The 223227-nt window shown below is 69.4% G+C and carries 194 protein-coding genes, 5 tRNA genes, 1 pseudogene and 4 riboswitches; of the genes and pseudogenes, 123 read left to right on the forward strand and 77 right to left on the reverse strand.

Annotated elements, in window-relative coordinates:
* Positions 1 to 199 precede the first annotated feature (199 nt).
* Together Pth03_RS41975 and Pth03_RS04115 are read left to right on the forward strand one after the other, a co-directional pair.
* Positions 200 to 1726: an RNA polymerase sigma factor gene (locus tag Pth03_RS41975; protein ID WP_203942755.1), complete on the forward strand. Its 1527-nt coding sequence runs from the start codon at positions 200 to 202 to the stop codon at positions 1724 to 1726.
* A gap of 177 nt (positions 1727 to 1903) precedes the next feature.
* Positions 1904 to 3058: a C40 family peptidase gene (locus Pth03_RS04115; protein ID WP_203942756.1), complete on the forward strand. Its 1155-nt coding sequence runs from the start codon at positions 1904 to 1906 to the stop codon at positions 3056 to 3058.
* A gap of 15 nt (positions 3059 to 3073) precedes the next feature.
* On the opposite strand, the gene Pth03_RS04120 is transcribed toward Pth03_RS04115, so the two are convergent.
* On the reverse strand, positions 3074 to 3592 hold the full coding sequence (locus Pth03_RS04120; RefSeq protein WP_203942757.1) for an inorganic diphosphatase: 519 nt from the start codon (positions 3590 to 3592) through the stop codon (positions 3074 to 3076).
* 86 nt (positions 3593 to 3678) lie between these two features.
* On the opposite strand from Pth03_RS04120, the gene dacB reads away from it, so the two are divergent.
* The 11 genes from dacB (at position 3679) to Pth03_RS04175 (ending at position 13645) form a co-directional block, all read left to right on the forward strand.
* Positions 3679 to 5058 carry a D-alanyl-D-alanine carboxypeptidase/D-alanyl-D-alanine endopeptidase gene (gene dacB, locus Pth03_RS04125; RefSeq protein ID WP_239118741.1) on the forward strand — a complete coding sequence of 460 codons (1380 nt, stop codon included), beginning with the start codon at positions 3679 to 3681 and terminating at the stop codon, positions 5056 to 5058.
* Between the two features lie 76 nt (positions 5059 to 5134).
* Entirely contained in the window at positions 5135 to 6202 is a 1068-nt protein-coding gene (locus Pth03_RS04130) for an Rv3626c family coenzyme F420 biosynthesis-associated protein (RefSeq protein WP_203942758.1), read from the forward strand.
* A gap of 245 nt (positions 6203 to 6447) precedes the next feature.
* Positions 6448 to 7428: a tRNA lysidine(34) synthetase TilS gene (gene tilS / locus Pth03_RS04135; RefSeq protein ID WP_203942759.1), complete on the forward strand. Its 981-nt coding sequence runs from the start codon at positions 6448 to 6450 to the stop codon at positions 7426 to 7428.
* 12 nt (positions 7429 to 7440) lie between these two features.
* Positions 7441 to 7998: a hypoxanthine phosphoribosyltransferase gene (gene hpt, locus Pth03_RS04140; protein WP_239118742.1), complete on the forward strand. Its 558-nt coding sequence runs from the start codon at positions 7441 to 7443 to the stop codon at positions 7996 to 7998.
* A 268-nt stretch (positions 7999 to 8266) separates the two neighbouring features.
* Positions 8267 to 10270 carry an ATP-dependent zinc metalloprotease FtsH gene (ftsH, locus tag Pth03_RS04145; RefSeq protein ID WP_203942760.1) on the forward strand — a complete coding sequence of 668 codons (2004 nt, stop codon included), beginning with the start codon at positions 8267 to 8269 and terminating at the stop codon, positions 10268 to 10270.
* Positions 10271 to 10272: 2 nt separating this feature from the next.
* Positions 10273 to 10857: a GTP cyclohydrolase I FolE gene (gene folE, locus Pth03_RS04150; protein WP_373318488.1), complete on the forward strand. Its 585-nt coding sequence runs from the start codon at positions 10273 to 10275 to the stop codon at positions 10855 to 10857.
* Positions 10858 to 11011: 154 nt separating this feature from the next.
* A complete protein-coding gene (gene folP / locus Pth03_RS04155) occupies positions 11012 to 11905 on the forward strand; it encodes a dihydropteroate synthase (RefSeq protein ID WP_239118743.1) in 894 nt (297 codons plus the stop codon).
* Positions 11902 to 12324: a nuclear transport factor 2 family protein gene (locus Pth03_RS04160; protein WP_203942761.1), complete on the forward strand. Its 423-nt coding sequence runs from the start codon at positions 11902 to 11904 to the stop codon at positions 12322 to 12324. The genes folP and Pth03_RS04160 overlap by 4 nt, the downstream gene beginning before the upstream one ends.
* On the forward strand, positions 12321 to 12683 hold the full coding sequence (gene folB, locus Pth03_RS04165; RefSeq protein WP_203942762.1) for a dihydroneopterin aldolase: 363 nt from the start codon (positions 12321 to 12323) through the stop codon (positions 12681 to 12683). The genes Pth03_RS04160 and folB overlap by 4 nt, the downstream gene beginning before the upstream one ends.
* Entirely contained in the window at positions 12680 to 13180 is a 501-nt protein-coding gene (folK, locus tag Pth03_RS04170) for a 2-amino-4-hydroxy-6-hydroxymethyldihydropteridine diphosphokinase (protein ID WP_203942763.1), read from the forward strand. Before folB ends, folK begins: the two co-directional genes overlap by 4 nt.
* A 12-nt stretch (positions 13181 to 13192) precedes the next feature.
* On the forward strand, positions 13193 to 13645 hold the full coding sequence (locus tag Pth03_RS04175; protein ID WP_203942764.1) for a DUF3180 domain-containing protein: 453 nt from the start codon (positions 13193 to 13195) through the stop codon (positions 13643 to 13645).
* Here the strand turns inward: Pth03_RS04175 and Pth03_RS04180 are convergent, their stop codons facing one another.
* Both Pth03_RS04180 and Pth03_RS04185 read right to left on the reverse strand, forming a co-directional pair.
* Positions 13646 to 14830: an NADH-quinone oxidoreductase subunit D gene (locus tag Pth03_RS04180; RefSeq protein WP_203942765.1), complete on the reverse strand. Its 1185-nt coding sequence runs from the start codon at positions 14828 to 14830 to the stop codon at positions 13646 to 13648. It lies immediately after the preceding gene.
* A gap of 58 nt (positions 14831 to 14888) precedes the next feature.
* Positions 14889 to 16157 carry an aminotransferase class V-fold PLP-dependent enzyme gene (locus Pth03_RS04185; RefSeq protein WP_239118764.1) on the reverse strand — a complete coding sequence of 423 codons (1269 nt, stop codon included), beginning with the start codon at positions 16155 to 16157 and terminating at the stop codon, positions 14889 to 14891.
* Between the two features lie 60 nt (positions 16158 to 16217).
* A riboswitch (SAM riboswitch) is annotated at positions 16218 to 16333 on the reverse strand.
* A 96-nt stretch (positions 16334 to 16429) separates the two neighbouring features.
* Here Pth03_RS04185 and Pth03_RS04190 point away from each other — a divergent pair.
* A complete protein-coding gene (locus Pth03_RS04190; protein ID WP_203942767.1) occupies positions 16430 to 17629 on the forward strand; it encodes a cytochrome P450 in 1200 nt (399 codons plus the stop codon).
* On the opposite strand, the gene Pth03_RS04195 is transcribed toward Pth03_RS04190, so the two are convergent.
* A complete protein-coding gene (locus tag Pth03_RS04195) occupies positions 17619 to 18620 on the reverse strand; it encodes an SAM-dependent methyltransferase (RefSeq protein WP_203942768.1) in 1002 nt (333 codons plus the stop codon). The genes Pth03_RS04190 and Pth03_RS04195 overlap by 11 nt on opposite strands.
* A 182-nt stretch (positions 18621 to 18802) precedes the next feature.
* Here Pth03_RS04195 and Pth03_RS04200 point away from each other — a divergent pair, with 182 nt between their 5' ends.
* The 6 genes from Pth03_RS04200 (at position 18803) to Pth03_RS04225 (ending at position 26710) form a co-directional block, all read left to right on the forward strand.
* The gene (locus Pth03_RS04200) at positions 18803 to 19693 is read left to right on the forward strand and encodes a Rossmann-like and DUF2520 domain-containing protein (protein WP_203942769.1); all 891 of its coding nucleotides are present in this window, start codon (positions 18803 to 18805) and stop codon (positions 19691 to 19693) included.
* The gene (gene panC / locus Pth03_RS04205) at positions 19684 to 20535 is read left to right on the forward strand and encodes a pantoate--beta-alanine ligase (RefSeq protein ID WP_203942770.1); all 852 of its coding nucleotides are present in this window, start codon (positions 19684 to 19686) and stop codon (positions 20533 to 20535) included. Before Pth03_RS04200 ends, panC begins: the two co-directional genes overlap by 10 nt.
* A gap of 612 nt (positions 20536 to 21147) precedes the next feature.
* Entirely contained in the window at positions 21148 to 23652 is a 2505-nt protein-coding gene (locus Pth03_RS04210; RefSeq protein ID WP_203942771.1) for an L-aspartate oxidase, read from the forward strand.
* 7 nt (positions 23653 to 23659) lie between these two features.
* Positions 23660 to 24442, forward strand: coding sequence for a type III pantothenate kinase (locus Pth03_RS04215; RefSeq protein ID WP_203942772.1), 783 nt, complete (start codon positions 23660 to 23662; stop codon positions 24440 to 24442).
* A 75-nt stretch (positions 24443 to 24517) separates the two neighbouring features.
* Complete coding sequence (gene lysS, locus Pth03_RS04220; protein WP_239118744.1) at positions 24518 to 26194, forward strand: lysine--tRNA ligase; 1677 nt, start codon at positions 24518 to 24520, stop codon at positions 26192 to 26194.
* A 267-nt stretch (positions 26195 to 26461) separates the two neighbouring features.
* Positions 26462 to 26710: a helix-turn-helix domain-containing protein gene (locus tag Pth03_RS04225; RefSeq protein WP_203942773.1), complete on the forward strand. Its 249-nt coding sequence runs from the start codon at positions 26462 to 26464 to the stop codon at positions 26708 to 26710.
* 125 nt (positions 26711 to 26835) lie between these two features.
* On the opposite strand, the gene Pth03_RS04230 is transcribed toward Pth03_RS04225, so the two are convergent.
* Complete coding sequence (locus tag Pth03_RS04230) at positions 26836 to 27831, reverse strand: C40 family peptidase (protein ID WP_239118745.1); 996 nt, start codon at positions 27829 to 27831, stop codon at positions 26836 to 26838.
* 130 nt (positions 27832 to 27961) lie between these two features.
* Positions 27962 to 28125, reverse strand: a riboswitch (cyclic di-AMP (ydaO/yuaA leader).
* A gap of 389 nt (positions 28126 to 28514) precedes the next feature.
* On the opposite strand from Pth03_RS04230, the gene Pth03_RS04235 reads away from it, so the two are divergent.
* The 6 genes from Pth03_RS04235 (at position 28515) to Pth03_RS04260 (ending at position 36154) form a co-directional block, all read left to right on the forward strand.
* Complete coding sequence (locus Pth03_RS04235) at positions 28515 to 29063, forward strand: amino-acid N-acetyltransferase (RefSeq protein ID WP_203942774.1); 549 nt, start codon at positions 28515 to 28517, stop codon at positions 29061 to 29063.
* Positions 29064 to 29184: 121 nt separating this feature from the next.
* On the forward strand, positions 29185 to 30333 hold the full coding sequence (locus Pth03_RS04240; RefSeq protein WP_203942775.1) for an RDD family protein: 1149 nt from the start codon (positions 29185 to 29187) through the stop codon (positions 30331 to 30333).
* A 164-nt stretch (positions 30334 to 30497) separates the two neighbouring features.
* The gene (locus Pth03_RS04245) at positions 30498 to 31157 is read left to right on the forward strand and encodes an RDD family protein (protein WP_203942776.1); all 660 of its coding nucleotides are present in this window, start codon (positions 30498 to 30500) and stop codon (positions 31155 to 31157) included.
* 543 nt (positions 31158 to 31700) lie between these two features.
* On the forward strand, positions 31701 to 32045 hold the full coding sequence (locus Pth03_RS04250; protein ID WP_203942777.1) for a histone-like nucleoid-structuring protein Lsr2: 345 nt from the start codon (positions 31701 to 31703) through the stop codon (positions 32043 to 32045).
* 268 nt (positions 32046 to 32313) lie between these two features.
* Positions 32314 to 34815, forward strand: coding sequence for an ATP-dependent Clp protease ATP-binding subunit (locus Pth03_RS04255; protein ID WP_203942778.1), 2502 nt, complete (start codon positions 32314 to 32316; stop codon positions 34813 to 34815).
* Between the two features lie 403 nt (positions 34816 to 35218).
* Positions 35219 to 36154 (forward strand): TIM barrel protein, encoded by a 936-nt coding sequence (locus tag Pth03_RS04260; protein WP_203942779.1) that lies wholly within the window; start codon positions 35219 to 35221, stop codon positions 36152 to 36154.
* Positions 36155 to 36301: 147 nt separating this feature from the next.
* On the opposite strand, the gene Pth03_RS04265 is transcribed toward Pth03_RS04260, so the two are convergent.
* Positions 36302 to 37171 carry an iron-sulfur binding domain-containing protein gene (locus Pth03_RS04265; RefSeq protein WP_275413023.1) on the reverse strand — a complete coding sequence of 290 codons (870 nt, stop codon included), beginning with the start codon at positions 37169 to 37171 and terminating at the stop codon, positions 36302 to 36304.
* A 126-nt stretch (positions 37172 to 37297) separates the two neighbouring features.
* On the opposite strand from Pth03_RS04265, the gene Pth03_RS04270 reads away from it, so the two are divergent.
* The gene (locus Pth03_RS04270; protein WP_203942780.1) at positions 37298 to 38005 is read left to right on the forward strand and encodes a hypothetical protein; all 708 of its coding nucleotides are present in this window, start codon (positions 37298 to 37300) and stop codon (positions 38003 to 38005) included.
* Positions 38006 to 38015: 10 nt separating this feature from the next.
* Here Pth03_RS04270 and disA read toward each other — a convergent pair whose 3' ends face one another.
* The 5 genes from disA to Pth03_RS04295 all read right to left on the reverse strand — a co-directional run bounded on the left by disA (position 38016) and on the right by Pth03_RS04295 (position 42117).
* Positions 38016 to 39101, reverse strand: a complete 1086-nt coding sequence (disA, locus tag Pth03_RS04275) for a DNA integrity scanning diadenylate cyclase DisA (RefSeq protein ID WP_203942781.1) — start codon at positions 39099 to 39101, stop codon at positions 38016 to 38018.
* An 87-nt stretch (positions 39102 to 39188) separates the two neighbouring features.
* Positions 39189 to 40616 (reverse strand): DNA repair protein RadA, encoded by a 1428-nt coding sequence (gene radA, locus Pth03_RS04280; protein ID WP_203942782.1) that lies wholly within the window; start codon positions 40614 to 40616, stop codon positions 39189 to 39191.
* Between the two features lie 39 nt (positions 40617 to 40655).
* Positions 40656 to 40982, reverse strand: coding sequence for a thioredoxin (gene trxA / locus Pth03_RS04285; RefSeq protein WP_203942783.1), 327 nt, complete (start codon positions 40980 to 40982; stop codon positions 40656 to 40658).
* On the reverse strand, positions 40979 to 41356 hold the full coding sequence (locus tag Pth03_RS04290) for a MerR family transcriptional regulator (RefSeq protein WP_203942784.1): 378 nt from the start codon (positions 41354 to 41356) through the stop codon (positions 40979 to 40981). The genes trxA and Pth03_RS04290 overlap by 4 nt, the downstream gene beginning before the upstream one ends.
* A gap of 62 nt (positions 41357 to 41418) precedes the next feature.
* Entirely contained in the window at positions 41419 to 42117 is a 699-nt protein-coding gene (locus tag Pth03_RS04295) for a class I SAM-dependent methyltransferase (protein ID WP_203942785.1), read from the reverse strand.
* A gap of 165 nt (positions 42118 to 42282) precedes the next feature.
* Between Pth03_RS04295 and Pth03_RS04300 the strand changes: the two genes are divergently transcribed.
* The 4 genes from Pth03_RS04300 to Pth03_RS04315 all read left to right on the forward strand — a co-directional run bounded on the left by Pth03_RS04300 (position 42283) and on the right by Pth03_RS04315 (position 46771).
* Positions 42283 to 43098, forward strand: coding sequence for a sugar phosphate isomerase/epimerase family protein (locus Pth03_RS04300; protein WP_203942786.1), 816 nt, complete (start codon positions 42283 to 42285; stop codon positions 43096 to 43098).
* Positions 43095 to 43880: a class I SAM-dependent methyltransferase gene (locus Pth03_RS04305; protein WP_203942787.1), complete on the forward strand. Its 786-nt coding sequence runs from the start codon at positions 43095 to 43097 to the stop codon at positions 43878 to 43880. The genes Pth03_RS04300 and Pth03_RS04305 overlap by 4 nt, the downstream gene beginning before the upstream one ends.
* Positions 43873 to 44499: a TetR/AcrR family transcriptional regulator gene (locus tag Pth03_RS04310; RefSeq protein ID WP_203942788.1), complete on the forward strand. Its 627-nt coding sequence runs from the start codon at positions 43873 to 43875 to the stop codon at positions 44497 to 44499. The genes Pth03_RS04305 and Pth03_RS04310 overlap by 8 nt, the downstream gene beginning before the upstream one ends.
* Positions 44500 to 44668: 169 nt before the next feature.
* Entirely contained in the window at positions 44669 to 46771 is a 2103-nt protein-coding gene (locus Pth03_RS04315; protein ID WP_239118746.1) for a (Fe-S)-binding protein, read from the forward strand.
* A gap of 63 nt (positions 46772 to 46834) precedes the next feature.
* Here Pth03_RS04315 and Pth03_RS04320 read toward each other — a convergent pair whose 3' ends face one another.
* From Pth03_RS04320 to Pth03_RS04330, 3 genes are all read right to left on the reverse strand, one after another.
* Complete coding sequence (locus Pth03_RS04320) at positions 46835 to 47251, reverse strand: hypothetical protein (protein WP_203942789.1); 417 nt, start codon at positions 47249 to 47251, stop codon at positions 46835 to 46837.
* 27 nt (positions 47252 to 47278) lie between these two features.
* Entirely contained in the window at positions 47279 to 48277 is a 999-nt protein-coding gene (locus Pth03_RS04325) for an MBL fold metallo-hydrolase (protein WP_239118747.1), read from the reverse strand.
* A gap of 210 nt (positions 48278 to 48487) precedes the next feature.
* On the reverse strand, positions 48488 to 49369 hold the full coding sequence (locus Pth03_RS04330) for a serine hydrolase (RefSeq protein ID WP_239118748.1): 882 nt from the start codon (positions 49367 to 49369) through the stop codon (positions 48488 to 48490).
* Between the two features lie 61 nt (positions 49370 to 49430).
* Between Pth03_RS04330 and Pth03_RS04335 the strand changes: the two genes are divergently transcribed.
* The 4 genes from Pth03_RS04335 to Pth03_RS04350 all read left to right on the forward strand — a co-directional run bounded on the left by Pth03_RS04335 (position 49431) and on the right by Pth03_RS04350 (position 52809).
* Positions 49431 to 50390 (forward strand): LysR family transcriptional regulator, encoded by a 960-nt coding sequence (locus Pth03_RS04335; protein ID WP_239118749.1) that lies wholly within the window; start codon positions 49431 to 49433, stop codon positions 50388 to 50390.
* Between the two features lie 204 nt (positions 50391 to 50594).
* Positions 50595 to 51401 carry a hypothetical protein gene (locus Pth03_RS04340; protein ID WP_203942791.1) on the forward strand — a complete coding sequence of 269 codons (807 nt, stop codon included), beginning with the start codon at positions 50595 to 50597 and terminating at the stop codon, positions 51399 to 51401.
* Complete coding sequence (locus tag Pth03_RS04345) at positions 51398 to 52474, forward strand: glycosyltransferase (RefSeq protein WP_203942792.1); 1077 nt, start codon at positions 51398 to 51400, stop codon at positions 52472 to 52474. Before Pth03_RS04340 ends, Pth03_RS04345 begins: the two co-directional genes overlap by 4 nt.
* Before the next feature lie 53 nt (positions 52475 to 52527).
* Entirely contained in the window at positions 52528 to 52809 is a 282-nt protein-coding gene (locus tag Pth03_RS04350) for a metal-sensitive transcriptional regulator (protein ID WP_203942793.1), read from the forward strand.
* A 93-nt stretch (positions 52810 to 52902) separates the two neighbouring features.
* On the opposite strand, the gene Pth03_RS04355 is transcribed toward Pth03_RS04350, so the two are convergent.
* Together Pth03_RS04355 and Pth03_RS04360 are read right to left on the reverse strand one after the other, a co-directional pair.
* Positions 52903 to 53064 (reverse strand): hypothetical protein, encoded by a 162-nt coding sequence (locus Pth03_RS04355; protein WP_203942794.1) that lies wholly within the window; start codon positions 53062 to 53064, stop codon positions 52903 to 52905.
* A 276-nt stretch (positions 53065 to 53340) separates the two neighbouring features.
* Positions 53341 to 54666: a hypothetical protein gene (locus Pth03_RS04360; protein WP_239118750.1), complete on the reverse strand. Its 1326-nt coding sequence runs from the start codon at positions 54664 to 54666 to the stop codon at positions 53341 to 53343.
* Positions 54667 to 54871: 205 nt separating this feature from the next.
* Between Pth03_RS04360 and Pth03_RS04365 the strand changes: the two genes are divergently transcribed.
* Both Pth03_RS04365 and Pth03_RS04370 read left to right on the forward strand, forming a co-directional pair.
* Positions 54872 to 56086: a mannosyltransferase family protein gene (locus Pth03_RS04365; protein WP_203942795.1), complete on the forward strand. Its 1215-nt coding sequence runs from the start codon at positions 54872 to 54874 to the stop codon at positions 56084 to 56086.
* A gap of 98 nt (positions 56087 to 56184) precedes the next feature.
* Positions 56185 to 57114 carry an endonuclease/exonuclease/phosphatase family protein gene (locus Pth03_RS04370; RefSeq protein WP_203942796.1) on the forward strand — a complete coding sequence of 310 codons (930 nt, stop codon included), beginning with the start codon at positions 56185 to 56187 and terminating at the stop codon, positions 57112 to 57114.
* Here Pth03_RS04370 and Pth03_RS04375 read toward each other — a convergent pair.
* The gene (locus tag Pth03_RS04375; RefSeq protein ID WP_239118751.1) at positions 57095 to 57625 is read right to left on the reverse strand and encodes a gamma carbonic anhydrase family protein; all 531 of its coding nucleotides are present in this window, start codon (positions 57623 to 57625) and stop codon (positions 57095 to 57097) included. The genes Pth03_RS04370 and Pth03_RS04375 overlap by 20 nt on opposite strands.
* Before the next feature lie 160 nt (positions 57626 to 57785).
* Here Pth03_RS04375 and Pth03_RS04380 point away from each other — a divergent pair, with 160 nt between their 5' ends.
* Complete coding sequence (locus tag Pth03_RS04380; protein ID WP_203942797.1) at positions 57786 to 59165, forward strand: hypothetical protein; 1380 nt, start codon at positions 57786 to 57788, stop codon at positions 59163 to 59165.
* A gap of 114 nt (positions 59166 to 59279) precedes the next feature.
* On the opposite strand, the gene Pth03_RS04385 is transcribed toward Pth03_RS04380, so the two are convergent.
* On the reverse strand, positions 59280 to 59498 hold the full coding sequence (locus Pth03_RS04385) for a hypothetical protein (protein WP_203942798.1): 219 nt from the start codon (positions 59496 to 59498) through the stop codon (positions 59280 to 59282).
* Between the two features lie 123 nt (positions 59499 to 59621).
* Positions 59622 to 60374 (reverse strand): GntR family transcriptional regulator, encoded by a 753-nt coding sequence (locus tag Pth03_RS04390; RefSeq protein ID WP_203942799.1) that lies wholly within the window; start codon positions 60372 to 60374, stop codon positions 59622 to 59624.
* Positions 60375 to 60759: 385 nt separating this feature from the next.
* Between Pth03_RS04390 and kynU the strand changes: the two genes are divergently transcribed.
* The gene (kynU, locus tag Pth03_RS04395) at positions 60760 to 61995 is read left to right on the forward strand and encodes a kynureninase (RefSeq protein WP_203942800.1); all 1236 of its coding nucleotides are present in this window, start codon (positions 60760 to 60762) and stop codon (positions 61993 to 61995) included.
* Positions 61996 to 62033: 38 nt separating this feature from the next.
* Here the strand turns inward: kynU and Pth03_RS04400 are convergent, their stop codons facing one another.
* Positions 62034 to 62438, reverse strand: coding sequence for a ClpX C4-type zinc finger protein (locus Pth03_RS04400; protein ID WP_203942801.1), 405 nt, complete (start codon positions 62436 to 62438; stop codon positions 62034 to 62036).
* 96 nt (positions 62439 to 62534) lie between these two features.
* Between Pth03_RS04400 and Pth03_RS04405 the strand changes: the two genes are divergently transcribed.
* A complete protein-coding gene (locus Pth03_RS04405) occupies positions 62535 to 62993 on the forward strand; it encodes a TIGR03668 family PPOX class F420-dependent oxidoreductase (RefSeq protein ID WP_203942934.1) in 459 nt (152 codons plus the stop codon).
* A 12-nt stretch (positions 62994 to 63005) separates the two neighbouring features.
* Entirely contained in the window at positions 63006 to 64349 is a 1344-nt protein-coding gene (locus Pth03_RS04410) for a sensor histidine kinase (RefSeq protein ID WP_239118752.1), read from the forward strand.
* Here Pth03_RS04410 and Pth03_RS04415 read toward each other — a convergent pair whose 3' ends face one another.
* Together Pth03_RS04415 and Pth03_RS04420 are read right to left on the reverse strand one after the other, a co-directional pair.
* Positions 64350 to 65033 carry a response regulator transcription factor gene (locus Pth03_RS04415; protein WP_203942802.1) on the reverse strand — a complete coding sequence of 228 codons (684 nt, stop codon included), beginning with the start codon at positions 65031 to 65033 and terminating at the stop codon, positions 64350 to 64352. It abuts the gene before it with no gap.
* Between the two features lie 26 nt (positions 65034 to 65059).
* Positions 65060 to 65827: an isocitrate lyase/PEP mutase family protein gene (locus Pth03_RS04420; protein ID WP_203942803.1), complete on the reverse strand. Its 768-nt coding sequence runs from the start codon at positions 65825 to 65827 to the stop codon at positions 65060 to 65062.
* A gap of 273 nt (positions 65828 to 66100) precedes the next feature.
* Here Pth03_RS04420 and Pth03_RS04425 point away from each other — a divergent pair, with 273 nt between their 5' ends.
* From Pth03_RS04425 to Pth03_RS04445, 5 genes are all read left to right on the forward strand, one after another.
* Positions 66101 to 66742, forward strand: coding sequence for a mycothiol-dependent nitroreductase Rv2466c family protein (locus tag Pth03_RS04425; RefSeq protein WP_203942804.1), 642 nt, complete (start codon positions 66101 to 66103; stop codon positions 66740 to 66742).
* Positions 66743 to 66868: 126 nt separating this feature from the next.
* Positions 66869 to 67924: an NAD(P)H-dependent flavin oxidoreductase gene (locus tag Pth03_RS04430; RefSeq protein WP_203942805.1), complete on the forward strand. Its 1056-nt coding sequence runs from the start codon at positions 66869 to 66871 to the stop codon at positions 67922 to 67924.
* A gap of 225 nt (positions 67925 to 68149) precedes the next feature.
* Positions 68150 to 70093: an HNH endonuclease signature motif containing protein gene (locus Pth03_RS04435; RefSeq protein WP_203942806.1), complete on the forward strand. Its 1944-nt coding sequence runs from the start codon at positions 68150 to 68152 to the stop codon at positions 70091 to 70093.
* A 273-nt stretch (positions 70094 to 70366) separates the two neighbouring features.
* Positions 70367 to 73546: a formate dehydrogenase gene (gene fdh / locus Pth03_RS04440; protein WP_203942807.1), complete on the forward strand. Its 3180-nt coding sequence runs from the start codon at positions 70367 to 70369 to the stop codon at positions 73544 to 73546.
* A 223-nt stretch (positions 73547 to 73769) separates the two neighbouring features.
* A complete protein-coding gene (locus tag Pth03_RS04445; RefSeq protein ID WP_203942808.1) occupies positions 73770 to 75461 on the forward strand; it encodes a protein kinase domain-containing protein in 1692 nt (563 codons plus the stop codon).
* On the opposite strand, the gene Pth03_RS42430 is transcribed toward Pth03_RS04445, so the two are convergent.
* The gene (locus tag Pth03_RS42430; RefSeq protein ID WP_373318490.1) at positions 75445 to 75714 is read right to left on the reverse strand and encodes a helix-turn-helix domain-containing protein; all 270 of its coding nucleotides are present in this window, start codon (positions 75712 to 75714) and stop codon (positions 75445 to 75447) included. The genes Pth03_RS04445 and Pth03_RS42430 overlap by 17 nt on opposite strands.
* Before the next feature lie 60 nt (positions 75715 to 75774).
* On the opposite strand from Pth03_RS42430, the gene Pth03_RS04450 reads away from it, so the two are divergent.
* Positions 75775 to 76533, forward strand: coding sequence for a 4Fe-4S dicluster domain-containing protein (locus Pth03_RS04450; protein ID WP_239118753.1), 759 nt, complete (start codon positions 75775 to 75777; stop codon positions 76531 to 76533).
* 3 nt (positions 76534 to 76536) lie between these two features.
* On the forward strand, positions 76537 to 77457 hold the full coding sequence (nrfD, locus tag Pth03_RS04455; protein ID WP_203942809.1) for an NrfD/PsrC family molybdoenzyme membrane anchor subunit: 921 nt from the start codon (positions 76537 to 76539) through the stop codon (positions 77455 to 77457).
* Here nrfD and selD read toward each other — a convergent pair.
* Positions 77443 to 78447: a selenide, water dikinase SelD gene (gene selD, locus Pth03_RS04460; RefSeq protein WP_203942810.1), complete on the reverse strand. Its 1005-nt coding sequence runs from the start codon at positions 78445 to 78447 to the stop codon at positions 77443 to 77445. The two genes, nrfD and selD, sit on opposite strands and share 15 nt — an antisense overlap.
* Positions 78448 to 78540: 93 nt before the next feature.
* Between selD and Pth03_RS04465 the strand changes: the two genes are divergently transcribed.
* From Pth03_RS04465 to fdhA, 8 genes are all read left to right on the forward strand, one after another.
* Positions 78541 to 78634, forward strand: a tRNA-Sec gene (locus Pth03_RS04465).
* A gap of 243 nt (positions 78635 to 78877) precedes the next feature.
* Entirely contained in the window at positions 78878 to 79924 is a 1047-nt protein-coding gene (locus Pth03_RS04470; RefSeq protein WP_203942811.1) for a suppressor of fused domain protein, read from the forward strand.
* Between the two features lie 254 nt (positions 79925 to 80178).
* The gene (locus Pth03_RS04475; RefSeq protein WP_203942812.1) at positions 80179 to 80976 is read left to right on the forward strand and encodes a hypothetical protein; all 798 of its coding nucleotides are present in this window, start codon (positions 80179 to 80181) and stop codon (positions 80974 to 80976) included.
* A gap of 662 nt (positions 80977 to 81638) precedes the next feature.
* Positions 81639 to 81705: riboswitch (guanidine-III (ykkC-III) riboswitch) on the forward strand.
* 10 nt (positions 81706 to 81715) lie between these two features.
* Positions 81716 to 82030, forward strand: coding sequence for a DMT family transporter (locus tag Pth03_RS04480; protein ID WP_203942813.1), 315 nt, complete (start codon positions 81716 to 81718; stop codon positions 82028 to 82030).
* A 994-nt stretch (positions 82031 to 83024) separates the two neighbouring features.
* Complete coding sequence (locus Pth03_RS04485; protein WP_203942814.1) at positions 83025 to 83651, forward strand: Uma2 family endonuclease; 627 nt, start codon at positions 83025 to 83027, stop codon at positions 83649 to 83651.
* Between the two features lie 56 nt (positions 83652 to 83707).
* Entirely contained in the window at positions 83708 to 85000 is a 1293-nt protein-coding gene (gene selA / locus Pth03_RS04490; RefSeq protein WP_203942815.1) for an L-seryl-tRNA(Sec) selenium transferase, read from the forward strand.
* Positions 85000 to 86838 (forward strand): SelB domain-containing protein, encoded by a 1839-nt coding sequence (locus tag Pth03_RS04495; RefSeq protein ID WP_203942816.1) that lies wholly within the window; start codon positions 85000 to 85002, stop codon positions 86836 to 86838. Before selA ends, Pth03_RS04495 begins: the two co-directional genes overlap by 1 nt.
* A 132-nt stretch (positions 86839 to 86970) precedes the next feature.
* The gene (gene fdhA / locus Pth03_RS04500; protein ID WP_203942817.1) at positions 86971 to 88200 is read left to right on the forward strand and encodes a formaldehyde dehydrogenase, glutathione-independent; all 1230 of its coding nucleotides are present in this window, start codon (positions 86971 to 86973) and stop codon (positions 88198 to 88200) included.
* Positions 88201 to 88202: 2 nt separating this feature from the next.
* Here the strand turns inward: fdhA and Pth03_RS04505 are convergent, their stop codons facing one another.
* The 4 genes from Pth03_RS04505 to Pth03_RS04520 are packed head-to-tail and all read right to left on the reverse strand — an operon-like array spanning position 88203 to position 93548.
* Positions 88203 to 89471, reverse strand: a complete 1269-nt coding sequence (locus tag Pth03_RS04505) for a cryptochrome/photolyase family protein (RefSeq protein ID WP_203942818.1) — start codon at positions 89469 to 89471, stop codon at positions 88203 to 88205.
* A 53-nt stretch (positions 89472 to 89524) separates the two neighbouring features.
* Positions 89525 to 91024: a cobyric acid synthase gene (locus Pth03_RS04510; protein WP_203942937.1), complete on the reverse strand. Its 1500-nt coding sequence runs from the start codon at positions 91022 to 91024 to the stop codon at positions 89525 to 89527.
* A gap of 27 nt (positions 91025 to 91051) precedes the next feature.
* Complete coding sequence (locus Pth03_RS04515; RefSeq protein WP_239118754.1) at positions 91052 to 92851, reverse strand: sensor histidine kinase; 1800 nt, start codon at positions 92849 to 92851, stop codon at positions 91052 to 91054.
* The gene (locus tag Pth03_RS04520) at positions 92841 to 93548 is read right to left on the reverse strand and encodes a response regulator transcription factor (RefSeq protein WP_203942819.1); all 708 of its coding nucleotides are present in this window, start codon (positions 93546 to 93548) and stop codon (positions 92841 to 92843) included. The genes Pth03_RS04515 and Pth03_RS04520 overlap by 11 nt, the downstream gene beginning before the upstream one ends.
* Before the next feature lie 138 nt (positions 93549 to 93686).
* Here Pth03_RS04520 and Pth03_RS04525 point away from each other — a divergent pair, with 138 nt between their 5' ends.
* From Pth03_RS04525 to Pth03_RS04565, 9 genes are all read left to right on the forward strand, one after another.
* Positions 93687 to 94793, forward strand: coding sequence for a peptidoglycan-binding protein (locus tag Pth03_RS04525; RefSeq protein ID WP_203942820.1), 1107 nt, complete (start codon positions 93687 to 93689; stop codon positions 94791 to 94793).
* On the forward strand, positions 94790 to 95494 hold the full coding sequence (locus Pth03_RS04530; RefSeq protein ID WP_239118755.1) for an ABC transporter ATP-binding protein: 705 nt from the start codon (positions 94790 to 94792) through the stop codon (positions 95492 to 95494). The genes Pth03_RS04525 and Pth03_RS04530 overlap by 4 nt, the downstream gene beginning before the upstream one ends.
* A complete protein-coding gene (locus Pth03_RS04535) occupies positions 95491 to 96693 on the forward strand; it encodes an ABC transporter permease (protein ID WP_203942821.1) in 1203 nt (400 codons plus the stop codon). Before Pth03_RS04530 ends, Pth03_RS04535 begins: the two co-directional genes overlap by 4 nt.
* Before the next feature lie 38 nt (positions 96694 to 96731).
* The gene (locus Pth03_RS04540) at positions 96732 to 97376 is read left to right on the forward strand and encodes a hypothetical protein (RefSeq protein WP_203942822.1); all 645 of its coding nucleotides are present in this window, start codon (positions 96732 to 96734) and stop codon (positions 97374 to 97376) included.
* Positions 97377 to 97828: 452 nt separating this feature from the next.
* Positions 97829 to 99070: a DUF2786 domain-containing protein gene (locus tag Pth03_RS04545; RefSeq protein WP_203942823.1), complete on the forward strand. Its 1242-nt coding sequence runs from the start codon at positions 97829 to 97831 to the stop codon at positions 99068 to 99070.
* Between the two features lie 162 nt (positions 99071 to 99232).
* A complete protein-coding gene (locus Pth03_RS04550; RefSeq protein WP_239118756.1) occupies positions 99233 to 101158 on the forward strand; it encodes an APC family permease in 1926 nt (641 codons plus the stop codon).
* A gap of 95 nt (positions 101159 to 101253) precedes the next feature.
* Positions 101254 to 101754, forward strand: a complete 501-nt coding sequence (locus Pth03_RS04555; RefSeq protein WP_203942824.1) for a hypothetical protein — start codon at positions 101254 to 101256, stop codon at positions 101752 to 101754.
* Between the two features lie 48 nt (positions 101755 to 101802).
* On the forward strand, positions 101803 to 102555 hold the full coding sequence (locus Pth03_RS04560) for a MerR family transcriptional regulator (RefSeq protein ID WP_203942825.1): 753 nt from the start codon (positions 101803 to 101805) through the stop codon (positions 102553 to 102555).
* Positions 102552 to 103184, forward strand: coding sequence for a hypothetical protein (locus Pth03_RS04565; RefSeq protein ID WP_203942826.1), 633 nt, complete (start codon positions 102552 to 102554; stop codon positions 103182 to 103184). The genes Pth03_RS04560 and Pth03_RS04565 overlap by 4 nt, the downstream gene beginning before the upstream one ends.
* Here Pth03_RS04565 and lysA read toward each other — a convergent pair.
* Both lysA and Pth03_RS04575 read right to left on the reverse strand, forming a co-directional pair.
* Positions 103159 to 104472, reverse strand: a complete 1314-nt coding sequence (gene lysA / locus Pth03_RS04570; protein WP_203942827.1) for a diaminopimelate decarboxylase — start codon at positions 104470 to 104472, stop codon at positions 103159 to 103161. The two genes, Pth03_RS04565 and lysA, sit on opposite strands and share 26 nt — an antisense overlap.
* Entirely contained in the window at positions 104469 to 104969 is a 501-nt protein-coding gene (locus Pth03_RS04575) for an Lrp/AsnC family transcriptional regulator (protein WP_203942828.1), read from the reverse strand. The genes lysA and Pth03_RS04575 overlap by 4 nt, the downstream gene beginning before the upstream one ends.
* A 369-nt stretch (positions 104970 to 105338) precedes the next feature.
* Between Pth03_RS04575 and Pth03_RS04580 the strand changes: the two genes are divergently transcribed.
* Entirely contained in the window at positions 105339 to 106061 is a 723-nt protein-coding gene (locus Pth03_RS04580; RefSeq protein WP_203942829.1) for a histidine phosphatase family protein, read from the forward strand.
* A 123-nt stretch (positions 106062 to 106184) separates the two neighbouring features.
* Here Pth03_RS04580 and Pth03_RS04585 read toward each other — a convergent pair whose 3' ends face one another.
* Positions 106185 to 107702 carry an aldehyde dehydrogenase gene (locus Pth03_RS04585; RefSeq protein ID WP_203942830.1) on the reverse strand — a complete coding sequence of 506 codons (1518 nt, stop codon included), beginning with the start codon at positions 107700 to 107702 and terminating at the stop codon, positions 106185 to 106187.
* A 124-nt stretch (positions 107703 to 107826) separates the two neighbouring features.
* Here Pth03_RS04585 and Pth03_RS04590 point away from each other — a divergent pair, with 124 nt between their 5' ends.
* The 6 genes from Pth03_RS04590 (at position 107827) to Pth03_RS04615 (ending at position 114869) form a co-directional block, all read left to right on the forward strand.
* Positions 107827 to 108480: a GntR family transcriptional regulator gene (locus tag Pth03_RS04590; RefSeq protein WP_203942831.1), complete on the forward strand. Its 654-nt coding sequence runs from the start codon at positions 107827 to 107829 to the stop codon at positions 108478 to 108480.
* Positions 108481 to 108700: 220 nt separating this feature from the next.
* Positions 108701 to 110077 (forward strand): galactose-binding domain-containing protein, encoded by a 1377-nt coding sequence (locus tag Pth03_RS04595; RefSeq protein ID WP_203942832.1) that lies wholly within the window; start codon positions 108701 to 108703, stop codon positions 110075 to 110077.
* 609 nt (positions 110078 to 110686) lie between these two features.
* On the forward strand, positions 110687 to 112465 hold the full coding sequence (locus tag Pth03_RS04600; RefSeq protein WP_203942833.1) for a pectate lyase-like domain-containing protein: 1779 nt from the start codon (positions 110687 to 110689) through the stop codon (positions 112463 to 112465).
* A 222-nt stretch (positions 112466 to 112687) separates the two neighbouring features.
* A complete protein-coding gene (locus tag Pth03_RS04605; protein ID WP_203942834.1) occupies positions 112688 to 113680 on the forward strand; it encodes an NADPH:quinone oxidoreductase family protein in 993 nt (330 codons plus the stop codon).
* A gap of 109 nt (positions 113681 to 113789) precedes the next feature.
* Entirely contained in the window at positions 113790 to 114458 is a 669-nt protein-coding gene (locus Pth03_RS04610; protein WP_203942835.1) for an alpha/beta hydrolase, read from the forward strand.
* Between the two features lie 174 nt (positions 114459 to 114632).
* Positions 114633 to 114869, forward strand: a complete 237-nt coding sequence (locus tag Pth03_RS04615; RefSeq protein ID WP_203942836.1) for a hypothetical protein — start codon at positions 114633 to 114635, stop codon at positions 114867 to 114869.
* Positions 114870 to 114952: 83 nt separating this feature from the next.
* Here the strand turns inward: Pth03_RS04615 and Pth03_RS04620 are convergent, their stop codons facing one another.
* From Pth03_RS04620 to Pth03_RS04630, 3 genes are all read right to left on the reverse strand, one after another.
* Positions 114953 to 115840 (reverse strand): ADP-ribosylglycohydrolase family protein, encoded by an 888-nt coding sequence (locus tag Pth03_RS04620; RefSeq protein WP_203942837.1) that lies wholly within the window; start codon positions 115838 to 115840, stop codon positions 114953 to 114955.
* Positions 115841 to 115897: 57 nt separating this feature from the next.
* Positions 115898 to 119323 carry a hypothetical protein gene (locus tag Pth03_RS04625; RefSeq protein ID WP_203942838.1) on the reverse strand — a complete coding sequence of 1142 codons (3426 nt, stop codon included), beginning with the start codon at positions 119321 to 119323 and terminating at the stop codon, positions 115898 to 115900.
* A 278-nt stretch (positions 119324 to 119601) separates the two neighbouring features.
* Positions 119602 to 121047: an MDR family MFS transporter gene (locus Pth03_RS04630; RefSeq protein ID WP_203942839.1), complete on the reverse strand. Its 1446-nt coding sequence runs from the start codon at positions 121045 to 121047 to the stop codon at positions 119602 to 119604.
* Positions 121048 to 121168: 121 nt separating this feature from the next.
* Between Pth03_RS04630 and Pth03_RS04635 the strand changes: the two genes are divergently transcribed.
* Both Pth03_RS04635 and Pth03_RS04640 read left to right on the forward strand, forming a co-directional pair.
* The gene (locus tag Pth03_RS04635) at positions 121169 to 121777 is read left to right on the forward strand and encodes a TetR/AcrR family transcriptional regulator (RefSeq protein WP_203942840.1); all 609 of its coding nucleotides are present in this window, start codon (positions 121169 to 121171) and stop codon (positions 121775 to 121777) included.
* 44 nt (positions 121778 to 121821) lie between these two features.
* Positions 121822 to 122235 carry a cupin domain-containing protein gene (locus Pth03_RS04640; RefSeq protein WP_239118757.1) on the forward strand — a complete coding sequence of 138 codons (414 nt, stop codon included), beginning with the start codon at positions 121822 to 121824 and terminating at the stop codon, positions 122233 to 122235.
* A 71-nt stretch (positions 122236 to 122306) separates the two neighbouring features.
* Here Pth03_RS04640 and Pth03_RS04645 read toward each other — a convergent pair whose 3' ends face one another.
* The 4 genes from Pth03_RS04645 to Pth03_RS04660 all read right to left on the reverse strand — a co-directional run bounded on the left by Pth03_RS04645 (position 122307) and on the right by Pth03_RS04660 (position 125407).
* On the reverse strand, positions 122307 to 122759 hold the full coding sequence (locus Pth03_RS04645; RefSeq protein WP_203942841.1) for a spore-associated protein A: 453 nt from the start codon (positions 122757 to 122759) through the stop codon (positions 122307 to 122309).
* Positions 122753 to 123208: a hypothetical protein gene (locus tag Pth03_RS04650; RefSeq protein WP_203942842.1), complete on the reverse strand. Its 456-nt coding sequence runs from the start codon at positions 123206 to 123208 to the stop codon at positions 122753 to 122755. Before Pth03_RS04650 ends, Pth03_RS04645 begins: the two co-directional genes overlap by 7 nt.
* 117 nt (positions 123209 to 123325) lie before the next feature.
* Positions 123326 to 124741, reverse strand: coding sequence for a BTAD domain-containing putative transcriptional regulator (locus tag Pth03_RS04655; protein ID WP_203942843.1), 1416 nt, complete (start codon positions 124739 to 124741; stop codon positions 123326 to 123328).
* Positions 124742 to 124813: 72 nt separating this feature from the next.
* Positions 124814 to 125407, reverse strand: coding sequence for a DUF4291 domain-containing protein (locus Pth03_RS04660; RefSeq protein ID WP_203942844.1), 594 nt, complete (start codon positions 125405 to 125407; stop codon positions 124814 to 124816).
* Between the two features lie 98 nt (positions 125408 to 125505).
* Here Pth03_RS04660 and Pth03_RS04665 point away from each other — a divergent pair, with 98 nt between their 5' ends.
* The 6 genes from Pth03_RS04665 to Pth03_RS04690 all read left to right on the forward strand — a co-directional run bounded on the left by Pth03_RS04665 (position 125506) and on the right by Pth03_RS04690 (position 130579).
* Positions 125506 to 126156, forward strand: a complete 651-nt coding sequence (locus Pth03_RS04665; protein ID WP_203942845.1) for a hypothetical protein — start codon at positions 125506 to 125508, stop codon at positions 126154 to 126156.
* Positions 126157 to 126273: 117 nt separating this feature from the next.
* Positions 126274 to 126654, forward strand: coding sequence for a PepSY domain-containing protein (locus Pth03_RS04670; protein WP_203942846.1), 381 nt, complete (start codon positions 126274 to 126276; stop codon positions 126652 to 126654).
* A 93-nt stretch (positions 126655 to 126747) separates the two neighbouring features.
* A complete protein-coding gene (locus tag Pth03_RS04675) occupies positions 126748 to 127236 on the forward strand; it encodes a MarR family winged helix-turn-helix transcriptional regulator (RefSeq protein WP_203942847.1) in 489 nt (162 codons plus the stop codon).
* Between the two features lie 75 nt (positions 127237 to 127311).
* Complete coding sequence (locus Pth03_RS04680; protein ID WP_203942848.1) at positions 127312 to 128751, forward strand: DHA2 family efflux MFS transporter permease subunit; 1440 nt, start codon at positions 127312 to 127314, stop codon at positions 128749 to 128751.
* 89 nt (positions 128752 to 128840) lie between these two features.
* Positions 128841 to 129383, forward strand: coding sequence for a carboxymuconolactone decarboxylase family protein (locus Pth03_RS04685; RefSeq protein ID WP_203942849.1), 543 nt, complete (start codon positions 128841 to 128843; stop codon positions 129381 to 129383).
* Positions 129384 to 129442: 59 nt separating this feature from the next.
* Positions 129443 to 130579, forward strand: coding sequence for an acyltransferase family protein (locus tag Pth03_RS04690; RefSeq protein ID WP_203942850.1), 1137 nt, complete (start codon positions 129443 to 129445; stop codon positions 130577 to 130579).
* Here the strand turns inward: Pth03_RS04690 and Pth03_RS04695 are convergent.
* Complete coding sequence (locus Pth03_RS04695) at positions 130564 to 131409, reverse strand: alpha/beta fold hydrolase (RefSeq protein WP_203942851.1); 846 nt, start codon at positions 131407 to 131409, stop codon at positions 130564 to 130566. The two genes, Pth03_RS04690 and Pth03_RS04695, sit on opposite strands and share 16 nt — an antisense overlap.
* A gap of 517 nt (positions 131410 to 131926) precedes the next feature.
* On the opposite strand from Pth03_RS04695, the gene Pth03_RS04700 reads away from it, so the two are divergent.
* A complete protein-coding gene (locus Pth03_RS04700) occupies positions 131927 to 132589 on the forward strand; it encodes a helix-turn-helix transcriptional regulator (RefSeq protein ID WP_203942852.1) in 663 nt (220 codons plus the stop codon).
* Between the two features lie 21 nt (positions 132590 to 132610).
* Positions 132611 to 133075, forward strand: a complete 465-nt coding sequence (locus Pth03_RS04705; protein WP_239118758.1) for a DUF3291 domain-containing protein — start codon at positions 132611 to 132613, stop codon at positions 133073 to 133075.
* 15 nt (positions 133076 to 133090) lie between these two features.
* Here Pth03_RS04705 and dxr read toward each other — a convergent pair whose 3' ends face one another.
* Positions 133091 to 134293 (reverse strand): 1-deoxy-D-xylulose-5-phosphate reductoisomerase, encoded by a 1203-nt coding sequence (gene dxr / locus Pth03_RS04710; RefSeq protein WP_203942854.1) that lies wholly within the window; start codon positions 134291 to 134293, stop codon positions 133091 to 133093.
* Positions 134294 to 134325: 32 nt separating this feature from the next.
* On the reverse strand, positions 134326 to 134712 hold the full coding sequence (locus Pth03_RS04715) for a nuclear transport factor 2 family protein (RefSeq protein WP_203942855.1): 387 nt from the start codon (positions 134710 to 134712) through the stop codon (positions 134326 to 134328).
* Positions 134713 to 134822: 110 nt separating this feature from the next.
* Between Pth03_RS04715 and Pth03_RS04720 the strand changes: the two genes are divergently transcribed.
* From Pth03_RS04720 to Pth03_RS04730, 3 genes are all read left to right on the forward strand, one after another.
* Positions 134823 to 135425 (forward strand): TetR family transcriptional regulator, encoded by a 603-nt coding sequence (locus tag Pth03_RS04720; RefSeq protein ID WP_203942856.1) that lies wholly within the window; start codon positions 134823 to 134825, stop codon positions 135423 to 135425.
* A 106-nt stretch (positions 135426 to 135531) separates the two neighbouring features.
* A complete protein-coding gene (locus Pth03_RS04725; protein WP_203942857.1) occupies positions 135532 to 135924 on the forward strand; it encodes a PPOX class F420-dependent oxidoreductase in 393 nt (130 codons plus the stop codon).
* A 31-nt stretch (positions 135925 to 135955) separates the two neighbouring features.
* A complete protein-coding gene (locus Pth03_RS04730; RefSeq protein WP_203942858.1) occupies positions 135956 to 136414 on the forward strand; it encodes a GNAT family N-acetyltransferase in 459 nt (152 codons plus the stop codon).
* 127 nt (positions 136415 to 136541) lie between these two features.
* On the opposite strand, the gene dnaE is transcribed toward Pth03_RS04730, so the two are convergent.
* The 4 genes from dnaE to Pth03_RS04750 form a co-directional block, all read right to left on the reverse strand.
* Entirely contained in the window at positions 136542 to 140126 is a 3585-nt protein-coding gene (gene dnaE / locus Pth03_RS04735; protein ID WP_203942859.1) for a DNA polymerase III subunit alpha, read from the reverse strand.
* 119 nt (positions 140127 to 140245) lie between these two features.
* Positions 140246 to 140578, reverse strand: coding sequence for a hypothetical protein (locus Pth03_RS04740; protein ID WP_203942860.1), 333 nt, complete (start codon positions 140576 to 140578; stop codon positions 140246 to 140248).
* 107 nt (positions 140579 to 140685) lie between these two features.
* Positions 140686 to 141225, reverse strand: a complete 540-nt coding sequence (locus tag Pth03_RS04745) for a P-loop nucleotide/nucleoside kinase family protein (RefSeq protein ID WP_203942861.1) — start codon at positions 141223 to 141225, stop codon at positions 140686 to 140688.
* The gene (locus Pth03_RS04750) at positions 141218 to 141562 is read right to left on the reverse strand and encodes a hypothetical protein (protein WP_203942862.1); all 345 of its coding nucleotides are present in this window, start codon (positions 141560 to 141562) and stop codon (positions 141218 to 141220) included. The genes Pth03_RS04745 and Pth03_RS04750 overlap by 8 nt, the downstream gene beginning before the upstream one ends.
* A 69-nt stretch (positions 141563 to 141631) precedes the next feature.
* Between Pth03_RS04750 and Pth03_RS04755 the strand changes: the two genes are divergently transcribed.
* Entirely contained in the window at positions 141632 to 142276 is a 645-nt protein-coding gene (locus Pth03_RS04755) for a ribonuclease FAU-1 family protein (protein ID WP_203942863.1), read from the forward strand.
* Positions 142277 to 142283: 7 nt separating this feature from the next.
* On the opposite strand, the gene Pth03_RS04760 is transcribed toward Pth03_RS04755, so the two are convergent.
* On the reverse strand, positions 142284 to 143042 hold the full coding sequence (locus Pth03_RS04760) for a phosphotransferase (protein WP_203942864.1): 759 nt from the start codon (positions 143040 to 143042) through the stop codon (positions 142284 to 142286).
* 445 nt (positions 143043 to 143487) lie between these two features.
* On the opposite strand from Pth03_RS04760, the gene Pth03_RS04765 reads away from it, so the two are divergent.
* From Pth03_RS04765 to Pth03_RS04780, 4 genes are all read left to right on the forward strand, one after another.
* Positions 143488 to 143823 carry a YciI family protein gene (locus Pth03_RS04765; protein ID WP_203942865.1) on the forward strand — a complete coding sequence of 112 codons (336 nt, stop codon included), beginning with the start codon at positions 143488 to 143490 and terminating at the stop codon, positions 143821 to 143823.
* A gap of 4 nt (positions 143824 to 143827) precedes the next feature.
* A complete protein-coding gene (locus tag Pth03_RS04770) occupies positions 143828 to 145063 on the forward strand; it encodes an RNA polymerase sigma factor (RefSeq protein WP_203942866.1) in 1236 nt (411 codons plus the stop codon).
* A gap of 156 nt (positions 145064 to 145219) precedes the next feature.
* Positions 145220 to 146602: a sensor histidine kinase gene (locus Pth03_RS04775; RefSeq protein WP_203942867.1), complete on the forward strand. Its 1383-nt coding sequence runs from the start codon at positions 145220 to 145222 to the stop codon at positions 146600 to 146602.
* A gap of 199 nt (positions 146603 to 146801) precedes the next feature.
* Positions 146802 to 149957, forward strand: coding sequence for an FG-GAP repeat domain-containing protein (locus tag Pth03_RS04780; protein ID WP_203942868.1), 3156 nt, complete (start codon positions 146802 to 146804; stop codon positions 149955 to 149957).
* A 67-nt stretch (positions 149958 to 150024) separates the two neighbouring features.
* On the opposite strand, the gene Pth03_RS04785 is transcribed toward Pth03_RS04780, so the two are convergent.
* From Pth03_RS04785 to Pth03_RS04795, 3 genes are all read right to left on the reverse strand, one after another.
* On the reverse strand, positions 150025 to 153156 hold the full coding sequence (locus Pth03_RS04785) for a S8 family serine peptidase (protein ID WP_203942869.1): 3132 nt from the start codon (positions 153154 to 153156) through the stop codon (positions 150025 to 150027).
* Between the two features lie 327 nt (positions 153157 to 153483).
* Positions 153484 to 155874 carry an ATP-binding cassette domain-containing protein gene (locus tag Pth03_RS04790; protein WP_239118759.1) on the reverse strand — a complete coding sequence of 797 codons (2391 nt, stop codon included), beginning with the start codon at positions 155872 to 155874 and terminating at the stop codon, positions 153484 to 153486.
* 281 nt (positions 155875 to 156155) lie between these two features.
* Positions 156156 to 156512 (reverse strand): VOC family protein, encoded by a 357-nt coding sequence (locus Pth03_RS04795; RefSeq protein ID WP_203942870.1) that lies wholly within the window; start codon positions 156510 to 156512, stop codon positions 156156 to 156158.
* Positions 156513 to 156690: 178 nt separating this feature from the next.
* Here Pth03_RS04795 and Pth03_RS04800 point away from each other — a divergent pair, with 178 nt between their 5' ends.
* Both Pth03_RS04800 and Pth03_RS04805 read left to right on the forward strand, forming a co-directional pair.
* Positions 156691 to 157107, forward strand: coding sequence for a helix-turn-helix transcriptional regulator (locus Pth03_RS04800; protein WP_239118760.1), 417 nt, complete (start codon positions 156691 to 156693; stop codon positions 157105 to 157107).
* 57 nt (positions 157108 to 157164) lie between these two features.
* Positions 157165 to 157569, forward strand: coding sequence for a VOC family protein (locus Pth03_RS04805; protein WP_203942871.1), 405 nt, complete (start codon positions 157165 to 157167; stop codon positions 157567 to 157569).
* Positions 157570 to 157583: 14 nt separating this feature from the next.
* Here the strand turns inward: Pth03_RS04805 and Pth03_RS04810 are convergent, their stop codons facing one another.
* From Pth03_RS04810 to Pth03_RS04830, 5 genes are all read right to left on the reverse strand, one after another.
* Complete coding sequence (locus Pth03_RS04810; RefSeq protein ID WP_203942872.1) at positions 157584 to 159128, reverse strand: dipeptide ABC transporter ATP-binding protein; 1545 nt, start codon at positions 159126 to 159128, stop codon at positions 157584 to 157586.
* Entirely contained in the window at positions 159125 to 160114 is a 990-nt protein-coding gene (locus Pth03_RS04815; RefSeq protein WP_203942873.1) for an ABC transporter permease, read from the reverse strand. The genes Pth03_RS04810 and Pth03_RS04815 overlap by 4 nt, the downstream gene beginning before the upstream one ends.
* A complete protein-coding gene (locus tag Pth03_RS04820) occupies positions 160111 to 160974 on the reverse strand; it encodes an ABC transporter permease (protein ID WP_203942874.1) in 864 nt (287 codons plus the stop codon). Before Pth03_RS04820 ends, Pth03_RS04815 begins: the two co-directional genes overlap by 4 nt.
* Complete coding sequence (locus tag Pth03_RS04825; protein ID WP_203942875.1) at positions 160971 to 162677, reverse strand: ABC transporter substrate-binding protein; 1707 nt, start codon at positions 162675 to 162677, stop codon at positions 160971 to 160973. The genes Pth03_RS04820 and Pth03_RS04825 overlap by 4 nt, the downstream gene beginning before the upstream one ends.
* 50 nt (positions 162678 to 162727) lie before the next feature.
* Positions 162728 to 162838, reverse strand: a riboswitch (SAM riboswitch).
* Between the two features lie 121 nt (positions 162839 to 162959).
* A complete protein-coding gene (locus Pth03_RS04830; protein ID WP_203942876.1) occupies positions 162960 to 163439 on the reverse strand; it encodes an Rrf2 family transcriptional regulator in 480 nt (159 codons plus the stop codon).
* A gap of 82 nt (positions 163440 to 163521) precedes the next feature.
* Between Pth03_RS04830 and Pth03_RS04835 the strand changes: the two genes are divergently transcribed.
* A complete protein-coding gene (locus tag Pth03_RS04835) occupies positions 163522 to 164391 on the forward strand; it encodes an SDR family oxidoreductase (RefSeq protein ID WP_203942877.1) in 870 nt (289 codons plus the stop codon).
* Between the two features lie 72 nt (positions 164392 to 164463).
* Here Pth03_RS04835 and Pth03_RS04840 read toward each other — a convergent pair whose 3' ends face one another.
* Positions 164464 to 165690, reverse strand: a complete 1227-nt coding sequence (locus tag Pth03_RS04840; protein WP_203942878.1) for an MFS transporter — start codon at positions 165688 to 165690, stop codon at positions 164464 to 164466.
* 285 nt (positions 165691 to 165975) lie between these two features.
* Here Pth03_RS04840 and Pth03_RS04845 point away from each other — a divergent pair, with 285 nt between their 5' ends.
* Both Pth03_RS04845 and Pth03_RS04850 read left to right on the forward strand, forming a co-directional pair.
* Entirely contained in the window at positions 165976 to 166779 is an 804-nt protein-coding gene (locus Pth03_RS04845; protein ID WP_203942879.1) for an SDR family NAD(P)-dependent oxidoreductase, read from the forward strand.
* Positions 166780 to 167375: 596 nt separating this feature from the next.
* Positions 167376 to 168227, forward strand: coding sequence for a cysteine/serine endopeptidase inhibitor (locus Pth03_RS04850; RefSeq protein ID WP_203942880.1), 852 nt, complete (start codon positions 167376 to 167378; stop codon positions 168225 to 168227).
* 59 nt (positions 168228 to 168286) lie between these two features.
* Here the strand turns inward: Pth03_RS04850 and Pth03_RS04855 are convergent, their stop codons facing one another.
* Together Pth03_RS04855 and Pth03_RS04860 are read right to left on the reverse strand one after the other, a co-directional pair.
* Complete coding sequence (locus Pth03_RS04855; RefSeq protein WP_239118761.1) at positions 168287 to 169090, reverse strand: SAM-dependent methyltransferase; 804 nt, start codon at positions 169088 to 169090, stop codon at positions 168287 to 168289.
* Positions 169091 to 169185: 95 nt separating this feature from the next.
* On the reverse strand, positions 169186 to 170157 hold the full coding sequence (locus Pth03_RS04860; protein ID WP_203942881.1) for a ricin-type beta-trefoil lectin domain protein: 972 nt from the start codon (positions 170155 to 170157) through the stop codon (positions 169186 to 169188).
* Between the two features lie 268 nt (positions 170158 to 170425).
* Here Pth03_RS04860 and Pth03_RS04865 point away from each other — a divergent pair, with 268 nt between their 5' ends.
* The 3 genes from Pth03_RS04865 to Pth03_RS04875 all read left to right on the forward strand — a co-directional run bounded on the left by Pth03_RS04865 (position 170426) and on the right by Pth03_RS04875 (position 176868).
* Positions 170426 to 170977 (forward strand): sigma-70 family RNA polymerase sigma factor, encoded by a 552-nt coding sequence (locus Pth03_RS04865; RefSeq protein ID WP_203942882.1) that lies wholly within the window; start codon positions 170426 to 170428, stop codon positions 170975 to 170977.
* A complete protein-coding gene (locus Pth03_RS04870; protein ID WP_203942883.1) occupies positions 170974 to 172116 on the forward strand; it encodes a hypothetical protein in 1143 nt (380 codons plus the stop codon). The genes Pth03_RS04865 and Pth03_RS04870 overlap by 4 nt, the downstream gene beginning before the upstream one ends.
* A gap of 90 nt (positions 172117 to 172206) precedes the next feature.
* Complete coding sequence (locus tag Pth03_RS04875; protein ID WP_203942884.1) at positions 172207 to 176868, forward strand: FtsK/SpoIIIE domain-containing protein; 4662 nt, start codon at positions 172207 to 172209, stop codon at positions 176866 to 176868.
* Positions 176869 to 176941: 73 nt separating this feature from the next.
* Here Pth03_RS04875 and Pth03_RS04880 read toward each other — a convergent pair whose 3' ends face one another.
* Together Pth03_RS04880 and Pth03_RS04885 are read right to left on the reverse strand one after the other, a co-directional pair.
* Positions 176942 to 177247 carry a hypothetical protein gene (locus Pth03_RS04880; RefSeq protein ID WP_203942885.1) on the reverse strand — a complete coding sequence of 102 codons (306 nt, stop codon included), beginning with the start codon at positions 177245 to 177247 and terminating at the stop codon, positions 176942 to 176944.
* 49 nt (positions 177248 to 177296) lie between these two features.
* Complete coding sequence (locus Pth03_RS04885; RefSeq protein WP_203942886.1) at positions 177297 to 178142, reverse strand: hypothetical protein; 846 nt, start codon at positions 178140 to 178142, stop codon at positions 177297 to 177299.
* 236 nt (positions 178143 to 178378) lie between these two features.
* On the opposite strand from Pth03_RS04885, the gene Pth03_RS04890 reads away from it, so the two are divergent.
* The 5 genes from Pth03_RS04890 to Pth03_RS04910 all read left to right on the forward strand — a co-directional run bounded on the left by Pth03_RS04890 (position 178379) and on the right by Pth03_RS04910 (position 190623).
* Positions 178379 to 185362 (forward strand): RHS repeat domain-containing protein, encoded by a 6984-nt coding sequence (locus tag Pth03_RS04890; RefSeq protein ID WP_203942887.1) that lies wholly within the window; start codon positions 178379 to 178381, stop codon positions 185360 to 185362.
* Positions 185363 to 185379: 17 nt separating this feature from the next.
* Positions 185380 to 187953 (forward strand): right-handed parallel beta-helix repeat-containing protein, encoded by a 2574-nt coding sequence (locus Pth03_RS04895; protein ID WP_203942888.1) that lies wholly within the window; start codon positions 185380 to 185382, stop codon positions 187951 to 187953.
* Positions 187954 to 188121: 168 nt separating this feature from the next.
* Positions 188122 to 188961 (forward strand): SMP-30/gluconolactonase/LRE family protein, encoded by an 840-nt coding sequence (locus Pth03_RS04900; RefSeq protein WP_203942889.1) that lies wholly within the window; start codon positions 188122 to 188124, stop codon positions 188959 to 188961.
* Positions 188962 to 188992: 31 nt separating this feature from the next.
* Positions 188993 to 189805, forward strand: a complete 813-nt coding sequence (locus Pth03_RS04905; protein WP_203942890.1) for an alpha/beta fold hydrolase — start codon at positions 188993 to 188995, stop codon at positions 189803 to 189805.
* Positions 189806 to 189837: 32 nt separating this feature from the next.
* The gene (locus tag Pth03_RS04910; protein ID WP_203942891.1) at positions 189838 to 190623 is read left to right on the forward strand and encodes an inositol monophosphatase family protein; all 786 of its coding nucleotides are present in this window, start codon (positions 189838 to 189840) and stop codon (positions 190621 to 190623) included.
* Positions 190624 to 190630: 7 nt separating this feature from the next.
* On the opposite strand, the gene Pth03_RS04915 is transcribed toward Pth03_RS04910, so the two are convergent.
* From Pth03_RS04915 to Pth03_RS04925, 3 genes are all read right to left on the reverse strand, one after another.
* Positions 190631 to 190828, reverse strand: a complete 198-nt coding sequence (locus Pth03_RS04915; protein ID WP_373318492.1) for a hypothetical protein — start codon at positions 190826 to 190828, stop codon at positions 190631 to 190633.
* 42 nt (positions 190829 to 190870) lie between these two features.
* Complete coding sequence (locus tag Pth03_RS04920; RefSeq protein WP_203942892.1) at positions 190871 to 191767, reverse strand: SPFH domain-containing protein; 897 nt, start codon at positions 191765 to 191767, stop codon at positions 190871 to 190873.
* A gap of 143 nt (positions 191768 to 191910) precedes the next feature.
* Positions 191911 to 192339, reverse strand: coding sequence for an archease (locus tag Pth03_RS04925; protein WP_203942893.1), 429 nt, complete (start codon positions 192337 to 192339; stop codon positions 191911 to 191913).
* Between the two features lie 388 nt (positions 192340 to 192727).
* On the opposite strand from Pth03_RS04925, the gene Pth03_RS04930 reads away from it, so the two are divergent.
* On the forward strand, positions 192728 to 195145 hold the full coding sequence (locus tag Pth03_RS04930; protein ID WP_203942894.1) for an RCC1 domain-containing protein: 2418 nt from the start codon (positions 192728 to 192730) through the stop codon (positions 195143 to 195145).
* Positions 195146 to 195204: 59 nt separating this feature from the next.
* On the opposite strand, the gene Pth03_RS04935 is transcribed toward Pth03_RS04930, so the two are convergent.
* The 4 genes from Pth03_RS04935 to Pth03_RS04950 form a co-directional block, all read right to left on the reverse strand.
* Positions 195205 to 196230 carry a sigma-70 family RNA polymerase sigma factor gene (locus Pth03_RS04935; protein WP_239118762.1) on the reverse strand — a complete coding sequence of 342 codons (1026 nt, stop codon included), beginning with the start codon at positions 196228 to 196230 and terminating at the stop codon, positions 195205 to 195207.
* On the reverse strand, positions 196227 to 196628 hold the full coding sequence (locus tag Pth03_RS04940) for a VOC family protein (protein WP_203942895.1): 402 nt from the start codon (positions 196626 to 196628) through the stop codon (positions 196227 to 196229). The genes Pth03_RS04935 and Pth03_RS04940 overlap by 4 nt, the downstream gene beginning before the upstream one ends.
* 169 nt (positions 196629 to 196797) lie before the next feature.
* Complete coding sequence (locus tag Pth03_RS04945; protein WP_203942896.1) at positions 196798 to 197589, reverse strand: SDR family NAD(P)-dependent oxidoreductase; 792 nt, start codon at positions 197587 to 197589, stop codon at positions 196798 to 196800.
* A 98-nt stretch (positions 197590 to 197687) separates the two neighbouring features.
* Complete coding sequence (locus Pth03_RS04950; protein ID WP_203942897.1) at positions 197688 to 198683, reverse strand: sigma-70 family RNA polymerase sigma factor; 996 nt, start codon at positions 198681 to 198683, stop codon at positions 197688 to 197690.
* 135 nt (positions 198684 to 198818) lie between these two features.
* Between Pth03_RS04950 and Pth03_RS04955 the strand changes: the two genes are divergently transcribed.
* Entirely contained in the window at positions 198819 to 199541 is a 723-nt protein-coding gene (locus tag Pth03_RS04955; RefSeq protein ID WP_203942898.1) for an SDR family NAD(P)-dependent oxidoreductase, read from the forward strand.
* Positions 199542 to 199619: 78 nt separating this feature from the next.
* On the opposite strand, the gene Pth03_RS04960 is transcribed toward Pth03_RS04955, so the two are convergent.
* Both Pth03_RS04960 and Pth03_RS04965 read right to left on the reverse strand, forming a co-directional pair.
* The gene (locus tag Pth03_RS04960; RefSeq protein WP_203942899.1) at positions 199620 to 200066 is read right to left on the reverse strand and encodes a VOC family protein; all 447 of its coding nucleotides are present in this window, start codon (positions 200064 to 200066) and stop codon (positions 199620 to 199622) included.
* A 105-nt stretch (positions 200067 to 200171) separates the two neighbouring features.
* The gene (locus Pth03_RS04965; RefSeq protein WP_239118763.1) at positions 200172 to 202895 is read right to left on the reverse strand and encodes a helix-turn-helix transcriptional regulator; all 2724 of its coding nucleotides are present in this window, start codon (positions 202893 to 202895) and stop codon (positions 200172 to 200174) included.
* A 298-nt stretch (positions 202896 to 203193) separates the two neighbouring features.
* Between Pth03_RS04965 and Pth03_RS04970 the strand changes: the two genes are divergently transcribed.
* The 3 genes from Pth03_RS04970 to Pth03_RS04980 all read left to right on the forward strand — a co-directional run bounded on the left by Pth03_RS04970 (position 203194) and on the right by Pth03_RS04980 (position 206533).
* Positions 203194 to 204798 (forward strand): tannase/feruloyl esterase family alpha/beta hydrolase, encoded by a 1605-nt coding sequence (locus tag Pth03_RS04970; RefSeq protein WP_203942901.1) that lies wholly within the window; start codon positions 203194 to 203196, stop codon positions 204796 to 204798.
* 249 nt (positions 204799 to 205047) lie between these two features.
* Positions 205048 to 205590, forward strand: a complete 543-nt coding sequence (locus Pth03_RS04975) for a DUF308 domain-containing protein (protein ID WP_203942902.1) — start codon at positions 205048 to 205050, stop codon at positions 205588 to 205590.
* An 88-nt stretch (positions 205591 to 205678) separates the two neighbouring features.
* Entirely contained in the window at positions 205679 to 206533 is an 855-nt protein-coding gene (locus tag Pth03_RS04980; RefSeq protein WP_203942903.1) for a helix-turn-helix domain-containing protein, read from the forward strand.
* 97 nt (positions 206534 to 206630) lie between these two features.
* Here Pth03_RS04980 and Pth03_RS04985 read toward each other — a convergent pair whose 3' ends face one another.
* The 3 genes from Pth03_RS04985 to Pth03_RS04995 all read right to left on the reverse strand — a co-directional run bounded on the left by Pth03_RS04985 (position 206631) and on the right by Pth03_RS04995 (position 209538).
* Positions 206631 to 207455, reverse strand: a complete 825-nt coding sequence (locus Pth03_RS04985; protein ID WP_203942904.1) for a helix-turn-helix transcriptional regulator — start codon at positions 207453 to 207455, stop codon at positions 206631 to 206633.
* Between the two features lie 129 nt (positions 207456 to 207584).
* Positions 207585 to 208085 carry a pyridoxamine 5'-phosphate oxidase family protein gene (locus Pth03_RS04990; protein WP_203942905.1) on the reverse strand — a complete coding sequence of 167 codons (501 nt, stop codon included), beginning with the start codon at positions 208083 to 208085 and terminating at the stop codon, positions 207585 to 207587.
* A 19-nt stretch (positions 208086 to 208104) separates the two neighbouring features.
* Positions 208105 to 209538 (reverse strand): MFS transporter, encoded by a 1434-nt coding sequence (locus Pth03_RS04995; RefSeq protein ID WP_203942906.1) that lies wholly within the window; start codon positions 209536 to 209538, stop codon positions 208105 to 208107.
* Between the two features lie 105 nt (positions 209539 to 209643).
* On the opposite strand from Pth03_RS04995, the gene Pth03_RS05000 reads away from it, so the two are divergent.
* From Pth03_RS05000 to Pth03_RS42435, 6 genes and pseudogenes are all read left to right on the forward strand, one after another.
* Positions 209644 to 210186 (forward strand): winged helix-turn-helix transcriptional regulator, encoded by a 543-nt coding sequence (locus Pth03_RS05000; protein WP_308442332.1) that lies wholly within the window; start codon positions 209644 to 209646, stop codon positions 210184 to 210186.
* A 216-nt stretch (positions 210187 to 210402) separates the two neighbouring features.
* On the forward strand, positions 210403 to 210696 hold the full coding sequence (locus tag Pth03_RS05005) for a tyrosine-type recombinase/integrase (protein ID WP_275413025.1): 294 nt from the start codon (positions 210403 to 210405) through the stop codon (positions 210694 to 210696).
* Between the two features lie 467 nt (positions 210697 to 211163).
* Positions 211164 to 211520 carry a DUF2750 domain-containing protein gene (locus Pth03_RS05010; protein WP_203942908.1) on the forward strand — a complete coding sequence of 119 codons (357 nt, stop codon included), beginning with the start codon at positions 211164 to 211166 and terminating at the stop codon, positions 211518 to 211520.
* A 189-nt stretch (positions 211521 to 211709) separates the two neighbouring features.
* The gene (locus tag Pth03_RS05015; RefSeq protein WP_203942909.1) at positions 211710 to 212195 is read left to right on the forward strand and encodes a nuclear transport factor 2 family protein; all 486 of its coding nucleotides are present in this window, start codon (positions 211710 to 211712) and stop codon (positions 212193 to 212195) included.
* A gap of 144 nt (positions 212196 to 212339) precedes the next feature.
* A pseudogene (locus tag Pth03_RS41265) lies at positions 212340 to 212435 on the forward strand (transposase); the annotation flags it as partial.
* Positions 212390 to 212803, forward strand: a complete 414-nt coding sequence (locus Pth03_RS42435) for a tyrosine-type recombinase/integrase (protein WP_373318493.1) — start codon at positions 212390 to 212392, stop codon at positions 212801 to 212803. The pseudogene Pth03_RS41265 and the gene Pth03_RS42435, both read left to right, overlap by 46 nt.
* A gap of 110 nt (positions 212804 to 212913) precedes the next feature.
* On the opposite strand, the gene Pth03_RS05025 is transcribed toward Pth03_RS42435, so the two are convergent.
* A tRNA-Lys gene (locus Pth03_RS05025) sits at positions 212914 to 212985 on the reverse strand.
* 100 nt (positions 212986 to 213085) lie between these two features.
* Positions 213086 to 214243, reverse strand: a complete 1158-nt coding sequence (locus Pth03_RS05030; RefSeq protein WP_203942911.1) for an acyl-CoA dehydrogenase family protein — start codon at positions 214241 to 214243, stop codon at positions 213086 to 213088.
* Between the two features lie 85 nt (positions 214244 to 214328).
* On the opposite strand from Pth03_RS05030, the gene Pth03_RS05035 reads away from it, so the two are divergent.
* A complete protein-coding gene (locus tag Pth03_RS05035) occupies positions 214329 to 214793 on the forward strand; it encodes a PspC domain-containing protein (RefSeq protein WP_203942912.1) in 465 nt (154 codons plus the stop codon).
* A 2-nt stretch (positions 214794 to 214795) separates the two neighbouring features.
* On the opposite strand, the gene Pth03_RS05040 is transcribed toward Pth03_RS05035, so the two are convergent.
* Both Pth03_RS05040 and Pth03_RS05045 read right to left on the reverse strand, forming a co-directional pair.
* Entirely contained in the window at positions 214796 to 216079 is a 1284-nt protein-coding gene (locus Pth03_RS05040) for an MFS transporter (protein WP_203942913.1), read from the reverse strand.
* Between the two features lie 161 nt (positions 216080 to 216240).
* Positions 216241 to 216582 carry a metallopeptidase family protein gene (locus Pth03_RS05045; RefSeq protein WP_203942914.1) on the reverse strand — a complete coding sequence of 114 codons (342 nt, stop codon included), beginning with the start codon at positions 216580 to 216582 and terminating at the stop codon, positions 216241 to 216243.
* 55 nt (positions 216583 to 216637) lie between these two features.
* On the opposite strand from Pth03_RS05045, the gene Pth03_RS05050 reads away from it, so the two are divergent.
* From Pth03_RS05050 to Pth03_RS05075, 6 genes are all read left to right on the forward strand, one after another.
* Entirely contained in the window at positions 216638 to 216850 is a 213-nt protein-coding gene (locus Pth03_RS05050) for a hypothetical protein (RefSeq protein WP_203942915.1), read from the forward strand.
* Positions 216851 to 216861: 11 nt separating this feature from the next.
* Positions 216862 to 218493 (forward strand): metallophosphoesterase family protein, encoded by a 1632-nt coding sequence (locus tag Pth03_RS05055; RefSeq protein ID WP_203942916.1) that lies wholly within the window; start codon positions 216862 to 216864, stop codon positions 218491 to 218493.
* Positions 218494 to 218566: transfer RNA gene (locus Pth03_RS05060), tRNA-Glu, on the forward strand. It abuts the gene before it with no gap.
* Positions 218567 to 218672: 106 nt separating this feature from the next.
* A tRNA-Asp gene (locus Pth03_RS05065) sits at positions 218673 to 218746 on the forward strand.
* A 20-nt stretch (positions 218747 to 218766) separates the two neighbouring features.
* Positions 218767 to 218840 (forward strand) — tRNA-Phe (locus Pth03_RS05070).
* Between the two features lie 385 nt (positions 218841 to 219225).
* A complete protein-coding gene (locus Pth03_RS05075; protein ID WP_203942917.1) occupies positions 219226 to 219483 on the forward strand; it encodes a hypothetical protein in 258 nt (85 codons plus the stop codon).
* A 59-nt stretch (positions 219484 to 219542) separates the two neighbouring features.
* On the opposite strand, the gene Pth03_RS05080 is transcribed toward Pth03_RS05075, so the two are convergent.
* On the reverse strand, positions 219543 to 220079 hold the full coding sequence (locus Pth03_RS05080; RefSeq protein WP_203942918.1) for a tyrosine-type recombinase/integrase: 537 nt from the start codon (positions 220077 to 220079) through the stop codon (positions 219543 to 219545).
* Positions 220080 to 220616: 537 nt separating this feature from the next.
* Between Pth03_RS05080 and Pth03_RS05085 the strand changes: the two genes are divergently transcribed.
* Together Pth03_RS05085 and Pth03_RS05090 are read left to right on the forward strand one after the other, a co-directional pair.
* Positions 220617 to 221189 (forward strand): RNA polymerase sigma factor, encoded by a 573-nt coding sequence (locus Pth03_RS05085; protein WP_203942919.1) that lies wholly within the window; start codon positions 220617 to 220619, stop codon positions 221187 to 221189.
* Positions 221182 to 222048 carry a CU044_5270 family protein gene (locus Pth03_RS05090; protein ID WP_203942920.1) on the forward strand — a complete coding sequence of 289 codons (867 nt, stop codon included), beginning with the start codon at positions 221182 to 221184 and terminating at the stop codon, positions 222046 to 222048. Before Pth03_RS05085 ends, Pth03_RS05090 begins: the two co-directional genes overlap by 8 nt.
* A 620-nt stretch (positions 222049 to 222668) precedes the next feature.
* Here the strand turns inward: Pth03_RS05090 and Pth03_RS05095 are convergent.
* Positions 222669 to 223127, reverse strand: coding sequence for a DUF6069 family protein (locus tag Pth03_RS05095; protein ID WP_203942921.1), 459 nt, complete (start codon positions 223125 to 223127; stop codon positions 222669 to 222671).
* Between the last annotated feature and the right edge of the window lie 100 nt (positions 223128 to 223227).

Genomic DNA, 223227 nt, shown 5'->3' on the forward strand with positions numbered 1-223227 from the left:
TGAGCCGTGAGCTGCCGGAATCGCGAGGGACACTCAGGGCTCGGGAGCCGTGAACATGAAATTTCCCAACTCCCCATGATTATCACGAAAAAACGCCCGAATACGGACGCGAATGTTCCGACAAATGCCGTCCGTGTAGTTATTTAATTTCGGGCGAATGGGTAGAGCTTTAAGTTACTGAGCCTTTACGCTCGGTGATATGAATGATGGCATCCTGGTCGAGGCGTTGCGGGCACGGGACCCCGGGGCGCTCGCCGCCCTCTATGACACGTATGCCGAACGCATCTATCAATACTGCCGTGCCATGCTGGGCAGCCCCGACGGCGCACAAGTGGCGTTGCGCGACACCTTCGTCTCGGCGGAGGCGTTGATCGGCTCGCTGGACGACCCCGAGAACTTCCGGCCCTGGCTGTATGCCCTGGCCCGTGGGGAGTGCCGGCGCCGCCTCGTGCCCGGCGACCTCTCCGCCGCCGTGGACACCGGCCCCGTCTCGACCGTCACGATGCCGCTGACCGATCCGGCCGACGCCGATCTGCGCGTCGTGGCGTGGAGCGCCGTCGCCGGGCTCGACCTGGCCGATCGCGAGGTGCTCGAGCTCACGACGCGCCACGGCCTCACCGGGGCGGAGCTGGCGTCGGTGCTCGGCACGGGCCAGCGGTACGCCGAGGCGTTGCGCGAGGCGGCCACCGAGCGGCTGCGGGACGCGGTCACCGCCGAGATCCTCGTCAGGGGCGAGCCGCGCGCGTGCGATCGCCTGGTCAAGGTTCTCGCCGGGTTCGACGGTGTGTTGTCGCCCGAGTTGCGTGACCGGGTGATCCGGCACCGGGCTCACTGCGAGATCTGCTCGCGGCGCGGGGTCAAGCAGGTCTCCGCGGCCAAGGTGTTCGGCATGCTTCCCCAGATCGCCATCCCGGGCTCGTTGCGGGTGCGCGTGCTGAGCTGCTTCATCGATCCCGAGCTCGTGCCGTACCGGCGGTTCGTCGCCCGCCGGGTCGGGCCGCTCGACATCTCCGGCTTTCCCCGGGAGGGAATCCGGGGTGAGGGCCGGGTGGCGCAGGCGATCGCCGGATCCATCGCCACCGTGGCGGCGGTGGCGGCGGTGGCGCTGATGTTCGCCCAGCTGTTGGGGGGACCGGAGGACCGGAGGGTCAACGTGATCACCCGGAGGGTGCCCACTCCCAGCGAGGCGGTCATGGCGAGCGGCACACCGACGGCGACGCCGCCGGGCGGGAAGCCGGTCCTCATCATGCCGGTGGCCGAGGACACGCCCATCGAGTCGCCACGGCCCCGCGAGATCGTGGCCGCGGTTCCCGGCCTGTCCGCCCCGCCGCAACCGGCTCCCGCGCCGCTTCCCGCGCCTTCCTGGTCGAAGCCGCCGATGTGGCCCCAGCCGCCGAGCAGGCCCACTCCCCGGCCGACTCCCCCGCCTGGGAGCCCCACGGTCCCGCCGCCGTACACGCCGCCGCCGTCTCCCACGCCGTCTCCCACGCCCCCGCCCACGGAGCCGACCCCGTCTCCCACGCCTCCGCAGCAGACGCCGACTCCCCATCCCTCGTTCCATCCCCATCCGCCGCGCCATCACGAGCGCGGCCACGGTCCCCGGCCGCGGCGTGAGCGGGAGCCCGACTGCGAGGAGACGCCCCCTCCCGGCGGTCAGAAGCCCTGGCCGCGTCCGCGCGACGACCGGAATCCACCGCCCTCGGCCGAGCCTCACGCCGCTTCGTAAGGTCATCCCCGGGGCGACGAACGGTCACGACCGTGCCCGCTTCCCCGGGGCGCGGCCCGTCCTTCCCTGTACATGCCGGGCGATCTACCCCATAACCAAATTACTTTCCGTGATTTAAATGTGTACGGAGAGTAATCGGTGGGAACTGAGGGAGGTGGAATTCAGGGAAGGGGTAGCATGCCACTCCTCAGAGCGTCGGGCCTGGTAGCAGGCTTGGGTTCAGGACTCGTCCTGACCCTCGGCTGCCCGGCCGCGGCGGATCCGAGACCCTCGGCGAATGACATCGCCAAGGCCAGGCAACAAGCTCATGACCGGGCTCAGCGGCTCGGTGACGCGGAGGCTGACCTAGCCGACGCCCAGGCCCAGCAGGACGACCTCGCCGCCGGCGCCGAGCAACTCGTCGAGGCCTACAACGGTGAGCTCGTCAAGCTGGAGAAGTCCCGGGTCGCCTACGAGCAGTCGGTCACCCGCGTCCAGCAGGCGGAGGCCAGATACGAACAGGCCCGGGAAGCCGCGGCGCGGGGGGCGGCGGAGGCCTACAACGATCTCGCCGCATTCCAACCGGCCGCCGCGCTGTTCTCCGTCTCCGGCGACTTCGGCGCCTATCTGCAGCGCGCCAGCATTCTCAGCCACCTGGACAGCGAGCAGGCCGTCACGTTGCAGCAACTGCGCGACGCCCAGGAGGTCTTCGGCATCCTGCGCAGCCAGGCCGCCCGCGACTACGAGCGGCAGCGCGCCACCTCCGAGCAGGTACGGGCCGCCAGGGACGCCGCCAGACAGTCGGTGGAACGTCAGGTCGCCGAGACCGAGAAGATCAGGCAGGAGAAGCTGCAGATCGCTCGCCGGCTCGACTCCGCCCGGTCGCGGGTCGCGCGGTTGCGCCAAGCCCGCGAGGTTGCCCGCTCCCACACCATCAGCAGCCGGGCAGGTCTGGCCGTACCGTCATGGGCCGGAGGCCTCGCGTCCGGAAGAGGCGGCAGGGCCGCGCAGTGGGCGCTCAAACAACTCGGCAAGCCGTACGTATGGGCGGCCGACGGGCCGTCGAGCTTCGACTGCTCCGGCCTGACCATGCGGGCCTGGCAGCGTGCGGGGATTTCACTGGACCACTGGACCGGCACGCAGTGGAGCTCGGGGCCCCACGTGCCGATCAGGAACCTTCGCAGTGGCGACCTGGTCTTCTACGGGCAGGTGACCCGCTATCCGGGCACGATCCACCACGTCGGGATCTACATCGGCCGGGGGCTGATGGTCCACGCCCCCCAGACGGGGGACGTGGTCCGCATCTCGAGCATCTGGCGCCGTGACCTGGTGGGGGCCACCCGGCCCCGGTAGTGCGGCGGCCGAGGTTCAGTGGCCGCCGTCGTGCTCCGAATCGCCGTGCTCCTCGGCGACCTCGGCCCGCTTGATCGAGGCCACGATCTCGGCCTCGGCCTCGGTCCGGCCGACCCAGTTCGCGCCCTCGACCGACTTGCCGGGCTCCAGGTCCTTGTAGACCTCGAAGAAGTGCTGGATCTCCAGCCGGTCGAACTCCGCGACATGGTGGATGTCACGGATGTGCTCCATGCGAGGGTCGGTGGCGGGGACGCAGAGGACCTTGTCGTCTCCGCCCTTCTCGTCCGTCATCCGGAACATGCCGACCGCGCGGCACTTGATGAGGCAACCGGGGAAGGTCGGCTCCTGGAGCAGGACGAGCGCGTCGAGGGGGTCGCCGTCCTCACCCAGCGTGTTCTCGATGAACCCGTAGTCGGCGGGGTACTGAGTCGACGTGAAGAGCATGCGGTCAAGGCGGATGCGGCCGGTCTTGTGGTCGACCTCGTACTTGTTCCGTTGCCCCTTGGGAATCTCCACGACAACGTCGAACTCCACTGCGGTTCCTCCGCTCAAGCCCCCGGTCTGCCCGGCTGGCGTTAATGTCTCGTATGCGTTTTATGGCTGGCGCGAATTGAGGTCTCGTGGTGCGACGTGAGCGATGGGTGGCCGTGGCCACGCTCGCCCTGCTGCAGATCTTCGTCGTCGTCGCGGGTATCTACCTGATAACCCACGACGTTCTGAAGAATCCGATCTCGGTTGCCACCCCGAAACCGGCCCCGACCCCGCTCGTCACCGCGGGTCCGGTTCTGGCCGCGGCGGGGGACGGGGCGCTCCCCGCCAAGGGTACTTTGACCAACCGGCTGGCCGTAGCGCTGGGTGACCCCTCACTGGGTAACCGCACCGGGGGTGTGGTTCTGGACGTGGCCACCGGGGCAACGCTCTTCGACGGGAACGCGGCCAAGCCCCTCACTCCGGCGTCGACGACCAAGGTCGTCACCGCCACGGCCGTGCTCGGCTCGCTCGGGCCCGACGCACGCCTGGCCACCACCGTCGTCAAGGGCGCGGGCAAGAACTCGATCATCCTGGTCGGAGGGGGAGACCCGACCCTGGCGGGCCCCCTGTCGGCGAAGGACAAGAACGCGTACCCGCGGCCCGCGTCCCTCACCACCCTCGCGATGAACACGGCCAAGGCGCTCAAAGCCGCGAAGATCACATCAGTGGACCTGTCGTACGACGCGTCGCTCTTCGCCGGGCCGACGACGGCGCCCGGCTGGAAGTCCAACTACGTGCCGGAGGGCAGCGTCGCACCGGTGACGGCGCTGACCATGGACGAGGGCCGCTCGTCCGCCGGCGGGCGATTCTCCGACCCGCCGCGGTCCACTGCCGAGGAGTTCGCGGCCAGGCTCAGGAAATACGGCATCAAGGTCGAAGCCGGTCTCTCCGAGGCCAAGGCGCCGGCGGGCGCGCGGGAACTGGCCCGCGTCGAGTCGCCGCCCGTGTACGCGCTGGTGGAGCACATGCTGACGGTCAGCGACAACGACCTCGCCGAGGCGCTGGCCCGCCAGGTCGCGATCAAGGAGGGTATGCCGCACACCTTCGTCGGCGAGGCCCAGGCCGTCGACAAGGTGCTGACCCGGCTCAAGCTGAACCAGGGAGTCGAGGTCCACGACGGCAGCGGCCTGTCGACGAAGAACCGCATCACCCCGGCCGGGCTGGCCCGACTCGTCGCCGCCGCCACGTCTCCCGCCAATCCCGAGCTGCACTCCCTCATCAGCGGACTGCCCGTCGCGGGCTTCACCGGCACCCTGGACGAAAGGTACGGAAGACGCGACTCGAAGGCCGGTGCCGGATTGGTCCGCGCCAAGACGGGCACGCTCACCGGCGTGAACACGCTGGCGGGCGTCACCTACACGGCCAACGGACGGCTGGTGGCCTTCGCGTTCATGGCGAACGGCGTATCCAACCCGGGTATGACGGTCGCCGCACTGGACGAGATGGCGACGATCGTCGCGCGGAGCTGATGGTGTCTGCTCATGTCAGCCGTGACCCGAGGCGCACCTCGCGCGGGCGGCGCGAGGAGAACGTACGGTGGTGGGTATGCAGGTGATCGACTGGGATCTGGCCGTCGCGACCGGCGTGCGTCTCGTGCGCCCCGGGCCGCAGGTGAGCCGAGAGGAGGCCCGCCAGGCGGTCACCGACCTCAGGAAGCTCTCGCGTGAGGCCGAGGGGCACGTGCGCGAGTTCACCGGCATCGACTCCGCCCCTCCGGAGGCGGCCACCGTCGTGGACCGGCCGGGCTGGATCCGGGCCAACGTCGACGGCTTCCGGGTGGTGCTTGAGCCGCTGACCGACAAGATGTCGAGCATGCCGCCGATCGTCAGTGCGGTGGGCTCGCGCATCACCGGCGTCGAGGTGGGCGCCGTGCTGGCGTTCCTGGCCTCCCGCGTGCTCGGGCAGTACGAGCTGTTCCTGCCGCCGGACCCCTCGGGGAACGCGCCGACGGGCCGCCTGACCCTGGTCGCACCCAACATCGTGCACGCGGAGCGGGAGCTCGGGGTGTCTCCGCGCGACTTCCGTCTGTGGGTCTGCCTGCACGAGGAGACCCACCGGGTGCAGTTCACCGGGGTCCCCTGGCTGAGGGAGTACGTCAGGAGCCAGATGACCGACTTCCTCCTCGCCTCCGACATGGACCTGACGACCCTGCTGGAACGGCTGCGCGCCGCCTCCGACGCGGTAGCCGACGCGTTCAAGGGCGGGGAGGGGAACCTCATCGAGGCGATCCAGACCCCCGAGCAGAAGGCCGTGCTCGACCGGGTCACGGCCGTGATGACGCTCGTCGAGGGGCACGGCGACTACGTCATGGACGCCGTCGGGCCCTCCGTGGTGCCCTCGGTCGCCGACATCCGGGCCAAGTTCCAGCGCAGGCGTGAAGGCGGGTCGAGGATCGACCAGCTCATCAGGCGTTTCCTCGGCATCGAGCTCAAGATGAAGCAGTACGCGGAAGGCTCGCGTTTCGTCAGGACCGTGGTCGACGAGGCCGGCATGGAGGGCTTCAACCGGGTGTGGACCTCGCCGGACACCCTTCCCGACCGGGACGAGATCGCCGATCCCCACGCCTGGATGGCCCGCGTGCTCGGCACGAAAGCCATAGAACCCGGCCTCTGACCCCCCCTTTTCCCCGTGATCATGCAGAAGTTCGCCGGCATGCCCTCTGACCTGCGACTCCTCTTGTCGTGATCATGCAGAAGTTCGGTGAAACGCCGCCCGACCTGGGCCTACTCCATTCGTGATCATGCAGAAAGGCCGGCCGCACCCCCGGGGCCGGCGCCGACGCTGTCGGTGATCATGCAGAAAGGCCCCAGACGCCCGGGGCGTTCCGTCATCACGCGCGGCATGGACAGAATGGCCTCATGGGCCCGCATCCCGCCGTCGCCGACGTGCGCCGTGCCGTACGGCAGTCGCTGGGGGATCTTCCGCCTGGCGCGCTGGTCCTCGTCGCGTGCAGCGGGGGGGCCGACTCACTCGCCCTCGCGGCCGCGCTCGGTTTCGCCGCACCCCGGATGGGGCTGCGGGCCGGGCTTCTGACCGTCGACCACCGCCTCCAGGACGGCTCGGCGGCTCGCGCGGCCGACCTCGTACGGCTCTCGCCCACGCTCGGCCTCGATCCCGCCGAGGCCCTGGAGATCACTGTGGGACGGGCCGGGGGTCCCGAGGCGGCCGCCCGTGATGCCCGTTATGCGGCCCTCTCGGCGGCGGCTCAGCGGCTGGGAGCCGCGACCGTACTCCTGGGGCACACGATGAACGATCAGGCCGAGACCGTGCTCCTGCGGCTGGCTCGGGGCAGCGGCAGCCGCTCCCTTGCCGGCATGCCGGAAATTTCCGGCATCTATCGTCGTCCGCTGCTCCAACTCAGCCGTAAGAGGACGAGGGAGGCGTGCGCGGCGCTCGGGCTCCGGCCGTGGGACGACCCGCACAACACCGACCCCGCCTACACCAGGGTCAGGGTCAGGCACGACGTGCTTCCTGTGCTCGAAACCGCCCTGGGGCCGGGGGTGGCCGAGGCGCTCGCCCGTACGGCTCGGCTGTGCCGGGACGACGCCGACGCCTTGGACACGTGGGCCGACTCCGTGTACACGGCCTCGTGCGGCCCGGACGGTGGGCTGGCGGTCGCCGCGTTGGAGGGAGTGCCGGCGGCGGTGCGGCGGCGGGTGATCCGCCGGGCCGCGGTCTCCGCGGGCGCGTCTGCCTCGGCCCTGGCGGCGGTGCACATCGACGAGGTGGAACGCCTGGTCACCGAGTGGCGGGGCCAGAAGGCCGTACACCTACCCGGGGGGGTGGGCGCCGTGAGGCGCTATGGCACCCTGATATTCGCCGTCGACAACCTCTCTTAAGGAAAATCCCAGGTGGATGCAGCCGACATGGGCAAGGACCTCTCGAGTGTCCTCATTCCGGAAGAAGATCTTCAGGCCAAGATCAAGGAGCTTGCCGGGCAGATCGACGCCGACTACGCGGGCAAGGAGCTGCTGATAGTCGGTGTGTTGAAGGGCGCCGTCATGGTCATGGCGGATCTGGCCCGCGCGTTGCACGTCCCCGTGCGGATGGACTGGATGGCCGTCTCCTCCTATGGGGCGGGGACCAAGTCGTCCGGCGTCGTCCGGGTGCTGAAGGACCTCGACACCGACATCGCCGGCCGGCACGTGCTGGTGGTCGAGGACATCATCGACTCGGGGCTCACCTTGTCCTGGCTTATGAACAACCTGAAGTCGCGTAATCCGGCGTCGGTGGAGATCTGCACCTTGCTCCGCAAGCCGGAGGCGGTAAAAGTGCCGATTGACGTGCGCTATGTCGGTTTCGACATCCCGAACGAGTTCGTCATCGGCTACGGCCTCGATTACGCCGAGCGATACCGTAATCTGCCCTTCATCGGGACGCTCTCTCCTCATGTCTACGGCGGGGAGTAAGCCCTTAGCGAAGCGCCGGGCCAGGTGGGTGTTATTCGCTCCCAGGTAGGGGAACACGGGAACGGCTGACGTACGTTGGAAGGGCAAGCCGGATTCGCACGGGCAGTTACCGCCTGGGGCGGCCCGGTGTACCTTCGGAGATCCGTAGGGTGCCTTCTGGTTACCCGCGGGTAGTCAGAAGGAGCGGCAAGGATGCCGCGACCCCGGGGTCATCCCGGGGGCCAGGCCTTGGTCAGGAAGGGACGGGCCCGCCGGGGTTCCGCAACGGATGGATCTCAAGCGATTTACACGTGGGCCACTGCTGTGGATCCTGGGCATCGTCGTGCTGCTCCTGCTCGTCACCACGATGTTCAACGGTGGCAACAACTACACCACCGCTGACACGTCGACCGTGGTGCAGCAGATCCAGCAGGGCAATGTCAAGAACGCGACCGTGGTCGACAAGGACCAGCGGGTCGAGTTGACGCTGAACAAGCCGATCCAGGTGGCCGGCAAGTCGACCGACCGCATCCAGGCTTCCTGGGTCGAGGGCCAGGGCGTCAAGCTGACGGACGCCCTGACCGCGGCCAATCCTCCCAAGGGCTGGACGGCTGAGGTTCCCAAGGAGAACTTCCTCGTCAGCCTGCTGTTCAGCTTCCTGCCGATCATCATCATCGTCCTGATCTTCCTGTTCATCATGAACCAGATGCAGGGCGGCGGCTCCCGGGTGATGAACTTCGGGAAGTCGCGCGCGAAGCTGATCACCAAGGACACCCCCAAGACGACGTTCGCCGACGTCGCCGGTGCGGACGAGGCCATCGAGGAGCTCCAGGAGATCAAGGAGTTCCTGCAGGCCCCGGCCAAGTTCCAGGCGATCGGCGCCAAGATCCCCAAGGGCGTCCTGCTGTACGGCCCGCCCGGAACCGGTAAGACGCTGCTCGCCCGGGCCGTCGCCGGCGAGGCGGGCGTGCCCTTCTACTCGATCTCCGGTTCCGACTTCGTCGAGATGTTCGTCGGTGTCGGCGCCTCCCGTGTCCGCGACCTGTTCGAGCAGGCCAAGGCGAACGCCCCGGCGATCATCTTCATCGACGAGATCGACGCCGTCGGACGGCACCGCGGCGCCGGCCTCGGCGGTGGCCACGACGAGCGCGAGCAGACGCTGAACCAGCTGCTCGTCGAAATGGACGGCTTCGACGTGAAGGGCGGCGTGATCCTCATCGCCGCCACGAACCGGCCCGACATCCTCGACCCCGCTCTGCTGCGTCCCGGCCGTTTCGACCGCCAGGTCGTGATCGACCGGCCCGACCTCGAGGGCCGCAAGGGCATCCTGCGGGTGCACGGGCGCGGCAAGCCGTTCGCCCAGGACGTCGACCTCGACGTGATCGCCCGCCGTACGCCGGGCTTCACGGGCGCCGACCTGGCCAACGTGATCAACGAGGCCGCCCTGCTGACCGCGCGTCAGGACCAGAAGCTCATCACGATGAACACCCTCGAGGAGTCCATCGACCGCGTGATGGCCGGTCCCGAGCGCAAGTCGCGGGTCATGTCGGACGAAGAGAAGAAGATCATCGCCTACCACGAGGGCGGGCACGCCCTGGTGGCCCACGCGCTTCCCAACTCCGACCCGGTTCATAAGATCACGATCCTGTCCCGCGGCCGCGCCCTCGGTTACACGATGACGTTGCCGATGGAGGACAAGTTCCTCGCGACCAGGTCGGAGATGAACGACCAGCTCGCCATGCTGCTCGGCGGCCGCACGGCGGAGGAGCTCGTCTTCCACGAGCCCACCACCGGCGCGTCCAACGACATCGAGAAGGCGACCTCGATCGCCCGCCGCATGATCACTGAGTACGGCATGAGCGAGAAGCTCGGGGCACGCAAGTTCGGCAGCGGCAACGGCGAGGTCTTCCTCGGCCGTGAGATGGGCCACGAGCGCGACTACTCCGAGCAGATCGCCTCGACGATTGACGAAGAGGTCAGGCGGCTCATCGAGTCGGCGCACGACCAGGCGTGGGAGATCCTCGTCCAGTACCGGGACGTGCTAGACAACCTTGTGCTCGAGCTCATGGAGAAGGAGACCCTCTCCAGGGAGCAGGTGCTGCAGATCTTCGCCCCGGTCGTGGTGAAGGAGAAGCGCCCGTCCTACGCCGGATACGGCAAGCGTCTGCCGTCCGACCGCCCTCCGGTCATCACGCCGAAGGAGCGGGCCAACGGCAACGGCGCCGCGCTTCCCGCCGGCAGCCCCGCCTTCGGCGCGGCCAACGAGCAGCAGAACCAGCGGGACGAGGCCTGACAGTGGCTCGCCCCACCCCGCAGTTCGATCACGGCAGGATTGAGAAGGCCGTTCGCGAAATCTTGTTCGCGATCGGTGAGGATCCGGACAGGGACGGTCTGCGGGACACTCCCGCTCGCGTCGCCCGAGCCTACGCGGAGCAGTTCGCGGGGCTCGGGCAGACGCCCGAAGACGCCCTGACCACGATGTTCGACGCCGACCACGACGAGATGGTGCTGGTGAAGGACATCGAGGTCATGTCCACCTGCGAGCACCACCTGCTGCCCTTCCACGGCGTCGCCCACATCGGCTACACGCCCAACGAGAAGGGCCAGATCACCGGGTTGTCCAAGCTGGCCAGGCTGGTGGACGTCTACGCCCGCCGCCCCCAGGTTCAGGAGCGGATGACCTCCCAGATCGCCGACGCCCTGATGCGGGTGCTCGAGCCGCGCGGAGTGATCGTCGTCATCGAGGCCGAGCACATGTGCATGACCATGCGCGGCGTGCGCAAGCCCGGCGCCAAGACGCTCACGTCGGCCGTCAGGGGTGACTTCCGTACGAGTGAGGCGACCCGCGCCGAGGCGATGTCCCTGATCCTGCGCGGCTGACCGCGGGCACGGCTCGATTCGTTATGGCGCAGGCCCCACCCATGCGACTGATCGCGACCTGCCAACACCTAGGCTTGGTGGCGAGCGAAGCGCGTGAGCCGATGGACCCCGGGGCCACGGTCATTCGCCGACGAGCCGTAGGCGAGGAGGGGGAATGACCACACGACACGTGCGGGGCATGCCCGAGTCCGGTCGCTGCCTGGTCATGGGTGTGGTCAACGTGACCCCTGACTCGTTCTCGGACGGCGGCCAATGGTTCGACGTGGACACCGCGATCAGGCACGGCCTCAGCCTTGTCGCGGAGGGCGCCGACATCGTGGACGTGGGAGGGGAGTCGACCCGGCCCGGGGCGGCCCGGGTGTCGCTCGACGAGGAGTTGCGCCGGGTGGAACCGGTGATCCGCGCTCTGGCCCAGGAGGGTGTGGCGGTCAGCGTCGACACCATGCGGGCCGAGGTGGCCGAGGCGGCCGTCGAGGCGGGGGCCAAGCTGGTCAACGATGTGAGCGGCGGCCTGGCCGACCCCGCGATGCCGCGGGTGGTGGCCGCGACCGGCGTGCCGTACGTGGTCATGCACTGGCGGGGGCACAGCCGTGACATGGACAGCCGCGCGATGTACACGGACGTCGTGACCGAGGTCGCCGAGGAACTGCGTAAACGCGTCGACTCGGTGCTCGCCGAGGGCGTCTCCGAGGACCAGATCGTGCTCGACCCCGGCCTGGGCTTCTCCAAGCAGGCCGAACACAACTGGGCTCTGCTCGCGCACATCGGCACGCTGAACGAACTGGGTTACCCTCTGATCATCGGCGCGTCCAGAAAGCGCTTTCTTGGCCGCCTGCTGGCGGACGCCGACGGCACGCCCCGGCCGTTCAGCGGCAGCGACGACGCGACGCTCGCGGTCACCGCGCTGGCCGCCCAGGCGGGTGCCTGGTGCGTCCGGGTACACCACGTCGCGGCCAACGCCGACGCCGTGCGGGTGGCCGCCGCGTGGACGGCTGCCACCGAAGGGCATGCCGGATATTCCGGACACGTCGACAAAGGACGCGGATGAAGGACATCGAGGAGCTCAACGAGGCGTTCTACAACGCGATCGAGAGTGCCGACCTCGACAAGATGTCGGAGATCTGGGTCGAGGACGTCGCCGACCGGGTCGCGATGTGCGTGCATCCCGGCTGGCCGATGCTCAGCGGCCGCTCCGAAGTGCTCAGGTCATGGGCCCTGATCATGGCGAACACGCCGTACATCCAGTTCGTGCTGACCGACGTGCAGACCACGGTCGTGGGGGACGTCGCGGTCGTCACGTGCGCGGAGAACATCCTGACGGCGGCCGACACCGACGAGCCAGGGTTCGCGGCCGGGCGCGTCGTGGCCACCAACACCTTCCTGCGGACGTCGGCGGGCTGGCGGTTGTGGCTTCACCACGGCTCTCCTGTACTTCAGGGTGACGACGACGAGGAAGAGGAGCCGTGAGCGACACCGTACGGCTGGCGGGGCTGCGGGCACGGGGACGGCACGGGTGCCTTCCCGCTGAGCGGGAGCTGGGCCAGGAGTTCGTCGTCGACGTGACGTTGTCCCTGGACACCGCTCCCGCGGCGGCCGGCGACGACCTGACCAAGACGGTCGACTACGGCGCGCTGGCGCTGGAGCTCGCGCGGGTGGTCGAGGGCGAGCCGGTGAACCTGATCGAGACGCTCGCCGAGCGGCTTGCGGCGGTCTGCCTGGTCCACGACCTGGTCGAGGAGGCGGAGGTCAGCGTGCACAAACCCGCGGCGCCCATCCCGCTGCCCTTCGACGACGTGGTGGTGACGATCAGGAGGGGCCGCGCATGAGGGTGGTCATCGCGCTCGGCAGCAATCTCGGCCGGCGGCTCGACTACCTCCAGGGCGCCCTGGACGCGCTTTTCGAGGCTCCCGGGCTCACGTTCGTCGCGGTCTCCCCGGTGTACGAGACCGACCCCGTGGGCGGTCCGGAGCAGGACGCCTATCTGAACGCCGTCGTGGTCGCCGAGAGCGTGCAGAGCCCGCGCGCGCTGCTCGAACGGGCGCACAACATCGAGCACGTCTTCGGCCGTGAGCGGCTCGAACGCTGGGGGCCGAGAACCCTCGACGTCGATCTGATCATGATGGGAGGCGTGGTCTCCGATGACCCGGAGCTCACCCTGCCCCATCCGCGTGCGCACGAGCGGGCCTTCGTGCTCGTCCCCTGGGCGCAGGCCGACCCCGCCGCAGTCCTTCCGGGGCACGGGCCCGTCGCCGACCTGCTCGCGGGCCTCGACCGCTCCGGCGTACGGCCACGCCCCGACCTCTCCCTGGAACCCCCCGCCTGACGAGGAGCCCCTGTGAAGCCCAGCAACCCTGGTGTGCTCGTGGGCCTGGTGATCGTGTTCGCCCTGGCCACATGGGGAATCCTGCAGGAGTTCTACTCCGCGATCCCGACCATCCCGTGGACCGCGATTCCGACTTTCCTGCTTCTCGCGCTCGGCGAGGCGTACACGGGCTGGCTGACCCGGGCCAGAATCCTGCGCAGGCCGGACACCAAGCCCGTCGAGCCGCTGGCGGTGGCCCGCCTGGCCGCGCTGGCGAAGGCGACGGCGCACGCCGGCGCCGTCTTCGGCGGGATCTTCGCGGGCTTCGTGTTCCACGTGCTGAACCTGCTCGACCTGCCCGAGCCCCGCCAGGACGCGATCGTGGCGGGCGGCTCCTTCGTCGCGTGCGTGGCGCTGATCTGCGCCGCGCTGTTCCTCGAGCACTGCTGCCGCGTCCCCGGCGAGCCGAAGGACGACGAGAAGTAGCTATTTGTCGATGTCGCCGACGACGAAGAACATCGAGCCGAGGATCGCCACCATGTCGGACACCAGGTTGCCCGGCAGCAGTTCGCGCAGCACCTGCACGTTGTTGAACGACGCACTGCGGAGCTTGAGACGCCAGGGGGTCTTCTCGCCCCGGGAGACCAGGTAGTAGCCGTTGAGGCCGAGAGGGCTCTCGGTCCAGGCGTAGGTGTGGCCCTCGGGCGCTTTGAGGATCTTGGGCAGCCGTTGGTTGATCGGCCCCGGGGGCAGCCCGTGCAGACGCTCCACGCAGGCGTCGGCGAGGTCGAGCGAGACCTTGACCTGCTCCAGCAGCACCTGGAACCGCGCGTTGCAGTCGCCGGCGGTGCGGGTCACCACCCGGACGGGCAGCTCGCCGTAGGCCAGGTAGGGCTCGTCGCGCCGCAGGTCGAGGTCGACCCCCGAGGCCCGCGCGATCGGGCCGCTCACGCCGTACTGCATGATCGTCTCGCGGTCGAGCACGCCGACGCCCTTGGTGCGCGCCAGGAAGATCTCGTTGCCCGAGATTAACTGCTCGATGTCGGGCAGGCGTCGCCGTACCTCGGCGACGGCGGCGGACGCGCGGTCGAGCCAGCCGAGCGGGAGGTCCTCCTTCAGGCCGCCCACACGGTTGAACATGTAGTGCATGCGCCCGCCGGAGATCTCCTCCATGACGTGCTGCAGCGTCTCCCGCTCACGGAAGGCGTAGAACACCGGGGTGATCGCCCCGAGCTCCAGGGGATAGGAGCCGAGGAACATCAGGTGGTTGAGCACGCGGTTGAGCTCGGAGAGCAGCGTGCGCGCCCACACGGCCCGCTGGGGCACCTCCATCCCCAGCATGCGCTCGACGGCGATCACGACCCCCAGCTCGTTGGCGAACGCCGACAGCCAGTCGTGCCGGTTGGCCAGCACGATGATCTGCCGGTAGTCGCGCACCTCGAAGAGCTTCTCGGCGCCCCGGTGCATGTAGCCGATGATCGGCTCGGCCGCCATGATCCGCTCGCCGTCCATGGTGAGCCGCAGCCGCAGCACACCGTGGGTCGACGGGTGCTGCGGGCCGATGTTGAGGACCATGTCCTCGGTGGCCAGCTCTTTCGCCTGGACGGCTCCCGCCCCCGCGCCGACGCCGACGACGCGTTCCCTGAGCGGGTGTGCAGGATCTTCCGTCATAGGGCCCATGCTCCCACGCCGGTACGGCCCGGCGAAGAGCCGTGTGGCGGGGGAGTGATCAGAGAGCCCTCAGCGCCTCGATGAGGCGGTCCACGTGCTCCTCGGTCGAGCCGAGGCCGATCGAGGCGCGCACCGCGCTCGCCGTGTCGTCGTCGCACCCGCCGTCGGCCGTGCCGAGCAGGTGACGCACGAACGGGTGGGCGCAGAACTTGCCGTCCCTGACCCCGATGCCGTGCTGCGACGACAGGATTTCGGCGACCTCGCGCGCGGAGCGGCCCTCCACGACGAACGAGACGATGCCGACCCGCGGGTGCTCGTGGTCCCACAACGAGAGCTCCGTGACCCCCTCGATCGTCGCGAGCCCGGCGCGCAGCCGGGCCACGAGCCGCTCCTCCTCGCGTACGAGCGCCGTCCATCCGGTGGCGCTCAGGGCGTCGCAGGCCGCGGCGAGCGCGATCGCGCCCAGCACGTTGGGGGTGCCCGCCTCGTGCCTGGCCTCCGTGTCGTCGCTCCACTCGGTCTGGTCGTCGCCGACGGCCTTGACCGCGCCGCCCCCGCGAAGGTACGGCAAAGCCGCGGCGAGCCAGTCGGCCCGGCCGATCAGGGCGCCCGCACCGAAGGGCGCGTAGAGCTTGTGTCCGGAGAAGGCGACGTAGTCGAGGTCGAGGGCGCTCAGGTTGAGCCGCCGGTGGGGGACCAGTTGCGCGGCGTCCACGGCGATCCGCGCACCGTGCCGGTGGGCGATGTGCGCGAGCCCTGCGATCGGCCACAACTCGCCGGTGACGTTCGAGGCCGCCGTCACCACGAGCAGCGCGGGGCCGTCCAGCTCAGACAGGGCCTCGTCGGCCGCCCTGATCGCCTCGCCGGGGAAGGCGGGCGCGGCCAGCCTTACGACCCGGGACCAGGGCAGCAGCGAGGCGTGGTGCTCGGTCTCGAAGACCACGACGGTGGTGCCCTCGGGCAGGGTCCGGGCGAGCAGGTTCATCGCGTCGGTGGTGTTGCGGGTGAAGATCAGCGCGTCGTCGGGGCGGGCTCCCGCGAACGCCTTGACCGTGTGCCTGGCCTGCTCGTACCGCGCGGTGGTGAGCTGGGACGCGTAGCCCGCGCCCCGGTGGACGCTGGAGTAGGCGGGGAGCGCGGCGGCGACCGCGGCGTTCACCGCCTCCAGACAGGGCGCGCTCGCGGCATAGTCGAGGTTCGCGTACGGCACCAGCCTGTCGCCCTTGACCGGCACTTCGAGGTCGGTTCCGAGCACGGCGGGAATCCGCACGTCAGGAGTGATCTGGGGAATCTCGGCGGGAACGGCGGAACGGTTCAGGACAGAGATGGGGGACAACGCCAGGCCTCCTCGGGACAGGGGACCCCGGCCACTGGCGTCGTACGGCGGAGCCCGCGCTTGCCCGGCACACTTCGTGCCGGACCTGGTCTTCACCCGGGGCACCCCGCCGCGGACGCGAGGGTTGCCGGCCAGCGAGCCGGGGCTTGGCGCTGGCACTCATGACCTAACGGGGACTATAACCGAGCAAGCCCCTCAAAATGCAAATCCGCAGGTCGGGCGACTCTCGCCCCCGAGGCGGCGGGCCGCCGTATGGTTGCTTTGTGAAGTTTGATCCTTGGAATCCGGAGTTCGTCGCCTACCCGTACGACGCCTACCGTGACCTGCGGGAAAAGGAGCCGGTGCGCTTCTTCGAGCCGACCGGGCAGTGGCTCGTCTCCCGTCACGCCGACGTGAACGCGCTGCTGCGCGACCGCCGGCTCGGCCGGTCCTACCTCCATGTCGCCTCGCACGAGGCGTTCGGCCGGGAGCCCGAGCCGGCGTTCCAGGAACCGTTCTGGCGGATCACCCGCGCCGGCATGCTCGACGTGGAACCGCCGGTCCACACCCGGCTGCGCCGCCTGGTGTCCAAGGCGTTCACGCCCCGCATGGTCGACGCCCTGCGCCCCCGCGTGCGCCGGATCGCGGCCGACCTGGTCGACGCGTTCGTCGAGCGCGGTGGCGGCGACCTCATCGCGGAGGTGGCCGAGCCCCTGCCGGTGACCGTGATCGCCGAGATGCTGGGGGTGCCGGAGTCCGACCGCCATCTGCTGCGCCCGTGGTCGGCCGACATCTGCAAGATGTACGAGCTCAATCCCCCGCTGGAGTCGCAGCAGGCCGCCGTGCGGGCGTCGCTGGAGTTCGGCGACTACCTGCGTGAGCTGGCGAGGGCGCGCAGGAGCGACCCCGGCGACGACCTGATCTCCGCGCTCGCCCAGGTCGTGGACGAGGGAGACCGCCTCACGGAGGACGAGCTGATCGGCACGTGCGTGCTGCTGCTCAACGCCGGCCACGAGGCCACGGTCAACGTCACCGGCAACGGCTGGTGGTCGTTGTTCCGCAACCCGGCCGAGCTCGAGCGGCTGCGGGCCGACCCGGGCCTGCTGCCGACAGCGGTGGAAGAGCTCATGCGCTATGACACGCCGTTGCAGATGTTCGAGCGGTGGGTGCTGGAGGACATCGAGGTCGGCGGCGTGGCGATCCCCCGGGGCGTCGAGGTCGCGCTGCTGTTCGGGTCGGCCAACCACGATCCGGAGGTGTTCGCCGACCCGGATCGGCTCGACGTGGGGCGGCCGGAGAACCCGCACATCTCGTTCGGCGCCGGCATCCACTACTGCCTGGGCGCGCCCCTTGCCAGGGTCGAGCTGATCGAGTCCTTCGGCGCCCTCCTGAAGGCCGCGCCGGGGCTCGAACTGGCCGAGGAGCCCGTCTGGAAGCCGGGCTACGTCATCCGCGGCCTGGAGGCGCTGAAGGTCACCGTCTAGGCCGGGGCTCGGGACGGCCGGCTGAGACCGACTGGCTCAGCCAGCCGAACCCGCCCAGGCCGGACGGGTCGATCAGCTCCGCCTCCTCCGAGGCCCTGCTCAGCGCCCTGAGATACCCCCGCGGGTCGTCGTGGGCGAGGGCCAGCGCCGGCCGTACGCCGCGCATGCCCAAGGCGCGCAGGGCCTCCCGCTGGGTCGTGAGCCGTGTGGTGACCGTACCGGTGCCCCCGGCGGCTCTTTCGCCGGCGTCCGCCACGGCGTCCAGGGCGACGTGCGCGGTGATGTCACAGGAGCCGTCGGGTACGGCAGGCACGATCGACCCCGCCCGATAACCGGTCAGCGTCCCCTGGGGCGGCCGGTTGTCCACATGGTGTGAATAGTCCACGGCGATCGCCGTGCCGCGCGTGAGCCGTACCATCACCGAGGCCCAGGCCTCGTCGCGCGGCCTGCCGATCTCCGCGCGGTGGCCGGCCCTGCCGGAGGCGCCTGCCGAGCACATGGGCCACCAGCGCTCCAGCCAGGCGAGATCGGCGGGATCGGGGACGGGCCCGAGCCGCTCGTCACCCGTGGCGGGGTCGACCAGCACGAGCCGCGGGCCCGAGGGAGTCTGCTCGGCGACGTCGAGAGGCACGTTGTCGAGCCATTCGTTGGCGACGACCAGGCCCGCGATCTCGGCGGGGGGCGTGGACGTCCAGGCGATCCTGTCGTCAAGGCCGGGCGGCCGGGAGGACAGGTCGACGGCGGTCACCCGCAGCCGGGCCGCGAGGTCGGGCGGCACGGCGCCGAGGACGCCAATCGCCAGCAGTCCGTCGCCGCTGCCGATGTCCACGAGGTCCATGACGGGCGGGTGGCCGAGCGCGTCGTCGACCTGGCAGGCCACCAAGGCCAGGGCGTGTGCGAACGCGGGGGAGGCATGCACCGAAGTCCGGAAATGTCGGTTGGGTCGTTCGCGCTGATAGAAGCCGCCGTCGCCGTACAAGGCATTCTGCATGGCGTCGCGCCACGTGACCCACACAGCGCTCCACGTTATCGAGCCTCGGGCTATGACGAAAAGTAGGCACTTTCGTACTCGCGGCCCAACATAGGCGTCTGGCAAAAGGGACAAAATCTGACCGTTGGGTCCAGGCCATGCTGGCGTGCCGGTCGCCGCTACCCTGGGCGAGGGGAGGCGTCATGGAGACTAGTGACCGCCCGGGGCGGCTCGCCGTAGGGGTGCTCGGCGCGGGCCGAGTCGGCTCCGTCCTCGGAGCCGCGCTCGCGATCGCCGGCCACCGGGTCGTGGCCGCCAGCGGCGTATCCGACGCCTCGCACAGGCGAGCGGCCGAGCGGCTGGGCGTCGAGCTGACCAGGCCGGACGACGTCATCGCCAGATCCGACCTCGTGTTGCTGACCGTGCCCGACGACGTGCTTCCCGGGCTCGTCGCCGGTCTCGCGGCCACCGGGGCCGACCTGCGCGGCAAGCTCCTCGTCCATGCGAGCGGCGCGTACGGCCTTGCCGTACTGCAGCCGGCGTCCGACCTGGGCGCGCTGCCGCTGGCGCTGCACCCGGTGATGACGTTCACCGGCAGGGACGACGACCTGGTGAAACTCAACGGGTGCTCCTTCGGCGTGACAGCGCCCGCCATGCTCCGGCCGGTGGCCGAGGCCCTGGTGATCGAGATGGGCGGCGAACCGGTGTGGATCGCCGACCAGGACCGGGCGCTCTACCACGCCGCCATCGCCGGGGCCGCGAACCACATGGTCACGCTGATCGCCGAGTCGCAGGAACTGCTTGCGCGAATCGGCGTCGAACACCCGGGCCGCCTGCTGGGCCCGCTGCTCGGAGCGGCCCTCGACAACGTGTTGCGCCTGGGCATCGCCGGGCTGACCGGACCGGTCGTGCGCGGAGACGCGGGCACCGTGCGCAAGCATGTGGACGCGCTGATCCTCGCCGCCCCCGAGGCGGCGGACGCGTACGTGGCCCTCGCCCGGCTCACCGCCGACCGGGCGCTGGCCGCCGGACTGCTGAAACCCGAGGCGGCGGAGCGCCTGCTGGACGCGCTGGGAGGAAACATATGGACGTGATCGTCGCCGGCGATCGTGCGGGGCTCGTCAAGGCCAAGGACGCGCTCGGGCCGGGCAGGCTCGCTCTGGTGCCCACCATGGGGGCGCTTCACGAGGGCCATCGGTCGTTGATGCGGCTCGCCCGGGAGCATGCGGATCATGTCGCGGTCAGCATCTTCGTCAATCCATTACAGTTCGGCCCAAACGAGGATTTTTCGCGATATCCGCGGACTTTTGACGTCGATCTGGATGTGTGTGCGGACGAGGGGGTCGGCCTCGTCTTCGCACCCTCGGCCGAGGAGATGTATCCCCCGGGCAGCCAGGTCGCGGTGTCGTCGGGCGAGATGGGCAAGAACGTCGAAGGCGCCTTTCGGCCCGGGCATTTCGACGGCGTGCTGACCGTGGTCTTGAAGCTTTTCAACCTGGTCCAGCCCGACGTGGCGGTCTTCGGGCAGAAGGACGCCCAGCAGCTCGCGCTTATCCGCCGCATGGTGGCCGACCTGAACGTGCCGGTGTCGATCGTGGGCGCCCCTACCTTGCGGGAGGCGGACGGGCTGGCGCTGTCGAGCCGCAACAGGTACCTGTCGCCGGCCGACCGGATGACGGCTCTGTCCATCTCCAAGGCCCTCAGGGCGGGAGCCGCGCAGACGACGCCGTCCAAGATCCTGGCGGCGGCGAAAGCCGTACTGGATGCGGGGGCCAATCTGGATCCGCCGCTGGCCGTGGACTATGTGGAGCTGGTCGATCCCCGGACGTTCACTGCCGTGGACGACACGCATCGAGGGGAGGGCCTCCTCGTCGTCGCCGCCAAGGTGGGCACCACCCGCCTGATCGACAACACCCCCATCCCCCCAACCCCTTGATGGTCCCCCCGCCCTTTGGTGGTGACCCCGCTTTGGTGGTGACCCCGCTTTGGTGGTGACCCCGCCCTCTGGTGGTGACCCCGCCCTCTGGTGGTGGCCCCGCCCTTTGGTGGTGATCATGTAGAAGTTCGCGCGGAAGCTGCCTGACGTGCCCCTTCTCTTGGCGTGATCATGCAGAACTTCGGGAGTTTGCCGTCTGACCTGCGCGAACATCGGGCGTGATCATGCAGAACTTCGGCCACGGTCCTTGCGACCTGCGTCGACGCCATTCGTGATCATGCAGAACCTCGGAGTCGTACGGCCTGGCCTCGACATTCTCCCTGTGTGATCATGCAGTGCGGCTCATGCGGCATTGCGTCCACTTTGCATGATCACGATGCGCGTCGGCCCAGGTCGGCGGCCAGGCGCCCGAACTTCTGCATGATCACGCATGACATCCATGCAGGTCGGGCCGCGAATCCCCGAACTTCTGCATGATCACCACCTGGGTTTGCGCAGGTCGGGCAGCAAAGTCTCGAACTTCTGCATGATCACCGCGCGGGTGGGCGGGGGTGGGAGAGCGGCTAAACGATGGGGGCGTTATCGTCATATTGACGAAAGGGGAACCCCCTCATGGCAGCGTTACCGAGGAAGCTGACGGCTCCGGCTCCCGGCTGGAGCGTGGACGCCGATGTCATCGTGGTCGGATCCGGCATCGCCGGGCTGACCGTGGCGCTCACCTACACCGAACTGGTCCCTCACGGCAGGGTTCTCGTCGTCACCAAAGACGTGCTGTCCGCCGGTTCGACCCGATGGGCGCAGGGCGGGATCGCCGCGGTCCTCGACCCCGAGGACACCCCGGACGAGCACCTCAACGACACGCTGATCGCGGGGGTCGGCCTCTGCGACGAGGAGGCGGTGCGCATCCTCGTCACCGAGGGCCCCGACGCGCTGAAGCGCCTCATCGCCCACGGCGCCCGTTTCGACCGGGACACCGACGGGGAGCTCCAGCTCACCCGTGAGGGCGGTCACCGCCGCAACCGCATCGTCCACGCCGGCGGCGACGCCACGGGGGCGGAGGTGCAGCGGGCCCTCACGGAGGCCGTCCTCGCCGAGCCGCGCATCGAGATCATCGAACATGCCCTCGTGCTCGACCTCATCCAGGACGGCACGGGCCGGACGCGCGGGGTGACTCTGCACGTCATGGGCGAGGGGGCCCGTGACGGCGTGGGCGCCGCGTACGCCGGCGCGGTCGTCCTGGCCAGCGGCGGCATGGGCCAGGTGTACTCGGCCACGACCAATCCCGGCGTCTCCACCGGCGACGGCGTCGCGCTCGCCCTGAGGGCGGGGGCGGTCGTGCGGGACATCGAGTTCGTGCAGTTCCACCCCACCGTGCTCTGGCTCGGCCAGGACTCGACGGGCCAGCAGCCGCTGATCTCCGAGGCGGTCCGCGGCGAGGGGGCGATCCTCATCGACGCGGACGGCGAGCCCTTCATGCGCGACGTGCACGAACTGGCCGACCTGGCGCCGCGTGACGTCGTGGCCAAGGCCATCACCCGCAAGATGCACGAGACGGGCGCCGACCACGTCCACCTGGACGCCCGCGGCTTCGGCGAGGAGAAGTGGAGGGAGAGGTTCCCCACGATCCTCGCGGTCTGCAGGGAGCACGGCATCGACCCCGTCACGCAGCCCATCCCGGTGGCGCCCGCCGCCCATTACGCCAGCGGCGGCGTGCGGACCGACCTGTACGGCAGGACCACCGTGCCCGGCCTGTACGCCTGCGGGGAGGTGGCCTGCACGGGCGTCCACGGCGCGAACAGGCTCGCCTCCAACTCCCTGCTGGAGGGCCTCGTCTTCGCCGAGCGCATCGCGTCCGACCTGGTGGCCCGCGACGGCGGCACGGACAAGACAGCCATCGAGCCAGACCCGAGGCCCGACGGCCTGGTCGATCCGCGCACCCGGCTGCGGGTGCAGAGCCACATGAGCCGCGGAGCCGGGGTGCTGCGCAGCGACGAGAGCCTGACCGAGGTCGCCCGAGCACTGGAGAACGCCCGCTGGACCCCGGTCGCGGTGGAGCCGTGCACCGAGTCGTGGGAGGCGACGAACCTGCTCACGGTGGCCTCAGCCCTCGTGGCCGCGGCCGCCGAGCGGCAGGAGACGCGTGGCGCGCACTGGCGTGAGGACCATCCCGAACGCGACGACGACCGCTGGCGGCTGCACATCGACATCTCTCTCGGAGCGGAAGGACTCGTCATGCGACACCAGGCCCACGACATCGAGGCCGAACTGACCGGCCTCGGCATCGACCCCGCCCGGTTGGCGGAGCTCGTCTCCGCAGCGCTCGACGAGGACCTCGCCGGAGGGCAGGACGTCACATCCGTCGCCACCATCCCCGACGATCAGACGGCGACGGCCGACCTGGTCGCGCGCAAGGAGGGCGTGGTCGCCGGGCTCGCGGTCGCCGAGGCCGTCTTCCGCCGCGCGCCCGAGGCGCTCGTCGTGGAGCGGCACGTCAAGGATGGCGACCGGGTCGGGCCCGGGGACGTCCTCATGACCGTCCGCGGCCGTACCCGTGATCTGCTCACGCTGGAGCGGACCGCGCTGAACCTCCTCACCCACCTGTCGGGCGTGGCCACCGCGACCCGCCGGTGGGTGGACGCGGTCGCCGGCACCGGGGCCCGCGTCCGGGACACCCGGAAGACCCTTCCGGGCCTGCGGGCTCTGGAGAAGTACGCCGTGCACTGCGGCGGCGGGGTCAACCACCGGATGGGTCTCCACGACGCCGCGCTGATCAAGGACAACCACGTCGTGGCGGCGGGTGGGGTGACCGAGGCGTTCCGCGCCGTACGGCAGGCCTTCCCCGGCATCCCGATCGAGGTCGAGGTGGACCGGATCGATCAGATCGAGCCGGTCCTGGCAGAAGGGGCCGAGGAGATCCTCCTCGACAACTTCACCGTCGAGCAGCTCGCCGAGGCCGTACGGCTGGTCGGCGGGCGGGCCCGCCTGGAGTCGAGCGGCGGCCTGACCCTGGACGACGCGCGGGCCGTGGCGGCCACCGGAGTCGACTATCTGGCGGTCGGAGCGCTCACTCACTCGGTGTCCGCGCTGGACATCGGCCTGGATCTTCGTGGTGCATAATCGGGGCATGCTGCTCACCATCGACGTCAGCAACACCCATACGGTGCTTGGCCTGTTCGAAGGTGAAGAGGTCCTGGAGCACTGGCGGATCGCCACCGATCCCCGCCGCACCGCGGACGAGATAGCCGTCGTGCTGCAGGGGTTGCTCGGTCAGTCGCCGATCCTCAAGGACGCCGACATCAGCGGCATCGCCATCTGCTCCACTGTGCCGTCGGTGCTGAACGAGATGCGGGAGATGTCCCGGCGTTACTACGGCGACGTGACGGCCGTCGTGGTCGAGCCCGGCGTGCGCACCGGGGTGCCGGTCCGCATGGACAACCCCAAGGAGGTCGGCAGCGACCGCATCGTCAACGCGCTCGCGGCCGCGACCCTGTACGGCGGGCCGTGCCTGATCGTCGACTTCGGCACCGCGACCTCGTTCGACGCCGTGTCGGCCCGCGGGGAGTACGTGGGCGCGGTCACGGCCCCCGGCCTGGAGATCTCGGTGGACGCTCTTGCCACGGCCGGGGCGCAGCTCCACAAGGTCGAGCTGGTCCGCCCCCGTTCGGTGATCGCGAAGAACACCGTGGAGGCCCTGCAGTCGGGGATCATCTACGGCTTCGCGGGGCTGGTCGACGGGATCGTCGAGCGGATGACGGCCGAGCTGGCCGACGATCCGGACGACGTGACCGTGGTGGCGACCGGCCCCGGCGCCCCTCTCGTGGTGAGCGAGGCCCGCACCATCGACCTCCACGAGCCCTGGCTCACCCTCATCGGCCTGCGCCTGATCTACGCGAGAAACACCGCCTGAGGGGACAATGCCTGAAGCACTCCCCGGCGTACGGGACCATAGAAGGCAGGACCCCGTTCAGAGAGGACTGCCGTGATGGACGCCGACTGGGTGGCGCGTTTCGCCGATGAGGTCATCGCCGAGGCCGAACGGCGTGCGCCGGGCAAACCCGTCGTCTGCGCCTCCGGGCTGAGCCCCTCGGGCCCTATCCACCTCGGCAACCTGCGTGAGGTCATGACCCCGCATCTGGTCGCCGACGAGATCAGGCGCCGCGGTGTCGAGTGCGTCCACATCCTGTCGTGGGACGACTTCGACCGCTTCCGCAAGGTTCCCGCAGGGATCGATCCGTCGTGGAACGAGCACATCGGCAAGCCGCTGACCTCGGTGCCGGCCCCGCCCGGCAGCCCGTATCCCAACTGGGCCGAGCACTTCAAGGCGCCGATGGCGGCGGCCCTCGCCGAGATGGGCGTGGAGTTCCGCGGCATCAGCCAGACCGAGATGTACACCTCGGGGGCGTACCGGGACCAGGTGCTGCTCGCCATGCGCGAGCGGCGCACGATCGACGCCATCCTCGGCCAGTACCGCACCAAGGCGAAGGTCAAGGCCAAGGACGCCGACGAGGCGGCGGCGCTCGAAGGCTCCGGGGCGGCGGCCGAGGACGACGGCTCAGGATTGGGCGGGTACTACCCGTACAAGCCCTACTGCTCGGTCTGCAACCGCGACCTGACGACCGTGACGTCCTACGACGACGAGACCACGGAGCTGTCGTACACCTGTGCCTGCGGCCACGGCGAGACGGTGATCCTCGCCGAGCACACGTGGGGCAAGCTGGTGTGGAAGGTCGACTGGCCGATGCGCTGGGCCTATGAGGGCGTGGTGTTCGAGCCGTCAGGGGTGGACCACAGCTCGCCCGGGTCGTCCTTCATCGTCGGTGGCCAGATCATCCGGGAGGTGTTCGGCGCCGATCAGCCGATCGGCCCGATGTACGCCTTCGTCGGCATCAGCGGCATGGCCAAGATGAGCAGCTCGAAGGGCGGCGTGCCCACCCCGGCGGACGCCCTGTCGATCATGGAGCCTTCGCTGCTGCGCTGGCTGTACGCGCGGCGGCGTCCCAACCAGTCGTTCAAGATCTCCTTCGACCAGGAGATCCAGCGCATGTATGACGAATGGGACACCCTGACCAGGAAGGTCGCGGACGGCAGCGCCCTCCCGGCCGACCAGGCCGCCCACCGCCGGGCGTCGGGCACCGCGTCGGTGACACTGCCCGTGACGCCGCGGCCGTTGCCGTACCGCACGCTGGCCTCGGTGGCGGACATCACCACGGGGGACGAGAAGCAGACGCTGCGGATCCTGCGCGAGTTCGACCCCGAGATCTCCGACCTCGACGAGCTGCGGCCCCGGCTCGACCGCGCTCAGCACTGGGTGAGCACCTATGTGCCCGCGGAGGAGCGCACACAGGTGCGCGAGGAGCCCGACACCGCGCTGCTGGGCACCCTCAGCGAGACCGAGCTCGCCTCGCTGAAGCTGCTGTCCGACGGCCTCGACGACCACTGGTCGCTCGACGGCTTGACGACCCTGGTGTACGGCGTGCCGAAGGTGCAGGCCGGGCTGGATCTGGCCGCGAAGGCGGCGACTCCGGAGCTGAAGGCCGCCCAGCGCACCTTCTTCGCCCTCCTCTACCGGCTGCTGGTGGGCCGCGAAACCGGCCCGCGGCTGCCCACGCTGCTGCTCGCCGTCGGGCGCGACCAGGTGCGCAAGCTGCTGGGCACCTGACCCCGCCCGGGCCGTCCATGGCGGCGCGCGGAGGCCGTCGGCTTCTCCGCACGCCGCGTGGCCGTCTCACATACCGGGACATGAAGTCGGTGTGAAATGCCGGGAAATTCGCCAGATCGCCGGACGGCTGGGGACGATGTGACCCCCGGGACCAGTGATCACCAGGGTGGTTTTCACGACAAGGTCCAACCTTGACGACCTTGGTCGGAGGCGTTTACCTTCCCGAAGGTGGACCGACCCGTTCATCGTCGTGGGGGAGGGTAGACGATGGGGCTTCCTGACGTCGTCACAATGGGCGAGGATCTTGTCGCAGATCATGAGCGTGCCGGTCTCACCGGTGAGGACCTGTTGCTTCTCGCGGAGCTCGCCAAGGGTGTCACCGCCGAGCGGGTGGGCCGCAGTCTCGATGTGAGCGGGCGCACCGTCAGAAGGCGGCTGCGTCACATTTGCGACCAGATCGGCGTCGCGACCGCGATCGAGGCGGTCGCCTGGGCGGCCCGCCGCCGCCTCATCTGACCGTCTCTCCACCGCGAGAGGTCATCCGTACGGCCGGCCCGGCCTCCCGCGCCTTCGCGGGCCCGGTGGCGTCACATGCCATCACGGACCCGCGGAGGGTACGGCCCGGCCGGCGGGCCCGCGACTCAGTCGGCGACGCGGACGACTCCCGCGATCGGCCGTCCGGCGAGGGGTGCGACACGGACCACGTCTCCCGTGTGGGGCGCGTGGACCATGTAGCCGCCGCCGATGTACATGCCGACGTGGTGCAGGTCGCTGTAGAAGAAGACCAGGTCACCGGGGCGCATGTCCTTCGTGGATACGTGCGTGCCCGAGGTCCACTGGCTGCCGGTGTAGTGCGGCAGGCTGATGCCGACCGTGTGGTAGGCCGCCATGATCAGCCCGGAGCAGTCGAAGGAGCTGGGCCCCGCGGCGCCCCAGACGTACGGCGAGCCCTGCTGCGCCAGCGCCCATCGCGCCGCCTGTGCGGCCTTGCCGCTGCCGATGACGGGGAAGTCCACGCGGCGTGCGACGCCGCCGCTGACCTCGAGACCGACCTTGCTGTAGAGGTTGCTCTCCGCCTTCTTGACCATCTTGGTGATCTTGGTCCGCTGCGCGGTGAGGCTGTCGAGCAGGTCCTTCACCTCCGCCTCGCGGGCGGTCGCGCTGGCCTTGGCGGCGGCGGCGGCCTTCATCGCGTTGGCGACCTCGGCGACCTCTTGGCCTTGCTGCTGTTCCAGGGCGTACTGCATGGACGCCTGGTCGAGGTAGCTCTCGGGGTTGGCGCTGCCGACCAGGGCGAGAGCGGTGGTTCCGAGGCCACCGGTCATGTACGCGTTCTGGGCGAGGTAGCCCGCCTTCTGGCGGAGTGTGGCCAGTTGATCCTGGCTCTTGGCGAGGGTCTTCTTGGCGAGATCGGCCGACCGCTTCGCCGCGGTGAGACGGACCTTCTGGCCGTTGTACTGCTCGGTGAGGGTCTCGATGTCGTTGTAGAGCTTCTCGACCTGGGCCGCGAGCTCCTTGGTGGTGGGTTTCGGCTCGGCGGTCGCGGAGATCATGGGGGCGCCGACCGTGATCATTGTGATCCCCACGCCGATTAAGACCAGCTTGCGGATGGAGCCGGACAGGACTCCACCCGCCACGGACTTCCGGCTTCGGGTGTGTCTGCCGGCAGCCCGCTCGCGACGTTCGTGCAACAAGACTCCTCTCCAATGTCGTGTCGCACGGACCGGTCCGCTATTTGCGAGGGGGAACGGACCAGACGGGGTTCCGCACGGCACTCTTGGCCGCCTACCGGGTTAGCTGACGGGTTCGGGCGGGAGTGGCCCTACCTTTCGGATTCACCCCTTGTTGATCTAGATCAACCAGATCTGCACAGTTGGGTCCCCGGTTCTCCCCCACACGTGCGTGCGGGGCAGATTCGGCGGTCCGGCTTCCGCGGGGGGCGCGGCGACCGTATTGCCGCTGGACGATACGGCATTTGGGGTTCTAGCTCAACCAGAACCCAGGATCGCGTCGAGGTTGTGCAACCGAACGATCACGAGGTTGTTACGGGTGAGGTTGGCGCGCACCCTGTTCTACCTGCGATTTAACCTTTTTGGATCGTTTTGACACTGGTCGCTCGGGGGTCAACCCTGAGTAAAATCTGAAAATCTGTGAATCGGGCGCCCACGGGGTACGGTCGCCCCGCATGATCATGCCGCACCTGCCGGGGATCCGGGCCTGCATTTTGGGTCGGGCCGATATTGGTGCGGACGACTCGTCAGCGCAGGCCGGGCGTGACCACAGGGCCTTACTGCGGCGGCGCCGACTACGCTGACGATCCATGGAGCAGGTCGCCGAGCAGACACCCGCGGAGTCAGGGCCTCCGACGGTGGTCGTGCGCAGAGCCACGACGGCGGACGTGCGGGTGATCCGCCGCCTCGTCGACGCGTACTCCGGGGTGGGTCCCCGCCTGCTGGAGAAGAGCACCGTCACGCTCTATGAGGACGTGCAGGAGTTCTGGGTCGCCGAGGCCGACGGTGTGGTCGTCGGCTGCGGAGCGCTGCACGTGCTCTGGGAGGACCTGGCAGAGATCCGCACCGTCGCGGTCGACCCCGCCGCCCGCGGCCGCGGCGTGGGGCACCGCATCGTGGCCGCGCTGATCGAGACTGCTCGTGATCTGGGAGTGCGCCGCGTTTTCTGCCTGACATTCGAGGTCGACTTCTTCGGGCGTCATGGTTTTGTTCCCATTCAGGGCACTCCGGTGTCACCTGAGGTTTACGCCGAGCTTCTCGCGTCCTACGACGAAGGCGTGGCCGAGTTCCTCGACCTGGAGCACGTGAAGCCCAACACGCTGGGAAACACCAGAATGTTGCTCCACCTCGATCGGTGATCTTGACTGGCTCGGTTACTTGCCGAAAAAGTGACTGTTGATATACCTCTCGCTACGTTAGGCGTTATCAGCATGCGAGCCTGACGATGTGCCGCACGCGCACTCGAAACGAGGTGACACGGTGAGCACCGGACAGCCGCCGTATCCGCAGGATGATTCAGACGGAGCCCATCCTCCCGCGAACCGCCAGGACCCGGACGTCACGATCATCGGCTACGGCAACACGGCGCAGCAGCCGGGTCCGCAGCAGGGACAGGGATACGGCCAGCCGGGCTACGGAGCACCGGCCTATGGTCAGACGGCCCAATATGGGGGTGACGCCCAGCCTGGATACGGCGGGCAGCAACCCCCGCATCCGTACGGCCAGCAGCCCCAGCAGCCGTACGGGCAGCCCGGCTACAACCAGCCGGGCTACGGCCAGCCCCAGCAGGGCTACGGTCAGGGGCAGCCCGACTTCGCGCAGCCCCAGCAGCCCTACGGCCAGGGGTACGGTCAGGGCTACGGCGAACAACCCCAGCAGCCGTACGGCCAGCCCGACTACGGTCAGCAGCAGCCCTACGGGCAGCCCGGCTACGGTCAGCCTCAACAGCCGTATGGGCAGCCCGGCTACAACCAGCCGGGGTACGGCCAGCCCCAGCAGGGCTACGGACAGCCCCAGCAGCCCTATGGCCAGCCGTACGGGCAGCCGGGATACGGCGGCCAGCCCGGGTACGGACAGGTCGGCTACGGCGGGCCGTACGGGCAGCCTGTGCCGCCCGGCGCGCCGGCGCCGCTCGCCGAGTGGTGGCAGCGCCTGGTCGCGCGGATCATCGACGGCGTCGTCCTCGGGATCCCGTTCGCCATCGTCTCCGGGATCATCGGCTCCATCCTGATCACGCAGGCCGGGTTCGACCCGACCACGGGCACCGTGACGCTGGAGAGCGGGGTGTTCGCCGCCGCGGTGATTACCGCACTGCTCGGCGGCGCGGGAATGATCGCGTACGAGTTCCTCATGCTCCGCGCCAAGGGGCAGACCCTTGGAAAGATGGCCATGGGGATCAAGGTCGTTCCCGTCGGCGGGGTGCTGGCGCCGGGCGGACTCGGGCAGGACACGGCGGCGAAGCGGGCGGGCGTCGCCTTCGGCCCGCAGTTGCTCCGGTGGATTCCGTTCGTGGGCTGGATCGCGAGCCTGTTCGCCTTGGTGAATGTGCTCTGGCTGCTCTGGGACAAGCCCCTACGGCAGGCGTTGCACGACAAGATCGCCGAAACGATCGTGGTAAAGATCAAGTAGCGGTGCAAAACGGGGCCGATGGAACGGACCATCGGCCCCGTTTTTGTATCTTCGGCACAACAAGTGCGGCGCGTGCAGAGGGGGGATAATCCTCGTAACGGTGAGGCTTTCGTGCGCGATGCTTGACCGAAGCCGGTCTCTACTCCGTCACGAGAGGTGACCAAATGACCGCAGAACCACCCCCCGGACAGAATCCTTATCAGCCGGGGCCGCCGCCTCCGGGTGGATATCAGCCTCCGCCGCCTCCGCCGCCCGGTGGATATCCGCCGCCCGGCTACGGCCCTTATGGAGCCGGCCCTCAGGGAGCGCCCGTTCCCCCCGGCGCCCCCGCGCCTCTCGCCCTATGGTGGGAGCGCTGGGTCGCGCGAATCATCGACTTCATCATCTTCTTCGTCGTGTACTACATTCTCCTGTCCATCCTCAACTCGATCTTCAAGCCGTCCTTCGCGGATCTGCTGCAGAACCCCACGGGCACCCTGTTTATGCCCTATTTCCTCGCCGGTGTGATCGCCTATGGCGCATATACGGCCTACGACTACGTGCTGCACTCCAAGGACGGCCAGACCCTCGGCAAGAAGGTCATGAAGATCAAGGTCGTCGGCGTCGGAGGGGCCGCACTGGATTCGTCCGCCCTTATGAAGCGCTCGGCTCTCTACCCCGGGGTCATGGTTCTCATGGCCTTGGTGGGGGCGTCCTCCCTCTTCAACTTCCTCGCCGGAATCCTGATGCTCGTCATCGCTGTGATGGTGGTGGCCGACCAGCCCCTTCACCAGGGGCTTCACGACAAGGTCGCCGGCACGATCGTGGTGAAGGCGCCGCAGTGACCTGGTGCCGATATCGCATCGACCCGGTGTGATCTACTTCCCGTAGTGGGGGTTAAAGGTGGGGCGGCCGCTTCGGCGGACCGCCCCACTTGGTATTCATGGGTATGATTTCGGCGCCATCCGGTAAGGCGGCTGGAGAGACGGGGATTGCCTTCCTCGCCAGGAGGCCACCCGGAACGAGGACCCAGGTCGGCGCGGCGCTATCGTCGTGTCGTGGCCCTACGGCTGGGAACGCCGCGCACGGCCAGCTGTCATCCGAAATTTACACGGGTGCCGCGAAAGACACCCCCGGCGCGAGCGAGTCAGAATGTCAGATGTATTGTCCGCGTTGATACCTTCCGTCGTCGCCGCGGGAGCCGTCGTGTACGGGATCGTAAAGTTGGTACGTTCCGATGCGGCGGGGCTCAGGCCAACGCGGCAGTCGCGGGAGAACTCAGGAAGCTCTCAGGTTCCTGAGAATCCACAATCTTGAATTGTCAGCCAAGGGAACCGGGTATATGTTTGGCTGACGAAACAAACTATGCTCCGCGAAAGGATTGCCGGATGGCCAAGCATACACAGGTGATTCTCATAGATGATCTCGACGGTGGCGAGGCCAATGAGACCGTCGCGTTCGCCATTGACGGGACCTCTTATGAGATTGACCTGAGCGACGGCAACGCCAAGCGGCTTCGCGATGCTCTGTCGCCTTTCGTCGGCGGTGCACGACGGGCCGAATCCGGCCCTGCCCGTGGTCGCCGTCGTGGTGTCGGTGGAAGCGCCCAGCGGGCGATGAGCCGCGAGAAGAGTGCCGAGATCCGCGCATGGGCGAAGTCGCACGGTCACCCCGTGAGCGAGCGTGGCCGTATTGCCGCGTCGATCGTCGAAGCGTACGAAGCGGCGCACTAACTGCGCTCTTGATCGCGCGGTTATCGCGATCGTCGGATGTCCTGACGATCGCGATAACCGCGCGATTGTGTTTGCCGTCTCCTAAAACCTCGTTCGCTTGCGGCGTATCCGGAACATCTCGCCGCGGTCAGGGGGTTGGATAGAGGGTGAACGCCTCGCTCTCGGGGAACCCCTCTGCTAAGGGAGCGGTCGCTGGGTCGGGGCTACCATGCGGAACGACGGGCCGGATCTCCCGGGCTCGCCTGACCGCTCTGTGAGGAGCGACGAGATGTTCGAAAGGTTCACCGACCGTGCGCGGCGGGTTGTCGTCCTGGCTCAGGAAGAAGCCCGGATGCTCAACCACAACTACATCGGTACTGAGCACATTCTTCTTGGTTTGATCCATGAGGGTGAGGGTGTCGCCGCCAAGGCTCTGGAGAGCCTCGGCATCAGCCTTGAGGGTGTGCGCCAGCAGGTCGAGGAGATCATCGGCCAGGGCCAGTCGGCGCCTTCGGGGCACATTCCCTTTACCCCGCGTGCCAAGAAGGTCCTTGAGCTGTCGCTCCGCGAGGCCTTGCAACTCGGTCACAACTACATTGGCACGGAGCACATCCTGCTCGGCCTCATCCGCGAGGGTGAGGGCGTGGCGGCTCAGGTGCTGGTGAAGCTGGGGGCCGACCTCAACAGAGTGCGGCAGCAGGTCATCCAGTTGCTCCATGGCTACCAGAAGGAGCCGGCGGCGGCGGGTGGACCGCAGGAGGCCGCGCCTTCGACCTCCCTTGTGCTCGACCAGTTCGGCCGGAACCTGACCCAGGCCGCCCGTGAGGGCAAGCTCGACCCGGTCATCGGCCGCGAGAAGGAGATCGAGCGGGTCATGCAGGTCCTCTCCCGGAGGACCAAGAACAACCCTGTGCTCGTGGGAGAGCCCGGCGTCGGCAAGACCGCCGTCGTCGAGGGCCTGTCGCAGAAGATCGTCAAGGGCGAGGTGCCCGAGACGCTCAAGGACAAGCAGCTCTACACGCTCGACCTGGGCGCCCTGGTCGCCGGTTCCCGCTACCGCGGCGACTTCGAAGAGCGCCTGAAGAAGGTGCTGAAGGAGATCCGCACCCGCGGCGACATCATCCTGTTCATCGACGAGCTGCACACGCTCGTCGGAGCGGGCGCGGCCGAGGGCGCGATCGACGCGGCGAGCATCCTCAAGCCGATGCTGGCCCGTGGCGAGCTCCAGACGATCGGCGCCACCACGCTCGACGAGTACCGCAAGCACCTGGAGAAGGACGCCGCGCTCGAGCGGCGGTTCCAGCCGATCCAGGTCGCCGAGCCGAGCCTCAGCCACACGATCGAGATCCTCAAGGGTCTGCGCGACCGTTACGAGGCGCACCACCGGGTCTCCATCACCGACGGCGCCCTCGTGGCCGCCGCCCAGCTGGCCGACCGGTACATCAGCGACCGGTTCCTGCCGGACAAGGCGATCGACCTCATCGACGAGGCCGGGTCGCGGATGCGCATCCGCCGGATGACCGCTCCGCCGGACCTGCGCGAGTACGACGAGAAGATCGCGAACGTGCGGCGTGAGAAGGAGTCCGCGATAGACGCGCAGGACTTCGAGAAGGCCGCCGCCCTGCGTGACCAGGAGAAGCAGCTCCAGCTCAAGCGCGAGCGCCGTGAGAAGGAGTGGAAGGCCGGCGACATGGACGTCGTCGCCGAGGTCACCGAGGAGCTGATCGCCGAGGTCCTGGCCACCGCCACGGGCATCCCGGTCTTCAAGCTCACCGAGGAGGAGTCCCAGCGGCTGCTCCGCATGGAGGACGAGCTCCACAAGCGGATCATCGGCCAGGATGACGCCATCAAGGGCCTGTCCCGCTCGATCCGCAGGACGCGCGCCGGTCTGAAGGACCCGCGGCGCCCGGGTGGTTCGTTCATCTTCGCCGGTCCGTCCGGTGTCGGTAAGACCGAGCTGTCCAAGGCGCTCGCCGAGTTCCTCTTCGGCGACGAAGACGCTCTGATCATGCTCGACATGTCGGAGTTCATGGAGAAGCACACGGTCTCGCGGCTGTTCGGCTCCCCGCCCGGCTACGTCGGGTACGAGGAGGGCGGCCAGCTGACCGAGAAGGTGCGGCGCAAGCCGTTCTCGGTGGTCCTGTTCGACGAGATCGAGAAGGCCCACCCGGACATCTTCAACTCGCTGCTGCAGATCCTGGAGGACGGTCGCCTGACCGACGCCCAGGGCCGCGTGGTCGACTTCAAGAACACCGTCATCATCATGACGACCAACCTCGGCACCCGGGACATTTCCAAGGGCATCGGGGTGGGCTTCGCGAAGACCGACGACGCGGAGAGCAACTACGACCGGATGAAGTCGAAGGTCCAGGAGGAGCTCAAGCAGCACTTCCGGCCCGAGTTCCTCAACCGCGTCGACGACATCGTGGTCTTCCACCAGCTCACGCCGAAGGAGATCATCCAGATCGTGGACCTCATGCTCGCCCAGGTGGACGAGCGTCTGAAGGACCGCGACATGGCGCTGGAGCTGACCCCGGCCGCGAAGCAGTTGCTCGCCGACCGCGGATACGACCCGGTCATGGGTGCCCGTCCGCTCCGCCGGACGATCCAGCGCGAGCTGGAGGACAGCCTGTCCGAGAAGATCCTGTACGGCGACCTGCGTCCGGGCCAGATCGTCAAGATCGACATCGAGGGCGAGGGCGACGCGGCGAAGTTCACGTTCACCGGCGAGGCCAAGACCCCGGCGGTTCCGGACTCGGCGGCGTCCATCGCCGAGCCGATCCAGAACTGACCTGGATGTAGAGAGAAGTCGCGAGGGGCGCCCCAGGCGCCCCTCGTCGGCGTTCTGGGCCCGTTCTCAGGAAATGCCGGCATGTCGGCCCGTGTGAGGTGATCTCACGCGGGCTTTTTGTTTTGCGTGAGAGCGGGTGTCACGCCACCAGACGTAGTACTACACTCTGTAGAGTCTGGCCGGGATCCATATGGACCGTTGACGTGTGCGAGCGCAGTCTCGGCGTCATCCCAGAGGAGTACCTGTCAGTCCACTGTGAGAGGGACGCGGGAAACCGGGCGTCCGCGGGAGGCTCGGTCGGGGCCGGGAAGATCCCGGTGTCAACGGGACCTCGGCCCCATGCGATCGGGACCGATCGTCTGGATCATGGTCAGAGAGTGCACAAACGTCTGGGAGGCATCTGATGCGCCTGTTGCATGACGACGGGACGCTCGTTCACCTGGCCTATAACGCCGGGGTTCATCCCGCCGAGGACCTGGAGAACCTGATCGCGCACCTCACCCGGTACGCGGTCCCGGTACGCAGGAAGCTGGGGGTCGAGCGGCTCGGCATCGGACTGTGGCTGGCGCCCGCCGTGGCCGACCACCTCATCGTCGATCGCATCGAACTCGTCCGGCTCCGCCGTTCGCTCGAGGAGCGGGGTCTCGAAGTGGTGAGCCTCAACGGGTCGGGCGGCCACAACCAGGACGTGCCCGGTCCTGACTGGGCCAAGCCCGAGCGTTATCGGTACACGATGTCGCTGGCGAAGATTCTCGCGTTCCTGCTTCCGGACGACGTGCAGTTCGGCAGCATCTCCACGATTCCGATCGGGTGGCGCCGCGACTGGCCCGCCGATCTGCATTCGATCGCCTCGCGGCGCCTCGAACGGCTCTCGCGGGAGTTGCGCGGCCTCTACAGCGTCACCGGGAAGACCATCCGGGTGGGTTTCGAGCCCTGGCCCGGATGTGTGCTGGAGACGACCGAGCAGGCGCTTGAGCGGGTCTGCGGCATCGACTCCGAGCATCTCGGGGTGTGCCTGGACGCGTGTCACCTGTCCTGCGGCGTCGAGGAGCGGGCGGCGGCGTTGCGCGGTCTGGCGCTCGCCGGTGCTCCCGTGGTGAAGCTGGGACACGTCCACAACCACAGCCAGGAGATCCCGAGCACTCAGCCGGTGCTTCAGGACACGCTGAACGCCATCCTCTCGGGCGCCGTCAACGGCACCGCCCACGTCGAGGTCGAGGCCCACGAGTGGACCGCCCCCAAGACGAAGAGCCCGGCGGCCCTCGTCGCCCGCCTCGCCGACGAGCTCGACTGGACCCGGCGCAATCTGACCGATCTGGGTCTCAAGCTCGCCGCCTGACCCGTCAGTGCATGATCACGAAACTTGTTTTCGCAGGTCGAGCGAGGTTTCGTCGAACTTCTGCATGATCACGACCGGTGTTTGCGCCGGTCAGGTGGGCATCCGCCGAACTTCTGCATGATCACGCCCAGGGGGTTGGGGGGAGGGTCAGGCGGGGAGGCGGTAGGTGCCGTCGTCGAGGAGTTCGGCCAGGCCGTCGTCGAGGAGGCCGTCGAGGGCGCGTTCCCGCTGCGCGTGGTCGTCCCAGACCGCATCCAAGGCCTCCTTGGGAACCGGGCCGTACGCCTCGCGCAGGACGGCGAGCAGTCGCCCCCGGCACTGCCGGTCGGTGCCCGCGTAGGTCTGGCCCACCCGCGCGGGGCCCGCGTGAGCGGGACGTCCGGCCAGCCGCCAGGCGCATCGTGCTGTGATGGGGCATTGCTCGCATTTGGGGGCGCGAGCCGTACAGACCAGGGCGCCCAGCTCCATCACCGCGACGGCCCAGCGGGGGGCTCCCACCGGGGGCAGCAGCGACTCGGCGAGCTTGCGCTCAGCGGCCGTGGTGGCCTTGGGCGGATACTCCTCCCCGCGCACGGCTCTCGCCAGAACCCGGCGCACGTTGGTGTCCAGGACGGCGTGGCTGCCGCCGTAGGCGAAGCTGGCGACGGCGGCAGCCGTGTAGTCCCCGATACCCGGCAGGGCCCGCAGCTCGTCATACGTGGACGGCACGCGGCCGCCGTGGTCCGCCGTGATGGCCCTGGCGCACGCGTGCAGGTTCAGTGCCCGCCGTGGATAGCCGAGGCGCCCCCAGTGCCGTACGGCCTCGCCTGGAGGCTCCTGGGCGAGGGCCTGTGGAGTGGGCCAGCGCTCCATCCAGTCGGCCCAGACGGGGAGGACCCGGATGACCGGGGTCTGCTGGAGCATGATCTCGCTCACGAGGATTCCCCACGGCGTCGCGTCGGGGCGCCGCCACGGCAGGTCGCGGTTGTGCTCGGCGTACCAGTCCAGGATCGGTTCACGCAATGAGGAGGCGGCCACGGTCCGACCTTATCGCCGGTCATTCTGGAGCAGGTCCGGACGGAAGCGGCTCGCGTGACCGCTTCGGCGGGGGACGAAGCGGCGAGCCGTTTCCCCTGGCGGGCCATGACTCTCCATACTGTCCGTATGGATCCGGACACGTTCCGTGGTGATGTGGGTGTAGAAGGAGCGGACGTCTACTGGCGCCGCCGGGTGGCCGTGCTCACCGGCATGCTCGTCGTCGTGGCGGTCGTCGCCTGGGCGTGTTCGAGTGCGTCCAGCAAGCCGGACACCTCCAATGGCGTCAAGGCCTCTCCGGGCGCCAATGAGTCGCTGGTCGTCTCGCTCCCGTCACCGCTCGCCTCCAAGAGCGCGGGTGGCTCCGGTGCCGTGGTGCCCGGCGGGCCTTCGCCCACGCCTGGCTCGTCCGCGCACGCGTCGAAGAGCGAGAAAGCCCGCCGGCCCGGTGCGCCCTGCGATGCCAAGGACCTGGTGGTCGCCCTCCAGAGCGGGCAGGAGGTCTACAACAAGGACGCGATGCCGAGCTTCCTGCTGACCATCGTGAGCACCGGACGGACGGAGTGCACCGTCGACGTCGGCCCCCGCACGCTGGAGATGCGCGTCACCTCCGGCTCGGAGCGGATCTGGTCGACCGCCGACTGCGTCAGCGGCTCCGGCGTCGACACGCAGACGCTCGAGCGGGGCGTCCCGTACGTGCGCACCATCAACTGGGACCGCAGGCTCTCGGGGAGCGACTGTTCGAGCAGGCGCCCGTCGGCCACTCCCGGCACCTACGTCGCGGCGGCGCACGCCGGGATGCTGAAGAGCCCGAGGGTCGTCTTCCACCTGCGCTGACGGCGAGAGCTCAGAGGTAGCGTTCGAGAATCGACGATTCGGCGAGGCGGGACAGGCCCTCACGGACGCTGCGGGCGCGAGCCTCACCGACGCCGCCGACCGACTGGAGGTCGGTGATGCTGGCCGCGAGAAGCTTCTGCAGGCCGCCGAAGTGGCCCACCAGCCGGTCGACGATCGTGTCGGGCAGCCGGGGCACCTTGGCCAGCAGGCGGAATCCGAAGGGGCTGACCGCGGTCTCCAGCGCGTCGGATCCGGAGTGGCCGAGCACGTGGGCGACGTTCGAAAGGTCGAGCAGGTCGGTGGAGGACAGGTCGTCGAGCTCCCGCATCGCCTCGGCGAAACGCTGGGGCAGGTTGCCGAGCGACGCGGGCTGGTAGTCGCGCACGATCAGCTCCCGATCGGCGTCGACCCCCGCCACCAGCTCGTCGAGCTGGAGGGTGAGCAGCCGGCCGTCGGTGCCGAGCTCGACCACATATCCCTCGATCTCCCCGGCGATGCGGCGCACCATCTCCAGCCGCTGGACCACCGAGGCCACATCGCGGACGGTGACGAGATCTTCGATCTCCAGCGCCGACAACGTGCCCGAGACCTCGTCGAGCCGCAGCTTGTAGCGCTCCAGCGTGGCCAGGGCCTGGTTGGCCTTGGACAGGATCGCCGCGGACCCCTCCAGCACGTAGCGCGTGCCGTCGAGATAGAGCGCGATGATCCGCATCGACTTGCTGATGGCGATCACGGGCAGTGACGTCTGCCTGGCCACCCGCTGGGCCGTCCGGTGCCGGGTGCCCGACTCGTCGGTCGGGATCGTGGGATCGGGGACGAGGTGGACGGCCGCGCGCACGATGCGCAGTTCGCCGCTGTCGAGCACGATCGCGCCGTCCATCTTGGCCAGCTCGCGCAGCCGGGTCGGTGCGAAATCGACGTCGAGGGTGAATCCGCCGGTGCAGATCTCCTCGACGGAGTCGTTGTAGCCCAGGACGATCAGACCGCCGGTGTGGCCGCGGAGAATGCGCTCCAGCCCGTCACGCAGGGCTGTGCCGGGAGCGACCGCGGCGAGTGCGGCCCTCCATCGGTTGTCCAGTCCCTTGTCGTTGTGCACGTGACCCCCGTGCTCGGACGGCTACTACATCCCGCGACGCCCCTGACGGCTCATGACGCCGCACAGTTTACCGGCGTAACGGTTTCTTCACGTGACGTGTGCGAGTGCGTCCCACACGTGCTGTATTTCTGTGACTTCGAAGCCGGGCGCGAAGTTGGTCGTGCGCGCTCCCGTGTCGCGTACGGCCACCAGGCCGCCGCGTGACTTCGGGGGATCCAGGCGGGGAGTGTCACCCTCCAGGGAGCCCGTGGGCACGAGGGCCCGGGTGAAGCCCAGCCGGGCCGCCTCCGCGAGCCGCCTCCGCACCTCTCTGACCGGCCGCAGTTCGCCGGCGAGCCCCACCTCGCCGAGGACGATCAGGCCGGGCGGCAGCGCGCTGTCGGCGACGGCGCTGACCACAGACATCATCAGAGCCAGGTCGACCGCCGGATCGGTCAGGCGGATGCCGCCGACGGTCGCGGTGAACACGTCGGCCTTGCCGATCTTGGCGTTGAGGCGGCGTTCGATCACCGCGAGCACCATCGCCACCCGGTAGGAGTCGAGCCCGGACGACGTGCGCCGCGGTTGCGGAGCCTCGGTGGCGGCGACGAGTGCCTGCAGTTCGGCAGGGATGGGCCGGGTGCCCTCGATCGTGACCGTGACGCAGGTGCCCGCCACCGGCTCGTTGTGCCGCGAGACGAAAAGGCCGCTGGCGTCGGTGATGCCGGTGATCCCGCGCTCGTGGAGGTCGAAGCAGCCGACCTCCTCGATCGGCCCGAACCTGTTCTTGATCGCGCGGACCATGCGGAGACGGGAGTTGCGGTCGCCCTCGAAATGGAGGACCACGTCGACCAGGTGCTCCAGAACCCGGGGGCCCGCGATCGAGCCGTCCTTGGTCACATGGCCGACGAGCACCGTGGACATGCCGCGCTCCTTGGCCAGCCGTACGAGGTTGCCGGCGACCTCACGGACCTGGGTCACGCCGCCGGGCACGCCGGTGGCCTCGGCCGAGCCGATCGTCTGCACCGAGTCGACGATCAGCAGCCGGGGCTGCACCTTCTCGACGTGCGTGACCAGCGCCGACAGGTCGGTCTCCGCGGCGAGGTAGAGCCGGTCCTCGATCGCGTCGATCCGGTCGGCCCGCAGGCGGACCTGGGCCGCAGACTCCTCGCCGGTGACGTACAGGACGTTCTCGTGGCGTGCCATGCGGGCCGCCGCCTCGAGCAGCAGCGTCGACTTGCCGATGCCGGGCTCGCCCGCCAGCAGCACGACCGCGCCCGGCACCAAGCCGCCGCCGAGCACGCGGTCGAGCTCGCCCACCCCTGTGGGCCTGGCGTGGGCGACCTCGGCCTTGACCTGGCCGATGGGGACGGCCGGAGCCGTCACCGCACCGGGTTTGACCACGTTGGCGGCCTGCCGGGATCCCGCCTCTTCGACCGTGCCCCACGCCTGGCACTCTCCGCACCGGCCGACCCACTTGGCGGTGGTCCATCCGCACTCGCCGCACCGGTACGCCGGCCTCGCTGCCTTGCTCACGTGCGGGAGGCTACCCGGCGCCGCCGACAATCGGGGCCGTCAGACGGGTTCTCCCACGTGACCGGCCAGTTCGGCCAGCAGGAGGCGCTTCGGACGGGCGCCCACGATCTGCCTGACCACCTCGCCGTCCCTGTAGAGGTTCAGGGTGGGGAATCCCAGCACGCCGTACCGCTGGGCGATCTCGGGGTGCTCCTCCGCGTTGAGCTTGGCCACCGTGAGGCGGTCGCCGTACTCCTGGGCGATCTCCTCGAGGACGGGCGCGATCATTCGGCAGGGTCCGCACCACTCGGCCCAGAAGTCGACGAGCACGGGCGTGTCGCTGCGCAGCACCTGCTCCTCGAAGTTCTCCGCCGTCAACGTGATCATGGTTCTCCTCGTTTCACCAGGCAGCCCGGGCACGCCTCGGCGAGCTGGGCGGCCACCTCCGATCGGCGGGCCAGCAGGGAGCGGATCTCGGAGTCGATCTCGGCCAGCTTGCGCCGGTAGACGACGACGGACTCAGGGCAGGATCCGCCCGACTCGTGTCCCGACCGCAGGCACTCCACGAACGGGCGGGCGTCCTCCAGGGTGAAGCCCACGGCGATCAGCGAACGGATCTCCGCGACGAGCCGCACGTCGGCCTCGTCGTAGTCGCGGTACCCGTTCGCCGAGCGCCGGGCCCTGATCAGCCCGTTCTGCTCGTAGTAGCGCAGCGCGCGGGGACTCACGCCCGCCCGCCTGGCCAGCTCTCCGATCCGCATCGGCCCTCCTCGGCATGACCGTAAGCGTTGACGCCGACGTCATGGTCAAGGCTTCGCGGGGCTCAGAAATGCCGCCATCTCAAAACGTTGGGGTAGAAGATCTCCAGCCCGGCGGTCTCCTCGGCTGCGTGGGCCGCCACCTCGGGGGTGAACTCGATCCGCAGCACCGCCTCCAGGTCGGCCCGGGTGGCGAAGACCATGCGAAGGTCGAGCTCCCTGCGCTGCCAGCCCTGCCGGGACCAGAACTCCTCGACCGCGGCGGGGGAGTAGGAGCGGACCGTCTGCCGGAACCAGCGGCCGAAGTCGCCGCGCGAGCCGTCCAGGTCGACCACGAAGGCGGCGCCTCCGCGGCGCATCACCCGGGACAGCTCCTTCAGGCCGGGCTCGCATCCGGGGCCGAAGAAGTACGCCCATCGGGCGACCGCCACGTCAATCGACGTGTCCGGCAGCGGCAGGCTCTGGGCGGTCGCCGTACGGACGGCCACGTTGGGCAGTGCCGCACATCGGGAGGCCGCGAGCGAGGCGAGACCGGCGTGCGGCTCCACCCCCACGACACGCGCGGCGGCGGCGGCCAGCGCAGGAAGATGGAAACCCGTGCCGCAGCCGATGTCGAGCACGGTTGCCCCGTCCCACGGCCGGATCCCGCGCATGGCGGCCTCCACCAGGCCGTCGGGGTCCACGGCTCGGTTCTCCACCTCGTAGACCTGGGGGGAGTTCCAGATGTTCGGGCTTGGTACGGCCCCGCTCACGATCCGCGCCATGGGTTCACGATAGTTCGTGATCTTGCATGCCATCATTGTGGCGAAGCGGCACACGGTGCTCTCCCGGCTTAGGCTGGAGTCCGTGAACGGGCGCAGGCAGGCTATCCAGGATCACCGCACTGCCACGGCGACGTGCCCGTCGAGCCGCCAGGGGAGGCGGGCGAAATGAGTGTCATCCGCGTGCCCAGCGCGAAAGTGGCGTTGTCGACGGCTTCGGTGTATCCGGAGCGTACGCCCGACGCCTTCGAGCTGGCCGCACGCCTCGGATATGACGGCGTCGAGGTCATGGTGGGCCAGGACCCGGTCAGCCAGGACGTGGAGGTCCTCCAGCGCCTGAGCGACCACTACTCGATGCCGGTGCTCGCCGTGCACGCGCCGTGCCTGCTGGTCACGCAGCGGGTATGGGGGCGTGACCCGTGGGTCAAGCTGCAGCGCGCGCGTGATGCGGCCGAGCGGCTCGGCGCCCAGACCGTGGTCGTCCATCCGCCGTTCCGGTGGCAGCGCGACTACGCCAGGGACTTCGAGGTCGGCCTGGCCCGCATGCGCGACGAAACCGATGTGATCTTCGCGGTCGAGAACATGTTCCCCCTGCGGGCGCGGGGCAACGAGGTCGTGCCGTACGCGCCGGACTGGAACCCGATCGACTACGACTTCCCCCAGGTGACGCTCGACCTCTCCCACACGGCCGTCTCCGGGTCCGACGCGATGGAGATGGCCTCCAAGCTCGGCGACAGGCTCGCCCACCTGCACCTCGCCGACGGCGTCGGTACGACGAACAAGGACGAGCACCTCGTGCCCGGCCGGGGCTCCCAGCCCTGCGCGCAACTGCTGGAGCGACTGGCGGGCAACGGGTACGGCGGGCTGATCGTGCTGGAGATCAACACGCGCAAGGCGGTCAGCCGTACGGAGCGGATCAACGATCTGACCGAGGCGCTGGCCTTCGCCCGGCTGAACTTCGCCGCCGCCACGAAGGCCACATGACCAGGGCGCGCGAGGACAGCCATCTGGTCTTCGACAGGGTGGCCGAGGCGTACGACGCCGCGCGACCGGAGTATCCGGAAGGGCTTTATGTCGCGCTGGAGGAGTTGTCCGGCAGGGGGCTGGAGGGCGCCCGCGTCCTGGATGTCGGTGCGGGCACCGGCATCTCCACCCGCGGCCTCCTGGATCGCGGCGCCCGGCCCGTCGCCGTCGACCGCGGCGGGCGCATGTTGTCCCGCCTGCGCGCCCGTACGGCATGCGAGGCGCTGCTGGCCGACGGGAACGCGCTGCCGTTCCGCGACGGAGTGGCCGACCTGGTGACGTACGCGCAGGCGTGGCACTGGCTGGACCCCGTGTTGTCGATCGCGGAAGCCGTACGGGTGCTCACCCCTGAGGGCGCGGTGGCCGGATGGTGGAACTCGGTGGACGCGGGCAAGGCCGACTGGCTGGCCGCCTGCCAGGTGAGGCTGGCCGACTCGTGCGAGGGGTACACCGGACCCGCGCTGCCCGGGTGGAGCATGCCGCCGATCGCCGACGCGATGGGGGAGGCCGGGCTCCAGGTCGGCGAGACGTGGGTGCACTGGACCAGGGGGGTGCTCCTGGACGACTTCCTGACCGATCTGCGGTCGCACTCGTACGTGGCCACGCTCGCGCCCGAGGCGGCGGATGAGGTGATGAGCCGCGAGGGCGCCGAGCTCGGCAAGGTCTTCCCCGACGGCAGGATGACCGTGCCCATGCGCGTCTACCTGGCGGTGGGACGGAAGGTGCCTGGCGGCGGTGGCTAGAGGACCGGCCTCGGCCGCGTCCGGGGCTCCCGCGGCCGGGGAGAAGAGGCGGCGGCCCGGGCGCAGACCGGGGGCGGCGGACACGCGCGGCGAGATCCTGGCCGCCGCGCGGAGGGTCTTCGCGGAGAAGGGCTTCGACAAGGCGACGATCCGCGGGATCGCACGGGAGGCGGGCGTCGATCCGGCCCTGGTGCACCACTATTTCGACACCAAGGACGGGATCTTCGTCCAGGCGATGCAGCTTCCGATGGATCCCGCGGTGGCGTTACCGGCGGTCCTGGCCGGCCCGCGTGAGGAGGTCGGCGAGCGGCTCGTGCGCTTCATCCTCACGCTGACGTCCGATCCGCAGGCGCGCGAGCCCGTGATGGCGCTCATGCGTACGGCGATGGCGCACGAGCAGGCCGAGGTCATGATCCGCGAGTTCGTCACCCGGGCGGTGCTCGGGCGGGTGGCCGAGGCGCTGAAGATCCCGCCGATCCGGCTGGAGGTCGCCTTCGCCCAGATGTTCGGCGTGATCATGATGAGGTACATCCTCAAGCTGGAGCCGCTCGCGTCGGCGAGCATCGACGAGCTGGTCGCGCTCCTCGCGCCGACGATCCAGCGGTACGTGGACGGTTGAGGACGCCTGCCGATTTCCGGTCCAGAGCCTTGTTCTAGTATCGGATCGGAGTGATCCGTATAGAGGGCATAAGTTACCGGCGGGTACTATTCGGGTGGTCCCGGAAGTCGTGCTCCGGACGGATTGTGCTCATACGCTTGGCGGCCGACGTCGGATTTGGGAGGGACCCGTGCTCTGGGTGGCGATAATCGGGCTGGTCATGACCGCGGTCGCGGTCACCGTGGCCGGCCGTCGCGTGCTGTTCCTCTACCGGCTCGCGACCAGCGGGCAGCCCGCCCCCGAGCGGATCGAGTACGCCAAGGCCAACGTGGGCGCCGAGATCAAGGCGCAGCTCGTCGAGGTCTTCGGGCAGAGGAAGCTGCTCAAGTGGACGCCCTCCGGCACCGCCCACTTCTTCGTCATGTGGGCGTTCTTCATCCTCGCCACGGTTTACCTGGAGGCGTACGGCGCACTGATCCAGGGAGCGGTGACCGGTAAGCCCGATTTCCACATCCCGCTCATCGGCACCTGGCCGATCTTGGGCTTCCTGCAGGACTTCATCGCGGTCGCGGCGCTCATCGGCTTGATCGCGTTCGCCGCCATCCGCATCGCGAAGTCGCCGAAGAAGCTGGGCCGCGGGTCGCGGTTCTCCGGCTCGCACCTCGGCGGCGCGTGGCTCGTCCTCTTCATGATCTTCAACGTGATCTGGACGATGTTCCTGTTCCGCGGGTCCGCGGTCAACACGGGCAACTTCCCGTACAAGTCCGGCGCGTTCGCGTCCGACCTGGTCGCCAAGATCCTCCCGACGAGCGAGGCGCTGGAGAGCGTCGGCCTGCTCCTGCACATCGGCGTGATGCTGGTCTTCCTCGTCATCGTGGTGAACTCCAAGCACCTGCACATCTTCACGGCCCCGATGAACGTGCTGTTCTCGCGCCGCCCCGACGGGCTCGGCGCAGCGCAGGAGATGCGCAGCAACGGCAGGGTCCTCGACTTCGAGGAGGCCGACCCCGACGTCGACGTGTTCGGCCGCGGCAAGATCGAGGACACGACCTGGAAGGGCTTCCTCGACTTCTACACGTGCACGGAATGCGGCCGCTGCCAGTCGCAGTGCCCGGCGTGGAACACCGACAAGCCGCTGTCGCCCAAGATGCTGATCCTCGACCAGCGCGACCACGCCTTCAAGGTCGCTCCCTATCTCATGATGAGTGAGGAGCAGCGCGCCCACCAGGGCGAAGACGTCCTGGCCCTGCTCGAGAAGCCCTTGGTGGGCGAGGACGGCGTCATCCACCCCGACGTGCTGTGGTCGTGCACCAACTGCGGCGCCTGCGTCGAGCAGTGCCCGGTCGACATCGAGCACATCGACCACATCCTCGACATGCGCCGCTACCAGGTGATGATCGAGTCCTCGTTCCCCTCCGAGGCCGGCGTGATGCTGAAGAACCTCGAGAACAAGGGCAACCCGTGGGGCATGTCCGAGATGAAGCGGGCCGAGTGGATCGAGGAGCTCGACTTCGAGGTCCCGATCATCGACGAGAAGATGCCCGAAGACGTCGAGTACCTCTTCTGGGTCGGCTGCGCCGGGGCCCTGGAGGACCGGGCGAAGAAGACCACCAAGGCCGTGGCGGAACTGCTCCACATCGCAGGGGTGAAGTTCGGCGTGCTCGGTCCGATGGAGGCCTGTACGGGAGACCCGGCCCGCCGCCTGGGCATGGAGTTCCTCTTCAACATGCTCGCCCAGCAGAACATCGAGACCCTCAACGAGGCCGGGGTCAAGAAGATCGTGGCCACCTGCCCGCACTGCTTCAACACCCTCGCCAACGAGTATCCGCAGCTCGGCGGCATGTACGACGTGGTGCACCACACGCAGTTGCTGTCGCACCTGGTGGAGGAGGGCAGGCTGACCCCGATCACGCCGATCGAGGAGAAGATCACCTACCACGACCCGTGCTTCCTCGGCCGCCACAACAAGGTCTACGCGCAGCCGCGCGACATCATGTCGAAGGTGCCCGGCGTGCAGACCCAGGAGATGCACCGCTGCAAGGACCGCGGATTCTGCTGCGGCGCGGGCGGCGCCCGCATGTGGATGGAGGAGCGGATCGGCAAGCGCATCAACACCGAGCGCGTGGAGGAGGCGCTCACCACCGATCCGGACACCGTCTCGACCGCCTGCCCGTTCTGTCTCGTCATGCTCGGAGACGCGATCAACGAGAAGAAGAACTCGGGACAGGCCAAGGAGTCCGTCGAGGTGGTCGACGTCGCCCAACTGCTGATCAAGTCGGTGAAGGGCGCCTGACTCACGGGGCGCGAGCGCCCGATCAACGGGATGGCCGACTCCGTCAGTTCTGCTGTGGGCCGGTCAGCGACCTGCGGCTGAGCGCCGAACCGCCAGGATCACCGCCGGGATCACGCAGCCCAGCGTGACAGCGGCGAGGACGACCAGCGTCGGATTGACGTACGCCGGAACGAGGTCGTAATCGGCGTTGCACCGGTTATGGAGCGGGAACCATTGGCTCGGTTCCCGCCAGTGCGCCGCCCGGTAGGCATCGTCGTACGTTTGGCCCCGGAGTTGCGTGCAGGTCTCCCCGATGTCGTAGGCGAGCGTGGTGAGCAGGCCGTAGCCATAGAAGAGGAGAGTCCCGGCGCCGGCGAGTACGCCGGACCGGGCCCATGTGCCCGGCGCCGCCCAGGCCCGGTTCCGGACCGCCCGCACGCTCCCCCACGCGCCCCAGGCGAGCGCGGCGAGGACCACGAGCGGAACGAATAACAGCAGCATCGCGGCCTTCCTACGCCGTCGTTCCGGTCAGGCGAACGTGTAGCCGGTGAGGTATTCCGGCACGACGATCCGGCTCTTCGGAGCCGCTCGCCGAATCGCCGCGATCATGATCTCGAGCCGCCGGCGGTCGGTCGGTGCGACCGACGGAGGGTTCGTGAGCCCCGTCTCGAAGTCGTCCCAGTGCACAGGTATCACGATCTCCGGGTAGTCCAGGGCGTCGAGCAGCCGGGGAACGTACGCGTGCGTCGCGTCACTGGACGCCATGGCGATCATCGCGATGTCGGGCCTCAGGCCGGTGACGTTGCGTTCCACGAAGTCGCTGGCCCCCATGAAGAACACCTTAGGTCCGTTCTTGACGGTCAGTTGGTAGGCGAGGGTGTCGCCCTCCGGCAGGTCGCCGACCGTGGCCGGCTTCGGCGGCAGGCTCAGCCGCACCCCCGGGATGCCGATCGAGTAGGCCGCGTTCCGGCTGTGCAGGGAGGCGACCACCTCGACGACGTAGTCACCGAAGTCGAGCACCTCCCCGCCCTTCACCACGCCCAACTGGCCCGACGGGATGCCGAAGGCCAGGCCGAGCTGGTACGTCGTCATGGTGCCGATCACCCGCGCCCCGGTCGTCGTCGCGATGTGCGGCACGTCGTTGAAGTGGTCCCAGTGCGAGTGGGTGACCAGCACGGTCTCCGGCCGTCCGGCGTGCTCGGCGACGGTTTCGGCGGCCACGGTCAGCTTGGTCGCCGGGTCGAACGCATCGGCGAACAGTCCGGTGTCGTACCGGCTGAGGTACGGGTCGACGAGCACCGTCCGGGTGCCGATGTCGATCCGCCAGCCGGCGGTGCCCAGCCAGCGGAACGTCGCGGTGGCGCCGCCGGTGGTGGGCTTCGCCACGGTCCAGGCCCTGGTCCGGCCGTTCGAGGCGGCGGTGGCCGGTGCCGCGGTGGCGGAGAGCGCGGCCATCGAGGTCAGGGCGGCGGCGCCGACGGTGGCGGTCCGGAGCACGCCCCGGCGGTCGATTCCAGATTCGGGCATGAGGGTTCCCTTCGATCTGGCCCGGCGCGGCGGTCGCGCGCACCCCGGCGGAGCGGGCTCTCAGCCGGGCGGGTCGAGTGCCGGAACCCAACCACCTGCCGCTCGCCGCCGTCCAAGACCATCCGCCGGAACGATCGATATGCGTACGGATATCAGCCTTGGTCATGAGGTGATCGCCCCCCGCGCGAGGAGGGGAAATCGCCTCTGGCGTCACACTCCGCGCAGTCCGTCGACGGCGGTCCGGGCCGCCTCGCCCATCGCCAGGTCGACGTCGATCCGGCGGGTGGCGAGCCGCCGGGTCCGGGCGAAGATCGCGATCGCGTAGCGGCCGCCGTCGGGGTACTCGGCGACCCCGGCCTCCATGTGCAGTCCGGGGAGCGTCCCGGTCTTCGCCGACACCCGTACGTGGGGCGGGAAACCGGACGCGATCCGGGTCCAGAAGATCTGCCGGGACATCAGGTCGCGGACCATGGCGCCGGCCGGTGCCGGGCCGGCCTCGTCCCGCCAGATCATCCCAAGCAAGCGGGTGATCTCCCGCGGGGTGCTCGACGTCGTACGCTCCGGGTCGAGGATCCGCAGCGCGCGGATCCGTTCCTCGGGCAGCGCCGGGAAGATCTTGACGAACTCGGCGTCGTCGGCGGCCCCGACGTCGGCGTACGTGGATTCCAGCAACTGCCGTGGCCCGCCGACGATCCGGGTGCGCCGCAGCCCCAGCTCGGCGGCGAGCAGCGGCAGCACGTCCGCCCCCACCCGGCGGAGCAGCAGGTCGGCGGCGGTGTTGTCGGAGACCGACATGGCGAAGTAGGCCAGGTCGCGCAGCGACAGTTCGGCGTCGTCGGCGCAGCCGGCCGTGCCCCAGCCACCCAGCCGATCGGCATTCTGAACGACGATCCGCTCCGTCGGGTCGAGCCGGCCGGCCGCGGCCTGCCGGGCGAACTCCAGCACCAGCAGAATCTTGAAGATGGAGGCGAGCACCACCTGCTCGTCAGCCCGGACCGCGACCTCCGCCCCACTGCCGATCTCCATGACGTGCAGCTGCGCGTCGACGCCCACGGCGTCGAAGATCTGGACAATTCGTTCCGCGGTCGGCACGGGCACCGACAGTAGTCGGCCGTCGAGGCGGACTCATATCCGACCGCATATCCTCGGCTCCGTGGACCTCGCCCGGCACCTGCGGCAGTTCCTCGTCGTCGCGGAGGAGATGCATTTCGGCAGGGCCGCCGAGATTCTCGGCATCGCCCAGCCGCCGCTGAGCCAGGCGATCCAGCGGCTGGAACGGGAGCTTGGCGTCGAACTCTTCGACCGATCCCGGCGACAGATCAGTCTCACCACCGCAGGGCAGCTGCTCGTCGCCGAGGCCACGGCGCTGCTCGCCGCCGAGGAACGCGTCAGGGTCGTGATGCGCAAGGCCCGGGAGGGTGAGATCGGGACGTTGCGGGCCGGCGTACCGCCGGAGACCCCTGCGGCCACGCTGCAAGCGCTGCTGGCCCGGATGTCCGCGCACACGCCCGGGCTCGACGTCGACCTGCAGGAGCTGACCACCGCCGAGCAGGTTCGGATGATCGCCGAGGCACGGCTCGACGTCGGCCTGGTCCACCACCCGGTGGAGACCGCGGGACTGCGGTCCGGCCCGGTCGTCGAGACCCGGCTGGGGGTGGTGCTGCCGCGTGACTCGCCGCTGGCCCAGCTCCGCGAGGTCGGGCCGGCCGACCTCGCCGGCCACGACCTGGCGCTCTTTCCGCGAGCCACCGCGCCCGGCTGGCACGACGAGATCCTCGACGTCTGCCGTCGGCACGGCTACCTGCCCCGACGGATCCGGCACGCCCGTAATCCCGAGTTCCTGCTCGGCATGGTGCTCGGGCGGCAATGTGTCGCGTTCGAGCCTGAATCGACCGCGCGCCGCGAGCCCCGGGTCACCTGGCGTCCGCTCGCCGGAGCCGTACTGAGCCGGCGGACGTCGGCGATCTGGCCGGACCGGTCGCCGCATCCGGCCGCCCCGGCGTTCGCCCGGGCCTCCGTCGAACTCCTGGCCACTCCGGAGCCGGCGCCCGGCGTCGCGACCGTCCCGGACCGGCTTCGCCCCTGGTCGGTCGTCTACACTCCCGGCCGCTGAGGGCCGGTCGTTTCGGCGAGCGCGCCGCCGGTGACGGGCAACCCCGCCCTGGTTTTACTAAGAAATCAAACTTTTTGTTGATTTTTCCTGTCAGGGCGGAAGAAACTCCGACCAGGACATGAAAGGCAGCAAACCCTTTCTCCACATAACAGGAAAATCACGGTAACCTCAACGTTGGCTCGATCGACGGGGAGGAGCTGCACGGTGGGCGTGGTCGTCACCGACGCTGAGGTCACACTGACCGACGTCCTCACCCTTCGTATTGCGGCCGACGAGCCGATCGCCGAGGGAACGCGGCTCATCCTGCGCCAACGGGGCACGGGGGAGGAGCGCGACGTCGTGCTCGGCACCCCTGGAGGCCGCGTGCTCGGCGCCTTGGGCGAGGCCGGAGTGGCCGTCTCGCTCGCCCCCCTCGGCCTCGCGCCCGGGCGGTGGGACGCCTACCTCGAATCGGGCGGGTCGCGCGTCCGGATCCAGAGCGTCGACCCGGGCTTCTCGCTCGACGGGCTCGACGCGTACGCGCTGGGCCGCAGGGAGCTGGCCTACCGCGCCTACCGGACCATGAGCGGGTTCCTGGCGATCAAGATCGAGGAGGCGGAGCCGGTCGCCGACGTGCGCGCGGTCTGGTTCCGCGAGGGCAGGTTCGAGGTCACAGGCCTGCTCGCCTACACGGGCCTGGACGACGACGACCGCAACCGCACGGCCCGGCTCGCGCTGCGGCACAACGACCCCGACGCGACGGTGACGGTCGCGGCGACCGTCCAGGGAGTGCGTTTCCACGCCGCGCTGTCGCTGTGCGACGTGCTGGCGGCCACTCCCGAGTCCGAAGGCGTCTGGGAGCCCTCGCTCGAGGTGGACGGCGTCGACGGCGAGTTGCCGCTGGGCGCCCGGCTCGACGACGTCGAGGGCAAGCGCCGCCGGGTGCACTATCCGCAGGCGGTGGTCGACGGAGTGCCGATCACGCCGAGCTTCACCTCCGACGACGAGTTGCGGCTCGAGGTGGGTACGTGAGGATCACCTTCCTGGTCCCCTCCGCGTACAGCATGCGGGGTGACGTCAGGGCTGTGCTGAATCTCGCGGCGGAGATGGCGGGGCGGCACGAGGTGGAGGTCGTCAGCGTCAAGAAGACCAAGGACAAGCCGTTCTTTCCCGTGGACGGGCGGATCGCCATGCGTCACCTCGTGGACGCGCGGGCCGGCGCCCGTCACGTGCTGCCGTCCGGCCAGGTGCGCACCGAGGTGGCGTTGTGGCGACTGCTGCGCAATCTGCGCGCCGACGTGCTGGTCACCACCCGGCCGGGGCTGAGTGTCCAGTCGGCGCGATACGCCCCTCGCGAGATCGTGAGGATCGCCCGGGAGTGGAATCGCCCGGCCGTCCCTGGACCGGTCCAGCGGTTCTACCCTCGCCTCGACGCGGTCGTGACCAGCAACGAGACCGGCAGGGGCGACTGGGCGCGCCTGCTCGACGACGAGCTGTCCGTCCATGCGATTCCTGATCCGCTGCCCGCGGCGCCGTGGCCGCGCTCGCGGATGGTGAACAGGATCGTCAGCGCCGGAGGCCGCCTCGTGCAGGCCAAGGCGTACGACCGGCTCATCCGCGCGTTCTCGGTCGTCGCGGACAAACGGCCCGACTGGCGCCTCCGCCTGTACGGCAATGGCCCGGAGGAGAAACGCCTGAGGGCCCTGGTCGCCGAACTGGGGCTCCACAACCACGTCTATTTCATGGGGGCGACCTCCGACCTGGCGGGGGAGTTCGCCAAGGCGTCGATCGTCGCGGTGCCGTCCCGCCACGAGGCGCTCGGCATGACCGTCGTCGAGGCGCTGAGTTGCGGGGTGCCGATCGTGGCCTTCGACTCCCCGCGCGGGCCCGCCGAGTTCCTCCGGCCCGGCGAGGACAGCGTGCTGGTCGCCGAGGGTGCCGGGGAGGTCGAGTCCTTCGCCTGCGCGCTGCTCGGGCTGATCGACGACGAACGCCGCCGCGCGACGCTCGCGTCGGGCGCGCTCGCGTCGGCTTCCGCCCGTTCCGCCCAGGTCATCGCCGGCCGCTGGCAGGAGCTCATGTACGGCCTGCGCTCGCGGGTCTAGAAGCCAGGGGATAGTCCGGCCGTCGTGATACCCGTAACGGGTACCGTTGAGGTATGCACGGGTACAGCGGCGACAAGCAGGCATACCTCGCGCGGCTCCGCCGAATTGAGGGACAGATCCGCGGGTTGCAGCGGATGGTCGAGGAGGACGCGTACTGCATCGACGTCCTCACTCAGGTCTCCGCGGCCACGCGTGCGCTCCAGGCCGTGGCGCTGGGCCTGCTGGAGGACCACATCGGGCACTGCGTCGCCGACGCCGTCAACTCCGGAGGGCCGGAGGCGGAGGCCAAGGTGAAGGAAGCTTCGGCGGCGATTGCCCGTCTTGTCCGGTCTTGAGACTTACGTCAGCTTTAGGCATTTCTGACTAGTCCACAAAAAACCATCCCGGACCCCCTGAGGAGTCCGGGACGGTTCTGCCGGGAAATCTCTTCAGCGGCTCGCCGAAGTCCGCAATCCGAGCGCGTTGTCGAGCTGCTCCAAGGTCAGTCGGTCATCGGTGAAGTTGACGGCCTCCAACACCTCGGCGTACAGCGCGATCTCGTCCAACGCGACACGATCGTGGACCCGGGAGTCCAGGTCATCGTGCCCCACCGCGTCGTCCTTCCTTCCGCAGCCCACACCCATCACGAGGTTACGTCGGGGCCTGATTAGGCGACATGGCCCATCGGGACCATTCCTCGAGCCCCCGGCGTCCCTTCTTGACCATTTCCCAGATACCGAGATCACGATTCGATGAAAAAGCCGGTGAAGTGGGGAACAGATTGCTAAAGGAGTAGTAACGATGAAATATCCGAATTTTACGTTTGGTGACCCCTGATGACGGTTCACGTGACCGTCCGGCACCGGCCTCTCGGATGATTCCCGACGTCAGAACCAGGCGTCGTCGCGCTCGTCGATCAAGGATGGCACGACGGCGGACGACACCGCGAAACCCTCCGGCGGCGGCGCCGTACCGGTGAGGCGGCACCAGGCCAGTCCCATGGCGTACGCGGAGCCGAGGAGCGCCGCGGCCGTATGCCGGTCGGGCGGCATGAGCGCGCGGGGGAGCAGGCCTTCGGACGGCCAGCATCCCCGCAGCGGATGCGACGGGTTGGACAGCGCGGCGTAGAGCGCGTGGCGCATCTCCTCGTCCAGCCAGGGATACAGCTGGGTCGCCGCGCCGCCCGCAGGTGACGAGCGCACGAAGACGTTCATGATGTCGGCGGCCAACAGCGCTGCGGCGGTTGCCCGCGGGTCCATCCCTCTTCGGGAGACGTAGGCCAGCGTCTCCACCAGGTCGTAGAGGCAATGCCTGAAGTGCTCACCGGGGGAGAGGTCGCGCAGCGTGGCTCCGGCGAGGTGCGGCGGGCACCGCGACAACCACGCCTGCCGTACGGCACCGCCCGCGACGGCGTCGTGGTCCACCCACGGCCGGGCGATGACGGGCTCGGTCATCGCGAGGAGCGCCTGCGCCCGGGGCGCGAACCGCGGATCCGCGCGCAGCACGGCGGCCGTGCGCGCCATCAGGCGCACGAGCACGAGCGCGGCCTCGTGGGCGCCGGACCGGATGCGCTCGGCGTACAGGCTGACCAGCGCGTCGAGCGGGGTGGGCGGCAGCCAGCGCACCCAGTCGTCACCGGGAAGCGGCCGGCCGAGGAACTCGCCGAACATCGACAGCAGCACCTCGTTGCCGTCGAAGGCGGGTGCGTACGCGCACCACATGATGGTGCCCCAGACGGCGGCGACCGGGCTGGTGACGTCGTGGGCGAACACGTCGGCGAAGACGCGCCCGGGCAGCGGGTATTCGTCGCGCCGCAGCCCCCGGTGCGACTGCAGCAGGTCCCTGACCCGCTCGGTGACGCCGCCGGGCACGTCGGGCCCCACGAAGGCCTGGGTCGATCCGCGTTCGTAGGCGAAGTCGGGGCCGGCGGGCACCAGAGGCAGCGGGATCACGGGGGCCGACGGCAGCAGCCGGGTGGCCGTCCTGACGGCGGGATGCAACGGAGGGGCGGACAGGTGCCAGCGGCCGTCGCCGCGATCCAACCGGTACCACCGCGCATGGGCGCCGAACAGCCAGCACGTGCCGTCGGGCGTTGCGAGCATGCGCCGGGACATCGCGTGGACCCTCGCGTCGGAGGTGAGGGTGTGCCAGCGCGGATCGCCGACCAGAGCGCGGACGTCCCGCTCCATCGTCGTGAATCCGTCCCATTGCACGCGGCCATGGTAGTTGCGGTGGCCGACATCTCAGGAGGAAGCCCGGAAGACCCCGGCGCCCTGAAAGCTTCGTACGTGGAACGACGCGATGACCTGGGGCGATGCCGTGGAATGTCGCTTGAGTCAACATATATCGTGCCGAAACACTTGGCATGACCTTGCATGACGTATTCGATAGATGGTCGTGACAGACATCCGCCCAGCCGTGAACACCCCCGGACCCGCCGGCGAGAGGTCCGACGAGGAGCAGGCGGCGGGGCGGCCCGCCGAGCCCGCGATCCCAGAGGCGGCGGCCACGCGGCCCGCCGTCTTCCCACGGCCGCGCTGGACGCGGATCGGTCCCGATCGCACGGCCCTGCTGATCTGGTTCTTCTGGCACGTCGCGACCTACATCTACATGGTCCTCGCCGCGCCCGGGCGCACCGACGCACCGATGCTCGACCGCCTGACGCCGTGGGACTCCGACAACTTCATCACCATCGCCCAGTACGGCTACGACGGCTCCCCGGGCATGCCGGACGCGCCCAAGCTCAGCGCGTTCTTCCCCGGCATCCCGCTGCTGCTGCGCTACGTCCACCTCGTCGTCGCGGACTGGAGCCTGGCCATCGTTCTGGTCTCGCTGGCCGCGAGCGCGGTGGTGGCGGTGGCGCTGTCGCGCCTCAGCGAGTCGTTCAAGGAGGGCAGCGGCACCTGGACCGTCCTGGCCTTCTTCCTCAGCCCGTTCGCCGTGTTCATGCTGGCCGGGTACTCCGAGGCGCCCTTCCTCGCACTGGCGCTGCCCGCGTGGCTGCTCGCCCGCCGGGGCCGCTGGGAGGCGGCGGCCGTCTGCGCCGCGTTCGCGTCGTCCATCCGCGTCTCCGGGTTGTTCCTTCTGCTGGGCCTGGCCGTACAGTTCCTGGTCGCGGAGAACGGGCTGCGGTCGCGGGGGTGGCGGACGGCCCCCTGGCTGGCGTTGCCGGTCGTCCCCGTGCTGGCGTACATGACGTATCTGTGGTCGCGCACCGGCGACTGGATGGCCTGGAAGCAGGCGGAGGCCGACTACTGGGGCCGCTTCGCGGAGTGGCCCTGGCAGGTGTTCGTCAACACGTGGAACAGGTCGCTCGAGGAGGAGGTCCTGCGGACGTCCTACCGCGAGGAGATCGCCGCGGCCCTCGTGCTGGCGGCGCTGGTGGTCTGGCAACTCGTGCGGCGGCGGTGGGGGAACTTCGCCTATCTCCTGCCCCAGGCGGTCGCGCTGCTGGCGATGTCGTCGTTCTACATGTCGGTGGGCAGGGCGTCGTTGCTCTGGTGGCCGCTCTATCTGTCGGTCGGCATCACGTCGGTGCGCAGACCGTGGGTGTTCATGGCTTACCTGGCGGTCGCCGCGCCCGTTATGGCAATCAATGTAGGAAATTTCACCACAGGCGCATGGGTTGGATGATCCCCTTTTGGTTACTGCATCCGGCTATGGGGGGATTTGTCGGAAGTGGCCTCCGTGGCGGATGGCCACGGAGTTCCTGAAGTCCGGGGGTGCGGCGGGTGCGGAAGACGGGACGACGCCGGCGCGGCATGGCGCCACTGGTGATGACGGTCGTGCTGGCCGGCCCGGCCGTGGCCGCGGCGGCGAGTGATCCGGGCACCTACCGCGTCAACGTGCTGACCTACAACGTGTGCGGGGCCAACAACAGGGACAACACCTGCGCCGACAGCCTGCGCCCCGAGCGCAGGCGCGCGTGGGCGGGCAAGGTCGCCGGCCTGATCCGGGCGCGCGACGTGGACGTGGCCTCGTTCACCGAGATGTGTTACGCGCAGGTCGACCTGCTGCAGCGCGAGCTGCCGGACTACCACCTGGTGTGGTTCGGCATCGACCGGGCGGGCACGCGCAGCGGCGGCGACACGTGCCGCAGATTGTGGAGCGACCTGACGCCACGGACGACGCCCCCGGACAAGAAGACGTCCGGGCTGGCCCTGGCCGTCAAAGGCCCGATCACCGGGCGACCGCTACGGCGCATGCTCACCGTGGACTCCCCGGCCCTCCCCGGCTCCCGGGTCCACCCGCGCGGCGTGCTCTGCGCGCGCAGCTCCGTGGGGCCGCGCCGTTCCGTCAGCTGCGTGACCCACATCTCGGGCACGGAGTCGCCCGCTCAGGTCGAACGCCTGGTCACGGAGTACGCGGGCCGCAGCCCGGTGATCCTCGGCGGCGACTTCAACCGCAAGCCGGAGGATCCGCAGCTCACCCCGGTCTACGGGCGCGGGCTCGGCTCCGGCCGGTACACGGAGGTGGGTGCCGGCATGTACTCCCCGCAGCGCAGGGGTGGCGCGCCCACGACCAAGGACGGCGGCAAGATCGATTACGTGTTCGCGACGGAGGCCGACTTCCGCGCCGCCGGAGCGGAGGTGGTCCAGATGAAGCCCGAGTTGTCGGACCACCGCGCACTGGTCGGCACGTTCATCGGAAGAGTTCCTTAGCCGACGCGTGCCTGCGCGCCTTGGCCTGGTAGTTCTCCGGCGTGCGCGCGAAGGAGGCGCGGTCGGCGTCGGTGAGCTCCCGGAGGACCCGCCCGGGCACCCCCGCCACGAGGACCCCGGCCGGGATGTTCGCACCCGGAGTCACCACGGCTCCGGCGGCGACGAGTGACCCCTCGCCGACGACGGCGCCGCCGAGCACGGTCGCGCCGATGCCGACGAGGGCGCCCGTCCCGATGCGGGCGCCGTGGACCATCGCGCGGTGTCCGAGGCTCACCCGATCTTCGAGCACCGCCGGCTCGCCCGGATCGGAGTGCAGGCAGCACAGGTCCTGGATGTTGACCTCGTCGCCGACCTCGATCCGTTCGTCGTCGCCGCGCAGGACCGAGCCGTACCAGACGCTGGAGGCGCGGCCGATCCGCACGCGGCCCACCACGACGGCTCCCGGGGCCACCCAGGCCTCCGGATGGATCTCCGGCATGGCCTCGTCGTCCAAAGCTGCGATGTACGGCATGCCGTCATGATTCCACGGGGGTTCGCCCAGTCATGGGGCCGGTGTCCTGCAATTTCCGCTGGGAGCTGTGGCGTTCGGGTTGCGATGTCCGTCGGATAGCAGGAAAGTCGTGTCCTGACGAGCGTTACCGTCTCTAACTTCCGACCCCCAGGGCTTTGTCATGACCAACCAGACCGAGAACTTCCCCGACCTCATGAGCGACGACTCCTTCGAAGTCGTCATGCGTGGATACAGTCGCCGGCAGGTCCACGACTACATGATCCGCACGCGCAACCAGATCCGGGACCTGGAGGAACGGCTTGCCCGCACCATAGACCAGGCCGAGCAGAGCCGCATCGAGCTCGCCGAGGCCCGCCGGAAGATGACGGAGTCGCCGCAGAACCCCGACGAGCTGGGTGAGCGGCTGAGCCAGATTCTCAAGCTTGCGCAGGAGGAGGCGACGGCCAACAAGGAGGCGTCGCAGTCCGAGGCCGCGCGGGTGCGGGAGAACGCGGGGGCCGAGGCAGAGCGGCTGGTCCTCGCGGCGCGTGAGCAGGCCGAGTCGATCAGGGCCGCCGCGCAGGAGGAGGCGGAGCGGAGGGTCGCCGACGCCACGGCGTCGGCGGAGCGGTTGTTGTCACAGGCCGGTTCGGACGCGGAGGAGACCCTGGGAACGGCCCGCGCCGAGGCGGAGGACACGGTGCGCACGGCCCGCGCAGAAGCCGACAGGCTGCTGACCACCGCGCGGCTGGAGGCCGAAAGGCAGGTGAACGATGCCAACGCCGCGGCGAACGCGGCCCTGGCCGCCGCCGAGCAGCGGGTCAGCGCGCTCGACGAGCACACCGGCCGCCGGGTCGTCTACCTCACCGACACGCACACGGAGGTCATGCGCCGGCTCAACGAGATCGGGTCGGTTCTCGGCGACCTGCTCGGCCGTGAGGCGTCCGCGGGACCGCTGATCGACGAGGCGGCCGTGGTGCCGCCGGCGCTCCAACTCGGCCCGCTCCCTCCGGCGGTGCTCCCCGCGCGCGAGTTCCAGCCGGTGATCCAGGAGGACGTCGCCGACGAGCCCGAGCACGCGAGCGACTCCGACGAGCACGTGGCCGTCCCACGGCAGGACTATGCCGGGTCTCCCGAGCCTGCCGAGCAGGACGACCTGAACGGCTACGCAGACCTGGACGGCACCGTCCGCGCGAGTGAGGGCGTGCACGAGGGCGGCCTGTACGACGACGGCACGGGCCGTCCCGTGCACGCGGACCCGTTGGGGTACGGCGGGGGCCACGCGGCAGGGTACGGCGTGATGCACGAGGACGTCCGCGTGATCATGGATGACCCGGGCCGCGGTGACGTCGCCCCTGCGCAGCCGCCCGTGTTCTCGCCGTTCGGGACGCCCGCGGACGTGCGCGACGAGGTTGAATTCGAGATCGGCCGGGTGCACCGGCTGCCCGAGCCGCCCGAGATGTTCGGGATGCCCGACTACCCCGAGTCGCCGGAGGGCCACAGGGGCCAGTTCCCCGGCCAGGGACCTTTTCCCGGTCACGGGCCCTTCCCCGGCCAGTAGAAGACCGAACTGGACCCGTGAGGGCGTCGTTGTCGACTGGCACCAGTGACGACGCCCCCACGGGGGAACAGAAGCGGAAGCCTCCGCCCCCGATAGGGTCGGAGGCTTCCGCGCTCACGGATCGGCGCCAGTGGCACGTTCCTCTTGTTGGCGCAACTGCCGGCGCAGCCCTTCGGGGTCGTCGGCGTCGATGGTCATCGCACATCCGGCTTCCCGCTGGCGCACGGTCAACGGGTGATGCCGGGTGGCCCACCACCGGCCCGCGTCACTCCGCCAGATCGTCCATTCCGGGAACTCCCGGGCGATCTCAGCGAGGTGTCGGTCAAAGGACATCCGTCCACCCTTCCCTCGCCGTGTCGAGTGTGCCCGGTTGTTCTTGACGCCTCACCCCCAAGGTGCGGGAGATCTCTAGAGAAATCAATGATCGGGATGGACAGGTCAACCTTGCCCCTTGACCTACGCGTCAAAGTCGTACTGGAGTACATACGACGCGGCGTCGAGGGTCATCTCGTTGAACTCGACGGGTACGCCCCCGCCGGCGTACGCGATGCGCGCGACGACGATGAGCGGCGTGCCTGGTGGCATGTCGAGCAGGCGCGCCTCGCTCGGTTGCGGCATCCGCGCGCGCACCTCTTCGGTGAAGTGCACGGGAGAGTAGCCGAGGTCGCCGAGCCGGGCGTAGGCGCCGCCGGGTCCCGTGTCCGGCAGCGTCACCGCGGTACCTTCGACGAGGTCGGCCGGAAAGTGGGAGACCGCCAACTGCACGGGCCTGCCGTCCACCGAGTAGCGGCGGCGGCGCACCCACACCTCGTCGGAGTCGAGCAGTCGCGCGACCTGCTCGCTCGCCGGCACGCGCTCGATCCGCACCTCGTCCACGGTGTACGGCCGGCCTCTGGTGTCGGAGTCCCAGATGGCCCGGCCTTGGCCCCATTGTTCTCGTGAGAGCCGCCGCGAGCCGTGCCGCCGGATCGGGCGGAACAGGCGGACGTAGACCCCGGATCCTCGTCGTGGCACCGCGAGGCCCTCGTTGATGAGCACGGCCAGCGCCTGCCGTGCCGTCGCCCGCGCGATGCCGTATTCCGCCATGATCGCGTTTTCACCCGGTAGCCGATCCCCATCACGTAAAACGCCCGAAAGGATCTCATCGCGCAGCCGGTCGGCGATGCGGCGATAGATCGGAGGCTCGTGATGCACCGGGAGCTCCGTCACGTTTGATCACCCTCTGTCACCAACGGGGGATTGGCGTCTACAGAGAACTTGCCCCGTCTTGTCCACGATCGCACAGAGTTTGTGGTAGGTCCCGGGCTTATTTTGAGTGGATCGTGCCCGTGTGGTGATCTCCGCGAGTTATTGCTGTCCGTAATCGTGCCGTGGTCTGGCCCGGTATTCCACCGTGGTGTCCACTCTGAGTCATTGACGCTGCGGATACGGCCTTCGCCGGGCTTGGTCCGCCCTCACTGCCCTGCCGGGGATGGGCGGCCCTAAGGACTTACTTAAGTAACCAGGTGGTAAGGGCATCCGGTGGCTTGGGCGACCCCATTTGTGACCATTAACGATATTCGGGGACATAATGCAGTGAGCGAAGGAGCGACACGTGGCCATTAGCCGAGCGGACTGCCAAGCCCTCGACGATCAGGACCTCCTCAAGGACTTCCGGGACGAGTTCACGCTCCCGCCGGGGATCGTCTATCTCCTCGGCAACTCCCTCGGCGCCCTCCCCCGCCGCACCGCCGCCCGCGTCGCGCACGCGGTGGAAAGCGAATGGGGCACGCACCTCGGGGCGAGCTGGAACACCGCCGGCTGGTGGGACCTGCCCCAGACCACGGGAGACCGGATCGCGCCGCTCATCGGCGCAGGCCCGGGCGAGGTGGTCGCCGGTGACTCCACCTCGGTGAACATCTTCAAGGCGGTGACCGCCGCGCTGCCCCTCCGCCCGGGCCGCCGCGTGATCATCTCCGACCTGGACAACTTCCCCACCGACCGCTACGTGGTCGAGGGCGCGGCCGAGGCGCTCGGCGGCTACGAGATCCGTGACATCGGAACCGTGGACGGCACGCTGCGCCTGGGCGACGCGCTCGGCGACGACGTGGCCGTCGTCCTGCTCTCGCAGGTGGACTACCGCACCGCGGAGTTGCGCGACATCGACGCCGTGACCGCCGAGGTCCACGCCGCCGGTGCGCTCATGATCTGGGACCTGTGCCACAGCGCGGGAGCCGTACCGGTGAACGTCGGCGCGGCCGACTTCGCGATCGGCTGCACCTACAAGTACCTGAACGGGGGCCCCGGGGCGCCCGCCTACATCTATGTGGCCCCGCGCCACCACGACTCCGCCCGCAACGTGATCTCCGGGTGGCACGGGCACGCGGCGCCGTTCGACTTCGAACCGCACTACCGGCCCGCGGCCGGGGCACGCCGGTTCGCCTCGGGGAGCCCGCCTGTGTTGTCCTACACGGCGCTCAACGCGTCGCTCGACATCTGGGAGCGCGTCGACCTGCACGCCCTGCGCGCCAAGAGCGTGGCGCTGACCTCGTTGTTCATCGACCTCGTCGACGAACTGTGCCCGGGACTGGAGCTGGCGAGCCCGCGCGACCCGGCCCGCAGGGGCAGCCAGGTCAGCTACCGGCACGCCGACGGCTATCCGGTGGCCCGGGCGCTGGTGGACCGGGGCGTGGTGGGCGACTACCGCGAGCCCGACATCATCAGGTTCGGGTTCGCGCCGTTGTACCTCCGCCATGTCGACGTGTATGACGCCGCGACGACGCTGGCCGAGGTGATCGGCAAGGACCTGTGGCGCGACGAGCAGTACCAGCGGCGGCTGACCGTCACGTGAGCGACGGCCGGTCGCCGCGGGTCACTCCTCGGGCCGGCTCAGCGGCGCTTGGCGAGACCGGCCACGATGTCGCCGGCAAGGGCCACGCACTTGTCGCAGATGCGCCCGCCCTCGCCGTGGACCATGTGGACCCGGGGACCCGGTGGGCGTCTGCAGAACGAGCAGGCGGCGTCGCGCTTCCTGCGCCGATTCGCCAGCTGCCGCTCGGCGAATGGGGGCGTGAAGCGCTTGCGCGCGGCCTGCTTGGAGAAACCGAAGCGTTCGCCGATGGCGGTCCAGGACGCGCCGGCGTCCCTGGCGTCGCGCACCGCGATGTCGATGAGGGCGTCGGCGTCTTCGCTGAGCTCGGTGCTGAGCGCGATCGCCGCGGACAGCGTCTCCAGCGGGTCTTCGGGATCGGACGACTTCGAACGGGCCTTCGCCAGCAGATCGGGGGGCTCCATGCGGACAACCTTAGGTTGTCCCGTAACGATCATCAAGCTGAGCCGATCTTGCCGAAACGTGGCCCGTACGGCCGGTCGTAGCCTGGTGGTGTGAGGATGCCGCAGGACCGGGCCCGCGCCCTGTTCACGAGGGCGCGTGTGGCGAGGCTGGCCACCGCGGCGGACGCGCAGAGCGGGCCCCGCGTGGTGCCGGTGACCTTCGCGGTCGTGCCCGGCGCGGGCCGCGACACCGTGGTGAGCGTGGTCGACGACAAGCCGAAGACGACGATGAACCTGCGCCGCCTGCGTGACATCGCGGCCAATCCGCGGGTCTGCCTCCTCGCCGACCACTACGAGGACGACTGGGAGCGGCTGTGGTGGGCCAGGGCGGACGGCCTGGCCCGGGTCGTCGACGCGGGTGCCGAACGTGACCTGGCGGTGGAGCGGCTGGCGGAGAAATACCCGCAGTATCGCGCCCGGCTTCCACGGGGCCCTGCCGTTCTCGTGGAGGTGGCCCGCTGGTCGGGCTGGGCATACGCGGACGATCCTGGAGCGGCGGAAGTTCCGGATATCTGAGACGCTGAGCTGGTGATTTGGGGTAAACGGCATCACACCTCGGCGGAACAGGCAGAAGAGGTGGCTCAGCCGTACGGCATGCCGCTCCGCCGCCGGGTGCTCGGGGCGATCGTCGGCGTGACCACGCTCGCTGTGGCGTTGTTCGCCGTGCCTTTCGGGATCTCCATGGCGCGGCTCTATCACGACGACACGGTGGCGGCGCTCGGCCGCAACGCCACCTGGATCGCCGCCGCCGTGCCCGACGAGGTCATGCACAACGGCGTGCGGACGGTGCCGCTGCCCCAGGGCCTTCCGGCGCAGCTGACCGTCGGCTTCTTCGCGGGCAGCGGCGCCAGGCTGTCCGGTGAGGGCCCCGCGAACTCGCGGGTGGCGGCGGACGCCCGCGACGGGCACGTCCACGAGGCGATCGAGGACGGCTCCCTCGCGGTGGCCGCGCCGTTCCCCACCGACGAGGGGTGGGTCGGCGCAGTGCGGGTCGCCATGCCGTACGACCTGGTCCGTGGCCGGATCTACGAGGCGTGGCTGGTCATGACGGGGCTCGCCGTGGTGGTCATCGGGCTGGCGGTCGTCTTCGCGCTGCGCCAGTCGGCGCGGCTGGCCGCGCCACTCGAGCATCTGACCAGGTCGGCCCAGGCGCTGGGGTCGGGCGACTTCTCCATCAGAGCCCTGCGCTCCGACGTGCGGGAGGCCAACGCCGCCGGGCTCGCGCTCGAGGCGACCGCCCGCAGGCTCGGCGACATGCTGGAGCGGGAGCGGGCGTTCAGCGTCGACGTGTCGCACCAGCTCCGCACACAGCTCACCGGCATGTTGCTGGGACTCGAATCGGCCATGGGCCGCCCGGGAGCCGACCTGACCGAAGCCATCGGCACGGCGGTCGCGCGCGGCGAGCGGCTGCAGACCACGATCGAAGACCTCGTGCGGCTCACCCGGGGAGCCCCCACGAGCGAGCCGTTCGACGTGCGCGCGCTGATCGAGGAGATCACCGGTGAGCGGCGCGCGGCCTTCGCCGAGGCCGGGCGCAGGCTCACCGTCACCGTGTCCGGCGAACTGCCCCAGGTGGCCGCCTCGTCCGCGGCGGTACGGCAGATCCTCCTCGTGCTCCTCGACAACGCCGCCATCCACGGAGCGGGTGAGGTGACGGTCGAGGTCTCCGACCTCGGCGACGCCCTCGCCGTCGAGGTGACCGACCAGGGGAAGGGCATCGACGAGGGCGAGGACCTGTTCGCGCGCAGTGAGGGCAACGGGCACGGGATCGGCCTGGCGCTCGCCCGCTCGCTCGCGGAGGCCGAAGGCGGCCGGCTCATACTGCGCAGGGCCGCGCCCGCGGTGTTCAGCCTGCTGCTGCCCGCGAGGTGATCAAAGCTCGGTCTCGTAGCGGTAGCCGCGCCCCCGGAGTGTGCTGATCCTGCGGGGATCCTCACCCTCCTCGGTCAGCTTGCGCCGCAGGGCGAAGACGTGCACGTCGAGCGTCTTGGTGGGGCCGAACCAGTTCGCGTCCCACACCTCTTCCATGAGCTGCTCGCGGGTCACGACCTCGCCCGCCCGCCTGACGAGCGCCGCCAGCAGGTCGAACTCCTTGGGCCGCAGCGCGACCTCCGACCCGGAGACGTAGGCCCGCCTGGCAGGCAGATCGAGCCGCAGCAGCCCCACGGAGACGCTGCGCTGCTCCGGCGAGACCGTCTGCCTGCGCAGGTGGGCCCGCAGCCGGGCGAGCAGCTCGGTCAGCCGGAACGGCTTGGTGAGGTAGTCGTCGGCTCCCGCGTCGAGCGCGACGACCACCTCGAATTCCTGGGTGCGCGCCGTCAGCACCACGATCACCGTGTACGGCACGGCCCCCCGGAGCCTGCGGCACAGGGACACACCGTCCACATCGGGCAGGCCCAGGTCGAGCAGCACCAGATCGGGGGCGGCGCTCAGCGCCTTCTCGACGGCTTCTTCGCCGGTGGTCGCCAGGGCAGCCTCGTATCCGTGGCCGGCCAGCGCCTCCACCAGTTCAGAGCCGATCACGGGATCGTCCTCCACGACCAGCACGTGGGTCATGTGGTCGATGGTAGGGGAGGCCTCCGTCAGTCCTGCGGCGGCGGGTAGGGGCTCTCACCGGCCCTGATCGCGGCGACCATCCGTGTGGTGAACTCCTGGGCGGCCGCGTGGAGCCCGTGGCCGTAGCTCACCCGGGCGACTCCGAGGGCCGCGAGCTCGGCGATGCCGGCCACGCCGGGGCGGAACAGGACGTTGACAGGGCCGCCCAGCTCCTTGACGAGCGTGCCGATCGCGTCGCGGTCGGAGACGAAGATCGGGTAGACGCAGTCAGCACCGGCGTCCCGATAGAGCCGGCCACGCTCGACGGCGTCGGCGAGCTGCTCCTCGGGCGTGGGCGATCCGTGCAAGAAGCTGTCGACCCTGGCGTTGATCACGAGATCGGCGTCGGCCGCCCGCAGGGCCGCGATGAAGCCGGCCTGCTCGGCCGGGTCCACCATGGCGCCGGCGGCCGAGTCGGTGTCCTCGATGTTGCAGCCGACCGCGCCGGCCTCGGAGAGACGCTCGGCCAGATCGGCCGGCGCGAGGCCGTAGCCGCGCTCGACGTCGGCGGTCACCGGGACGCCGACGGACGCCGCGATGCGCTTGATCGCAGCCATCATCTCGGCCACGGGCGTGCCCTCGCCGTCGGAGTAGCCGAGCACGCGGGCGATCGCGGCACTGCCCGTGGCGATCACCGGGAATCCGGCGGACTCGACGACCTGCGCGGAGGCCGCGTCCCAGACGTTGGGCAGCACGAGGGGCTCGCCCGGCACGTGCAACGCCCGCAACAGCGCCGCCTTCTCCATCTGGTTCATCGCGCTTCGCCTTTCCTGAAATTTCAGTCTTCGCGGACGACCGGGTTGACGACCTTGGTCGATGCCACCCTACGAATGCCGTGTCGGTCGGGGGACTGTGGGGCGCTGATTCAGGTGAAATGAGTAGAAATTTCCGGGAATGAAGAAGTGATCTCTGGTGGTTCCACGAGTAGAAAGCGGTTCTAGTGCCTCTGTGATCCCGGCCACGCTCGCTCAGGCCGGAGACGAGGCCCGGCCGGGTGCGACCTTGACAGATAGTCAGGAGAATCCGTGATGACGGCAATTGACCAAGCAGAGGCCACGGCGAACGACCGGCCCAAGGTCGACTTCTACTTCGACCCCGCTTGCCCCTTCGCGTGGATCACCTCGCGGTGGATCCTCGAGGTCGAGAAGCAGCGCGACATCGACCTGCGGTTCCGCGTGATGAGCCTGTCGGTGCTCAACGAGGGCAGGGACCACCTGCCCCAGAACTACCGCGACTTTCTCGAGCGCGCCTGGGGGCCGGTGCGGGTGTGCATCGCCGCCGCGGAGAAGCACGGCGAGGAAGTGCTGAGGGACCTCTACACCGCATTCGGCACCCGCATCCACAACCAGAAGAACAAGGACTTCGGCGTCGTCGTGAAGGAGGCGCTGGCCGAGGTCGGCCTGCCCCTCGAGCTCGCCGACGCCGCCGACGGCACCGACTACGACGAGGCGCTGCGCCGTAGCCACCACGAGGGCATGGACCCGGTCGGTGAGGAGGTCGGCACGCCCACCATCCACGTCGACGGTGTGGCGTTCTTCGGCCCGGTCATGACCCGCATCCCGCGGGGCGAGGAGGCGCTGCAGATCTTCGACGGCGCCTACGCCATGGCCCGCTACCCGTACTTCTTCGAGCTCAAGCGCACCCGCACGGGAGAGCTCGACTTCAGCTGAGCTCGCCCTACGGCTTTCGCGATCTTCCCGGCGGGAACGGGAAAAGCGCGACGATGACGCCCTCGCCTGGACTGGGCCTGCTGTCACCCGTCCAGGCGGGCGGTTTCAATGATCGGGGGGTTCGCGATGATCGACCGTGCTGAGGTGTTCGGGACGGCGGTGCCTGTCATCCAGGCGCCCATGGCCGGAGGAGCGGCCACCCCCGCGCTCGTCGCGGCCGTCTCCTCGGCGGGCGGCCTGGGTTTCCTGGCCGCCGGATATCGCACGGCGGCAGCCGTACAGGAGGAGATCACGGCGGTGCGCGGGCGTACCGATGCGCCTTTCGGCGTGAACGTCTTCGTCCCGGGGCCTGCGTCGACCGCCGCCGACGAGGCCGCCGTCGCCCGCTATCGCGACGAACTCGCGCCGGAGGCCCTCCGGTACGGCGTGGCCGTGCCCGAAGAGGTGGCGTGGGACGACGACGGATGGCAGGAGAAGATCGACCTCCTGGTGGCGGAGCGCGTGCCCGTCGTGAGTTTCACGTTCGGGTGCCCGCCGGCTGAAATCGTCGCCCGCCTTCAGGGGGCGGGCAGCGCCGTGGTCGTCACCGTGAACACCCCGTCCGAGGCCCTCGTGGCGGCCGAGGCGGGCGCCGACGCGTTGTCCGTGCAGGGGCCGGATGCGGGAGGCCACCAGACGTCGTTCTTGCCGGAGGAGTCTGGGGCGGCGTCATACGTGCTGCCCGAGCTTGTGGCCAGTGTGCGGGAGGTAGTCGGCCTTCCGCTGGCGGCCGGCGGAGGGATCACGGACGGTGCCGGCATCGCGTCCGTGCTCGCGGCGGGAGCGGTGGCCGCGCAGCTCGGCACTGCTTTCCTGCGTACTCCGGAGAGTGGGGCACATCCGGTGTACAAGGCCGCGCTCGCCGACCCCGCGTTCGCCGAGACCGCCTTCACCCGTGCCTTCACCGGCCGCCGGGCCCGTGGCCTGCTCAACCGGTTCATGATCGAGCACGAGGCGGGAGCGCCGTCGTGCTATCCACTGGTGCACCAGCTGACCAGAGGCCTGCGCCAGGCCGCCGCCGCTCAGGGCGATCCGCACGGCATGGCCTTGTGGGCGGGGACGGGCTATCGGCGGGCGCGTGAGGTCCCCGCCGCCGATCTCGTGCGCACGCTCGTCGACGAGACCCGGGCCGCCTTGGGCTGAGCCTGTTGCCTCTGAGTTCGGTGTTCCCCGGAAGGGGGGAGTGTCGGCTGCCCTCGGGTGGGGCGATTTTTGACCGTGTTGCTTTTTCCGGGGCTCTGCCCGAAATTTCTGGTTATATGGTTTGGAAATTATCGGCGCGTCCGCCCAGGCTTTTTTGTCGGTGGCCCTTGGTAATTTCCCGGTGTGATTGTCGAGCGGCAGTTGATACCTGAGGATCTGGCGGACATGCCGCCGGGTCCTGAGCTGACCGCTGCGCTCGACGGGTTGGATCTGGTCCGGCTCAGCGGTTACGACGCCGTCATCGTGTTGCAGGCGCACGCCCGGCTGGAGGCGTACGTTCAGGCGCGCAAGGCCATGGTCATGGCCGAAGTGGGGCTTTATGAGCCATCGCCGTGCGACATGAAGAAGATGGCCCGGCCGGACAAATACGCGGCCGACGAGATTCGTGCGGCGCTGACTCTCACACGTCGTGCCGCCGAATACGAGTACTGGTTTTCCTATTTCCTGGCCACACGGCTTCCTCAGGTGCGTGACGCGCTTCTTTCCGGACATATCGACAAGGCGCGTGCTCGGGTGTTCTGTGACTGGCTGGAGGATGTGCCCGAGCACGTGGCGGCCGCTGTTGCCGATGAATTGCTGCCGAAAGCCGGTGGATGGACCATCGGCCAGCTCAAGGACAAGATCAAGCGGCTCCTGCTCGCGGCGGATCCGGAGTGGGCGCGCCGGAAATACGAGCGAGCCCTGCAGAGGCGGCGCGTGGAGGGCATGCGGCACCACGACGGCACCGTGACCATCACCGGTCATCAACTGCCGGTGGATCAGGCCGCCGCCGCGATCGCACGGGTGAACGCGATCGCCCAGAGAGCCAAGAGGGCGGGGCTGAGTGGTCCGATCGACCACATCAGGACCGACGTGTTCCTGAGCCTGCTCGACGGCGGGCTCGCAGGCCTGGATGACGACGAGATCATCCGTGTCCTGCTTGAGGCCGCGGCCGAGGCCGCCCTTGGCGAGGAGGACGACTACGACGACCAACTGTCCGATGAGGCGTTCCCGGCGACAGGTGGTGGAGGGGGACGAGAGGGCCAGGCCGTCGGCGATCCGTCTCCTGCCGGAGACCCGGAGGACGGTGACTTGGAGGACGGTGACTTGGAGGACGGTGACTTGGAGGACGGTGACTCGGAGGGCGACGATGGGGAAGGCGGCGAGATCGACGACCGTGACGCCGATGACCCGAAGGGCGGCGATCGGGGCCCGAACGAGGCTCCTGCTCGACCTCACGGTGGAGGGACGGGCGGCCTCTTAGGAGCGAGTGCCGCCGGGGAGGTCAGGGTGCGCGTCACCACGCTCTTCCACCTGGACGACTTCCCGGGGGAACTGGCCGGATGGGGTCCCATTCATGCCAATCTTGCCCGCCGCCTGGTGAAGAGGCAGGTCACCGGCGAGTGGCGGTTCGCCGTATGTGACGACGACGGCCACCTCCTGTACGCCGGGATCACCGTTCACCGACCCGGGGGCTGGCCACGCGGACACGTGGCGAGCGAACTGGTCGAACGAATGGGGAAGGGCGGGCGACCACACGGAGGATCAACTCGGCGCTCGGCTGGAAACGGGATCGTCGAGTTGCAGATCTCGCTGTCCTCATTGCGACGATGGCAGACCGACCTGTCCACGCTCGGCGGGTGGGCGCAAGTGATCTCCGACATCGCGCGCCAAGTGGACACCATGTCCGCGCAGGGACTCGACAGTGACCCGCGGCGGCGTTTCGCCCGCGCCAGGTTGCGGCGATGGGTACAGATGCGCGATCGAGTCTGCACGGCGCCGGGCTGCCGTGCGCCCGCGAGCCGGTCCGAGCTGGATCACATCAGTCCCTACGGGCGAGGCGGGCACACGATCATGAGAAACCTGGAGGCGGCTTGCGCCCACGACCACGATCTGCGCGATCACGGGTGGAAGGTCGTCCAGTCCATAGCGGGTCAGGTGGTTTGGATCAGCCGGACGGGTCACCGGTACCCCGTGGACACGCCTCCGGTCATCGAGGATCTGCCCGAGCCGATCACTGCGAGGCTTCCCATGCGACAGGGCGCATCGCTAGGGCAATCGGAGATCGACGTTGAGTCGTACGGCCCCGCGAGCTGGGAAGACACACCGGTCTGGTGGGAACCGGCGTAATCCGGGCCTTCGCCTTCACCTTCGTCGGGGCTCGGGTCCGGATCGCGGCTGGGGAGGGACGAGCAGGCCAGGGAGCTACACGATTCCGTGGCCCGACATTCCGCCCTTCTGATCCCCGGGTCGGGAAGCCGGCGATGCTCATGGGTACGTGTCTCACCGCGGCCGCGATGGAGTGGCGTCGGTCGCCAGGGCATGGGTCCAGGCATGAGGGCCTGACCAAGGGAAAGCCGTATATGCCGGTTAACGAGGCACAAGTGGGGCACGACACGCAATGTGGCAGAAGGTGGGTGGCTCTCCCGCTGGCCGGTGATCCGGCAGCTCAGAGGCGAGGACGGCAGGCGTGACGCGGCCCGTTCGGCGCGTACCGACGCCCTGCGTCCCCGCGTGGAGGAGGCCGACACCGTCGCCAAGTCGATCTGCCCGTATTGCGCCGTGGGATGCGGCCAGCTCGTCTACGTCAAGGACGGGAAGGTCACCCAGATCGAGGGCGATCCCGACTCGCCGATCTCGCGGGGCAGGCTGTGCCCCAAGGGTTCGGCGAGCAAGCAGCTCGTCACGCATTCCGGCAGGCAGACCCAGGTGCTCTACCGCCGGCCGTACGGCATCGAGTGGGAACGGCTCGACCTCGGGACGGCGATGGAGATGATCGCCGACCGGGTCGTCCGTACGCGGAGGGAGACCTGGGAAGCGACACACGGCGGCAAGGAGGTACGGCGGACGCTCGGCATCGCCGGCCTGGGCGGGGCGACGCTCGACAACGAAGAGAACTACCTGATGAAGAAGCTGTACACCGCCCTCGGCGCGATCCAGGTCGAGAACCAGGCGCGCATATGACACTCCTCCACCGTCCCCGGTCTGGGGACCAGTTTCGGGCGTGGCGGCGCGACGACCTTCCAGCAGGATCTGGCGGGCGCTGACTGCATCGTCATCCAGGGCTCCAACATGGCCGAATGCCATCCGGTGGGGTTCCAGTGGGTGATGGAGGCCCGCCTGAGGGGGGTGAAGGTCTTCCACATCGATCCGCGTTTCTCCCGGACGAGCGCCGCCGTGGACCGCTACCTGCCGATCCGTGCCGGGTCCGACATCGTGCTGCTGGGCGCGCTGATCAATTACGTGTTGAGCAACGAGCTCTATTTCCGGGAGTACGTCCTGGCGTACACGAACGCGGCGACGCTGGTCTCCGAGCGGTTCCGGGACACCGAGGACCTGGACGGGCTGTTCTCGGGCTTCGACCCCGGCACCCGCAGGTACGACACGGGGAGCTGGGCGTACGAGGGTGACGAGGACGCGCGGACCGACGAGATGCGCGAGGGAAGCGGCGTGCACGCCGAAGCCGCGGGATCGGACTCGTACGGCGCGCGGGGCGCGGGCGCGTCAGCCCGTCCGCCGACGGATCCGACCCTTCGCCATCCCCGGTGCGTGTTCCAGATCCTGAAGCGGCATTTCGCCCGCTACACGCCGGAGATGGTGCAGGAGCTGTGCGGGATCTCGCCCGAGGAGTTCGCGGAGCTGGCCGAGGCGATCACCGCCAATTCGGGCAGGGAGCGCACCACGGCCTGGGTCTATTCGGTGGGCTGGACGCAACATTCGGTCGGCGTGCAGTACATCAGGGCGGCGTCGATCCTCCAGTTGCTGCTCGGCAACATCGGGCGTCCCGGCGGCGGCATCCTGGCGCTGCGCGGTCACGCGAGCATCCAGGGTTCCACCGACATCCCGACGCTGTTCAACCTGCTGCCGGGCTACATCGCCATGCCGCACGCGCACCGGCACGACGACCTGGCCGACTACCTGCGGCGGGAGGGCGGCGACACCGGCTACTGGGGCAACCGGCGGGCCTACCTGGTCAGCCTGCTGAAGGCGTGGTGGGGCGACGCGGCCACCGAGGACAACGACTTCTGCTTCGACTACCTGCCTCGTCTGACCGGCGACCACGGCCACTACACGACGGTCATGGGCCAGATCGACGGCACCGTCAAGGGCTACTTCGTGGTCGGGGAGAACCCGGCGGTCGGCTCGTCGAACGGCAAGGCGCAACGTCTGGGTTTGGCCAACCTCGACTGGCTCGTGGTCAGGGACCTGACCGTGGTCGAGACGGCCTCATTCTGGAAGGACGCGCCCGAGCTGGAGACCGGCGAGCTGCGCACCCAGGACATCGCCACCGAGGTCTTCTTCCTGCCCGCCGCGAGCCACGTGGAGAAGGAGGGCACGTTCACCAACACCCAGCGTCTGCTCCAGTGGCGGGAGAAGGCCCTGGAGCCGCCGGGTGAGTGCCGCAGCGACCTGTGGTTCTACTACCACCTCGGCAAGCTGATCAGGCAGCGCCTGGGCGACGACGAGGTCGACCGGCCGGCTAAAGAGCTGACCTGGGACTACCCCGAGCACGGCGAGATACGTGAGCCGTCGGCCGAGGCGGTGCTTCGCGAGATCAACGGCACCGGCCCCGACGGGCGGGCGTTGTCCTCCTACCAGGAGCTCAGGCCTGACGGGTCGACCACGTGCGGCTGCTGGATCTACTGCGGGGTCTACGCCGACGAGGTGAACCAGGCGGCCCGGCGCAGGCCGGGGAGCGCGCAGTCGTGGGTCGCGCCGGAATGGGGATGGGCCTGGCCGGCCAACCGGCGCACGCTCTACAACCGGGCGTCGGCCGACCCCGAGGGCAGGCCGTGGAGCGAGCGCAAGGCCTACGTCTGGTGGGACGCCGAGAAGGGCGAGTGGACCGGACACGACGTGCCGGACTTCGACAAGCACAAGGCGCCGGGCTACGAGCCGCCCGAGGGCGCCCGCGCCGAGGGGGCGCTGGCCGGCACGGACCCGTTCATCATGCAGTCGGACGGCAAGGGCTGGCTTTACGTGCCGTCCGGGCTCGCCGACGGGCCGCTGCCCACGCACTACGAGCCGCACGAGTCGCCCGTGCTCAACACCCTGTACGGCAGGCAGGCCAACCCGGCGCGGCGGCTCTACGACCGGCCGGAGAATCCGTACAACCCTCCGGGGTCGGCGCAGTTCCCGTACGTGTTCACGACCAGCCGGGTGACCGAGCACCACACGGCGGGCGGTATGAGCCGGACGCTGCCCTATCTGTCCGAGTTGCAGCCCGCGCCGTTCTGCGAGGTGTCGCCCCGGCTCGCGGCGGAGGTGGGCCTCGTGAACGGCGGGTGGGCGACCATCGTGACGTCTCGTGCGGCCGCTGAGATGCGCGTCCTGGTGACCGACCGGGTCAGGCCGCTGCGCGTGCAGGGCCAGCTGATCGAGCAGGTGGTCATTCCGTACCACTGGGGTTATGGCGGTGGCGGCGTGGTGACCGGAGACGTGGCCAATGACCTGCTCGCCATCGTGCTCGACCCGAACGTCTACATCCAGGAGAGCAAGGCAGGCACGTGTGCCGTGCTGCCAGGCAGGCGGCCGAGGGGACGGGCCCTGCTCGACCTGATCGAGGAGTACCGCCATGGCTGAGCGGATGGGCGCTCGGCCTCATCGACTTCCGCTTGGCGGCACATGCTGTGGGAATGTGGCCGATATCACCAGCAATGCCATCATCTGTGGTCATCCCTGGTTATGCGGCGACGAGGCTCGCCGGTCCGCCGTCCGTACGGTGGCCGGCGGGTATTGGTCCAGGTGACAGAGCGTATTCGGCTGGTACCTTTTGGGCCGATACGGCGCTGGAACCACTGGGGTCATGATGGCGGAACCGCTTGTCGACGGGGACCCGTCCCGCCTTGGGGAATTCGAGATCGTGGGCCGCCTGGGCGTGGGCAGTCAGGGTGTGGTCTACCTCGGCCGATCCCCCGAAGGCGGCGAGGTGGCGGTCAAACTGCTGCATCCCGGGCTTTCCGGCGACACCGAGGCACGAGGGCGGTTCCTGCGTGAGGTGGCGGTGGCCCAGCGGGTGGTGAGGTTTTGCACCGCGCCGGTGTTGCATGCCGATTTGGCCGGGCAGCAGCCGTACATCGTCAGCGAGTACGTCTCCGGCCCCTCACTGCGGGAGCTTGTCGAACGCGAGGGGCCGCGCCGTGGCGCGGCCCTGGACCGCCTCGCGATCAGCACGGCTACCGCCCTGGCCTCCATCCACCGCGTGGGCATCACACACCGGGACTTCAAGCCGGCCAATGTCCTGATGGGTCCCGAAGGGCCCGTGGTCATCGATTTCGGCATCGCGCGGGCGCTGGACGCCCCAAATCTCACCGCCACGGGGGCGGGGCTCGGCACTCCGTCGTACGCCGCTCCGGAACAAGTGCGCGGGGCGTCCGCGACACCCGCCGCCGACATGTTCGCCTGGGGTGTCACCATGGTCTTCGCGGCCACGGGGACGCCGGCGTTCGGCGCCGACACCGTCCCCGCGGTCTTCCACCGCATCCTCAACGACGAGCCCGACCTGTCCACCCTGGACGAAGGACCGCTTCGTGACCTGATCGCCGCTTGCCTGGCCAAGGATCCCGAAAGCCGGCCCACCGCCGAAGAGGTGCTCGCCCACCTGACAGACCCCAAGTCATCAGTGGCGCCCAAGTACTCCGTGGGCCTGGAGGTGAGGGCGGGGCAGACCCTGCGCGGCGCGAAGAACATGCACTGGGAGTCCGCTCACGGCCCCACCCGGGAAAGACAGGCACCGCGCCGCCGGCGATGGGGTCGTCTGATACTTCCGGTCGCGCTGTCGATGGTGGGGCTGGTCGTTGGAGGGATCGTGGGAGGAACGATCATCGCCGCCTCTTCCACGGAGGAGGCCACGGCCGTAGGCATGTCGGCGGAAGCCGACCAGACCGCGCAGCCCCACCCCTCGGCGGGGCAGAGCCCGGCGAAGTCGCTGCGCGGCACCGCCCGGCCGACGGCCGCTCCTCGCTCGCGCCGCGGAGACGAGGGCGCGGGTACGCCGACGCCGCGAATCCGGCAGGGTGCCACTCGGCCTGCCTCAGGCCAGGAAGGCAGGAGTGTCCCGGCCACCACACCCACCCTCGCCAAGCCGTCTCTGCCCCCGATCAGCACGAAGGTGGAGGCTGAGGCGTTCGCCTCCGAGTCGGGCACGCTGCGGGCCGATCACCCCGGTGCCAGTGGCGGTGCGACTGTGGGTTACATCGACAGCGGCGACTGGACGGGCTACGCCTCGGTGACCACACAGCGGGCGATCAAGTTCTCGGCGCGGGTCGCGTCGACGGGCGTTGGCGGCACCATCACGATCCGATCGGGGTCTCCGACGGGGACGGCAGTGGGATCGGTGCAGGTTCCGAAGACCACCGGGAGCTGGGACACCTTTCAGACGGTTTCGACAGAGCTGACCGGTTCCGCGTCGGGACAGGTGTTCCTGGTCTTCACCGGCGAGGTCGGGATAGGTTCCCTGTTCGACGTCGACTCCTTCACCATCACGCGCCGGCGATAAGGCACGCCGCCCTGCCCGTGCAGGACGATCTTGTAGACGTTTGTCCACCGAGGACGCTGGGCAACTTGGACACGAAGGACGCCGGAGTCCTCGAGTCGCCGCGGAATGCGGCATACGCTCCGCACCCTTTGGTGCGGGCTGTGTCGGCAAGAGCCTTCACGCTCGGCCATGCACCACCGCCCGTGTCGTCGGCGTGGTCGGCAATGGCCGGCAGGACAAGCAGTTCGGCACCGGACGCATGGCGTGTTCCCACGCCCAGGACGACACTGGCACGCTCACATTTGGGCTTCTCGATGAAGAAGGGGTGGCGTACGTGGAGATAGAAAGGGGTCGTAGGTACGCCTTCTTCACCGATTCGTCGATCTGCATCGGTTGCAAGGCGTGTGAGGTGGCCTGCAAGGAGTGGAACGGCGTGCCCGACGACGGCTTCGTCTTCCGGGCGACCTCCTACGACAACACCGGGCACCTCGGCTCCGACACCTGGCGGCACGTGGCCTTCATCGAGCAGGACGGCCGGTGGCTGATGTCGTCGGACGTGTGCAAGCACTGCACCCACGCCGCCTGCCTGGACGTGTGCCCCACCGGGGCGCTCTTCCGCACCGAGTTCGACACGGTGGTGGTGCAGCCGGACATCTGCAACGGCTGCGGATACTGCGTGCCCGCCTGCCCGTTCGGCGTGATCGAGCGCAGGGAGAGCGACGGCCGGGCCTGGAAGTGCACCATGTGCTACGACCGGCTGCGCGGCGGCATGGAACCGGCCTGCGCGAAGGCGTGCCCGACCGACTCGATCCAGTTCGGACCCCTCGACGAGCTGCGTGAGCGGGCGCAGGCGCGGCTCGACCGGCTGCACGCCGACGGTGTGGAGGAGGCCCGCCTGTACGGCGAGAGCCCCGACGACGGCGTGGGCGGCACGGGGGCGTTCTTCCTGCTCCTGGACGACCCGGAGGTGTACGGCCTGCCGCCCGATCCGGTGGTCACCACGCGTGACCTGCCGCAGATGTGGCGATGGGCGGGCGGGGCCGCCCTCACCCTGGTCGGGGCCGCGATGGCGAGTTTCCTGAGGAGGCGGTGACCCATGACGGAGGCCGAGTTCCGGTCTTATTACGGCCAGCCGGTGCTCAAGCCGCCCAACTGGCATGAGCCTCATATGCCCGTCTATCTCTATCTGGGCGGGCTGTCCGGGGCGTCCTCCGTGATGGCCGCCATGGCACGCATGTCCGGCCATGACCGGCTGGCCCTAGCCGCCAGGATCGCCGCGTTCGCCGGGGCGGGCGTCGGTTCCGGATTCCTCATTTCGGAGCTCGGCAGGCCGGAACGGTTCCTCCACATGTTGCGGGTGCTGAAGTTCACCTCTCCGATGAGCGTCGGCTCGTGGACGCTGGCCGCGCACGGTGGCCTCACGGCGGCCTGCCTGTTGTCGGCGGTCACCGGGAGGCTGCGACTCGCCGGAGACGCGGCCACCGTGGCGAGCGTGGTGACCGGCCCGATCATGGCGACCTACACGGGCGTGTTGCTCGCCGACACCGCCGTGCCCGCCTGGCACGGGGCCCGCCGGGAGTTGCCGTTCCTGTTCGTGGGCAGCGCCTTGGCGAGCGCAGGAGCCGTCGGCATGCTGACGACGCCGCGTCAGGAGGCTGCCCCGGCGCGGACGGCGGCCACGGTGGGTGCGGTGCTGGAGACCGCCGCGGGCTTCGTCATGGAACGGCGACTGGGCATCGAGGGCGAGCCGTACAGGAAGGGCAGGGCGGGGCTGCTCATGAAGGCCTCGCGCGGGCTCACGCTGGGCGGGGGCCTGCTGGCCACGGTCGCCGGGCGCAGCCGCGCGCTCACCGCGCTGTCGGGGCTGGCCATCACCGCGGGCGCGTTGTGCACCCGGTTCGGCATGCTGGAGGCCGGTCGGGCGTCCGCGCTCGACCCCCGATACACCGTGGTGCCGCAGCGCGAGCGGGCCGGCGGGCTCACCGTGGTTCCGGACCCGGGCTCATCTCAGGCGTAGCGGCGTGCCGTCCCCGGGGATCAGTTCGCCGATGACGGGCGCCCCGGGGATCTCGCCGGCGACCAGCAGCCCCCCGGACGTCTGGGCGTCGGCGAGCAGCAGCACCTCGTCCTCGCCGAAACCGCCGCGGTCGAGATGGGGTTCCACCCAGGCCAGGTTGCGCCGGGTGCCGCCGCTGACGAACCCGTCGCGCAGCGCCTCGCGAGCCCCCTCCAGGTACGGCACGGCCGCGACGTCGACCACCGCGGTCACGCCGCTCGCCCTGGCCAGCTTGTACAGGTGGCCGAGCAGGCCGAATCCGGTCACGTCGGTCGCACAGCGGATGCCCGCCACGAGTGCCGCCCGGGACGCCTCGGCGTTCAGCGTGGTCATCGCCGCGACGACCTGCGGGAAGACCTCCCCGGTCGCCTTGTGCCGGGAGTTCAGCACGCCGATGCCCAGCGGCTTGGACAAGGAAATCGCAGTTCCCGGCCGCCCGCCGTCGATGCGCAGCAGCCGTCCGGGATCGGCCAGGCCCGTGACGGCCATGCCGTACTTGGGTTCGGGGTCGTCCACGCTGTGCCCGCCCGCGACGTGGCAGCCCGCCGCCGTGGCCACATCGAGGCCGCCGCGCAGGACCTCTCTGGTCAGGTCGAGCGGCAGCGTGTCCCTGGGCCACCCGAGGAGGTTGACCGCCACGAGCGGCTCGCCCCCGACCGCGTAGACGTCCGACAGCGCGTTCGCCGCCGCGATCCGCCCCCAGTCGTACGGATCGTCCACGACCGGGGTGAAGAAGTCGGCCGTCGCGACCACCGCGCGCCCGCCCTCGACGCGCACCACGGCGGCGTCGTCCCCGTCGTCCAGGCCGATCAGCAGACCGGGCGGACGCGGGCCGTTCAGGAGGCCGGAGACCATGGCCTCCAGCTCGCCCGGCGGGATCTTGCAGGCACAGCCGCCGCCGTGCGCGTATTGGGTCAGCCGGATCGTGGCCGGCGCCGTCGTGTCCGTCACAGCGGACCTCCCGTCGCAGGGTTCCTCACCATGGCACGCCGCGAGCGTGGCGTGCCGCAAGTGCCGTACCCGGTCCGGGTTACGTTTGCCCCTGGAGGCGTGTGGGCGCCTGGTGGCCCCCGCGGTCTTCAAAACCGACGAGGCCGAGGTCCTCGGCCTGGCGGGTTCGATTCCCGTCCGCCTCCGCTCATGCTGTTCGCCTGGGGTAACACGTACAGGCTCGGCACGATGGTTCCGCTCGACGGCTCCCGACGGCCCCCATCAGAGGGCCTGATGGGAGCAAAATGGGACGACCGCGTTTACGAACCTGCCCGCGAGGTGCGCGCCTGTTCGAGGTCGAGGCGTTCCTGCCGGGCCGCGTGGTCCTCGTCGGCGACGCTGGTCATATACGGATCCACAACCCGAATCAGCTCGAATAGAGTCGCGCCTCATGGTCGACAACACGATCGCCGCCGGCTGGGACGCCATCGACGCCGCTGCGGCGCGGCTCTATCCCGGGGTGACTCCCCTGCACTACGGAACGCTCCTCAAATGGCGCCTCGGCGGGCCCGACCCGCTGGACGGGGTCAGCGTCTACCCACGTGAGGACCACTGGCATTTCATCAGCTACGGCATGTCCGAGCTGTACGACAAGGAGTCGGAGGTCGCCGAGGAGTCCGGATGGGGGTTCGAGTTCACCTTCCGCGTCGCCCGCGACCACGATGAGACCGAGCCGCCGATGTGGGCGGCGAACTTCCTGCAGAACCTCGGCCGCTACGTCTTCTCCTCCGCCAACCCGTTCGCGCCCGGCCACCATATCGATCTGAACGGTCCGATCTCGCAGGAGAACCCCGAGACGGCGATCCGGGCCGCCGCCTTCGCCGAGGATCCCGAACTCGGCACGATCGACACACCTCACGGGCGGCTGTGCTTCCTGCAGGTCGTCGGGCTCACCCTCGGCGAATACGAGGAGATCGGACGCTGGGACGCCCTCGGCCTGCTCGGCGTCCTGCGAACCCGGCTGCCGATGCTGGTCACGGACCTGACCCGGGGCAGCGTGATCGACGATCCGGACCTCGCGGCCGCGATCGAAGACGGCGCGCGGCGCGACGGTTCGTCGACGGGCGGCCTGTACGTCCAGGAGGCGCGCTGGAAGACCGACAGCCGACCGGAGAAGACGGTGCTGACCTTCGGCGCGAACGCGGCCGAGCGCATCGCACGAGCGCTGGCCGGCCGCCTGCCGTACGGGCGCGATCTGTCGATCGCCGGGCCCGAGGGCGGTGTGCGACTGCGACCCGGCGACAACGTGACCGTCACGGAGTCCGGTCACGGGTACGTCGAGGTCGAGATCCCGCCGGACGTCCTCTCCGAACTGACAACGGTGCTGCGCCCCACGGCCGGAGTCCATGGACTCCGCACCGCGCCGGGCCTCGTCGTGGAGATCGTCAAGTCGCAGATCCGCGACCAGGAAGGAAACGTGGTCGAGGTGATCGGCTGAGAGTTCCCGTCGCCGGCTCGGTGAGGGCTGCCCAAGGGCCGCTCGGGGTGCTGCTCGGCTATCTCCGGAAACCGTGACGATTGACGACTGAGCATCGCCGCCCGGCCGTCATGGGTCCCCGGCACGTCGGGAAGGGCCCGATCCGGACGATCGGAGCGGCCCCCTTGCGGCGGGAGGCATTCGTCGATACCTCTCCTTGGGAAGCTTCGAATCGCACTACTTCGAGACCGGTCCCCGGGGGAGACATGATGCGTGTGAGCAACATTCCCAGCTCTGCCGCCGAGAGGTCCCCGCTTCGCGGGTCACTTCGCCGGGTCAGGGCCTTGTCCTGCGCCCTCGTTCTGATCGGCGGGCTGCCGGCGTCGGGCTGCTCCACAGCCGGCGACATCACGCGGCCGGTCTCCTCACCCGAATCCCCGACGCCATCCCTCGCCCCGGCTTCGTCGCCGGCGACACCGGTCCCATCCTCATTCGGCACGACCACGCCGCCGACCCGGCCAGTGCGGCTGACCGGGAAGATGACCCGGCCGGGGACGCGACTGCGGTTCGGGCAGAAGGCGATCGTGCCCGTCCGTCAGTACAACCGCATGAGGAAGACCTACTCCGAAGGCGTGTTGGGCATCATCGTGCAGCCGATTCGGCGTGCCCCGGCAACCACCGTCCGGGGCGACTTCGACGCCGACAGCTGGGCGTTGCTCAAGACTCGCAGGGCGTACTACGCCAATGTCGTCATCACCAACGAAAGCGGCAACGCCCTGTCGTTGTACGCGCTCCGGTTCAATCCCGTGTTCCGCGACGGAGGCCCGTCCGACGTCATCCTCATGGGGTTCGGCGGAGACCTGCCGAACTGCCAGGAGACCCCCCAGCCGGAGTCGTTCGATCACAGGGGCGATCGGTGGGTCACCTGCGTGGTCAACGTGTCGACCCCGTCGCGGCCGATCATAGGGCTCGAGTACATGGACCCGCCGTACGGGAGAGAGGGCCATTACCCCGGAGATCCGTCGCCGGACTTCAACGAGTACTACGACCTCGGGACGATCAGCTGGTCATAGGCCGTCACGCGGCGGACCGCGTGTCCTGACTGCCGTCCAGCCGGCGCCTTGTGACGTCGGACGCCATGGCTGGCACCACGGTCCTGTTCCACCTCACTGCCGAGGAGGCTTGTCCAGCTTGCTGGGGCAACCCTGTGAACCTGCGGGTGTCCCGCCGCGTGATTGTGGGTGAACGCGGCGGCGCGGCTTGAAGCCCTGGCGAAGGATGCGCGCGCCACCGCGTTCGTCTATGACGACGGCCCTGGGCGCGCCCGGGCTCGCTGCCTACATGATCAGTGGGTAATTCTGGCAGACGATCAAGGAGCGCGGCGGAGCGGGCGGCCCGATGGGAGCACATGGGAGCAGCAGGTCCGACGACAACCGATCACGATCAACGACAACCAATACTTTTTCCCTGGTAGGACGGCACGGCCAACGGCTACCAACGATTACCAATCACAGCCGATGGCGGCGGCAGCGGACTTCAAAACCGACGAGGCCGAGGTCCTCGGCCTGGCGGGTTCGATTCCCGTCCGCCTCCGCTAAGCGCGGGAGGCGTTCGCCTGGTGGAGGAGCGGGGCACGGCGTGTTGGGCTCCGCTGGGTGGTGGCGGCCCTGCGGCCCGCGAGCGTCCCGAACCGGGCAGGGGATTGCCAGACGGGGGCCAGGCGTGAAATTTTCGGATGGAGCCCGAGAAGGTGGCTCCCGGACGATGGGTGCCGTACCCGGTGTGCGACAAGACGGCCCGCGGAGGGCTGTCATGTCGTGGCTGATTCTCGTTCTTTCGGGCGTTCTGGAGTCTGTGTGGGCGACTGCCCTGAGCAAGTCGGAGGGTTTCAGTCGGTTCGTCCCTTCCTTGGTCTTCGTCGTGGCTCTCGTCTCGAGCATGGGAGGTCTGGCCTATGCGATGCGGGACCTGCCTGTGGGCACCGCGTATGCGGTATGGGTCGGAATCGGTGCGGTCCTCACCGTCCTGTACGCGATGCTCACGGGGGACGAACCAGTGAGTGCGCTGAAGGTGGTTTTCCTGGCCCTGATCGTCGGAAGCGTGATCGGACTCAAGGCCACCCACTGAGAGGGCGTCCATCCTCGGCAGCGAGGTGACGAACCAAGCTGCCTCAGATACCTAGGGCGTTATCCGAGGAACGACTTCAGACACTGTTCGCCTCTAACGCCCGCGCCAACTTACAATCCGCCATTGCACATGCGGAAAGAAACTGTCCTTACAGGACGCCACGGTGGCGAAGCCTGTGCCTGTGCTCACGCACACTTTCCAGTCTGGCCATGGCCCAGGGATCGACCAAGTTCGCTGAAAAGCGTAAGTGTTCGCCGCGAGAGGCACCTTTTTCCACAGTGTCGTAGGGTCGGTGCACGGCCGTATGGTGATTCTATCGGTATTATCGGTTTCCGCGAGGCATTGCCCGGTCAGTCGATTTCGTAGTTTAATTTCGCCGATACTGCCCGTTGCGGGGAACTGTTCCTTCCACAGATGCGCGACAGGCACCGCCCCGCGAAGCATTTTCAAGTGCCGCTCCAAGTGGGCGTAACCGCTGACCTGTCCTGCGGGGGACAGCGCGCTGAGCTCGGGAGCCTTGCCATCGCCGCCCGGCATCACACTTTGGAGAAAGAACCATCCGGCCGGCAACGCATTGGCGGGCGGTGCCGTCAGGGGGACCAATGCTGCCGGTAAGGCCATGGCGATGGCCAGAGCCGTTGTAATCCGTACTCGTAGGGTGCGCTTTCTCATCGATGCTCGCCTCCTCCTCAAGGGAGCGCGAGTTGCTATTGCTGTCAGCTGACTTGAAGCTGCTAGAGCAGGTTGTAGGGATACCCTTCGTTTCTTTCGCGTCACGTCGAGGCGGTCGTACCTGGCCGCTTTTTGGCTTCAAGGTGGCTGCAGGTTGAGGATCGGCGGTATAAGCAGCCCCGGTCCTGGTCCGGCGGATAGAGCTTGAGAACGGCATGCGGGCCAGGCGTGCGTAGGGCTTCACAAGGCGCCGGATGCTGCCTCCGCTGCACTCACGGCCATAGGCTTGACCGCGTCGTGCGACGGCGATGAGGAGGTGCCGGTGACGGCCCTGCCGGAAGACAGCTGGCTTCTCGGCATTCGACCGCAACCCGCGCCGGTCACCGCCGAGGAGTACGACGCCCTTTCTGAAGAGATCGCCAAGGCCATCGAGATCGTCGACGGCTATGTCGTCTACTGCGCGGTGCCCGCGCCGGATCACCAGACTTGCGCCAGGCGGCTCGCCGACATGCTGGAACGGCATGCCCGCGCCGCTATGAGCGGGGGCCATGACTGCTTCACCGTGAACACCGACGTGGATCTGCGTCTGCGGGATCTTCCCCTGCTCAACAGGCGCCCTGATGTGGCGCTCTATCGATGCCTGGACCGCGGCCGAGGAGAGCGCCTGCGCGCCGAGCACACTCTGCTCGTCGTGGAGATCGTGTCTCCCGGTTCGGAGACTCAGGACACGACCGACAAGCTCGGGGAGTACGCCAAGGCGGGTATTCCGCACTACTGGATCGTCCGGCTCGACCGCACCGGGGTGTCGATCATCGAACGTTACCGGCTGGACCGGGCGTTGATGCTCTACAAGCACACGGGCACCTTCATGAAGGAAGAGCCCGGCGGTGCTCCGACGGTCGGCACCCCGATCCTGATGGAGATCGACTGGGCCGAGCTCCAGTTTTGAGCAAGGCCGGCGACGCCGCGGCGGAGAGTGAGAGCTCCAGCACTATAAGTTGAAGTGTGGACCCACGACGACGTGTTCCTCGCACCGACGTCGTCCTCGCCGACCCACGCCTGGTCAAGGCCATGGAACGGCTCGGCCACGCGACGGTGAAAGACGCCGTGCTGGCCGCCCAGCAGCGCGTACGGCAGGGCGAGATCGAGCCCGAGGACGTCGCGGACGAGGCGCTGACGGCGCTGCCGCGCCATGCCACGAGCCTGCGGCCCGTGATCAACATGACCGGGGTGCTGCTCCACACCAATCTCGGCCGGGCGGCCTTGTCGCCTGCGGCGATCGAGGCGATGGCGGTGGCGGCGGGGCCGACCGATGTGGAGTTCGACCTGGCGACGGGTGCCCGTTCGCGGCGGGGGCGTGGAGCGCTGGACGCCCTCGCGCGGGCCGTGCCCGCCGCCGGCGACGTGCACGTGGTCAACAACAACGCCGCCGCGCTGGTGCTGGCCGCGACCGCGCTCGCATCCGGCAGGGAGATCGTGATCAGCCGGGGCGAGCTGGTGGAGATCGGCGACGGCTTCCGCATCCCCGACCTGCTGGTCTCGACCGGGGCCCGGTTGCGCGAGGTCGGCATGACCAACCGCACGACGCTCGCCGACTATCGCGCGGCGGTGGGGCCGGAGACCGGTTTCGTGCTCAAGGTGCACCCGTCGAACTTCCGCATCGAGGGGTTCACCGGCTCGGCGGGCGTGGAGGAGCTGGCCGGTCTCGGCGTGCCGGTGGTCGCCGACATCGGCTCGGGACTGCTGGAGCGGGAACCGTCGCTGCCCGACGAGCCGGACGCGACCACCATGCTCGAGGCCGGGGCCCACCTCGTCACCGCCAGCGGCGACAAGCTGCTCGGCGGCCCCCAGGCGGGGCTGATGCTCGGCCGCCACGACATCGTCGAGCGATGCAGGCGCCATCCGCTGGCCCGCGCACTGCGGGTGGGCAAGGTGACCCTGGCGGCGCTGGAGGCCAGCGTGCGCGGCCCTGCCACCCCCGTTCACCAGGCCCTTCGTGCCGACGTCACGGCGTTGTGCGCGCGCGCCGAGGCGCTCGCGGCCACGCTCGCCGAGGCGGGGGCCGACGCGAGAGCCGTACGGGCCGAGGCCACCGTGGGCGGGGGCGCGGCACCGGGCGTGTGCCTGCCCAGCGCGGCGGTGAGCCTGCCGGAACGGCTCGCCGTCCCGCTGCGCGAGGGCGATCCGCCGGTCGTCGGCAGGGTGGAGGGCGGCAGGCTCCTGCTCGACCTGCGGGCCGTGCCACCTGAACAGGACGAGGAGGTCGCACGGGCGGTGCTGGCGGCGGTGGGCGGCTGATGCACGTCGTCGCGACGGCGGGGCACGTCGACCACGGCAAGTCGACGCTCGTGCGGACCCTCACCGGCATGGAGCCCGACCGGCTGGAGGAGGAGCGGCGGCGGGGCCTGACGATCGAGCTCGGCTACGCGTGGACGGCACTGCCGTCGGGTGAGGTCGTCGCCTTCGTCGACGTCCCCGGCCATGAGCGTTTCCTCGGCACGATGCTCGCGGGGACGGGCCCGGTTCCGGCCGCGATGTTCGTGGTGGCGGGCGACGAAGGCTGGATGCCCCAGTCGGAGGAGCATCTCGTCGCCCTGGAAACCCTGGGCGTACGGCTCGGCCTGCTCGTGGTCACCCGCGCCGACCTGGCCAATCCCGGCCCCGCGATGGAGCGGGCGCGCGCCCGGCTCGCCGATGGATGCCTGCGCGACGCCGAGGCGGTGGCGGTGAGCGGGCGCACCGGCGAGGGCCTGGACGCGCTGCGGGCGGCCCTGGACCGGCTGGTGGCGCGGCTGCCCGTGCCCGACCCGGCCGCTCCCGTGCGGCTGTGGATCGACCGGGCCTTCGTCGTGCGTGGGAGCGGCACGGTCGTGACGGGGACGTTGCCCGCCGGGCGGATCGACGTCGGCCACGAGCTGGAGTTGGACGGCGAACCCGTGCGCGTGCGCGCCATGGAGTCGCTGAGCGAGCCGGTCGTCTCGGCCGTGGGGGTCGCCAGGGTGGCGCTCAACCTGCGTTCCCAGGCCGCGCCCCGGCGGGGGCATGCCCTCGTGACGCCGGGCGGCTGGACCATGACCCGCCTGGTCGACGTGCGGGTCGTCCCCGCTCCGGGCGCGGAGGGCCGGCTGCCGGGCCGGCTGACCGCCCACATCGGATCGGCCGCGGTGACGTGCGAGGTCAGGCCACTCGGGGGCGACGCCGTACGGCGCGGTGACATGGTGAGGCTGCACGGCGAGATCGTGCGGCCCCGCGGTGACATCGTGAGGCTGCGTCTGGACCGCGCGCTGCCGCTGCACGCGGGAGATCGGCTGCTCCTGCGCGACCCCGGCCGTGACGCCGTGAGCGGCACCCGGGTGATCGCGGGGGCCGACGTGCTCGACGTGCGGCCGCCCGAGCTGCGCGGTCGGGGCGCGGCGCGCCGGCGGGCGGCGGAACTGGACGCGGCAGAGCCGGAGGGCGCCGCCCTGGACGCGGGCTCCCTGCTGCGCACCCACCGGCTGCTGCGCGAACAGGACCTGCGGGCCATGGGGCACGCCCCCGCCGGGCGGCCCGTTTGCGGCGACTGGCACGCCGATCCCGCGTATTGGGCCGGCCTGGCCGTCCGGCTGGCCGAGGCGGTGCGCGGCCATGCCGCCGGCCATCCCCTGGAGCCGGGCATGCCGGTGGAGGCGGCCCGTCACGTGCTTGGCCTGCCCGACCGGGAACTGGTGACGGCGCTCGTCCGGCCCCCGCTGGCCCTGGAGGCGGGCCGGATCGTGTGCGGCCCCGCGGGGCTGCCCGCCCCGGTCGTCAGGTCCGTCGAACGGCTCGCGGCCGACCTGTCGGCGGCGCCGTTCCTCGCCCCCGAAGCCGGCCGCCTTGCCGATCTCGGGCTCGGGCCCCGCGAGCTGGCGGCGGCCGTGCGGGCCGGAGCCCTGCTGCGCGTGGCCGACGGCATCGTGCTGTTGCCCGGGGCCGACGCCGAGGCCGCGGCCGTGCTGGCAGGGCTGCCCCAGCCGTTCACGGTCAGCCAGGCCAAGGCGGCGCTGAACACCAGCCGCAGGGTCGCGGTGCCCCTGCTGGAGCATCTGGATCGGGCCGGGCTCACCGAGCGAGTCGACGACTATCACCGGATATGCCGGGTAGCTGGCCTCTGACCAGCAGGTATACCGTCGATTCACAGGGGCCGTCGTCGCCCGGGGGCCCGGTGGTGGCCGCTCGGCCGCCCCGTCCCACCCTCGCCGTCGATGGCGGCCGGGACACGTCTCGGCAAGGAAGGAACCGCCATCATGCCGGGCAACAAAGCTGTCGCCTATCAAGGTCCAGGACGCGTAGAGGTGGTCGACACCGACTATCCCGAGTTCGAACTGAAGGAAGGGCCGGGCGTGCCCCCGGCCAACGTCGGGCGCAAGATCGGTCATGGCGCGATCGTCAAGCCGGTCGCCACCAACATCTGCGGGAGCGACCAGCACATGGTGAGGGGCCGCACGACCGCCCCGCCCGGACTCGTGCTCGGTCACGAGATCACGGGCGAGGTCGTGGAGGTCGGGCCCGACGTCGAGGTCATCAAGGTCGGCGACCTGGTGTCTGTGCCGTTCAACATCGCCTGCGGTCGGTGTCGCAACTGCAAGGTGGGCGACACCCACATCTGTGAGCGGGTCAACCCCGAGCAGCCCGGCGGGGCGTACGGCTACGTGGACATGGGCGGCTGGCCGGGCGGCCAGGCGGAATACGTCCTGGTCCCCTACGCCGACTGGAACCTCCTCAGGTTCCCCGACAAGGACCAGGCGATGGAGAAGATCCTCGACCTGGCCATGCTCGCCGACATCTTCCCGACCGGCTACCACGGCTGCGTCTCGGCAGGGGTGACCACCGGGTCGACGGTCTACATCGCGGGCGCGGGGCCCGTCGGCCTGGCCGCCGCCTGCTCGGCCCGGCTGCTCGGGGCGGCCGTCGTCATCGTCGGCGACCTCAACAAGGACAGGCTCGCCCAGGCGCACACCTTCGGCTGCGAGACGATCAACGTCGCCGACGGCGACCCGGGGGAGCAGATCGAGCATCTCATCGGAGCGCCCGTGGTGGACTGCGGCGTCGACGCGGTCGGCTTCGAGGCGAAGGGACACGGGCCGGCGGCCGAGGAGGCGCCCGCGACCGTGCTCAACACGCTGATGCGGGTCACCAGGGCCGGAGGCAGGCTCGGCATCCCCGGCCTGTACGTCACCGGAGACCCCGGGGCGACGGACGAGGCGGCCAAGGAGGGTTCGCTGTCGATCCGGCTGGGCCTCGGCTGGGCCAAGGCGCACGCGTTCGTCACGGGCCAGTGCCCGGTCATGCGCTACCACCGCCAGCTGATGATGGCGATTCTCAACGACCGCGTGCGGATCGCGGACGCGGTCAACCCGATCGTGTTGCCGCTCGACCAGGCGGTGCGGGGATATGAGGAGTTCGACCACGGGGCCGCGCACAAGTACGTCCTGGATCCGCACGGGATGATCCCCCGGACGACCCGGGCGTTCTGAACTCAGACGCCGTCGAGGATCGGCGCGGGGTAGCGGGGCACCGGGTTCTTCCACGGCTCGTGGACCGCCGGCCCGGGCAGGCCCGCCAGTTCGGGGACGTAGCGGCGCACGTAGTCGCCGTGCGGATCGACCTTCTTCGCCTGGCGGAGAGGGTTGAGCACACGATTGGGCCGTGTGTCGTTCCCGGTGCCCGCCACCCACTGCCAGTTTCCGCAGTTGTTCGGGATGTCGGCGTCCAGCAGCAGGTCGTTGAAGTGGTCGGCGCCGAGCCGCCAGTCGATGCCGAGCCGCTTGGTCAGGAAGGAGCCGACGATCATTCGCAGGCGGTTGTGCATCCACCCCTCGTCGCGGAGCTGGCGCATCCCGGCGTCCACGATCGGCACGCCGGTCAGGCCCTCCCGCCAGGCCGCGAAGGCCTGTTCGTCGTCCTTCCAGTCACTGCCCCTGGACCGGTAGTCGCGCCGGGGCAGTTCGGGGAAGGCGAAGGCGACCTGGTAGTAGAAGTCGCGCCAGCACAACTGCCTGACGAACTCCTCGCCCCCCGCCCGGCGGGCCGACCGCGCCACCACCTCGGCGGGGGAGACGCAGCCGAAGCGCAGGTAGGCGCTCAGCATCGACGTGCGCTCCGGCGCCAGGTCACGGTCGTCGGGATAGCGGGCCAGGCCGCTCTTCAGCCACTCATCCAGCCGCCTCCGCCCGGCGGTCTCGCCCCCTCTGAGCAGCCCGTACGGCTCCCGCGCGGGCAGATCGCCGACGCCGATGCCGTCCGGCAGCCGGACCCGACCCGGCGGGGCGAGCACCTTGCGCCGCGGAGCGGCCGACCAGGCCCGCCAGTAGGGGGTGAAGACGCGATAGTGGTCGCCTCCGGACGGCAGGAGGTCGCCCGGCGGCACCACGGTCAGGCCGGGGAAGAGCCGAAACCCGAGCCGTCCGGCCTCGCACGCCTCCGCCAGGTGCCGCTCGCGCCGCCGTGCGAACGCGCTTACGTCGGCTGCCGCCCAGATCGCCGTCGCGTTCGCCGTGCGCGCCAGCGTGACCGCCTCGGCCACCGGGTCGCCCCGCCGTACGACGAGGTCCCCGCCGAGCGAGCGCAGCGACGACCGCAGGTCGTGCAGCGACTCGTGCAGGAATCCGGCGCGGTGGCGGGGGTCGATGGCGGGATCCAGGACGAACAGCGGCACCACGTGCCGGGCCTGCTCGCAGGCGGTCGCGAGCGCCGGGTTGTCGTGGACGCGCAGGTCCCTGGTGAGCAGCACGATGACCGTCTCCACGCCCTGCTCTTCGTACGGCTCCCGCCCAGTGGTTGCCGTTCAGTGGTTGCCGTTCAGCGGGCGTCGCCCGGCGGCAGGGAGGGCAGCCCGGCGGGTGCGCCGTTCACGATCAGGTCGAGCAGCGCGCCGGTGTCGGCGTGCCGCTCGATCAGGTCGCCCAGCGCGTCGAGTTGGCGCTCCCGTAGCGCGGCGAACGACACGTCGGGGGCGGGGACGAAGTCGTCTCTGCCCGCGGCGGCGGCGACGTCGGCCAGGAAGGCGCGGCGGAAGTCGTCGTTCTCCAGCGCTCCGTGCCAGGTGGTGCCCCAGACGGCGCCCACCCGGCAGCCGTCGAGGAACGGCTCGGCGCCGCCGTCGAACGTCACGATCCCGTGGTGGATGCCGTAGGCCGCGACCGGATGCCCGTAGGCCTCGCCGACCGGCCGGGAGAGCACCTTCTCCGCCCGGAACTCGACCGTGGCGGGCAGCAGCCCCAGCCCGTCGACCTGCCCGGCGCCCGACTCCACCTCGTCGTGGATCGTGCGGGCCATCATCTGGTAGCCGCCGCAGATGCCCAGCGTGGGTCCGCTTCTGCCGGCGACGGCCGAGGCCAGGCCCGTACGGCGCAGCCATTCGAGGTCGCCGACCGTGGCGCGCGAGCCGGGCAGCACGACGAGGTCGGCCTCGGCGATCTCGGCGGCGTCGCCGGGGGAGGAGACGAACGTGACCGAGACCCCGGGCTCGGCCGCGAGCGCGTCGATGTCGGTGAAATTGGAGATCCTCGGGTAACGCACCACGGCCACCCGCAGGGACCTGCCGGAATGGCCGCTCTGCCGGTTGCCCGGCCGGTTGTCGAGGGCGAGGGAGTCCTCCAGGTCCATCCACAGGTCGTTCACCCAGGGCAGCACGCCGAGGACCGGACGCCCGGTGAGCTCCTTGAGCGTGGCGAGCCCGGGGTCGAGCAGCTCGGGCGCCCCGCGGAACTTGTTGATCAGGAATCCGCTGATCAGGGCCTGGTCGCCGGCCTCCAGCAGGGCGAGCGTGCCGTACAGGGAGGCGAAGACGCCGCCTCTGTCGATGTCCCCGACCACGACCACGGGGATGTCCGCGGCGCGGGCCAGCCCCATGTTGGCGATGTCGCCCCTGCGCAGGTTGATCTCCGTGGGGCTGCCTGCGCCCTCGCAGACGACCACGTCGTAGGCGGCGCGGAGCCGGTGGTAGGACTCCAGGGCGACCGTCCGCAGGTGGTCCTTGTAGGCCCCGTACTCCATCGCGTCGACGTCGGCGTAGGGCTTGCCCAGCACCATCACGTGGCTGCGCCGCTCGCCGCCCGGCTTGAGGAGGATCGGGTTCATGTCCGCCGTGGGCTCGACGCCGGCGGCCTGGGCCTGGGCGACCTGGGCACGCCCGATCTCGGCGCCGTCGGCGGTCACGAACGAGTTGAGCGACATGTTCTGCGCCTTGAACGGCGCGACCCGCACGCCCTTCCTGGCCAGCCACCGGCAGATGCCTGCCGTCACCACGCTCTTGCCGGCGTCCGAGGTGGTTCCGGCGACCAGCAACGTCCCCTTCACGGTTCCTTCACGCACGGCCCAACCCTCTCAGGCGGGCAGCCGCAGCGTGAACACCGATCCCTCGCCGAGCACGCTGGCGGCCGAGACCGTGCCGCCGTGGGCCTCGGCGAGCCTGCGGACGATGGACAGGCCGAGTCCGCTGCCTCCGGTCGCCCGGGTGCGCGACCTGTCGGCCCGCCAGAACCGCTCGAAGACGTGGGGCAGGTCGCCGGGGCCGATCCCCTCGCCGGTGTCGGCCACCTCGATGACGACGTGCCCGTCCTCGATCCGGGAGCTCAAGGTCACCGATCCGCCTGGCGGCGTGTGCCGTACGGCGTTGGAGACGAGGTTGCCCACCGCCTGGCGGAGCCGTACGGGATCGGCCTGGACGCCGGGGTCGCCGTGCGCGTGGGTCGCCAGCGTGACGCCCGCGGCGTCGGCGGCTCCCCGGTGCGCGGTGGCCACCTGGGCGAGCAGGTCGGGCACGTCGACGAGCTCCTTGTGGAGCCTCAGCTCTCCCGCGTCGGCGACGGCCAGGTCGCGCAGGTCGTCGATGATGTGCTGGAGGAGCAGCGCCTCCTCCAGCAGCGACGACGTGAGCGACTTGTCGGGGGCGACGACGCCGTCCTCGACGGCCTCCAGCCAGCCGCGGATGTTGCTGAGCGGAGTGCGAAGCTCGTGCGCGACGTCGCTGACCATCGCCTTGCGCAGGTTCTCCGACTGCTCGCGCCGCTCCGACATGGAGTTGAACGCGGCGCCCAGCCGGGCGATCTCGTCCCCGCCCGTGACGGTGACCCGGGCCGAGACGTCCCCCTGCTCCATCCGCCTGGCGGCGCCGGTCAGGGCGCGCAGCGGCCTGATCAGCCGGACGCCGGCCAGGACGGTGACGGCCACCGTGGTCAGCAGCACCAGAGCCGCGACCCCGGCGATGCGGGCCTGGTTGCCGGACGACAGGTCGAAGATCGTGGAGGCGCCGCCGTCCCGGCTGCTGACGAACAGCAGGGCGGCCGGGGCCACGTAGGGCGCGAGCTGTCTCTGGCGCGCGGAGGTGACACACGCCTGCACGGCCGCACCGTCGTCGCGGGAGGACTTCTGGGGCCCGCTGGGCGCCGGGGCCGGCAGCGACGACCAGGTGAAGTCGAGATGGAGTGTCACCTCGGGCAGGTTCCGCTGCGCGAGGCAGGTGCGCATGAGCCCGCTGAGCTGGGCGAGGGCCTTGGCCTCCGTGCGGGTCGGCTCGTCCAGTACAGGTGCGGCGCATCTGCTGGACAGGTCGAGGGCCGGGTCCGACGTCTGGACGCGCGGGCGGCCGCCGGGGCTCTCGACGATCCGCGTCGTGATGGCGGGGAAGGCGTCGCGCAGGCAGGCGGCGCGGCGCTGGGCGGCCTCGCGCAGGGTGTCCCGCTCGGTCTTGGTCAGCCGGAAGGGCCCCACGGCGCGGGGGTCGATGTGGCCGGCCGGCGAACCGGTGATCAGGGAGGTGTCGAGGGCCAGCGGGTCGATGGCCGCCGTCGGCTTCGCGGGCAACATGGCCTGCCCGGCATCGGAGTCGATCAGCGGTTCGCGGTTCTCCGTGGTCAGTGTGATCCGGTGCCCGATCTGCCGGGCCAGCCGGCCCACCTCCTCGCGGGCCGCGCTCCAGTCGGAATGGGTGGCGGCGTAGCCGATCAGCGCGTCGTAGACCCGGGCGTCGTCCGTGAGCGCCTGGCCCTGTTCCTGCTGGATGGCCACGGTGGTGCTCCGCATGGTCAGCCAGGCGGTCGCCGCGATGGAGCAGACGGACACCACCACCGAGACCGCCAGCAGCCGCATGAGGAGGCTGCGACGCAGCGGCACCTCACGGCGCATCGTCGGAGGCCCTCGGCTCGTTCAGCTTGTAGCCCACGCCGTAGACGGTGACGAGCCGCGCGGGCCGCCGGGGATCGGGCTCGATCTTCTTGCGGAGGTTCATCACGTGCACGTCGACCGTACGTGAGGTGATGTAGCGGTCGAAGCCGTGCAGGTGGTCGAGGATCTGCTCCCGGGTGAAGACGCGGCCCGGCTCGGCCGCCATCAACTCCAGCACCTGGAACTCGCCGGGTGTGCACTCGACCGGCCGTCCCTCGACCGTGACCTCGTGCCTGACCGGGTCCACGGCCAGCGCGCCGACCCGCAGCACGGTTTCGCTCCTGGTCGCCGCGGCACGGGTGCGCCGTAGCAGGGTCCGCACGCGCGCCATGAGCTCCCGCGGGCTGTACGGCTTGGTCATGTAGTCGTCGGCGCCGAGATCGAGGCCCGCGAGCAGGTCGTCCTCGGTGGAGCGTGCGGTCAGCATCAGCACCGGGACGTCCGATTCGGCGCGCAGGAGGCGGCACACGTGCAGACCGTCGAGCTTCGGCATCATGACGTCGAGGATGACGACGTCCGGATGTGTGCGCCGGGCGGCGTCCAGTGCGGCTCGGCCGTCATGCACGGTGGCGACCGAGTGACCCTCGTGCTCCAAATAGCGGCGGACCAGGTCGGCCTGCTTCTCGTTGTCCTCTGCGACCAGGACATATGCGCACATAACGGCGATCCTAGGGCGGCCTGTCCGCAGCCGGGACCCGCTCATCGGACGGCCACGGGTTCCTAACAAGATCCTGACATTTCCGCCCCATCCTCATCGCCATGCCGAAACGTCAAGCGTCCGAGAAGGAGGCGTTCCGTGGCGAGAGGTGATCTCTCGGACGAACCGCGGCGAACACGGTGGAAGGGCATCACGGCCGTGGTGGTGGTGCTCGTCGCCGGGGTGACCGCAGGCGGCGTCTCGGTCGCATTGGCGGGCCGGGCGGACAAGCCGCAGACGCCGGGTCCCGAGAAGGCCCCGGTGGCGACCACCAAGGTGGCGAAGACGAACCTCTCCGACACGCGGACGCTCCCGGGGACGCTGGGCTTCGGGCTCGAACGGCCCGTGCGCGGGGCGGGCTCGGGACTGGTCACCCGGCTGCCGAAGGTGGGCGCCGCGGTCGTCAGGGGCAAGCCGCTCTACTGGGTCGACGACCGCCCCATCCTGGTCTTCTACGGCGACACGCCGTTGTTCCGCAAGCTCGACAAGGTGGGCGTCCGGGGCCGTGACGTGACCGTCGTGGCGAACAACCTGAAGGCACTCGGCTACTCCGTCGGCGTCGCATCGGCGGACCGGTCGAAACCTGGGGAGCTGTTCACCGCGTCGGTGAAGGCCGCGCTGAAGCAGTGGCAGACCGCCGCCGGGCTGGCTCCCACCGGCACCCTCGACGTCGGCCAGGTGGTCGTGCTTCCCGGGCCGGCCCGGGTGGCGTCGGTGAAGGCCCAGCTGGGGGATGCGGTCGGCGAAGAGGTGCTCACGGTCACGCCGAAGACGAAGGTCGTGACCGTGCCGGTCGACGCCGCCGACGTGGGCACTATCCGCCTGGGGGAGCGCGTGAGCGTCGCCCTGCCGGACGCCAGGAAGATCGCCGGGAAGGTCACGGCGATCGGCAGGACCGTCCAGGACGCCCAGGACGCCTCCGGCCAGACCACGGCGCAGATGAACATCACCGTCACGCCGCTCAAGAGCACCGACGTGAAGGCGCTCGACGCCGCCGGGGTGGAGGTCACCTTCACCGGCAGCGTCCGGCGCGGCGTGCTGGCCGTTCCGGTCGGCGCCCTGCTCGCCCTCCGCGAGGGCGGTTACGCACTCCAGCTTCCCGACGGGAAGCTGGTCGCGGTCGAGACGGGGATGTTCGCCCGGGGAATGGTGCAGGTCAGCGGCGACGGCGTCACCGAAGGCCTCGTGGTGGTGACGAGCTCATGACCGGCGAGCCCCTGCGCGCGCCCGTCATGCGCGTCCACCGGGCGGTCAAGGTCCACCCGGGCGGGGTGACCGCGCTCGACGACGTCTCCCTGGTGATCGAGGAGGGCGAACTGCTCTCCATCGTCGGCCCCTCCGGCTCGGGGAAGTCCACGCTGCTGAACATCATGGGCACGCTCGACCTGCCCACCAGCGGCACCGTGGAGATCGGCGGTCAGGACGTCGCCGCCCTGTCCGACAGGCGCCTGTCCGCGCTGCGCGGACGCATGCTCGGCTTCGTTTTCCAGCAGTTCCATCTGACGGACGGCCTCAGCGCCGCCGAGAACGTCACCACCGGGCTGCTCTACGCGGGCGTGCCGTACCGGAGACGCCGCCCGCTGGCCCTGGAGGCGCTCGCACGGGTGGGGCTGGCACACCGGGTCGGGCATCTGCCGCATCAACTGTCCGGCGGTGAACGGCAACGCGTCGCCATCGCCCGTGCGCTCGTCAACGAACCCGCGCTGGTGCTGGCGGACGAGCCGACGGGCGCGCTCGACACGGCCAACGGGCAGGCGGTGCTCGAACTGCTGATGAAGCTCAACGCCGAGGGCACCACCATCGCGATCGTCACGCACGACAGGGACATCGCGGCCCGCGTGCCGAGGCGGGTGGAGATCCTCGACGGGCGGATCGTGGCCGACACGCGGACGGGACGGGCCGCATGAAGGGCGCCTCGCCGGTACGGCTCACGCCCGCCGACGTGCTTCGGCTCGGCCTGCTCGGCATCCGGACCAGGAAGGTGCGGGCGGCCCTGTCCGCCCTGGGCATCTCCATCGGCATCGCCACATTGATCATCGTGACGGGCATTCCCGCGGCCAGCCACCAAGCGCTGATGAAGGAGCTTTCCGCGCTCGGGCCCGACATGCTGCGCGCCGAGCCGATGCCGAACCAGGACCCGCCGGTGCTGCTGCCCGAGTCGGCCGACCGCATGGCGGCCCGCATCGGGCCGGTCACGGTGGCGAGCGAGGTCGCCAACACCCACGCGGTCGTCGCACGCTCGGACAAGGTCGACCCCGGTGACGCCGCCGGGATCAGCGTGCTGGCCAGCCGTCCCAACCTGCTCGACGCCGTCGACGGCTCGGTGCAGTACGGGACCTTCCTCAACGCCTCGACTGAGCGGTTCCCCACGGTCGTGCTGGGATACGTCGCCGCAGGGCGCCTCGGCGTGAACCGGCTGGTGCCGGGACAGGAGCCGCCGCAGGTGTTCATCGGCGACCAGTGGTTTACCGTGGTCGGAATCCTGCGGCCCATGCCGCTGTCGCCGGAACTCGAACGCTCGGTGCTGGTCGGATGGGAGGCCGCCCGCCGGGACCTGCGCTTCGACGGGCACCCCACCGTCGTCTACGTGCAGGCGAGGGAGGACGCGCTGGAGGACGTGCGAGATGTCCTGCCCGCGACGCTCAATCCGGAGGCTCCGAGCCTGGTGCAGGTCAGCCGGCCCTCCGACGCGCTCGCGGCCAAACGTGTGACGGAGACAGCGTTCTCGGCGCTCTTCCTCGGCCTCGCCGGCGTGGCCCTGCTCGTGGGTGGCATCGGCGTCGCCAACACCATGGTGGTCTCCGTTCTCGAACGCCGCCGTGAGATCGGCCTGCGCCGGGCACTCGGCGCCACCCGCGGCCACATCCGGGCCCAGTTCCTCACCGAGTCGGTCGCGCTGTCCGGGCTGGGGGGTGCGATGGGCACCCTGCTGGGGGTTCTGGTGGCCGTCGGCTACTCGGCCTACCAGGGTTGGCCGCCGGTGATCCCGCCGGAGGCGGCCTTCGGCGGCATGGGCGGGGCGGTGGTGGTCGGCATGGCCGCCGGCCTCTACCCCTCGATCCGCGCGTCCCGTCTCACCCCGACCGACGCCCTTTCCGCACCGTGATGCCACTCATCCGCACATCCGAAGGAGACGCTCCGCTCATGACTCGACTCACCCTCGCAGGGGCCGTGAAAGGCGCCGTCGTGCTCGCCGCCGTGGCCGGTTCGCTGACGCTCACCGCGTGCGGCTCCGATTCAGGCTCCGATTCAGGCGGAGGGGCCGCGGCGCAAGAGGACCACGTTGCTTCGCTGGTCACCGCGTCCCCCAGCAGTGAGTCCGGCGGGGCCACGGGCCAACCGTCGAAGTCGCCGGATCCGGAGTCCAAGCGTCCCCAACTGCGCCTCGACAGCACGGCCGAGGAATACGCGAAGTATCGGCTCGCCTATGCCAAGTGCCTGGACGAGCACGGGCGGCCCCAGACGGCGGACGGCGAATACACGCCCGCGCAGGAGAAGGCGGAGAAGGCCGCGAGGAAGGCCTGCGCGAACAAGGAACCGCTCATGCCGCCGGAGTTCAGCCCCGAGACGAACCCCCACTATGCCGACGACGTGCGGAAAGAGGTGGCGTGCTTGAAGAAGAACGGGTTCAAGGTGCGCATCACGCCGGCCACGGGCTCCGACCCCAACGCGATCGGCTGGACCTACGAGAGCCTGCCGGGTGAGGGCGTGGACATCGAGAAGATCCAGAACCAGTGCCGGCAGGAGGGTTTCGGCGGCGGAGCCGCCCTAGGCCCCGGCCCCGCCTGAACCCCTTGGACCCTGGGGTGTGATCACCCCCTTGAGTGTGATCACACCCCAAACCCTGGGTGTGATCATGTCCCTGGGGCGTGATCATGCAGAAGTTCGCGCGGGGGTTCCCTGGCCTGCGCCAACCCTGGTCGTGATCATGCAGAAGTTCGGGGATTGTGCGGCTGGCCTGCGGAAAAGCCAATCGCGATCATGCAGTAATTCGGGAGTGATGTCCCCGACCTGCGGTGATTCGGTTCGTGATCATGCACTACTCGGGGGCCGTGCATGATCACGAACTGTGTCGTGCCAGGTCGGCGCTGCCGGCGCGAACTTCTGCATGATCACGATTGGCGTAAAGCCAGGTCAGCGGGCAGATGCCCGAACTTCTGCATGATCACGGGAAAGGGTGGGGGTTTGGTCGGTGGCGTCTGCGACGATGCGGCTTCCGAACGTCCGGAGGGGGCCGGCAGATGGACCAGAACGAGCAGATCGCCCAAGAGATCGTCGATGACGCGATCAGGTGGCGGCGCATGTGCGATGAGGAGCGGTTCCACCAGTGCGCCGCAGTGCTTGCCGCGCCGTACGGGCTGCCCGGCATGCCGGAGCCGGCCCGATGGGCGCGGACGGTCGACCGCGTCCTGCTGTCGGCCTTGTGCCGGGTGGTCACGGCCGCCTGGCATGACGGCTGGCAGCCGGCCGACGTCGTGCGGAGGATGCGCCGGGTCTACGGCGACGCGCATGTGCGGCTCACGCTCGACGTCATCGCCGCCGAGATGAGGGCCTACGCCGTCGCCACCGTGGACGAGCGCTGGCTGGCGCAGATGGCCGAGCTCGGCGCCCGTGTCTGGTGGGACGCCGACGAGGAGATCCTGCGCGCCGACGGCGACCGTCAGACGACGGTCGTCCATGCCCTCCACCTGGTGTATGAGCTGACCTGGCGGTCCACGCTGCCACGGTTGTGGCCGCCGCCCGGCACGGCCAGGCCCGGCGCTGTACCAACATCGGGACGGGCGGGGGACGAGCGCACGCTGGCACGGATCAGGGCCCTGCTCGCCAAGGCAGAGTCCACCGATTTCCCCGCGGAGGCCGAGACGTTCACCTCGGCCGCGCAGTCGCTGATGGCACGGCACAGCATCGACGCCGCCATGCTGGCGGACTCCGCCGGGTCCGGCGGCGGGGACGAGCCGTGCGGGCGCAGGGTGGGCATCGACACGCCCTATGAGAGCGCCAAGGCCAACCTGCTCGCCGAGGTGGCTGTGGCCAACCGCTGCCGGGCGGTGTGGAGCAAAGGGCTTGGATTCTCGACCGTCTTCGGCTTCGACTCCGATCTCGACGCGGTGGAGCTGCTGTTCACGTCGTTGCTGGTGCAGGCGACCTCGGCCATGGTCAAGGAGGGCGCGAGGCGCGACCGGTCCGGCACGTCGAGAACCCGGTCGTTTCGCCAGTCGTTCCTCCTCGCCTATGCCCAGCGCATCGGTGAGCGGCTGAGCGCCGCCTCCGGCCAGGCCGTACGGCAGGCCGTCGAGGAGACCGGGAGGGACCTGCTTCCGGTGCTGGCCGCCCGCGAGCAGGCCGTGGACGAGGCGGTCCACGCCATGTTCCCGAGGTTGGTGCGCGGGGGCAGCCGGCCGGTCGCCAACCTGGACGGCTGGGTCTCCGGCCGGGCCGCCGCCGATCTCGCCCTGCTCAACGCTCGCCGGAGGATCACATGAACGATCACTGCCTCTGTACGCGTCCTTGACGCCTCAGGGGGGTCCGGCCCTTGTCCCGCCTGCCGATATATACGTTTTCTTGACGCCTTGATCGTGAAAGGCCGAGGCAACCCATCGGTAGGGTGCATTCGGCTTATGTGCGTTTCAGGGTGAGGTGACCGATTGGTCGGGTTAGTGCGGTCCGTCAAGGCTCCGGAGCCGCTGCGGGCGTGGCTGCTCGACGGCCTCCAGCAGGAGGACCTCAAAGCAGTGGGGCCGCACGGTCCCGAGGCCCCGCACGAGCAGCACCAGTGGTGGCGGGTCATGTGCCTCACCGGTGTCGACTACTTCTCGACGCTGGGTTACCAGCCGGGCATCGCCGCGCTCGCGGCGGGCTCGTTGTCGCCGATCGCGACGCTCCTGCTCGTGCTGCTGACGTTGTTCGGCGCGTTGCCCGTGTATCGGCGGGTCGCCGCCGAAAGCCCGCACGGGCAGGGGTCGATCGCGATGCTGGAGCGGCTGGCCCCGCAGTGGTGGGGCAAGTTGTTCGTGCTGGTGCTGCTGGGGTTCGCGGCCACCGACTTCGTGATCACGATGACGTTGTCGGCGGCCGACGCGACGGCGCACATCCTGGAGAACCCGTTCGTCCCGCACTTCCTCGACGGGCACCAGGTGGCGGTGACCCTCGGCCTGCTCGGCCTACTTGGCGTGATCTTCCTGAGGGGCTTTCGGGAGGCCATCGGCATCGCGGTCGTGCTGGTCGGCGTCTATCTGCTGCTCAACGCCGTGGTGGTCGCCAGCGCCCTGATCCACGTCATCGGCCAGCCCGACCTGGTGATCGACTGGAAGCAGGCTCTCACCGCCGACCACAACGGGCCGCTCGCGATGATCGCCATCTCGTTGCTGGTGATGCCCAAGCTCGCACTCGGCATGTCCGGATTCGAGACGGGCGTCGCCGTGATGCCCCTGGTCAAGGGCAAGCTGGCGGGACGGATCAAGGGCACCCAGCGCATGCTGACCGCGGCCGCCGTGATCATGAGCGTGTTCCTGATCGCCAGCAGCTTCGCCACCAGCGTGCTGATTCCCGAGCGCGAGTTCGAGGCCGGGGGCAAGGCGGCAGGCCGGGCCCTCGCCTACCTGGCGCACGACTATCTGGGCAACGGGTTCGGCACGTTGTACGACGTCAGCACGATCGCGATCCTGTGGTTCGCGGGGGCCTCGGCGATGGCCGGGCTGATCAACCTGGTGCCGCGTTACCTTCCGCGGTACGGCATGGCCCCCGACTGGACGCGGGCCGTACGGCCGCTGGTTCTGGTCTTCACCGCCATCGCCTTCGCCATCACGATCATCTTCAAGGCCGACGTCAACGCCCAGGGCGGCGCGTACGCCACCGGAGTGCTCGTTCTGATCCTCTCGGCGTCGATCGCGGTCGCCATCGCCGCAGCCAGGGCGAGGCAGACGGCGCAGCTCGTCGCGTTCAGCGTGATCGGCGTCGTGCTCGTCTACACCCTCGTGGCCAACGTGATCGAGCGGCCGGACGGCGTGAAGATCGCGTCCTTCTTCATCGTCGCCATCATCGTGACCTCGCTCATCTCGCGTGCCACCCGCTCCACCGAGCTGCGGGTGACCGAGGTGCACCTCGACTCCCTGGCCGAGCAATGGGTGGCGGGGGCCTGCGGCGAGATCCACCTGATCGCGAACGAGCCGAACGACCGCGACCAGAACGAGTACACCGACAAACGCCGCGAGCAGTGGCTGAACCACAGGCTCCCCAGCTCCGAGCCGATCATGTTCGTCGAGGTCACCGTGCCCGACGCCTCCGAGTTCGAGACCGAACTCCGGGTCGTGGGCGAGGAGCGGTACGGCCACCGCATCCTGCGGATCGAGAGCTCGACGGTGCCCAACGCCCTGGCGGCGCTGCTGCTCTACCTGCGTGATCGCACCGGCGGGGTGCCGCACATCTACTTCCACTGGACCGAAGGCAACCCGGTGACCGCGATGTTGCGCTATCTCCTATTCGGCGGCGGCGATGTGCCTCCCCTCACGCGTGAGGTGCTGCGCCAGGCCGAGCCCGACGTCGAGCGCAGGCCGCACGTGCACGTCGGATGATCCCCGGGTAGGGATCCCGTCAAAATTGGGCCCAATCGCGTACGAACATCGTCAAGACGGGCGTTCGCCTTGTCCGGCCGTACTTGGCTGGTCTTATGAGCACAAGACGTCCAGCCGGCAGCACGGAGTTGCTGGTGGCGGCCGGATTTGCGACGGTCGTCGGCGGATGTCTGCTGGCGACGGCGATTTTCCCGCCCGGGCATGTGCTGGGACGGATCTTGGTGCTCGCGGTCGTGCTCGCCGTCTTCGCCGCCTGGGCTGGAGACCTGCTCGCGGGGCTCGCCACCGCCGTGATGGGCTGGCTGGTCGCCACCGGCTTCCTGATCGGCAGGGAGGGCGAGCTCCGGTTCACCGGCATGCCTGACCTGGCGCGTCTCGCGGTCCTCGTGGCGGCGGTCGCGGCCGGGCTCGGCTGGGCGTTCGTACGGAACATCCTCGCGAAGGCCGAACCCGTGGAGGCGGACCACGCCCAGAGGGGTCGGGTCGTCGCCGGCACCGTGATCTCCCGTGACGATGCGCCCATGAGGCCTCGGCCGCACGGAAGCTCCCCGACGTCACGCCGGGCTTTGAACGCCCCGCCGCGCCACCGGGTCTGAGTCACGCGGGGTTGACCTTGCCGCAGCGTCAACGTTTCTCATTGAGGCATGCGAATCGGCGAACTCGCCGCGCTGGTCGGGGTGTCCACCCGCACCGTGCGGCACTATCACCATCTCGGCCTCCTCCCGGCGCCCGTACGGCTGGCCAACGGATACCGGGACTACGGGCTGCGCGACGCGGTCGTCCTGGCCCGCGTGCGCAGGCTCGCCGAGCTGGGCATGTCCCTCGACGAGATTCGTGACGTGCTGGCCGACGACCAGGGCAGGGACCTGCGTGAGGTGCTCCTTGAGCTCGACGCCGACCTGGAGCGGCAGCAGGAGGAGATCGCGGCCCGGCGGGCCCGCCTGGCCGGGCTTCTCGCCGAGGCGGACCTGCGTCCGGACTCGGCGGTGTCCCGCGAGACGGCGGCCGTGCTGCGCGACCTGGCCGCCGGCGGGTCCGCGTTCGCCGCGGCCGACCAGGAGTGGCTGGCGCTGATGGACAGCGTGGCGGGCCCGGAAGACCGTGAGCGCATGCTCGGCCTGCTGCGCCCGTTCACCGAGCCGGAGGTTCTAGGCCGCGTGCACGCCCTCTACGCGCGGCTCGACGAGCCGGCTGACGCCGAACCCCATGATCCGCGTATCCCCGAGCTGGCCGCCGACCTCGCGGCGCACATCCCCGGCGAGATGGCAGCAGCCATGATCGAGAACGTGGACGCCGACGGCGGGGGGCCCTGGCTGGAGGCCATGGCGGCGGAGGTCGCACCCGCCCAGGCCGAGGTGCTGCGCGGGGCCGTTGCCATTCTGGTGGCGTCCAGATGAGCGTTCAGACAAGCGTCCGGGTGATCCGCCGAGTCGTCGGATTCGACGTGAAGGGCACCGCGGCTCTCGCCCTGTGGGCTCTGCGCCGCCGTCACGGCGTTCCGCCCGGCGCCACGGCCGTGCCGTACGCCCGTGAGCAGATGCCGACGCTGATGATCGTGCTGTTCGTGCTGGTGGTGGAGGCGGCCGTCATGGAGATCCTCTTGCGGGGGCTCGGCGTGCCGGAAGCCGTGCGCGTGCCGGTGCTGGTGGTGGACGTCTACGCGGTCTTCGCCGGCCTCGCGGCCGCCGCGGCGTGCGTGACCCGGCCCCACGTCGTCACCGCCGAGGAGCTGCGGGTCCGCTACGGCGCGTTCTTCGACCTGCGCGTTCCCCGCGAGCTCATCTCGTCCGTACGGCTCGCGCGCCGGGACGACGAGCCCGGCGTGGTCACCGTGCGGGACGGGCGGCTCGGAGTGGCGGTCTCGTCCCGGACCAACGTGGTCGTCGAGCTGGCCGGACCGGTCACCGCGGTCCGGCCGCTCGGACGCCGCGAAGACGTCACCACGATCCGCCTGTTCGCCGACGACCCTCGCGCCGCGGTCGCCGTCCTCAACTCCGAGGTCAGAGACCTACCTCACGGCGCATGAGGTCTTCCAGGGTCTCGCGGCGGACCAGCAGCCTGGCCCTGCCGTCCGACACGGCGACGATGGGCGGGCGGCACGAGAGGTTGTAGGTGGAGGCCATGGAGTGGTTGTAGGCGCCGGTGGCGGCCACGGCCAGCACGTCGCCCGGGTGCACGTCGGCCGGCAGCGGAGCGCTCTCCGCGATGACGTCGCCCGCCTCGCAGTGGTGGCCGACCACGGTCATCTCCTTCGACCCCTCGTGCGACATGCGGCCGATCATCCGCACCTCGTAGCGGGAGCCGTACAGGGCGGGGCGGGGGTTGTCGCTCATGCCGCCGTCGACCGCGACGTATGTGCGGTCAAGGCCCCGCTTGACGGAGATCACCCGGTAGAGCGTGATGCCCGCAGTCCCGATGATCGCGCGTCCCGGCTCGACGGTGAGGCGGGGCACCGGCAGGCCGAGCCCGTGAGCCCGCTCCTCGACCGCCTCGGTCACGCGGCGGGCGAACATCTCCAGGTCGAGCCCGGCGTCGCCGTGGCGGTAGGCGATGCCGTGCCCGCCGCCGATGTTGAGCTGCGGGAGCGCGATGCCGTGGGTCTTCCACACGCCCGCCATGTGCTCGACCATCGCCCGGGCGGCCCGCTCGTACGGTTCGACCGACGTAATCTGGGAGCCGATGTGGCAGTGGAGCCCGACGAGCTGGAGACGCGGCTGCCCGAGCACCCGCACCACGGCGTCGCCGGCGCTGCCTGTGGCGACCGACAGGCCGAACTTCTGGCGCTCCACTCCGGTGCGGACCGCGGCGCTCTCCCCGGCCTCGACGTCGGGAATGACTCTGATCAGCACCTTCTGCCGGTAGCCGGAGGGCACGAGCGCCGCCAGCCGGTGGATCTCGTCGAGGTTGTCCACGACGATCCGGCCGACCCGCTGTTCTACTGCGAGGTGCAGCTCGCGCGGCGACTTGGCGTTGCCATGGAAGGTGATCTTTTCGGCGGGGAAGCCGATGGAACGCGCGACGGCCAGCTCGCCCGCTGAGCAGACATCGAGGCTGAGGCCCTCGGTGTTCAGCCAGCCGGCCATCGCGCGGCACAGGAACGCCTTTCCGGCGTAGGAGATCTCCGCGCCGGGCAGCGCAGCCCGGTAGGCGCGGCATCGCATGCGGATCTCCGCCTCGTCCAGGACGTAGGCGGGAGTGCCGAACCGGTTGACGATGTCCATGAGTGACACGCCGCCCAGCACGGCGGATCCGTCGGAGGGAAACCACATGGTCGCAGGCCATGGTCCCTGCGCGATCTCGGTCATCAGTGTCATGCCGGTTCCTCCTCGGTGAGCAGGGCCTGTCCCAGGCCCGCGACGGTTCTGGCGATGAGCTGGGTGTGCGTGCTCTCCGCGCCGGCGTCACGCAGCGCGGTGACGGAGCGTTCGAGATCGGCCATGTCACGGCAGGCGAGATGCACTTCGAGGTCGAAATCGCCGACGAGCGCGACGGCGCCCAGAACGGAGCGCATCGTGCGCAGCCGTTCCTCGTAGGCGCGGGAATCCGTGTTCGGGGAAAGTCTGATCATGACGAGGGCCTGGGTCGTGAGCCCCAGCACGGCGGGGTCGACCTCGGCGTGCACGCCGGCGAGCACTCCCTGCTCGCGCAGGCGGCGTAGCCGTACGGACACCGCGCTGTCGGCGAGCGCCAGGTCGCGGGCGAGAACCCTGACCCTGGCCCGGCCGTCCATCCAGAGCGCGCGCAGCAGGCGCAGGTCGATGTCGTCGAGGACGCGTGCCCGACGGGCCGCCTTCGCGGTCCGTTCTGTCATGGGCTCCTCCTCTATGCCACACCATCCGAAATAAGGGATAAAAAGGACGCTAAGTCGGGGGAGGGCAGAAATTCATGATCACCACGCGATCCCTACGCCCGGGCCCCGAATGTTGACGCGCGACTGACGCCCCCCGCCACTTAGGGGTGGCGAGCCGGCCCACCTCCCCGTGATCATGCAGAAGTTCGGGAAAACCCCCGCTGACCTCGTCGTTCGCATTCCGTGATCATGCAGAACTTCGCCGAAAGCCGCGCCGAGCTGGCCGTACACCGTTCGTGATCATGCACGGATGGCGGCGGAATGGTCACGGAATGCGTCGCTCAAGGCGGGCCCTGGATGTCCGGGCGCGTGCTGCGTAGCGTCGAGGGCATGACCGACATCCCCTGCACCCATCAGCCCTCGGCGGGCGTCTCGCTGCTCCGGGCGGTACGGCACGGCCAGAGCACGGCGAACGCCGCCTGGGACGTGGCCGTGGCCGGCGGTGCGGTCGCGATGCCCCGCGACGACATGCAAATCACGCTGACCGATCTCGGGCGGAGGCAGGCCACCGCCGTGGGGCGCTGGTTGTCGGCCCTCGACGACGGCGAGGTTCCCGACATGGTCTGGTGCTCGCCGTACCTGAGGGCGGAGCAGACGTGGGCGCTGGCCCGGCGGGAACTGGTGGCGGCCGGCCGCGCGGTGCCGTGCGAGCGTGTCGACCACCGGCTGCGCGACCGCCACCGGGGCGTGCTCAGCCACCTGGCGCCCGCCACGATCATGGAACGCCATCCGGAGGAGGCTGCGCGCGAAGAGCGCGAGGGCATGCTGCGCTACCGCCCGCCGGACGGCGAGTCGTTTCTCGACGTTGCGGCGCGGTTGCGGTCCGCCTGGGAGGACATCCGCCTCGATACCGCGCACCAGCGGGTGATGGTGGTGGCGCACGACGCAGTGGTGCTGTTCCTGCGGCAGATCATCGAGGGCCTGCCCGACGAGCGGATTCTGGAGATCGCCGCCGCCGGTCTGGCGGGCAACGGTTCGGTCACCACCTGGGAGCGTGACGGCGGGGACTTCCGCCTGGCGTCGTACGACTTCCGTGGCCACCTGACTGCATGATCACGAAATCCGTTGCCGCAGGTGGAGGGTCATTTCGCCGAACTTCTGCATGATCACGGAATGAGTCGGCGCAGGTCGGAAGGGCCGCGCGCGAACTTCTGCATGATCACGCCCAAGGGGGGGTTAGTTGAGGCGGTGGGGGTTCGGGTCGTCGAACCAGGACACGTCGTCGGGGGCGGTGCGCACAGTGACCACTCGTACGTGCGTGAAGTCGTTGAACGACTCCCAGCCGCCCTCCTTGCCGATCCCGCTGTCCTTCACGCCGCCCCACGGCGACGACGGGTCGAGCCGGTGATGGTCGTTGACCCACACCATGCCCGCCTGGAGCCGTCCGGCGACCCGGTGCGCCCGGGCGACGTCGCGGGTCCAGACCGCAGAACCCAGTCCGTACGGAGAGTCGTTCGCGAGGGAAACGGCCTCGTCCTCGTCGTCGAAGGGAATGACGACGATCACAGGACCGAAGATCTCCTCCCGGGCGACGCGCATGTGGTTCCGCACGCCGGCGAGCACGGTCGGCTCGATGAAGAAGCCGCCGGGCAGCCCGTCCACCTGGGCCGCATGGCCGCCCGCCACGAGCCGGGCGCCCTCGTCGAGCCCGTTCGCAATGCGGTCGAGGATGCGGTCGCGCGCGTCCGCTGAGATCACCGGGCCGAGCTGGGTGGTCTCGTCCGACGGGTCGCCGATGCGGATCGCGCGGGCGACCCTGGCGAGCGCCTCGACGATCTGATCGTGCACGCCCCGCTGAACGAGCACCCGGCTACCGGCGACGCAGGTCTGGCCTGCGCCGATGAAGCCGCCGAAGGCGAGCCCCTGGGCGGTCGCCTCGACAGGCGCGTCGTCGAAGACCAGCACGGGAGTCTTGCCGCCGAGTTCGAGGGTCGCCTTGGCGAATCGTCTCGCCGACGCCAGGGCGATGGCGCGTCCCGGAGCGGTGCCGCCCGTGAACACCACCTTCTTGACCAGCGGATGAGAGGCCAGCGCTATGCCCGCGACCGGGCCCAGCCCCGGGACCACGTTGAGCACACCGTCGGGCACACCTGCCTTGGCCGCGATGTCGGCAAGCAGGAGCACGGTCATCGGCGTGCGCTCGGACGGCTTGACGACGACGGAGTTGCCCGTCGCCAGCGCGGGCGCCAGGCTCTTCGACGTGATCATCAGCGGGTGGTTGAACGATGACAGGATGGCGGCCACTCCCAGCGGAAACCTGCTGGTGTAGGCGTGATATCCGTCGCCCATCGGGACCACGGCGCCTCGATCGGCGAGCAGGAGTGCGGCGTTGTAGCGGTACCACTCGGGCAGCCGGGAGATCTGCGCCCGCGTCTCGGCGAGCGGCCGGCCGTTGCAGAGCGTCTCCAGCCGGTAAAGCTCGGGCATGCGCTCCTCGATGAGGTCCGCAAACCGGTTGAGCGTGCGGGCCCGGCGGGCGGCGGGCGCGTCCCGCCACACGCCGGAGCGGAAGGCGTCGTCGGCGGCGCGGACCGCCTGGTCGACGTCCAGTTCGTCGGCGCAGGAGACCTGGGCGAACACCTTGCCCGTCGCAGGGTTCACGACGTCGAGGGGCTCGGCATGTCCATCACGCACCTGCCCGCCGACGCGCAGGCCGCCGGGCGGCAGGTCGGTGGCTTCGATTATGGGGATCACCCCATTTGGTCCGTATACCAAAAGCAAGATCTGTATACAGATTACCATATGTCATGGTTTGGTCGGTTTGTCATGTTTTTTCGGGTAAGGGGTCTTGCGGGGAAGAGAGAAGCGGAGGTGGGCGGTGGAATCGGCGTCGGAACGGGTGGCCCGAGCGTTGCGCCAACGGATGCTGACCGGCGAGATTGAGCCGGGCGCGCCGCTGTCGCAGTCACGGGTGGCCGCCGAATATGGAGTGAGCCGTATCCCGGTGCGTGACGCCCTGCGGGAGCTGGCGGCCGAGGGGCTGGTCGACCTGGACGCGACCACCGCGGTCGTACGGGGCCTGTCGATCGGCGAACTCCAGGAGCTCTATGAGATGCGTGAGGCGATCGAGCCCGTCCTGACCAGGATCGCGGCGCCCAGCGTCGGGCGGGCCAAGATCGTCATGATGACGTCACTCCTACGTGAGATGGAGGCGAGCCCGCCCGTGGTCGACTGGCTGAAGGGCAACGCACGATTCCATGCCACGATCTACTCGTGCGCCGACCGCCCTCGCATGATCGAGCTCACCACGCAGCTCAGGCGGCTGACGGACCGCTACCTCTATCTGGGCGTCGACGTGCTCGGCGGCACCGGGCGGCTGAGCACCGAGCACCGGCTCATCCTCGACGCCGTCAGGGAGGGTGACGCCGCCGCGGCGGCCGACCTCACCCGCGCGCACATCGCGAGGTCGCACGAGTTCATCCTGGGCCGCCTGCTCGATCCGCTCACGCCTCAGGTCGCGCACCTGACCTGAGAGTGTTTCGCCCGTTTTACCAACACATTGACAACATGTGGCGAACCGGTGGTACTCTCGCCCGGAGAGCGCTCTCTTAGATGAGTTCGACTGATCGGCCGCCCCGGCGATCGACGCCGGTGTGTACCTCCTGCGTCTCTGCCCCGAGATCGGCACGCGCCACCTGCCGGTCCGGGACCGCCGGGGGTGGCTGGTCGGTCCTCGACCAAGGGAGAGCCCCATGTCGGACTCGCGCGAACGCGTAGACGTGGGAGGCAGCAGCCCCGGCCGCAGGCTGGGACTTCGTCTCAAGGCCGGTGCGTCCGCCGTCGCCCTGGCCACCGTGGGCGTGGCGGTCGCGACCGTCGTCGCCGTCCCCGGAACGGCCAACGCGGCGATTCCGCCCCCGCCCCCCGGATTCACCCTCACCTGGAGCGACGACTTCAGCGCCGCCGCGGGAACGGGCGTGAACACCGGAACGTGGAAGTACGACACCGGTCCGGGCAGCAGCTTCGGCACCGGCGAGATCGAGACCATGACGAACAGCACGGCGAACGTCTTCCACGACGGCGCCGGCCACCTCGTCCTCCGGGCCCTGCACTCGGGCGGCAACCCCACGTCGGGCTGGACGTCGGGGCGTATCGAGACGCAGGCGGCGACGTTCGGAGCCCCACCGGGCGGCGTCGTACGGATGGAGTCGTCGATCCAGCAGCCGAACGTCACCACCGCCAACGGCGCCGGCTACTGGCCCGCCTTCTGGATGCTCGGCGCGCCGCTGCGCACCGGCACCCCCTGGCCGACCAGCGGTGAAATCGACATCCTCGAAGACATCAACGGCCGCAGCTCCGTCTTCGGCACCCTCCACTGCGGGACCAACCCGGGCGGGCCCTGCAACGAGTCGACGGGCATCGGCAGCGGTGAGCGGCCCTGCTCCGGATGCCAGACGGGCTACCACACCTACGCCGTCGAGATCGACCGGTCGACCTCGCCCGAGCAGATCCGGTGGTACCTCGACGGGAACAACTACTTCACCCTTCCGGCGACCCGTGTCGACGCCACGACCTGGGCGAACGCGGTCGACCACCCGTTCTTCATCATCTACGACCTCGCGATGGGCGGCGGCTTCCCCGCCGCGTTCGGGGGCGGGCCCAACGCCTCCACCGTCTCCGGCGGCCAGATGAACATCGACTACGTCGCCGTCTACAACAAGGCCCCCGGCGGCGGTGGCGGCGGGACCAACCTCGCCCAGGGCCGGCCCACCACGGCCTCCTCCACCGAGAACGGCAGCTTCACCGCGCCGAACGCCACCGACGGGAACACCGCGACCCGGTGGTCGAGCGCGTTCGCCGACCCGCAGTGGATCCGGGTCGACCTCGGGTCGACGCGGTCGATCAACCGCGTGGTGCTCAACTGGGAGGCCGCGTACGGCAGGGCGTTCCAGGTGCAGACGTCCGCCGACGGCGCATCGTGGACGACCGTCTATTCCACGACCACGGGAACGGGCGGTGTGCAGACGCTCAACGTCTCGGGTTCGGGCCGCTACGTGCGCGTGTACGGCACGCAGCGGGCCACGCCGTACGGATACTCGCTCTACGAGTTCCAGGTCTACGGCACCTGAGTGAGCGGGGGTGCCGAGGCGAAGCCGATCCGCCTCGGCACCCCACAGCTCCTGATCAACTGCGAGAGCGCTCTCTGCTGTTGTTGACGATGATCATTTCTCCTGCGTCCGCGGTTCGGGTGCGACGCAGGCGAGGCCGAGGATCTGCGATCTCCCCGGTCGGAGTCTGAACCGCCACGTCCCGCGACCGCTCGACGTCGGTCACCCGACTCGCCATGCGCCGATTGGGCGAGGGTCCGTATCTCCTAGAACGGCTGGGCGCTGCGAATCATCGGTGTCGGCTGGGAGCGTTCTCACAGCCACGGAATGGCGGCCGGCTGACAGAAACGCGCCACGGACCGCAAGCTCAGAATTGACGAGGATTTCCAGGGCGTGCTGCCGATCCGGCGCGAGAACCCCTACCGCGTCGGACCGATCGCGGAGAAACCGCAGAAAAGTGGCCATGGCGCAGACGCGGTTAACCGGTTAGAAATATCTCGTCTCTTCTTATAAGGCCTGACGTAAGTCCCGGCCGCTGAGGGAGCGCTCTCTCGACGCGCCGGGTGACCGTCGTGCCGCCCGTTCTCGATAGGCAGGTCAATGAGAACCGACCGTGAACACGGCGTGAGGGTGACCTCGCGCAGAGGCACCGTCGTCCGCCGCCTCGCCGTGGCCGCCTCGGCCGTGGCGCTCACCGCAGCCGGTCTGGCGCCCATGACGGGCACCGCCGCCGCGACCACGAACAGGCAGCCCGACTTCGGGCCCAACGTCTTCGTCTATGACCCGTCGACGCCTGCCGCGGAGATCCAGGCCAAGTTCGACCAGCTCTTCGCGCAGCAAGAAGAAAACGAGATGGGCACCAACCGGTACGCGGTGCTCTTCAAGCCCGGCCAGTACGACGTGAACGCCAAGCTCGGCTACTACACCACCGTCGCGGGGCTCGGGCGTTCCCCCGACGACGTCGACGTCCACGGCGCGGTGCGGGTCATCGGCCAGCCCGACCCCGGCTCGGCCGCCGGCATCTCCGCGCTGACCAACTTCTGGCGGTCGGCGGAGAACCTCTCGGTGACGCCGACCGACTGGTCCAACCAGTGGGCCGTGTCGCAGGCCTCGCCGATGCGCCGGGTCCACATCAAGGGCATCCTCTGGCTGGAGCCCGGCAACGGCGGCTACTCCAGCGGCGGCTACATCGCCGACTCCAAGATCGACGGCATCACGATCAACGGTTCTCAGCAGCAGTGGCTGACCCGCGACAGCGTGCTCGGCGACGCCTGGACCAACGGCGTGTGGAACCAGGTGTTCTCCGGCGTCACCGGCGCTCCCCAGCAGGGCTTCCCGAACCCGCCGTACACCACGCTGGCCACCAGCCCGGTGACGCGTGAGAAGCCCTACCTGTACGTGGACGACGCCGGCCGCTACCGCGTCTTCCTGCCGGCCCTGCGCCACAACACCTCAGGTACCACCTGGGACGCAGGTCAGCAGCAGCAGGGCTCGTCGGTCTCGATCGACGACTTCTACATCGCCAAGCCGGGCGACAGCGCCGCGAAGATCAACCTGGCGCTGCTCCTCGGCAAGAACCTCCTGCTCACCCCGGGTGTCTACCACCTCGACCAGCCCATCCACGTGCTCCGCAAGAACACGGTGATCCTCGGCCTCGGCATGCCGAGCCTGGCGCCCGACACCGGGAAGTCGGCGCTGGAGATCGCCGACGTCGACGGCGTCAGGGTCGCCGGTGTGCTCGTTGACGCCGGCAAGAAGGAGTCCAAGACGCTCGTCAAGGTCGGCGGGCCGCTGAGCCACCGCGACCACTCCGCAAACCCGATTTCGCTGCAGGACGTGTTCTTCCGCATCGGCGGCCCCTGGGTCGGCAAGGCCGAGACGAGCCTCGAGGTCAACGCCGACGACACGCTCATCGACAACATCTGGGCCTGGCGCGGCGACCACGGCAACGGGATCGGCTGGACGCAGAACACCGCCGACACCGGCGTCGTGATCAACGGCGACGACGTCACCGCGTACGGGCTGTTCGTCGAGCACTACCAGAAGTACCAGACGATCTGGAACGGCGAGCGCGGCCGGACGATCTTCTACCAGAGCGAGATGCCGTACGACCCGCCGAGCCAGGCCGCGTGGACCAGCCCGACCGGCAAGGGCTACGCGTCCTACAAGGTCGGCAAGAAGGTGAAGTCGCACGAGGCGTGGGGGCTCGGCGTCTACTCGTACTTCAACCAGGGCGTGGACATCCGCGCCGACCGGGGCATCGAGGCCCCGCAGACCCCCAAGGTCCGGTTCCACGACATGATCACCGTGTTCCTCGACGGCAGCGGCGGCATCGAACGGACCATCAACGACGCGGGCACCCCGGTCGTCGGTTCGTACGGCACGAGCACCATCGTCGACTATCCGTGACCTGTCGGTCCCGATGAGCAGGCCGGCCCGGACTCCCTCCCCGGGCCGGCCGTACGGGGACACCCGCTAGCAAGATCAGGGCTTATCGGTCAATTCGGACGATTGCGCATGTATCGCGGACGGTAGCGATAGGCATGGGCGTGTGCCGGTTCCTAGCATGAGAAGCCCCTGGGCGCGCCGGGGCCGTTCCGAATCGACTCGTGCATTGAGGTAACCAGCATCATGTTTCATGGCAAGTCCTGGCAGGCGCCCGAGTTCGGTACTCCGACAGAGGTGTTGCGGCTGACGGAGGCCACCTGGGAAGCGCCCTCAGAAGGGCGGCTGCTGGTCAAGGTGGACTACTGCGCCGTCGGATATCCCGACATCTACATCGTGGGCGGGCACTTCCCCGGTGTCACTCAACCCCCGGCCTCCCCGGGACAGGAGGTGTCGGGAGAAGTGGTGGCCGTCGCGCCGGGCTCGCCCTTCGCCGTCGGGGACCGCGTCATGGGCATGACCCCGTTCTTCGAGTCCTGCGGCGGATATGGGACCTACGCCTACGTCTGGGAAGCGCAATGCCGGCCCATCCCCTCCACGCTGACCGGTGCAGAGGCGGCCGGCTTCCTCATCGGCTTCAAGACGGCCCATTTCGGCCTGGTCGGACGCCTGGGGCTCACCGCCGGTGAGGTCCTGGTGGTGCTCGGTGGAGCAGGCGGCTCCGGCTCGACGGCGATCCAGCTCGGCAAGGCGCTCGGCGCCACGGTCATCGCGGTGGCCGGCGGCCACGACAAGGTGGAGTTCTGCCGCAGTTTGGGCGCCGACCACGTCATCGACCGCACCGCGGCGGACGTCGCCGAAGAGGTGCGCGCGCTGACGGACGGCCGTGGCGCCGATGTGGTGTACGACCCGGTCGGCGGCGACCTCGGCACCCAGATGCTGGGCGCGATGGCCTACGGGGGCCGGTTTGGAGTGATCGGTTACGCGTCCGGCTCCTTCCCGCAGATCGACGGCATGGGAGCGCTGCTGGGCAACTACAGCGTCGTAGGCGTTTTCGGCGGCACCATCCCGCCGGAGCAGGACGCCGCCACGCTGGACCAGATCTGCGAACTGGCTGAGCGCGGTGCCATCAAGACGCCGATCGGCACGGTTTTCTCCTTCGACGACGTGCCTGACGCGATCCAGCAGGTGATGGAAGGGCGTGCGATCGGCAAGGCCGTCGTACGCGTCGCCGGCTGACTGACGCCGAGGGCGGCATCCACGGCGAGCTTTGAGTTCGCCGACGACCATCACGCTTTCTTACCAGCGTATGTCTGACATATCGCATGAGAACCTTGGAGCATCATTCATGACTACTGTCATGCTCGTTCACGGCGCCTGGCACCGACCGAACACCTGGGCGAAACTCGAGACCGAGTTGCACGCACTCGGCTATGGCACGCACGCGCCGGCGCTGCCGAGCGCCGGCGAGAATCCCACCGCGGGCGTGCATGAGGACGCCGCCGTGCTGGCTGAGGCGCTGGCGTCGATCGCAGGACCGGTCGTGCTGCTCGGCCACTCCTATGCAGGCATCCCGGTCACCGAGGCCGCCGCCGGAGCCGGCAATGTCCAGCGGCTGATCTACCTTGCCGCGTACATGCCGGACAAGGGACAGTCGATGTACACCATCCACGGCCTCCCCGACCCCGACGACGTGAGCGGCCTGTTTCCGCTCATCAACGAACCGCATACCTCGCTCTACGGCGATCTGCCCGATGACGAGGCCGAGCAGGCGATGAGCACGCTGGTCAACCAGACCAACCGATCGTTCGCCGAGAAGGTCGACGCGGCCGCCTGGCGAGACATCCCGTCCACCTACATCGTCACCGAGCATGACCAGGCGATCCCGACGACGCTGCAGGAGAAGATGGCGACCCAGGCCGCCGAGATCCGCCGGCTGGCCGGCGGCCATTCTCCGTTCTTGTCCCAGCCGGGCCGGCTGGCCGCTCTCATCGACGAGATCGTGCGATCGGCCTGAAAGGGCCGGGAAGCGCTTGCCGTAGCGAGCCCCGGCAGCGCGCGTCGTCGCTGACAGCCGCACTGCAGCGGGATGGGGATCCGGTTTGGGGGGCGCGGTGAGACACCGCCAGGATTCCGGATCTTCATTCCGCGTTTGTTGCCTGAGGACTTCCGGCTGTCGACGATGGCGAATATGACTGACCCCGAGCCGCAGCCGCAGCACCACCACAGCCTCTCCGAGCTGATCAGCGAGCACCACGAGCGTGCCGTACGCCGTCATGAGGAGGAGGCGCTGGCCGAGGCGGCCGAGCGGGCGGGGTTCGATCTCGGAACCGACATCGGGCATCCGACGGCGCAGCAGACGCCCGCCGGCTACGACGTCGAGACCGACCTCGGGGTCGACAACGAGCCCCCGGAGCTGCGCCCCTGACGTGACCCCCGGGTCTCACCTCGCAACCGGTCACGCTGCTCGGGCGGCGGCGTGATACCCCAGGGACGTGAGGGCGCGTAGCGTCAGGGCACGCCCACCCAGTCCGGCAGGCGCTCGGTCGCCCGCGCCCACGCAGCGGGGAGCCGCTCCGGAGAGCCCGCCCGGGCACCGAGGATGCCGCCGACGATGGCGCAGGTGGTGTCCACGTCGCCGCCCGCCGAGGCGGTGTCCCAGAAGGCCCGTTCGAAGTCGCCGAGGTGCCGGGCAGCGGCCCACAGGGTGAACGGCACGGTGTCGTGCGCGGACACGTTGCGCCCGTTGCCGAGCATGCGCGCGGCGAGCGAGGGGTCGGCGACCGTCAGCAACGTGCGCGCCTCGGCGATGCCGTCGCGGACCGTGCTCGCCGGTGTCAGCTCCAGGATCTGGTCGAGGAACGCGCCGGGCGACAGATCCTCCTGCGCGGCGATCCCAGCGGCCACCGCCACCGCGACCGCTCCGGCGACAGCCTCGGGGTGGGTGTGTGTGACGGTCGCGGATAACTCCGCCTGCCGTACGACCTCGGGGAGGTCGCCGGCGAACCACGCGCCGAGCGGTGCCACGCGCATGGCGGCGCCGTTGCCCCACGAACCCTTGCCGTCGAACAGGTCGGCGGCGAGTGCCCGCCAATCGTGTCCTTCGCGGACGAGGCGCAACATCCGGCCGGTCGCCGGGCCGTACCCCCGGTCGAAGTCCTGATGGGCGGCGAAGGAGTGCGCGAGCGCGTCCTGGTCGACGGTGCCGTGGTCGGCCAGGACGCGGTGGATCGAGCAGGCCATCTCCGTGTCGTCGGTCCACTGCCAGGGGGCAGGCGGCAGGGTGCGGGAGAGGAGGAACGGGTGATTGGCGGGGACGAAGAACTGGGAGCCGAGCGCGTCGCCGATGGCCAGGCCGTACAGGGAGGCGGTCGCGCGGGTCAGGGAATCAGCTGACATTTCCGGTCATTGTGGCACTCGAATGCCGGCCGTACCCAGTCTTCGAACCCCCATGCCTCACGGGGGTTCGGTCACCGATATGTCCCAGGCTTCTTGGCGCAGCTCGACATCGGGGGACGCACGCAGTTCGCGGAGGAGCTCCCGCCATTCGCCGGCCCAGCCGGTCTGACCGCCTCCGGCTCTGATGAGCTCGAGGGCGAAAAGGCTCGCGGCCAGGTGGTTTTGGTCGAGAAGCCGTCGTACTGCAGGCAGGAGTAGTTCAGGTTCGGCGAGCTCCACATGCCTGCGGTGGTACCGACCGGGCAACAACGCTTTCGCCGTGCCCGCAGCGAGCAGCGGCCGGTCGCGGACCATCTCGGCCAGCTCGCACAGGCTGTCGGCCAACCGGGAGGGATCGCCGTGCGCGCCGACGGGCGGGGGGAGCGCCGCCTTGGCGATGAGGACGGCCTGCGGCATGAGCCGGGGCTCGGCCGCGAGCAGCTCCACGGCGTCGCGGGAGAGACGGAGCTCCCACGGCTCGGGAGGTGACTCACTCAAGTGCATTCTGGCCAGGGTCTGGGCGATCTCCTTCGTCCTGGTCATCGCCGGAGTCGCCATGGATGAGTCCAGGCCGTCGGACGGGATGGACGCCACCAGCCGGGCCAGCACGTCGAGAGCCTCAAATCGGATGGTCCCGGCGCTGAGCAGCGCGAGGAACGCCTGCGTCGCCGTCTGCTCGTGGCGGGACCCGAGGTCGGTCACGGCGCCGACGAGCCGATGGCGGTCGCCGCGGTACCACGCGGCCCACGTGTTGAACGCCTTCGTGCCACGGAACCGGACGCCGGGACCGTCTGCCGCCATGAGGAGCCGCAGCACCAGGTCGGCGTACGTCCCGCGGACGTGGGGTGCGTATTCCATCGGGTGGGCCTGGAAGAGCGTGCGCAACATCAGCTCACCGGCGTACCGGTCGGCCGCCGCCCCGAGCGTTTCCAGGGCACGCGGGTCCTCAGGCATCCGGCGAAGGGCGCCTGCAACGGTGACCCGCACGTCGCGGTGCAAGCCGGGGTCCTCCCACACGCGTATCAGCAGGTCGGCCGCTCCCGGTGGCCGGTGGCGCTCCAGTTGCCGCACGGCCAGCTTGCGCAGCGCCACCGTGCCGCCGGGGGCGACAAGCACCCGCTCCAGGGCCGGACCCAGCAGAGACGGGGGGACTCTGCGGCAACATTTCGCGAGCGCCGCCACAGCGACCGGGGACACGCGCCCCCGGGCATGGCCCAGCAGCGTGGGCAGCGCCTGGGCGGGTGCGTCACACCCGGCCAGCGCCTCAAGGGCCGCCTCCGCCTGTACGGCGTCGGAGTGGCCGGCCCAGGTCAGGAGACGGTCCACGCTCGCGTTGATCCGCCCAACCGCCGTGACGGCGGCGACGCGGGACGCGGCGGCCACCCGTGCGTCCTCGACGACGCCCGACAGCAGTTCCCGCACATGGTCACGCTGCGCGGGCGTCCATCGGCCGGTCATGCCGCCGGAGACGGGCGGGATCCACTCGGAGGAGGAAAACCGGCTCCCTTGCGCGCTCTCCAACAACGGCACGAGGAGCTCCGTGCGTCGGCCGGCGACGGTACGCCAGACGTGAGGCAACACGATCGCAGCCGGTTCCTCACGCACGAGACCGAGGACACGCTCTTCCCTGGTGTACGGCGAAGCCAGCCACAATTCCGCGGCCTCCCGGGCGACCGGTTCCTGAGCCAGGCGCACCGCGGAGCCGAGGTCGTCCTGGAGTTCGTCCAGCGCCCATGCGCGTCGGCCGAGCACGCGTGCCAAGGCAACGGCGAGCGAGAAGTCTCCGCGTTCGCGCGCCGCGCGCAGATGCGGACGGAGCCGCGCGAGGAGGCCGTGTTCCTGGCCGCGGCGCAACACCAGGTCCAGCCGGTCCGCCCCGCCGGGCCGCGGCATCTGCCGCCTGAGGCGTCTGCGCCGGGTGGGCGTGAGCTGTGGCTCCGGCTTGTGCGGCTCCAGCCCCGCAACGCCATGCCGGGCTACCAGCTTCTCGAAGGCGCCCATCGCCCAGGCGGTCAGTGCGGGCGCCTTCGCCGGGTCGTGGTGCCGCAGCATGCGTCCGGCCAGCCGCCGCAGGGCGGCGCGGGTGCCGGGCGAGGAGTCCCGCGCCTCTACGGCGTGGACGGCGAGTGACTCCAGCGCCGCCACGCAGGCGTCGTCCAGAAGTCCGGGGGAGATGTCGTGCAGCGCGGTGAGCAGGGCGCCACGCAGGGGGTCCTGCTCGTTGGCGGTCCGTTCGGCCAGGTCGGACAGGACGGCCGTGAGCGTCGTGCGGTCCCCGGTGCGTGCGGCGCACTCCAGGAGCAACCTCCGGGCGAGACCACGCCGCCGCGGATCCCCGCTTATCGCCGCCTCTCTCAGCGGGCCCGCCGCCTCCTCATACGGCAGGTGCGCCGTCAGCTTCAGCGGTAGCTCGGGATCGTCCAGACGCGAACGTGCCGAATGCCATACCGAGGCATGCCATTCGAGCATGCGCCGGGCTTCGGCCGCGGCCCGGTCGGCGGGAAGTACGTCGAGCAGATGGAGCGACCACATGGCGGTGGGGCCGCCCGTCCGCTGGACCACCGCATCGAACACGGCGTTCCGGCGGCCGGGAGGCAGCGACCTCAGAAGGAAGCGCAGCGAGTAGGCGTCGCCAGGCGCAAGGGCGATGAGCTCAGACTCCGGGTATTCCCGCAGGTGGCGGAGCACAGAGGGGAAGGGGCCGTTCCAGTCCCACAGCGTGCCGGGGGTGAACATTGCGGCGGTACGCGCCCGATCCGTCGTGAACAACACCGTGAGGACGTTCGCCGGCAGTCGGACGGCCTGCGGCCCCAAATTGTGCTCTTCGAGCAGCCGCAACATGCGATACGGCTCGGCCGCCGCGGCATGCGCCGCCCCGGCGGCGCGGCGGTGCCACCACATCCACGGCGGCGTTCCCGAGGCCAGTTCCCGGTGGGCGGCCTCCAGCACGGCACCGGGATGGCGTTTGCCGAGGGCGGTCCAGGAGGTGACCGCGTGCGCGAGCCGGGGCAGCCATCGGGAGACGGTGTGACCACCGCACGCGGGAAGGAGCACGGCGGCCTCGCGATCTCCCCACCGGGCGTGGACCTCTGGCAGCAGGGTTTCCGCGAGGGCCTCGCGACGACCATGCAGCAGCGTCCGGTAGAACGCGAGCCGAAGGTCGAGCGGGGCGTCGTCGAGGACCGTGGAGGCCGCCTCGTCCGGCACGGGCAGGGTCCGCACCGCACGCAACGCCGCGCGGCGAAGCCGCATGTCAGTGCCGCCCAGCACGGTTTCGACGAAACCGATGTCCCTGGCGGCCATCGCCATGTGGAGAGCGGTCCTTCGCCCATAATCGTGCTGCCCGTGCTGTGTGCGGGCGTCGGTGGCGGACAACGCATTGAGAAGGACGCGTAGGTGGGCGGACCCCGCCAGCCGCCGGGCATGGAGCGCCAGTTCTCGCATGCGCTGGGGATAGGGGAGAGGTTCGACGCGTTCCAGCAGTTCGGCTGCGGAGACCGTGAGGCCGTCGGTCAGTTGATCATGTTGGGCAGGTTCTGGCGTGACCCGTTCCGGGTGTGCCGGCGCATTTCCGCCCGGCTCGGTGTTCACCGGCTCGTGGGCCGGCTCAATGGGGCTCAACGGCCTGGGCGGAGGACGCCCTTTCCATCAGTCATGGCGTCGATGGTGCCGATCATTTGTTTCCTCCGCAAGTCGGCACGGATCGCCACGGGTGGTTGGGCTCAGTATTCGGGGACCTCGACCTTGCCTTCGACGACGTCGATCATCTCCTCTGACAGCGGCTTCTCCCGCATGATCAGGGCGAGGACCAGCGAGACGGCCATGAAGGGCACGGTCCAGAAGAAGACGGTCTGGAAGGCGGCCACCACATGTGCGGCATCGGCGCCGCCCGCGCCGAGCCGGGCGGTGAGGATGGCGCCGAAGACGGCCGCGCCGAACGCGCCTCCGAGGCTCTTGAAGAAGTTCAGTGCGCCGGTGGCGACGCCGAGGTGGCGGTGTTCGACCGCGTTCTGCCCGGCGAGCAGGGCGACCTGGACGAAGAGGCCGATGCCTGCCCCGGCGAAGACCAGCGGCACGATCAGGGCGAGGTCGTCGGTCCCGGCGCCGGCCCGGCTGATGACCGCCATCGAGGTCCCGGTGAGCACGGCGCCGAGAACGGGATAGATCTTGTACCGCCCCGTCCTGGTGATGAGCGGCCCGGCGACCGCGGTCGCGGCGACCAGCCCGGCCAGCATCGGGATGACGAAGAGGCCCGAGGTGAAGGCCGTGCGGTGCTGGACGGTCTGCAGGAACAGCGGAACGTACAACATCGCCACGAACAGCACGAGCGTCGCGATCAGAAACTGGGCGGAGGCGATGGTGAAGATGCCGCTGCGGAACAGGTGCAGCGGTGTGATCGGCTCGGCCGCCCGCCGCTCCACCACGAGGTAGAAGGCCAGAGTGGCCACGCTCACGGCGATGAGGCCGACGACGACCGGTGAGCCCCAGGCATACCGGGTGCCGCCCCAGTCGGCGTACAGCAGCGTCGTGGTGGTGAAGACGGCGGCGAGCAGTGAGCCCGCGAGGTCGACCCGTCCCCGGGACGCGGGCCGCGGAAGGTGCAGGCGGGCCGCCGAGACGGCCAGTGCGAGCACGCCGATCGGCACGTTGATGTAGAAGATCCACCGCCACGACAGGGCGTCGGAGAACGAGCCGCCCAGCAGCGGCCCGGCGATGAGCGCCACCGTCGCGACGATGCCGGTGAGCGCCTGGTATTTCGACCGCTGCCGGGCCGGCACCACGTCTCCGATGATGGCCATCACCAGCGAGTTGAGCCCGCCTCCGCCGATGCCCTGCAGGGCGCGGAACAGCACCAGCCACACCATGGACTGCGCGATCCCGCACAACACCGATCCGATGAGGAACACCGCGATCGAGAAGAGGAACACCGGCTTGCGGCCGTACATGTCGCCGAGCTTGCCGAGCAGGAGCGTGGTGACCGCACTGGTCAGCAGATAGGAGGTGGCGATCCACGGCATGTCGGCCAGGTCGCCGAGATCCCGGCCGATGCTCGGCAGGGCGGCGGCCACGATCGTCTGGTCCAGGTTGGAGATGAACAACACCAGGGACAGGGGGACGAGCAGCACCAGAACGGCACGGGGAGACAACGCCTTAGGGGCGTGGGGCATCACGATGGACTCCGATCACAAGGGTGAGTGCATAAATAAGGTAAGTCAGTTACCCTTGGTCGTGTCAACCTAGAGTGATATCGAATGGAAAAAGTAAGTGAGTCTGGCTTAGGGTGACGGCATGACGGACCTCACGGCGTTGCCGCTGCGCGAACGCAAGAAGGCGCTCACCCGGCAGGCCATCATCGACGCCGCGGAGCGGCTGTTCGAGGAACGCGGCTTCGACGAGGTGACCGTCGCCGAGATCGCCGACGCCGCGAACGTGTCGGTGAAGACGTTGTTCGTGTACTTCCGGTCCAAGGAAGACCTGGTCTTCACCGACACCTGGCTGATCGACGAGCTGATCGACGCGATGCGCCGGCGTCCGGCGGATGTCACGCACGCCGAGGCCGTCGCCCAGGTGCTGATCGGCGCCATGGATCGGGAACGCGGCCCCGGACAGGGCATCGAGGGCTTTCACCGCGGATACGGAGGGTCGGAGTCCCTGCGGTCGAGGATGTTGCGCATGTGGGCCGACTACGAGGACCGGGTCACCGCGTTCCTCGCCGACGAAGCGGGAGGCCCGGCCACGCCGCGCATGCGGGTGCACGCGATCGAGCTGATCGGCATCGTGCGCAGTCTCACCTCTCCGGAGGTGCGCGCCCTCGTCGCCGGCGCGGACGCGCTCGACGAGGCCGCCGTGCTCACCGACTGGCTGCACACCGCGGCCCGTCTGGTCTGCGCGGGTTGACCGGGGACGGCCGCCCCCGTCCGGTCGTGCTACCGTCGCCGCCCGTGACGGACGACCTGGCGGAGAGCCTCACCGAGAACTCGGTGGGCAACGTGTACGTGGGCCGCGCGGATGTGGACGCGGCGAGCGATCGAGGCTGGCTGCTCGGCCATTTCAAGCCGCTCGGCGACGTACGGCACAGCGAGGACGTCGAGATCAAGTGGGGTGTGCATCCCCGGGGCGACGAGCGGGCGCAGTGGGTGAGGGGCGAGCATCGCACCGCGTTGCTGATTCTGATCAGCGGGCGGTTCCGGGTGGAGGTGCCCGGGCGCAGCGTGTTGCTCGCCGAGCAGGGTGACTACGTCGTGTGGGGTTACGGCGTCGACCATTCCTGGCGGGCGGAAGAGGATTCGGTGGTGCTCACCGTGCGCTGGCCGTCCGTCGCGGGATACGCGGTTCCGAGCGCCGCCGAGTCCTGAGACGGCCGAACCGCGCACAACCTGGCAACCGGCTGACCGGCCCGCCCCCGTGAGGGCGGGCCGGTGGCGGATCAGCCGCAGTGCACGCCGTACGCGTGCCCCGCGAATCGCTCGCCGCCGTAGTCGAAGTAGCCGCCCACGTCGACGCATTCGCCGCGGGCCGAGATGTAGATCGGCCCGGCGTAGTAGTGGTAGTTCGCGTCCAGCCCGTCGTCCACGAACCCGGGGTAGGAGGGGGTTGTCAGCTGCACGTCGAGGTGGTTCACCAGGCCCGACCAGGAGCTGATCGGCGTGGCGATGGCGCAGTTCTTGCCCGTCGCGTTGCTCCAGTACAGCGAGACGTAGCCGCCCGTGCGCCCCGAGTTCAGCCCCCTGATCGCATACGAGTCGAGGAAGGTGTAGCCGGATCCGCAACTCGCGGACGCCGCCGAGGCCGGAGCCGCCGTCAGGGCGGTCGCGGCGGCGAGGGCGAGCGTCGCGGCCGTTCCCGCGACGATGCGAAGGGCCCGCGCCGGCGTCAGCATCGCACGCTCGTACGGCCGATGGGCTCACCGCTGAACGGGATCGGGCCATAGCCGACCCAGCCCACCGCGACCGTGCAGTCCGCCAGGGTGTTGGCGCCCGACGACCACAGCTCGGTGAACTTGCCGTCGTTGCACCGCACGTCCTGGATGGTGTTGCCGGCCCCCGACGAGGTGGTCGTCGCGATGGAGACGCACGCGTGCCACGAGCTGTGGGTGCTGCGGTAGCCCTCCCAGACGTACAGGTAGGCGTAGTTCTTGTTGCACCCCTTGAACTGCTTCACCGACGCGAATGTCTGCCCGCCCGAGGTGATGTAGGCGGTGGACCCGATCTGGGTCACGCCGCTCGAGCATGCGGGGTTGGTCTCGGCATGCGCCGTCCCGCCCAGACCGGCCAGCATCGGCAGCGCGAGAGCGCCCGCCGCCGCGGCTTTCGCGAGGTTCCTTTTCACGTCTGCGAGTTCCCTTCGGTCCGCTGCGCCGCCACCTGTGCGGGGCGGCGTCGAGCAGCGTGCCGGGGACTCCTGCATTCCTTCTGTACGGCCCTGCCGTACGAGTGAAGGCACAGGTCAGGAGATCACGGTCACGTCGAAGAAGATGCCCTTGAGCTGGGGCATGTACGGGATGCCGTTCCGGTCGACCATCTTCCAGTAGACCTTGCACCGGACCGGCGTGCCTGGCGCCTCGACGGGAACGCGGACGAGCACGGACTGGCCGGGCCGGGTGTCGGGGATGGGGACGCGCCGCGGCGAACGGCACACGTCCGGGCCGTCCCAGGGGAGTTGCCGCTCGAGATAGCGGTCGTGCCACTCGACGGTGCCGGAGTTGGCGAGCCGCCACACCTTGTCGAACTTCGCCCCCTCCTTGACCTCGGTTCCGTCCGGATAGGTCACGTCGGCGTCGAGCCGGGAGTCGTCTCCGGGGATCGGCCGCAGCACGTCGGGCACCACGACCACGGGGGGTTCGTAGATGCGGACCACGGCGGCTCCGGTCACGCCCGCCGCGAGGACGAGCCCGGCCCCCGCCGCGATGAGTGCGCGGCGGCGGCGCCGGTCGCCGTCCGGCCGGTTCTCGGTCGCTGCCTCGTCCCTCGCCTCCGCGGGGCTTTCGGGGGTGCGGTCGCCCTCCGGAGCCGTGCTCACCGGGTTCACCGTCTCGACCTCAGTGGTCGCGTCCCCAGGCGGCGCGTTCACGGGCGCCGGTACGGACGGCGGCTCGTGGAGGCGTTCCTCGGCCAGGATCTCCTGATGCAGGCGGCGCAGGTCCGGGCTCGGGTCGGCACCGAGTTCGTCGGCGAGGGTGGTGCGCAGGCGGTCGTAGGCGGCCAGTGCCTCGGCCGAGCGGCCGCTCAGGCGCAGGGCGCGGATCAGGCGGTGGTGAAGCGGCTCGCGGAGCGGGTTGAGCGCGGCCTGCTCGGCGAGGTCGGCGACGAGCGAAGCGGGAAGCGTGCCTTCGGCGAGGCAGAGGTCGGCGTAGGACTCCGCCGCGGTCAGGCGCAGCTCCTCGGCCCTGGCCGCCTGGAGAAGCACGCAGGAGGTGTGCGGCACGTCGGAGAACGGGTCTCCCCGCCACAGCGCGAGGGCCTCGGCGATGGCGCCGGCGGCCGGGGGCTCGTCGTCGGGCTCGGCTGCCTCGGCCTTCTCCCCATGGCGCACCGCGGTTTCGAACCGGCCGAGGTCGGTGGTCGCCTGGTCGAGGTCGAGGGTGTACCCGCCCGACCGTGTCCGCAGGACGCCGGCGCCGTCCGCGTCGCCGGACACCTCTCGCAACATCGCGCGAAGCCGGGAGGCGCGCACTTGTACGGCGTTCGCCGGGTCGGCCGGCGGGTTGTCCGGCCACAGGGCGTCGGCCAGATGCTCCGTGGACACGAGCTGCCCAGGATGGGCGAGGAGTTCGCCGAGGAATGCCCGGTCCTTGGCTGCGGAGGGGGCCAGCGAACGCCCGTCGTGCACCATTTCGAGGGGGCCGAGCACACGGAATTCCACGCGCCGTAGTCTGACAGACCTTGTCGGGAGTCGATCAACGGGCGGGTGTGGACGGGTGCGGCACGACGCCGGTCAGCCGACGCTATCGGGCGTCGCGCCGATCGTCCGGGCGAGATCCGCTGTCAAGGGATACGGGTGTTCGACGGGGAAGTCACCGGAACGGTCCGCGTGGAGCTCGTGGACGCGGGCGGTGACGTCGGTGATCGCGACGATCCAGTCGTCGACGAAACGCTCGACTGCCTCGCCCGACAGGCCGATCTGGATCGACCGGTGGGGAAGCGGGCGCAGGTGGCGGTCGCGTTCGGGGTCCCACTGGATCCGCACCGGGCTCTCGTGCAGCCTCCGCCTCCACTCCGCGTGGTCCACCTGACGGCCTTCCGCGCGGTCGGGGTGACTCAGGCAGGAATGGGCCAGAGCCCATTCGAAACCCTCGCGGGTGATGTCGATGGCGAGCACGCGGCCCTGGCCGGGCTTCGCGGCCCAGCCGCAGCGGTACATCATCCAGCAGAAGGACGGCTTGATCCAGGTCATGCGCTCCCGTTTGAAGGGCGGGACGAACCGTTGCGCCGCGACCGCCGGGCCGGCGATGGCCGGGCTGTAGGCCTGATAGACGGTGATGGACTCCTCCGTGTAGGCGGCACGGATCTGCCGATTAGGGACATTCATGCCGCCAAGGGTGACGACGTGGCATCGCCTCCTGCAAACGGATTTTCCGTACGGCCGGTGGGCGGGACAATGCGAAGGCCGGAACGAGGAGGCACGCGATGGACACGGATCTCCCCAAGCTGAGCGCCCCCGCGCGGCGTGCGCTGGCCGGGGCCGGACTCAGCAGGCTCGAACAGCTCAGCGAGGTGACAGAGGCGGAGGTCCTCGCCCTGCACGGCATGGGGCCGAACGCCATGGGCGTCCTGCGCGGCGCACTGGAGGAACGCGGGCTGGCCTTCCGCGCCGCCCCCGGCGGACGCCCGGCGCCAGCGAGCGGCGCGCAACACCGCCTCACCGGGCGAATCGGCGTCGCGCTGCCGCCACGTGAGGCGTTCGTCCTGTTCACGCCGCGCGGCGAGGAGTCGTGGGTGGACGGCTGGCGGCCGCGTTTCGCCGTGGACACCGATGACGACAGCGCTCCCGGCACGGTCTTCGAGACCGACGCGCACGGGGAGCTCACCACGTGGGTGGTGCTCGACCGCGAGCGGGGACGGCGGGTGTCCTACGCGCGCGTCACGCCCGGGTCCCGAGCGGGAATCGTGACCGTGCGGCTCGACGACGCGCCGGACGGCCACAGCACCGTCGAGGTCACCTACGAGATGACCGCGCTCGCCCCGGAGGGCGACCGGGTGTTGCGCGAGTTCGCCGCCGGTTATCCCGCCTTCCTGAAGTCGTGGGAAGAGGCGATCGCGGCGCGTCCCCGAGGCTGACGCCCGGGTCCCGCTCGATCCGCACGCGGGACGACGGTGCCCTGATGGCCGTTCAATGGGGACCTCCTTAACGATGCCTGGGTGCGGGCTTGTCACGGTCGGGCGCACCGTGGGGGCATGACGAGAACACGACGCTTCACCGACACGGCGAAGGTGACCATCGCGGCGGCCGGGACGGCCGCCCTCGTCGGCGTGGCGGTTCCGGCCGCGTTCGCCTCCTCCTCACTCGCCCCGACCGCGGGGGGTTCGCCGGCGGACCCCGGGAAGGGGCCGGCGTCCCTGCCCAAGGAAGGCGCCGCCCAGATCACCTACCGAGAGGCCGTCGCGATCGCTAGGAAGCGGGTGCCCGGCGCCCGGGTCACCGAGGCGGAGCTCGAACGGGAGGACGGCCGCCTCCAGTGGGAGGTCGAGCTGGTGAAGGGCCCCTACGAGCACGAGGTCGAGATCTCCCCCTCGACCGGGGAGATCCTCACGTACGAGCGGGAGCGCCGCGACTGATATCCCGGGCCCGCCGCCCGTAAGGCTCGACGGCCTGCGAAAAGCATCCGGCGCGAGATTATCTGTCACGAAACCAATTGTTAGACTCGCCGTATGACCGCCATGGCCCCCGCGCGAACCGAGCCCGACCTGTCGTACCTGCTCGACCACACCAGCCACGTGCTGCGGACCAGGATGTCCGCGGCGCTGGCGGAGATCGGTCTCACGGTCCGGATGCACTGCGTGCTGGTCCACGCCCTCGGGGAGGAGCGCACGCAGATCCAGCTCGCCGAGATCGGCGACATGGACAAGACCACGATGGTGGTGACGGTCGACGCGCTGGAGGAGGCCGGCCTGGCCGAGCGTCGTCCCTCGGCCACGGACCGGCGTGCCCGGATCGTCGCGGTCACCGAGAAGGGCGCTCAGGTCGCCGAGCAGAGCCAGCAGATCGTCGACCGAGTGCACGCGGAGGCCCTGGGCGCGTTGCCGCCCGGCGAGCGGGAGACGTTCCTCGACGCCATGAAGCGCCTGGTGGAAGGGCACCTGGCGACCCCCGTGGAGAACCCGCAGGCGATCAGGCGGGCTCGCCAGCGCACAAAGTAGTTCCGTAAAGGATCGTCTACTACAGATCAATCTGCTACGGTCTCACTTGTCGTCCCTTCCGACAGGAGTTGCCGTATGTCACTCACGCGATCCCGTGGGCTCGCCCTCGCCGTGCTCTGCGCGGGCATGTTGATGATCATCTTGGATGGCTCCATCGTCACCGTGGCGTTGCCCGACATCCAGCGCGACCTCGGGTTCTCCCCGGCCACGCTGACCTGGACGGTCAACGCGTACATGATCGCTTTTGGGGGCCTGCTGCTCCTGGCCGGACGGCTGGGCGACCTGATCGGGCGCAAGCGCATGTTCGTCGCCGGATTGGTCGTCTTCACGGCCGCCTCGCTGCTGTGCGGCACGGCGGGCAGCCCCGAGGCCCTGATCGCGGCCCGGTTCGTCCAGGGCGCCGGGGGAGCGATGGCCTCCTCCGTCAGCCTCGGCATGATCGTCACGTTGTTCCCCGAGCCGCGCGAGCGGGGCAGGGCCATCGGCGCCTTCGCCTTCACCGGCTCGGTCGGCGCCTCCATCGGCCAGGTGCTCGGCGGCGTGCTCACCGACGCCTTCGGCTGGCACTGGGTGTTCTTCGTCAACCTGCCGTTCGGGGTGATCGCCGGGCTGCTGGCCGTGTACGTCCTGGACGGCGACCGCGGGCTCGGGTTCCGCGCCGGCGCCGACGCCCTCGGCGCCCTGCTGGTCACCGCCGGGGTGATGCTCCTCGTCTACGCCGTCGTCCAGGCCGAGCCGTACGGGTGGGTGTCGCGCGGCACGCTGATCCCCCTCGTGCTCGGGGTCGTGCTGCTCGCCGGGTTCGTCGCCCGGGTGGCGACCGCGGCACGCCCGCTGCTGCCGTTGCGCGTGTTCCGGTCGCGCAACGTCTGGGGAGCCAATGTGGTTCAGATGCTGATGGTCGCGGCACTGTTCGGCTTCCAGGTCCTCATCGCGCTCTACATGCAGGAGGTGCTCGCCTACGACGCGACCGCGACCGGTCTGGCGATGCTCCCCGCGGCCGTCTCCATCGGCGTGCTCTCGCTCGGGTTCTCCGCGCGGCTGTCCGCGAGGTTCGGGGAGCGGGCCGTGCTGCTCGCCGGTCTGGTGCTCGTGCTGGCGGGCCGCCTGCTCCTGGTCCGCCTGCCGGTGGACGGCGTGTTCGTCACCGACCTGCTGCCGGCGATGCTGCTAACGGGCGGCTTCGGACTGGCGCTGCCCGCGCTGACCTCGCTCGGCATGTCGGGGGCCAGGCCCGAGGACGCCGGCGTGGCGTCCGGGCTGTTCAACACCACCCAGCAGCTCGGCGCGGCCTTCGGCGTGGCCGTCCTGTCGACCCTGGCGGCCTCTCGTACGGAGGCGCTGACGGCGGCGGGCCATTCCGCGGCCGACGCGCTGACCGGCGGCTTCCGGCTCGCCTTCGTCGTCGGCGCGGCGCTCGTCGCCGTCGCGATCGTGGTGGCCGTCGTGGTGGTGCGGGGGCCCGCCGCCGTGGCCGAACCGCAGACCGCGGAGCCCGTCGACACGACCGCCTGAACCCTCGCGGCCCGAGAGGTTGACCCGGCGATCGTGATCGCTCAGGCTGCCCCTGAAGCACGCTGATCACCACTCGCCGAGGAGTCCTCATGGCGCACATCACTTTGGGCAACGACCTCCCGGGCATCGTCGGGCTGCTCAACTTCCGGCCCCAGACCGGGCGCCCGTTGAGCGAGCTGGCCGAGGTGCTGTTACGCGGGGACAACTCGTTGTCGAGGGGCGAGCGGGAGCTGATCGCGGCCTACGTGTCGGCCGAGAACGACTGCCGGTTCTGCTACTCGTCGCACGCCGCGTCCGCCGAGGCGCAACTTCCGGAGGGCACCGCCCCCGTCGAGGAGATCTGCGCCGACCCGGCCGCCGCGCACATCTCCGGGAAGATGAAGGCGCTGCTCGACATCGCGGGAGCCGTACGGCAGAGCGGCAAGGCGGTGACCGAGCAGCACGTGGCCGCGGCCAGGGCCGCCGGAGCCTCCGATGTGGAGATCCACGACGTGGTCCTGATCGCGGCCGCCTTCTGCATGTACAACCGCTATGTGGACGGCCTGGCCGCGTTCACCCCCGACGACCCGGCCCGCTACAAGGCCATGGCCGCCCTCGTCGTCGAGGCGGGCTACGTGCGGGGTGATGCCTAGACCGGTGATGTCACGGTGTCGATGGTCACAATTAAGGCATATCGCCTAAAGTCTCACGAATGCCGACTCCCTCCCGGCTGGCCTGGCTGGACTTCTTGCGCGGACCTGCCGCTCTGGCCGTCGCGCTGCACCACTCCGCATGGACCTTCATCCCGGCCGCGTGGGCGGTCGTGGATCGAAGAATCGACGTCGGCACGTTCGGCGTGTTCGTGTTCTTCCTGGTCAGCGGGTACATCATCCCCGCCTCTCTGGAGCGGCGCGGCGACCTGCGCGCCTTCTGGATCGGACGGGCCTTCCGCCTTCTCCCTCTCCTGCTGACCGCGTTCGTGCTCGCACTGCTTCTCGCGTACGGCGGAGCCTTCGACCTGCACCCGGGGCTCGGCACACGCCCCCTGCCGCTCGTCGTGCTCGGCAACACGACGATGCTGCAGGAACTGCTCGGCGTGCCCGCCGTTATCAACGTCATGTGGACGTTGTCGTACGAGATGGCCTTCTACCTGATGGCCGTCGGGCTGTTCGCCGTACGGCAGGCGCACCGGTCGGCCACGGCGGCCATCGTGCTCGCCGTGGTGGCCGTGCCGCTCGGTCTCCTCGTCCCGCGCCCCCTCATCGGCGGGCGTGCCGACCTGGTCGCCGCGGTCCTCGGGGTCGCGGTGGTCGCCGTCGTCGTCGTGTCGGCACGGGCGGGCGGGGCCGTGCGCACGGCGGCCGCCGTCACGGGCGGGGTGCTCGGCTTCACGCTGGTCGTCCTGGGCAGCCGCATCGGCGCGTGGCAGGGGCTGACCATCCTGGCCATGATGTTCGCGGGCACCGCCGTCCACCGCGCCGAGCAGGGGACGATCCGCCCGCGCACGGCCGTCGCCGCCGTCGTGACGGTGCTGGCCTGCGGCATGTTCGCCAAGGACGACCCGGGCTGGGCGCCCGCGATGCTGCTCGCCGTCGTGTTCTTCGCCGGCGTTTTCGCGCTGCGGCACAGGACGTTCCCCCGGTGGCCGGCCCGGCTGGGGGTGATCAGCTTCTCCCTCTACCTGCTGCACCCGCTCCTACTGCAGGTCGTGCCCAACCTGCCGGTGTTCTTCCTCGTCCTGGTGCCGCTCGGCTACCTCACCCACCGCCTGATCGAGGCGCCCGCCCAGCGTCTCGGCCGCCGCCTCACCCGGCCTGCCGTACGGGAGACCGTTCAGACGCCTGTCTGAGCGGGGCCGTCGAGGAAGCTCCCGACCGCGTCGGCGAAGGCGTCCGGCGCGGTGACCCAGGGGTAGTGGGCTCCGGGAAGCGTCAGGCTGGTGCCGTACGGGAAGAGCCCGGCCGCCTCGGCCGCCTGCGCGGGCACCGGCTCCGGGTCCAGCTCTCCGGCGATCACCAGTACGGGTCCGGCGACCTTCGTCAGTGCCTTCCGGGTCTCCTCGGCCGGGGGCAGGCCGGCGAGGAAACGTTCGGCGACCTCCGCTGAGCGTCCGGCGAACCGGGTGGCGTGCGCGTCGGCGGTCTCGTTCCACGGGCTGTAGAAGAACGCCTGCGCCTGCAGACGCCTGCTCTCGTCGCCTGCGTCCCACGCCTTGAGGTCCGGCAGCCTGCTGTCGTACCAGTCCTCGCCAGCCCGGAGTTCGATCCGGGCGTACCACTCCGCGTCGCCCAGTTCGAGCCCGACCGGCTGCATGCTCGGTGTCACCAGCACGAGGTGGCCTATCCGGTCGGGATGGCGGGCCGCGTAGAGCAACGCCAACGCTCCGGCGGCCGAATGCCCGAGCAGGTCGATGCGTTCCAGGCCCAGGTGGGCGCGCAGCGCCTCGACGTCGGCCACCATGCGATCGGCCGCGTAGGTGGCGGGGTCGGCCGGCGGCGCGGACTCCCCGGTGCCCCGAGGGTCGAGCAGGACGAGTCGGCGCCGGGTTGCCAGGCCGCCGAGGTCGCCCAGATAGGCCGAGGACCGCCCCGGCCCGCCCGGCAGGCATACCAGCGGCGATCCTTCGCCTTGTTCGTGGTAGGCCAGCACGGTCCCGTCATACGACACGAAACTGAACACACCTCATCCTCGCAGCGATCAATCCCTCCCTTGCGCGTGATCCCCCCCTCTTGCGCGTGATCATGCAGAAGCTCGGTGATTGTGCATCTGACCTGCACACCCTCGGATGGTGATCATGCAGAAGTTCGGCAATTGCAGGTCTGAACTGCGCGTTCACGGTTCGTGATCATGCAGTAGTTCGGGGATCGGCACTCGTGCCTGGGTTTTTGCTGTTCGTGATCATGCACTGTTGTGGTCAGTGCATGATCACCTTGTGCGTTTCCCCGGCTCATACGGCACGCCGCCGAACTTCTGCATGATCACGAAATGTGTTTGCCCAGCTCGCGCGGCATGCGAGCGAACTTCTGCATGATCACGGCGAGGGTTTGTGCAGCTCGTGGGGCATGTCGCCGAACTTCTGCATGATCACGCGCAAGGGGTGGTGACCACGCGCAAGGGGTGGTGACCACGCGCAAGGGGTGGGTGATCGCGCGCGCAAGAGAGGGGGATCGCCTCGGGGGCGCCTAAACTCCGGGCTGTGGGAAGCGACGACCTCGAGTCGATGAGCGTGCTGGCCGATTCCGTACGCAGGAGCCTGTACCGGTTCGTGGCCGACCGAGGGCGTGACGTCGGGCGGGGCGAGGCTGCCGATGCGGTCGGCGTCCAGCGCACGCTCGCCGCCTTCCACCTGGACAAACTGGTCGAAGCCGGGCTGCTTGAGGTCGGCTTCCGCAGGCTCAACGACCGCTCGGGCCCCGGCAGCGGGCGGCCCGCCAAGGTGTACCGCAGGGCCGCGGGTGAGCGCACGGTGAGCCTGCCGCCCCGCGACTACCGCACGCTCGCGCTCGTGCTGGCCGAGGTGGTCGACCTGCTCGACGGGAACGAACAAGCGGAGGCCGTGGCCCGCCGTACCGGTGAGCGACTGGCGGCGGCGAGCGAGCAGACCGGCATCGCCGAACTGCTCGCCGAACGTGGCTACGAACCGTACGAGGAGGACGGCCGGATCAGGCTGCGCAACTGCCCGTTCCAGGTGCCGGCGCAGACGCATCCGCTGCTCGTGTGCTCGATGAATCTCGCCATGTGCCAGGGCCTGCTGCGTGGCCTTGGCGCTGGTCGGACCGCCGTCAGGCTCGATCCGCGGCCGGGCGAGTGTTGTGTCGCGTTCCTTCCCCCGGAAGATGGGTCTTCTAAAAACAATTAAGGCTGACATAGAGTGCGGATCATGCATCTCGCCCAGCTGAACGTGGCCCATCTCGTCGCGCCCATCGACTCCTCCACGCTGGCGGACTTCGTCTCGGCCCTGGAGCCGGTCTACCGCATCGCCGACTCCGCCCCCGGTTTCGTCTGGCGCATGCAGGCCAGCGACGACCCCACCGAGGTGATCACGCACGAGTACGGCGACGACCTGCTGGTCAACCTGTCGGTGTGGGAGTCACGCGAAGCGTTGTGGAACTTCGTCTACCGCAGCCCCCACCTGGAGGTTCTGCGTCGTCGCCGCGAATGGTTCCACCGAACGGCCGAGCCGTACACGTTGATGTGGTGGGTGCGGGAAGGACACCGGCCGTCGCTCGCCGAGTCGATGGACCGTCTGCGGCTGATCCGCGCCGACGGCCCGGGGCCGGACGCGTTCACGTTCAAGGAGTTCTACGAGCCCGATGGCACACCGGCGGTGCCCCTCCCGCTCTGACGTCTCCGCGGGTCGTCAGGAGCCGGTCAGCTCCCGGGCCCGTCGCCGTGCCCACGCCTCGGTGGCGAGCACGCCTTCCAGCGTCATCGCGCCGGCGAGCGGGTCGTGCTCGCTCATCACACGCTCGACCGTGTCGGTGATCTGGAGGAACGGCAGACGCCCGGCGAGGAACGCCGCGACGCACTCCTCATTGGCGGCGTTGAACACCGCGGGCGTCGTCCCCCCGGCCTCGCCGGCCGCGCAGGCGAGGCGCAGCCCCGGGAAGGCGTCGTGGTCGACGGGCAGGAACTCCCAGGTGGACGCCGTGGTCCAGTCGCAGGCGGGAGCCGCGTCCCGAACTCGCTCGGGCCAGCTCATCCCCAGCGCCAGGGCCATGCGGATGTCGGGAGGGGCGACCTGGGCCAGCGTCGAGCCGTCGTGGAACTCGACCATCGAGTGCACCATCACCTGCGGATGGACGACCACCTCGATCCGGTCGAAGGGGATGTCGAAGAGCAGGTGGGCCTCGATGACCTCAAGACCCTTGTTGACCAGGTTCGCGCAGTTGACCGTGATGACCGGCCCCATGTTCCACACCGGGTGGGCCAGCGCCTGCTCCGGTGTTACGCCCGCCATCTCTGCCGTGGTGCGCCCACGGAAGGGCCCGCCGCTGGCGGTGACGACCAGGCGCCGCACTTCCTCGGCCCTGCCGCCCTGCAGGCATTGGAAGATCGCGGAGTGCTCCGAGTCGACCGGGATGATCTGCCCGGGCGCCGCCAGTTTCTTCACCAGCGGGCCGCCCACGATGAGGGACTCCTTGTTGGCGAGGATCAGCCTGCTTCCGGCTTGCAGCGCGGCGAGCGTGGGTGCGAGGCCGACCGACCCGGTGATGCCGTTGAGCACCGCGTCGCACGGCAACGCGGCCAGCTGCCCCGACGCGTCGGGTCCGCAGACGATCTCCGGTACGGAGGACCCGGCCGGGCTTTTGCCCCGCCGTACGGCTTCCGCCTGGAACGCCGCGCGGAAGTCTTCCGCGTCACCCGCGGCGATGCCGACGTGGCCGACCTCGAGGTCGAGCGCCTGGCGGGCGAGGAGGCCGAGGTCGCCCCCGCCCGCCGATATGGCGACGACCCGGAAACGGCCGGGGTTTCGCATGATGACGTCGATCGCCTGGGTGCCGATCGACCCGGTCGACCCGAGAAGAACGATGTCACGGGGCTCGTGGAACGCCGAGGTCATGATCGGATGTTATCCACGTCCCTCGGCGGCGCTCAGGCGAGGGCCGCGAGCATGGCCGGGTTGTCGATGTAGGACTCCAGGCGGATGACCTTGCCTCCGCGCAGCTGCCACACGTGGAACTCGGGCACGTCGAACGGCGTCTGCGTGCCGACGGTGCGTCCCGCGGTGCGCCCGACCTCGACGACGTGGTCGCCCGCGTCGATGAGCCGCTCGGCTGTCACCTGCGAGTCGATGTGCTGCAGCAACGTGGTGAAGAAGGTCACCGCGCCCTCGTGTCCCTTGAAGTTCCCACCCCAGGGCAGGGCGTCGGACTGAAAGATCTCGATCTCCGGATCGAAGAGCTCGGCGATCACGGCGAAGTCGCGCGTCACGAAGGCGTCGTAGACCCGCCTGATGATCTCCACATTGCTTTCGGCCATGGTCGTCCCCCAGATGTCGGTTGGATTTCGCGGTGAACACCGCTGTTCGGAGTCTTCAGGCCGTGTCCGGAGCGCACAAGTATGGTGAGGATTGTCGGAAGGAACTGGCCGTGACGTTCGGAAAACCCGGGCGACCCGCCGAGGATCGCATCGGACGACAGCAGGAGATCTTCCTCGCGGTGGCTCCGCTCATCAGCGCGTACGGCGCACGCGAGATCACCATGGCCAGAGCCGCACGGGCCGCCCGGATGTCGGTCGGCGGCCTGTACCACTACTTCGCGAACAAGCGTGAGCTGCTGCTTTTCGGGCTGTCGCCGGACAACCTGGAGCGACTGTGCACGACGTTCCGGCGGCGCCACGGCCACCTCGCCCAGAGCGACCCGCACGCCTTCCTGTCGGACAGCCTCGACATGCTGACCAGCGCGGCCGGGGCCTTCGTCATGCCGTCGGTGCTCGCCGCCACACACCTCGGCATCGACACCTTCCGCACCACCCTCGACGAGGCCTTGGAGACCGAGATCGTCGGTTTGGCCGGCACCGTCCGGCTCGCCTACCCCGGGCTCACCGACGAGTCCGCGCAGTCCCTCAACCGCGCGTTGCGCCGCCAGTGCGTCAGCGCGCTGCTCGACCCCCGGATCACGCCCGCCGAGCTGCGCGCACAACTCGGCGGCGTGGTCATGGCGTTCACCGCGCAGGCCCCCACCCCGGCGTGATCGTGTAAGACCGGGTTCTGCCAGGTTCGGCGGCTATGCTGCTCAGCGCAAAACGTGCCGAGCGGCCCGCGAGGGCGCGGCACCCCCCACTGGCCGAAAGACCGCCGTGACACTTCCCGATGAACTGCTCCAGCTGCTGCGGCGGCCGAGCCTGTGCTACCTCTCCACATTGATGCCCGACGGATCGCCGCAGCTGACCCAGACCTGGGTGGACACCGACGGCGAACATGTGCTGATCAACAGCGTGCAGAGCCACGTCAAGACCAGGAACATCGAGCGCGACCCGCGTGTGGCCGTCGCGGTCTCCGACCCCGGCGACCCGTCCCGCTACTTCCAGGTGCGCGGCCGCGTGGTGGACGTCACCACCGAAGGCGCGGCCGACCACATCGACGCCCTCGCCCACAAATATCTCGGCAAGCCCTACCCCTGGTACGGCGGTCGCGACCAGGTGCGCGTGATCTTCGTCATCAAGCCCGAGCGGATCATCTCCAACGGCTGAGTTGTCGGTGGCCCGTGCGAGACTCGCCCGCATGAGCGACGACGTGTGGCTGAGGCCGGTCGAAGAGGCCGATCTGGAGCTGTTCTTTGAGCATGAGCACGACCCCGAGACGGTCCGGCGGTCGAGGTTCACGCCTCGGGAGCGGGAGCGCTTCATGACCCATTGGGCCACGAAGGTCCTCGGGGACCCGACCGTGCTGGTGCGGACGGTCGTCGTGGACGGGGAGACGGCCGGCAGTGTCGTGTCCTGGTGGGAGCAGGACCGGCGGTTCATCGGCTACGTCTTCGGCCGGCCCTTCTGGGGACGGGGCATCGGCACCAGGGCGCTTGCGCTGTTCCTCGAGGAGGAGCCGGTCCGGCCGCTCTACGCCGACCCCTTCGCCGGGAACACCGGCTCGGTGCGGCTGCTCGAGAAGTCAGGCTTCCAGCGCACCGGTGAGGTCGAACACGGAGAGAACGTGCACATCATGTTCGTGCTCGGCCAGGCCTAGCCGTACGAGGGTCAGGCGTTCCCGCCGGCAAAGGGCCGGTGAGCGCATGCGCGGGCAGGGGCCGGTTCAGCGACCAGCTGCCGCCCGCCGCCCCGGTCGCCCGCGTCTGCGGGCGACCGGACACCCGTCAGGGGCCGACCAGCGCGTTCGCGCCGAGAAGGACCTTGATGTCACCGGCGAACGCGCCGTTGGTGAGGTTGACCGCATAGTCCGGCAGTTCGACGAGCTGGATCTTGCGGTTCAGGCGTTCCACACGTAGCCGTACGGGGGTCTCGCCCGTGTGCTGCGTCAGGATCCGCTTGAGCTCGCCGACGAGATCCGCCGTCACCCGTTCCTCGCGAAGGGCGATGACGATGGGCTCACGCCCGTCCGCCTGGATGCCGGAGATGTCGAGGAACGAGATGTCCGTGGCGTTGAACGACACCGTGGCGTCTTCGCCGTCGCCGCGGGACCGGATGCGTCCGGTGACGGAGACGACCAGGTCAGGCGCCAGGTTGGTGCCATACAGCTGATACGTGTTGGGGAAGCACGGCACCTCGATGGACGCGTCGTGGTCCTCGATCGTGAGGATCGCCCACACGTCGCCCTTCTTGGTGACCTTCTTGTCGACGCCCGAGATGATGCCGGCGATACGGACGTTGCCGAACCCGGCCTGACCGTCCAGCACAGCGGCGATGGTCAGGTCGCGGTTGCGCTCAAGGATGCGTTCGGCCCCGTTGAGCGGGTGATCGGAGACGTACAGGCCGAGCATCTCCCGCTCGAAGGACAACTTGGTCTTCTTGTCCCATTCCCCTTCGGGGATCGCGACGTGGAAGACGCTGCCGTTTCCGCTGTCGTCGTCGTCGAATGCGCCGAACAACGAGTCCTGGCCCAGAGCCTCTTTGCGCTTCACGTCGATGACGGAGTCGATCGCCTGGTCGTGGATCTGGACCAGGCCCCGGCGCGGGTGGCCGAGCTCGTCGAACGCCCCGGCCTTGATCAACGACTCGATGGTGCGCTTGTTGCAGACGACCTGGGGGACCTTCGTCAGGAAGTCGTTGAAGTCGGTGAAGGCGCCCTTCGTGGAGCGGGCGGTGATGATGCCGTTGATGGCGTTCTCACCGACGTTCTGCACCGCGCCCAGTCCGAACCGCACGTCCTCGCCGACGGCGCTGAACCGCAGTCCGGACTCGTTGACGTCGGGCGGCAGGACCTTCAGCCGCATGCGTCGGCATTCGGCGAGGTACAGCGCCATCCGGTCCTTGTTGGTGCCGACCGACGTGAGCAGGGCGGCCATATATTCGGCCGGGTAGTTCGCCTTCAGGTAGGCCGTCCAGTAGGAGACGAGCCCGTATCCGGCGGTGTGGGACTTGTTGAAGCCGTAGGAGCTGAAGGGCTCGAGGACGTCCCAGACGGCCTTGGCGGCCTGCTCGGTGTACCCCTTGCCGAGCATTCCGGTGGAGAAGGTGGCCCACTGCTTGTCCATCTCCTCCTTCTTCTTCTTGCCCATCGCCCGGCGCAGGATGTCGGCGCCGCCGAGGGTGTAACCGGCCAGCTGCTGGGCGATGGCCATGACCTGCTCTTGGTAGACGACCAGGTGGTAGGTGGTGCCCAGGATCGGCTCGAGCGCCTCCTTGAGATCGGGGTGGATCGGCTTGATCTCCTGCTGCCCGGCTTTGCGGAGCGCGTAGTTGGTGTGCGCGTTCGCGCCCATCGGGCCGGGACGGCCCAGCGCCAGGACCGATGAGATGTCTTCGAACCGGGCCGGGGCGATCAGCTTGGTGAGGTCGCGCATCATCGAGCTGTCCAGCTGGAACACGCCCAGCGTGTCGCCGCGCGCGAGCAGGTCGTAGGTGGCCTTGTCGTCCAGGGACAGCGACAACATGTCGAGGTCGAGGCCTCGGTTGTCCTTGATGTTCTGGACGGCGTCACCGATGACGGTCAGGTTGCGCAGGCCGAGGAAGTCCATCTTCAGCGCGCCCATGTTCTCGCTGCTGGGCCCGTCGAAGCCGGTGATGCGGGCGCCGTCGTCGGGCCGCATGAAGATCGGCATCACGTCGATCAGAGGCTGGGACGACAGGATGACGCCGGCCGCGTGCACGCCGGTGCCCCGGGTGAGGCCCTCCAGGCCGAGCGCGGTGTCGATGACCTGCTTGACGTCCTGGTCTTCCTCGTACAGCTTGCGCAGCTCGGTGGCCTCGGCGTACCGGGGGTGCTTGTCGTCGAAGATGCCGGTGAGCGGGATCTCCTTGCCCATGACGGCGGGCGGGAACGCCTTGGTGATCTTCTCGCCGACGAGGAAGGGATAGCCGAGCACGCGGGCCGAGTCCTTCACGGCCGCCTTCGACTTGATCGTCATGTAGGTGATGATCAGCGAGACGTTGTCCTCGCCGTACCGCTCGGTGACGTAGCGGATCATGTCACCGCGCCTGCGCTCGTCGAAGTCCAGGTCGACGTCGGGCATCGAGATGCGCTCGGGGTTGAGGAACCGCTCGAACAGCAGGGAGTGCTCGATGGGGTCGAGTTCGGTGATGCCGGTGACGTAGGCGACCATCGAGCCGGTGGCCGAGCCTCGGCCCGGGCCGATCCAGATGCCGTTGTCGCGCGCGTACTTACAGATGTCGGCGACGACGAGGAAGTAGCCGGGGAAGCCCATGTTCTCGATGACGCCGAGTTCGTACTCGATCCGCTCCATCACGTCGGCCGGCACGGGGTCGCCGTACCTGCGGACCGCCCCGCGCTCCGCCTCCTTGCGCAGCCAGCTCATCTCGGTCTCCCCTTCGGGGACCGGGAACTTGGCGGCGAGGTCGCGGTGGGCGAAGACCTCGTCGTACGACTGGACGCGCTCAGCGATCAGCAGGGTGTTCTTGCACCCCTCCGCCCACAGGTCGGAGTGGTCGAGCTCCCACATCTCCTCGGCTGAGCGCACGTAGTAGCCGTTGCCGGAGAAGCGGAACCGGCTCGGGTCGCTGATCTGGGAGTTGGTGCCGACGCAGAGCAACGCGTCGTGCGCGGTGGCCTGGTCTTCGGTGACGTAGTGGGAGTCGTTGGTGACCAGCGGCGGGATGCCGAGCGTCTTGCCGATGCGGAGCAGGTCTTCGCGCACGCCCGTCTCGATCGGGATGCCGCCGTGATCCATGATCTCCAGGAAGTAGTTCTCCTTGCCGAAGATCTCCTGGTATTTCGCGGCGTGCTCCAGCGCCTTGTCGTACTGGCCGAGCCGGAGCCGGGTCTGGACGGCGCCGGACGGGCAGCCGGTGGTGGCGACGATGCCCTCGTGGTACTGCTCGAACAGGTCGTCGTCCATCCGGGGGTACTTCTTCATGTGGCCTTCGAGGGAGGCCAGCGAAGAGATCCTGAACAGGTTGCGCAGCCCCTGCGCGTCGACCGCCCACATCGTCTTGTGCAGGTAGGTGCCGCTGGCCGACACGTCACCGCCGAGGCCGGTCCGCTCGTCGGACTTGCGCTGGTGGGGTTCGCCCCAGAACACCGGCTGCTTGTAGAAGCGGGACTCCGGGCTGATGTAGCCCTCGATGCCGATGATCGGCTTCACCCCGGCGGCCTTCATCTTCGACTGGAACTCGTAGGCGCCGAACATGTTGCCGTGGTCGCTCATCGCGATGGCGGGCATCCCCAGCTCAGCCGCCCGCGTGGCCAGCTTGCCGATCTTCGCCGCACCGTCGAGCATCGAGTACTCAGTGTGAACATGCAGGTGAACAAACGAATCAGCCACGGGTGATCTCTGGCCTTTCGTGGTGGGGCGAGGGAAGCTTCACAACTCTATCGACGGACCCGCCCGTCACGTCGCTCTCAACCGAGACGACATCGATGCGGGTTGTTCCGTACGGGCGGTCAAGGCCCGGTGCGCTGGTCCAGCGCCTGGACCCACTTGACGGCGACGGCCGCGACCTGGATGAGTTCGGCGCGTAACCGCTCCGGCTCGCTTTCTGCGAACGCCTCCAGGACCTCTTCGTGCAGGATGTGCCGCCAGGTCACCGCTCCGCTCGCCGCGGCGTCGGCCAGCGCCTGCTTGGCCTCGTCGGCGGCGGCCGTGTAGTGCGGTGCCGTGCCGTCGGGGTGTTCCTGCACACCCCAGATGTCGTCCTGCGCGGCCCGTTCCGCGGCCACGTCCGCCAGCACGCGCGCCAGCGATCCCGGGACGCCGTAGTCGGCGGGGTGGGTCATCGTGCCGCCCTTCTGTCGCTGTGACGAGTCGCCGCTGCTCCGGGCACGACTCACTTCACGCGGCCTGACGCTAGCGCTCGCGTACGACAGTTTTCCGAGGCCGCTTTTCAGGAGGCGAATGCGACGATTTCTTGAAATTTCGGGTCATAACCATGCGTGGTGTCCACCGTCAGCGTTGGTACATCCATAGAAATGGGGACGAAGGAATCCACTGTGTAATCGCCCTCGGCAATTGCCTGGAGGAGGGCGTGATCGGAGTGCGCCGCGCGAAGTGGGCTCTCCCTGAATCGCCGGTCGATTCGCTCATGTGCGGTTGCGGCGGCGGCCACGCAGCGGACGACGCGTATCCGAGCGAGATCGGCCAGCGGCTCCAGATTCGGGCGCCAGAGCCTGTCCTGAAACGCGGCCTCGGCGACGACGGTCACCCCGGCTCTGAGCAGCACGCCCACGACGTCGAAGAAGGCCGTAAGCGTCCGCTTGTCGAGCTCGCCGCCATCGCGAGCGGTGTGCACCATGCCCTGTTTGATCTCGTCACGGCAGATCGCGGGGCACCCCAGCGTTCGCGCGACGCGATGTGCCAGGGTCGTCTTCCCCGACCCGGGGGAGCCGCTCACCACGATCAGCGCCGGCGACGATCCCTCAGACATGCGGCGCGTGTTCTTCCTCGTGATCCCAGACGGCGCCGTACACCTGCCCGAACGTGTACGGAGGCTCCAGGCCGGCCAGGACGGCTGCGCGGCAGTCCTCGTGCGCGCAGGTGATGGCGACGGGAGTCACCGGATAGGTCTCGATGAAGTCCCACCGGGCGACCTCCTCGGGGAAGTCGTCCGCGGAGGCGCGTTCACGCTCCTGCTCCACGATCGAGGGAGCGGCCGCCTCCACCGCGAGCCGAATTCGCTCCTCGACCGCTTTGCCTGAATGTGCGGAATACGCGGCGAGCGCGGCTTCGACGGCTGCCGGCGGAAGATCGGGTTGACTGGGCATGACTTCATCTTCCGGCCTTCCGCCGGAAGATGAAGTCATGAATCTCGATCTTTCGTCGAGGGGCTGCACATGGGACCGGTCAGGGCACGGTTCGACGTGGGGGAGACGGTGGTACGCCGAGACGTCTTCCGCGAGAAGACCTGGACGGCGTCGCCTCAGCGCGTGCTGCTGGACGACGGCGAAAGGCTGGCACTGGCGTGCTGGCCAGGAGCCGTGAGCCTGGCGCCCACGGATTGGATCTTGTGGCTGCGGACCGGAGACCCGGTGGTCAGGAAACAGACGATTCACAACCTCGCATCGGGGCGATGGCGGCTCGGCAGGTGGATCTGGCGCGACACCATCTGGGTCAGCAGCCAGAGGACCGGCGACTACTACGGTGTCGGCCAGTTCTACGACCCGCAGCACCGGTTGCAGCGGTGGTACGTGAACTTCCAGCGGCCTTATCGGCGCACCGCTCTGGGGATCGACACGTTCGACCTCTTGCTCGACCTCGTGGTGGAGCCGGACCTGTCCGCTTATCGATGGAAGGACGAGGACGAATACACGCATGGCCGACGCCTGGGCGTCATCAGCGACGCGGAGCATCAGGCGGTCGAGAGAGCCCGCGAACAGGTGATTGCGCTGATCGATGAGCGGACTGGACCGTTCGAGGACACCTGGCAAGTCGACCTCGGGTGGCCTCTGCCGGTTTTGCCTTCGGCCCAGCCGACCTGATTCGCCTTCAGGCGGCCAGCAACTCAAGGACACGCTCGGCCTGTCGTTCAAGGGTGCCGGGAGGATTGCGCGGGTTGTCGGCATCGTCGCCGGCGAGGACGCGAAGCCACGTGAGTGCGAGCAGTCGGCGTGCGGCGCCGAGACGGCCCCGCTCGGATGGGCCGAGATCGAAGTGGTCGAGGAAGGCGCGATGATCGAAGTCGCTGTCCACCCAGGTGGAGACGTGCTCGGTCACCTCTGCCAGCTCGAAGGCCCGATCGCTGCGGCCGGAGTCTTCGAAGTCGACCATTCGCACGCGGGAGCCGTCCCAAAGGAAATTGGCCAGATTACTGTCACCACGGCCGAACACCGGTTGGCCGAGCGGCGCCCGGAAGCCGCCCGCCTCTTTCTCCAGCCATCGCCTGCCTTCCGACATGGCGTGCCGTACGACGGGTGGAGCGGGTTCGGGCGCCCAAGCACCGACCAGTTCGACGAGTTCGACCGCGTGACCCCGCCGAAGCGGCAATGTGGTGAGCACTGAAGGAGGAACGGCGGTGTGCAGGGTGGTGAGGGCGTTCGCCAGTGCGGTGATCTGGTCCTGGGGCACCCGCGTCCCGCGAAGCTGGCTGCCGCCGAGCCGGGACATCACCACTGTCGGCTGATCGCCGTATAGCTCGGCCTGGAGCGGCTCCGGGGCGAGCCCGGGGGCATGGCGGGAGAGGAGGGTCAACGCCCGCCATTCGCAGTACGGCTCGTCGCGTGATCGGGAGCGAAACCGCTTGATCACCTTGTCTGGATATATCTCGACTACGTGTCTGTGCCTCTGGTCCACCATGGGCTCTTCCCCCCGCCTTCCCCGTGATCATGCAGAACTTCGCGGAAACCGCCACTGCCTGGGCCTTCCCCTGTCGTGATCATGCAGAAGTTCGACCACGCATGACCCCACCTGCGGTTCCGCGTTCCGTGATCATGCACGACGCCGATCGTGCATGATCACGAAATGTATCCGCGCAGGTCAACACGGCAATCCACGAACTTCTGCATGATCACGATGAGAGAAATCCCTGCTCAGGCCCTCGATTATCGAACTTCTGCATGATCACGCGCAGGAACCAAGGGACCAAGGGACCAAGGAACCAAGGGACCAAGGGGCCAAGGAAGTTGGGAGGGTGGTGTCCGGAAGTGGGTGGGCCGTTCGTCATCGTGGTGAGGTCACAGACAAAGGAGTGACGATGAAGTACATGATGTTCGTCTGCACCGACGCCGAGCCCGACACCGACCCCTCGCCTGACCCTGACATCTACGCGTGGGTGGAGGACAACGACGCCGCCGGCCGTCGCCTGCAGGGCAGCGTGCTGGCGCCGACGTCGGCGGCCACGACGGTACGGGTCCGCAACGGGCAGCTGCTGGTCTCGGACGGCCCGTTCGCGGAGACCAAGGAGGTGATCGTGGGCTTCGACCTGCTGGAGTGCGCGGATCTCGACGAGGCGATCGAGGTGGCCCGCACCCACCCGATGGCGCGGAGAGGGCGGATGGAGCTGCGCCCGCTGGCCGAACTGGACGGGTGACGACGTGAACGACGGGCTCGCGGACGCCGTGGCGTCCGCGAGCGCGGACTCGTATACGAGGATCGTCGCCACGCTGATCCGCGTCACCGGCGACTGGACGCTGGCGGAAGACTGCGCGCAGGAGGCGCTGGCCCTCGCCCTGCAGAGATGGGGGGAGGAGGGCGTGCCGGGCAACCCGGGCGGCTGGCTGATGACGGTGGCGCGCAACCGCGCGATCGACGTGCTGCGCCGGGCCTCGGTCGAACGCCGGAAGCTGGCCGAACTGGCCGCGCTCGCCGATCCGGCCATGCCGGAGCGACAGGCACAGGAGGAGCTCGTGGACGACCGGTTGCGGCTCATCTTCGCCTGCTGCCACCCGGCGCTCGCCCTGGAGTCGCGGGTGGCGCTCACTTTGCGGACGATCTGCGGGGTGCCCACCGCCGACATCGCGCGCGCCTTCTTGGTCAGCGAGTCGGCCATGACACGCCGCCTGACCCGGGCCAAATCGAAGATCGCCGATGCTCGCATCCCCTATCGGGTGCCGACCGGCCCGGCGCTCGGCGAGCGGCTTCCCGGCGTGCTCTCCGTGCTGTATCTGCTGTTCACCCACGGCTACAACGCCGACGGCCCGCCCGCGTTCGCCGATGAGGCGATCCGCCTGGCGCGGCTCCTGCGGCGGCTCATGCCGGACCAGGGCGAGATCTCGGGGCTGCTGGCGTTGTTCCTGTTCCAGCATTCCCGGCGCAAGGCCCGCCGGGACCGGCACGGCAACCTGCTTCCCATGGACAGGCAGGACCGGCGCCGCTGGGATCACGCCGCGATCGACGAGGGTCTGCGCGTCCTCGCCGAGGCGCCGCAGGACGATCCGTACGCCCTGCAGGCCAGGATCGCCGCCTGCCACGCCACCGCCGCCTCGGCCGACGCCGTCGACTGGACGGCCATCGCCGCCTGCTACGACCGGCTGGCCGAGGTCCAGCCGTCGCCGGTGATCGAGCTGAACCGCGCTGTGGCGCACGGCTACGCGTACGGCCCGGCGGCCGGGTTGACTCTGCTCGCCCGGGCCCGCGTCGGCGGCGCGTTGGACGGCTATCCGCTCGCCATTGCCGCCGAGGCCGACCTGACAGAACGCAATGGCGATCCCGGCCGGGCGGCGGCCCTGTTCCGTCAGGCCGCCGCGGTCGCCCACTCCGAACCCGAACGCCGGGCGCTGCTCGACCGCGCCAAGGAGGCTGCGGCCGGGAGTGAGTCACGGGGAAATTGATTTCTGCGTGATTTAAGAAACCCGTGGGAATTGGTCTTTGTTAAAGAGCCGGGAATACTCAGGGTTCACATTTCGTCTGAGGTAAAGAGTCTGGTCAAATCACCCCCCGACCACGAAACCATGGCCCACGTCTGGCGGGGAAGGGGGGTCCGGGAAGTGAGCATCCGCCAATACACGGAAAAAGCCCGGTTCATGCTCTTCCTCGGCGTTGTCGTGGCACTGCTGAGCGTCCTGTTATCGGGCATTGTCATCTTCATCGTTCATCGGCTGACGACGGACTCGCTCACGGACTCGGTCACCGCGACGGCGACCGAGGTCGCCTCGCTCGTTCCCCGCGGAGAGGTGCAAGATCCCATCGGTGAACGCGGGGTCCCGTACGTCCAGGTCCTGAACTCCGAGCGCAAGGTGGTCGCCTCCACCGCGAACCTGCACGGTCGGCCGCCCATCGCGAATTTCCTGCCCGCCAACACCGAGAGTGAGAAGGCCGAGATCGTCTGTAGCAAGGCGATCCCCTCGAAGGACTGCGTTCTGGTCGTCGCCGTCGAGGCGGGACAAGACGGCAGGATGTGGACCATCTACGGCGCCGTGCCGACGGTGCCCTTCTACGTCGACCCGTTCCTCGCGCTGTTGCTGATCTCAGGAACAGTGATCATCGTCGGGGTCATCGTCTTCGCCAGCTATCGCATCATCGTCGGATACATGGAGCCCGTACGGCTCGTCCGGACCGAGCTCGGCCATCTGCACCCCACACGGCTGAGCGACCGGGTGATGGTGCCGCCGCGCAGCCACCGGGAGGCGCATGATCTGGCGACGACCGTGAACAAGACCCTCGATCAGCTCCAGGCGATGATGGAGCGCGAACGGCAGTTCACCTTCGACATCTCCCACGACCTGCGCAACCCGATCACCGGGATGCGTACGGAGATCGAAGAGGCCCTCCTGGCCCCGGACGAGGTGGACGTGCCCACGCTGGGCAAGACCTTGCTCTCCGGCCTGGACCGGCTGCAGGCGATCGTGTCCGACCTGCTGATGCTCGCCAAGCTTGACGCGGGCGCGCCGACCCCCTGCCGGCGGGTCGACCTGGCCGAAGTCGCACGGGCGGAATGCGGCCGTCGCCACTGCGACAAGGAGCTCGTCTGCGACCTGGCTCCGGATGCGGTCGTGGAAGGCGACGGCGTACGGCTCGCGCGGCTGGTCAACAATCTGGTCGCCAATGCCATTCGGCACGCCACCTCCACCGTCACCCTGCGCGTGTACCGCGAAGGCGGTGAAACCAAATCAGATCTTGGTACGGCGGTGCTCGAGGTAGCCGACGACGGCGACGGGATAGCACCGGCCGACCGTGAGGCGGTGTTCCAGCGTTTCGTGCGGCTGGAGGCCGGGCGCAGGAAGGATTCCGGCGGCACCGGGCTCGGCCTGCCCATCGCCAGGCAGGTCGCCGAGAGCCATGGCGGCACGCTCACGATCGAGGACAGCGACCGGGGCGCCCGCTTCGTCCTGCGCATCCCTCTGGCATCGGCGAGCGCGGCAACCCCGTAAGTCTCGTCACCCCCCCGGCGCTCCATGTGTGCCTGAAAGGTAGTTGTGTGATCGTGACGTCGGGGCCCATCACGTCAACTCCTTGATCGGTTACGGTCATGACCCGAGTAATCAACTGGGGCCAATCTGGACTGTCCGATCCCACGGTCGCGAAAGCGGATCTTCGTGGTGCGTTCGGGCACAGCACCAAGGGGGATCCGTGGGGCCGTTCACCCACGCGCCGGCCGAGTTTCCGTACAGACGTCGTCTCCGCGGGGCACGACTCGTCGTTCGCGCGCTGACCGCAGGTCTCGCGTTCGCCGCCGTCGCCGCTCCGCTCGCCGCGAGCGCGCCGACCGCCCAGGCCGCGGCGCCCGCGTCTCAGGAGATCGTGATCACGACTCCCGTACGAGCCACCCCGCGGGCGGACAAACCGCTGGCGGGCGGCACCACGGGTTTCCTGCACCAGCAAGAAGGCCTCGACGGATACACCTGGACCGATTACGCGTCCGGTGCGTCGAAGCAGGTTCCCGGCTTGCGGACACTCCCGTCCGGCACGTTCGTGCGCCCGGTGGGCGCCGGAGGCGACCTGCTCGTCCTCTACCCGAGCCCGGCCCTCGGCGAGGGTGCCTACACCGTGCTTGATCCGCATACCGGCGCGCTTCGCGAGATGCCCGTCCCCGCGGGCTACGTCGTCCGCGGCACCGTCGCCGGCAAGGTCATGGCCCTCCGGACAGGCCTGGATGCGGGCGGACTGCTGCTCGGCATCGATCCGGGCTCCACGCAGTCTTCCGCCTTCACCGGGCTTCCCACCGATTCAATGCTGCTCAGCCTCGCCGTGCAACCGCACGCCGCCGACGACCGGGGCGCCCTGATCTCCTACAAGCAGGCCGGCCAGTACCGTTTCGGCCTGCTTGACCCCGCCACCGCGGCCGTCACGCCGATTCCCGCGATGACGAGCAGTCGTGCCGATCTGCGGGTCATGCTCACCGCGGATCGTGTCCTCTGGTGGGCTCCCGGCGTCCCCACGCTGCACTGGATGCCACGCGCTGACGTGTCCGCGCAGGTGCGGGACCTGGCTTTGCCCTCCGACTCGAATCCGGTGGCGGCGATCGGTGACACATTCCTCGTGGTGCGGGCGGCGGTCTCGGACACCACGCTCGGGCCGAGGGTGACGGCCCTGCCCCTTGACGGCGGCGAACCGAGCACCGTGCTCGACCACATCGCGTCGGTTTCGACCCTCGCACTGTTCGCCGCGGACGACAGCACCGTGTTCGTCGGCGGCTCCGGCGTCGGCGACTGGGCGGCGCACCGCGTCACAGCCGGCTCGGACGGTGCGCTCAGCGTGAAGGCCGTCCTTCCGCTGCCTTCTGTCGGCACCGACGTCAGGGGCCTGAACCTCTATCGCGGCACCCTCAACCGGGTGGACGAAATCCTCGGCAAGCTGTCCCTCTACCAGCAGGACGTGGGCATCGCAGCGGTGCCGATCGCGGGTACGGCCAAGCCGTTGTCGGCGGGCATGCCCGCTTCCACCGTGCGATGCGCGGCGGGTGAGGACTGCGTGCGGGTCGTCGAGGGCAACTCCTACGGCCACGCATTCCTGTCCGAGGCGGACGGGAAGACCTACCTGGAGACCCGGGTGGACAGCTACACCTCGCACACGCAGACCCAGTTGCCGGGAAGCGGTGGCCAGGTTCTTGATGCTTCCCGCGACTATGTGGTGGTCGACGGCGCCTCCCCGAAGACGCAGTATCTTGTCGTCCCCGGCACCGGCAAGGTGATACGTAGCCGGCCGGTGCAGGCGGCGGCGCTCTGGTACTCCACGTTGTGGAGCACGTCCACGAGCGCTCCCGGCACGCTGACGGCGGAGACGCTGACCCTGAGCGCTTCCAGCCCCGGCAAGCCGATTCGTACGGTGACGACGGGAGCAGCCTGTGTCCCCACCGAGTTGCAGGCGAGCGCCCGATGGCTCTACTGGTCCTGCGGTGACGGCGAGCAGGCCGGGGTGTACGACCTGACGAACAATCGTGGGTTCGCGGTGCCGTCCGGCCAGGCCATGCTCGGCGACGGATACGTCGTGCGGCACGATCGGACGGCGGGCGAGCTGAAACTGACCGACTTCCACACCGGCGCCCCCGCCGCGGAACGCACCGTCGGCGACCTGCCGGGAAGCGGCCTCCCGGATGACCGCAGGATCACCTGGACCGTGGACAAGTACAGCGGTCACATCGCCTACGTGGACGACGAGAACAGGGTGCATGTGCTGGCGGACGGGGTGCCGGACTCCGCCCCGGTGATCGCTCTAGCGGACGTCTCGGACGTCGCCGAACCGAGGGTGTCGTGGTACTGGTCGGCGTATTTCTACCTGAGCCGTCCGTTGGACTCCTGGGAGCTGACCATCTCGCACAAGATCACTGGGCGCAAGGTGGCGACGCTCACCGGCATGGCCGAACGCGGCGGGAATGCCCTGACCACCTTCTGGAACGGCCGGGAGCCGAACACGGTCGTTCCCGAGAGCGGCGCCTACACATGGCGGTTGACCGCCAAATACAGCGGCGGAACGGTGCCCGCGCAGTTGGGCAGCGGCGTGCTGAGAGTGGACTGCGGCCGCGTGCCCACGCACGTCTACGACTGCGACGCCCGCCCCGACCTGCTGGCCGTTCGCTCGGACGGAAAGCTCTACTCCTACGAGGGGCAGTCCAACAGGACGCTGCGCAACGCCGGGTTCACCGCCATCTGGCCGACCTCGTCCCTGCTGGTGCCGATCGGCGACCTCAACGGCGACCTCCAGGCCGATCTGCTGGTCCGGGATTCCAAGGGGGCGCTGCGCGCGTACTGGGGCTTCGGCCAGGTGTATTTCGCGAAGAGCACGAACAAGTCCACTCTCATTGGGACGGGCTGGGAGAGGTACAACGTGTTGACCTCGCCGGGTGACCTGACCGGTGACGGGCGGCCGGACCTGGTGGCCCGGGACAAGTCCGGGGTGTTGTGGATGTACGCGGCCGACGGCAAGGGCAAGTTCAAGGGCCGGGTGAAGATCGCCTCCGGCCAGGGCGGCTACACGATGATGGTCGGCGTCGGAGACATCAACGGCGACGGCCAGGGCGACATGCTCGGCCGCGACAAGTCGGGTTATCTGTGGCGCTGGTACGGCAACGGCAAGGGCACCTTCGGCGGCCGGGTCAGGCTCGCGGCCGGCTGGAACTCCTACAACGCCGTGATCGGCATCGGCGACCTGACCCAGGACGGCAAGGCCGACCTGCTCAGCCGTGACACCAAGGGCAACCTGTACCGCTGGACCGGCACCGGCAAGGGCACCTTCATCAGCCGAGTCAAGCTCGCGACCGGCTGGAACGTCTACAAGTCACTCGTCTGACGACACCACACACACATGAGAGCGCCCGCCCCGGAGGTTCCGGGCGGGCGCTCTGCGTGTGGCGGAACTAGTGGTGTACGACGGGCAGCTTGCCCAGGTCGACCGTGTCGGCCTCGTGCTTGCCGCTGCGGTCGTCCAGGGACACGACCAGCCAGCCCTTCGCCGGGGTGGCCGCGAGCTTCGCCCGGTCCACGGTGAGCGGGACGGTGGCCGAGACGCCGGGTGCCAGCGGCACGTACGCCCCCGTGGAGATCGCCGGGGCGAACGCGTCGAACGCCGCCGTCGCCGTCTCGTCCACAAGACCCTCGGGAATCTGCGAGAAACCGCTCGCCGTGTAGGTGAAGCGGGACGCGCCCTGGGTCAGGCCCACCTCGGAGGCGAGCACCGGCATGAGCAGGGTGCCCCCGTTCATCGGCGCCGTGGCGACCCAGGCGTCCACCAGGGATCCGTCGGCGTCGAAGACGAACGACGCGAACCTGCCGTCGAAGTCACCCGTGGTGACCAGGCCGTAGTCCGCGCCGACCAGGATGTGGTCGGGCGCGCCGTCGCCGTTGGAGTCGATCGGGATGTCGATCTCGTTGGCCGCGGCGTTCGACCAGTGGCCGGAGGTGTTGACGGCGAAGACCAGCGTCCGGTCGGTGTCGGCGCCGCCGAGCGCCGATCCGGGGAGCGACTGCACGCCGACCGCGCGGATGTCCATCGAGTCTTCCGCGCCCTTGACGTCGTCGGCGTCGGTGATGCTCAGGGCGTACACGTCGGCGGCACCGGCGTGCACCCCGCTGTTGCGGACCTTGACCGACGTCGTGAGGAGGCCTCCGCTCGTGCCGTACTTCGCCGGCTTGCCGGCGCTCACCTCCGACTGGGCGTCGGGGACAAGGAGGAACGCCGTCCGCAGCGGGTAGACGCCCGCGGCGGCCTTGCGCGGCGTGGCGGTCACCGCACCCTGGATGTGCACGACCGAGCCGAAGTTGCTCGTCTCGGCGGCCGGCAGCCCGGCCACGGCCTTCGTGCTGAGCGACAGCGTGACCCGCACCGTGCGGCTGCTCTCCCGGCCGACGGTCACGCTCGCGGGGGAGACGGCCACCTGCGCGCCGTAGGACTCCCCGGTGAAGGCGGTCGCGAGGTCGTAGGTGACCGAGGTCTTACCGGTGTTGCGGATGGTGAGGTCCTTGGTCTCCTTGTACGCCCCGGTCAGGGTCTCCAGACCGAAGGACAGGTTCCCTCCGCCGTCGCCCGTCTCGGCAAGCACGGAGGCGCCGACCGCCTGCCGCGCGGCCACGACGCCGGAGCCGGCGACCCTGGCGGTGTAGCCAACGATCTTGGAGGTGGCGTCGGCGGTGCTGACGATCGCGGCCTTGACCTCGGCCGGGCGCCAGCCCGGGTGCGCGTCCTTCACGAGCGCGGCCACGCCGGCGACCATCGGGGAGGCCATCGAAGTGCCCGAGATCGTCGCGGCGCCCGAGCCGGTGCCGACTCCCGTGGAGACGACGGCGACACCCGGCGCGGTCACGTCGGGCTTCAGCGCGCTGCCGCCGTTGGCGGGGCCGCCGGAGGAGAAGGAGGCCAGCTGGGCGTACGCGGGGTTGGGCACGGACACCGTCGGCAACGAGGTGCTCTTGCCGTCCAGTGACGCGGCGGCCGTGCCGTCGGTGCTCTTGATGCCGAGGAACGGAATGGTGACGATGTAGGCCTCACCGGTGTCCGGGTCGGAGGTGATCTGGCCTTCGAGCGGCGGGAAGGCGGGATCGCTGTTGATCATCGCGACCGCGGCCGCGCCGGCCTGCTGGCCGAGGATGGCCCGCTTGACCCTGGCGCACGTGCCGCGCAGGCTGATCACCAGCTTGCCGGCGACGCCGCCCGGGTAGGCCGCGTAGTCGGCGGGGTCGCAGCCCAGGGACAACGGGCCGGACGGGTAGCTCGTGCGGAGCACCGCGATGGACAGCGTTCCCGCGGGCAGCGGGGCCTCGTTGGAGTTCTGCGCCACGACCTCGGTGCCGCCCGCCGAGAGCTTCGTCGCGGGCAGCTGGGCGCGCGCGGCGTCGATGGCGGCCACCGAAATGGCGGTCGGCGCGATGGCGGGGGCCCCGACCAGGTAGGCGTTCTGCCCGGAGTTGCCGGCCGAGGCGACGAGGGTCACGCCCGCGCGGGTCAGCGTCCGCACCGCCTGGGAGGTGGGCTCGTCGGGGCGGCCGAAGGGCGAGCCGAGCGACATGTTGACGACGTCGGCTCCGTCCTTGAGCGCACGCTCCATGGCGGAGACGATGACGTCTTCGCTCGCGGAGCCCTCGCAGCCGAAGACGCGGTAGGCCAGCAGCGAGGCCTTGGGGGCGACGCCGGGTCCGACCGTGAAGCTCTTCGTGTGAGTGGTGGAGTCGTACGGCCCGCGGTAGGTCTTGCCGTCCGCGGTCACGCCGAAGCCCGCCGCGCTGCCCGCCACATGCGAGCCGTGGCCGTTGCAGTCGAGCGGGTCGGGGTCGGGCTTGGGCGTCGAGGCCGGGTCGTTGGCGTCGTAGTCGTCGCCGACGAAGTCGTAGCCGCCGACGACCTTCGCGGTCGGGAAGGTGCCCGGCTCGATCACCATCCCGTCGTTGTGGGTGAAGTCGGCAGGATTACCCGAGCCGCCGAAATTCGCGTGGGTGTAGTCGATGCCGGTGTCGATGACCGCGACCTTGACCCCGGCACCGGTCTTGCCGAGGTCCTGCCACACCTGCGGCGCCCCGATGTACGGCACGGCGGCGGTGTTGTCACGGCTGAACGTGCGCACCGGGTGCACGGAGACGACGCCGGGATCCGCCTCCAGCGCGGGCAGGCTGCGCACCGGGATGGAGGCGGCCATGCCGTTGAAGCTGTCGGTGTAGGTGGTGAGGACCTTTCCGCCTTCGGCCTTGACCTTCTCCTCCACGCTCTGCTGCTTCTTGTGGAGGGCGGTGCGCAGGGAGGGCTTGTCGACGGACTTCCCGGTCTCGGCGGCGTCGGCGGCCGCGTCGCCGACGGGCGTGCCGGTGACCTGGATGAGGACCTTCAGTTGCCGGGCGGAGTCCAGGGAGGCGGGTTGGAAGCCCGCGTAGGCGAATGCGCCGTTCAGATGTTCGAACTTGGGGGGCCGTGTGGGATCCGCATTCGCCGCAGACGGGACGACCGTCAGCGGAATCGCGATACCCGCGCAGGCGAGCCCTGCTAACAGCAGACGACTCTTCACTGATCACCTCGGGGTGCGTGGGGCAAGGTTGATCAAAAGAGTGATCCCGTGACGAAAATCATCTGATAGCGCTTTAGTAACAAATGGGGAACAAGATCTGTAAAGGTGCGAGTTTCCGCGAGGCGGCTGTGATCGGCCAACCCGGCCTGTCGCAGCGGTTTGCGCAGCTGGGACGGGCGTTGACGTCGCAGGCGCTGTCCCTTACGGCCGCGACGTCCTGGCTCAAGCGGTCATGCGCGCCCGATGCCGGACTCAGGACCCGGCTTCGGGCGCTGCACGGGAACAGATGAGCGAGAGCTCGTCTCCCGGGTGTCCGTGAGGGCCCGGTCAGCCGCCGACGTAGGCCGCGAGGTGCTCGCCGGTGAGGGTCGAGCGGGCGGCGACGAGGTCGGCGGGGGTGCCCTCGAAGACGATCCGGCCGCCGTCGTGGCCGGCGCCGGGGCCGAGGTCGATGATCCAGTCGGCGTGCGCCATGACCGCCTGATGGTGCTCGATGACGATGACCGACTTGCCGGAGTCGACGAGCCGGTCGAGCAGCCCGAGCAACTGCTCGACGTCGGCGAGGTGGAGGCCGGTGGTCGGCTCGTCGAGGACGTAGACGCCGCCGTTGCCGGCCATGTTGGTGGCCAGCTTGAGCCGCTGCCGCTCGCCGCCGGACAGCGTGGTGAGCGGCTGGCCGAGGCTGATGTAGCCGAGCCCCACGTCCGCGAGCCGCTTGAGGATGGCGTGCGCGGCCGGCGTGCGCGCCTCGCCGGCGCCGAAGAACCCCTCGGCCTCGGTCACCGACATCGCGAGCACCTCGCTGATGTCGCGGCCGCCGAGGTGGTAGTCCAGCACCGATGCCTGGAACCGCTTTCCCTCGCACTCCTCGCAGGTGGTGGCGACGCCGGCCATCATCGCCAGGTCGGTGTAGATGACGCCGGCGCCGTTGCAGGTGGGGCAGGCGCCCTCGGAGTTGGCGCTGAACAGCGCCGGCTTCACACCGTTGGCCTTCGCGAACGCCTTGCGGATCGGGTCGAGCAAGCCGGTGTAGGTCGCCGGGTTGCTGCGCCGCGAGCCCCTGATCGCTCCCTGGTCGATCGACACCACGCCCTCTCGGCCGGAGACCGAGCCGTGGATGAGTGAGCTCTTTCCCGACCCTGCCACGCCGGTCACCACCACAAGCATGCCGAGCGGGATGTCGACGTCGACGTCCCGCAGGTTGTGGGTGCCGGCGCCGCGCACCTCGAGCACGCCCGACGGTGTCCGCACCGACTCCTTGAGTGCGGCCCTGTCGTCGAGGTGCCGGCCAGTGACGGTGCCGCTGGCCCGCAGCCCGTCGACGGTGCCCTCGAACATCACCTCGCCGCCGGCCGTGCCCGCGCCCGGGCCCAGATCGACGACGTGGTCGGCGATCGCGATCGCCTCCGGCTTGTGCTCCACGACCAACACGGTGTTGCCCTTGTCACGCAGGCTCAGCAGGAGGCCGTTCATCCGCTGGATGTCGTGCGGGTGCAGCCCGATCGTCGGCTCGTCGAAGACGTAGGTGACGTCGGTCAGCGACGACCCGAGGTGGCGGATCATCTTGGTGCGCTGTGCCTCGCCACCCGACAGCGTGCCCGACGGCCGGTCGAGCGAGAGGTAGCCGAGCCCGATCTCCACGAACGAGTCGAGGGTGTGATGCAGCTTCGCGAGAAGCGGCGCCACCGACGGCTCGTCGAGGCCGCGGACCCATTCGGTCAGTTCGCTGATCTGCATCGAGCACGCATCGGCGATGTTGATCCCGCCGATCCGCGACGACCGGGCCGCTTCGCTGAGGCGGGTGCCGCCGCAGTCGGGACACGTGTCGAAGGTCACCGCCCGCTCCACGAAGGCCCGGATGTGCGGCTGCAGCGCCTCCTTGTCCTTGGACAACATCGACTTCTGCAGCTTCGGGATCAGACCCTCATAGGTGAGGTTGATGCCCTCGACCTTGATCTTCGTCGGCTCCTTGTGGAGCAGGTCGTGGAGTTCCTTCTTGGTGAACTTGCGGATCGGCTTGTCCGGGTCGAAGAAGCCGGAGCCTCTGAAGATCCGGCCGTACCAGCCGTCCATGCTGTAGCCGGGGACCGTCAGCGCGCCCTCATTGAGCGACAGGTTCTCGTCGTACAGCTGGGTCAGGTCGATGTCGGTGACCCTGCCCATGCCTTCGCAGCGCGGGCACATGCCGCCGGTGATGCTGAATTCGCGCCGCTCCTTCACGGTCTCCCCACCGCGCTCGAGCGAGACCGCACCCGCTCCGCTGATCGAGGCGACGTTGAAGGAGAACGCCTGGGGCGAACCGATGTGCGGCTGCCCGAGCCTGCTGAAGAGGATGCGCAGCATCGCGTTGGCGTCGGTGACGGTGCCGACCGTCGAACGGGGGTTGGCGCCCATCCGCTCCTGGTCGACGATGATCGCGGTCGTCAGCCCTTCGAGCACGTCGACCTCGGGCCGCGCCAGGGTCGGCATGAAGCCCTGCACGAAGGCGCTGTAGGTCTCATTGATCATCCGCTGCGACTCCGCGGCGATCGTGCCGAACACCAGCGAGCTCTTGCCCGAGCCGGAGACACCGGTGAACACCGTCAGCCGCCGCTTCGGGATCTCGACGTTGACGTCCTTGAGATTGTTCTCGCGCGCGCCGTGCACGCGGATCAAATCGTGGCTGTCGGCAACGTGCAGCCCAGGCGACTGCGTGTCCGTCCTCGGGGCCATGCTCATCGTGTCTCCATCTGTTGGGGGGGGGCCGCCTTCGCGGTCGCCGTCGGCGTCGCCTGGCTCGATCCGACCGGCTTCGAGAGTACGTCTGGTCGTCCTGGCGCGGTCGCGGCAACAGTCCACTGTCTACCTGATGGCGGTGTCGGCCGGGGTGGCGCTCGGCGCGAGAACCACGGCATCCACGGCGCTTCGGCCCGTGAACCAGCGGTACGGCGTGGCCGGCGCGCGGGCCGAAGCCGGTGTGCGCGACGAACCCCGCTCCCGGGGGAGCGGGGGGTCGGCGCTCATTGGTCCTGGAGCAGCCCGAGGACGTTGCCGTCGAGGTCGGTGACGGTGGCCACCAGGCGGCCGCCACCGACGTCGTGCGCGGGCTCCTTCACCGTGGCACCCGCGGCGGTCACCTCGGCCAGCTTCGCCTCGATGTCCGGCACGTGCCAGTAGGCCACCGGTGAGGTCATGCCCTGCGGCCCACCGCCCGGCACCAGCCCGATGTGCTGGCCCGCGACCTCGAAGCCGACGTAGTAGGACTCGTCGGTCTGCGGTGCCACACCGAGCAGCGCGGCGTACACCTCCTTGGCCTTCGCCAGGTCGGAAACGGGATGCAGCACGGTCTTGATTCCCTGGGTGGAAGAGCCGGTCATGGTCACTCCTGAAGTCGTCGGATCCATGGCCGTCAGGCTAGGCGTGGCCCGGTGACCGGCGCTTCTTCAAAACTGCTCACTTTCGGTCCTCCACGCAGGGCAGCCGATCCGGACCCTCGGCGGCACGGCCACAGGCCGCAGGCCCAGCCGCGAGGAGCTCTGGAGGAAAGTGCAGAATATGAGCGTGAATGCTGGCATCGACGAGCTGCGTCGGCTGCGCCGGGCGCGCGACCGGATGGATCGCGAGTATGCGCGGCCGCTTGATGTTCCGGCGCTCGCCCGTACGGCGCTGATGTCGCCGGCGCACTTTAGCCGCCGCTTTCGCGAGGCGTACTCCGAGACGCCGTACTCCTACCTCATGACCCGCCGCATCGAACGGGCGATGGCGCTGTTGCGCCGCGGCGACCTGACCGTGACGGAGGTGTGCTTCGCGGTCGGCTGTACGAGCCTCGGGTCCTTCTCCGCCCGGTTCACTCAGCTCGTCGGTGAGACGCCGTCGATGTATCGCGCCCGCAATCACGACGAGCTGCGTGCGATGCCCACCTGCCAGACGATGGTGCTGACCCGGCCGCGCAGAGGCGGGGTGCAGGGTTGACCGCAAGCCGGGGTCGGGGAGAGACACCCGCCGCCTCATCCGCGTAGCGTCGGTGCCATGACCGTTTCACTCAGCGGCGTGCACGTCCTCGCCGAGGACCTCGACGCCGCCCTCGCCTTCTACCGCGACACCCTCGGCCTGACGGTGCGCAACCAGGTCGCCCAGGGCGGATTCCGCTGGATCACCCTCGTCACCGACAGCCAACCCGAGATCGCGATCGTGTTGTCGCAGCCGCATGCGGGGCGCTCCAAAGAGGACGGAGACGCCCTCGCGGCCCTGCTCGCCAAAGGTGAGCTGCAGATGCTCCAGTTGCGCTCCGACGACCTCGACGCGACCTTCGACAAGATCGCGGCCGCACCCGGGGCCGAGGTCCTCCAGGAGCCCGTCAGCCAACCCTGGGGCGCCCGCGACATCGCCGTGCGAGACCCCGCGGGCAATCTCGTCCGCATCGAGCAGGGGTAGAACCGAGCCGACGCCTAATGGCTGTCGGGCCTGTCGCCGTCCAGGGCGGGGGCGGTGGAGAGAAGAAGCCGTGTGTAGGGGTGCTGGGGGGCCTCGAACAGAGTCTCCGCGTCGGCCAGCTCGACGAGCTCACCGTCTTTCATGACCGCGACGCGATCGCTCACCTGACGGACCACCGCGAGGTCGTGGGAGACGAAGACCATGGCGAGCCCGAGCTCCCGCTGGACGTCGGTCAGCAGGCGCAGGATGCCCGCCTGCGTGGTCACGTCCAGGGCGGAGACGGCCTCGTCACAGATCATCAGCTTCGGCCGGGCGATGAGCGCCCGCGCGATCGCGGCTCGTTGCCGCTGGCCGCCGGACAGCTCGTGCGGATAGCGGGCCGTGTATTCGGGGCCGAGCCCGACCCGCTCCAGCGCGTCACCCACGGCATCACTCACCGCGTCACCGGCAGGGCCGGAACGCGCGGTCAGGAGAGGCTCCGCGACGCTCGCGCCGATCTGCCGGCGGGGGTTGAACGAGGAGGCGGGGTCCTGGAAGACCATCTGCCGCATCCTCGGCCCGCCGTCGAAGGCCACCCGGCCATGGGTGGGCGGCAGAAGCCCGGCCATGATCCTGGCCAGCGTCGACTTCCCGCTGCCGCTTTCTCCGACGATGCCGAGCGTCTCCCCTTCCCGCACCTCCAGGCTGATGCCCTTGAGCGCATGCGCGCCCCTGCGGTAGTGGTGGCTCACCCCGTGCACCGTCACGGCGGCATTCCGGGGGGCCGCCGGCTCGGGGGCGGCACGGGGGGTGTGCAGGCGGGGCACCGCGTCGACGAGTTCCCGCGTGTACGGCTCGGCGGGAGCGGTCAGCACCCTGCGGACAGGGCCGCGTTCCACTGCCCGGCCGTGTCGCATGACCAGGACGTCGTCGGCGATCTGCGCGGCCACGGCGAGGTCGTGGGTGACGAACAGCAACGCCATTCCGCTCTGGGCGCGCAGGTCGGCCAGCAGCGTGAGGATCTGCGCCTGCACGGTGACATCCAGAGCGCTCGTCGGCTCGTCGGCGACGAGCACGCTCGGTTCCAGCGCGAGCGCCATCGCGATGAGCGCGCGCTGCCGCATGCCGCCGGAGAACTCGTGCGGATGCGCCCGCACCCTCCTGGCGGCGTCCGGGATGCCGACGCGGTTCAGCACCTCGACGGCCTTCTGCCGCGAGGCCCGGCGGGCGGCGCGGGTGTGGAGCCGGTAGACCGAGGCGATCTGGTCCCCGACGGTGAAGAACGGGTCGAGCGCCGACAGCGGATCCTGGAAGACCATGGCGATCCTGCGGCCTCGCACCGCCCGGAGCCGCTCGTCGGGAAGCGTGGTCAGGTCCACGCCGTCCAGCTCGACGGTCCCCGTGACCTGGGCCCGGGTCCCTCTGTGCAGGCCGAGCAGTGCCGCGGCCGTGGTGCTCTTGCCCGATCCCGACTCGCCGACCACCGCCAGCGAGCCGCCGTCCGGCAGGTCGAAGGACAGGTCGTCGACCGCCGTGACTCCTGGATAGCGGACGGTCAGGCCCTTCACGGAAAGCGTCATGTCAGGTGCACCCGGGGGTCGGCGAAGTGGTAGAGGAGATCGGCCAGCGTGTTGCCCACGACGATGGCGAAACCGGACAACAGCGTCGCGCCGACCACGACGGGCACGTCGATGGTGTTCACCGCGTCGATGAGGAGCTTCCCGAGCCCGGGCAGGCCGAAGAGGCTCTCGGTCAGGACCGTGCTGCCCAGGACCGTGCCCACGTGCAGGCCGAACAACGTGATGATCGGCGTGAGCGTGCCGCGCAAGGCGTGCCTGCCGATGATCCGCCGTTCCGGCACGCCGTACGCGCGCAGCGTCCGGATGTGGTCCTCGGCGAGGATCTCCAGCAGCGTGGTCCGGGTGAGCCGGGAGTAGACGACGGCCGTGGTCAGGGCGAGGGTGAGCCAGGGCAGCAGCAGGTTCTGCGCCCAGGCGACCGGGTCCTCGGTCAGCGGGACATAGCCGGGGAACGGCAGCCAGGCCAGGTAGACGCAGAACACCAGCAGCAGGACCAGGCCGAGCACGAAGACCGGCGTGGCCGTGCCGGCCAGGGCGACGGCGGTCAGCGCCCGGTCGGCGAGGCTTCCAGGCCGCAGACCCGAGACCAGTCCCGTGCCGACGCCGATGACGAGCCACAGCACGGCGGCGCCGAGGGTGAGCGACAGGCTGACCGGCAGCCGGTCCAGCAGCAGCCCGGTCACCGGCTGGTCGGTCTGGAACGAGTAGCCGAGGCAGGGCGCAGGGCAATGGTTGACGCTCGGTCCCGACGAGTAGTCGCGTCCGGCCACGAGGCCCTGCAGGAAGTGCAGGTACTGCTCCCAGAGCGGCTGGTCGAGGCCCAGCTTCTGGTGGATGGCGGTGAGCTGGTCGGGCAGGCAGATCTTGCCGCAGATCAGCCGTGCCGGGTCGCCGGGCAGGACGTAGAAGACGGCGTAGACGCACGCGGACAACAGCAGGAGGACGGCCAGCGTCTCCACGATGCGGCGGAGCAGATACCGGGTCACGACGCGGCCCCGGTGGTTCGCGGGTTGGCGGCCTTCCTGACGCCGTCGCCCAGCAGCGTGAAGGCGAGTACGGCCAGGAAGATCGCAGCGGCGGGGATGATCACATACATCGGGTCGCTGCGGAACCAGACGGAGGCGTTGGACAACATCTGCCCCCATGACGGGGTCGGCGGGCGAACGCCGATGCCGAGGAACGACAGCCCCGCCTCGGAGACGATGTTGCCGGGCAGCAGCAGTGCCGCATAGGTGAGGACGGGAGCGACCACCCCCGGCAGGATCTCTCTGCGGGCCACCCTGACCCGGCCGGCGCCCGCCAGCCGGGCGGCAGCAACGTAGTCGCGGGTGCGCAGGCTCAGCGTCTGCGCCCGCACCAACCGGGCTGTGCCGCCCCAGCCGAACACGCCGATGACGCCGGCCAGCAGGAGCGGGCGGGGGAACCCGGCGGGGACGATCACCAGGAGCGCGATCGCGAAGATCAGCTCAGGGAGGGCCATCATCAGGTCGATGCCTCTGGTCAGCAGGCCGTCGGCCAGTCGCCCGCCCATCCCGGCGGCCAGCCCGACGGTGGTGCCGATGAGCACCTGGACCACCGTGGCGCCGATGGCGACGCCGAGCGACACCTGTGCGCCGTACACGATCCTCGCGAAGATGTCCCTGCCGGTGCCGGGCTCCACCCCGAGCCAGTGATCCGCGGAGATGCCGCCAAGGGCGCCGTTGGGCAGCCCGCCGAGGGCGGAGTTCACCAGCTCAGGATGGAATCCGGTGGCGTCCTGGCCCTCCAGCGCGGTCAGCAACGGCGCTGTGAGGGCGATCAGGACGAGCGCGGCCACGATGGCCAGGCCCACGCGGTAGTGCCTCATTTGACGGACATCACCGAGAGGTCGTAGAGGCCGTTCCAGTCGCTGACCCAGGCGTTCTTCACGTTCTTGCCGAACAGGAGCAGGTCCTTGCTGTGGTACAGCGGGACGGTCAGCGCCTCCTTGCCGATCTTCTCGTCGAGCGCGCCCCACCGCTTGGCGGCCGCGGCCGGGTCGGTGAGCTTGTTGATCGCGTCGATCTCGTCGTTGACCTCAGGGTTGTCGTACTGCGCGAGGTTGAAGTTGCCGCCCGACTTGATGATCTGCCGGCCGTCGAAGATCGGCGCGAGGAACGGGTTGCCCGACGGCCAGTCGGCGCCCCAGCCGTCGATGGACAGGCCGGGCTCGGTGGCCGGGGTGTTGACCTTCGCGTCGAAGGAGTCGGGGTCCAGCGGCTCCAGGTTGACCGTGATGCCCGCCTGCTTGAGCGCGTCCTGGATGGCGGTGGCCACCCCGGGCCCGTGCCCCGATTGGGCGGTGCTGTGGGTGAGCGTGATCGTCAGGCCGTTCGGGTAGCCGGCCTGGGCGAGCAGTTCCTTCGCCTTGGCGGGGTCTCCGGTCGGTCCCGCGGGGAAGTGGTCGTACGGCTGGTAGCCGAACACTGCCTGGTCGGGCAGGAAGGTCGTGGCCGGGTCGGCGAGCTGCGAGCCGCCCACCGCGTTGATCACCGTCTGGCGGTTGACCGCGTAGGAGATCGCCTCACGAACCTTGATGTCGTCGAACGGCTTCACCTTGGGGTTGAAGGCCAGGTAGGTGGTGTCGCCGAAGTGCGTGTGCGCGACGTGCGCGGCGAGCTGGGGGTCGCTGCCCAGCCGGGCCAATTCGGCCGGGCCGAGGTTGACGTCGGTGGTGGCGGCGTTGGCGTCGTCGCCCGCCCCGGTGGCGAGGCGCTGGTTGACGACGGCCGGGTCCAGGCCCGCGGTCACCTCGATGCGGTCGGGGCAGGCCAGGCGCTGGTCGTCGATCTGGCGCGACCAGTTGTCATTGCGGACGAGCACGAGGTGCTTGGACTGGTCGAAGCTCTCGACCTTGTACGGCCCGCTGGAGATGGGGTGCTTCTCGTAGTCGACGCCGGTGTCCTTGGCCTTGGGCACGGGGGCGAACTGCGTGGCCGTCGCGAGGTAGGGGAACTCGCCTTCGGGCTTGCGCAGCTTGAAGATGATCGTCTTGTCGTCGGGCGTCTCGATGGAGCTCAGCTCGCCGTCCTTGTACGGCCCGCCGTAGTTCTGGGCGTCCTTGAGCCAGTCGCGCAGGTACGGCGCGCCGCCCGGCAGTTCGGGCGCGAAGGAGCGCTCGATGCCGTACTTGATGTCGGCCGAGGTGATCGGTGTGCCGTCCTCGAACTTCAGCCCGTCCTTGAGGTGATACGTCCACGTCTTGGCGTCGTCGCTGGGAGTGCCGACGTCGGTGGCCAGATCGGGGACGACCTTGGTGCTGTCGGGCCCGGGCACCCGGTTGCGCGTGGTCAGCGTGCGGAACAGCAGCGTCGGAATCTTGCCGCCGCCGGAGGTGTAGAGGCGGGCCGGGTCGTAGTGGGTCAGGTCGCCTTGGTTCAGCACGCGCAGCGTGCCGCCCTGGCAGGTGGCGGGATCGAAGGCTGCCGTGCTGTTCTTCGCGCCTTGAGCGTCCTGCGTGTTGTGACCGCAGGCGGCGAGGAGAGCCGCCAGGGGCACGAGCGCCGTCAGGACCTTGTGGGACGTCCGCATATCAGGTATTTCCTAGCTCCAAAGGGGGTAAGGCGGCGCACGACTCCGAAGATCCGCGCTTGCGGCAAGTAGCCGCCAGGTTTTCTCCCGGAGGCACCCCGCCGCGGAGCGAGGGTTGCCGCTTCGGCCAGCCGGGAGGCTTACGGCCGGAGCTCTTAACCTGCAAAAAAGGTAGGTAAAGTCGCTATTCTGTGTCAAGTCGGACATCGCGCCGGCGGCGGAGTGGCCGTCGGTGTCAGCCCCGGCCATGGCCGGTGACGTGTGGAGCCTCGTGGACCGCCTTCAGCGTGCGCCGAGCCGTCCCCCGGCGGCCTCTGCCGGCACGGTCAGGATGTCGGCGGAGAACGGGGCGCCGTCGGGAACGGTATCCGCGATGGTCAACTCGTCGAGCGATGCCTCGATCGCGCGGGCCACGCGTTGCTCGACCTCCGCGAGCCGCGCGCTCACCGAGCTGCCGACGGGGCAGTCGGGCGGCGGGCCGTGAATGCCGAGTACCGGCTCCTCGCCTTGTACGGCCCGCCACACGTCGCCGAGGCTGATCGCGGCCGACGAGCGGGCGAGCGACCATCCGCCGCGGATGCCCGGCCGGGACTCCACGAATCCGGCGCGCCGCAACAGGCCGAGCACCCGCCGCAGGTAGACGGGGCTGGAGCCGACGCTCGTGGCCATCTGCTCGGAGCTGAGAGGTTCTCCGGGAATCGAGGCGAGCAGGCTCAGCGCGTGGTAGGCGACGGCGAAGCGGATGTTCGTGGGACTGCTCACCTTCCCAGTCTAGCAATCGCAACCGTTCTGGTTATGGTTTAATCGTCATCGTTCTGATTACAGATTCCTTTGGAGGTCACCGATGCCGACCATCGCCATCACCGGAGCATCCGGTCATCTCGGCCGTCTGGTCGCCGAGCTTCTGCTCGAACAGGGGGAGAAGCCGATCCTGCTCAGCCGTGACCCCGCTGCGCTCGACGAGTTCGCGCAGCGTGGAGCCGAGGTCCGGCACGGCGACTTCGGCGACTCCGAAGGCCTGCAGGCCGCGCTGCAGGGCGTCGACCGGCTGCTGCTGATCTCGGTCGACGTGGTCGGTCCCCAGCGGATCGCGCTTCAGGCGAAGGCCGTCGAGGCCGCCCGCGCCGCAGGCGTCAAGCACGTCGTCTACACGTCGCTGCCCCGGCCGGACGAGGACAACCCGGCCGCCGTCGCCCCCGACCACCGGGCCACCGAGGCCGCGCTGCGCGACAGCGGGATGACGTGGACGTTCCTCCGCAACAACATCTACGCCGAGTATCAGATCCCGACGGCAGCGCAGGCGGTGGCGAGCGGACAGCTCGTGACCAACAGCGGAGCGGGCGCCACCGCCTACGTTTCGCGCGAGGATTGCGCCGCCGCGGCCGCTGCGGTTCTCGCCTCGGAAGGACACGAGAACGTCTCCTACGACATAACGGGTCCGGAGGCCGTCGACGCCGCCGGTCTGGCCGCGCTGGCAGCCGAGATCAGCGGCCGTCCGGTCGAGGTGGTCTCCGTCGACGACGAGGGTCTCGCCCAGGGCCTCGCCGCGGCCGGTCTTCCGGCTGAGGTCGTGCAGCTGGTCGTATCGTTCGGCGCCTCCACCAGGGGCGGCTGGGCGAGCGACGTCACCACCGCCGTCCGCGACCTCACCGGGCGCGAGCCTGTGGCGCTGCGCGACGTGCTCGCCGCCAACCGCGACGCGCTGGTCGGCTGATCGGGGCAAACGAACCGGGGCCACAAAAGCCCCTCGTCGCGGCGATCCCGTGGCCGGGATCGCCGCGACCGGTCAGGCTGCCGGTGATGGGACGGGCCGCCTCACCGCCAGGAGGGCCGACAGCAGAGCTGGGACCGCCGCCAGCACGAAGCACAACGCCAGAGGCAGGTCGCCGATGAGCAGGCCGATGCCTGCCGTACCCATGGAGGAGCCGGTGTTGAAGAAGGTGTTGACCCAGGCGCCCGCCTGGGTCCGGTTCTCCGGGTCGGCGAGCTCGTCGGCGAGCAGGTAGGCGGTGGTCAGAGCGGGTGCCACGAACAGGCCGACGGCGCCCGCCGCCGCGATCAGGGTGTACAGATTCGGTGAGGCTCCGGCCGCGGTGAGTGCGAGCCCCAGTGCGACGGCCAGGACCCGCAGGCGCGCCGTGCCGGAAACCCTCCAGGAGATGACGCCGTAGGCGAGGCCGCCGACCGCGCTTCCGACCGACAGCGCGGCTTCGGCCCACGCGACCGCGGCGACCTGATGGTGCCGTTCGGCGAAGACGACCATCAGCAGGCTCAGCGCACCCAGGCACAGACCCACGGCGGCCGATGTCGCGACAGCCGGGATCAGCGCGCGCCCGCCGGCCGACCATCGCTGCCGGGGCCGGGCCGGCGCCGGGCCTGTGTCGGCTCCAGCGTGCGACGCCCGCGCGGTGCGTATCGCCGGCGACGACACGAAGGCGAAGGTGCCGGTCGTCACCAGTGCTGCGCTCAGAACCAATCCAGCCGCCGGGGTGACGAGTGCGGCCAGCAGCCCGGCCAGCAGGGGTCCGGTGACGAACAGGACTTCTTCGGCGACCGTGTCGAGGCTGTAGGCGCGTTGCAGCAGATGCCGGTCGGGCAGTAGATCACTCCACAGCGCGCGCATGACAGGTCCGAGCGGGGGCGCGCAGCCTCCCGCCGCGATCGCAAGTGCCGCCAGCAGCCCGCCGGGGGTCCCCGGGCGCCAGGTGAGCGCCGCCAGGACGATCAGCAGCAGCGCGTACACGACGGCCATCGGAGGCAGAACTCTGCGTGCCCCGTAGCGATCGATCAGCCCGGCCCGCAGCGGGGACAGCAGGGAGGCGGCAAGCCCGAAAAGGGCGATGACGCCACCGGCGAGGCCGTAGGAGCCGGTGGTCGCCGTGAGCGCCAACGTCAAGGACAGGGAGACGGTCCCGTAGGACAGCCGGCCCAGCAGTGCGGCGATGAAGGCCCGCTTGGCCGAGGGGACGGAAAGGACAGCGACGTACGACGAACGCCGTACAGGCGAAGACATAGGGGGATGTTCCTCAGTGATGTCACGCACGCGTGGTGCTGTGGACGGTCAGGACGCCGAAGGGCCGCATAGATCGATGCGGCCGGGGGTCCTAGGCACGGGGGAGGAACATGGCCGTCACCCTAACAGGACTCTCGATGGAGTGGACCTGTCGCTCAGCCCGAAATGCCGCCCGCGCAGTTGTCCGTCCGAATCACGCAGGTTCTCGTCGCATGAACGCTCGTAACGTTCTCGCGAAAGGTCCATCCGATTGTTCGGATGAAAACCACGACGAGGGAAGACAGCATGGATCTCCAGCTTTCCGGCCGAGTGGCCATTGTCACGGGAGCCTCCAAGGGCATCGGCCTGGCCGTTACTCGTACTCTTCTCGGACAAGGCGTCCGTGTGGTGGCCGCTTCACGAAAGAGCACCCCCGAGTTGGAGGCGCTCGGCGGTGACCTGCTGCATGTTCCCGCCGACGTCATGGACCCCGAGATTCCGGCGCAGCTCGTGGCCTGCGCCGTGTCCGAGTTCGGCGGGCTCGACATTCTGGTGAACAACGCCGGCGGGCCGCCGCCCGGTGTTTCCTTGCCGCGATTCTCATTCCTGACACCCACTGATGAAGACTGGCGGGTGATGTTCGAGTTCAATCTGTTCTCGGTCGTACGTGTCGTCCGGGCGGCCATTGCGCCGATGCTCGCCCGCGGCGGCGGGTCGATCGTCAACATTTCCTCGGGCAGCGCTCGCTTGCCCGCGCCCATGAACGTCGATTACAACGCCGCCAAGGCCGGCCTCAACAATCTGGCCAAAGCCCTTTCGGAGGAGTTCGCTCCGCAGGGCATCCGGGTGAACACCGTCTCGCCCGGTCCGGTTCGGACGGCATGGTGGACGGAGGCCGGCGGTGCGGCCGACGTCATCGCCGCGCAGGTCGGAACCGACCGCGACAGCGTCATCAATCACGTGGCGCCGGAGATGATGAAGCTGTCGACCGGCCGTCTGGTCGAGCCACAAGAGGTCGCCGACGTGGTCGCCCTGCTCGCCTCGCCTCGCTCGGCCAGCACGACCGGTGCGGACTTCGCCGTCGACGGAGGGTTTCTCAAGCAGGTCTGACCGGCTCGGACCGCCGCCGGCCGGGACCGCCTTCCCGGCCCGGCGAGCGGGCGTAGCAAGATCTTCATGCGGTGTTCTCCGGCCTCTACCGAAGAGGCACGGCGTTTGCTCCACCATCGAACCTGGTGTCCGGTTCGCCGCCCGATGTAAGCGGCACATTTCGACGACTTTGCCTGGTTCCTATCAGTAGATCATGACATTCAGTCATGCCTTCTGTCTTGCGACCGTCCTTGTGGATCATCGCTAACCCCGGCACGAGCCTGGAGACGGAAGGAGAAGACTCCCGCGTCGAGTCACGGCCGCAGCCTCGACCGTCCCCCTTGTTGCAACCCTGCCCCTGCTTTGCCGTACGGCAGGCGCCGCTCCTGCCGGAGTCCCTTCGCGGCCCCGGAACCTCGCCCCGAATCTCACGCCTCAACTCCTACGGACTGACCGCGAGAAGTCCGCTTTGAACACCATGCCCGGCAGTTGTTGACGACCGATCCCCCTGCGACAGGCGCGAAGCCCGAAGTCCACGCGTGAATCCGATCACGCGTCGATCCCACTCGGCTGGTCAGCGCCCCGCTTCTGGCACGTCATTTCATAAGGAGTCATCAATGCTGTCTGCCCGGTTACGCACCGCGGCCACTGCCGTCCTCCTCCTGGTGCTGGCGATCGCGGGCACCGCCCTCACCCCAGCAGGCGCCTCGGCCGCGTCCATCCCGATCGGCCAGAACATGACCGGTACGGCGACCTACTACAACGACTCCGGATACGGGGCGTGTGGCTCCTCCATCAACGCCGCGACGCAAAGCCTGGTGGCGGTCTCGTATCAGTGGTGGACCACGGCCAACCCGAACAACGACCCCTTGTGCAGCGGCATCTCCGTCCAGGTGACCTACAACGGCAAGACGATCACCGTGCCCGTCAAGGACCAGTGCCCGTCGTGCGACGCGACGCACATCGACCTCAGCCAGGCGGCGTTCGCGCAGTTCGCCTCGACCGACCCCGCGACGACCCCCGGTGTGCTCAACGTGACCTGGAAGTTCGTGAGCTCCGGCGGCGGCGGAACCCCGCCCACCGGGAGGACGGGACAGATCACCGGCCTCGCCGGCAAGTGCATCGGCGCGGCCGGTGGCACCACCACGAACGGCACGGCGATCGACCTGTACTCCTGCGTCGGCTCGGCGACCCAGCAGTGGACGCTGCCGGGTGACGGAACGATTCGGACCGCGGGCAAGTGCATGGACGTCGCCGGGGCCGGCACCACGAACGGCACCGCGGTTCAGCTGTACGACTGCAACGGCACCGCCGCGCAGCAGTGGGTCTACACCAGCGGCCGCGATCTGGTGAACCCGCGCGCGAACAAGTGCCTGGACCTGACCGGCAACTCCTCCGCGGACTTCACCAAGGTGCAGATCTGGACCTGCACCGGTGGAGCCAACCAGAAGTGGACCATCCCGGCCTGAGGAATCAGCCGGCTCCCACGAAGGCCCAGGTCATGCTTTCGGCCTGGGCCTTCGTGGACTCAGGCTTTCCTGCCGACGCCCCCGTACAGCCATCTCGTGGGCTCGGGGGCCAGGTCGTCGGGGGCAGGGTGCCAGGTGTCGATGGTGACGAGACCGGGGTCGACGAGGTCGAACCCGTCAAAGAAGCGGGCGACCTCGCCGTGCTCCCGGAAGTAGATCGGAGTCGGCGTGGATGCGTAGACAGTCTCGATCTGGGCGACCGCGTCCGCCGAATGGCCGTCGCCTGTGACGTGCGTCGCCGCTATGTAACTGCCGGACGGCAGGGCGTCGCGCAGGTGGTCCATGACCGGCGCCCGTTCCTCCGTGGTGAGGAAGTGCACCATGGCGATCATCAGGACGCCGACCGGCTCGTTGAAATCGATGAGCTTGGCCGTTTCCGGATGTTCGAGGACTTCGGCCGGGCGCCGCATGTCGGCGGAGGCCACGGCGGTGTTGTCGTCGGTCGCCAGAATCGCGCGGCCGTGCACCAGCACGACCGGGTCGTTGTCGACGTAGACCACACGGGCGTCCGGGGTGATCTCCTGAGCGATCTCGTGTGTGTTGCCCGCGGTGGGCAGGCCCGAGCCGATGTCGATGAATTGGCGGATGCCCTGCCGGGTCATGTACCGCACCGCGCGACGCAGGAACGCGCGGTTCTCCTGCGCCAACTGGCGGATCTCCGGCATCGCCTCCTCGACCCGCCGCACGGCGGCGCGATCGATCTCGAAGTTGTCCTTTCCCCCGAGGTAGTAGTCGTACATCCGGGCGACACTCGGCCTGGTCATGTCGATGCCCCGCGGTTCGCCACCGCCCTGATCCACCATGAATCGGCCTCCATTCGAGATCATCTGATGATCAAGTTAGCGCAAACGGCGGCCGTCGGCCTGTCGCCGCCTCCTGGCCGGCTTGGGCGGCGGTCTTACTTGAAGCTCCACTTCTGGTTGTCGGTGCCCACGCACGACCACAGCTGCAGACGGGCCCCGTTCGCCGTGTTGTGGTCGACGACGTCCACGCACTTGTCGGCCGCCGTGTTCACCAGGTCGTGCCGGGAATTGAGCACGAACCTCTGCGCGGCGCCGCCGTTGCAGGCGCCCAGCCGGATGACGGAGCCGTTGGCGCTCGAGCCGCCGGCCACCTCCATGCAAAAGCCGACAGAGCGAACTGTGCCGTCCGACCGGAAGTCCCACTTCTGCCAGTCGGCTCCGGTGCAGCTCCAGATCTGCAGGGGGGTGCCGGCGGCGGCCCTCTTGTCGGTCACGTCGATGCACCGGCCGGAGTCGTGGCTGAAGACCATGCGGCCAGGTGCGGGCGCGGGGGGAGGCGGTGGGGGCTTGACCGCCTGCTGCTGAGTGGTGTTCCGCACCGGTGTCGTGGTCGTCGCGGGGGTGGGCTGCGTCTGCGGTGAGGAAGCCGGGTTCGCCGGCGCGTTGCCGCCCGTCGATCCGGCTGACGCGTTGCCGCCCGTCGATCCGCCCGTCGATCCGGGCGGCGCGTTTCCTGTTTGCCCGGCGGGCGGGGGCGCGATCTTCACCGCCGGCGCGGCGGGTTGGTGGCCTCCGGCCGAGACGGTCACGGTGACGGTCGGCGTGGGGGCGGGAACGCGGGTGCCGGGCGTGACCGGCCCGTCAGCGGGCGCCGGAAGGTCGGCGGCCGACTGCGCCAGCGCCGGTTGCGGGGAGCCGGAGCTCCCCCACACTCCGAAGAGCCCGGCTGTCGCATCGGAGGCGATGGCGGCGGTGAGCACACCGGCGAATACGACAGTGGCCCACACCCGCCTGCCGGGCAGCCATCCGCGCGGCGGGACCGGAGGGCGGCGGGCGAAGGTCTCGGCGAAACGTCCGGAAGTCCGGGGCTCGGCGGGTGAATCGGGATGCTCAAGAGACGGCGGCACACGATCTCCAGAAGGAATGGGAGGCCCGGCAACGATGGCCGCCCATCGCTACGTCTTGGTGAACACCGATGGCACACCGGATTAATGACGGCCGTCTTCACGTCGGCTCAAATTCGCTTGCATACATTAGAAAAATGTTCATTTTGCCGTGGGTTGGCGGCTGATCATCCAGCCCTACCATGATCGGCGGAAACGGCTGTGACGCAGCACACAGAGCCCTACTCCATCACGAATGCCCCCAAAGAGAATGGTGTAGCGGGTGAGCGGCATGACAGGGGACAGACCCCAGCCGTCAGGCGTCACGACCACCTCGTCCGCAGCGTCCTCGTGGACCGACATCCTTGTGGCGGAGCGTGAACGCCTTCACCGTTTCGTCACGAGCCTGGCCGGACACGACCCGTACCACGTGGAAGACGTGGTGCAGGAGACCCTCCTTCGGGCCTGGCAACTGCGCGACAGGCTCGACTGGCGCGAGCGTCCCATTCGGATGTGGCTGTTCAGAGTGGCACGCAACCTCGTCGTCGACGGCTGGCGCAAGGATCGGGCCACACCGATCGGCATCTCCGCCGCCGACTTCCCCGAACCCCTGACCGTGGCGGATCCGGCGGCGCAGACGGTGGACCGGCACATGCTGGTCGACGCGCTGCGCGGTCTGGCGCCCGTCCACCGGGAGGTCGTCGTCCATGTGCACATGCTCGGGACGGCGGGCGCGGAGGTGGCACGGCTGCTCGGCGTCCCCCGGGGAACGGTGAAGTCGCGCAGCCATCACGGACTGCGGTTGCTGCGGCGGCACATCGAGGGGCGGCAGGTCGCAGCATGAACACGGGACCACGGATCCTGGCCGCGCTCGCGGCACCCGCTCAGGGGCGGGATCTCACCGTCGTGCTCGGCGTGGCCGGAGGGCTGCTCCTGCTCGCGGTCCTCGTGCATCTCATCGTCGGCCGCCTCGGGGGCTGGCGTGCCGTACGCCGCCGAGTCCGCAGGGAGGTGGCGCTGACGGTCACGGCGTTCACCGCCCCCTTCCGCGCCCGGGTCCGGTATCGACGCCGCCTGCGGCTGCTTGTCAGGCTCCTGGGGCAGCCCGCCGGATGGGCCGACGCCGAACGCGCGATGCTGAACGCCGCCCGCACCGGGATCCGGCCGTACGCCGCGCTACTCGGCCCTGACCGGGTCGGCGTGATGATCGCTTCCGGTCCGGGTGATCCGCCGCAGCCTCCCGATCCGTGGGTCGCGGACTCCGCCGACCCCAGGTTGTGGTGGATCGACCGTGCCCGCGTCTCCGCGCCCGCGCATACCGGTGGCACGGCGCCACTCCTCGTCGCGGTGGGCACGGACGGCGACAACGCCGTGCTGCTGGACCTGATGCCGGATCCGCCCGTCATCGCGATCGGCGGCGATCCCCGTATGGCCCGGCCGGTTCTGCAGACGATCGCGGCGCAGGTGGACGCCCGCCTCCCCGAGGGCGCGGTGACCGTCGCCGGCGACGTGCACCCGCGTCATCCCGGGCCGGACGCGTCCGACGCCCTCGCCGCGGCGGCCCGCCATGCGGCATCGGGGTCGCCCTCCTTCGCCGTCTGCGGGGCCGCGCCGGTAGGCGTGCCGGTTCCCCGCGGCGTACGGCTCATCACCGCGGGCGTCGCCCGTGGCCGGGCCTGGCTGCTCACCGCCGACAGGTCCGGGACCATGCTCGTCCACGGCTCGCCTCTGCAGGTGGACATCCTTCCTCTGCCCGCCGCCATGGCGCGCGTCATCGGCACCCTTCCCGCTTACGAGACTGCTTACGAGGGCCTGCCGCAGTCGGTGGCGGCCGACCTCGTGGCACCGCCGCCTGCGGACCCGCCGGCCCGCTCCGCCGTGAACGGAAGCCGGTCCGGCGTCTCCTCGGCGGTGGACGACTTCACAGAACCGGAGCGGCAGTCCGGCGGCGTCGGCGGTGTGTCCGCCGGCCGAACCGTCTGACCCGAATCCACTGACCTGAAGCCACTGACCCCGACGCGTCCCACCGCGTCACGGTCACGCGGCATGCTGAGCACATCCTGGAGAGATCAGGTGAAACTCACCCTAACCACCGTCGACAGCGCGGACGGGCGTCGCCGCGACCACCTTTTGTCGCTGCCGCCCCAGGCCACCGTCGCCGATGTCGCCGACGCCGTCGACCGGCGATCGGAGGGCCACGAGCAGGGCCGTAAGGGCCCGGGATCGGCCGCGACGGCGGGCTCGCCGGGAACGCAAGACGCCTCGGGTGGTCCCGACGTCGAGCGGCTGACCGACCACACGGTCGCTCCGCGCACGGTCTACCTGGACGGCCGGCCGCTCGACCCGGCGACGCCGATCTCGCAGGCCGGCATCAGGGAAGGGGCCGTCCTCGGGCTCGGCGCGCCCTCGAAGGAGCCAGACCACGTCCAGGTCGGTGAGCCTTCAGAGGCGACCGCGGTGCTGGCCGAGGTGTACCTGGTGGCCGGTCCCGGAGCGGGACTGACCTGGCGACTCGGGCAGGGCAGCCATGAGATCGGTTCCGATCCGCTGTGCGCCATCCGCCTGCCCGGCGGCGACGTGCCTGAGCGCGGCCTTTGGGTGACCGTCAACCCCGACGGCTCGGCCTATTGGCATCACACGGGGTCCACCACTGGGCCCACCACGGTGGCCGTGCGGATGCGGGCGGTGTCGCCTCCCGCGGACGACGACGTCACCGCCGCGATGAGACGGCACCTGCCCGCCGACCCGGCCGGCGCCGACACGGTCCTCACCCAGGGCGAAGACCGTCCCGTGCCGCCCGGCGCCACCGCCTGGACCCCCGACGACGACCTCGCCGCCGGGGACGCACTGCTGCGGCTGTCGCTCCAGGCCGAGCCGGGCGCCGCGGTGACCCCTTCCGCCGACGGCGTCGGCGTGGACTACAACCGGCCTCCGCGCATCGCGCCGCACCTCGACGCCGAACGTATCCGCCTGCCCGGCCCGCCCACACCGCCGGGCCGGCGTCCCTTCCCCCTCCTGCTGATGCTCTCCCCGGCTCTGCTCGGGCTGGTGCTGGTGGGCCTGCTGGGCTCGTACTACTACCTGGTGTTCACCGTCCTCAGCCCGATGATGGCGCTGTTCAACTGGATCAGCGGCCGCCGCGGCAACCGCAGGCAGCACCTGGAACAGGTCCGCCGCTACCGTGAACGGCGATGGCTGCTCGAACGCGAGATCCACGACGCGGTGGTGCGGGAACGCCGGGTTCGGGGGATCGTCGGGCCCGACCCCGCGACGGCGGCTCTGATCGCCTGCGGCCCCGGCGTCCGGTTGTGGGAGCGACGCCGCCGGGATCCCGACCACCTGATCCTGCGCCTGGGCACCGTGGACCAGCCGTCGGTCAAGGAGATCGACGACGCGGCCCGCGACGAGAACCACCGTGTCGTGCGCTGGAACCTCGAGGACGTGCCGATCGGCGTGGAGATCGCCGACCACGGCGTGGTGGGTGTGGCAGGCGCGGGTGAGCCGACGCAGGCGCTGGCCCGCTGGCTGGTGGTCCAGGCCGCGGTCCTGCACAGTCCGCGTGACCTGCGCATCGTCATCCTCACCGAACCGGAGCGGGCGGCCGGGTGGGAATGGGTTCGCTGGCTGCCCCATCTGAGGCCCGCGAATCCGAGCGGTCCGGTCGTGTCGGTCGGCAACGACCCGGAGTCCGTCGCCAACCGGATCTCCGAGCTGGTCGCGCAGGTCCAGGCACGGCAGCGTGCGCTCGGCTCGTCGATGGGCAAGGCCATGTTCACCGAGCCCGACGTGCTGGTCATCGCCGACGGCGCGCGCCGGCTCCGCGACGTCCCCGGCATGGTGCAGATCCTGACCGACGGTCCGCGAGTGCGGATCTTCAGCGTGTGCCTCGACGAGCAGGAGCGGCTGCTCCCCGAGGAGTGCAGCACGGTCGTGCTTGCCTCCGCCGGCCACGTCACCGTGCGCCGCACGGGCGCGCCGGACATCCGCGAGGTGCGGCCCGATCTCGTGGCGGCCCCGTGGTGCGAGCAGGTGGCCAGGGCCATGGCGCCGATCCGCGACGTCAGCCCGGACCATGACGGCGGACTCCCCCAGGAGGTGCGCCTGCTCGACCTGCTCGATCTGGAGCCGCCGAAGGCGGAGACCCTGCTCGAACGGTGGGGCCGTCGGCCCGCGTCGACCCGGTTCGTCCTCGGTACGGGATATGACGGGCCGGTGGCGCTCGACCTGGTCCGCGACGGTCCGCACGGTCTGGTGGCGGGCACGACGGGATCGGGCAAGTCGGAGCTGCTTCAGTCGTTCGTCGCCTCGCTCGCCGCCGTGAACCGTCCCGACGAGCTGACGTTCGTGCTGGTCGACTACAAGGGCGGCAGCGCCTTCCGCGAGTGCGCGGAACTGCCGCACACGCTCGGCATGGTCACCGACCTGGACGCCCATCTGGTGGAACGCGCGCTCGCCTCGCTCGGTGCGGAGCTGCGCAGGCGGGAGCAGTTGCTCGCCGACGTCGGCGCCAAGGACCACGTGGACTACCGCGCCAAGCGGGCGCTCGACCCCTCTCTGGCCCCGCTGCCGCGGCTCCTGCTCGTCATCGACGAGTTCGCCACCCTCGTGCGCGAGGTGCCGGACTTCGTCCCCGGCCTGATCGGCATCGCCCAGCGCGGGCGCTCGCTCGGCATCCACCTGATCCTCGCCACGCAGCGGCCGGCGGGAGCCGTCACGAGCGACATCCGTGCGAACACCAACCTGCGGATCGCGTTGCGCGTCACCGACGCCATCGAAAGCCAGGACGTCATCGACACCTCGGAGGCCGTGCACATCTCCCCGGGGACACCGGGAAGGGCCCTCGTCCGGACGGGTCCCAAGTCCGCCGTGCCGTTCCAGTCGGCCTGGGTGGGCGCCGAGCGCCCGACGAGCGAAGGAGAACGACCGCGGCCGGTGGCGCACCGGCCCGTGCGCGCGGCCGAGCTGTCCTGGAGCGGGCTGGGCCGTCCCGCCGCGCTGCCTGCCGCGGAGGAGGCCGCCCCCGCCGTCGCCGCCGCCCCGGCGCCCATCGACCTTCAGGCGCTGGTGGCCGCGGTTCGGGAGGCGGCGGACGGGCTGGACGATTACACCCCGCAGCCGAGCCCGTGGCTGCCCCCCTTGGACGAACACGTGTTGCTGGACGAGTTGCCCGAGATCGACCAGGAGGGCACCCGCGGCGGGGCCGTTCCGCCGCCGATCCCTTATGCGCTGGAGGACGTGCCGAAGCTCCAGCAGCGGAGGGTGGCCACCGTCGATTTCGCGGTCTTCGGCCATCTCTACGTGATCGGCGCCCCCCGCTCCGGCCGTACGCAACTGCTGCGCACGCTGGCCGGCTCGGCCGCTCGTACGGCAAGCAGCGCCGACGTGCACATCTACGGAATCGACGCGGGCGGCGGCGGGCTGACCGCGCTGGAGGCGCTCCCGCACTGCGGCGCGGTGGTCTCCCGGCACGACGTCGAACGGCTGGACCGGCTGCTGCGCCGCCTCGTCGCGGAGCTGACGGAGCGGCAGGAGCGGTGCAGCGCGAACAACGCGGCCGACATCAACGAACTGCGGGGCATGCTGCCAAAGAAGGACAGGCCCGCCCACATCCTGCTGCTGATCGACGGCTGGGACGCCCTGTCGGGCGTGCTGGACGAGCACGACAACGGCCGGCCGCTCGACCTGGTGACGAGGCTGCTGCGGGAGGGCGCCGCGATGGGCGTCCATGTCGTCGCGACCTCGGAGCGGTCCCTGCTGGGAGGCCGGCTGTCGGCGCACAACGACCACAAGCTGCTGCTGCGTCAGGGTGACCGGGCCGACTATCAGCTGGTCGGGCTCTCGTCCGGCAAGGTGCCGTCGAACGTGCCGGCCGGCCGCGGCTGGCACCTGCTCAGCCGTACGGAGACGCAGGTGGCGCTGCTCGCGCCCGGCGAGGGCGGGCAGGAGCAGGCGGAGGCGCTCCGGGAGATCGGCAGGCAGGCCGCACTCCGTGACGCCACGGTGCCCGCGGAGCGGCGGCCCGCGCCGGTGGCGGCGCTGCCCCGGTCGGCGGAGTTCACCGAGGTGTACGAACGGGTCCCGGCGGGTGTGCGGCGGCCGATGTGGGGCCTCGTCGGGCTCGGCGGTGACGACGCCGGACCCGTCGGCGTGGACTTCACCGGTCCTGCCGCGGTCTTCGGCGTGTACGGCCCGCCTGGCTCCGGCCGCAGCACCGCGCTCGCCACGCTGTCGGTGTCGCTGCTGGCCGGCGGGACCTCGCTGGTGGTGCTGACCCCGCGTGAGTCGCCTCTGCGGGAGCTCCGCCGGCACGCCAACGCCCGGGTTCTCGATGATCCGGACCCGTCGGCGCAGGACGTCCAGGCAGCGCTCGCCGGCTTCGACGGGCCGAAGATAGTGGTGATCGACGACGCCGACCTGCTGGCGGCGCCCGAGTGCGACCGGGTGCTGAAGGAGATCGCGATCTCCGGGCGCGACCGCGGCGTGGGACTGGTGTACGCCGGGCCGGCCGACGTGCTGCAGGTGGCCGTGGGCAGCTGGGTCTCGGCGGCCAAACGTGCCCGGAGAGGGCTGCTGCTCACACCCAAGTCCCTCCAGGAGGGGGACATGATCGGAGTGCGGCTGCCGATGCAGCTCATCCGGTCGTCCCTCCCCTCCGGGCGGGCCGTGATGACCGGGCCGGGCGGGGAGCCGAGGATGGTTCAGCTGCCGCTCACGGTGCTGCGCACCGGCGAGTGAGACCGGCGAGTGAGACGGCGGCGGCCCGCGCCCGGGATCCCCGGTCGCGGGCCGCAGTGGTCCGACGCCTGCGTCAGCCGTTCTTCCTCAGCTCTCCGGCGAGGTTCCGGTCCATCTCCTGCATCGAGTTCAGGACGTCGCGGAACATGCTGGCGAAGCCGCTGATGCCCTCCATGGCGCTCGTCAGGCCGGTGTTGAACTTGTCGTAGGTCTCCTGCGTCGCGACGCTGCTCTCCGGGAAGACGAAGCTTTCGCCACACATGGCGTGGATGCGGTTCTGCAGCTCGGTCAGCATCGGCACGATGTGCTCCTTGGCCGAGTCGAGGCGCTGCGAGACCTCCAGGACGTCGTCGAAGTCGAGAATGATGCTCTTCGGCATGAGGATCCTTTCGATGAATCGTGCCGGGTGATCCCCGGCCGGGGGGTCATTAGAAGCTGGGTCGTGAGCCGCCGGGCACGGGGGTCTGCGGCAGCGGCGGCGGCCCGTCGTCGTCACCGTTGTCGCCGTCGTCACCGCCGACCTGCTCCCACTGCTTGCCGGAACCGTCGCGGTGGTATTCGGTCTTCTTGCCGTCACCGTCGGTGACGGTCATGGTGCCGCTGCCGTCGTCGTTGAGGTGGGTCTCGGCGTGGGTCGTCGACCCGTTCGAGAAGGTCGTGTCCGTGGTGTAGGACTTGCCGCCGTCGCTGTAGGTCGTCACGGAGGTATAGGTCTGACCGTTGTGCGTAACGGTCGTCTCCTCCTTGACCACGTTGTAGTTCTCGTCGAGGGTCAGGTGCGTGTGCGTCTGTCCCCCGTCCGTGGTGTACGTGAGGTCGGTAGGCGGAGGGCCGGGATCCGTCGCTCCGCAGAAGCCGGGCATGTCGCCGTTCTCATTGGGGACGCACTCGTCGGCGTGCGCGTTGCGGTAGTCCCAGGCGTCCTTCTTGTTGCGCCAGTCGTCCAGGCCCATCCGCGAGCCCATCACCCCGAGGCCCTCGGCGATCTGGGAGTCGGCGTCGAAGAACGCGTCGGCGACCGAGCCGAAGATGTCGCCGAGTTGCGTCAGATGGTCCTTGGCCCTGTTCATCGGGTCCTGGGCGAAGCGGTAGAGGCTGCGGAAGGCGCCCGTCACGGCCTCGTTGCCGAAGACCTCGCCGGCGTCGCCGTAATCACCCCTGCCGAGCTGGGAGAAGACGCTGTCGTTCAGCGCGGGCGAGATGCGGTCGGCGAGGTCGTGGAGGTCCTTGCGGGCCTCGTGCAGCAGGTCATAGTCGATCAGGAAGTCGGGCACGGCACCTCCGGGGGGCGGGTCGACATGTCCACGTGCGAGGAAGGCGTGGAGTTCGCGTCCGGGTGGTGAATCCTCCGCGGCGTCCTGCCGGCCGACGGGTGAACAACGCCCAACGGCCGCCTGGGTGATGAACCGGACCCCGGGCTCGAACGTGGACCGCACAGGACCACACGCACAGGGCCACATCCCTGCGGTCGTGGCTCCCCGCCACCGTCCCGCAGCGAAAGGACAGCCTGATGGCGCAGCGCCCCACCGACTGGCACGCCATCGGGCTCGGCGGCGATCCGACGCCGGGCGACCCCGATCGCATCGACGAGGTGTCGCGCTCGATGGCGGAGCTCGGGCGGGTCGCCCGGGAGATCGACGAAGCCCTCACCGCCGTGTTGAACAAGACCGGGGAGGGCGCCTGGATCGGCCAGACCGCCGACGCGCTCCGCGAGAAGATCAGCGGACCGCTGCGTGCGTTCGTCCAGAGCATCGCCGAGGCGTTCGAGTCGTCCTCGCAGGCGCTCAACGAGTACTCGGGCGTCATGCGGCAGCAGCAGTGGCGGGCCGACAATGCGCTCGGGCAGGGGCGGTCGCTCGCGGAAGACGACCCGCAACGCGAGTCACTCGCCACGACCGCCAGGCAGGCGGGTGACGCTCAGGCCGAGTCCGGAAGGGCGGCCGGCGCGACGATCAGCCGGGTCGCTCGCGGCATCAAGCAACCCGTCTCCGACTGCGACCTCTTCTGGGAGGCCTTCGGCTGGCTGGCCATCATCCTGATCATCCCGGCTCTCATCTTCGGCGGACCGGTCGCGCTGCTGGCCCTCGGCGTCAATCTCACCCTCTTCGTGAAGACAGCGGTGGACTTCGCACAGGGCAAGGCGAGCCTGCTGGACTTCTTCCTGGCCGGGCTCGGCCTGATCGCCCCGACCACCAAGGCTGTGCCGATCCTAAAGATCATCAGCGCCGGGGCGAAGATCACGTGGAGTGGGCTGAAGACGCTCGGGCAGACGGTCTTCACCTTCTTCCGCGGGCTGTTCGCCGACGGAGGCCTGCGCCCGTTCGCCTTCCTCCCGGGGATCCGCGACTTCGCGTCACTGGCCAGTGGCTGGGTCAAGTCCGGGAGCCTGTGGGTGATGACCTCCCTGCACAACCTGCCCGCCCTCACGGGCATGGCCTTCCACAACGGCGGCCTGATCGCGATTCAGGGGATCAAAGCCATTCCCGGCATCGCCCGCGGCATTCCCTCTCTGGTGTCCAAAGGCAGCCTGGCGAGCCTGAGATTCCTCCAGGCGGAGTTCGGCGGCACCAAGTGGCTGCGGCTGGTGCTGCCGGTCGACGCGGCGGAAATCGGGAAGTACGGCCTGAAAGGCGCCCTGCGCATCGGTCTCGTCGACCGCGGAGTCATGGGGCGGTTCCGGTTCGGCGCCCCGTTGGTGGGCGCCGCCGGTCACAGCGTGTCGGTGTTCACGGCGGTCACGCCCCCGCATCCGTCGGTTTCCCTCCTCTCCCACGGAGTCACGCTCGATGCGATGCCCGTCCCGGTGCGGCAGTTGGACGCCCTGCTGGACGTGCCGCGGGGGGACCTGATCCGGATGCAGCTCGGCGACTTCTCCGGTCCCGCGAATCTCAACCTGTCCTCGTTCTCGGCCGGTGCGGCGAATCTCGTCGTGCCCCCACCGCAGCCGGGACGCTTCATGTCCCTGTCTCCCTCGTCGTTGCACCTGAGCGGTCATTTCGTCGACGGCCTGTCTTCCGGTTCCGGCATGGGACGGCTGGCGGACGCGCTGGTGGACACGCCCATCGGCGAGCTGCGCGCGATAGCGGCGGGCGACTTCGCGAACTGGACCAGCACCAGCACCGGCGTACGGCTGGACGTGGGTCTGGGTGTGAGCGCCCATGCAGTGGGCCGGCCCGTGGGCGACCTCGGCTCGGTCGGCGTCCCGTCGGCCCTCGGCCTGCCGGGCACGTCGCTGCCGGGAGTCGCCGGCGCGGGGCATCCAGGCGCGCTTCTCGGCGCCCTGCCCACGCCTTCGAACACTCATCTGCCGCAGACCCCAAACCATGCGGTCGACCTGGTGGCCGGGCAGCCCGGATCACCGACCATGCTCCACACACCCGTGACGGGCGGGCACACCGGACACACCGGGCTCACTGGGCTGCCGGGGATTCCGACGGGCTCGGCGACCAACGCGCTCGACCTGCTCTCCGCACCGGCCCACGTCAACCGGGCCGATGCCCCCGCCTTCGGTACGGGCGCCCGGCTGGGCGAGCACGTCGTCTCCGCCCGCAGCGCGGATCAGGTCGGCATGCACCTGCATGAGTACGCGCCGCGTCTCGAGGCGATGACGAGACCCCCCGCGACGGTCGCGCCGTCCACCGCCCTCGAGACCGTCGCGTCGGTCACCATGCCACCCCCCGCGACGCCGGCGCGGGCGGGTGCGGACGCGTTCGCCGGCGCACCGGCCGCCGCGGCTCCGCACGGTACGGCAGGCGCCTCCGTCCCCGCCATGCCCGTACGGGGGCACGGTGGGGATCCGCTGAACGGCGGCTCCGGCAGGCCGACGGGCGCGCAGATCGAGCAGTTGTGGCTGGAACACGACCAGCGGGTGGAGGCGCTGTTCGGAGCTTCCGACGACCCGGTACGGCCGGACCGCATCCAGGCCTGGAGTGACCTCGTCGACGGCAAGCGCGAGCTGACACGAGTCGAGGGGGTGCTGGACGACCTCTCCTCCCGGCCCGGCTCCGGGTCGCGTGGCTCGAGCCCCCTTCACGTACAGGCGCAGCAGGCCGTCGACGTCGCGCGGCGAGGTGTCGACGACAGCCTCGCCCACCTCACCGATCTGGGAGTCGACCCGGCGCGGATCGAGCGGGGCATGGCCGAGATCGTCGTGGACAGCGTGCGCGAGCGGCCTCGGCTGCTCGGCGGTTCGAGCGGCTCCGGCCTGCCGGAGGGCGCGCTCGGCAACGTGCCGGAGACCACATTCGTGCCGGACGTGCTCGACGACATGACGCCGCCCCTCCACGCGGGCGGGGACACGTTCGCCGGCCCGCCCCCAGTGACCCATACATCCGGCCTCTCCGCCTCGAGTTCCACCGTCGACGACGCCCTCCGGTTGTTGCGGCACGACGCACCGCACACAACCGGCGCGGGGCCCGCGGTGCACACCGGCGATGGCATCGCACACCTGGGCGAGGACGCCGTCGCGTTGGGCGGCCCAGGGCCCGAACGCTGGATCAGCGCCTCACCCGACGGCGCACTGCAGGTGGTCGACAGGTCTGGCTCCGTGCAGCCGCACCTCACGGTGACCCGGACGCAGGACGACCTGATCCAGGTCACCGACACGAACGCCGGAAACTCCTTCACCCGCCACAACGCCGACGGCACTCTCGTTCAGACCGGCACCCGGCTGGGGGACGGGAACGACGTCTTCGCCGTATTCCCCGAACCCACCGGCAACGCCACCCGCCCCGCCGGCTGGCTGGAGAACGCGGGCGGCCTGCACATCGACGACGGCACCAGGGTGACCCGGACGCAGGACGACCTGATCCAGATCACCGACACCAATGCGGGCAATTCCTACGTCCGCTACGACGCCGGCGGTCTCCGCATCGAGACGGGCACACCCTTGGCGGGCAGGAACGGGGTCTTCGCCGTGCTGCCGGAGCCCGGCGGAGCCGGCCGTACGGGCCGCCTGGAGAACGCGGGCGGCCTGCACGTCGACGACGGCACCGTGGTCACTCGGACGCAGGACGACCTGATCCAGGTCACCGACACCAACGCGGGCAACTCCTTCACGCGCTACGACGCCAACGGCGCCCGCGTCCAGACGGGCACACCGCTGGGGGGCAGGAACGGCGTCTTCGCCGTGCTCCCGGAGCTTGCCGACGACGGAACGCGTCCCGCCGGCTGGCTGGAGAACGCGGGCGGCATCCACATCGACGACGGCACCGTGGTCACTCGGACGCAGGACGACCTGATTCAGGTCACCGACACCAACGCGGGCAACGCCTTCACGCGCTACGACGGCGACGGCGCCCACGTTCATACGGGAACCCCGTTCCACGCCGCCGAGAACACCTTCGTGGTGCTGCGGGAACCGGCCGGTGGCGGGGCCGGCCGTACGGGCTGGCTGGAGGACCTCGGCGGCGTCCGGCTCCAGCGCGACGTTCAGGAACTCGGTGACGGCGCGCTCCGCGTCGAGTTCGCCGGCGGCACCGGGGCGCGTCACGGGGAGTTCACCGTCTACGACAGTCACGGCGCGATCACCCAGCAGGGATTCAACGTGCTGCGGGACGGCAGGCCGACCCCCTACCAGTACGTCGTCACGCACGAGGGCGGGACGTGGGTGCGCGCCGCCAACCCGCACGCGAACAGGCCGCCGGCGGACGCCGGTGCTTCCGGCATCTTCAACGCGGGCAAGGCGGAGGTGTCGCCCGACGGCAGCCGGGTGCGGCTGCTCACGGACAACAAGGTGGAGGTCTTCGACCGCCGGCCGCTGCCGGGGGGCGGCGTGCTCGACTCCTTCCGCCGCACGGGCACCATCGGTTTCGGGCGCTTCACCCGCCGGACGACCTGGGCGCATTGGGACGAGGCCGGTGGTCTGCTGAATCATGGGACCAGGCGCTACGACACCTCCGGCTTCTCCTGGAACGACGTCGACCACCGCGGCAGGGACGTCCACGCCTACCGCGACGGGCTGCAGAAGTTCAAGATCGACATCGGCGGCAAGACCGAGAGCAAGGCCGGTCACATCCTCGCGGTGAAGGGCGAGGGCGGCAGGTGGAGATGGCACCGCTTCGACGCGGCCGGCAACGAGGTGGCGACCGGCGAGCGCACGACGCACTTCGACGGCGGCTGGGCCGACTATTGGACGAACGCGGACGGGCAGCGGGTTCTCGCGCAGAAGCAGTGGGGCCCGATGCACACCCCGGAGAACGCGGGGCAGTACCTGGAGCACAAGTGGGACGCCGCCAAGGGCGGAGTGCAGGACAACCTCTGGGAGCGGCAGTCGCCACACGGAAAGGACGCCGGGAAGGTCGAGAAGCTGCCCGATCAAGGCCTTCTCACCACCAACCGCTGGTCGGAACAGCGTCCGCCGCTGTGGGCCCGCAAGGTCCTGATCCGCGCGGCCACGCCAGGGGGTGACGTCGGCCACCTCGCGGGCGACAAGAACTTCCAGATCTACCTGTGGACCAAGGAAGGCGGATCAGGCGCGCGAGGCGGTGTGCGCTACGTCGGCATGGACGGCGGTGTGGTCGACGTCGCGGGCGACGGTTCGTTCGTCCGCTCCGTGACCAAGCTCCACAACGGCGACACCCTCAAAGTGGGTGACGTCGCCGTCCATGACCTGCCGCCGACGGCCAACCTGCCCTGGCAGGACGGCAGGAACACCGGCTACCGGGTGCCGGTGGACCCGCCGACGGCAGGGCGCGGCGGCGAAGGCCTGAGATGGCAGGACCGCTTCCAGGACGCCGAAGGGAACTGGAAGGTGGCCCGCGAGGGATTCGACGACGGCACGGTCCGTGAATACAGGAACGCGAGACAGGTCGACCCCGTGACCGGCCAATGGCAGGGCGGCACGGACGGATCGTGGGTGCAACGCGACGCCCACGGCAACGTGGCCGGCGTCTCCCAGACGTGGGACGGCGTCAACGGCCAGGTCGTCGGCCTGGGCACGACGGACTCGTCGGCGTGGAGATGGCGGGCGAGCGGAGCCGAAGGAGAGCGTTTCTCCTTCCGCGGGTCCGACGACCCGAGGCTGCCCTGGGACGACTCCTTCCGCGACTTCGACGGGACCGGCAACCTGATCCGCGAGCAGAACATGCTCGACGGCGGCAAATACGTGCAGGCCTGGAAGGTCGAGACCAACGGCGCGGAGAGCTGGCACGTCAACAAGTTCGACAAGTCGGGCAACCTCGTCTCGTACGGCGACGGCCAGCAGGTGCGCCGCCTGTGGTGGAATCCCGAAGCGCAGACGTGGGACGCCGCCTGGTCCCCGGGCAGGCAGCACTGGCGCGACGTGATCCAGAATCCCGGAAGCGACGCCGTGGTCGTCCGGGAGGTGCCGCCCCACCTGTCCATGGAGGAAGGCCCGCTACGGGTACGCGAGTACCAACCCGACGCCAAGGCCCCGAAGCCGGGCACCTGGAAGGAGTTCGACCACGGCTCCGTGGTCCGCGAGCGCACCTCCCTGGGCGGCGGCGTCTTCCTGGAGAAGGACGCCTGGCGCGGCCAGTGGCGCCGCTACAACGCCGACGGCCAGGTCATCGCCCAGCGGACCGACAGCGGCCTCGTCTTCGAAGGCGGCCCGAACAACCTGCGTCTCACGGGCAACGAGTACGACTTCCGCGGCCCCGTCACGGAGCTGCGCGGCTGGGGCCGCCGCATCCGCGAGGCCAACCGCCTGCCGTGGGGAGACACGATGTCCGTCGAGAGGACGGCGGCCCTCGACGGCATCCAGGCTCTGCCGGCCGAGTACGCCGGCCGGGTGGTCCTGGGTGAGGCGCGATACGAGCCGTACCTGTCGGTGCTGGCCAAGAAGGTGGCGCTCGAGTTCGGCCAGGAGTTCATCCTGGAGTTCGGCGCCAATCTGGCGGTCAACGGCATCGTCGCCGAGATCAACAACAAGCCGTTCACCGGCAAGGACGCGCTGAAGTCGTTCGCCAACGCGGCGGTGAGCGCGGGCGTCAAGGGCGTGGCCGGCACCGTGGCGCACGAGATCCGGGGTCACGGCATCACGACCAAGTCCGTCTGGTCGAACGTCGACGGCGGCAAGCACTGGAATCGCCACCCGAACAACCACGACAAGACCTGGGCCAACGAGTGGGCCGGCAACGAGACGGCCACCCGATGGCGCGGCGGCACCTACGACTTCGGCTTCGGCGTGGGCACCTCCGTGATCGCCGGCTTCATCAACGGCAGCATGAACGCCGCCGTGTGGGGGGTCACCGGTCCCGACGGCGTGAGCCACATCCTGAGCGGCGCCGGAGCCGTGGGTGAGGGCGGCATCTCCATGCTGTCCGCGATGACGACGGCGTCGAGCGCCGGAGTGGTGAAGAATCTGGCCGTCTTCGGTCTGGGTGGCCGAGGCTTCCACCGGCAGGGCTTCGGCGAGTTCTGGGTCCAGCTGGGCTTCAAGATCGGCGAGAAGACCTTCAACTCGTGGCTGTCGTCCACCATCCGTAACGGCATCAACCCATGGTGGCTCCAGACGCCGCCGAACCAGCAGTGACGTCCAAGGAAGTCTCCATGCTCACTCAACAGGGCCGCGTCCACGCGGTCGGGCCGAAAGGCCGCGGCGTGCACCGCACGATCGGCGACGCCGTACGGGCGGCGGCCCCGGGCGACACGGTGCTGATCGCCCCAGGCCGGTACGCCGAGGCGGTGACGCTCGGTCGCGGGGTCCGGCTGATGGCCGAGCACGGCGCGCGGAGCGTGGTGCTGGCCGCGCCCGCCGGTGCCGGGCCCGCCTTGACGGTGGAGGGACCCGACTGCGCCGCGCACGACCTCGTGTTGGAGGGCGCCGATCCCGGGGCCCCCGTGGTCAGCGTCGCCCCGGCCGCCGGCCTGTTGATGTCCGGCTGCCTGGCGCGGGGAGGGCGGATCGAGGTCCGGGGTGCGGAGGAGCACACGGCCGGGGAGGCGCCCGAGGACGAGGACCTGAGGGATCCCGCGGGGCCGAGCCCGGCCGCCGCCGTGCTGCTGCGCGACTGCCGCCTTGAGGGCGCGCGGCTGGCGGCCGTGCACCTGTCGGGTGCGGCGGCGGCCCGGATCGAGGACACGGTCGTGACAGCCGTCGACGGCACCGGTCTCGTCCTGTCCGGCACCGCCCGGCTCGACGCCGTACGGCTGCGGCTCGACGGCGTCTCCGGCTCGGGCATCCGGCTCCGCGGCCGGGCCCGCCTGCGGCTCGACGACTCCGTGGTGCACCACGCCGGCCGTACCGGGCTGCTGCTCGAGGACGGCTCACGCGTGTCGGCGGACGACACCCGCATCGACGCGGCCGGTGAGGCGGGAGTGCATGTGACCGGCTCGGCCCAGGCCGATCTGGTGAACTGCCGGATCACCCAGACGGGCGCCAGCGGCCTGGTGGTGCGGGACGACGGCGGGCTCGTCGCCCGTGGCTGCACAGTGGTCAACGCGACGGCCAACGGCCTGCTGGTCACCGATGCGGCCCGCGCCGAGATGACCGACTGCAGGCTCGACCGCTCCGGCTACAGCGCGATTCATCTCGGCGGATCGGCCACCGCGAAGTTGTCCGACTGCCGGGTCAGGGAAAGCGCCGAACACGGCGTGCATCTCACCGGTGCGGCCCGTGTGGAACTGACCGACTGCGGAATCGCCGAGGTCACGATGGACGGTGTGACCGTCGCCGAGCAGTCCGCCGCGACGCTGACCGGCTGCAGGATCTCCGCCGGGGGGACCGGAGTCCGCGTGGCGTCCCCGGTCGGCTCCCACGCCGAGCACTGCACGGTGACCGGCACCGGACACACCGGCGTGGAGGTAGCCGAGGGGGCCAAGGCGACGCTGGAAGGCAACCGGATCGTCCGCACCGGCGCGGCGGGCATCGTCGTGGACAGCCGCGCCGACGCGACGGTCACGGGCGGGTCCGTGGAGGACTGCGCGGGCTGCGGCATCGTGGTGTGGACGGGCGCCCGGCCCACCGTGACCGGGCTGCGGATCGAACGCCCGGCGAAGAACGGCATCTATCTCGCCGAGGGCGCGAGCGGCACGTTCACCTCATGCGACGTGGTGCGCACCGGCTTCCCCGCGCTGCATGTGGCGGCGAAGGCCGACCCCGTCTTCCGCCGCTGCCGGGTCCGCGACAGCGCCGAGGCGATCGGCGTCGTTGACGGCGCCGCCCCCGTGTTCGACGACTGCTCGCTCGGCGACGGCGCACCGCCGCAGGCCACGGCCTCCCAGCCGTCCGTCTCCGGACCACCCGCGGGGTCGGCGGCCTCGGCGGCGTCGGCGGGGGAGGCCCACGAGAAGGAGGAACCCGAGGAGCACCTCGACGACCTGCTCGGGGAACTCGGGCAGCTGGTGGGCCTCGACGGCGTCAAACGGGACGTCGGGTCGCTGGTGAAACTCATGCAGACGGTACGGCGCCGCGAGGAGGCCGGCCTGCCCGCCCCGCCGCTGAGCCGCCATCTGGTCTTCGCCGGCAACCCGGGCACCGGCAAGACGACCGTCGCCCGGCTGTACGGCCGGCTTCTCAAGGCGCTGAACCTCCTGCGCCGCGGACATCTTGTGGAGGTCGACCGCAGCGCCCTGGTCGGGGAGTACGTCGGCCACACCGGGCCCAAGACGACCGCCGCGTTCAACCGTGCGCTCGGCGGAGTGCTGTTCATCGACGAGGCGTATTCGCTGGTGCCTGCCGGCGGCGGCACCGACTTCGGCCTGGAGGCCGTCGCGACGCTGGTGAAGCTGATGGAGGACCACCGGGACGACGTCGTCGTGATCGTCGCGGGCTACCCCGCCGACATGGTCCGGTTCATCGAATCCAACCCCGGCCTGTCGTCCCGTTTCAACCGCACGCTGCTCTTCGAGGACTACGACGCCGACGAACTGGTCGCGATCGTGGAGCACCAGGCACGGGAGCATCTGTACGAGCTGACCGAGGCGGCCCGTGCGGAGTTGGCCCGGCTGTTCGAGCGGATGCCGCGCGGGCCCGGCTTCGGCAACGGCCGGTGGGCGCGGCAGGCCTTCCAGGAGATGACCGAGCGCCAGGCGCAACGGGTCGCCGAGCTGGAGGATCCCACGCCCGAGTTGCTGATGTGCATTGAGGTGGAGGACCTGCCGCGGCTCGCTGGGACGTCCTGACCTCGTCAAGGTGTGACCGATCGGGCGAATGCCCTGCATGCCCACGCCGAAAGACAGATGATGTCGACGGGGATGTTCCCGGTTCGTATGGGAGCTGAGAGACCGATCTGAAGGAGCACCGACGCGAGCAACGGCTCATCTTTCGATCGGCGCTGCGAAGGGAGTCTGATGCCCGAGCTGCATACCTGGCTCACTGATCTCGGGCTTGTCGAGTCGCCACGTTGGTACGACGGCCGCCTGTACTTCTCCGACTGGACGGCCCACGAGGTGATCGCCCTCGGCCTGGACGGCACGCACGAGGTCGTGACCCGGGTGGACTCGCTTCCCCTCTGTACGGCTTGGCAGGCCGATGGGCGGCTGGTGATCGTCGACTCCGAACAGGGACTGTTGCTGCGCCTGGAACCCGACGGCTCGCTGGTGACCCTTGCCGACCTGAACGGGCTCGGGAGCGGCTGGAACGACATCGTCATCGACGGTCGCGGCAACATCTACGTCAACCGCATCGGCTTCGACATGCTCGCCGGCGCGGCGTTCGATCCCGGATATGTCGTGCATATCGGTCCTGACGGCTCGGCACGTCAGGTGGCCGACGACATCGCCTTCCCCAACGGCATGGCCGTGACGCCTGACAACTCGACGCTCATCGTCGCCGACTCGTACGGCAACAGGCTCACCGCCTTCGACATCGAGGCGGACGGCGGGCTGTCGAACCGTCGGACCTGGGCCGAAACCGGCGAGGACCACCCCGACGGCATCTGTATCGACGCCGAGGGCGCCGTCTGGTACGCCGACGTCGGCAACAAGCGCTGCGTCCGAATCCGGGAGGGCGGCGAGGTCCTTCAGACGGTCGAGGTCGACCGGGGCTGCTTCGCCTGCGCGCTCGGAGGCCCGGATGGAAGGACGCTGTTCATCGTGGCGGCCGAGTGGCGCTTGCCCGAGATGGTTCCGCCCGGCACCGGACGAGTGCTCTCGACCCAGGTCACCGTGCCCGGCGCCGGCTGGCCATAGAACAGCCCACCAGAATCATGAGGGAGTAGAGATGACCGTCACAGCCGGAACTCTGGACGTTCCCGGTGCACAGCTGTACTACGAGCTCCGCGGTGAGGGGCCCCTGGTCGTGCTGGTGGGCTCGCCGATGGACGCCGGGCCGTTCGCGCCGTTGGCCGACCTGCTCGCCGACGATCACACCGTGCTCACCACAGACCCGCGTGGCGTGGGCCGGAGCCCGGTCGAGAACCCCGATGAGGACGCCACTCCGGAGCTACGCGCCGCAGACCTGTCCCGCCTCATCAGCGAGGTGGACGCCGGCCCGGCCGCCGTGCTGGGATCCAGCGGCGGGGCGGTGACGGCGCTCGCCCTCGCTCAGGCCCACCCCGGGCAGGCGCACACCGTCATCGCGCACGAGCCACCGCTGTACGAGGTGCTGGAGGAGCGCAAGGAACTGGTCGCCAGATCTGAGGACATGATCGCCACGTATCTCGGAGGGGACGCCACGGGAGCCTGGCGGATCTTCATGGAGATCGCGGGGATGTCCATGCCCGAGGAGATCTTCCAGCACATGTTCGCCGAACGCACGGAGAAGGAGGCCGCGGAGGACCGGCGGTTCTTCGTGCACACCCTGCGCCCCACCACCCAGTGGGTCCCCGAGCTGGTCGCGCTGGCAGCGGGGAGCACCCGCCTTGTGATCGGCATCGGAGAGCAGTCAGCGGGTGAACTCTGCGACCGGACCTCGAGGGCGCTCGCCGCGTCCCTGGGCGTCGAACCCGTCCTGTTCCCCGGCGACCATGCCGGCTTCATGGGTGATCCGAAGGCTTTCGCCGACCGGCTTCGGGAGGTCATGGCAGGCCGATGACCCGGTGCGTTCACCGTGTCTATCCTGCGTGCGTGTCGATCACAGATGAGGAATTGGCGCTCACGGCAGCACAAGCCGGAGCCGCCGTCGTTCACGGCATGTACGGCGCAACGCTGACGCGCTTCCAGAAGTCTGCGGGTGACTTCGCGACGGCTGCCGACATCGAAGCGGAGAACGCCATCCTTGACGTCATCCGTACCGCCAGACCGGATGATGCCGTGGTGGGTGAGGAGAGCGGACGTACGGGCTCAGGCGCCGCGGAGCGCACGTGGCTGGTCGATCCGCTCTGCGGCACCCTGAACTATGCCGCGCGGAGCATGCTGGTCGCGGTGAACGTCGCCCTGCACGTGGGTTCGGACGTCACGGTGGCGGCCTCAGCCGACCCGTTCGCCGGAGAGGTGTTCTGGACGGATGGAACTCGGGCGTACGTTCGTCGCGACGGCGTGGACGAGGAACTCACGCCGTCGCCTGATTCCCGGCTGGTGGACGTCAACCTCGACCCGCCGTTCCCGAACGAACCGGGTTTCCGGGCTGTGCGACTGCTGGCCGAACCGGGGTTCATCGAGCGTTTCCGGCCGCGGGTCGTGTCCACCACGCTGGCCGTGGCCTGGGTCGCCGCCGGTCGGCGAGCCGCGTACGTCACCGACGGCCACCTGCGGGACAACGTGCATTTCGCCGCCGGGATCGCGTTGTGCCAGGCCGCGGGGTGCGTGGTGACCGGTATCCATGGTCAGCCCCTGCACACCGGCGTGGGCGGGCTCGTCGTGGCGGCCGACCAGGAGACGCACGCTGAATTGCTGGACCTCATTGATCGGTGAACCCTGCCTACAGGCTGTCCACCCGGCGCAGGAAACCACGCACCTCGAGAAAGTCCGCGAGCCATTGGCGATGCTCCTCGCAGGCCATCCAGATCTTCTCCCGCTCGGGCGAATGGATCTTGGGGTTGTTCCAGACCACGGCATACGCCGCCGTCGCCCGGCAGCCCTTCGCCGAGCAGATCGCCGGCTCGCTCATCGGCGGCATGCGTCTTCCCCAGGTCTCCGGCACCGGTCGCCGGCTGACGGCCTACCTGGCAGGTCGCCCGCCGAGGCGCGGTGGCTGATCGGCATCGCGGGGCTCCGGTATGTGCGGCGTGCGCGAAATCGACAGGCCGTCGTCCGCGGAGGACGCCGGTTCAGCGGCGGCCTCGGCCAGTCGGCCGAGCTCAGCGGGCGTCGCCCTTTCCAGGAACCGGAGCAGCTCCACGGGGAAGGGCAGCACGAGCGTCGAGTTCTTCTCGGCGGCGACCTCGACCACGGTTTGGAGCAGGCGCAGTTGCAGCGCGGCCGGGTGCTGCGCCATCGCCTCGGCGGCCTGACTCAGCCGCGCTGAGGCCTGCAGTTCGCCGTCGGCGGTGATGACGCGGGCGCGGCGCTCGCGCTCGGCCTCGGCCTGGCGCGCTATCGACCGTTTCATCGACTCGGGCAGCGCCACATCCTTGATCTCCACGCGGTCGATGTGGACGCCCCAGCCCACCGCCGGGCTGTCGATCATCAGTTCCAGGCCCTGGTTGAGTTGCTCCCGGTTGGACAGCAGGTCGTCCAGGTCGCTCTTGCCGATGATCGATCGCAGCGAGGTCTGCGCGACCTGGCCGATGGCGGACACGTAGTCCTGTACGTCGACGGCCACGCGTACCGGGTCGATGACTCTGAAATAGACGACGGCGTCCACGCGGACCGTCACGTTGTCGCGGGTGATGCCGTCTTGGGCGGGCACCGGCATCGTGATGATCTGTACGTTGACCTTGTGCAGACGGTCGGCGACCGGCACGAGCAGCGCAAGCCCCGGTCCGCGGATCGCGGGTATCACGCGCCCGAAGCGGAAGACGACACCCCGCTCGAACTGCTCGACGATGCGAATGCCCGTCGCCAGCCATGCGATGCCGGCGCCCAGGGCCGCGAGCGTTGCGTAAAAGGCGATCATTTTGTCCTCCCTTGCTGGATCAAGGGTGGCCTGACGCCAGAGGAACTCGCGGAGAGGCCTCTCCCGGTCCATATTGACAAGTTACGACGCAATTGGGTGATGGAGGTAGTCAGATCAAGTGCCCGAGGTGGCCCTGGCTGAAGCTAGACGTCGACCGTGGCGTGGGCGCGCCACATGCCGGCCTCCCGCCCGAACCGCACCCCGTGCAACGCGACCGCCTTGGGTACCGTGCCCACCTGATCGACCGCCGCCAGCGGGACGGTGCCCAGCCTCACCTCGATCTGGCCCTGGGTGGCGCCCGTCCGCTCGTCGACCGACACGTCCACCGCCACCCGGCCGTACGTCTCGATCTGGTAGATCACTTCGTTCAGCACCGCGACGAGAAGTGTTTCGTCGGTCTCCTCCATCAAGGCGAATTCGACGCTGTCGTCCGGCACCGCGTCGTGGAAACGGGCGAAGATATCTACCAGTGCCCTCACCTCCTCGGCCAGGCACTCCTCTCGGCTGTCCGCCCACGCCTCCACTGCGATGTCGGCCGCGCGCGGGACCGCCCGATGGCCGCCGCTCACCATGATCACCACCAACGATCGCGCCGCGTTGGCCTGACGCGCATTGCGGTGTCGAGATGCCCGTCGCGCAAGGTGTCAATCCAGTGAGCCCCGGCAGGATCTGTACGTGAACGGCGTAATTCGATACCGAGACCCCTCGTTGCCCAGCTCCGCGAAGCCGACAATTCATCACAAGGAACCCGTCGGTCACGTAAACCACATACCGCACCAAAGCGTGATAGATCATGAGACGGTCCGTTTCACACGGTGATCTCCATATCGGCTGCTCCGTTCACGAAGGACACATTGCGTGACTGATCTAGTGCCTGAGGCTTTATCCGGTTCTCCTCACGCCGGGCCGGCGGGTAGGGGGCGGTTGAGAAGGCGGGCGCGAGGCACTTGGGTGCGCGCCATGGCAGCCGGTGCGGCGCTGGCCGTGACCGCTGCCGCTGTGGCGGCGCTGGGTCCTGCCGGACCGGCGGCGGCCTCCAGCGGCATTTCGCAGGTATACGCGTGGGGGGTTGGGGGCTCCGGGCGATTGGGCAACGACTCGACGGCCGATCAGTCCTCCCCGGTCGCTGTGTCCGCGCTTAGTCAGGTGGCCCAGGTCAGCGCCGGCTACATCCATAGCCTGGCGTTGCGCTCGGATGGCACCGTGTGGACGTGGGGAGACAACCGCTACGGGCAACTGGGCAACGGGACGACGACAGCCAGTTCGGTGCCTGTGCCGGTGCCTGGCCTGACCGGTGTTGTCCAGGTCGCTGCGGGCGGACACGACTACAGGTCTTACAGCCTGGCGTTGCGTTCGGACGGCACGGTGTGGGCGTGGGGCGACAACGCCTTGGGGGAGTTTGGTGACGGCACCACCATCGGCCGCACCACCCCCGTGCAGGTGCCCGGGCTGACCGGGGTGACCCAGATCGCGGCCGGCTCTTACCATAACCTTGCGTTGCGTTCGGACGGCACCGTGGTGGCCTGGGGGATGAACGGCAACGGCCAGCTCGGTGACGGCACCACCGCCCTTTACCGCAACAGACCGATGGTGGTCAGTGGCCTGACCAGGGTGACCCAGATCGCGGCCGGCTACAACTACAGTCTCGCGTTGCGTTCGGACGGCACCGTGATGGCTTGGGGCTACAACTTCAACGGGGAGCTGGGTGACGGCACCACCACCTACCGCCACACCCCCGTGCAGGTGGCTGGGCTGACCGGGGTGACCCAGATCGCGGCGGGTACGTACCACAGCCTGGCGTTGCGTTCGGACGGCACCGTGATGGCCTGGGGCTATAACTACCGCGGGCGGCTCGGCGACGGCACCACAATCGACCGTCACGCTCCGGTCACCGTGTCAGGCCTGAGCGATGTCGCCTTGGTGAGCACGGGCGCCACCAACGGTGTCGCGGTGCGCTCGGACGGCACCGTGGCGGCCTGGGGCGACAACCTCCACGGGCAACTCGGCGACGGCACCACTGGCAGCTACCGCGCCACTCCGGCCACCGTGCCTGGGCTGAGTTCGGTGACCCAGATCTCAGCCGGCGCTGTCCACACGCTGGCGAAGGTGGGGCCGCCGGAGCTGACCGCCAATGCGGCTATCACCGGCGACGTCGGGACCACGCTGACCTGCCAGGCTCCCTTCGTCGGTGCGACCTCGGTGAGCTACACCTGGCTGTGGGACGGGGCGGCGATCCCTGACGCGACCACCGCCACCTACACGCCCCCCTCGTGGGACGCGGGCCACCAGGCCACCTGCCAGGTCACGGCCGCCAACGACCTCGGCACCACGGACGCCTCGGCGACCATCACCATTGCCCCTGCCGATCTTTCTGCGGAAACCGCACCGATAGCGGAAGCCGGCAAGTACTACAGCTACCGATTCGCGGCGACCGGGTACCCCACCCCGAAGATCGCTCTGGTCTCCGGGGCGCTCCCGCCGGGCCTGGCGCTGGACACCGACGGAACCCTGTACGGAACGCCCAGCCAAGGGGGCACCTACCGGTTCTCCCTGTCGGCGACCAACGGGATCGGCGCCGTCGCTGGGGAGGAGAAGACCGTTGTCGTCCAGGCTTCGGCGACTTTCACTGCGGGGACCGCACCGATCGCGGTCGCCGGCAAGCCCTACAAGTACCGGTTCGCGGCGGCTGGGTACCCCACCCCGAAGATCACCCGGGTTTCCGGGACGCTGCCGCCCGGCCTTGCACTGGCCGCTGACGGCACCTTGTCCGGCACGCCCACCCGAGGCGGCTCCTACAAGTTCACGCTGTCGGCGAGTAACGGCGTCGGCACCGCCGCCACGGCCGCCGAGACCGTCGTCGTCCAGGCCCCGGCGCGTTTCACCGGGGGCACCTCACCGATTGCGGTGGTCGGTAAGAAGTACAGCTACCGATTCGCGGCGACCGGGTACCCCACCCCGAAGATCACCCGGGTTTCCGGGACGCTGCCGCCGGGTCTGAAACTGGCCGCCAACGGCACCTTGTCGGGAACCCCCACCCGAGCCGGCTCCTACCGCTTCGCCCTGTCGGCCACCAACGGCGTCGGCACAGCCGCCAAGATCACCAAGACCGTCATCGTCCGCGCTCCGGCGCACTTCACCCGGGGGACCCCACCGATCGCGCACGTCGGTAAGAAGTACAGCTATCGATTCGCGGCGACCGGGTATCCCACCCCGAAGATCACCCGGGTCTCCGGGAAGCTCCCGGCCGGCCTGAAACTGGCCACCAACGGCATCCTGTCCGGAAAGCCCACGCGTAGGGGCACGTACAAGTTCACCCTGGCAGCGACCAACGGCGTCGGCACAGCCGCCAAGATCACCAGGACCGTCGTCGTCCGGTAAGCATCGCGGCATAGGTGATCCCAGGGGCTCGGCACACCACCGATCCACTGGGATCACCTCTACGGACGAATAGGGCTTCCGTTGTCCAGAGCGTTGGGCGATTCGCCGGCCGGAGCGGGGCCGAGCGACTGGGGGAGTCCGAAAAGTTCGAACAGGTCCGGGTCGCGGAACGCGACGATGTGGGTGATCCCGGCGTCGGAGGCCGAGAGGACCATCACCGCGTGCGCGTGATGAACGTCGTCTGCGCCGCACTGATACATGCCGACCGCGGGCTGCCCGTTGGCCGAGGTCGCCACCATCCGGACGGCACCTGGCACGGTGAGGACCCTGGACCCGAAGAACCGGCCGACGGACTCGCGACCGGCGAACCAGGACGGGGTGGGCGGCATCTCCAGGACGGCGTCCTCGGTCAGCAGCCCCATCAGGGCGGTGACGTCGGCGTTCTCGAAGGCCGCGACATAGCGATCCAGCAGTTCCCGCTCGTGCGCGCCGGAGGCCTCGGCCGTGTCGTCTTCGGAGGGCGTCACCTGGCCGAGCTGGGCTCGAGCGCGTTGCAGGATGCTTTTGACTGCGGGGACCGAGATGCCGAGCAACTCGGCGACCTCTGCGGCACGCAGCGCCAGCACGTCGCGCAGGATGAGGACGGCGCGCTGACGCGGGGGCAGATACTGCAGGGCGGCGATCAGGGCGAGCCGCAGGCCTGCCCGCGCGGCGACGATGGTGGCGGGATCTTCCGAGCCGGGGCGGACCAGCCGGTCGGGGAAGGGCTGTAGCCAGTTCACTTCCGGTGGTGGCGCCAGAGGGCCTTCGGGGTCGTCGGCGGGACCGCCGAGACCCGACGGCAGCGGCCGGCGCTTGCGGTGCTCGAGTGCGGTGAGGCAGACGTTGGTCGCGATCCGGTAGAGCCAGGTGCGTAGTGACGCCCGGCCTTGGAACGCCTCGTACGAGCGCCACGCGCGCAGATAGGTCTCCTGGACGAGGTCTTCGGCGTCGTGGACCGAACCGAGCATGCGGTAGCAGTAGGCCAGGAGCTCCGGCCGGTAGGGGGAGGTCAGCCGTGCGAAGACGTCGCTGTCCGGCGTCACCGTCGCCCCGATCGGCCGACCGGGGCGGCCCCGGCGAGCTCGACGATCTGCACGTAGTTTCCGACCGGGTCCTCCACTGTCGCGATGAGGCCCGGGCCGAAGTCCTCCACCGGGCGGATCCACTGCGTGATGCCGAGCGCCTTCAGGTGGGCGACGACCGCCTCGATGTCGTCGACGTAGAAGTTGATCAGGATCCTGCCGGGCTCCCGTGTGCTCTGCTCGAGATCGTCGCGGCGGTCGAAGACCAACCGCCCGCCGCCCACCATCAGGACGGTGCCCGGCTCGGCCGACGGCGCGAACGCGGCGCGGTACCAGGCGCTGTGCCGTTCCGGGTCGTCGCTGCCCAGCACCAGGCCGCCCAGCCGAATCCCCGTCGTCATCTCCGTCGTCTCCGCCATGATCGTTCCTTCCAAGGTCGTCATCGGAAATTCCGTCACTTCTATCGACTCGGCGACCCGCCAGAAGGAATCGGCCGAATCTTCTGCACCACCCGGCCGCAGTGGTGAACGGCAGGGGCGGCGATCGCCGCCCCTGCCTCCGCCACTTGGCCTTCAGGCCTTACGGTGCTCAGTCGGCGATCAGGCCGCTGGTGAGGTTGGCGACTGCCCCGGTCATCGCACTGGAGCGGTCCGAGGCGACGAAGGCAGCCACGTTGGCGATCTCAGCGACTGTGGGCAGCTGCTTGCGCAGTGTCAGGTCCGCCATGCGGGCCTGGAACGCGTCGCGGCTGATGCCGTACGCATCGGCGTGCAGGCCGTACACCTCGGAGAGCTGCGGCGTTTCCGGCATCCCCGCCGCGCGCAGGCAGACGACTCGGACGCCATGCGGTCCGAGCTCGGCGGCCAGGCCCCGGGACAGCGCTTCGATCGCCGCCCATGCCGGTGCCATGCCTCCCATGAGCGGGACAGCGGTCCGTGACGGACTCGCCGTGATCGTCAAAATCACGCCTGATCCCTGGCCGGTCATGCGCCGTGCGGCAGCTCTGGCGGTCAGGAAGTTGGCCTTGGGGTAGGTGGCCATGGGCAGGTCGAAGCCCTCGGGCGACAGGTCGACGATCCGGGTGCCCTGAATGCCCGTCTGGGGGAGGCTGATGGCGTTGAACGAGATGTCCACGCTCCCGGCGGTCTGGACGACCGTGTCGAGGTGCGCCTCGACGGCGGCCTCGTCCAGCGCGTCGACCGCGGCGGTGTCGGCGGTTCCCCCGGCGGCGCGGATCTCCTCGGCGGTCGCATCCAGCGCGGCGGTGTTCCGCCCGGCCAGGAAGACCCTGGCCCCCTCTGCGGCGAATGTTCGGGCGACCGTGCCTCCGATCACCCCACCGGCCCCGTAGACCACGGCGTTCTTCTTTTCGAGCAGCACTGTTCCTCCCGATTGTGGATGGTGCGGACGGAGTTCCGTCTCATCGATCGACTCGGCGACCTGCCGAAAGGAATCGGTCGGCCCGCGCGCTGCGGTCGTCAGGTGAGGGTGTGGGGAAGGCCGAAATACGGGGCGAGGGTCGTCTCGAAATGGGTGAGCTCGCTGACGCCGTCGGCGGAGAAGGCGGCTACCAGGATCCCTGCGCAGTGGAGCACGCCGGTCACCGGGTCGCGGAAGTACTCGCCCCATGCCGGGTGGCCGTTCGCTCGGGTGGGGATCAAGCGGCTGATCGTACGGCGGTGGGCGTCGATGGCGGTGAAGAAGCGGTGGGCGGACTCGGTGCCGCGGTACTCGAAGGGCAGGGGCGGCATCCGGACCCAGACGTCGTCGGTCATCAGGGCGACGAGGGCGGTGACGTCGTGGTCGGTGAAGGCCGTGACGAAGCGGTCGGTCAGGGCGCGTTCCTCCTGGCTGCCGGGAGCGGGTGCGGGGCGGCCGGGTGAGCGGGTCGCCTGGATCGTCGCCCGGGCTCGTTTGAGGGCGCTGGTGACGGCGCTCTCGGTGAGGCCCAGCAGGTCGGCGGCCTCGGCGGCGCGGTAACCGAGGACGTCGCGGAGGAGAAGGACCGCGCGTTGGTTCGGAGGGAGGAGCTGCACGGCGGTGATGAAAGCGAGGGAGATCGCCTCGTGGGATTCGTAGCGGGCTTCAGGGCCCGGGTTCTGATCGGGGAGGCCGTCGAGGAGGTGGTCGGGGTAGGGCTGGAGCCAGAGGACCTCGCCCAGGCGGGAAGGTTCCGGGGGCGGGACCGCCAGAGGGGCCGCAGCCACCGGCTTGCGGGTGGAGGCTCGCAGGGCGTTGAGGCAGCGGTTGGTGGCGATGCGGTACAGCCAGGTGCGGAAGGAGGATCGGGCCTCGAAGCCCTCGAGGCCCATCCAGGCTGACAGGAGGGCTTCCTGCAGGGTGTCCTCGGCGTCCTGGAGGGATCCGAGCATGCGGTAACAGTGGAGTTGGAGTTCGCTGCGGTGGGGTTCGACCAGCGCCGCGAACGCGTCGCGGTCGCCTGACCGGGCTCGTTGAAGCAGTTCGGCTGACATGGGGCACCTCCGTCATCGGTATCGACACCGGCGGACGGCGAAACTGGGCGGTCCCGAGGCGCCCGGTTTCCGGCAGTCGGCATGTCTGTCCTGTGTGCAAGTCCGAATCTTCAGAGCTGATCGGAGCATGGCATCGTGCAGGATTTCATCGCCGACCGGACCCTCCTGGTGACCGGCGCCAATCGAGGTATCGGGCGCGCGCTGGTCGAGGAGGCCCTACGCCGAGGCGCGCGGCGCGTCTACGCAGGAACGCGGCAGCCCTTCGCCCACCCCGACGAGCGCGTCATGCCGTTGCCGCTGGACGTGACCGACGGGGCGCAGATCGAGGCGGCTGCAAAGAGCGTCGACGGGCTCGACGTCCTGGTCAACAACGCGGGCCTGGCGGCCTTCGACGACCTCGGGGATCGCGCGGTGCTCGAGCGGCACCTGGCGGTCAATCTCTTCGGGACGCACGCCGTCACGCAGGCGTTTCTGCCGCAACTGACGCTGTCGCGGGGAGCCGTGGTCAACGTGCTGTCGGTGGCGGCGCTCGCGTCGCTGCCGGTGACTCCCGCGTACTCGATCTCCAAGGCCGCGGCGTTCTCGCTCACCCAGGCGCTGCGGGCACTGCTGGCCGAGCGGGGTGTGCGGGTGCACGCCGTTCTGTCGGGTCCGGTGGACACCGACATGTCCCGGGACCTCGACATCCCGAAGGCCGCCCCGGCGGCCGTCGCGCAGGCGATCTTCGACGGCGTGGCCGCCGGTGAGGAGGAGATCTTCCCCGATCCGCTGTCCGCGGCCTTGGCAGAGGGCTGGCGGGCCGGTGCGGTCAAGGCGCTCGAGCGCGAGAACGCCGCGCTGCTGGCGGGGCCGCGGTGAGCGCCGCACGTGTGTAGCGAAATGCTCCGGCGGAATGACCGCCGGAGCATTTCGCTTTCCAGCCAGGCGTGCGAGTGCTCAACGACCGGGGGCGCGCTCGGTGACTTCCTGCAGGACGAAACCGTTGCCGTCGGGATCGCTGAACGAGGCGAACGAGCCGTACGAGCGCCGGCCGGGGTAGAGGCCCGGCACCCGCTTCTCGGTCCCGGCGTGATGGAAGACGCCACCCTCGTCATGGAAGATCTCGCTCACCTCAACACCGCGGCTGATCAGGTCGGCCCGCGCCTCTTCGATGTCGTGCACGATGAGGTGCAGGTTCTGCACAGAGCCCGGCTGGGCCGTACCGATCCCGGTGCCGACGATGATCGAGCACTGGGAGCCCGGCGGGGTGAAGTGCACGACCCGGAAGTCGGCACCGTCCACGTAGTCGAGGTCCTCCCGGAAGCCGATCCGCTTGTAGAAGTCCTTGGCCCGGTCGACATCCGCGACCGGCAGGACGATCACCTCAAGCTTGTAATCCACCATGTCCGCTCCTCCGCGATATCGGATGCCGGTCGGCATCCGGCATCTACGATCGCTGCCGAAGCGGAGGCTCGCCCCAGGGAGACTCCCTGGGCTCGGCCCCGGGGGTCACCGGTCACGCAGCGCCGCAGCGAGCTCGCGGCGTGATCCGATGCCCAGCTTGATGAAGACCTTGCGCAAATGCCACTCGACCGTTCGCGGGCTGAGGAACAGCACAGCGCCGATCTCGGGATTGGTCCGGCCTGACAGGGCCAGGCGGGCGATCTGCGCCTCCTGCGAGGTGAGCTCCTCGCGCGCTCCCGGGGCGCGTTTGCGGACGGTCTCGCCGGTGGCGACCAGCTCCCGGCCGGCCCGTTCGGCGAAGCCCTCCGCGCCCATGGTGGTGAACGCGTCATGGGCGGTGCGCAGCTGGACCCGGGCGTCACCACGGCGGTTCTCCCTGCGCAGCCACTCGCCGTAAAGCAGGCGCGCCCGGGCCAGTGGCAGCCCGATTCGAGTGGTGGACAGCCGCTCGACGGCCTCCCGGTAGTGCTCCTCGGCCTGCCCTGGCGGACCGGCCATGGCGTCGGCGAGGGCTTGGACGCCACGGGCCCAGTCGGTCCCGGCGGCCGCGGTCCGTTCCGCGAGACGCTCGCGCGCCTGCGAGGCGGCCGCCGGCTCGCCGCTGCGCGCCGCCGCCTCGATCAGCTCACCGAGCGTCCAGTTGAACACGGCGAGGTCCTCGTATTCGGCGGCCTGCCGGGCGGCCTCCAGGGCTTCCGGATAGCGGCCGAGCCCGTTGAAGAGCGCTGCCTTGGCGAAGCCGGCCAGGCCCAGCAGCCTGCCTTCACCGCGGGCGCCGGCGTCCTTGACCGTGGCCTCGATCGACTCCACCGCCGCGAGTTCCTGGCCACGGTGGGCGGCCAGGGTGAGTGAGGCGAACGGATACGCGGCCAGGCCGGTGGCTCGTCCCAGAGCGTCGGCCTCGTCGAGCAGGTCCGACGCGTCCGCGAACCGGCCCTCGAACAGCAGCGCGCCGGCGCGGAAGACCAGCGCGGTGGGCAGCAGCGCCAGCGCCCCGGTGGCGCGGGCGAAGCCGACCGCCTCCTCGGTGAGGCGGTGCCACGTCTCGTCCTGCCACACCTCGTGCGCGACAGGTCCGGCCAGCCACAGCAGGCCCGGGTCCTCGTTCGTGGTGAGGGCGTCCAGCGCCCGGCGCAGAAGCGGCGCGGCCGGCGCGTACCCGTCCAAGCTCCACGCCGTGAGACCGGCCAGCAGGAGACCGGCCGGGTCCTCTCCGGCTGGGACGGCTCGGGCGGCCTCGGCCGCCCGGCGCAGGTCGTCTCCGCCCAGCCGGCCGGCGTGTACGGCCGCGCCCAACGCGGAGAGATACGTTTCCCGGGCTGCGGCGGGGTCCAGCGTCTCAAGCCGGCGAGCGGCCGCGAGCAGCGGCGGGCCGGCCGTCCGGCCGGGGTTGAGCGCGAAGGCGACCTGGGCACGAAGGCGCTCCGCGCTCGCCTGCTGCAGCAGGTCGAGCGGGCCCAGTTCGGCGGCGGCCAGCAGTTCCGGCACCAGGGCGGGGGCGCCGGCGGTGAACCGGGCGTGCGCGGCGGCCAGAGCCAGCGTCGCCCGTCGTTCCGGGTCCGCGGTCAGCTCGGTGGCGCGCTCGAGGAAGGACGCCGCCGCGGCTCGGCCTCCGCGAGCCATTGCCCGGTCGGCCGAGCGTTCCAGTTCGCCTGCGACCTCCTCGTCCGGTCCCACCGCGGCGTGCGCCCGGTGCCAGGCGCGCCGGTCGGGGTCCTGCTGCGGGTCGGTCACCTCGGCGAGCGCGCGATGCACCTCGCGTAACTCCGCCACCTCGGCCGACCGCCACGCGGCCGAGCGCACCAGCGGGTGCCGGAACCGGACCCGGGTGCCGAGCTCGACCAGTCCGGCGGCCTCTGCGGGCACGACGACGTCCGGCCCGATGCCCAGCCGCTCGAGCGCGCGCCACAGCAGGGTCACGTCGCCGACCGGCTCGACGGCGGCGGTGAGCAGCAGGCGGCGTGTGTCCGCTGGCAGCGCCGCGATGCGTCGCTGGAAGCCCTCCTCGACGCGGCTCACCAGAGGCGTCGCGCTCCGCGCGCCGAACCCGAAGGCCAGCTCCGCCGGCGTGAGACCCCGGGGGAGTTCGAGCAGGGCGAGCGGGTTGCCGCGCGTCTCGGCGACGATCCGATCGCGTACGCGCGCATCGACCGGGCCGGTGAGCACCGAGTCCAGCAGCGCCCGCGCGTCCGCGTCGGGCAGCCCGTCGACGCGCAGCTCCGGCAGGCCGTTGAGCACCTGCTCATCTCCCGGGCTGCGTGAGGCGAACACCAGTGCGACCGATTCGGCGTCCAGCCGGCGGGCCACGAAGGTGAGGATCACCTCGGACATCCGGTCGATCCACTGCACGTCGTCCACCACGCAGACCAGCGGCTGGTCCGACCCGGCCTCGGCGAACAGGCCGAGCACGGCCAGCCCGATGAGCAGACCGTCCGGCGGGTCGCCGGGGGTCAGCCCGAAGGCGGTGGCGAGCGCGGCCCGCTGCGGCTCGGGCAACCGGTCGAGCCGGTCGATCAGCGGCGCGCAGAGCTGCTGCAGCGCCGCGTACGCGATCTCAGACTCCGGCTCGACCCCCGCCGTGCGGGTCACTCGGCCGTCCAGCGCATGCTCGATCAGATAGTCGAGCAGAGCGGTCTTGCCGACACCCGGCTCACCACGCAGAACCAGCACGCGGCTCCGGCCGTCGCGGACGTCGCGCAGCAGGCGGTCGATCGTTCCCCGCTCGCGCTGCCGGCCGAGCAACTCGGCACCCTGGGTATTACTCAGCACCTCACCCTCCCCCGCCACGACGGTACATCCAGCCGGATCGCCCCTGCCGTGAACAAGTGACGGCGGCTCACCAACAGAATTCGCGCACCGGAAGTCAGCCAGGCCGCCATGGTCGCCGCTCGACCGAAGTCTGTCAGACCGCTTCTGGCGAGCCGACGGCACGTCGAGGTCGTCCAGCCGCGGTTGCGGACCCGGCTCACTTTCGTACGGCACCAGGGCGGACCAGGGACACCGAAGACCAGCGCCCAGGGTGTCTCCCTGGGGCGACGCCGGTGTCCGCCCAGTGATAGTGACCGGCATGAAACGTCTGATCATGCTGATGGCGGCGATAGTGCCGCTGTCGGCGGCACTGGTGACGACAGCCGCCGACGCCGCCACTCACCACCGCGGCGACGACGACGCAACGGTGTGCTCCACGCTTCCCGTCTCCGCGCCGTCCGGCGCCAAGGTCGAGTCGGTGACGGCGGCGGCGCACGCCGGGGGAACGGTCACGTTTCCCGACGCGCCTCCGCTGCCCACGCCCGCGCCGATCACCGATGTCCCGGCCTGGTGCGACATCACGGTCACATTGACCCACCCCGGGGCGAACGATCACGTCAACGTCAAGATCTCGCTGCCCCAGGACCCGCACAACTGGACCGGACGGTTCCAGGCCACCGGCGGCAGCGCCTACCTCGCCGGTGACTTCGGCGCCCCGCTCGTCGCCGCGGTGAAGAACGGCTATGTGGCCGCGGCCACCGACGCCGGCGTCGGCACAAACCCGATCGACGTCAGCGGCTGGGCGCTTACGCCGGACGGAAACGTCGACACCCCACTGCTCGAGAACTTCGCCTCCCGCTCGCTGCACGAGATGGCCGTCGTCGGCAAGGACGTGGCGAAGAAGTTCTACGGCAAGGCGGTGCGCTACGCGTACTGGAACGGCTGCTCGACCGGCGGCCGGCAGGGCTATGAGGAGGCGCAGGCCTACCCGGACGACTTCCAGGGCATCCTGGCGAAGGCGCCGGCGATCAACTGGGACCGGTTCGCGGTCGCCACGCTCTGGTCGCAGGTGGTCTTCAACGAGGAGAAGACCTACCCGACCCAGTGCGAACTCGAGGCGTTCAACACCGCCGCGATCAAGGCCTGTGACACCCTCGACGGGGTCAAGGACGGCATCATCGACAACCCGCAGGACTGCCACTGGGACGCCCGCCGGCTGATCGGCGCCCACGTCCTCTGTGACGGCAAGACCATCACCATCACCCCCGAGGTGGCGGACGTCGTCCGCAAGATCTGGGCCGGTCCCGTCTCCGCCACCGGCAAGAAGCTCTGGTACGGCCCCAACAAGGGCGCCGGCTTCAGCTGGCTCGCCCAGGTCGGCGCGCCGTTCTTCGTCGCCGACAGCTGGGTCAGGTACTTCGTGAAGCAGGACCCGGCGTTCGACACCACAAAGGTGACCTACCAGCAGTTCGCGAAGATCTTCCGGCAGTCCCAGCTGGACTACAACAGCGTCATCGGCAGCGACGACCCAGACCTGTCGGCGTTCGCCAAGGCCGGCGGCAAGCTGCTCAGCTGGCACGGCCAGGCCGACGAGCTGGTGCCCACCGCGGGTACGGTCGACTACCGCGAGCGGGTCAACCGCGTGCTGGGCGGCGACAAGCGGGTGGACGACTTCTACCGCCTGTTCCTGCTGCCGGGCGTGACCCACTGCGGCGGCGGCACCGGCCCGCAGCCGACCGACGACCTGGGTGCGCTGGTGAAGTGGGTGGAGAAGGGGCAGGCCCCGGCCACCCTCGCCGCTTCGATCACCGACGCGAACGGCAAGACCACTACTCGCGACATCTGCGCGTACCCGCAGGCGACCCGGTACACCGGGCACGGCGACCCCGCGTTGGCGTCCAGCTACCGCTGCACCACCGCCTGACCCCACCCGAAACATCGCGGCGGTCCCTGGCATCCCTCGCCCGGGGCCGCCGCCCCTATTTACGCGCGAAGCCTCGTTCTTCTCACGCGGCCCCGCGCGACGACCCGTGGCAGCCTTCGCGGCATGTGACGAGCTTGCCCTGGCCCGTCGAGCCAGGGCTTCAGCCAGTGTCTTCCCTGGGGTCGACGGGGGTCACGGCCGAGAAGAGTCATCCAGGTACCCGAGCCTGGAAAGAAAGCTGGCACTCTCATGTCCGTCCTGATGCGCATCTACCTCATCCGCGGCCTCGTCGCGATCGCCTGGGCCGTGGGCTTCTCGGCCGTGCACGACTCGCTCTCCGCCGCGTCGGTCGTCCTGCTCGTCGTGTATCCGCTGATCGATGTGGTGGCCTCACTGCTCGACACTCGGGAAAACCCCGACACTGCGGGCCGGACGCTCCAGGTGTTCAGCACCGCGCTCAGTGCCCTGGCGGCCGTCGGCCTGGGCGTCGCGGCCATCAGCGGCGCCGCGGCGGTGCTGTTCGCATTCGGCGTCTGGGCCATCGTCTCCGGTGCGGCGCAGCTCACGGTCGCCGTGCTGCGCCGCGGCCCCGAACTGGGCCGGCAGTGGCCGATGCTGATCGCGGGCGCGCTGTCGGTGATCGCGGGTGCGACATACCTCGTCATGGCGGTGGGCGAGCACCCGAACCTCAACTCGCTGATCACCTACACGACCGCGGGCGGCACGTTCTTCGTCCTCCAGGCCGCGGCGCTCGCCTGGCGGCAACGCCGGATGCGCGACGTCCCGGCCTGACCTGCCAATCGGTGCCGCGTGATCGGGCGGCTTGACTCGCAGTGGTACGCGCAGTCAAATCCGACGTAACAGCGGATATAGTCCACTTATGGTCAGGCACGGGTTGCTCGGCGAGTTTCTTCGCGCCCGGCGCGCCGTCACCACTCCTGCCCAGGTCGGGCTTGTGGACGTGGGGCCCCGCCGGACGCCAGGCCTGCGACGGGAAGAGGTCGCGGTGCTGGCCGGTGTCAGCACCGACTACTACATCCGTCTGGAGCAGGGACGCGAACGCCACCCATCCGATCAGGTGATCGGCGCCCTGGCGGGTGCGTTCGCCCTCGGCGCGGACGCCACGGCGTACCTTTACGCGTTGGCGCACACGGACGCGCGAGCCGACCACGGGCCGCGCACTCCGGCCGACGCCATGGCACAGGTCAGTCCGCCCCTGCTCCGGCTGATGCACGCCTGGCACGGTACGCCGGCCTTCGTGATGAACCGGCGCATGGAAGTGCTGGCCATCAACTCGCCGGCCGTGGCCTTCTACAGACAAGGGCTGCACGTGGATCTAGAGGCGGGTGACAACATGCTGCGCACGATCTTCCTCAATCCCGCCGCGCAGGAGTTCTACCGCGACTGGGAGCCCACGGTGCACGGAAGAGTCGCCCACCTTCGTGCCACCGTCGGCACGGACCTCGACGACCCCCGCCTGACCGAGCTGGTGGAGGAACTGTGCGACGAGAGCGGTGAGTTCCGCCGCGTGTGGGCCCGGTACGACGTACAGGCCGAAAGCAGCCACACCAGAAGCTTCCGCCACGACCTGGTCGGGGAGCTGACGGTCGACTGCGACCTGTTCTCCGCCGTCGGCGCGCCCGATCAGCAACTGGTCACCGTTCAGGCGGCCCCCGAAAGCCACTCCGCGGAGGCGCTGAACGAGCTCTGCCGGGGTGCTTGCGCCGGGAAATGAGCGCGGCGTCTCTGTGGCCTGCTGGGCCGGCATTCGCCGTCGTCTCGGGCACCTAGGACGGCGGCGTGGTCACAGAGTTCGGGCCCATGCCACGCCGTCATCCGGCCGCAGCGGCGAGCCGGCCCAGTTCGGCCAGCGCGTGCGCGGACGGGCTGCCGGGTTCCGCCTGACCGATGACGAGAAATTGACCGCGGGCGCTGGTAAGGCGGAACGTCTCAAAGAGAAGGGTCATTTCACCGACTTCACCGTGGCGATATCGGATGAACACCTGGGTCCTGGTCTGTACATCGTGGCGAGCCCACATCCGGCGAAATTCGTCGCTTTCACGCGCGAGTTCCTCGACCAATTCGAGCACGAACGGGTCGTCGGAGCCGGTCCCTGCCGCGGCGCGCAGGTGGGCTACAAGGCGGGAGACCTCCTGCTCCCAGTCCATGTAAAACTCGCGTGCCGCCGGATGGAGGAAGAACATCCGCGGCAGGTTGTCGTTGTCCTCCAGTCCTTCGTAGTGAGCTCGTGCCAGCGGATTCTTGGCCAAGAAGTCCAACCGGCGATTCAACACGAAAGCCAGCACGTGGTCGCAGCCGTCAATGAATCGCAGCATGTTCGGAGAGACGCGGCCGCCCCGGCCAACCGCCTCAGACGTCCGGGGCCGGGCGAGTTCGTGGAGGTGCTCGCCGGCCTCGGGGTCAAGTCGGAGAACTCTCGCCAGGGCGTCGAGCACCTGGTCTGACGGACGGCGTTCCCGCCCCTGCTCAAGCCGGGTGTAGTAGTCGATGCTGATCCCGGCCAGTACGGCTACCTCATCGCGCCGCAATCCCGGCGTTCGGCGACGGTCACCGACGTGCGCAAGATTCACATGCTCAGGGGTTGTGAGCTGGCGTCGAGCGCGGAGGAACTCACCAAGCGGATTTCCTTCATCCATGTTGACAAAATACGCAGAGCATCGTCAGGAATCCTGGGTGCGATATGCCTAGGCTATTTTTGCTTTTTCTCGCCCGTTATTGCTCTTCTCCAGCGACCCTCCGAGATGGTCAGCCATCGCGCTGGGCCGTCATCGAGCCGCCCTCTCGGTATCTCCGGCTTTCCAGATCTGGCTGCGCAGGTCGGTGCCGCGGATGACCTGGACACGCCAGGGCTCCAAGCGCAGCACGTGGAGCTGGGGGTCGGTGGGGCCTCCATGCCAGAAGCGGCCCAGGTCGTATCCGGCCCCTGCGGGGCTCGTCTTGCGGTAGAGCTGCCACACATGCTGCTTGATTTCCAGCTCGTCGGCCCACCGGGCGACGGTGTCGATGCTGACGGCGTTCTGCCGTGGTGTCCAGTAGGAGAAGGTGGTGTGAGGATTGCCGGCCAGGTGCGCAGCCTTGACAGGGGTCTTATACGTGGCGAGCCAGCCGAGAGGGCGACCTGCGACGATCTCCCAGACGGGGATCAGCACGCGCGCCCGGGGGCGGCCCTTCTTGTCGACGGTGGTCATGGTGGCGTAGACGATGTCGCCGATGTAGGCATTGAACTCGTCTTGGATCGCGGCGAACGACGTCACTGCGGTGGCCATCTGTTCCCTCCGATCGCGGTCAGGCCGAGGTCTCGGCGGGGACGGGTTCAGCGATCCCGGGTGCCCTGTGGGTGCGCAGGCCGAACGCGGTGACGGCCGCGCCGAGGACTCCGGCGACGATCGGGACGATGAGCGCGGTCCTGAGCGCGTCCAGCCCCGCCTCCGGTGAGACGCCGCCACCGAGCGCCGCGACGTTGACGGCGGTCACCGCCGACAGGCCGAGGGCGGTGCCGAACTGCATGGCGGTGTACAGCAGGCCGCCGGCCAGGCCGTGCTCATGTTCGTCGATGCCGTCGGTGGCGGCCATGGTCAGCGGGCCGTAGGCCAGCGAGAAGGCCAGACCCAGCAGGAACATGGTCGGCAGCATGGTGAGGTAGGCCCAGTCCAGCCCGACGGGCAGGAACAGCACGTAAGCCAGCGCCGCCAGGAGCAGCCCGCCGAACAGCACCCGGACGTTGCCGAATCGGTTCACCAGCCGTGGCGTAAGGGTCGGGGCGAGAACCGTGTCGATTCCGATCACCAGCATGGCCAGACCCGTCTGCAGCGTGTTCCAGCCGCGCAGCTCCTGCAAGTACAAGGTGACCAGGAACTGGAAGCCGGCGAAGGAGCCGATGAACAGCAGCGCTCCCAGATTGGCTCGCACAAGGGGCCCTGAGCGCAGGATGCCCAGCCGTACCAGTGGGTTGGCCGACCGCCGCTCGACCACAATGAAGACGGCCAGCGATGCCAGCCCCGCGGCGAACGCACCCGCCGTGCCACCCCAGCCGTCGCCGGGATGCTCCAAGCGGACCACTCCGTACACCAGCAGCAGCATCGCGCCGGTGACGCAGAACGCACCGGCCAGGTCGAAGCCTCCCACCGGGCGCTCCGGAGCAGCCGGATCCTTGATGAGGGGGATGGCGGCCAGCAGGATCACCGCGGACAGGATGACCGGGGCGAAGAACACCCACCGCCAGCCGAACGTGGCCAGCAGACCACCGGCAACCAGGCCGAGCGAGAAGCCGCCCGCAGCCGTTCCGGCGTAGACCCCCAACGCCTTGGCGCGCTGCGGGCCTTCGGGAAAGTTGCCGGTGACGAGGGACAGCCCGGCGGGGGCCATGAACGCGGCGGCTACTCCGGTGACGAACCGGGCGACCAGCAACATCCAGCCCTCGGTGGCGAACCCACCCAGGCCGGAGAAGATCAGGAAGACGGTCAGCCAGAACAGGAACATCCGGCGGCGGCCCAGCAGGTCGGCGGCACGTCCGCCCAGCAACATGAACCCGCCGTAGCCGAGCACATAAGCGCTGACCACGCCGCTGAGCATCCCAGTGGACAGGCCCAGGTCCGCCCGGATCGACGGCAATGCCACATTCAGCATCGCCACGTCGATCCCCTCCAGGAAGATCGCTCCGCACAACACGAACAACACGCTCCAGGCACGCCCGTCCATGCGGCCGCTTGATGTGGGCATGGGTCGGTTCCTCTCGAAAAAGACGGGAAGGGCGGAAACCGGCCATGGTTCTCTGAATGACTGCCGGTTCTCTCTTGTAACCAGCAGAATCCTCGGACACCATCGATGACCATGGAAGACGGCATTTCAAAGTCCCCCGGTTACTGCGGGGATACCGACGGCGACTACGACGTTCTCCAGTGGGACACGCGGGAGGATTGTGAGGTCCGGCAGATCCTCGACCGGATCGCCGACAAATGGTCGCTACTGGTCATCGCCCTGCTCGATCAGCGCAGCCTGCGCTTCACCGAGCTGCGCCGCAGGATCGACGGGATCAGCCAGCGGATGCTCGCCCGAACCCTGCGCCACCTTGAGCGCGACGGCCTGGTGAGCCGCACCGTGTATCCGACCGTGCCACCGCGCGTGGACTACGAGCTCACGCCCCTGGGCGCGACCCTGCACCACACCATCCGCGCACTGGTCACGTGGACCGAGGAGCACCAGAACCAGATCGCTTTCGCCCGCGCGGCGTACGACGCCCGTGTGGCGGTCGAGCAGGAGACCGCGGACAGGGAGGCAGCGGAGCGGGAGGCCATCGCCCGAGACGTCCTCGCGGCAGGCGCCGGCCGCGTCGCGCGGATGCCGTCGGAGAGCCGCCGTCCACGGTGACGTACGGCCGCATATTCAGCTGATCGAGCGGGCGCGATCTGAGGTGGTGTACACCGGACAGCATGTACATCCTGCGCGGCACTGACACCCACGCCGCATAACCCACCAACGAGCCCTGCCAGAGCCTCCAGGCATGGCAGGGCTCTGCTGTTCACTGCCAGTTCGTAACCGCCCGAAAGTGGCGGTCTAACCGAATGACTCAGGTGTGACCCACACGTGTCTCACGATCAGCAAAGGCTTGCCCGTGCGGGACGCCCGATCGAGGCGCGCGTTGACTTGGAGGAGCGGAAGGAACTTCTCCAACTGGCCGAAGTCGAGAAGGACGCCCGCGTGCATTACGCGTGGCACACGGCCGCGACGCTTCTCCTGGAACAGGGCGTTGACATGAGAGTCGTTCGGGTGATCTTGGGTCACTCCCAGCTCACCACAACGAAGCGCTACACCCACGTCACGGAGAATCTGGCCGGCGACGCGGTGGCGAGGATGGGCCGCCCACTGTGGGACAACTGAACAATTGCAACCAGAAATGCAACTGGGCAGGCTTCCAAACGATCATTATTTGGGAGTCTGCCCAGGTCATTAGGGGTGGGGCGCCAGGGACTCGAACCCTGAACCTACGGATTAAAAGAAGGCGACGTGATCGACGTAGACGCCCTTGACCTGGGCGGGAAGCGTTTCCGGACACCCGCCAAAGTTCGGGATTGCTCGCCCCCTTGGCTGTAGTCGTGGCTGTACAGCCAGGGTTCCTGCGTGAGAGACCTTCTATTTACAAGGTTCCCAAACGATCTCCAGCGGCGTTCAAGTCTGCTCGTCGACACCGCGGCCGTTCAGACCCGTACGACTCGATCCGGCGTCGTCCGCTCCGGTGGCTCCCAGGGTGGCTCCCAAGTATGCGGTCGACATCCTTACGGCGATGGGGGGACGATGCGAGCGACCTGCGCTGGATGGGGATGGAGCCCGGCCGGTACCGTCCCCTCATGAGTCAGAGCGGATCTCAGGCCGCCGCGTTCTTCCGCGACGTGGTCGTCCACAGGAAGGTTTGGACAGTTCGCGACTCGGCTGGGTACCCGGCACCGCTGACGTCAGATGGCCGGAGAAGCATGCCATTCTGGTCGTCCCTTTCCAGGGCGAAGAAGATCATTGGGACGGTTGCCGCGTACTCGGGGTTCGAGCCGGTGGAGATTCCGCTCGACGTCTGGCTCGGCAAATGGCTGCCCGACCTTAGCGAGGACGAGACCCTGATAGGGGTCAACTGGTCCGGTGCTCGGGCAGTGGGTTGGGATTTAGAGGTACAGCAGGTGATTGCCAGAATTTCCGCAGTCGGCGGAGCGTAAGGCCACCAGTTTGGAAGGTTTCGGTACGCGATCGGCTAGCCTGCTGCGACGCTGGTCACGCGCCTAATCGTTTCGCTCATGGCTTTCCGTGGCTTGCCATGAGTCACCGTGCTGACGGGCACGCGACGGGCACGGGCAAGAAGCGCCGGTCCGGGTAGCTGTCGAGGTGGAATCGATAAGGTGAGGTCCATGGATTCCCGAGCCGATCCGGACGGCGGCGATGGTCACAGTAGCCCGCGTGACGTGTTTCTCCGCCTGGTGAATGGGGTCTGCGAAGGGCCGTACGAAAATTTGGCCGACCTCTATGCCGAACAGACCCATGTCACCCACCCGTTTCACCCGCTCAACCCGCCGCCGCTGCTGAGCCGTAGCGAACTGCACGAGCACTTCACCGCGCCGCCGCCGTTTGCCCGGACGCTGAACCGTAAGCCGGTCAACATCATCATCCACGACACCGCTGATCCGGAGGTGATCGTCGCCGAGTTCGCTTACCAGGGGCACGTGGACGAGACAGGAGAGGCGTTCACCGTGCCCTGTGTCTTCGTTCTCCGTATTCGCGACGGGCTCATCGTCGAGTCTCGCGATTACATCGATCACATTGCCAGCGCACGGGCATGGGGCCAGCTCGAAAGCCTCCTGACCGCGCTGCGCCCATCGAGCGACGTCGACCGCTGAAAGGCAGTTGCTGGTGATCGCGGGATCGCGCGCTTGGTCTCCGATCGAACCAGACGCTGGCCGAGGTCGGGGCCTCCCCCCGAGGTGTGGACACCTTGAGTGCCAGATCATGGGGATCTGGAGAGCAAGGAGTTCCTAGTGGCGATGAAGCCCTATCCGCCGGAGTTCAAGGCGGATGCGGTCGCGTTGTATCTATCGGATCCGGGGCGGACGTATGCGTCGGTGGCCCGGGATCTGGGTGTCAATGTCGAGACGTCGCTCTCCGTAAGCACAGGCGGGCACAGGCCGTCGAGAAGCTGGCGTCGGGGGAGAGGTGGAAGGATCACGGGCTCGTCTTCGCCTCGACTATCGGCACGCCTATCGAACCGGGCAACCGCAGCACACGCTGGCGTGCGGCCCGTGCGAAGGCGGGGCTCGACTGGCTGAGGCTCCACGATCTCCGTCACGCGTGCGCCTCGTACCTCCTCGCGTGCGGTGCCTCGCCGCGGACGGTCATGAAGACGCTCGGGCATAGCCAAATCGCGTTGACCATGAACACCTATACGCATGTACTTCCCGACATCGAACGGGCAGCGGTTGACGCGGTGGCCAAGAAGCTCTTCGGATGACGCGAGCACGAGTAAGGGCCGGACTCCTGAACGGAGTGCCGGCCCTCTTGGCTGTAGAACGTGGCTGTACTGGCATACCGAGTAAGATCAATAAAGAGTATTCATGCAGGTGGGGCGCCAGGGACTCGAACCCTGAACCTACGGATTAAAAGTCCGCAGCTCTGCCATTGAGCTAGCACCCCTCGCTAGATGCAGCGTACAAAGATTACCGCCACTTCTGCGACGAGGTTTACCGGGCGATCACGATAGCCGGTAACCGCCGCGGGTGACACCCCGAGCTGGTCACCGATAGGCCGCGATCCCGGTGAGCGCCTCGCCCAGCACCAGCGTGTGGATCTCCTGGGTGCCCTCGTAGGTGAGCACGGATTCCAGGTTGTTCATGTGCCGGATGACCGGATACTCCAAGGTCACACCGTTGGCCCCGAGCACGGACCGTGCCTGCCGGGCGATGTCCAGCGCGGCCCGCACGTTGGCCAGCTTCCCGAAGCTGACCTGCTGCGGCCTCAGCTGTCCCGCTTCTTTCAGCCGTCCCAGGTGGAGGGCGGTGAGCCCGGCGTGGCCCAGCGAGACGGCCATCCAGGCCAGCTTCTCCTGGGTGAGCTGGAACGCCCCGATCGGCTTGCCGAACTGCACCCGCGTCGTCGCGTAGTCGACGGCCGCCTCCAGGCAGGCCCGGGCGGCGCCGACGACGCCCCAGACGATGCCGAACCGCGCCTCGGAAAGGCACGAGAGCGGCCCCTTCAGGCCGGTTACCCCGGGCAGCACGGCCGAGGCGGGCAACCGTACGTCGTCGAAGTAGAGCGAGGAGGTGACCGACGCCCTCAGCGACATCTTGCGGTGGATCTCCGGGGCGGAGAACCCCGGCGTGGAGGTCGGGACGACGAACCCGCGGATGCCCGCGTCGGTCTGCGCCCACACGACGGCCACATCGGCGATCGAGCCGTTGGTGATCCACATCTTGGAGCCGTTGAGGATCCAGTCACCCGAAGGGTCCTGCTTGGCGTGGGTGCGCATCCCGGCGGGGTCGGAGCCGTGGTCGGGCTCGGTCAGGCCGAAGCACCCGATGGCCTGTCCGGAGGCCATCGCCGGCAGCCATTCCTGCTTCTGCTCCTCCGAGCCGTACTTCCAGATCGGGAACATGGCCAGCGAGCCCTGCACGGAGACGAAGGACCGCAGACCCGAGTCGCCGGCCTCGAGTTCGCGGCAGGCCACGCCGTACGAGACGGCGTCGAGCCCGGCGCAGCCGTACCCCTCGAGGTGCATGCCGAGCATGCCGAGCTCTCCCAGGGTCGGCGCGATGTCGCGCGCGGGGAAGGCGGCGTTTTCGAACCAGTCCGCCACATGCGGCAGGACCTGGTCGGAGACGAATCCCTTGGCGGCGTCCCGGACCAGCCGCTGTTCGGGCGTGAGCTGATCGTCGAGCTTGAGGAGATCGTCCATACGGCCAGATTATCCGGGCGCGGTAGGGGTTGGGCCAGGGGGAATCCCTATGTGCGTAAGCCAGTTCAAAGGGCACTCTGGTGGCATGGACGAGATGAACACCAACGGCCCGGTCAAACAGCTCCGCCGTACCAGAAACGGCAGGATCATCGCGGGCGTCTGCTCCGGCGTGGGGGAGTACATCGGGGTCGACCCGAACATCCTCCGCGTGGCGCTCGCCGTCGCGACCTTCTTCGGCGGCCTCGGCGTCGGCATCTACGCCGTGGCGTGGATCCTGGTCCCCGAGGAAGGCAAGACGGGATCCATCGCCCAGGACCTCATCGACAAGAACAAGGACGGGCGCGTCTGGCAGGACGCCAAGGCCAAGTGGGACCAGGCCCAGGCCGGCTGGACGCGCTCCACGCAGAGCCAGGGCCCCGCCCACCAGCCGCCCGCCCCGCCGCAGGCCGACGGCCACTACTCCTACAGCCAGCACCCGTACGGCGGGCAGGCCACGGCCGCCTCCGAAGCCGGCGAGACGCCGAGGCGCGACGACACGACCAACGGCTGACCTCAGGTCGTGGCCCGGACCTTGGCGATTATCTCCGAACGTGATTCGGCCCAGAGCAGGGTCAGCACGACCGCGACGGCGAGCCCCGCCGCCCCGGCCAGCGCGACCACCGGCTCTGGGCCGATCTGCTGAGCGATCGCCCCACCGGCGAGGATGCCGAGCCCCTGGGCGGCCAGCAGCCCCGACTGCACGAGCCCGAACGCCTGCCCCCGGCCCGCGGGCGGAACGCACTGAACGAAGGCCGCGTTCGCGGCGAGCTGGTAGGCGCCCCCGACCCCGGACAACGCCCAGAGCGCCAGCACGGCCTCCAGCGGCGGCCTCATCAGGCAGGCGATCAGCGGCGCGCAGGTCAGCATCGCCATCCACCCCATCGAGCGCAGGCGGCCGGACGGGGTGACGAACCTGCCGAACAAGAACGCGCCGATCACCGTTCCCGTCGGCGTCGCCGCCATCAACAACCCTGTGATCACCGGTACGGGCAGTGTGCCGTCGTCGAGCCTTTCCGCGTACGGCACGGCGATGCCCTCGGGCAGCACGTAGAAGCCGCACAACCACGCGAAGAGCACGAGGGTGCGCAGCCGGCGATCGCCGAAGACGAGCCGGGCGCCTGCCCTCGTCATCGCCCACACCGACGGCTTGTCGCCTTCGGAATGCGACGACGGGCGACGTCGTACCCCGGCGACGATCACCAGGGCGGACCCGAGGAAGGTCGCCGAATCCAGTGCCAGGGCGCGGTACGGCCCGAGCCCGGCGATGAGCGCCCCGCCCGCCGCGAAGCCGAGCATCTGCACGGCCTGATTGGTCACGTTCTGGATGGCCGACCCGACCACGTATCGGTCACCTTCGAGCACCTCGGGCATCAGCGCGGCACGGGCCGCGGAGAACGGCGCGCCGAGCAGCACGACGCAGAACACGAGCACGCACAACACCGCGAACGGCATGCCGGGCACGGCCATCGTGGCCAGCAGGAGCGCGCGGAGGAGGTCGCAGAAGAGCATGACCCTTCTGCGGGGATAGCGGTCGGCCAGTCCGGCCAGGAGCGGCCCGCCGAGGATGGGCGGGAGGTAGGTCAGCGCGTAGACGGCGGCGGTCGCGAGCGCCGACTGGGTGCGGTTGTAGACGAGGACGGCAAGGGCGACCGAGGCGAGCTGATCGCCCAGGAGCGACATCGCCTGGCCGAGCCACAGGGCGCGGAACTCCCTGACCGCGATGACTTCGCGGTAGGTGGCGCTGACCTCGGGGGGGCGACGGTGCCTTCCGGATAGCCTGCCGGGGTTCGTCGCCAAATGTCACTCCGATGAGCTCGCCGAGAGGGCCGCACCGTCCTGAACCGCGCCTTGCCGTTCCGCGTGCCCAGACGTCACCTCGGCCGAGACCACGCCTGACAGAACGTGGTCAACATGTTACCTACAGTGCCCGGGTGTTTCGACCCCCTGTGACTCCGCGATTACCAACCGAGTTCATGAAGTCTGTCGTCATCGATGCCGAAATGGTGGGCGATCTCGTGGACGACGGTGATCCGCACCTCTTCGACCACGTCCGCTTCCGTTTCGCAGATCTCGAGCGTCGGGTTGCGGTAGATCTCGATCCGGTCGGGCAGCACGCCCGAGTACCACTCGCCGCGTTCGGTGAGGGGAATGCCGGTGTAGAGCCCGAGAAGGCCCGGCTCGGGCGGATCGTCGACGACGACCACCACCACGTTGTCCATGACTTTGGCCAGCTTCGGCGGGATCGTGTCCAGTGCGGCGGCCACGAGCTCCTCGAACTTGTCAGGAGGGACGTCGATCACGACCCCATGGTGTCACCGTAAGGTCGCCGTCCGATACCGCCGCACGGTGAACGGCATGCGCTCCGCGGCGGCGGGAAGCGCGGCGTTCCTGTTCTGGTTGTGCCTCCAAGGGGAACGGCCGGGTTTCGTGCTTGAGGACCGAGCCGGGTGGGAACGGGGAGTCGGAGACCGGTCGCAGCCCCAGGAGGCCCCAGAAATCCCCGCCCGCATCCCCATCCCCCGCACCACGACCATTCAGACCGGCGCGCCCAGCGGCCGATTCGGGTAGGCAGGAAGGACATGGAGATCTCGAAGTGGAGGGAGATTGCCCGGCGTCTGGGTAAGGGGCGCACGGCGCGGATCCTGGCGATCGCACTGGCCGCGGTGGCCGGGGGATGGCTCGGCCTGGCCTTCGGAGCCTCCGTGGACACCCCCGTCGGGCCCGCGGACATCGGGATGTCCCTGCAGCCCTCCTGGACCGGCGAGACCGTCATCGACGTGCGCCCGCTCGGCACCCTCAGCTTCGACAGCCACAACAGCCCGGTACGGCTCAGCCTGACCATCGAGGCCGTGCACCCGGACGTGGCCGAGGAGATCCTCAGCAACCCGCGCTGGGCCGACAGGCTCCCGACGATCATCGAAGAGGACGTGGCCGAAGGGCTGCGCCAGTTGATCGTCCGTGGAGTCCTCTTCGCCGTGGGGGCGGGATTCCTGACCGGCCTGCTGCTGTTCAGGCGCCTGTCCAGGGCCGCGTGGACCGGAGCCGGCTCTCTGGTCATGGTGATCGCCCTGGGTGGAGTGACGGCGCTGACGTTCAACCCCCGGTCGGTCGCCGAGCCGCGGTACACCGGCCTGCTCACGGGCGTTCCCTCGCTCATCGGCAGTGCGCAGTCGATCGTCACCCGTTTCTCCGAGTATCGCGGCCAGCTCGCCAAGCTGGTGACCAACGTGTCGCGCCTGTATGAGGCGGGATCGACGCTGCCGATCTACGACCCCGACCCGAGCACGATCAGGGTGCTGCACGTCTCCGACCTGCACATCAACCCGATCGGGTGGAACGTCATCAAGGCGCTGAAAGACCAGTTCAAGATCGATCTGATCATCGACACGGGCGACATCAGCGATCACGGCACCACCGCGGAGAACGAGTACGTCCAGGAGATCGGCGGCCTCGGCGTCCCGTACGTCTACGTGCGCGGAAACCACGACTCCATGGCCACCCAGCAGGCGGTCGCCAAGCAGAAGAACGCGATCGTTCTGGACGGCAAGGCCGCCACCGTCAAGGGGCTGACCATCTACGGCATCGGCGACCCGCGCTTCACGCCGGACAAATCCGTACAGGTGTCCGACGACTCCAGCCAGCAGCTCCTTGATCTCGGCCGGTCGCACGCCGCCCGGATCGAGCCGCCCGAATGGCCCCGGTCGCCGTCCACGTCGGGCCCCGACCTGATCAGGGCCGACATCGCAGCCGTCCACGACCCGACGGTGGGGCGGGGATTGTCCGGCCGGGTGGCGCTGGTGCTGGCAGGCCACGTGCATCAGCGCTCGACCGAGCTGCTCTCCTCGGGGACCCGGTTGATGATCCAGGGATCCACCGGCGGGGCCGGTCTGAGGGGCCTCGAAAACGATGAGCCGACCCCGTTGATGGCCTCGGTGCTCTATTTCAGCAAGAGCACCCATCGCCTCCAGGCCTGGGACGACATCAGCGTCGGCGGCCTCGGCGAGCAGTCGATCCAGGCGGAGCGTTATATCGAGCCGGACCCTGGCCGTACAATTCTTCCGGAGTCTTCAACCGAACCGACGAAGGTCCCGCAGCCAACGGGAACCGAGGTCGGCTCACCGTCGCCAATCGCTTTGGCATCGGGGGCATACGTCCCCTATGCTTCAGAGGTCTCCGACGGAAGACGTCGCGGAACGGGGCGCAAGCCCTGAGCCCCCATCGTCTAGCGGCCTAGGACACCGCCCTTTCAAGGCGGCGGCACGGGTTCGAATCCCGTTGGGGGCACGTGCGAATGCCAAGCGCACCAGGGAAGACGAAAGGTCGATGACCTTCGAGGAACTGGTAAGCTAGCCGAGCCGAACAACACGGAAGAAAATCTTCCGGACATAAAGGTCCTGTAGAGCAGTTGGAGTGCTCGCCACCCTGTCAAGGTGGAGGTCGCGGGTTCAAGTCCCGTCAGGACCGCGTACGGCGGCAGCCGCCGAGGTCAGGTAGCTCAGTTGGTACGAGCGTCCGCCTGAAAAGCGGAAGGTCGGCAGTTCGACCCTGCCCCTGACCACAGCACCTGAGTAGCATGAACGCCCCGAGCGATTATCGCCCGGGGCGTTTTTGATCTCCATTGACGACAACGCTGACGACAACGTGCCGATGACTCTTTGCGGCTGATCATTTTGTCGGCGTCGGTCGGTAGCGTCCTGCGTACTTCGGTGCAGGTGCGTGATCGGCTGAGAGGGCGAATCGTGGGCGCCTCAGGGTGGTATTACTTCGCGCCGTTTCAAGAGGATGTTTCGGCTGCCCTCACCGCGGCGCATGAACGTGCGTTCAGTGGGGGCGACTACTTCTGGCTCTACGACGGACGCTGAGGATTGCCTGAGCGGCCTCGGCCTTCCACGATTGAGGAGTTGTGGGCGGACGAGGGCGTGCAGCATTCGTTCACTCATTCGGTGTTGGACATCTTCGAAGTCCTCGACGAGGGCGAAGAGCCTGAGTTCTGCTCAGCGAGGCCGCTCACCGCCGAGGAGATAACGAGAGCGCTCGGCTCGTCCTGGCCGACACGTGCCGACTTCGAGCGGAGATATGAGCAGGCATCTGAGGAGCTGGACGACCTGATCGAAGAGCGTGGCCATGCCTGTTACACCGTGCTGTATGACGAGCAGAGGCATCCCAGCGAGATCGTGTTCTGGGGAGTTACCGGGGATTGACCGATGGAAAGCAGAACGCCTCGGACACCATGTCCGAGGCGTTCCCATCGAGATCGTTATCAGCCGAGGGCATTGCCGAGCTTGCTCAGAGCGGCCCGCTTGTCGTCCAGTGAGGTATGCGCGTACACCTTCATAGTGACCTCGATGTCGGAGTGCCCGACGATCTCTCGGACAACGTGAGGTGGCACGCCGAGGTCGAGCAGGAGACTGACGCACGTATGCCGGAGATCGTGAAGGCGCACGGTACCGAGGCTGGCCGCCTTACGGATCTCGCCCCAGCTACGGCGCAGGTTGTCGGGCTCCATGGGAGTGCCCCGCCTGGAGGGGAAGACGAGGCCGTGATCCTCCCAGTCGGGCCAGCGGTCTGAACGCTCCGCGAACTGTCGCTTGCGGTGCTCCTTGAGAGCGTCGAGGCAGATCGGCGGTAGCGGGATGGTCCGTTCGGAGTCTTCGGTCTTGGGCTTCGACTCGACCCACGTTTCCCGGGCGCTACATCGGCCCGTGGGCCGTGGACTAGCAGCGATCGTAGGCTTCAGCCATGACCGACTCAGACCGGCCCAGATGCGATGTGCCTGATTGCGCAGAGGCGGCGACACGAGGCGAGATGTGGGATGGCGATCAGTGGGGTCCGATCGAGGCGTACCGCAAAGGCATTCAACTTCGGCTCACCGTTCTTGATCTGGCGGTCACGCTGAAGCTCTGCGACACACATGCGAAAACGTTGGTCGAAGCGGCATGGACACCAGCCTTGACACTCTTGGGCGAGTGGGGATGGAGGCCTTCTGGCCCTCGGAAGCGCATCTGAGGAGAGGAAGCGCGAAGCCCTCGCCGAGGAATTCCACGATCGCTACGTGACAGCTCGTCGTGCCCTGACTGCACGTCGCCCCGAGCTCTTGGATTAGTCGATGGCCCTTGGGCTGCCGAGGGACTCCATGCAGTAGGCAGGGCCCGTATATGTGTAGCCGCGCGACCAGGGTGACCGGAGCGTCCTCGCGAAGCCGCTCCCCGATCTCGAATGCGATCCGGCGGAAGGCCTGCCCGTCGCGGCGGCAAAGCGATCCGGGGTTGCGGCGAAGTGTAGGTGACAGTTGACCACTTCGCCCGGAGAGCACCCATATGACGGAGATAGAAATTTGACCGCCCGCGTGGGCGAGCAGGTGACCGACGCTGAGCTGGCAGCTCGGTTCCGGCGGGATCCGGAAATGTTCGCTGCCGTCTACGACCTGTACTTCCGCGACGTCTACCGGTACGTGGCCGGGCGGCTGGGCGAAGAGACGGCCGACGACATCGCCGCCGAGACGTTCCTCAAAGCGTTCGCCCAGCGTGACCGGTTCGACGCCGAGCGCGGCAGCCTGCGGCCCTGGCTGTTCGGCATCGCCACGAACCTGGTGGCAGACCACCGGCGCAAGGAGGCCCGGCACTATCGGGCGCTGGCACGGACGGGGGCCGAGCCTGCCGCCGACAGCCACGAGAACCGGGTCGTCGCCTCGGTGACCGCCGAGAGCATTTATCCCCAACTGATGAACGCACTGACCGGCCTCTCCCCGGGTGAGCGCGACGTGATCCTCCTCGTGGCCCTGGGCCAGCTGAGTCACGAGGAGGTGGCCCAGGCACTCGGCCTCTCCTACGGCACCGTCGGCTCCCGGCTGAGCCGCGCCCGCAAGAAGTTCCGCACGGTGATCAATCAGGAGACTTTTCATGGATGAGCTGCAGATGCTCCGTACTGTTCTGGTGAAGGAACCATCTCGCGACGTGGTAGACCAGGGCCGGCACAAGCTGCAGAACGCGATGCGCGGACCGGTGCGCAAGCGCAGGACCGGGTGGCTGGCAGGGGGCCTCGGCCTGGCCGCCGCCGGGGCGGCGGCTGCGGTCGTGATCGCCTCAGGCTCCACGGCGCCCGTGCACACGCCGGCCCAGGGATCGGGTCAGCTGTCCGGCCAGCAGGTCCTGCTCTCTGCGGCGAGCACGGCGGAGACCGCATCCCAAGGCGCCGGGACGTACTGGCATGTGAAGACTGAGATCACGAGGCCTGGCAGCCGGCTGCCCCGAGGGGAGAGCTGGACTCGGCGCGACGGACGCACATGGGCGTTGATCAACGGCAAGGTGATCGAGGACCCGCACAGGTCGAAGAATTTCGGCGTCGCCGGAATCCTGATCACCTACGACGAGCTCCAGAGTCTGCCGACCGACCCGGCCGCTTTGAAGGCGTGGACCGTCGCCGCCAGGAAGAAGGCCCTGCACGGTCAGAAGCCCTTCGTCGGTTTCGTCGGCGAGGACGGCGATGTCGCCAAGTCGCTGTCCTATCTGCTCTGGCAGGTTCCGGCCCCGCCCAAGGTCCGCGCGGCCGCCTTCCGTACTATCGCCTCCCTGCCGGGCGTCAAGAGCCTCGGCCCTGTCCAGGGTGGAAAGGCCCTGGGAGTCTCCACAGTGGGGGTCAAGCTGGTGATCGATCCGAAGACTTCGTTCGTCCGCGAGATCAGCTTCTCTGGCGGAAACGCCATTGCGATCAGCGCGTCTGAATGGACGAACCAGCTACCCAAGGCCGTTTCCTCCACCTCGAAGTAGTAGATGGCAGGGCACACTTGGGGACACATCGAGGAGCAGCGCAAGTCAGCAAGAAGTCAGCGAACCTGCTGACACGGGACGGCTACGCGGCTCACGGGCCGCCCTCGCGAGGACTACATCGGCCAGTGGCTGCCCGAGCCGCTCCTGCTCGACGATGGGAGCCGCAAGCGTGTCGCAAGTGGACCTGCCGAATTGTGCTTATAGGGATCAAGGGCGGCGCTCCGCGCCGCCTCGCGGCCCTCCGCCCGCTCGCCGGCCGGGCATGCGGCCTGGGGGCCGGTCCCGGCCGCGGCGACTGCGGGCCGCCCATCCGTCGGCCGCCAGCATCCAGCGTCCTCGCTGTGATCCTGCGCCCGCTGCCCGATTGTCCGGGGCAGGCAGAACCTGTCAAGGACGGCTGCTCAGGTAGGGCAACCGCTAGCGGCGGAAGGTCACTGGCTGAGGTACACGCGAAGCCATCCTTGACAGAACCCGCCTGGCAGTCCCGGAGAGGGCAACTAGCGGGAGCAGGAGGGAGGCGTGGCACATGGCGCGCCTCCCCATGTTCAACCGCACGTACCAACAACCGGGGACCGATGGCAGCCCTTCCCACATTGTGTGTAGACCTGGCCTCTACCTGCTCAGCGCTGGCCGTTACGGCCCGGAGCGTGCCAAAGCCGACGGGCGACGGTGGGGATGACGATCGTTGCGGCGAGCAGGTGCGCAAGAGCCAGCATTAGCTTGGTCGAGGTCACGGTGTCTCCGGCACCAAGCGGGGCGACCAGAGACACAGCGGTGAGCGCCACGGCGACCTTGACGTAGGCGCGCGCGGGGCGGGTCGCGTACCGCGCGAGGAGCACCGCCAGCACCGTCCCCCAGAACGTGCAGATGACAGTGCCCATAGCGAACATACCGATGGTGATCGGCTGTGCGGCGCTGGCGCCGATGTTGCCGGCTGACATCGGAATGTCCAGGGCGCGTGCGGCGAGGCCGTACAGCTCGGTCACAGCGGCCGCGGCTATTCCGGTGAGCGCGCTGACCAGCCACACCGGCCAGGCGCGGAGGAAGTCAGCGGGGACGGCGTTGGTCGTGGCGTGCATCGGGACTCCTTCAAAGGTTGGGTGGTGCGTTCGCCTGAAGGACGAAGCTGAGCCGGTTGACTCGACATCGGCAGCCGGAAATGAGCGGAAGAATGTCGGC

Source organism: Planotetraspora thailandica (assembly GCF_016863335.1).
GTDB classification, from domain to species: Bacteria; Actinomycetota; Actinomycetes; order Streptosporangiales; family Streptosporangiaceae; genus Planotetraspora; species Planotetraspora thailandica.

Excerpts from the sequence above, each read along its gene's own strand:
- Pth03_RS41975 (WP_203942755.1), top strand. The coding sequence starts at position 200 with ATGAATGATGGCATCCTGGTCGAGGCGTTGCGGGCACGGGACCCCGGG.
- Pth03_RS04115 (WP_203942756.1), top strand. The coding sequence starts at position 1,904 with ATGCCACTCCTCAGAGCGTCGGGCCTGGTAGCAGGCTTGGGTTCAGGA.
- Pth03_RS04130 (WP_203942758.1), top strand. The coding sequence starts at position 5,135 with ATGCAGGTGATCGACTGGGATCTGGCCGTCGCGACCGGCGTGCGTCTC.
- tilS (WP_203942759.1), top strand. The coding sequence starts at position 6,448 with ATGGGCCCGCATCCCGCCGTCGCCGACGTGCGCCGTGCCGTACGGCAG.
- ftsH (WP_203942760.1), top strand. The coding sequence starts at position 8,267 with ATGGATCTCAAGCGATTTACACGTGGGCCACTGCTGTGGATCCTGGGC.
- folP (WP_239118743.1), top strand. The coding sequence starts at position 11,012 with ATGACCACACGACACGTGCGGGGCATGCCCGAGTCCGGTCGCTGCCTG.
- Pth03_RS04160 (WP_203942761.1), top strand. The coding sequence starts at position 11,902 with ATGAAGGACATCGAGGAGCTCAACGAGGCGTTCTACAACGCGATCGAG.
- folK (WP_203942763.1), top strand. The coding sequence starts at position 12,680 with ATGAGGGTGGTCATCGCGCTCGGCAGCAATCTCGGCCGGCGGCTCGAC.
- Pth03_RS04180 (WP_203942765.1), bottom strand. The coding sequence starts at position 14,830 with ATGACGGAAGATCCTGCACACCCGCTCAGGGAACGCGTCGTCGGCGTC.
- Pth03_RS04195 (WP_203942768.1), bottom strand. The coding sequence starts at position 18,620 with ATGCAGAATGCCTTGTACGGCGACGGCGGCTTCTATCAGCGCGAACGA.
- Pth03_RS04200 (WP_203942769.1), top strand. The coding sequence starts at position 18,803 with ATGGAGACTAGTGACCGCCCGGGGCGGCTCGCCGTAGGGGTGCTCGGC.
- panC (WP_203942770.1), top strand. The coding sequence starts at position 19,684 with ATGGACGTGATCGTCGCCGGCGATCGTGCGGGGCTCGTCAAGGCCAAG.
- Pth03_RS04210 (WP_203942771.1), top strand. The coding sequence starts at position 21,148 with ATGGCAGCGTTACCGAGGAAGCTGACGGCTCCGGCTCCCGGCTGGAGC.
- Pth03_RS04215 (WP_203942772.1), top strand. The coding sequence starts at position 23,660 with ATGCTGCTCACCATCGACGTCAGCAACACCCATACGGTGCTTGGCCTG.
- lysS (WP_239118744.1), top strand. The coding sequence starts at position 24,518 with ATGGACGCCGACTGGGTGGCGCGTTTCGCCGATGAGGTCATCGCCGAG.
- Pth03_RS04225 (WP_203942773.1), top strand. The coding sequence starts at position 26,462 with ATGGGGCTTCCTGACGTCGTCACAATGGGCGAGGATCTTGTCGCAGAT.
- Pth03_RS04235 (WP_203942774.1), top strand. The coding sequence starts at position 28,515 with ATGGAGCAGGTCGCCGAGCAGACACCCGCGGAGTCAGGGCCTCCGACG.
- Pth03_RS04245 (WP_203942776.1), top strand. The coding sequence starts at position 30,498 with ATGACCGCAGAACCACCCCCCGGACAGAATCCTTATCAGCCGGGGCCG.
- Pth03_RS04250 (WP_203942777.1), top strand. The coding sequence starts at position 31,701 with ATGGCCAAGCATACACAGGTGATTCTCATAGATGATCTCGACGGTGGC.
- Pth03_RS04255 (WP_203942778.1), top strand. The coding sequence starts at position 32,314 with ATGTTCGAAAGGTTCACCGACCGTGCGCGGCGGGTTGTCGTCCTGGCT.
- Pth03_RS04260 (WP_203942779.1), top strand. The coding sequence starts at position 35,219 with ATGCGCCTGTTGCATGACGACGGGACGCTCGTTCACCTGGCCTATAAC.
- Pth03_RS04270 (WP_203942780.1), top strand. The coding sequence starts at position 37,298 with ATGGATCCGGACACGTTCCGTGGTGATGTGGGTGTAGAAGGAGCGGAC.
- trxA (WP_203942783.1), bottom strand. The coding sequence starts at position 40,982 with ATGATCACGTTGACGGCGGAGAACTTCGAGGAGCAGGTGCTGCGCAGC.
- Pth03_RS04290 (WP_203942784.1), bottom strand. The coding sequence starts at position 41,356 with ATGCGGATCGGAGAGCTGGCCAGGCGGGCGGGCGTGAGTCCCCGCGCG.
- Pth03_RS04295 (WP_203942785.1), bottom strand. The coding sequence starts at position 42,117 with ATGGCGCGGATCGTGAGCGGGGCCGTACCAAGCCCGAACATCTGGAAC.
- Pth03_RS04300 (WP_203942786.1), top strand. The coding sequence starts at position 42,283 with ATGAGTGTCATCCGCGTGCCCAGCGCGAAAGTGGCGTTGTCGACGGCT.
- Pth03_RS04305 (WP_203942787.1), top strand. The coding sequence starts at position 43,095 with ATGACCAGGGCGCGCGAGGACAGCCATCTGGTCTTCGACAGGGTGGCC.
- Pth03_RS04320 (WP_203942789.1), bottom strand. The coding sequence starts at position 47,251 with ATGCTGCTGTTATTCGTTCCGCTCGTGGTCCTCGCCGCGCTCGCCTGG.
- Pth03_RS04325 (WP_239118747.1), bottom strand. The coding sequence starts at position 48,277 with ATGCCCGAATCTGGAATCGACCGCCGGGGCGTGCTCCGGACCGCCACC.
- Pth03_RS04350 (WP_203942793.1), top strand. The coding sequence starts at position 52,528 with ATGCACGGGTACAGCGGCGACAAGCAGGCATACCTCGCGCGGCTCCGC.
- Pth03_RS04375 (WP_239118751.1), bottom strand. The coding sequence starts at position 57,625 with ATGCCGTACATCGCAGCTTTGGACGACGAGGCCATGCCGGAGATCCAT.
- Pth03_RS04380 (WP_203942797.1), top strand. The coding sequence starts at position 57,786 with ATGACCAACCAGACCGAGAACTTCCCCGACCTCATGAGCGACGACTCC.
- Pth03_RS04385 (WP_203942798.1), bottom strand. The coding sequence starts at position 59,498 with ATGTCCTTTGACCGACACCTCGCTGAGATCGCCCGGGAGTTCCCGGAA.
- Pth03_RS04400 (WP_203942801.1), bottom strand. The coding sequence starts at position 62,438 with ATGGAGCCCCCCGATCTGCTGGCGAAGGCCCGTTCGAAGTCGTCCGAT.
- Pth03_RS04405 (WP_203942934.1), top strand. The coding sequence starts at position 62,535 with ATGCCGCAGGACCGGGCCCGCGCCCTGTTCACGAGGGCGCGTGTGGCG.
- Pth03_RS04415 (WP_203942802.1), bottom strand. The coding sequence starts at position 65,033 with ATGACCCACGTGCTGGTCGTGGAGGACGATCCCGTGATCGGCTCTGAA.
- Pth03_RS04420 (WP_203942803.1), bottom strand. The coding sequence starts at position 65,827 with ATGAACCAGATGGAGAAGGCGGCGCTGTTGCGGGCGTTGCACGTGCCG.
- Pth03_RS04425 (WP_203942804.1), top strand. The coding sequence starts at position 66,101 with ATGACGGCAATTGACCAAGCAGAGGCCACGGCGAACGACCGGCCCAAG.
- Pth03_RS04430 (WP_203942805.1), top strand. The coding sequence starts at position 66,869 with ATGATCGACCGTGCTGAGGTGTTCGGGACGGCGGTGCCTGTCATCCAG.
- Pth03_RS04435 (WP_203942806.1), top strand. The coding sequence starts at position 68,150 with ATGCCGCCGGGTCCTGAGCTGACCGCTGCGCTCGACGGGTTGGATCTG.
- Pth03_RS04445 (WP_203942808.1), top strand. The coding sequence starts at position 73,770 with ATGATGGCGGAACCGCTTGTCGACGGGGACCCGTCCCGCCTTGGGGAA.
- nrfD (WP_203942809.1), top strand. The coding sequence starts at position 76,537 with ATGACGGAGGCCGAGTTCCGGTCTTATTACGGCCAGCCGGTGCTCAAG.
- Pth03_RS04470 (WP_203942811.1), top strand. The coding sequence starts at position 78,878 with ATGGTCGACAACACGATCGCCGCCGGCTGGGACGCCATCGACGCCGCT.
- Pth03_RS04480 (WP_203942813.1), top strand. The coding sequence starts at position 81,716 with ATGTCGTGGCTGATTCTCGTTCTTTCGGGCGTTCTGGAGTCTGTGTGG.
- Pth03_RS04495 (WP_203942816.1), top strand. The coding sequence starts at position 85,000 with ATGCACGTCGTCGCGACGGCGGGGCACGTCGACCACGGCAAGTCGACG.
- fdhA (WP_203942817.1), top strand. The coding sequence starts at position 86,971 with ATGCCGGGCAACAAAGCTGTCGCCTATCAAGGTCCAGGACGCGTAGAG.
- Pth03_RS04515 (WP_239118754.1), bottom strand. The coding sequence starts at position 92,851 with ATGCGCCGTGAGGTGCCGCTGCGTCGCAGCCTCCTCATGCGGCTGCTG.
- Pth03_RS04520 (WP_203942819.1), bottom strand. The coding sequence starts at position 93,548 with ATGTGCGCATATGTCCTGGTCGCAGAGGACAACGAGAAGCAGGCCGAC.
- Pth03_RS04530 (WP_239118755.1), top strand. The coding sequence starts at position 94,790 with ATGACCGGCGAGCCCCTGCGCGCGCCCGTCATGCGCGTCCACCGGGCG.
- Pth03_RS04535 (WP_203942821.1), top strand. The coding sequence starts at position 95,491 with ATGAAGGGCGCCTCGCCGGTACGGCTCACGCCCGCCGACGTGCTTCGG.
- Pth03_RS04540 (WP_203942822.1), top strand. The coding sequence starts at position 96,732 with ATGACTCGACTCACCCTCGCAGGGGCCGTGAAAGGCGCCGTCGTGCTC.
- Pth03_RS04545 (WP_203942823.1), top strand. The coding sequence starts at position 97,829 with ATGGACCAGAACGAGCAGATCGCCCAAGAGATCGTCGATGACGCGATC.
- Pth03_RS04555 (WP_203942824.1), top strand. The coding sequence starts at position 101,254 with ATGAGCACAAGACGTCCAGCCGGCAGCACGGAGTTGCTGGTGGCGGCC.
- Pth03_RS04560 (WP_203942825.1), top strand. The coding sequence starts at position 101,803 with ATGCGAATCGGCGAACTCGCCGCGCTGGTCGGGGTGTCCACCCGCACC.
- Pth03_RS04565 (WP_203942826.1), top strand. The coding sequence starts at position 102,552 with ATGAGCGTTCAGACAAGCGTCCGGGTGATCCGCCGAGTCGTCGGATTC.
- lysA (WP_203942827.1), bottom strand. The coding sequence starts at position 104,472 with ATGACACTGATGACCGAGATCGCGCAGGGACCATGGCCTGCGACCATG.
- Pth03_RS04575 (WP_203942828.1), bottom strand. The coding sequence starts at position 104,969 with ATGACAGAACGGACCGCGAAGGCGGCCCGTCGGGCACGCGTCCTCGAC.
- Pth03_RS04580 (WP_203942829.1), top strand. The coding sequence starts at position 105,339 with ATGACCGACATCCCCTGCACCCATCAGCCCTCGGCGGGCGTCTCGCTG.
- Pth03_RS04595 (WP_203942832.1), top strand. The coding sequence starts at position 108,701 with ATGTCGGACTCGCGCGAACGCGTAGACGTGGGAGGCAGCAGCCCCGGC.
- Pth03_RS04605 (WP_203942834.1), top strand. The coding sequence starts at position 112,688 with ATGTTTCATGGCAAGTCCTGGCAGGCGCCCGAGTTCGGTACTCCGACA.
- Pth03_RS04610 (WP_203942835.1), top strand. The coding sequence starts at position 113,790 with ATGACTACTGTCATGCTCGTTCACGGCGCCTGGCACCGACCGAACACC.
- Pth03_RS04615 (WP_203942836.1), top strand. The coding sequence starts at position 114,633 with ATGACTGACCCCGAGCCGCAGCCGCAGCACCACCACAGCCTCTCCGAG.
- Pth03_RS04620 (WP_203942837.1), bottom strand. The coding sequence starts at position 115,840 with ATGTCAGCTGATTCCCTGACCCGCGCGACCGCCTCCCTGTACGGCCTG.
- Pth03_RS04625 (WP_203942838.1), bottom strand. The coding sequence starts at position 119,323 with ATGCGAGAACTGGCGCTCCATGCCCGGCGGCTGGCGGGGTCCGCCCAC.
- Pth03_RS04630 (WP_203942839.1), bottom strand. The coding sequence starts at position 121,047 with ATGCCCCACGCCCCTAAGGCGTTGTCTCCCCGTGCCGTTCTGGTGCTG.
- Pth03_RS04635 (WP_203942840.1), top strand. The coding sequence starts at position 121,169 with ATGACGGACCTCACGGCGTTGCCGCTGCGCGAACGCAAGAAGGCGCTC.
- Pth03_RS04645 (WP_203942841.1), bottom strand. The coding sequence starts at position 122,759 with ATGCTGACGCCGGCGCGGGCCCTTCGCATCGTCGCGGGAACGGCCGCG.
- Pth03_RS04660 (WP_203942844.1), bottom strand. The coding sequence starts at position 125,407 with ATGAATGTCCCTAATCGGCAGATCCGTGCCGCCTACACGGAGGAGTCC.
- Pth03_RS04665 (WP_203942845.1), top strand. The coding sequence starts at position 125,506 with ATGGACACGGATCTCCCCAAGCTGAGCGCCCCCGCGCGGCGTGCGCTG.
- Pth03_RS04670 (WP_203942846.1), top strand. The coding sequence starts at position 126,274 with ATGACGAGAACACGACGCTTCACCGACACGGCGAAGGTGACCATCGCG.
- Pth03_RS04675 (WP_203942847.1), top strand. The coding sequence starts at position 126,748 with ATGACCGCCATGGCCCCCGCGCGAACCGAGCCCGACCTGTCGTACCTG.
- Pth03_RS04680 (WP_203942848.1), top strand. The coding sequence starts at position 127,312 with ATGTCACTCACGCGATCCCGTGGGCTCGCCCTCGCCGTGCTCTGCGCG.
- Pth03_RS04685 (WP_203942849.1), top strand. The coding sequence starts at position 128,841 with ATGGCGCACATCACTTTGGGCAACGACCTCCCGGGCATCGTCGGGCTG.
- Pth03_RS04690 (WP_203942850.1), top strand. The coding sequence starts at position 129,443 with ATGCCGACTCCCTCCCGGCTGGCCTGGCTGGACTTCTTGCGCGGACCT.
- Pth03_RS04705 (WP_239118758.1), top strand. The coding sequence starts at position 132,611 with ATGCATCTCGCCCAGCTGAACGTGGCCCATCTCGTCGCGCCCATCGAC.
- dxr (WP_203942854.1), bottom strand. The coding sequence starts at position 134,293 with ATGACCTCGGCGTTCCACGAGCCCCGTGACATCGTTCTTCTCGGGTCG.
- Pth03_RS04715 (WP_203942855.1), bottom strand. The coding sequence starts at position 134,712 with ATGGCCGAAAGCAATGTGGAGATCATCAGGCGGGTCTACGACGCCTTC.
- Pth03_RS04730 (WP_203942858.1), top strand. The coding sequence starts at position 135,956 with ATGAGCGACGACGTGTGGCTGAGGCCGGTCGAAGAGGCCGATCTGGAG.
- Pth03_RS04740 (WP_203942860.1), bottom strand. The coding sequence starts at position 140,578 with ATGACCCACCCCGCCGACTACGGCGTCCCGGGATCGCTGGCGCGCGTG.
- Pth03_RS04745 (WP_203942861.1), bottom strand. The coding sequence starts at position 141,225 with ATGTCTGAGGGATCGTCGCCGGCGCTGATCGTGGTGAGCGGCTCCCCC.
- Pth03_RS04750 (WP_203942862.1), bottom strand. The coding sequence starts at position 141,562 with ATGCCCAGTCAACCCGATCTTCCGCCGGCAGCCGTCGAAGCCGCGCTC.
- Pth03_RS04755 (WP_203942863.1), top strand. The coding sequence starts at position 141,632 with ATGGGACCGGTCAGGGCACGGTTCGACGTGGGGGAGACGGTGGTACGC.
- Pth03_RS04765 (WP_203942865.1), top strand. The coding sequence starts at position 143,488 with ATGAAGTACATGATGTTCGTCTGCACCGACGCCGAGCCCGACACCGAC.
- Pth03_RS04790 (WP_239118759.1), bottom strand. The coding sequence starts at position 155,874 with ATGAGCATGGCCCCGAGGACGGACACGCAGTCGCCTGGGCTGCACGTT.
- Pth03_RS04795 (WP_203942870.1), bottom strand. The coding sequence starts at position 156,512 with ATGACCGGCTCTTCCACCCAGGGAATCAAGACCGTGCTGCATCCCGTT.
- Pth03_RS04800 (WP_239118760.1), top strand. The coding sequence starts at position 156,691 with ATGAGCGTGAATGCTGGCATCGACGAGCTGCGTCGGCTGCGCCGGGCG.
- Pth03_RS04805 (WP_203942871.1), top strand. The coding sequence starts at position 157,165 with ATGACCGTTTCACTCAGCGGCGTGCACGTCCTCGCCGAGGACCTCGAC.
- Pth03_RS04810 (WP_203942872.1), bottom strand. The coding sequence starts at position 159,128 with ATGACGCTTTCCGTGAAGGGCCTGACCGTCCGCTATCCAGGAGTCACG.
- Pth03_RS04820 (WP_203942874.1), bottom strand. The coding sequence starts at position 160,974 with ATGAGGCACTACCGCGTGGGCCTGGCCATCGTGGCCGCGCTCGTCCTG.
- Pth03_RS04825 (WP_203942875.1), bottom strand. The coding sequence starts at position 162,677 with ATGCGGACGTCCCACAAGGTCCTGACGGCGCTCGTGCCCCTGGCGGCT.
- Pth03_RS04835 (WP_203942877.1), top strand. The coding sequence starts at position 163,522 with ATGCCGACCATCGCCATCACCGGAGCATCCGGTCATCTCGGCCGTCTG.
- Pth03_RS04840 (WP_203942878.1), bottom strand. The coding sequence starts at position 165,690 with ATGTCTTCGCCTGTACGGCGTTCGTCGTACGTCGCTGTCCTTTCCGTC.
- Pth03_RS04845 (WP_203942879.1), top strand. The coding sequence starts at position 165,976 with ATGGATCTCCAGCTTTCCGGCCGAGTGGCCATTGTCACGGGAGCCTCC.
- Pth03_RS04850 (WP_203942880.1), top strand. The coding sequence starts at position 167,376 with ATGCTGTCTGCCCGGTTACGCACCGCGGCCACTGCCGTCCTCCTCCTG.
- Pth03_RS04855 (WP_239118761.1), bottom strand. The coding sequence starts at position 169,090 with ATGGTGGATCAGGGCGGTGGCGAACCGCGGGGCATCGACATGACCAGG.
- Pth03_RS04865 (WP_203942882.1), top strand. The coding sequence starts at position 170,426 with ATGACAGGGGACAGACCCCAGCCGTCAGGCGTCACGACCACCTCGTCC.
- Pth03_RS04870 (WP_203942883.1), top strand. The coding sequence starts at position 170,974 with ATGAACACGGGACCACGGATCCTGGCCGCGCTCGCGGCACCCGCTCAG.
- Pth03_RS04880 (WP_203942885.1), bottom strand. The coding sequence starts at position 177,247 with ATGCCGAAGAGCATCATTCTCGACTTCGACGACGTCCTGGAGGTCTCG.
- Pth03_RS04890 (WP_203942887.1), top strand. The coding sequence starts at position 178,379 with ATGGCGCAGCGCCCCACCGACTGGCACGCCATCGGGCTCGGCGGCGAT.
- Pth03_RS04895 (WP_203942888.1), top strand. The coding sequence starts at position 185,380 with ATGCTCACTCAACAGGGCCGCGTCCACGCGGTCGGGCCGAAAGGCCGC.
- Pth03_RS04900 (WP_203942889.1), top strand. The coding sequence starts at position 188,122 with ATGCCCGAGCTGCATACCTGGCTCACTGATCTCGGGCTTGTCGAGTCG.
- Pth03_RS04905 (WP_203942890.1), top strand. The coding sequence starts at position 188,993 with ATGACCGTCACAGCCGGAACTCTGGACGTTCCCGGTGCACAGCTGTAC.
- Pth03_RS04915 (WP_373318492.1), bottom strand. The coding sequence starts at position 190,828 with ATGCCGCCGATGAGCGAGCCGGCGATCTGCTCGGCGAAGGGCTGCCGG.
- Pth03_RS04920 (WP_203942892.1), bottom strand. The coding sequence starts at position 191,767 with ATGATCGCCTTTTACGCAACGCTCGCGGCCCTGGGCGCCGGCATCGCA.
- Pth03_RS04925 (WP_203942893.1), bottom strand. The coding sequence starts at position 192,339 with ATGGTGAGCGGCGGCCATCGGGCGGTCCCGCGCGCGGCCGACATCGCA.
- Pth03_RS04930 (WP_203942894.1), top strand. The coding sequence starts at position 192,728 with ATGGCAGCCGGTGCGGCGCTGGCCGTGACCGCTGCCGCTGTGGCGGCG.
- Pth03_RS04940 (WP_203942895.1), bottom strand. The coding sequence starts at position 196,628 with ATGGCGGAGACGACGGAGATGACGACGGGGATTCGGCTGGGCGGCCTG.
- Pth03_RS04950 (WP_203942897.1), bottom strand. The coding sequence starts at position 198,683 with ATGTCAGCCGAACTGCTTCAACGAGCCCGGTCAGGCGACCGCGACGCG.
- Pth03_RS04960 (WP_203942899.1), bottom strand. The coding sequence starts at position 200,066 with ATGGTGGATTACAAGCTTGAGGTGATCGTCCTGCCGGTCGCGGATGTC.
- Pth03_RS04970 (WP_203942901.1), top strand. The coding sequence starts at position 203,194 with ATGAAACGTCTGATCATGCTGATGGCGGCGATAGTGCCGCTGTCGGCG.
- Pth03_RS04975 (WP_203942902.1), top strand. The coding sequence starts at position 205,048 with ATGTCCGTCCTGATGCGCATCTACCTCATCCGCGGCCTCGTCGCGATC.
- Pth03_RS04980 (WP_203942903.1), top strand. The coding sequence starts at position 205,679 with ATGGTCAGGCACGGGTTGCTCGGCGAGTTTCTTCGCGCCCGGCGCGCC.
- Pth03_RS04985 (WP_203942904.1), bottom strand. The coding sequence starts at position 207,455 with ATGGATGAAGGAAATCCGCTTGGTGAGTTCCTCCGCGCTCGACGCCAG.
- Pth03_RS04990 (WP_203942905.1), bottom strand. The coding sequence starts at position 208,085 with ATGGCCACCGCAGTGACGTCGTTCGCCGCGATCCAAGACGAGTTCAAT.
- Pth03_RS04995 (WP_203942906.1), bottom strand. The coding sequence starts at position 209,538 with ATGCCCACATCAAGCGGCCGCATGGACGGGCGTGCCTGGAGCGTGTTG.
- Pth03_RS05000 (WP_308442332.1), top strand. The coding sequence starts at position 209,644 with ATGACCATGGAAGACGGCATTTCAAAGTCCCCCGGTTACTGCGGGGAT.
- Pth03_RS05010 (WP_203942908.1), top strand. The coding sequence starts at position 211,164 with ATGAGTCAGAGCGGATCTCAGGCCGCCGCGTTCTTCCGCGACGTGGTC.
- Pth03_RS05015 (WP_203942909.1), top strand. The coding sequence starts at position 211,710 with ATGGATTCCCGAGCCGATCCGGACGGCGGCGATGGTCACAGTAGCCCG.
- Pth03_RS05030 (WP_203942911.1), bottom strand. The coding sequence starts at position 214,243 with ATGGACGATCTCCTCAAGCTCGACGATCAGCTCACGCCCGAACAGCGG.
- Pth03_RS05035 (WP_203942912.1), top strand. The coding sequence starts at position 214,329 with ATGGACGAGATGAACACCAACGGCCCGGTCAAACAGCTCCGCCGTACC.
- Pth03_RS05050 (WP_203942915.1), top strand. The coding sequence starts at position 216,638 with ATGCGCTCCGCGGCGGCGGGAAGCGCGGCGTTCCTGTTCTGGTTGTGC.
- Pth03_RS05055 (WP_203942916.1), top strand. The coding sequence starts at position 216,862 with ATGGAGATCTCGAAGTGGAGGGAGATTGCCCGGCGTCTGGGTAAGGGG.
- Pth03_RS05090 (WP_203942920.1), top strand. The coding sequence starts at position 221,182 with ATGGATGAGCTGCAGATGCTCCGTACTGTTCTGGTGAAGGAACCATCT.
- Pth03_RS05095 (WP_203942921.1), bottom strand. The coding sequence starts at position 223,127 with ATGCACGCCACGACCAACGCCGTCCCCGCTGACTTCCTCCGCGCCTGG.